The sequence below is a fragment of the Clostridium sp. TJA032 genome (genome assembly GCF_058310275.1).
Genome location: NZ_JBZEFB010000002.1, coordinates 1 through 230686, shown reverse-complemented (window position 1 = coordinate 230686; position 230686 = coordinate 1). Strand labels below are relative to the sequence as shown.

General features: G+C 26.7%; 190 protein-coding genes, 1 tRNA gene, 1 pseudogene and 2 riboswitches (1 of these 194 cut by a window edge). Of the genes and pseudogenes, 169 read left to right on the top strand and 23 right to left on the bottom strand.

Annotated features, from left to right (window positions below; translation table 11 throughout):
* The 21 genes from AC4FRL_RS08115 to AC4FRL_RS08015 form a co-directional block, all read left to right on the top strand.
* Positions 1–624 carry the 3' end of an NAD(P)H-hydrate dehydratase gene (locus tag AC4FRL_RS08115; RefSeq protein ID WP_491139730.1) on the top strand. The gene continues 876 nt to the left of window position 1, outside the view, so only the last 624 of its 1500 coding nucleotides appear in the window; its start codon lies beyond the left edge, outside the window; the stop codon is at positions 622–624.
* 61 nt (positions 625–685) lie between these two features.
* A complete protein-coding gene (locus AC4FRL_RS08110; protein WP_491139729.1) occupies positions 686–1279 on the top strand; it encodes a germination lipoprotein GerS-related protein in 594 nt (197 codons plus the stop codon).
* A 227-nt stretch (positions 1280–1506) separates the two neighbouring features.
* Positions 1507–1749, top strand: coding sequence for a hypothetical protein (locus AC4FRL_RS08105; RefSeq protein ID WP_491139728.1), 243 nt, complete (start codon positions 1507–1509; stop codon positions 1747–1749).
* Between the two features lie 5 nt (positions 1750–1754).
* Positions 1755–2105, top strand: a complete 351-nt coding sequence (locus AC4FRL_RS08100; protein WP_491139727.1) for a type II toxin-antitoxin system PemK/MazF family toxin — start codon at positions 1755–1757, stop codon at positions 2103–2105.
* 418 nt (positions 2106–2523) lie between these two features.
* Complete coding sequence (locus AC4FRL_RS08095) at positions 2524–3348, top strand: transketolase (RefSeq protein WP_491139726.1); 825 nt, start codon at positions 2524–2526, stop codon at positions 3346–3348.
* Positions 3348–4292: a transketolase family protein gene (locus AC4FRL_RS08090; protein WP_491139724.1), complete on the top strand. Its 945-nt coding sequence runs from the start codon at positions 3348–3350 to the stop codon at positions 4290–4292. The genes AC4FRL_RS08095 and AC4FRL_RS08090 overlap by 1 nt, the downstream gene beginning before the upstream one ends.
* Before the next feature lie 200 nt (positions 4293–4492).
* A complete protein-coding gene (locus AC4FRL_RS08085; protein WP_491139723.1) occupies positions 4493–5350 on the top strand; it encodes a YitT family protein in 858 nt (285 codons plus the stop codon).
* 204 nt (positions 5351–5554) lie between these two features.
* Entirely contained in the window at positions 5555–6241 is a 687-nt protein-coding gene (gene ftsE, locus AC4FRL_RS08080; RefSeq protein WP_491139722.1) for a cell division ATP-binding protein FtsE, read from the top strand.
* Positions 6231–7139 carry a permease-like cell division protein FtsX gene (gene ftsX, locus AC4FRL_RS08075; protein WP_491139720.1) on the top strand — a complete coding sequence of 303 codons (909 nt, stop codon included), beginning with the start codon at positions 6231–6233 and terminating at the stop codon, positions 7137–7139. The genes ftsE and ftsX overlap by 11 nt, the downstream gene beginning before the upstream one ends.
* An 87-nt stretch (positions 7140–7226) precedes the next feature.
* Positions 7227–8504 (top strand): S41 family peptidase, encoded by a 1278-nt coding sequence (locus AC4FRL_RS08070; RefSeq protein WP_491139718.1) that lies wholly within the window; start codon positions 7227–7229, stop codon positions 8502–8504.
* 22 nt (positions 8505–8526) lie between these two features.
* Positions 8527–9789 carry a PDZ domain-containing protein gene (locus tag AC4FRL_RS08065; RefSeq protein ID WP_491139716.1) on the top strand — a complete coding sequence of 421 codons (1263 nt, stop codon included), beginning with the start codon at positions 8527–8529 and terminating at the stop codon, positions 9787–9789.
* Positions 9790–9868: 79 nt separating this feature from the next.
* Positions 9869–11836 (top strand): excinuclease ABC subunit UvrB, encoded by a 1968-nt coding sequence (uvrB, locus tag AC4FRL_RS08060; protein ID WP_491139714.1) that lies wholly within the window; start codon positions 9869–9871, stop codon positions 11834–11836.
* A 241-nt stretch (positions 11837–12077) separates the two neighbouring features.
* The gene (locus AC4FRL_RS08055) at positions 12078–12929 is read left to right on the top strand and encodes a DegV family protein (protein WP_491139712.1); all 852 of its coding nucleotides are present in this window, start codon (positions 12078–12080) and stop codon (positions 12927–12929) included.
* Between the two features lie 159 nt (positions 12930–13088).
* A complete protein-coding gene (locus tag AC4FRL_RS08050) occupies positions 13089–13814 on the top strand; it encodes an ABC transporter ATP-binding protein (protein ID WP_491139711.1) in 726 nt (241 codons plus the stop codon).
* Positions 13807–15399, top strand: coding sequence for a putative ABC transporter permease subunit (locus tag AC4FRL_RS08045; protein ID WP_491139709.1), 1593 nt, complete (start codon positions 13807–13809; stop codon positions 15397–15399). Before AC4FRL_RS08050 ends, AC4FRL_RS08045 begins: the two co-directional genes overlap by 8 nt.
* 137 nt (positions 15400–15536) lie before the next feature.
* A complete protein-coding gene (locus AC4FRL_RS08040) occupies positions 15537–16544 on the top strand; it encodes an alpha/beta hydrolase fold domain-containing protein (RefSeq protein WP_491139707.1) in 1008 nt (335 codons plus the stop codon).
* Positions 16545–16724: 180 nt separating this feature from the next.
* Positions 16725–17411 carry a FadR/GntR family transcriptional regulator gene (locus AC4FRL_RS08035; protein WP_491139706.1) on the top strand — a complete coding sequence of 229 codons (687 nt, stop codon included), beginning with the start codon at positions 16725–16727 and terminating at the stop codon, positions 17409–17411.
* A gap of 225 nt (positions 17412–17636) precedes the next feature.
* On the top strand, positions 17637–19160 hold the full coding sequence (locus tag AC4FRL_RS08030; RefSeq protein ID WP_491139705.1) for an L-lactate permease: 1524 nt from the start codon (positions 17637–17639) through the stop codon (positions 19158–19160).
* 73 nt (positions 19161–19233) lie between these two features.
* On the top strand, positions 19234–20022 hold the full coding sequence (locus tag AC4FRL_RS08025) for an electron transfer flavoprotein subunit beta/FixA family protein (RefSeq protein WP_491139704.1): 789 nt from the start codon (positions 19234–19236) through the stop codon (positions 20020–20022).
* Positions 20023–20034: 12 nt separating this feature from the next.
* Entirely contained in the window at positions 20035–21228 is a 1194-nt protein-coding gene (locus AC4FRL_RS08020; protein WP_491139703.1) for an electron transfer flavoprotein subunit alpha/FixB family protein, read from the top strand.
* A gap of 1 nt (position 21229) precedes the next feature.
* A complete protein-coding gene (locus AC4FRL_RS08015; RefSeq protein ID WP_491139702.1) occupies positions 21230–22630 on the top strand; it encodes an FAD-binding oxidoreductase in 1401 nt (466 codons plus the stop codon).
* Between the two features lie 63 nt (positions 22631–22693).
* Here AC4FRL_RS08015 and AC4FRL_RS08010 read toward each other — a convergent pair whose 3' ends face one another.
* Complete coding sequence (locus tag AC4FRL_RS08010) at positions 22694–23092, bottom strand: HsmA family protein (protein WP_491139701.1); 399 nt, start codon at positions 23090–23092, stop codon at positions 22694–22696.
* Positions 23093–23679: 587 nt separating this feature from the next.
* On the opposite strand from AC4FRL_RS08010, the gene AC4FRL_RS08005 reads away from it, so the two are divergent.
* Positions 23680–25779 carry a sodium-translocating pyrophosphatase gene (locus tag AC4FRL_RS08005; RefSeq protein ID WP_491139700.1) on the top strand — a complete coding sequence of 700 codons (2100 nt, stop codon included), beginning with the start codon at positions 23680–23682 and terminating at the stop codon, positions 25777–25779.
* A gap of 94 nt (positions 25780–25873) precedes the next feature.
* On the opposite strand, the gene AC4FRL_RS08000 is transcribed toward AC4FRL_RS08005, so the two are convergent.
* Positions 25874–26254, bottom strand: coding sequence for a ribosomal maturation YjgA family protein (locus AC4FRL_RS08000; RefSeq protein WP_491139699.1), 381 nt, complete (start codon positions 26252–26254; stop codon positions 25874–25876).
* Between the two features lie 153 nt (positions 26255–26407).
* Here AC4FRL_RS08000 and AC4FRL_RS07995 point away from each other — a divergent pair, with 153 nt between their 5' ends.
* Positions 26408–27082 (top strand): DUF975 family protein, encoded by a 675-nt coding sequence (locus tag AC4FRL_RS07995; protein ID WP_491139698.1) that lies wholly within the window; start codon positions 26408–26410, stop codon positions 27080–27082.
* Positions 27083–27126: 44 nt separating this feature from the next.
* Here the strand turns inward: AC4FRL_RS07995 and AC4FRL_RS07990 are convergent, their stop codons facing one another.
* Positions 27127–29784, bottom strand: a complete 2658-nt coding sequence (locus AC4FRL_RS07990) for a calcium-translocating P-type ATPase, PMCA-type (RefSeq protein ID WP_491139697.1) — start codon at positions 29782–29784, stop codon at positions 27127–27129.
* Positions 29785–30391: 607 nt separating this feature from the next.
* Positions 30392–30493, top strand: a riboswitch (purine riboswitch).
* A gap of 199 nt (positions 30494–30692) precedes the next feature.
* Between AC4FRL_RS07990 and AC4FRL_RS07985 the strand changes: the two genes are divergently transcribed.
* From AC4FRL_RS07985 to AC4FRL_RS07975, 3 genes are all read left to right on the top strand, one after another.
* Positions 30693–31265, top strand: a complete 573-nt coding sequence (locus tag AC4FRL_RS07985) for a xanthine phosphoribosyltransferase (RefSeq protein ID WP_491139696.1) — start codon at positions 30693–30695, stop codon at positions 31263–31265.
* 347 nt (positions 31266–31612) lie between these two features.
* Positions 31613–32539: a DMT family transporter gene (locus tag AC4FRL_RS07980; RefSeq protein WP_491139695.1), complete on the top strand. Its 927-nt coding sequence runs from the start codon at positions 31613–31615 to the stop codon at positions 32537–32539.
* 194 nt (positions 32540–32733) lie between these two features.
* The gene (locus AC4FRL_RS07975; RefSeq protein ID WP_491139694.1) at positions 32734–34107 is read left to right on the top strand and encodes an APC family permease; all 1374 of its coding nucleotides are present in this window, start codon (positions 32734–32736) and stop codon (positions 34105–34107) included.
* A gap of 102 nt (positions 34108–34209) precedes the next feature.
* On the opposite strand, the gene AC4FRL_RS07970 is transcribed toward AC4FRL_RS07975, so the two are convergent.
* Positions 34210–35508, bottom strand: a complete 1299-nt coding sequence (locus AC4FRL_RS07970; protein ID WP_491139693.1) for a DUF389 domain-containing protein — start codon at positions 35506–35508, stop codon at positions 34210–34212.
* Between the two features lie 249 nt (positions 35509–35757).
* On the opposite strand from AC4FRL_RS07970, the gene AC4FRL_RS07965 reads away from it, so the two are divergent.
* The 5 genes from AC4FRL_RS07965 to recQ all read left to right on the top strand — a co-directional run bounded on the left by AC4FRL_RS07965 (position 35758) and on the right by recQ (position 44453).
* Positions 35758–37143, top strand: a complete 1386-nt coding sequence (locus AC4FRL_RS07965) for a TldD/PmbA family protein (RefSeq protein ID WP_491139692.1) — start codon at positions 35758–35760, stop codon at positions 37141–37143.
* Positions 37144–37156: 13 nt separating this feature from the next.
* Positions 37157–38506 carry a TldD/PmbA family protein gene (locus AC4FRL_RS07960; RefSeq protein ID WP_491139691.1) on the top strand — a complete coding sequence of 450 codons (1350 nt, stop codon included), beginning with the start codon at positions 37157–37159 and terminating at the stop codon, positions 38504–38506.
* A gap of 311 nt (positions 38507–38817) precedes the next feature.
* Positions 38818–40407: a bifunctional aspartate transaminase/aspartate 4-decarboxylase gene (locus AC4FRL_RS07955; RefSeq protein WP_491139690.1), complete on the top strand. Its 1590-nt coding sequence runs from the start codon at positions 38818–38820 to the stop codon at positions 40405–40407.
* Positions 40408–40448: 41 nt separating this feature from the next.
* Positions 40449–42113, top strand: a complete 1665-nt coding sequence (aspT, locus tag AC4FRL_RS07950; RefSeq protein WP_491139689.1) for an aspartate-alanine antiporter — start codon at positions 40449–40451, stop codon at positions 42111–42113.
* A gap of 174 nt (positions 42114–42287) precedes the next feature.
* A complete protein-coding gene (gene recQ, locus AC4FRL_RS07945; RefSeq protein WP_491139688.1) occupies positions 42288–44453 on the top strand; it encodes a DNA helicase RecQ in 2166 nt (721 codons plus the stop codon).
* A 57-nt stretch (positions 44454–44510) separates the two neighbouring features.
* Here the strand turns inward: recQ and AC4FRL_RS07940 are convergent, their stop codons facing one another.
* On the bottom strand, positions 44511–45182 hold the full coding sequence (locus AC4FRL_RS07940) for a cyclic nucleotide-binding domain-containing protein (RefSeq protein WP_491139687.1): 672 nt from the start codon (positions 45180–45182) through the stop codon (positions 44511–44513).
* Positions 45183–45820: 638 nt separating this feature from the next.
* Between AC4FRL_RS07940 and uvrA the strand changes: the two genes are divergently transcribed.
* From uvrA to cls, 16 genes are all read left to right on the top strand, one after another.
* Positions 45821–48643 carry an excinuclease ABC subunit UvrA gene (uvrA, locus tag AC4FRL_RS07935; RefSeq protein ID WP_491139686.1) on the top strand — a complete coding sequence of 941 codons (2823 nt, stop codon included), beginning with the start codon at positions 45821–45823 and terminating at the stop codon, positions 48641–48643.
* A 308-nt stretch (positions 48644–48951) separates the two neighbouring features.
* Positions 48952–49386, top strand: coding sequence for an FHA domain-containing protein (locus AC4FRL_RS07930; RefSeq protein WP_491139685.1), 435 nt, complete (start codon positions 48952–48954; stop codon positions 49384–49386).
* A gap of 13 nt (positions 49387–49399) precedes the next feature.
* Positions 49400–50629, top strand: coding sequence for an FtsW/RodA/SpoVE family cell cycle protein (locus tag AC4FRL_RS07925; RefSeq protein WP_491139684.1), 1230 nt, complete (start codon positions 49400–49402; stop codon positions 50627–50629).
* Positions 50630–52096, top strand: a complete 1467-nt coding sequence (locus tag AC4FRL_RS07920) for a peptidoglycan D,D-transpeptidase FtsI family protein (RefSeq protein ID WP_491139683.1) — start codon at positions 50630–50632, stop codon at positions 52094–52096.
* A 136-nt stretch (positions 52097–52232) separates the two neighbouring features.
* Positions 52233–54101, top strand: coding sequence for an excinuclease ABC subunit UvrC (uvrC, locus tag AC4FRL_RS07915; protein WP_491139682.1), 1869 nt, complete (start codon positions 52233–52235; stop codon positions 54099–54101).
* A 142-nt stretch (positions 54102–54243) separates the two neighbouring features.
* Entirely contained in the window at positions 54244–55158 is a 915-nt protein-coding gene (gene murB / locus AC4FRL_RS07910; RefSeq protein WP_491139681.1) for a UDP-N-acetylmuramate dehydrogenase, read from the top strand.
* Positions 55159–55380: 222 nt separating this feature from the next.
* Positions 55381–56265, top strand: coding sequence for an RNase adapter RapZ (rapZ, locus tag AC4FRL_RS07905; protein ID WP_491139680.1), 885 nt, complete (start codon positions 55381–55383; stop codon positions 56263–56265).
* Positions 56262–57608, top strand: a complete 1347-nt coding sequence (gene mgfK / locus AC4FRL_RS07900) for a gluconeogenesis morphogenetic factor MgfK (protein WP_491139679.1) — start codon at positions 56262–56264, stop codon at positions 57606–57608. The genes rapZ and mgfK overlap by 4 nt, the downstream gene beginning before the upstream one ends.
* 2 nt (positions 57609–57610) lie before the next feature.
* Positions 57611–58561 (top strand): DNA-binding protein WhiA, encoded by a 951-nt coding sequence (gene whiA / locus AC4FRL_RS07895; protein ID WP_491139678.1) that lies wholly within the window; start codon positions 57611–57613, stop codon positions 58559–58561.
* 160 nt (positions 58562–58721) lie between these two features.
* Positions 58722–59276, top strand: coding sequence for a hypothetical protein (locus AC4FRL_RS07890; RefSeq protein WP_491139677.1), 555 nt, complete (start codon positions 58722–58724; stop codon positions 59274–59276).
* A gap of 169 nt (positions 59277–59445) precedes the next feature.
* Positions 59446–63024: a DNA polymerase III subunit alpha gene (locus AC4FRL_RS07885; RefSeq protein ID WP_491139676.1), complete on the top strand. Its 3579-nt coding sequence runs from the start codon at positions 59446–59448 to the stop codon at positions 63022–63024.
* A 679-nt stretch (positions 63025–63703) separates the two neighbouring features.
* A complete protein-coding gene (gene pfkA, locus AC4FRL_RS07880; RefSeq protein ID WP_491139675.1) occupies positions 63704–64663 on the top strand; it encodes a 6-phosphofructokinase in 960 nt (319 codons plus the stop codon).
* 99 nt (positions 64664–64762) lie between these two features.
* On the top strand, positions 64763–66166 hold the full coding sequence (gene pyk / locus AC4FRL_RS07875) for a pyruvate kinase (RefSeq protein ID WP_491139674.1): 1404 nt from the start codon (positions 64763–64765) through the stop codon (positions 66164–66166).
* Positions 66167–66577: 411 nt separating this feature from the next.
* Positions 66578–66934: a DUF1540 domain-containing protein gene (locus tag AC4FRL_RS07870; RefSeq protein WP_491139673.1), complete on the top strand. Its 357-nt coding sequence runs from the start codon at positions 66578–66580 to the stop codon at positions 66932–66934.
* 139 nt (positions 66935–67073) lie between these two features.
* A complete protein-coding gene (locus tag AC4FRL_RS07865) occupies positions 67074–67871 on the top strand; it encodes an SDR family NAD(P)-dependent oxidoreductase (protein WP_491139672.1) in 798 nt (265 codons plus the stop codon).
* A gap of 66 nt (positions 67872–67937) precedes the next feature.
* Positions 67938–69473 (top strand): cardiolipin synthase, encoded by a 1536-nt coding sequence (gene cls, locus AC4FRL_RS07860; RefSeq protein ID WP_491139671.1) that lies wholly within the window; start codon positions 67938–67940, stop codon positions 69471–69473.
* A gap of 60 nt (positions 69474–69533) precedes the next feature.
* Here cls and AC4FRL_RS07855 read toward each other — a convergent pair whose 3' ends face one another.
* Positions 69534–69692: a DUF1540 domain-containing protein gene (locus tag AC4FRL_RS07855; protein WP_491139670.1), complete on the bottom strand. Its 159-nt coding sequence runs from the start codon at positions 69690–69692 to the stop codon at positions 69534–69536.
* Between the two features lie 198 nt (positions 69693–69890).
* Here AC4FRL_RS07855 and AC4FRL_RS07850 point away from each other — a divergent pair, with 198 nt between their 5' ends.
* The 11 genes from AC4FRL_RS07850 to AC4FRL_RS07800 all read left to right on the top strand — a co-directional run bounded on the left by AC4FRL_RS07850 (position 69891) and on the right by AC4FRL_RS07800 (position 85481).
* Positions 69891–70178 carry a DUF2628 domain-containing protein gene (locus tag AC4FRL_RS07850; RefSeq protein ID WP_491139669.1) on the top strand — a complete coding sequence of 96 codons (288 nt, stop codon included), beginning with the start codon at positions 69891–69893 and terminating at the stop codon, positions 70176–70178.
* A gap of 82 nt (positions 70179–70260) precedes the next feature.
* Positions 70261–71820, top strand: coding sequence for an aminotransferase-like domain-containing protein (locus tag AC4FRL_RS07845; RefSeq protein WP_491139668.1), 1560 nt, complete (start codon positions 70261–70263; stop codon positions 71818–71820).
* Between the two features lie 139 nt (positions 71821–71959).
* A complete protein-coding gene (gene rlmD, locus AC4FRL_RS07840) occupies positions 71960–73327 on the top strand; it encodes a 23S rRNA (uracil(1939)-C(5))-methyltransferase RlmD (protein ID WP_491139667.1) in 1368 nt (455 codons plus the stop codon).
* Positions 73328–73625: 298 nt separating this feature from the next.
* On the top strand, positions 73626–74945 hold the full coding sequence (locus AC4FRL_RS07835) for a DUF262 domain-containing protein (RefSeq protein WP_491139666.1): 1320 nt from the start codon (positions 73626–73628) through the stop codon (positions 74943–74945).
* Entirely contained in the window at positions 74938–76881 is a 1944-nt protein-coding gene (locus tag AC4FRL_RS07830; RefSeq protein ID WP_491139665.1) for a GmrSD restriction endonuclease domain-containing protein, read from the top strand. Before AC4FRL_RS07835 ends, AC4FRL_RS07830 begins: the two co-directional genes overlap by 8 nt.
* A gap of 208 nt (positions 76882–77089) precedes the next feature.
* The gene (locus tag AC4FRL_RS07825) at positions 77090–77671 is read left to right on the top strand and encodes a TetR/AcrR family transcriptional regulator (RefSeq protein ID WP_491139664.1); all 582 of its coding nucleotides are present in this window, start codon (positions 77090–77092) and stop codon (positions 77669–77671) included.
* Between the two features lie 331 nt (positions 77672–78002).
* Positions 78003–79796 (top strand): oleate hydratase, encoded by a 1794-nt coding sequence (locus tag AC4FRL_RS07820; RefSeq protein WP_491139663.1) that lies wholly within the window; start codon positions 78003–78005, stop codon positions 79794–79796.
* 317 nt (positions 79797–80113) lie between these two features.
* Positions 80114–81847 carry an ABC transporter ATP-binding protein gene (locus AC4FRL_RS07815; RefSeq protein WP_491139662.1) on the top strand — a complete coding sequence of 578 codons (1734 nt, stop codon included), beginning with the start codon at positions 80114–80116 and terminating at the stop codon, positions 81845–81847.
* Positions 81840–83618 carry an ABC transporter ATP-binding protein gene (locus AC4FRL_RS07810; protein WP_491139661.1) on the top strand — a complete coding sequence of 593 codons (1779 nt, stop codon included), beginning with the start codon at positions 81840–81842 and terminating at the stop codon, positions 83616–83618. The genes AC4FRL_RS07815 and AC4FRL_RS07810 overlap by 8 nt, the downstream gene beginning before the upstream one ends.
* Before the next feature lie 326 nt (positions 83619–83944).
* The gene (locus AC4FRL_RS07805) at positions 83945–84970 is read left to right on the top strand and encodes a GH25 family lysozyme (protein ID WP_491139660.1); all 1026 of its coding nucleotides are present in this window, start codon (positions 83945–83947) and stop codon (positions 84968–84970) included.
* Positions 84971–85082: 112 nt separating this feature from the next.
* Positions 85083–85481 carry a phage holin family protein gene (locus AC4FRL_RS07800; protein WP_491139659.1) on the top strand — a complete coding sequence of 133 codons (399 nt, stop codon included), beginning with the start codon at positions 85083–85085 and terminating at the stop codon, positions 85479–85481.
* A 68-nt stretch (positions 85482–85549) separates the two neighbouring features.
* Here AC4FRL_RS07800 and AC4FRL_RS07795 read toward each other — a convergent pair whose 3' ends face one another.
* Positions 85550–86425 (bottom strand): polysaccharide deacetylase family protein, encoded by an 876-nt coding sequence (locus AC4FRL_RS07795; RefSeq protein ID WP_491139658.1) that lies wholly within the window; start codon positions 86423–86425, stop codon positions 85550–85552.
* A 359-nt stretch (positions 86426–86784) separates the two neighbouring features.
* Here AC4FRL_RS07795 and AC4FRL_RS07790 point away from each other — a divergent pair, with 359 nt between their 5' ends.
* Complete coding sequence (locus tag AC4FRL_RS07790; RefSeq protein WP_491139657.1) at positions 86785–87603, top strand: SDR family NAD(P)-dependent oxidoreductase; 819 nt, start codon at positions 86785–86787, stop codon at positions 87601–87603.
* 26 nt (positions 87604–87629) lie between these two features.
* Here the strand turns inward: AC4FRL_RS07790 and AC4FRL_RS07785 are convergent, their stop codons facing one another.
* On the bottom strand, positions 87630–88361 hold the full coding sequence (locus AC4FRL_RS07785) for a GntR family transcriptional regulator (protein WP_491139655.1): 732 nt from the start codon (positions 88359–88361) through the stop codon (positions 87630–87632).
* A gap of 226 nt (positions 88362–88587) precedes the next feature.
* Between AC4FRL_RS07785 and udp the strand changes: the two genes are divergently transcribed.
* The 5 genes from udp (at position 88588) to AC4FRL_RS07760 (ending at position 93068) form a co-directional block, all read left to right on the top strand.
* The gene (udp, locus tag AC4FRL_RS07780) at positions 88588–89367 is read left to right on the top strand and encodes a uridine phosphorylase (protein ID WP_491139654.1); all 780 of its coding nucleotides are present in this window, start codon (positions 88588–88590) and stop codon (positions 89365–89367) included.
* 66 nt (positions 89368–89433) lie between these two features.
* Entirely contained in the window at positions 89434–90624 is a 1191-nt protein-coding gene (locus AC4FRL_RS07775; protein ID WP_491139653.1) for a phosphopentomutase, read from the top strand.
* A 485-nt stretch (positions 90625–91109) separates the two neighbouring features.
* Positions 91110–91946 carry a metallophosphoesterase gene (locus AC4FRL_RS07770; RefSeq protein ID WP_491139652.1) on the top strand — a complete coding sequence of 279 codons (837 nt, stop codon included), beginning with the start codon at positions 91110–91112 and terminating at the stop codon, positions 91944–91946.
* Positions 91947–91988: 42 nt separating this feature from the next.
* Complete coding sequence (locus AC4FRL_RS07765) at positions 91989–92141, top strand: hypothetical protein (RefSeq protein ID WP_491139651.1); 153 nt, start codon at positions 91989–91991, stop codon at positions 92139–92141.
* 66 nt (positions 92142–92207) lie between these two features.
* The gene (locus AC4FRL_RS07760; RefSeq protein WP_491139650.1) at positions 92208–93068 is read left to right on the top strand and encodes an NAD(P)-dependent oxidoreductase; all 861 of its coding nucleotides are present in this window, start codon (positions 92208–92210) and stop codon (positions 93066–93068) included.
* A gap of 63 nt (positions 93069–93131) precedes the next feature.
* Here the strand turns inward: AC4FRL_RS07760 and AC4FRL_RS07755 are convergent, their stop codons facing one another.
* Positions 93132–94487: a nucleobase:cation symporter-2 family protein gene (locus AC4FRL_RS07755; RefSeq protein ID WP_491139649.1), complete on the bottom strand. Its 1356-nt coding sequence runs from the start codon at positions 94485–94487 to the stop codon at positions 93132–93134.
* Between the two features lie 245 nt (positions 94488–94732).
* A riboswitch (purine riboswitch) is annotated at positions 94733–94834 on the bottom strand.
* A gap of 264 nt (positions 94835–95098) precedes the next feature.
* On the opposite strand from AC4FRL_RS07755, the gene AC4FRL_RS07750 reads away from it, so the two are divergent.
* From AC4FRL_RS07750 to AC4FRL_RS07580, 35 genes and pseudogenes are all read left to right on the top strand, one after another.
* A complete protein-coding gene (locus AC4FRL_RS07750; protein WP_491139648.1) occupies positions 95099–95632 on the top strand; it encodes a YcxB family protein in 534 nt (177 codons plus the stop codon).
* 413 nt (positions 95633–96045) lie between these two features.
* On the top strand, positions 96046–96918 hold the full coding sequence (locus tag AC4FRL_RS07745) for a YitT family protein (RefSeq protein WP_491139647.1): 873 nt from the start codon (positions 96046–96048) through the stop codon (positions 96916–96918).
* A 214-nt stretch (positions 96919–97132) separates the two neighbouring features.
* Positions 97133–99931, top strand: coding sequence for a polysaccharide lyase family 8 super-sandwich domain-containing protein (locus AC4FRL_RS07740; protein ID WP_491139646.1), 2799 nt, complete (start codon positions 97133–97135; stop codon positions 99929–99931).
* Between the two features lie 108 nt (positions 99932–100039).
* On the top strand, positions 100040–100870 hold the full coding sequence (gene kduI, locus AC4FRL_RS07735) for a 5-dehydro-4-deoxy-D-glucuronate isomerase (protein ID WP_491139645.1): 831 nt from the start codon (positions 100040–100042) through the stop codon (positions 100868–100870).
* Between the two features lie 26 nt (positions 100871–100896).
* Positions 100897–101673: a 2-dehydro-3-deoxy-D-gluconate 5-dehydrogenase KduD gene (gene kduD, locus AC4FRL_RS07730; protein WP_491139644.1), complete on the top strand. Its 777-nt coding sequence runs from the start codon at positions 100897–100899 to the stop codon at positions 101671–101673.
* The gene (locus AC4FRL_RS07725; RefSeq protein ID WP_491139643.1) at positions 101670–102311 is read left to right on the top strand and encodes a bifunctional 2-keto-4-hydroxyglutarate aldolase/2-keto-3-deoxy-6-phosphogluconate aldolase; all 642 of its coding nucleotides are present in this window, start codon (positions 101670–101672) and stop codon (positions 102309–102311) included. The genes kduD and AC4FRL_RS07725 overlap by 4 nt, the downstream gene beginning before the upstream one ends.
* Position 102312: 1 nt before the next feature.
* Complete coding sequence (locus tag AC4FRL_RS07720) at positions 102313–103332, top strand: sugar kinase (RefSeq protein ID WP_491139642.1); 1020 nt, start codon at positions 102313–102315, stop codon at positions 103330–103332.
* Positions 103333–103487: 155 nt separating this feature from the next.
* A complete protein-coding gene (gene kduI, locus AC4FRL_RS07715) occupies positions 103488–104318 on the top strand; it encodes a 5-dehydro-4-deoxy-D-glucuronate isomerase (RefSeq protein ID WP_491139641.1) in 831 nt (276 codons plus the stop codon).
* Between the two features lie 16 nt (positions 104319–104334).
* Positions 104335–105525: a glycoside hydrolase family 88 protein gene (locus AC4FRL_RS07710; RefSeq protein WP_491139640.1), complete on the top strand. Its 1191-nt coding sequence runs from the start codon at positions 104335–104337 to the stop codon at positions 105523–105525.
* A 14-nt stretch (positions 105526–105539) separates the two neighbouring features.
* Positions 105540–106028, top strand: coding sequence for a PTS sugar transporter subunit IIB (locus AC4FRL_RS07705; RefSeq protein ID WP_491139639.1), 489 nt, complete (start codon positions 105540–105542; stop codon positions 106026–106028).
* A 41-nt stretch (positions 106029–106069) separates the two neighbouring features.
* Positions 106070–106870, top strand: coding sequence for a PTS mannose/fructose/sorbose/N-acetylgalactosamine transporter subunit IIC (locus AC4FRL_RS07700; RefSeq protein ID WP_491139638.1), 801 nt, complete (start codon positions 106070–106072; stop codon positions 106868–106870).
* Entirely contained in the window at positions 106839–107669 is an 831-nt protein-coding gene (locus AC4FRL_RS07695) for a PTS system mannose/fructose/sorbose family transporter subunit IID (RefSeq protein ID WP_491139762.1), read from the top strand. The genes AC4FRL_RS07700 and AC4FRL_RS07695 overlap by 32 nt, the downstream gene beginning before the upstream one ends.
* A 69-nt stretch (positions 107670–107738) precedes the next feature.
* Positions 107739–108152, top strand: coding sequence for a PTS sugar transporter subunit IIA (locus AC4FRL_RS07690; protein WP_491139637.1), 414 nt, complete (start codon positions 107739–107741; stop codon positions 108150–108152).
* A 2-nt stretch (positions 108153–108154) separates the two neighbouring features.
* Positions 108155–108433 (top strand): preprotein translocase subunit YajC, encoded by a 279-nt coding sequence (locus tag AC4FRL_RS07685; protein WP_491139636.1) that lies wholly within the window; start codon positions 108155–108157, stop codon positions 108431–108433.
* A 137-nt stretch (positions 108434–108570) separates the two neighbouring features.
* A complete protein-coding gene (locus AC4FRL_RS07680; protein WP_491139635.1) occupies positions 108571–110586 on the top strand; it encodes a heparinase II/III family protein in 2016 nt (671 codons plus the stop codon).
* Between the two features lie 29 nt (positions 110587–110615).
* The gene (locus tag AC4FRL_RS07675) at positions 110616–111629 is read left to right on the top strand and encodes a LacI family DNA-binding transcriptional regulator (RefSeq protein WP_491139634.1); all 1014 of its coding nucleotides are present in this window, start codon (positions 110616–110618) and stop codon (positions 111627–111629) included.
* A gap of 133 nt (positions 111630–111762) precedes the next feature.
* Entirely contained in the window at positions 111763–113109 is a 1347-nt protein-coding gene (locus tag AC4FRL_RS07670) for an FAD-binding oxidoreductase (RefSeq protein ID WP_491139633.1), read from the top strand.
* A 236-nt stretch (positions 113110–113345) separates the two neighbouring features.
* Positions 113346–113936 carry a YjgN family protein gene (locus AC4FRL_RS07665; RefSeq protein ID WP_491139632.1) on the top strand — a complete coding sequence of 197 codons (591 nt, stop codon included), beginning with the start codon at positions 113346–113348 and terminating at the stop codon, positions 113934–113936.
* Between the two features lie 106 nt (positions 113937–114042).
* Positions 114043–114867, top strand: coding sequence for a Cof-type HAD-IIB family hydrolase (locus tag AC4FRL_RS07660; RefSeq protein ID WP_491139631.1), 825 nt, complete (start codon positions 114043–114045; stop codon positions 114865–114867).
* An 81-nt stretch (positions 114868–114948) separates the two neighbouring features.
* The gene (locus tag AC4FRL_RS07655) at positions 114949–116370 is read left to right on the top strand and encodes an NAD(P)/FAD-dependent oxidoreductase (protein ID WP_491139630.1); all 1422 of its coding nucleotides are present in this window, start codon (positions 114949–114951) and stop codon (positions 116368–116370) included.
* A 4-nt stretch (positions 116371–116374) separates the two neighbouring features.
* Positions 116375–117265: an NAD(P)/FAD-dependent oxidoreductase gene (locus AC4FRL_RS07650; RefSeq protein ID WP_491139629.1), complete on the top strand. Its 891-nt coding sequence runs from the start codon at positions 116375–116377 to the stop codon at positions 117263–117265.
* A 211-nt stretch (positions 117266–117476) separates the two neighbouring features.
* Positions 117477–117854, top strand: a complete 378-nt coding sequence (locus AC4FRL_RS07645; RefSeq protein WP_491139628.1) for a gamma-glutamylcyclotransferase family protein — start codon at positions 117477–117479, stop codon at positions 117852–117854.
* Positions 117855–117994: 140 nt separating this feature from the next.
* Positions 117995–118567: a beta-class carbonic anhydrase gene (locus AC4FRL_RS07640; protein WP_491139627.1), complete on the top strand. Its 573-nt coding sequence runs from the start codon at positions 117995–117997 to the stop codon at positions 118565–118567.
* 126 nt (positions 118568–118693) lie between these two features.
* A complete protein-coding gene (locus tag AC4FRL_RS07635) occupies positions 118694–119335 on the top strand; it encodes a putative ABC transporter permease (protein ID WP_491139626.1) in 642 nt (213 codons plus the stop codon).
* 16 nt (positions 119336–119351) lie between these two features.
* Positions 119352–119741 carry a zinc ribbon domain-containing protein gene (locus tag AC4FRL_RS07630; RefSeq protein ID WP_491139625.1) on the top strand — a complete coding sequence of 130 codons (390 nt, stop codon included), beginning with the start codon at positions 119352–119354 and terminating at the stop codon, positions 119739–119741.
* Between the two features lie 266 nt (positions 119742–120007).
* Positions 120008–121879 carry a molecular chaperone HtpG gene (htpG, locus tag AC4FRL_RS07625; protein ID WP_491139624.1) on the top strand — a complete coding sequence of 624 codons (1872 nt, stop codon included), beginning with the start codon at positions 120008–120010 and terminating at the stop codon, positions 121877–121879.
* A gap of 140 nt (positions 121880–122019) precedes the next feature.
* Entirely contained in the window at positions 122020–123012 is a 993-nt protein-coding gene (locus AC4FRL_RS07620; protein ID WP_491139623.1) for a LacI family DNA-binding transcriptional regulator, read from the top strand.
* 299 nt (positions 123013–123311) lie between these two features.
* Positions 123312–124976: a glycoside hydrolase family 13 protein gene (locus AC4FRL_RS07615; protein ID WP_491139622.1), complete on the top strand. Its 1665-nt coding sequence runs from the start codon at positions 123312–123314 to the stop codon at positions 124974–124976.
* An 87-nt stretch (positions 124977–125063) separates the two neighbouring features.
* The gene (locus AC4FRL_RS07610; RefSeq protein WP_491139621.1) at positions 125064–126734 is read left to right on the top strand and encodes a PTS transporter subunit IIBC; all 1671 of its coding nucleotides are present in this window, start codon (positions 125064–125066) and stop codon (positions 126732–126734) included.
* Between the two features lie 12 nt (positions 126735–126746).
* Positions 126747–127537: pseudogene (locus AC4FRL_RS07605) on the top strand (endonuclease/exonuclease/phosphatase family protein).
* Positions 127538–128057: 520 nt separating this feature from the next.
* Positions 128058–130670, top strand: a complete 2613-nt coding sequence (locus tag AC4FRL_RS07600; RefSeq protein WP_491139620.1) for a 3'-5' exonuclease — start codon at positions 128058–128060, stop codon at positions 130668–130670.
* Positions 130671–130794: 124 nt separating this feature from the next.
* On the top strand, positions 130795–131454 hold the full coding sequence (gene trmB / locus AC4FRL_RS07595; RefSeq protein WP_491139619.1) for a tRNA (guanosine(46)-N7)-methyltransferase TrmB: 660 nt from the start codon (positions 130795–130797) through the stop codon (positions 131452–131454).
* A 360-nt stretch (positions 131455–131814) separates the two neighbouring features.
* Positions 131815–133098: a glycoside hydrolase family 125 protein gene (locus AC4FRL_RS07590; RefSeq protein WP_491139618.1), complete on the top strand. Its 1284-nt coding sequence runs from the start codon at positions 131815–131817 to the stop codon at positions 133096–133098.
* Between the two features lie 263 nt (positions 133099–133361).
* On the top strand, positions 133362–133934 hold the full coding sequence (locus AC4FRL_RS07585) for a hypothetical protein (protein ID WP_491139617.1): 573 nt from the start codon (positions 133362–133364) through the stop codon (positions 133932–133934).
* A gap of 248 nt (positions 133935–134182) precedes the next feature.
* Positions 134183–134710: a hypothetical protein gene (locus AC4FRL_RS07580; protein ID WP_491139616.1), complete on the top strand. Its 528-nt coding sequence runs from the start codon at positions 134183–134185 to the stop codon at positions 134708–134710.
* Between the two features lie 63 nt (positions 134711–134773).
* Here AC4FRL_RS07580 and lepB read toward each other — a convergent pair whose 3' ends face one another.
* Entirely contained in the window at positions 134774–135316 is a 543-nt protein-coding gene (gene lepB / locus AC4FRL_RS07575; RefSeq protein WP_491139615.1) for a signal peptidase I, read from the bottom strand.
* 172 nt (positions 135317–135488) lie between these two features.
* On the opposite strand from lepB, the gene AC4FRL_RS07570 reads away from it, so the two are divergent.
* Positions 135489–136325 carry a metallophosphoesterase gene (locus AC4FRL_RS07570; protein WP_491139614.1) on the top strand — a complete coding sequence of 279 codons (837 nt, stop codon included), beginning with the start codon at positions 135489–135491 and terminating at the stop codon, positions 136323–136325.
* Between the two features lie 347 nt (positions 136326–136672).
* Positions 136673–137143 (top strand): GNAT family N-acetyltransferase, encoded by a 471-nt coding sequence (locus AC4FRL_RS07565; RefSeq protein ID WP_491139613.1) that lies wholly within the window; start codon positions 136673–136675, stop codon positions 137141–137143.
* Between the two features lie 56 nt (positions 137144–137199).
* Here the strand turns inward: AC4FRL_RS07565 and AC4FRL_RS07560 are convergent, their stop codons facing one another.
* Positions 137200–137469, bottom strand: a complete 270-nt coding sequence (locus AC4FRL_RS07560; protein ID WP_491139612.1) for a hypothetical protein — start codon at positions 137467–137469, stop codon at positions 137200–137202.
* A 71-nt stretch (positions 137470–137540) separates the two neighbouring features.
* Positions 137541–137954: a YtxH domain-containing protein gene (locus AC4FRL_RS07555; protein ID WP_491139611.1), complete on the bottom strand. Its 414-nt coding sequence runs from the start codon at positions 137952–137954 to the stop codon at positions 137541–137543.
* A 533-nt stretch (positions 137955–138487) separates the two neighbouring features.
* On the opposite strand from AC4FRL_RS07555, the gene AC4FRL_RS07550 reads away from it, so the two are divergent.
* The 26 genes from AC4FRL_RS07550 to AC4FRL_RS07425 all read left to right on the top strand — a co-directional run bounded on the left by AC4FRL_RS07550 (position 138488) and on the right by AC4FRL_RS07425 (position 167800).
* The gene (locus AC4FRL_RS07550; protein WP_491139610.1) at positions 138488–139825 is read left to right on the top strand and encodes a hemolysin family protein; all 1338 of its coding nucleotides are present in this window, start codon (positions 138488–138490) and stop codon (positions 139823–139825) included.
* 227 nt (positions 139826–140052) lie between these two features.
* Positions 140053–141090, top strand: a complete 1038-nt coding sequence (locus AC4FRL_RS07545) for a Fe(3+) ABC transporter substrate-binding protein (protein WP_491139609.1) — start codon at positions 140053–140055, stop codon at positions 141088–141090.
* A complete protein-coding gene (locus AC4FRL_RS07540; RefSeq protein WP_491139608.1) occupies positions 141090–142685 on the top strand; it encodes an ABC transporter permease in 1596 nt (531 codons plus the stop codon). Before AC4FRL_RS07545 ends, AC4FRL_RS07540 begins: the two co-directional genes overlap by 1 nt.
* Complete coding sequence (locus AC4FRL_RS07535) at positions 142685–143365, top strand: ABC transporter ATP-binding protein (protein ID WP_491139607.1); 681 nt, start codon at positions 142685–142687, stop codon at positions 143363–143365. The genes AC4FRL_RS07540 and AC4FRL_RS07535 overlap by 1 nt, the downstream gene beginning before the upstream one ends.
* A 170-nt stretch (positions 143366–143535) precedes the next feature.
* Positions 143536–144195, top strand: coding sequence for a ferredoxin-like domain-containing protein (locus tag AC4FRL_RS07530; RefSeq protein ID WP_491139761.1), 660 nt, complete (start codon positions 143536–143538; stop codon positions 144193–144195).
* A gap of 185 nt (positions 144196–144380) precedes the next feature.
* Positions 144381–144554: a (2Fe-2S)-binding protein gene (locus AC4FRL_RS07525; protein ID WP_491139606.1), complete on the top strand. Its 174-nt coding sequence runs from the start codon at positions 144381–144383 to the stop codon at positions 144552–144554.
* Between the two features lie 89 nt (positions 144555–144643).
* Positions 144644–145027 carry a lactoylglutathione lyase gene (gene gloA / locus AC4FRL_RS07520; RefSeq protein WP_491139605.1) on the top strand — a complete coding sequence of 128 codons (384 nt, stop codon included), beginning with the start codon at positions 144644–144646 and terminating at the stop codon, positions 145025–145027.
* 345 nt (positions 145028–145372) lie between these two features.
* A complete protein-coding gene (locus AC4FRL_RS07515; protein WP_491139604.1) occupies positions 145373–146077 on the top strand; it encodes a response regulator transcription factor in 705 nt (234 codons plus the stop codon).
* On the top strand, positions 146052–148274 hold the full coding sequence (locus AC4FRL_RS07510; RefSeq protein WP_491139603.1) for a HAMP domain-containing sensor histidine kinase: 2223 nt from the start codon (positions 146052–146054) through the stop codon (positions 148272–148274). Before AC4FRL_RS07515 ends, AC4FRL_RS07510 begins: the two co-directional genes overlap by 26 nt.
* Before the next feature lie 276 nt (positions 148275–148550).
* On the top strand, positions 148551–149573 hold the full coding sequence (locus AC4FRL_RS07505; RefSeq protein WP_491139601.1) for an FUSC family protein: 1023 nt from the start codon (positions 148551–148553) through the stop codon (positions 149571–149573).
* Positions 149574–149937: 364 nt separating this feature from the next.
* Positions 149938–150354 (top strand): hypothetical protein, encoded by a 417-nt coding sequence (locus AC4FRL_RS07500; RefSeq protein WP_491139600.1) that lies wholly within the window; start codon positions 149938–149940, stop codon positions 150352–150354.
* Between the two features lie 297 nt (positions 150355–150651).
* Positions 150652–151347 carry a YveK family protein gene (locus tag AC4FRL_RS07495; RefSeq protein WP_491139599.1) on the top strand — a complete coding sequence of 232 codons (696 nt, stop codon included), beginning with the start codon at positions 150652–150654 and terminating at the stop codon, positions 151345–151347.
* 14 nt (positions 151348–151361) lie between these two features.
* On the top strand, positions 151362–152015 hold the full coding sequence (locus AC4FRL_RS07490) for a CpsD/CapB family tyrosine-protein kinase (RefSeq protein ID WP_491139598.1): 654 nt from the start codon (positions 151362–151364) through the stop codon (positions 152013–152015).
* Between the two features lie 71 nt (positions 152016–152086).
* Positions 152087–153991 carry a polysaccharide biosynthesis protein gene (locus AC4FRL_RS07485; RefSeq protein ID WP_491139597.1) on the top strand — a complete coding sequence of 635 codons (1905 nt, stop codon included), beginning with the start codon at positions 152087–152089 and terminating at the stop codon, positions 153989–153991.
* Between the two features lie 61 nt (positions 153992–154052).
* Entirely contained in the window at positions 154053–155291 is a 1239-nt protein-coding gene (locus AC4FRL_RS07480) for a DegT/DnrJ/EryC1/StrS family aminotransferase (RefSeq protein WP_491139596.1), read from the top strand.
* A gap of 14 nt (positions 155292–155305) precedes the next feature.
* Complete coding sequence (locus AC4FRL_RS07475; RefSeq protein ID WP_491139595.1) at positions 155306–156016, top strand: sugar transferase; 711 nt, start codon at positions 155306–155308, stop codon at positions 156014–156016.
* A gap of 40 nt (positions 156017–156056) precedes the next feature.
* Positions 156057–156875 carry a glycosyltransferase gene (locus AC4FRL_RS07470; protein WP_491139594.1) on the top strand — a complete coding sequence of 273 codons (819 nt, stop codon included), beginning with the start codon at positions 156057–156059 and terminating at the stop codon, positions 156873–156875.
* Positions 156876–156899: 24 nt separating this feature from the next.
* Entirely contained in the window at positions 156900–157862 is a 963-nt protein-coding gene (locus AC4FRL_RS07465; RefSeq protein WP_491139593.1) for a glycosyltransferase family 2 protein, read from the top strand.
* Between the two features lie 62 nt (positions 157863–157924).
* Entirely contained in the window at positions 157925–159136 is a 1212-nt protein-coding gene (locus AC4FRL_RS07460) for a glycosyltransferase (protein WP_491139592.1), read from the top strand.
* Between the two features lie 32 nt (positions 159137–159168).
* Positions 159169–160341, top strand: coding sequence for an O-antigen ligase family protein (locus AC4FRL_RS07455; protein ID WP_491139591.1), 1173 nt, complete (start codon positions 159169–159171; stop codon positions 160339–160341).
* Positions 160342–160445: 104 nt separating this feature from the next.
* Positions 160446–161612, top strand: coding sequence for a glycosyltransferase family protein (locus AC4FRL_RS07450; protein WP_491139590.1), 1167 nt, complete (start codon positions 160446–160448; stop codon positions 161610–161612).
* Positions 161613–161619: 7 nt separating this feature from the next.
* Positions 161620–163059, top strand: a complete 1440-nt coding sequence (locus AC4FRL_RS07445; protein WP_491139589.1) for an oligosaccharide flippase family protein — start codon at positions 161620–161622, stop codon at positions 163057–163059.
* Positions 163060–163070: 11 nt separating this feature from the next.
* Positions 163071–164111, top strand: a complete 1041-nt coding sequence (locus tag AC4FRL_RS07440) for a polysaccharide biosynthesis protein (RefSeq protein ID WP_491139760.1) — start codon at positions 163071–163073, stop codon at positions 164109–164111.
* A complete protein-coding gene (locus tag AC4FRL_RS07435) occupies positions 164111–165331 on the top strand; it encodes a polysaccharide biosynthesis C-terminal domain-containing protein (RefSeq protein WP_491139588.1) in 1221 nt (406 codons plus the stop codon). Before AC4FRL_RS07440 ends, AC4FRL_RS07435 begins: the two co-directional genes overlap by 1 nt.
* A 160-nt stretch (positions 165332–165491) precedes the next feature.
* Positions 165492–166679 carry a non-hydrolyzing UDP-N-acetylglucosamine 2-epimerase gene (gene wecB / locus AC4FRL_RS07430; RefSeq protein ID WP_491139587.1) on the top strand — a complete coding sequence of 396 codons (1188 nt, stop codon included), beginning with the start codon at positions 165492–165494 and terminating at the stop codon, positions 166677–166679.
* A gap of 35 nt (positions 166680–166714) precedes the next feature.
* Entirely contained in the window at positions 166715–167800 is a 1086-nt protein-coding gene (locus AC4FRL_RS07425; protein WP_491139586.1) for an NAD-dependent epimerase/dehydratase family protein, read from the top strand.
* A 30-nt stretch (positions 167801–167830) separates the two neighbouring features.
* Here AC4FRL_RS07425 and AC4FRL_RS07420 read toward each other — a convergent pair whose 3' ends face one another.
* Positions 167831–169315 (bottom strand): nucleotide sugar dehydrogenase, encoded by a 1485-nt coding sequence (locus tag AC4FRL_RS07420; RefSeq protein ID WP_491139585.1) that lies wholly within the window; start codon positions 169313–169315, stop codon positions 167831–167833.
* 383 nt (positions 169316–169698) lie between these two features.
* On the opposite strand from AC4FRL_RS07420, the gene galU reads away from it, so the two are divergent.
* The 8 genes from galU to AC4FRL_RS07380 all read left to right on the top strand — a co-directional run bounded on the left by galU (position 169699) and on the right by AC4FRL_RS07380 (position 177586).
* Positions 169699–170637, top strand: coding sequence for a UTP--glucose-1-phosphate uridylyltransferase GalU (gene galU / locus AC4FRL_RS07415; RefSeq protein ID WP_491139584.1), 939 nt, complete (start codon positions 169699–169701; stop codon positions 170635–170637).
* A gap of 229 nt (positions 170638–170866) precedes the next feature.
* Positions 170867–171556 (top strand): VanZ family protein, encoded by a 690-nt coding sequence (locus AC4FRL_RS07410; protein ID WP_491139583.1) that lies wholly within the window; start codon positions 170867–170869, stop codon positions 171554–171556.
* A 96-nt stretch (positions 171557–171652) separates the two neighbouring features.
* A tRNA-Met gene (locus AC4FRL_RS07405) sits at positions 171653–171728 on the top strand.
* Between the two features lie 289 nt (positions 171729–172017).
* Entirely contained in the window at positions 172018–174213 is a 2196-nt protein-coding gene (locus tag AC4FRL_RS07400) for an alpha-galactosidase (RefSeq protein WP_491139582.1), read from the top strand.
* Positions 174214–174454: 241 nt separating this feature from the next.
* Entirely contained in the window at positions 174455–174901 is a 447-nt protein-coding gene (locus AC4FRL_RS07395) for a PTS sugar transporter subunit IIA (RefSeq protein ID WP_491139581.1), read from the top strand.
* An 86-nt stretch (positions 174902–174987) separates the two neighbouring features.
* Positions 174988–175263, top strand: coding sequence for a PTS sugar transporter subunit IIB (locus AC4FRL_RS07390; RefSeq protein WP_491139580.1), 276 nt, complete (start codon positions 174988–174990; stop codon positions 175261–175263).
* Between the two features lie 51 nt (positions 175264–175314).
* A complete protein-coding gene (gene ulaA, locus AC4FRL_RS07385; protein ID WP_491139579.1) occupies positions 175315–176586 on the top strand; it encodes a PTS ascorbate transporter subunit IIC in 1272 nt (423 codons plus the stop codon).
* Positions 176587–176788: 202 nt separating this feature from the next.
* Positions 176789–177586 carry an HAD family hydrolase gene (locus tag AC4FRL_RS07380; RefSeq protein ID WP_491139578.1) on the top strand — a complete coding sequence of 266 codons (798 nt, stop codon included), beginning with the start codon at positions 176789–176791 and terminating at the stop codon, positions 177584–177586.
* A gap of 164 nt (positions 177587–177750) precedes the next feature.
* On the opposite strand, the gene AC4FRL_RS07375 is transcribed toward AC4FRL_RS07380, so the two are convergent.
* Positions 177751–178197: a MarR family winged helix-turn-helix transcriptional regulator gene (locus AC4FRL_RS07375; RefSeq protein ID WP_491139577.1), complete on the bottom strand. Its 447-nt coding sequence runs from the start codon at positions 178195–178197 to the stop codon at positions 177751–177753.
* A 259-nt stretch (positions 178198–178456) separates the two neighbouring features.
* Here AC4FRL_RS07375 and AC4FRL_RS07370 point away from each other — a divergent pair, with 259 nt between their 5' ends.
* The 9 genes from AC4FRL_RS07370 (at position 178457) to AC4FRL_RS07330 (ending at position 187706) form a co-directional block, all read left to right on the top strand.
* Entirely contained in the window at positions 178457–180718 is a 2262-nt protein-coding gene (locus tag AC4FRL_RS07370; protein ID WP_491139576.1) for an ABC transporter ATP-binding protein, read from the top strand.
* A complete protein-coding gene (locus AC4FRL_RS07365) occupies positions 180711–182564 on the top strand; it encodes an ABC transporter ATP-binding protein (RefSeq protein ID WP_491139575.1) in 1854 nt (617 codons plus the stop codon). The genes AC4FRL_RS07370 and AC4FRL_RS07365 overlap by 8 nt, the downstream gene beginning before the upstream one ends.
* Positions 182565–182787: 223 nt before the next feature.
* A complete protein-coding gene (locus AC4FRL_RS07360) occupies positions 182788–183318 on the top strand; it encodes a hypothetical protein (protein WP_491139574.1) in 531 nt (176 codons plus the stop codon).
* A gap of 329 nt (positions 183319–183647) precedes the next feature.
* Complete coding sequence (locus AC4FRL_RS07355) at positions 183648–183788, top strand: hypothetical protein (protein ID WP_491139573.1); 141 nt, start codon at positions 183648–183650, stop codon at positions 183786–183788.
* A gap of 410 nt (positions 183789–184198) precedes the next feature.
* Positions 184199–184840 carry a manganese efflux pump MntP gene (locus AC4FRL_RS07350; protein WP_491139572.1) on the top strand — a complete coding sequence of 214 codons (642 nt, stop codon included), beginning with the start codon at positions 184199–184201 and terminating at the stop codon, positions 184838–184840.
* 168 nt (positions 184841–185008) lie between these two features.
* On the top strand, positions 185009–185422 hold the full coding sequence (locus tag AC4FRL_RS07345) for a hypothetical protein (RefSeq protein WP_491139571.1): 414 nt from the start codon (positions 185009–185011) through the stop codon (positions 185420–185422).
* A gap of 243 nt (positions 185423–185665) precedes the next feature.
* Positions 185666–186781 carry a 4-hydroxybutyrate dehydrogenase gene (locus tag AC4FRL_RS07340; protein WP_491139570.1) on the top strand — a complete coding sequence of 372 codons (1116 nt, stop codon included), beginning with the start codon at positions 185666–185668 and terminating at the stop codon, positions 186779–186781.
* Positions 186782–186789: 8 nt separating this feature from the next.
* Entirely contained in the window at positions 186790–186984 is a 195-nt protein-coding gene (locus tag AC4FRL_RS07335; protein WP_491139569.1) for a hypothetical protein, read from the top strand.
* A 38-nt stretch (positions 186985–187022) separates the two neighbouring features.
* The gene (locus tag AC4FRL_RS07330; protein ID WP_491139568.1) at positions 187023–187706 is read left to right on the top strand and encodes a TrkA C-terminal domain-containing protein; all 684 of its coding nucleotides are present in this window, start codon (positions 187023–187025) and stop codon (positions 187704–187706) included.
* A gap of 87 nt (positions 187707–187793) precedes the next feature.
* On the opposite strand, the gene AC4FRL_RS07325 is transcribed toward AC4FRL_RS07330, so the two are convergent.
* On the bottom strand, positions 187794–188246 hold the full coding sequence (locus AC4FRL_RS07325; RefSeq protein WP_491139567.1) for a MarR family winged helix-turn-helix transcriptional regulator: 453 nt from the start codon (positions 188244–188246) through the stop codon (positions 187794–187796).
* Positions 188247–188900: 654 nt separating this feature from the next.
* On the opposite strand from AC4FRL_RS07325, the gene AC4FRL_RS07320 reads away from it, so the two are divergent.
* On the top strand, positions 188901–190292 hold the full coding sequence (locus AC4FRL_RS07320) for a peptide MFS transporter (protein WP_491139566.1): 1392 nt from the start codon (positions 188901–188903) through the stop codon (positions 190290–190292).
* Between the two features lie 90 nt (positions 190293–190382).
* Here AC4FRL_RS07320 and AC4FRL_RS07315 read toward each other — a convergent pair whose 3' ends face one another.
* Positions 190383–190598: a hypothetical protein gene (locus AC4FRL_RS07315; protein WP_491139565.1), complete on the bottom strand. Its 216-nt coding sequence runs from the start codon at positions 190596–190598 to the stop codon at positions 190383–190385.
* A gap of 391 nt (positions 190599–190989) precedes the next feature.
* Between AC4FRL_RS07315 and AC4FRL_RS07310 the strand changes: the two genes are divergently transcribed.
* From AC4FRL_RS07310 to speB, 5 genes are all read left to right on the top strand, one after another.
* Positions 190990–192540, top strand: a complete 1551-nt coding sequence (locus tag AC4FRL_RS07310; RefSeq protein ID WP_491139563.1) for a nitrite/sulfite reductase — start codon at positions 190990–190992, stop codon at positions 192538–192540.
* A gap of 310 nt (positions 192541–192850) precedes the next feature.
* Complete coding sequence (gene speD / locus AC4FRL_RS07305) at positions 192851–193666, top strand: adenosylmethionine decarboxylase (RefSeq protein ID WP_491139562.1); 816 nt, start codon at positions 192851–192853, stop codon at positions 193664–193666.
* Positions 193667–193682: 16 nt separating this feature from the next.
* Positions 193683–195137 (top strand): aminotransferase class I/II-fold pyridoxal phosphate-dependent enzyme, encoded by a 1455-nt coding sequence (locus AC4FRL_RS07300; protein ID WP_491139561.1) that lies wholly within the window; start codon positions 193683–193685, stop codon positions 195135–195137.
* A gap of 13 nt (positions 195138–195150) precedes the next feature.
* Positions 195151–196002 (top strand): polyamine aminopropyltransferase, encoded by an 852-nt coding sequence (gene speE / locus AC4FRL_RS07295; protein ID WP_491139560.1) that lies wholly within the window; start codon positions 195151–195153, stop codon positions 196000–196002.
* Positions 195989–196846 carry an agmatinase gene (gene speB, locus AC4FRL_RS07290; protein ID WP_491139559.1) on the top strand — a complete coding sequence of 286 codons (858 nt, stop codon included), beginning with the start codon at positions 195989–195991 and terminating at the stop codon, positions 196844–196846. The genes speE and speB overlap by 14 nt, the downstream gene beginning before the upstream one ends.
* Before the next feature lie 94 nt (positions 196847–196940).
* On the opposite strand, the gene AC4FRL_RS07285 is transcribed toward speB, so the two are convergent.
* Positions 196941–199394 carry a heavy metal translocating P-type ATPase gene (locus tag AC4FRL_RS07285; protein ID WP_491139558.1) on the bottom strand — a complete coding sequence of 818 codons (2454 nt, stop codon included), beginning with the start codon at positions 199392–199394 and terminating at the stop codon, positions 196941–196943.
* A gap of 889 nt (positions 199395–200283) precedes the next feature.
* On the opposite strand from AC4FRL_RS07285, the gene treP reads away from it, so the two are divergent.
* The 3 genes from treP to treR all read left to right on the top strand — a co-directional run bounded on the left by treP (position 200284) and on the right by treR (position 204420).
* The gene (treP, locus tag AC4FRL_RS07280) at positions 200284–201705 is read left to right on the top strand and encodes a PTS system trehalose-specific EIIBC component (RefSeq protein WP_491139557.1); all 1422 of its coding nucleotides are present in this window, start codon (positions 200284–200286) and stop codon (positions 201703–201705) included.
* 137 nt (positions 201706–201842) lie between these two features.
* On the top strand, positions 201843–203507 hold the full coding sequence (treC, locus tag AC4FRL_RS07275; RefSeq protein WP_491139556.1) for an alpha,alpha-phosphotrehalase: 1665 nt from the start codon (positions 201843–201845) through the stop codon (positions 203505–203507).
* 205 nt (positions 203508–203712) lie between these two features.
* A complete protein-coding gene (gene treR / locus AC4FRL_RS07270) occupies positions 203713–204420 on the top strand; it encodes a trehalose operon repressor (RefSeq protein WP_491139555.1) in 708 nt (235 codons plus the stop codon).
* Between the two features lie 305 nt (positions 204421–204725).
* On the opposite strand, the gene AC4FRL_RS07265 is transcribed toward treR, so the two are convergent.
* Positions 204726–206912, bottom strand: coding sequence for a stage V sporulation protein D (locus AC4FRL_RS07265; RefSeq protein WP_491139554.1), 2187 nt, complete (start codon positions 206910–206912; stop codon positions 204726–204728).
* Between the two features lie 213 nt (positions 206913–207125).
* Between AC4FRL_RS07265 and AC4FRL_RS07260 the strand changes: the two genes are divergently transcribed.
* Positions 207126–207791, top strand: a complete 666-nt coding sequence (locus tag AC4FRL_RS07260; RefSeq protein ID WP_491139553.1) for a peptidoglycan recognition protein family protein — start codon at positions 207126–207128, stop codon at positions 207789–207791.
* Positions 207792–207866: 75 nt separating this feature from the next.
* On the opposite strand, the gene AC4FRL_RS07255 is transcribed toward AC4FRL_RS07260, so the two are convergent.
* The gene (locus AC4FRL_RS07255) at positions 207867–208274 is read right to left on the bottom strand and encodes a secondary thiamine-phosphate synthase enzyme YjbQ (protein WP_491139552.1); all 408 of its coding nucleotides are present in this window, start codon (positions 208272–208274) and stop codon (positions 207867–207869) included.
* Positions 208275–208463: 189 nt separating this feature from the next.
* Between AC4FRL_RS07255 and AC4FRL_RS07250 the strand changes: the two genes are divergently transcribed.
* The 12 genes from AC4FRL_RS07250 (at position 208464) to AC4FRL_RS07195 (ending at position 222506) form a co-directional block, all read left to right on the top strand.
* Positions 208464–208712 (top strand): CPF_0552 family protein, encoded by a 249-nt coding sequence (locus tag AC4FRL_RS07250; protein ID WP_491139551.1) that lies wholly within the window; start codon positions 208464–208466, stop codon positions 208710–208712.
* A gap of 165 nt (positions 208713–208877) precedes the next feature.
* Positions 208878–211079, top strand: a complete 2202-nt coding sequence (gnpA, locus tag AC4FRL_RS07245; protein WP_491139759.1) for a 1,3-beta-galactosyl-N-acetylhexosamine phosphorylase — start codon at positions 208878–208880, stop codon at positions 211077–211079.
* A 153-nt stretch (positions 211080–211232) separates the two neighbouring features.
* The gene (locus AC4FRL_RS07240) at positions 211233–212975 is read left to right on the top strand and encodes a sensor histidine kinase (RefSeq protein ID WP_491139550.1); all 1743 of its coding nucleotides are present in this window, start codon (positions 211233–211235) and stop codon (positions 212973–212975) included.
* A 13-nt stretch (positions 212976–212988) separates the two neighbouring features.
* Entirely contained in the window at positions 212989–214569 is a 1581-nt protein-coding gene (locus AC4FRL_RS07235) for a response regulator transcription factor (RefSeq protein ID WP_491139549.1), read from the top strand.
* 132 nt (positions 214570–214701) lie between these two features.
* Positions 214702–216087 carry a carbohydrate ABC transporter substrate-binding protein gene (locus tag AC4FRL_RS07230; protein WP_491139548.1) on the top strand — a complete coding sequence of 462 codons (1386 nt, stop codon included), beginning with the start codon at positions 214702–214704 and terminating at the stop codon, positions 216085–216087.
* Between the two features lie 68 nt (positions 216088–216155).
* On the top strand, positions 216156–217091 hold the full coding sequence (locus AC4FRL_RS07225; protein ID WP_491139547.1) for a carbohydrate ABC transporter permease: 936 nt from the start codon (positions 216156–216158) through the stop codon (positions 217089–217091).
* Entirely contained in the window at positions 217085–217966 is an 882-nt protein-coding gene (locus tag AC4FRL_RS07220) for a carbohydrate ABC transporter permease (protein ID WP_491139546.1), read from the top strand. Before AC4FRL_RS07225 ends, AC4FRL_RS07220 begins: the two co-directional genes overlap by 7 nt.
* 187 nt (positions 217967–218153) lie before the next feature.
* On the top strand, positions 218154–218849 hold the full coding sequence (locus AC4FRL_RS07215) for a TVP38/TMEM64 family protein (RefSeq protein WP_491139545.1): 696 nt from the start codon (positions 218154–218156) through the stop codon (positions 218847–218849).
* A complete protein-coding gene (locus AC4FRL_RS07210; RefSeq protein ID WP_491139544.1) occupies positions 218839–219945 on the top strand; it encodes a (Fe-S)-binding protein in 1107 nt (368 codons plus the stop codon). Before AC4FRL_RS07215 ends, AC4FRL_RS07210 begins: the two co-directional genes overlap by 11 nt.
* Positions 219946–220027: 82 nt before the next feature.
* Complete coding sequence (locus tag AC4FRL_RS07205) at positions 220028–220618, top strand: CDP-alcohol phosphatidyltransferase family protein (RefSeq protein WP_491139543.1); 591 nt, start codon at positions 220028–220030, stop codon at positions 220616–220618.
* A gap of 264 nt (positions 220619–220882) precedes the next feature.
* Complete coding sequence (locus tag AC4FRL_RS07200; RefSeq protein WP_491139758.1) at positions 220883–221515, top strand: DUF47 domain-containing protein; 633 nt, start codon at positions 220883–220885, stop codon at positions 221513–221515.
* Positions 221508–222506 carry an inorganic phosphate transporter gene (locus tag AC4FRL_RS07195; protein ID WP_491139542.1) on the top strand — a complete coding sequence of 333 codons (999 nt, stop codon included), beginning with the start codon at positions 221508–221510 and terminating at the stop codon, positions 222504–222506. The genes AC4FRL_RS07200 and AC4FRL_RS07195 overlap by 8 nt, the downstream gene beginning before the upstream one ends.
* Positions 222507–222571: 65 nt before the next feature.
* On the opposite strand, the gene AC4FRL_RS07190 is transcribed toward AC4FRL_RS07195, so the two are convergent.
* The 4 genes from AC4FRL_RS07190 to AC4FRL_RS07175 form a co-directional block, all read right to left on the bottom strand.
* Positions 222572–224467 carry a PTS fructose transporter subunit IIABC gene (locus AC4FRL_RS07190; protein WP_491139541.1) on the bottom strand — a complete coding sequence of 632 codons (1896 nt, stop codon included), beginning with the start codon at positions 224465–224467 and terminating at the stop codon, positions 222572–222574.
* Positions 224468–224470: 3 nt separating this feature from the next.
* On the bottom strand, positions 224471–225391 hold the full coding sequence (gene pfkB, locus AC4FRL_RS07185; RefSeq protein ID WP_491139540.1) for a 1-phosphofructokinase: 921 nt from the start codon (positions 225389–225391) through the stop codon (positions 224471–224473).
* A complete protein-coding gene (locus AC4FRL_RS07180; RefSeq protein ID WP_491139539.1) occupies positions 225391–226137 on the bottom strand; it encodes a DeoR/GlpR family DNA-binding transcription regulator in 747 nt (248 codons plus the stop codon). Before AC4FRL_RS07180 ends, pfkB begins: the two co-directional genes overlap by 1 nt.
* 264 nt (positions 226138–226401) lie before the next feature.
* Complete coding sequence (locus AC4FRL_RS07175; protein ID WP_491139538.1) at positions 226402–227502, bottom strand: AI-2E family transporter; 1101 nt, start codon at positions 227500–227502, stop codon at positions 226402–226404.
* A 256-nt stretch (positions 227503–227758) separates the two neighbouring features.
* On the opposite strand from AC4FRL_RS07175, the gene AC4FRL_RS07170 reads away from it, so the two are divergent.
* The 3 genes from AC4FRL_RS07170 to AC4FRL_RS07160 all read left to right on the top strand — a co-directional run bounded on the left by AC4FRL_RS07170 (position 227759) and on the right by AC4FRL_RS07160 (position 230157).
* Positions 227759–228421 carry a cysteine hydrolase family protein gene (locus tag AC4FRL_RS07170; RefSeq protein WP_491139537.1) on the top strand — a complete coding sequence of 221 codons (663 nt, stop codon included), beginning with the start codon at positions 227759–227761 and terminating at the stop codon, positions 228419–228421.
* Positions 228422–228629: 208 nt separating this feature from the next.
* Positions 228630–229553: a glutaminase A gene (glsA, locus tag AC4FRL_RS07165; protein ID WP_491139536.1), complete on the top strand. Its 924-nt coding sequence runs from the start codon at positions 228630–228632 to the stop codon at positions 229551–229553.
* Between the two features lie 157 nt (positions 229554–229710).
* Positions 229711–230157, top strand: coding sequence for an MgtC/SapB family protein (locus tag AC4FRL_RS07160; protein WP_491139535.1), 447 nt, complete (start codon positions 229711–229713; stop codon positions 230155–230157).
* The last annotated feature ends 529 nt before the right edge of the window (positions 230158–230686 follow it).

Sequence of the window (230686 nt, the reverse complement as noted above, 5' to 3'; positions counted from 1 at the left end):
TTAAATGAGGCTATGACTGACAATTACAATGAAAGAAATAATTATTTAGAAATTTTAAGCAAGGCTAATTCAATAGCTTTTGGACCAGGTATGGGTAATAGAGAATTAACATTTAATATATTAAAGGATTTATTACAAAATTATAGTGGGAGTATTGTAATAGATGCAGATGGAATTAATGCACTAAAGGGGAATGAGAATATTTTAAAAGATTTTAAGGGGGAAATTGTTCTTACACCTCATTTAGGAGAAATGGCAAGGTTATTAAATGTTAGTATTGAAGAAGTTGAGAAAAATAGAATTTATGTAGCAAAAGAGTTTGCTAAAAAGTATGAGGTAGTTGTTTTATTAAAAGGATACAATACTGTTATAACAGATGGAGAAAGGGTTTTTATAAATCCTACTGGAAATAGTTCGATGGCATCTGGAGGTATGGGGGATACCTTAACAGGAATTATATCATCTTTAATATCACAAGGAGTAAAAGCTTTTGATGCTACAATATTAGGAGCCTATATACATGGATATATAGGAGAGGAACTTTCTAAAGATAACTTTTCGGTAAGTGCTATGGATGTTATTTATAATATTCCTAATAAAATTAAAGAATTAATTTATAAATAGAATAAAAAAGATTACTAATTAATAGTATGTAAGGTATAAGATTTCAGGTGGGAGGATTTCTATGAAAGGCAAAAGAAATACTATATTAGTTGTATTGTTAATTGTAATCTTTGCAGTTGTAAGTTCTTTAGCTATTTATCAAAAAAATCATGAGAAAACAAAGGAAGAAATTTTACAAAACATGTTCTCTATGAGTTCATATGAAACAGATATAACTTATGTTGTTAAAAACTCTAGAGGACAGTTCCAAGAAAAAGGTAGAATTTATTATGATGAAGAAGTAGGTACAAAAATTGTTTTAGAGGATAGAGAGCAATTTTTTAAAGAAGATAAAATATTAATAAATTACTTTAATGATGAAAAAACATATGAAGTTTCAAGAGATTATGACGAATTTTATAGGTTTATGTTTATAAATGAACTTAAAAATTTGTGCAATGAGGAACATGAATTTACTTACAAATGGAAAGACGAAGAAGAAAAGACAGAAATAGTTTTAGAATTTAACAATTTAAATGGGAATGAGAATTTTAAAAAAGAAGTAATGATTATAGATGCTAAAAGGGGAATTCCTAAAGAGGCTACAATATATGGTAGGAATGACTCAGAAAGTATTTCTATAAGATTTGATAATTTTAGTGAAGTAAAAAATTAATTAATACTGTGATTGCTAAAAAAGCAATCACAATATTAAATAAATCTCAAGATGAATTTTACATATTTAATATATTTTAAATAAAGTAATTGGTAAATAAGTTTAATAGTAAATATTCTGTCAAAAAATATCATTTACGTAAGATGAAATCTTTGACAAGGTGGCATATTTTGTAATATAATCTATACATAATTTTATAACTCTTTTTACATTTAGGAGTGATGTACATGTCAGTATCAAAGATTAACAAACAAAATTCAAAAAAAGAAAAAAAAATAGAAAATTTTAGTCAATTAAAAGGGACAAATTTAATAACATATAGTAAGGATAAAAAGGAAGAGGACTTCTATGAAGCTATGAAAGAAGGGTATAAGGCTATGGCTTTAATAAATTCTCAATACGCTGAAGAAGCAACTTCTGTAGAATATTTTGATCAATTAGAATATGAGACATGGCTTTGCGGAGTGTGATATAAATGGCTGGTTTGAGTGTAAAAAGAGGGGATATATTTTATGCAGATCTTAGTCCTGTAGTTGGTTCTGAGCAAGGAGGAATAAGACCTGTTATAGTAATACAAAATGATATAGGAAATAGATATAGTCCAACTGTAATCGTTGCGGCTATAACTTCACAAATAAATAAGGCTAAATTGCCGACACATGTAGAAATTTCTTCAGAGGAATATGGATTAAATAGGGATTCTGTTGTTCTTTTAGAACAAATAAGAACTTTAGATAAAAAAAGATTAAAAGAAAAAATAGGACATATGACAGAAGAAGATATGAAAAAAGTAAATAAATCTTTGTTAATAAGTTTAAATTTATAAAAAATAGAACTAGAAATTTTCTAGTTCTATTTTATTTTAAAAGGAATTTTCAAGGTTTTTTTAGCTAATAATATATAAAATTAAAAAAATAATAGGGTGTAATCGATATAATTTTTGTATAGTATTAAAAGTATTAATGTGTTACTCTAATTAAAACTTTTTCATATAAAAATTTATCCAGGATATACTATTATAGTATTTAATCTTAAAAAGATGATTTTAAGGGAGGAATTTTAAAGAGAAATAGAGTAGCCTATTATACAAATAGCATACTCTTAATGAAAGCAAAAAGCATAAAAAGATTAGCATAAATAAAAAATTCCTATAGGAAAAGTTAAGGTTTTATGATAGAATGAACTTTGTAAAAAGGTAAAACAATATTTTAAAAAAAGTTTACATAAATGTACAGGAGGTCATTATGAGCAACAAGATACAAGAGTTAAAAAGCATGTCTAAGGTTATAAGAAAAGACATAGTAACTATGCTTACAGAGTCAGCATCAGGACATCCAGGTGGATCTTTATCAATAGCAGATATAATAACAGTATTATACTTTGATGAAATGAATATTGATCCAAAAAATCCAAAGGATCCAAATAGAGATAGATTCGTTTTATCAAAGGGACATGCAGCACCAGTATTATACAGTGCTTTAGCAAGAAGAGGATATTTTGATCCAGAAGAGTTAAAAACTTTAAGAAAATTTGGTTCAAACCTTCAAGGACATCCAAATATGAACGACTTACCAGGAATAGATATGTCAACTGGTTCTTTAGGTCAAGGTATTTCAGCAGCTGTAGGTATGGCTTTAGCTGGAAAATTAGATAATAAAGATTACAGAGTATTTACTATTTTAGGAGATGGAGAGTTAGAAGAAGGTCAAGTTTGGGAAGCAGCTATGTCAGCAGCTCACTACAGATTAGACAATTTAACTGCCTTTGTTGATTTTAATGGATTACAAATAGATGGTGATATTAAAGAAGTAATGAGTCCATGTCCAATAGACAAGAAGTTTGAAGCTTTCGGATGGAATGTAATAGTTATAAATGGACATGATTACGAAGAAATTATAAATGCTATACAAAAAGCTAAGAGTACAAAAGGAGCACCAACTTGCATAGTTTGTAACACAGTAAAAGGTAAGGGTGTTTCATTTATGGAAAATGAAGCAGCTTGGCATGGAACAGCTCCAACTAAAGAGCAATGTGAGCAAGCTATAAAAGAGATCGGAGGGGACAACTAATGGCTAAAAAAATAGCAACTAGAGAAGCATACGGAAAAGCATTAGCTAAACTAGCTAGTGAAAACAAAGATATAGTAGTTTTAGATGCAGACCTTTCAAAATCAACTAAAACTGCTGATTTCAAAAAAGCATGTCCAGAAAGATTTATAAATATGGGTATTGCAGAAGGAAACATGATGTCAGTAGCAGCAGGTCTATCAACTTGTGGAAAAATTCCATTTGCTAGTACTTTTGCTATGTTTGCTGCTGGAAGAGCTTTTGAGCAAATAAGAAACTCAATATGCTACCCAAGATTAAATGTAAAAATATGTGCAACTCATGCTGGATTAACAGTTGGAGAAGATGGTGCATCACACCAAGCTATAGAAGATTTATCTTTAATGAGAAGCATACCAAATATGACAGTAATATGCCCATCAGATGCAGTTGAAACAGAAGCTGCAATAAGAGCTGTTGCTGAATTTAACGGACCTTGCTATGTAAGATTAGGAAGAGCTGGAGTTAATGTAATAAATGATAGACCAGAGTACAAGTTTGAAATTGGAAAAGGTATAGAATTAAAAGAAGGTAATGATGTAACATTAATTGCAACAGGTATAATGGTAGATGTAGCTATAGAAGCTGTTGAAGCTTTAGCTAAAGAAGGAATTAATGCTAGATTAATAAATATCCATACTATTAAACCTATAGATTCAGAACTTATATTAAAAGCTGCTAAAGAAACTGGAGCTATAGTTACTTTAGAAGAACATAATATAATTGGTGGTTTAGGTTCAGCAGTAGCTGAAGTTGTAGCAGGTGAGTATCCAGTACCAGTAGTAAGAGTTGGTGTTAAGGATATTTTTGGAGAAAGTGGTAAACCAGACGAATTATTAAAAGCTTATGGATTAACTTCAGAAGAAGCTGTAAAGGCTACTAAAAAAGCAATGAACTTAAAGAAATAGTTTATATTATCTAAAATAGCATGAGTATTTTTCTCATGCTATTTTTTTTATAAATAGAAATAAAATGTATTAAATTGAATTTTATTGCCAAAATATGAATATAAATGTTAATATTAAAAATTGAGGGATAAAATATAGCTTATTTATTTCTTAAAATGGGGATATAAAATTAAATAAATTTAAGAAGAGGGGGTTTAGAGATGAAAATTAGCAAAAAAACAGTAAAAGAATATGCAATAATTACTATAGGAGTTCTTTTGTTAGCTATATCATTAGAATATTTCTATTATCCAAATGATATAGCAGCTGGAGGAATTTCAGGATTAGCTTTAGTAATAAACAAAGTAACGGGTATGCCTCAAGGTTTATTTATGAATATTGCCAATGTTATATTATTTATATTAGCTTTTTGGCTTATTGGTGGAAGTTTTGGTGGTCGTAGTTTATATGCCGCTTTTGGATTATCTATAAGTATAAGTTTAATAGAAAGCTTTCTTCCAACCTTTGCTATAACAAATAATATGCTTTTAGCTACTATTTTTGGTAGTGTAATAGGAGCTTTTGGAATAGCCTTAGTATTTAGTCAAAACTCTTCAACTGGAGGAACGGCTATTGTTGCTAAGATATTAAATAAATATCTACATATAGAAATAGGAAAATCTCTTTTATGTGCAGATTGTGTTGTAGTTTTATGTGCTCTTTTAGTTTTTGGAGTTGATAAGGCACTTTTTGGATTAATTGGTGTTTTCATAATGGGAACATTAATAGATAAAATAATAGATGGATTTAATTCATGCAAACAACTATTAATTATAAGTGAAAAAAGTGAAGAAATTTCTCAAGTAATAATGAAAGAAATCGAAAGAGGATGTACTAAAATAAAAGGTACAGGAGGATACACAAACGAAAGTGTTACTCTTATTTATGTAGTTGTAAATAAAAGTCAATTTATAAATCTTAAGAAAAAAATAAAAGAAATAGACAAGAAAGCATTTATTACAGTAACAGATTCTAAAGAAGTATTTGGTGAGGGTTTTCTTGATTTAGTAGAAATGTAGAAGTTGATTATGTTATAATTAAGTTGCTTTACATTAATGTATCAAATATTAACAAAAATTAAGTAGATTAATGTAGGAAAGTAGGGTAAAATAAAAAAGATTAGTGTTGATAGCAATCGGGGAAATTTATATATATTTGTGAAAAAAATAGTTATTTAAATCTTAATTTGTTGAGTAGAAAAAAGTTATTAAGGAGTGTTAACAATGATAGAATTTAGGAATGTTAGCAAGGTCTATAATAAAAATGTTAAAGCGCTTACAAATGTCAATATAAATATTGATAAAGGTGAGTTTGTATTTTTAGTTGGACCTAGTGGTGCAGGTAAATCAACTTTCATAAAGATGTTACTAAAAGAAGTTGAACCTTCAACAGGAAACATAGTTATGGGAAATGAAGATTTATCTCAAATAAAGAGAAGACAAATACCTTATCATAGAAGAAAGATAGGTATGGTATTTCAAGACTTTAGGTTGATACCAACTCTAAACGTTTATGAAAATGTCGCTTTTGCAATGAGAGTAGTAGGTGCTTCACCTAAGGAAATAAGAAAAAGAGTTCCTATGGTGTTATCATTAGTTGGATTATCAAACAAATATAAGATGTTTCCAAATGAATTATCAGGTGGAGAACAACAAAGGGTTTCAATAGCTAGAGCTATAGTTAATAATCCAAAAGTTTTAATAGCTGATGAACCTACAGGTAACTTAGACCCAGAAACAGCTAAAGAAATAATGGAATTAATTGATGATATAAACAAAGCAGGAACAACAGTAGTTATGGCTACTCATGCTAAAGACATAGTTAACTCAATGAAAAAGAGAGTTATAGCTATAGATAAAGGTGAAGTTGTTAGTGATGTTCAGAAAGGAGGATATGAATATGAAGTTTAGTACTATAGGATATTTCATATCAGATGCTTTCAAGAGTTTAAAAAGAAATAGAACAATAAGTATAGCTTCAGTAGCAACAGTTCTTACAACATTATTTATATTTGGAGCATTTTTATTAACTGCATTAAATGTTAAAAATGGGGTTACAGATGTTCAAGATAAGGTTGAGGTTAAGGTCTTCCTTAAAGATGATGCCACAAAAGAACAAAAACAAGCTATAGAAGAAAAGCTTAAAACTATTTCAGGGGTTAAAGAAATAGAATTTGAATCTAAAGATGATGCTTTTGCTAAAATGGAGGATTCAAGTGAATACAATAAGGAAATTTTAGCTGGGTATAGTAAAGAAAACAACCCTCTACCAGCTTCTTATATAGTAAGATTAGAAAATACTGATGTAGCAACAAATGTAGAAAGTGCCATGAAGCCAGATAATAAGTATATGGCTGGAGTAGAAGATGTTGGTAATGATGAAGAGCTTATAGGAACTATAAACTCCTTTGTAAAAGTTATTAACACAGTAGGTTTAGTTCTAGGTATAGTATTTGTTGGTGTATCATTATTCTTAATAGTAAACACAATAAAGATTACAGTTTACTCAAGAAGAAGAGAAGTTGGAATAATGAAATTTGTAGGTGCTACTGACTGGTTTATAAGATGGCCTTTCGTTATAGAAGGGGTAATAATCGGGCTTATAGGTGGAATACTTTCAACAATTTTACTATTTGCAGGTTATAGTTTCTTATATGATAAGATAGTATCATCATCATCACTATATATGCCACAATTTGTACCACCTATGTACGTTTTAACAACAATGTCATGGCAGTTTATACTAGCAGGTATTGTTATTGGTGCAGTAGGTAGTATAATAGCTTTAAGAAAATTCTTAGACGTTTAATATCTAATATAGAATATAAAAAGCTTAAAATACGTAAACTATTTAATATAGCGTATTTTAAGCTTTTTTTTGGAAGGGTAGGTTTTTATGAGTCATAGTAATGATGAAAAGAAGGAAAAATTTAATAATTTCAAAAAGAAAAAAAGTGTAAGAGTTTTATCTATGTCTCTTGCTTTAGTCTTAATTGTTGGTATATCTATATATGCAGGAAATAGATTAACAGCTTGGGGAGTTTTACCCTTAACTAATGTTAAGTCAGTTCAAGCTTCATTAGATAAAGTAAATGATACAGATAATTTTAAGAAGGTTTTAGATGTTAGAGAAATGCTTTATAGGTTTTATGATGGAGAAATTGATGAGGCTAAGTTAACAGAAGGTGCTATAAAGGGCATGGTTTCTTCCTTAGGAGATCAATACACATATTATATGAATGAAAAAGAATTTTCAGATTTTAAGGAAAAAAGTCAAGGAAATTATATGGGGATTGGAATTCAAGTAGCTGTTAAAGATGGTAAAATAACAGTTGTTGCTCCTATTGAAGGAAGTCCAGCACAAGAGGCTGGTATAGAGCCAGGAGATGTTATTTTAAAAATAAACGGGGAGCCTGTTACAGGAAAAGATTTAGAAAAGGCTGTTTCTATGATGAAAGGAACTACAAAAGAAAACATAGAATTAACATTATATAGAGAAGGTAAAGGCGAATTTAACGTTTCTGTTATGAGAGATGTCATAAAATCAGTTAATGTTAAAAGTGAAATGATAGATGGTGATATTGGGTATATAAAAGTTTTAGGCTTTGATGAAGGTACGGCTAAGGATTTTGAAACTCAATTAAAATCCTTAGAAGATAAAGGAATGAAAGGATTAATTCTTGATTTAAGAGGAAATCCTGGTGGATTTATGAAAGAATGTGTTGATTTAGTATCAAATTTTGTTCCAAAGGATAAGGTTATAGTTTCAACAATTGATAAATATGGAAATAAAGAAGAAAATGTATCTAAAGGAGGCATAGCTCAAGGAATGCCTTTAGTTGTTTTAATTGATGGTGGAACGGCTTCAGCTTCAGAAATTGTAGCAGGGGCTATAAGAGATTATAATTTAGGTACTTTAGTTGGAACAACTTCCTTTGGTAAAGGAATAGTTCAAGTGGTTTTAGATAAAATAGGAAAAGAAAAAGATGGAACTGCTTTAAAGGTAACTATTTCAAAATATTACACACCAAATGGAGAAAATATTCATAAAAAAGGTATAGAGCCTAATATAGTTGTTGAATATCCAGAGGAACTTACTGAAAAACCTTATAATAGAGAAAATGACCCTCAATTTAATAAGGCTTTAGAGGTTATACAAAAAGAGATAAAATAAATGAAATTTTGGAGGACTTAAGATGAATTTACTTACAGAAGTTATAAAGGGCATATCATATGCCTTAATAAGTCCTACCTTGTCTTTAATGTTACTTATAATTGTTGTTATTTTTTATTTTAAAAATAAAAAAGTAGCTCTTATGCAAAAATTAATGCTTGGGAGGAGTTTGCAATCTCCTCTCGAAATGACTTTATTACAAATATTAATAGGAATAGTAGGAGGAGTTATAGCTAGTACTATACTAGCCTTTCTAGGTATAAGTTTTGAAAATAGCTTTTTTATAAATGTTATTTTAACTGTTTCTATAATTTCAATTTTATATAAAAGTAGGTTTATGAAATTTTCATATATAGCCGTTATAATAAGTATAATAGTAGTTTTATTAGATATATTAACTAGATACTTAGGAGAAGATTTAAATTTTTCTATTAATTTAACAGGTATTTTAGCCTTAATTGGTACTTTTGCAATAACAGAAGGAATTTTAATAATTTTAGATGGAGATAAAGGTTATTTACCTGTTTTCACTCAAAAAAATGGGGTTTTATTAGGTGGGTTTGCCTTTAGAAGATTTTGGATGATACCTTTATGCTTAATAATTTTTTTAGGTGGAAATGATGGCTATATAATTAATGAAATTAAAGATATTCCTACATACTTACCTTTTTTAAATGATAATTTAGATAAAATTTTAATTGGAGCTTTATCTATAGGAATAATGGCTTCTTATGGGGCTATTTCTTATGAAGGAGTTACTTTTACTACTAGTAAAAAAGGAAAATTAATTCAATCTGGAGTTATAAATATAATTTATGGATTAGTAGTTATAATATTAGCCTATGTCTTTCGTGAAAGTTATTTATTAACAGTAATATTAACTTTAATAATTCCATTTATTTATGAGTTAAAGGTTAAATTTGAATATATTATTGAAGATAAGAGAAAAGGAATATATTTCTCTAATAGTAATGAAATATGTATTTTAGATGTTTTACCTAAATCTATAGCTTATAAAAAGGGTATAAGAGGTGGAGATAGAATAGTTAATATTAATGGGCAAAAACCAAAAAATGAAAAGGATATATTTTTAGCTTTAAAAAATAATATTTATGGAGTAGATATTAAAATTAAAAATAGAAAAAATGAAATAAGAGATTATACAATTACTAGTGAAGAAGGTAGAAGTCAGTTTGGTATAGTTTTAGTTCCGAAGGGCGTTTCTTTTGAGAAGGAAATAGATGAGTTTTTAGAAAAATTAAAAAAAGCTAGCAAGGATAAGTAAATTTAAATTGGCTGTATCTTGATATTCTATTTTAGAAAATATTTAAGATACAGTTATTTTAATTTAGGAGGAAAAGTTTATGGGAGAATTTAAAATACATTCAAAGTTTAAGCCAACAGGCGATCAACCACAGGCTATAGAAAAACTAGTTGATTCTATTGAAGTTGGTAATAGAGGACAAACTCTTTTAGGGGTTACAGGCTCAGGAAAAACCTTTACCATGGCAAATATTATAGAAAGAACTCAAAAGCCAACGCTTATTTTAGCTCATAATAAAACTCTTGCAGCTCAACTTTGTGCTGAATTTAAGGAGTTTTTTCCAGATAACATAGTAGAATATTTTGTATCATATTATGACTACTATCAACCAGAGGCCTATGTTCCTCAAACAGATACATTTATAGAGAAAGATGCATCTATAAATGATGAAATTGATAAGTTGCGTCATTCAGCAACCTCTGCACTTTTAGAAAGAAGAGATGTAATAATAGTTGCTTCTGTTTCTTGTATATATGGTCTTGGTAACCCAGAGGAGTATAGAAAGCTTACAATATCTTTAAGACCTGGAATGATTAAAGATAGAGATGAGGTTATTAAGAAACTTATAGAAATACAGTATGAAAGAAATGACATAGATTTTGCTAGAGGAACTTTTAGAGTTAGAGGAGATAATTTAGATATAATTCCTTCATCCTCTTCATCTAAGGGAATTAGGGTTGAATTTTTTGGAGATGAGATAGATAGAATAAGAGAGTTTGATGTATTAACAGGAAATATAATTGGTGAAAGGCAACATGTTAGTATAACTCCAGCATCTCACTTTGCAGCTTCTGAAGAAACTTTAGAAAAAGCAATAAAGGTAATAGAGGATGAATTAGAGGACAGATTAAAGGTGTTAAATGCTGAAGATAAAATATTAGAGGCTCAAAGGTTAAAGCAAAGGACAAATTATGATATTGAAATGATTAGAGAAATGGGGTATTGTCAAGGTATAGAAAACTATTCAAGAATATTAGATGGAAGAATGCCAGGGACTCCACCACAGACTTTACTTGATTATTTTCCAGAGGATTTTTTAATGTTTATAGATGAAAGTCATGTTACACTTCCGCAGGTTAGAGCTATGTATGCTGGAGATAGGTCAAGAAAAACTACTTTAGTTGACTTTGGTTTTAGGTTGCCCTGTGCTTTTGATAATAGACCACTTAAATTTAGTGAGTTTGAAAGTAAAATAAATCAAGTGGTTTTTGTAAGTGCTACTCCAGGACAGTATGAATTAGATAATTCTAAAGTTATTGCTGAACAAATTATAAGGCCTACTGGTCTTTTAGACCCTATAATCGAAGTAAGACCTATAAATGGTCAAATTGATGACCTATATAGCGAAATACAAAAAACAGTTAAAAGAGGCTTTAGGGTTCTTATAACAACTCTTACAAAGAGAATGGCAGAGGATTTAACTAAGTACTTAAAAGATTTAAAGGTAAAGGCTACATATATGCACTCTGATATAGATACCTTAGAAAGAATGAAGATAATAAGAGAACTAAGACTTGGTGAAGTTGATGTTTTAATAGGAATAAATCTTTTAAGAGAAGGTTTAGATATACCAGAAGTGGCTTTAGTTGCTATATTAGATGCTGATAAAGAAGGGTTTTTAAGGTCAGAAACTTCTTTAATACAGACTATAGGAAGAGCAGCTAGAAATTCAGAAAGTAAAGTTATAATGTATGCAGACAATATTACTAAATCTATGGAAAAATCTATTAAAGAAACTGAAAGAAGAAGAATTATTCAAAGGGAATATAATAAGGAACATAATATTATTCCAACTACAGTAATTAAGGGAGTTAGAGATGTAATAGAAGCTACTAAGGTTTCTAGTGAGGACATTAAAGAAGAAATTAAAAAGGTAGAGGATAAAGAGATTCCTATAGAAACACTTATAGATAAGTATGAAGAGGAAATGAGAGAGGCTGCTAAAAATCTTCAATTTGAGAGAGCCGCTGAACTTAGAGATTTAATAAAAGAATTAAAAAATTCTTAAATTTGAAACTTTGTATCTTTACATAAATATGTTTAATAAAGTAATTATTGTATTGAAAAGAGTTTTACAAATTTAAATTAGATGTTAAAATGAATAATAGATTATTAATATAAATATATTATGAAATAAAATATAATATAGAAAAAGGCATAAATATAAAATGGCACTATTAGAGGAATTTTTAATATAGGGAAATCTAAGAGAGCTATAAAATAACGTATTTAAGTTTTAGGAGGAATATATGGCTGTTAAAGTAATTACAGATAGTACTAGTTGCATACCAAAAGATTTAGCAGAAAAGTATGGAGTGGAGATAGTATCTTTAAGCGTTATAATGAATGGAGAAACTTATAAGGAAGTTGATATTGATAGTGAAGCTTTTTATGATGAATTAGCTAAATGTGATAAACTTCCAACATCTTCTCAACCACCTATGGATGAATTTTATATGGCTTTTGAAAAGTTTGCTAAGGAAGGTGATGATATAGTTGCTGCATTTATATCATCTAAATTAAGTGGAACATATACAACATCACATATTATAAAAGAGATGATATTAGAAAAGTATCCAGAGGTTAAAATTGACCTTATAGATTCTCAAACTTCCGTAATGGCACTTGGAATTGGAGTTTTAGAAGGAGCTAAGGCTGCACAGGAGGGAAAAGATTTTGATGAAGTTTCAAAAATAGTTAGAAATACTATTAAAGAATCTGAAATAATATTTGTTCCTGGAACTTTAGAAAACCTTAAAAAAGGTGGAAGAATAGGTGGAGCAGCAGCTTTATTTGGAAAAATGCTTAAAATAAATCCAATACTAACAGTTAAAGAAGGTGCTGTTGTTGTAATGGATAAAGTTAGAACTAAAAAGAGAGCAATAGATAAGATTGTTGAAGTAGTTAAACATGATTTAAAAGAAAAAGGAATCAAAAAAGCTGTTGTTTGTCATATATTAGCAGAAGATGAGGCTAGAGATTTAGCAAAAAGACTTAAAGAAGAATTAGATTTAGATTCAATGATTGGTGAAATAAGTGCAGTTATAGGAGTGCATGTAGGAGTTAAGAGTGTAGGTATAGCATATGCTAGGGAATCTTAATAAAAAAGAAGCTTGATAAATTATATAATTTATCAAGCTTCTTTTTTTATTACAATATTTTTATAACTATTAGGAAAATATATTATTATATTTAAATTATGAAATTATATGTTTAATATGTTAAAATAATGTTACTAAATGGTTAAGGGGTGTTTGAAAATGATTGTTTTAAAAGATATTGAAAAAGAATACACAAAAGGTGTAAAGGTTGTAAACAATTTAAATTTAGAAATTAAAGATGGTGAAATATTTGGCATACTAGGACCAAATGGAGCAGGAAAGACAACTACAATAAACATGATAACAGGAATAATACAACCTACTAAGGGGGAAGTTAAGATAAATAATATTGATATAAATAAAAAGCCAGTAGAAGCTAAAATGCAGTTTGGCTATGTTCCTGATAGTCCTGATATGTTTTTAAGATATAAAGGAATAGAGTATCTTAATTTTATTGGTGATGTTTATAATGTAAATAAAACTGATAGAGAAAAAAGAATTAAGGAGTTGGCTGAAAGATTTAATATGGTTAACTCCTTAGGAAATAAAATTCAAAGTTACTCTCATGGAATGAGACAAAAGATAATAATAATGGGTGTTTTACTTCATAAACCTAGTGTTTGGATATTAGATGAGCCTTTAACAGGATTAGACCCTAAATCTTCATATATCTTAAAGGAAATGATGATAAAACATGCGAAAGAAGGAAATACTGTTTTATTTTCTACGCATGTTTTAGAGGTAGCAGAGAAATTATGTAATAGAGTAGGAATAATAAAAAATGGAAAACTTATTTTTGTTGGGACGTTAGAGGAACTAAAAGAGGAATTTAAATCAGATGAAACTTTAGAAAAAATGTTTTTGGAGATTACAGAAGATGAATAGAATTACATTATTATTAAAATATTTTATAGGCAATACTTTAGATAATTGTTTTAAAAATATAAAGTCTAAAGCCTTAGGAACTTTAGTTTACACATTAATAATAATAGGTATATCTGTGCCTATAGCAAAGATGATAGACTCAATTTATCAAGATTTTGCACTTATTAATCAAGAAGCATATCCTCTTTCAATTATATTCTTAATTGGTTCCTTTTCTTTACTTATTTTAGGTATATATGATATTTTAGATTCATTTTTCTTTTCTAGGGATATAGAACCATTGCTTTCTCTTCCTTTTAAAAGTGAAGAAATAATTATGGGAAAATTCATTTCTTGCTTAGTAGATATGTATATGTATTTAAGTATTATAATAATTCCTTTAATAGATTATGGGTTAAATATAAAGGCTAGTATTTCCTATTTTCTTATGATTATTCCTGTTTATTTAATTTTTCCAATTGTACTAATAGTATTTTGTATATTAATAACAATGATTTTAATGAGTTTTATAAATATATCTAAATATAAAAATGTATTTGAGATAACTTTTGCAACTTTGGGTATTATAATAGTTTTATTTGTATACTCTTTAAATTCATTAGGTTTAGATAAAGAAAGTATTTCTTTATCAATAAAAAATAAAATTAACTTAATAGATATAACTAATAAAATATTTATAAATATTACTTTTAGTGTAAAAGCACTTCTTTATAGCAATTCAATAAAGGGATTAATAAATTTACTTGGTTTAGCTATTATATCAATTATAGCTTTAGTGATTTTATATTCATTAGGAAAATCAATGTATAAGAAAATTATAACTACAAATTTAAATGTATATAGCGAAAAAAAAGATGTATTAAATAATAAAAATTTTTCAGTAAAACATTCTTTAAGAAAGGCTATTGTATTAAGAGAGATTAGAAGGATTTTAAGAGAACCTAGTAATTTTATAAATTGTATTGTAATGACAATATATATGCCTATATTAATGATTATTTTTCTTTTAAATGGAAATAGCTTTGGAGAAATAATTTCATTAATTGGAGATACATTAATATTATCAGCTACATTTATAGTAACAGCATTAACTGTGTCAAGTAATTCTGTTTCTTGTACAGCTTTAAGTAGAGAAGGACAGGAAATATTTATATCAAAGTATATCCCTGTAGATTATAAATTGCAGATACAATGTAAGCTTATAGTTTCTTGTGTGGTAAATTCTATAGTACTTATATTTGGTATAATACTATTAATTTATTTAAAAGCATCTATTTTAATAATTTTCATGAGTATATTATTACAAATTGGTACAATAATTTTAATATCTTTATTGGGGATGATTTTAGATTATTCTTCTCCTAAATTACATTGGGTAGATACTAAAAATTTATATAGTCATAATTTTAAACCTCTATTAGTAATTTTTATTTCATTAATTTTAGGAGGTCTTAACATGCTTTTAGTTTTTACTAAAAGTCCATTAATTATATTTTTAATAGATATAAGTATTTTAATAGTATTAGCTTTAATATTATATAAATTTCTTATGAAAAAAGGATTAGAGATTTATAAAAGGGTATAATAATTTATAAAGCGTAACCTTTTTATAAATTATAAAGCTTAGATATTTTATATTATTTTATTAAGAACAAATTAAAATTAAAAGGTTTTAATTTGTTTTTTTTAAATTAAATATTTTAAAAGAAAAGGAGATATATAATGAAAAAGTTTTTTAAAACATTAAGTATCATACTTTTAATAATATTATTACTATTAGGTTCTTTAGCCTTTTATTTTCGAGGACAAATAGGTTTTTACATAAACATAGGAAAGGAATATTTAAAATTTAGGGAAAATCCACCTAGTGTTGAGGAGATAAAAAACTTTAAATTTAGTGAAGATATGGACTTTAAAGATGTAGTTTATAAAGATACAAAAGGAAAAAAGGAAACTTTAGATATTTATGGACCTGAAAAAAAATTAAAAAATGGTTCTCCAGTAATTATATATGTTCATGGAGGAAGTTGGGTTTATGGTAATAAAGAAATACCAGAATTAATAGCTCCGATTTTAGATTCCTTTAGAAAAGATGGTTACACTATAATAAGTGTAGGATATGAACTTGCCACTAATAAGATTGATTTTGAAAAACAAGCCTCTGATGTTAAAGATTCTATAAGATGGGTTTATAAAAATAAGGATAAATATGATTTTAATACAGAGGAAATTGGAGTTATAGGAGTTTCTTCAGGAGCTCATTTATCTTTATTAGCAACTTATAGTGGAGAAAATGAATTTGTTGATGATAAAGAATTAGCTAAATACCCATCAAAAGTAAAATATCTTGTAGACTTTTTTGGACCAACTGATTTAAGTTCTTTAGATATGTCTATGGCATCCTTTGACTTAAATCAATCTATAAAAAATGCAGAAAAAGATTTGAAAAAGGGTGAAAGTATAAAAGATTACATGGATAAATATAGTCCTATAAATTATTTAAAAAGTGATTTGCCAAATACCTTAATAATTCATGGAAAAGAGGATAAGTTAGTTCCTTATAGCAATTCAGTTAAACTATATGAAGAAAGTAAGGCCCTTGGGAATAAAGTTAAAATAGTTACTTTAGAAAATAGTGGACATGATTTTTCTCAAGTAGATATAAATGAAGTTTTTAATTTAGGATTTAAGGTTATAAATTTTATATTATTTAATACTAAATTTTATTAAATATATAAGATTTAAGCCTATTAAAAAATATTATGTTTTTGTCTTAAGTTTCACTTTTATTATAAAAAAAGATATAATAAAATCATTAAAAATAAGTAATTAGTTATAAGTTTTGTGAAGTTGATAAAATAATTAGGGGAATAAATCCAAGTAATATGAATTTTAGAAAGGATTGTTAGGATGTTTAAACCAGTTAAAAACATGAAAGTTTATGAGCAGGTTGTGGACCAAATAAAAGAAATGGTTAGAATAGGACAGATAAAGAAGGGAGACAAGCTACCTACAGAAAGAGTTATGGCTGAAGAACTTCAAGTAAGTAGAACTTCTATAAGAGAAGCTATGAGAGCTTTAGAGGTAATTGGTCTAATTGAAAGTAAACAAGGGGCAGGGAATTATATAAGAGAGGATTTTGATGATGTATTATTAGAGCCTCTCTCTATAGTTTTTATGCTTCAAAATGGAACAAATAGAGATATTTTAGAGTTAAGAGAGGTTTTAGAATTATCTACTATATTTTTATCTGTAATGAGAATATCTGAAGAGGACTTAAAAAGGCTTGGTGAGTTAGTTGAAAAGTTTAAGGTCTCTAAAGATGAAGAAGAAAATGTTAAAATAGATAGTGAATTTCATAGCATTATTGTAAGGGGAGCAAATAATGTACTTATAAGCAATTTATTAGAAGGAGTTTCAGAGCTTGTAGATAAATTTATAAGTGAGGGAAGAAAAGCTATATTAAGTGATATTAGAAACAGGGGAAAGCTTTTAGACTATCATGAAAAGATATACTTAGCAATAAAAAATAGAGATGCTTATTTAGCATATAAGCATATGCAAGAGCATTTCCAATTAATAAAGGAAAATATATAGTAATATAGACTCTATTTGCAATAAAAGTAAAATTTAACCTATTATAGCTAAATATAATAAATGTAAAAATTGACTAAAATATCTAAAAGGTATAAGGTTAAATTAGGGTATAGAAGGAGACTTTTAATTTATAAGTTTTATAACATATTAAAAAATATGTTATTTTCTAAGTAAAAATTGGTCATACCAAATTATAATTTAAAAGTTGTTATGAGGGGTGAAAAAATGAATATTTATCTTATGTTCTTTCTAGCTCTTATTCCTATAATAATTTTAATTATTGGTTTAGGAGTTCTTAAAATTCCAGCTCATAAAATATGTCCTATAGCTTTAATAATTACCATTTTATTATCTATATTTGCATGGAAAATGCCAACTTTAGATGCTTTAACAGCAGCTTTAGAAGGAGTTGCTTTAGGAATATGGCCTATAATGATAGTTATTATTGCAGCAGTATTTACATATAACTTAGTAGTTTATACAAAGGCTATGGAAGTAATAAAATCAATGCTAATAAGTGTTAGTGATGATAAAAGAATTTTAGTTCTTATATTATCATGGGGATTTGGTGGATTTTTAGAGGCTGTAGCAGGTTTTGGAACGGCAGTTGCTATTCCTGTTGGAATAATGGCAGCTTTAGGGTTTAATCCTTTTTTTGCATCTGTTATTTGCCTAGTAGCTAATACTACACCTACAGCCTTTGGAGCTATAGGGTTGCCAGTTATAACTTTAGCTAATGTAGCTTCAGTTCCTATAGAATCTTTAAGTTATTATGTAGTACTACAATTACTTTTCTTTGTAATATTAATTCCTTTTGTTTTGGTAGCCTTAACTGAAAAGAGTTTAAAGGGGATTAAAGGGGTATTTGGTATAACCTTAGCCTCTGGCCTTTCTTTTGGTATAGTTCAAGTACTAGTAGCTAAATTTTTAGGACCTGAATTACCAGCAGTTTTAGGTTCAATAGTTTCATTGTTAGTTACAATTTTTATGGCAAAGAAATTTTATAAACATAAGGATAACACTAAAGAAGAAGAGAAATTTAATTTTAAAAGTGTCCTAATTGCCTTTTCTCCATTTATATTAATATTAGTAATAATAATAGGTATTAGTCCATTATTTCCATCACTATATAATATGTTAAGTGAAGTTAGAACTTCTGTTAATATTTATACAGGCCTTGGAGCTAAACCATACACCTTTGTATGGCTAACAACTCCTGGAATTTTAATATTAATAGCTTCTTTTATTGGAGGCTTTATACAAAAGGCTTCTTTTAAAGAAATGGTAGGACTTTTAATGAAAACCATTAAACAAATGAGTAAATCTACAATAACCATACTTGCAATAATAGCTTTAGCTAAGGTTATGGGTTATAGTGGAATGGTTTCATCTATAGCTACAGTATTAGTTATGATAACTGGTTCATTTTATGCTTTTATAGCACCTTTTATTGGAGCTTTAGGAACTTTTGTAACAGGTAGTGATACCTCTGCTAATGTATTATTTGGTTCTCTTCAAGCAGCGGCTGCTGAATCTTTAGGAATAAAGCCAGCTTGGCTTGCAGCAGCAAATACTTGTGGAGCAACTGCAGGTAAAATGATATCACCTCAAAGTATAGCTGTAGCTACAGCAGCAACAGGACTAGCTGGAAAAGAGGGAAAGATATTAAATTCAACATTAAAGGTATGCGTTATATACGTAATATTATTAGGTGTAATAAGTTATTTAGGAAGCCTAGTTTTTGTATAAGTGAAAACGTTTATCAAATTTAAACTAATTTAAAACAAAAAGATGAGAGTTTTAGAGGGAATGGAGTGATTTTATGAAGATTATGGTTTGTATCAAACAAGTTCCAGGTACTTCAAAGGTTGAGGTTGATGAAAAGACAGGAGTTTTAAAAAGAGATGGTGTAGATTCAAAGATGAATCCTTATGACTTATATGCATTAGAAACTGCTCTTAGAATAAAAGAAAAGAAGGGAGGAAGTATAAAGGTTATAAGTATGGGGCCACCACAGGCTAAAGCTGTAATAAAAGAAGCTTATGCTATGGGAGCTGATGAAGGAACTTTAGTTTCAGATAGAAAATTTGCAGGAGCTGATGTTTTAGCAACTTCATATACTTTATCACAAGGTGTTAAAAAATGTGGAGACTTTGACATAATTATTTGTGGTAAACAGACTACAGATGGAGATACAGCACAGGTTGGTCCTGAAATGGCAGAGTATTTAGGTGTACCTCATGTTGCAAATGTTAGAAAAATACTAGATGTGAATGAAGACTTTATTAAAGTTGAAATGGATATGCCAAATACAATAGAGGTTTTAGAGGTTAAGTATCCTTGTCTTTTAACTGTGGATAAAGATATTTTTCAACCAAGGTTACCATCCTATAAAAAGAAACTTGAAACAGAGGAGAGAGAAATAAATGTAATATCTTTAAAGGATTTTGAAGATAAAGATGAGAAAAAATATGGATTAAATGGCTCACCTACTCAAGTTGAAAGAATATTTCCACCAAGTAATAATGATGACCATGAAATTTGGACTAGAGATGCAGCAAAATTAAGCGAAAAAATGGAAGATAAATTAAGAGAGCTTAAGTTTATATAGGGGGTAAATATTATGGGTAGATTAGTAGTTCATCAAGATAAAATAGATGATATGAATAATGTAATAAAAATTTGTCCATTTGGAGCTATGGAAATAGTTGATGGAAAAGTAGAAATAAATGCAAGTTGTAGAATGTGTAAAGTTTGTGTTAGAAAGGGACCTAAGGGTGCTTTTGAATTTGTTGAAGATAAGGATAAAGTTTTAGTTAATAAGGATGAATGGAAAGGTATTGCCGTTTATGTTGACCATGTAAATGGAGAGATTCACCCTGTAACTTTAGAATTAATAGGTAAGGCTAGAGAATTAGCTGATAAAATAAATCAAAAGGTTTACTGTTTATTTATGGGGAATGGAATAAAAGATAAAGCTGGAGAACTTCTACATTATGGAGTAGATGAAGTTATAGTTTATGATTATAAAGAACTTGAAAACTTTAGAATTGAACCTTATACAGCTGTCTTTTATGACTTTATAAGCAAGATAAAACCTTGTTCAATTTTAGTTGGTGCAACTACACTAGGAAGATCCTTAGCCCCAAGAGTAGCTGCTAGATGTAGAACTGGTCTTACTGCTGATTGTACTATACTTGATATAAAAGAAAATACAGATTTAGTTCAGATAAGACCAGCTTTTGGTGGAAATATAATGGCACAAATAGTTACACCAAATTCAAGACCTCAGATGGCAACTGTTAGATATAAAGTTATGTCTGCACCAGAGAGAAATGATGAATGTACTGGAGAGATTAAATACTTTGAAATAGAAAAGGATAAATTAAAGTCAGATATCGAGGTTAAGGAGATTAAGGAAAAACCAAAGGAACATAGTATATCAGATGCTGAAGTAATAGTTGTAGCAGGTAGAGGAGTAAAGGCAGAGAAGGATTTAAAACTTATAAAAGAATTAGCTGATTTATTAGGAGGAGAAGTTGCAGTTACAAGACCTCTTATAGAGAATGGATGGGCTGATGCAAATAGACAAGTTGGATTAAGTGGAAGAACTGTAAGACCTAAGCTTATAATAACTTGTGGTGTTTCAGGAGCTATTCAATTTGTAGCAGGAATGAATAATGCAGATTATATATTTGCTATAAATAAAGATGAAAAGGCACCTATATTTGAGGTTTCTCATTATGGAATAGTTGGTGATATTTATGAGATTGTTCCTAAACTTATTGAGAAAATAAAAGGAGAAGGGGTGCTTTAGTATGAGTTATAATAAAATAGATGAAAAAGGTATTAATTTTATAAAAGAAATTATAAAAGATGAGGAAAGAGTATTTACAGGGTTAGATATAAGTGAAGATTATTCTCATGATGAGTTAGGTTCTGAAAAACATATGCCTGATATTGTTGTTAAGGCACTTAATAGAGAAGAAATAGTTGAAATAATGAAATATGCTAATGAAAATAAAATTCCTATAACAGTAAGAGGAGCAGGAACTGGTCTTGTTGGAGCAGCAGTTCCAATACTTGGAGGAATTGTTTTAGACTTAACTGGAATGAATAAGATATTAGAGTTAGATGAAGAAAACTTAACTCTTACTGTTGAGCCTGGAGTTCTTATTATGGAAATTTCAAAGTTTGTTGAGGAACATGATTTATTTTATCCACCAGACCCAGGAGAAAAAACAGCAACAATAGGTGGTAATGTTAGTACTAATGCAGGTGGTATGAGAGCTGTTAAGTATGGTGTAACAAGGGATTATGTAAGAGGTATAGAAGTAGTTCTTCCAAGTGGAGAAATTTTAGAGCTTGGAGGAAAGGTTGTTAAAAATAGTTCTGGATATAGCTTAAAAGATTTAATAGTTGGTTCAGAAGGAACCTTAGCAATAATAACTAAAATAGTTTTAAAATTAATACCACTTCCAAAAAAGGTAATAAGTCTTTTAGTGCCTTTTAATGACTTAGATACTGCTATAGAAACAGTACCTGAAATAATAAAATCAAAAAATATTCCGACTGCTATAGAATTTATGCAAAGGGATTTAATATTATCAGCTGAAGAATTTTTAGGGAAAAAATTCCCTGATAATACTTCAAATGCTTACTTAATATTAAGTTTTGATGGAAATTCAAAGGAAGAAGTAGAAGGATATTATGCAAAGGTTGCAGATATATGCTTAAAAGCAGGTGCTTTAGATGTCTTTATATCAGATACAGAGGAAAGACAAGAATCTATATGGACAGCAAGGGGAGCATTTTTAGAAGCTATAAAAGCATCAACTAGTGATTTAGATGAAGTTGATGTTGTTGTACCAAGAAATAAGGTTGCAGAGTTTGTTAAGTTCACAAATGAAGTTGAAAAGCAATTAAAGGTTAGAATAAGAAGTTTTGGTCATGCTGGTGATGGGAATTTACACATTTATATCTTAAAGGATGAATTATCTGATGAAGAATGGGATAAAAAGCTTAAAGAAGCTATGGAAATTCTTTATAAGAAACAAAGAGAACTAAATGGACAGGTTTCTGGTGAACATGGTATTGGTTTAGCTAAGAGAATTTATTTAGATGAATCTTTAAATAAGGCTACTATGGATATTATGAGAGGAATAAAATTAGTTTTTGACCCAAATAATGTTTTAAATCCAGGTAAGGTATGTGAATAAAATAATAAAATAAGGTTATAAAATAAAAACTCCTTTTAATTAATTTAAAAGGAGTTTTTTTTATTAAGATGTCATTCCTATGTACATACCTACGAAGTAAGGAATTAGCCATATGAACCAAACCACTAAACTAAATTTGTGGAATATTGCTTTTGCTTTTTCACTACCTCTATTTAAAACTATAGTTGCCCAAACAGCATGTATAAGCATTAATATAATAGCAAGCATACCTGTTGATTGATGTATGAATAAATCTCTTGGGGTAATACCCTTATCAGTTCCAGCAGCAACTATTCTACTCATTGTGAAAGTTCCAAGAGTATCGCAAACTAAACCACACCAGAAGATTATTACATGTTTTTTCTTCAAAATACCTGCTCTATGCTCGCTCCAAACACCAATTGTGTAGAATATTAGTGCTAAAGTTATAAATATAATAGCTGGGATTAATAACTTAGGCATAATAAAACCTTCTTTCTTTATTAGATTTAGAGCCTGTCCATAAAAAGCATTTTCATATATTAAAAGAAATCTTTTTTTTGGTTTATTTTAATATGTGAAAATAGCTTAAATATGGACTAGGTTCATATTAATAATAACATATCCATAAAAAAATAATAGTCCTAAAGAGAAAAAAATGTTTACAATTTGTTAAAAGAATTAAGTTTATTTTAAGTTAAATGTATTTATAAAATTAAAATTAAATTTTTAATAAATAATTTGTATTTTAAAAGAATAATAGTTAAAAAAAGTATTTTAATATAATATATAGAAAATAAATAAATTTGATAAATTGTAAATAAAATGTTTATTTAAAAAATATTAGGAAAATAAAAAAGCTTTAATAAATATATTAGTAATAGAACCTAAATTAAGTTTTAAAAACTTAAATAATTTTAAAAGGAGGTATTTAAAATTATTTTCCTGTAAAGGTTTACTTTATTTTTCTTTAAAGTTAAATTTTTTATATCATTATTAAAATTTAAAAAAAATTTGTTGATTTTTACAAATTTTTTTTAAATTTATAAAGAAAATAGGAGGATAGAAAAATGGACCTTATGCTTTTGGTACCAATATGTTCTATAATATCGCTTTTATTTGCTCTTTATCTAGGAAAAGGTATAATGAAAAATCCTGTAGAGGATGAAAAAATAAGAGAAGTTTCTGAGAAGATTAAAAGAGGAGCTAATGCTTTTTTAGTTAGACAGTATAGGGGTGTTTCTTTATTTTTCTTAGGAATGTTTATTATATTAATTTTTTTGAGTTTTAAAGGATACTTATCCATTTTTGTTCCTTTTGCATTTTTGACAGGAGGATTATTTTCTGGACTAAGTGGTTATTTAGGAATGAAAACAGCAACTAATGCTAATTCTAGAACAACCATGGCAGCTAAAAAAAGCTTAAATGATGCTTTAAGAATTGCTTTTTCTAGTGGAGCTATAATGGGGTTAGTAGTTGTAGGGTTAGCACTTTTTCATTTAGGAATTTGGTACTATATATTAGATTGGTATTATGCATATTTACCTGAGGCTGAAAAAATAGGACAAATAACTTCTGTTATGTTAACTTTTGGAATGGGAGCTTCTTCTATGGCACTTTTTGCAAGAGTTGGAGGAGGAATATTTACAAAGGCTGCTGATGTTGGAGCAGACTTAGTTGGAAAGGTTGAAGCTGGTATTCCAGAGGATGATCATAGAAATCCAGCTGTTATAGCTGATAATGTAGGAGATAATGTAGGGGATGTTGCTGGATTAGGAGCAGATTTATATGAATCATATGTAGGTTCCTTAGTTTCAGCCTGTGCTTTAGCTGTTTCAGCTGGTTTAGGAATAAAGGGAGTAGTACTTCCTTTAATTATTGCTTCTGTAGGTGCAGTTGCTTGTATTATAGGAACATTTTTTGTAAAGGCAAAGGAGGATGCAACACAGAAATCATTACTTTCAGCTTTGAGAAGAGGAACATATATATCTTCAATTTTAGTGGCTATTTCAGGTTTTTTTATTGTTAAAATAGTTGTTGGAGAAAATAATTTAGGAATATATTTTAGTATATTATCAGGATTAATTGCTGGAATTTTAATTGGATATTTTACAGAATATTATACTAGTGATAATTATAAGCCTACAAAAAAATTAGCTGATATGACTAAAACAGGTTCAGCTACTACAATAATAGGAGGATTATCGTTAGGTATGCTATCTACTGCTATGCCAGTTATTATAATAGCTATATCTATAATAAGTAGCTTTTTACTATCTGGTGGAAATAAAGATTTTAGTCTAGGGCTTTATGGAATTGCTATTTCAGCTGTAGGAATGTTATCTACTTTAGGAATTACTTTAGCTACAGATGCCTATGGACCAGTAGCAGATAATGCAGGTGGAATTGCAGAGATGACAGAACAAAGTCCTGAGGTTAGAAGAAGGACCGACGCTTTAGATTCATTAGGAAATACAACAGCTGCTACAGGAAAAGGCTTTGCAATAGGCTCTGCTGCCTTAACAGCCTTAGCTTTTATAGCAGCATATAAAGATTCTGTAGAGAATATTTCCTTATCAAAGGGAATTGATTTTACTTTTAATCTATCTATAATAAATCCACAGGTTTTAATAGGACTTTTTGTTGGGGGAATGGTTACCTTTGTTTTTTCAGCATTAACTATGGATGCTGTAGGAAGAGCGGCTTCTAAGATTGTTATTGAGGTGAGAAGACAATTTAAAGAAATAAAGGGTCTTTTAGAGGGGGAAGCAGAAGCAGATTTTGAAAAATGTGTAGATATATGTACAAAATCATCTCAAAGAGAGTTGATTCCAATTGCTTTAGTAGCTATTTTAACTCCTATAATAACAGGATTTTTATTAGGACCAAATGGAGTTGCTGGTCTTTTAGCAGGTTCTACGGTAACTGGTTTTGTGTTAGCTATAATGATGGCTAATTCAGGAGGAGCTTGGGATAATGCTAAAAAATATATTGAAGGAGGAGTTTTAGGAGGAAAAGGTTCTGATTGTCATAAAGCAGCAGTAGTTGGAGATACAGTTGGAGACCCTTTTAAAGATACTACAGGACCTTCAATTGATATTTTAATAAAGTTAATGTCAATGATTTCAATTGTTTTTGCCTCTTTAATTTTATCAATAGGTATATTTTGATAAATTGTTGAATATAAGATAATATATGACTTAAAAAATTATTAAGTCATATTGTGGTTGCTATTGTAGATACCTCTTGTTTGCTCTAAGTTTTTTACTTAGAGCTTTTTTTTATAAATATTTTATCTATAAATAAGGCTATTATTATGCCTACAGTATAGCAAATCAAGTCGCTAAATAAGAAACCATGCCCAAGGATTAAGGAGCCTAAAGTAGTATCTCTGATTCTATTTATCCATGGTGCTTGGTATATTTGACTAAACTCTATTGAAAAGGAGAATATTATTGCAATTAAAAAGCCATAATTAAGGCTAAGTTTAGGAAATAAAAATCTAAATCCAAAGTAAACCATAGATGCCCAAAGCGTATCACCTAAATATGGAGCAATTAAACTAGGCATATAAATTATAAATTTTCTAGAACATAGTCCTAAAATCATACATAAAATTGTTAAAATAAAGTATTTTTTTCTCATTAATCTCTTCCTTATAGTTAAATTTGTTTTAAATAAGTATATATACAATTATATCAGAGTTTAAAAAGCTTAATACAAGTAATTTGTTTTAGTGGCAAAATATGGTATAATCGAATAGAATAAATTAATTAAATAATTTTTAGGGGGATAAATTTGAATTATAGGATTGAATGTAAAGAGGATGCAAAAAATCTTTTAAGTGGACGGTGGAGTAATGCTGCTGGGGCTACTATAGTTTATGCTTTTTTTAATATTGTATTTAGTTTCTTATTATCAATAATTCCTTTAGTGGGTTGGATTTTACTTTATTTTCTTACAGCTTTTTTAACAGGAAGTTTTATAAAATATTGTATGAAGTTAACTGAAAGTGGAGAAAGGGTTAAGTATTTAGATTGTTTTATAAGTTTTAAGGCAACATTTAAGATTACAGTTTTTAATATATTAACATCTATATTATCTATATTAGTATTAGTAATTATATTTCCTATTATTTTAGCTCTATCTTTGCAAAATAGTGTTTTTATACTTTTAATTGCCTTTTTAATAATTTTAGCTTTTTTAGCTTTATTAATAGAGGCTATATTATTTCCTATTCCTATGATTTTTACAGAGGATGAGAATGTGGGCATTTTAGAAGCTTTAGATATTAGTATAAAAATAACTAAGGGACATAGAATAGCTTATATAGTAATGAAGTTAAGTTTTATAGGATGGATAATTTTATCTTGGCTTATTTTAGGTATAGGTATGCTATGGCTACAACCTTATATGACTTTATCATATTACCTTTTTTATAAAGCTATAAGAAGTGACAATAATTTTATATAAAATAAAAAAGACCAAAGTAAAAATTTACTTTGGTCTTTTTTATTTTAAGCAGCTTTATTTTTATTAGGTGCTTCTGCTACTGTTTCTTTATGATTTTTAGTAACTTTTTCTCTTATAAATTTAAAGGCTTGTATAACTATAAATGTGCATAGTGATAAGCCATATATAGTAAATAAATTATTAAGTGTAAGTGGTGCAACTTGGAATAATCCTTTAAAAGCAGGAACTAAAAGAACTACATTTAAAAGAATAAATCCTACACCAAAAGCAGCCCATAAATATTTATTAGAGAAAAGTTCTTTTGATAATACATGATTTTTAGATTTACTATTAAATCCATGTACAAGTCTTGATAAACATAATGTAGCAAATGCCATTGTACTTGCTAATAAGGCTCCACCTTGATTTAAACCTATATAGAAAGCAATCATAGTTACAATTGTAATTACTACACCTTCAAATAATACATCTGCAATAAAGTCTTTTGTTAAAATAGAAGCATTAGCTTTTCTAGGTTTTTCTTTCATAACATCTTTTTTATGAGGTTCAAGACCTAGTGCAATTGCAGGTAAACTATCTGTTAATAGGTTTATAAATAATAGATGTACTGCAGCAAAAGGTACTGGTAAAGCTAATATTGAAGCATATAAAACACATAATATACCAGCTGTGTTACCAGATAGTAGGAACTTAATAGCATTTTTAATATTAGCATAAATATTTCTACCATTTTCAATTGCTTTTACTATAGTTGCAAAGTTATCATCTGTTAAAACCATTGATGCTGCATCTTTTGCAACCTCTGAACCTGTAATACCCATTGCAACTCCTATATCAGCTTGTTTTAAAGCAGGAGCATCATTTACACCGTCACCAGTCATAGCAACAACATTACCTTTTTCTTGCCATGCTCTAACTATTCTTATTTTATGCTCTGGAGAAACCCTAGCATACACAGAAATATTTTCTACCATATTTTTAAGTTCTTCATCAGTAACTTTATCTAAGGCAGAACCTTCAATAGCTTCACTTTCATCTTTTAATATACCTATTTGCTTTGCGATTGCAGAAGCAGTTATTTTATGGTCTCCTGTTATCATTACTGGTTTAATTCCTGCTTCTATACATGCTTTTACAGCTTCAGCAGATTCCTCTCTTGGAGGGTCCATCATTGATATAAGACCTATGAAAGTTAAGTCATTTTCATCTTTAAGAGTTATATCAGTTCTACTTTCTATATTTCTATATGCAAAAGATAAAACTCTAAGTCCTGTTCTTGAGAACTCTTGGTTAATTTCTTCTATTTTAGCTATGTCTTTTTTAGTTAAAGGTCTAACACCTTCTGAAGTTTCTATTTTAGTAGACCTTTTTAAAAGTACATCAACAGCACCTTTAGTTGCTATTATGTTTTGACCATGAATATTATAAACAACACTCATAAGCTTTCTATCAGAGTCAAAAGGTATTTCTCCAAGTCTTTTAAATTTATCTCTTTGTACAAGTTCATCAACACCATATAAATCTCCAAGATTTACAAGTGCAACTTCTGTTGGGTCTCCTATTTCCTTTTCACAATCTGTAATTGCATCATTACAAAGTAAACTCATTGTTAAAAGGTCATTATCTATTTTCTTTTCTAAATTTAATTCATTAGATTGTATAACTTGTCCATCAACAAAAATCTTTTTAACAGTCATTTTATTTTGAGTTAAAGTACCAGTTTTATCTGAACAAATTATAGATACACTTCCTAAACCTTCTACAGCTTGAAGTTTTCTTACAATAGCATTTTCCTTAGCCATTTTTTGAGTTCCTAAGGAAAGAACTATTGTTACTATAGAACTTAAAGCTTCAGGAATAGCAGCAACTGCTAAGGCTACAGCAAACATGAAGGCTTCTATAAGAGCTTCACCTCTATAAATACTAATAGCAAATACTATTGCACATATTACAAGGATTGCAATTGCAAGTTTTTTACCAAAGTTATCTAAGTTAGTTTGAAGAGGAGTTTTCTTCTCTTTAGTATCATTTAATAATTGAGCTATTTTACCTATTTCAGTATTCATACCAACAGCTGTTGCTAAAATAGTAGCTCTACCATAAGTTACTAAGCTACCTGAGAAGACCATATTTTTTCTATCACCTATAGGAACCTCTTCTCCTTTTATTATTTCAGACATTTTTACAATACTTTCAGATTCACCAGTTAATGAACTTTCGTTAACCTGTAAGCTATAGTTTTCAAGTATTCTACCATCACAAGGTATATAATCTCCAGCTTCAAGAAAAATAATATCTCCAACTACAACATCAGTAGAGTCTATTTCTATTCTTTCACCATTTCTAAGTACTTTGGTTGAAGGAGAGGATAGTGCCTTTAAGCTGTTTAAGGATTGTTCTGCCTTTACATGTTGAATTGTTCCAAGAGTAGCATTTACTATTAAAACAAATATAATAACAGCAGCACTTTCAAAATCTCCTAAAAACATAGAAATAGCAGCGGCACATATAAGAATTATTATTAGCATGTCCTTAAATTGGTCAAGGAATACTTGGAAAGTAGATTTTTTCTTCCCTTCAACTAGTTCATTTTTGCCGTATTTCTCTTTCATTTTTTCAACTTCAGTGCTGTTTAATCCATCTTTGTTTACACCGAGTTCTTTGAAAAGTTCTTCTTTAGATTTTGAGTAAACTTTTTTCATAAAATTAACTCCTTTCTTTCCTAATATTAGCCTTTAGATAAAGCTTATTGTTACCAAATAATATCTATTTATAGGAGACAAAAAAATAAGACTTTTAATATAATCTAAGGAATAGTCAATGAAATGTCTTGAATTCCTTAGATTATATTAAAAGTCTTGTAACCAAATGTTGGTGTATAATACCAGGTAACTTTTAGTTAACCGCGTTGTTGATATTATAACTTGTAACTACTCCCTCTTAACACAAAAGATATTATTAAGTTTAATATCATATTATATCTCTTAGTAATCTATGTCAATAATATTTTATTACGAAAATAATAGTATTTTATTAATATTTTGAAAAGGGTATTAATAATGGATATACTATTTTAAAAATCTTAGTCTAGGAATTTTTATTAATTACTAAAAGTATAAGAGTATTAAAATATAATTTAAAGTTAAGTCTATCATATAGAACTTAGTTTCTATTAATTTATAGGTTTTATTATAACAAATATAAATATAATAAACTTATTTATGATTATTATATAAGGAATTTAGAGTATTTTTGTATATAAAACTTTACATTAAAAGAATAAATGTTTATAATACTACTTAATAATTAAAAATAACTTTAGAAGTAAATCGTATATGCTCGACGATATGGGTTGAGTGTTTCTACTAGGAGGCCGTAAACATCCTAACTACGAATATATAGGTGATTTCTGTACTTTTTGAAATGATTATATATTCCTAGGCTTTTGCTTGGGAATTTTTTTGATTAAAAAGTATTTATTTAAACTAATGCTTAATTTATTTTAAAGCTTTTATAGAAATTATCTTTATAGTAGAGGATAGTGGCTTATATTAATTGAATTTAAAGATAACTATATTACTAAATAATTTTTATAACAGGGAGAAGAAAAATGGAAGCATTAAAAGAGAAGATTTTAAAAGAAGGAAAAGTTAGAGAAGGAAATATACTTAAAGTTGATTGTTTTTTAAACCATCAAATGGATATAAAGTTTTTAAATGAAGTAGGTAAAGAATTTAAAAAAAGATTTGACGGAGAAAAGATAGATAAAATACTTACTATAGAAGCTTCTGGAATAGCTATAGCAGGAATAACTTCACAATATTTTGATTATGTTCCTGTGGTTTTTGCTAAAAAGACTGAGAGCTTAAATTTAGATAAGGATGTTTATGAATCAAATGTGCATTCTTTTACAAAGAAAAAAGATTATAAGGTTAGAGTAGGAAAACAGTTTTTAAACAAAGGGGAAAGAGTATTAATAATTGATGATTTCCTAGCTCAAGGATGTGCTACTAAAGGGATGATTGACTTAGTAAATCAAGCAGGTTGTGAATTAGTGGGTATAGGAATTGTAATAGAAAAAGGATTCCAAGAAGGAAGAAAAGTTTTAGAAGATTTAGGAGTTAGAGTGGAATCTCTTGCAATAATAGATAAATTAGAAAATAATAAGGTTTATTTTAAATAAATATTATTTATAGACTACCTTAAAAGTTTTTAAAAAATTTTTAATGCTTTTAAGGTGGTCTTTATTTTTTTTTGTTTAATTTATAAGCATATGAATAATTTTATGTTAATTCTTTCAAAAAAGTAATAAAACTTACAAAGTGAAAAATATATTACTGGTTTTATGTTGTAAGTTTTTTAGATTATTAGTTAATTAAAGTAATTTTAAGCTAGAAGAAATAAATTTGTGTATTACAAGGAAAAATGAAATTTATTAAAGGAAAAATGTCATTTTTAAAACTTTAAAAAATTGTTAATAAGTATATAATATAATTTGTGCTAAAAATTAAGAAAAAAAGAGGAAATAAGATGAACCAAAAGAGAATTGGAATAACCCTAGTTTTAATAGCAACAGTTTTTTGGGGGATAATGGGTATAAGTAGTAGGATTTTATATGAAGCAGGTTTAAGCACAATGTTTATAGCCTTTGTTAGAAGTTTTTTATCTTCCATATGCTTTTTAACTTGGATAGTATTAACTGATATTAAGATTTTAAAGATTGACTTAAAGGGGTTAGCTATTTCAGCATTATATGGTATTGGCACCTTTTCTTTATGTTTTATTGGTTATAATTTATCTGTTGAATATATACCTATATCTGTAGCTACAGTACTTATGTTTACTAATTCAATATGGGTAACAATCTTTGGTGTTCTCTTTTTTGGAGAAAAGTTAAATAAAAAAAAGATAACTGTTATTTTTCTTACTTTAATAGGATGCATTTTAGTTTCTAATATGTCCTTATCAAAGGGAAATTTAAATACTATTGGAATTTTAGCAGGTTTAGTAACTGGATTTTTATTTGCTTTTCAAATAGTATTTCCAAAGTTTTTTATAAATTATAGAAAAGATACTTTGCTTATTTATGGCTATATTTTTGCAAGTTTATTTTTAGCCATGTTCACAGATTTTAAAGAATCTATAAACATAATTATGACTTCGCAAAATATTAAAATGGTCATATTAAATATATTATCAATAGGTGTTTTAAGCACTTTTATATCTAATACATTCTATATAAAATCAACTGAGTACATAGAAGCTAGTGTAACTAGTATACTAGCTTCTATGGAACCTGTTTTATCTAGTATATTTGCCTTTTTTATTTTTGGAGAATTACTAAATAATAAACAAATACTAGGGGCTATATTAATAATATTTGCAGCTATACTTTTAGAATTAAATTTAGAAAAATATAATATAAAAAGTTTATCAAGTTTAAAATTTATAAAATAAAAACTAATAAGTTAATAACTTTATAATATAGATTTTAAAAATCCCTGACTTAAAAGAAGTATTATAAATTATTATAAGACCACATATTTTTATGTGGTCTTTTTTATTTATGAAAATATTTCTTAAAAGTGAATAAAGTGTTAACATATAATGTATAAAGGAAAATAAAATAATTCTAAAGGGGGAGTAATTTAATGAATATTTTTAGAAAGCAGAGCTTAAAAAGAATACTTAGCGAAGCAAGTGAAAATAAGGAGAGAACCCTAAGTGCTTTAGATTTAACTTTAATGAGTGTTGGGTCTGTAATTGGTACTGGGGTTATGGTTTTAACTGGAATAGTTGCATCTAAGCAATCAGGTCCTGCTACCTCTATAGCTTTTATAGGTGGGGGAGTTGCAGCAGCTATAATTGTACTTTGTTATGCTGAGTTTAGTTCAAGCATCCCAAGTGCTGGTGGTTCATATTCTTTTACTTATGTTTCGCTTGGAGAAATTATTGCATATATTTCAGGGCTTTGTATAGTTATAGGATATACTTTATCAACAGCTACTGTAGCTTCTGGATGGGGCTCGTATCTTTTAAGTCTTTTAGAAGTTTTGGGAATAAATTTACCTAAAGCTTATACTGCAATACCTAGCGAAGGTGGAATTTTAAATTTGCCAGCAATGATATCTATTTTATTTATAACATTTATAATATCTTTAGGTACAAGAGAGAGTAAAAAGGTTAATGATATTATGGTATTTATAAAAATTGCAGTTATTGCACTTTTTATAGGAGTTGGAGTTTTTCATATAAATACAGAAAACTGGCATCCTTTTGCACCTTTTGGAGTTAAGGGAATAATAACTGGTACAGCATCTTTATTTTTTGCTTATTGTGGGTTTGATGCTACGGCTTCTGCAGCAGAAGAAGTTAAAAATCCACAAAAATCCTTACCCTTAGGTCTTATATCTTCTTTAATAATTTGTACATTGATATACATAGCAGTTTCTTTAGTTCTTACAGGAATGACCTCTTATACTAATTTAGATGTAGGTGATGCCTTATCTTATGCCTTAAAATTGGTAGGACAAAAATGGGTGTCTTTTGTGGTATCTTTAGGAACAGTTATAGGAATTTTAGCAGTAATATTTGCAGGTAACTTTACAACATCTCATATTCTTTTAGCAATGAGTAGAGATGGACTTTTGCCAAAGACTTTTAGTAAAGTTGATAAAAAAGAAGTTCCTTATGTAGCCTTATGGACAGTTGGGATAATTGGAGCTTTATTAGCAGGATTTTTTAACTTAGGTCAATTAGCAAACTTTGCTAATATAGCATTTTTATTAACCTATACCTTAGTTTGCATATCTTTAATAGCTTTTAGAAAAAAATATCCTGAGGTAAAAAGAGGGTTTAAAACACCATTAGTACCTTTAGTACCTATATTAGGTGCATTAAGTTGTTTATTTTTAATGACTAATTTATCTAAAAGCACTTGGATTATTTTTATTTTAGTACTTATTTTACTTATAATAAGTTATTTATTTTATGGTAAAAAACACTCCTTAGTAGGTAAAGAATAGTTTTAAAATTTAATAAAAATAAGGACTATAGAATTTTTTAAAGTTTATAAATTTTATAATTTATAAACTTTAAAATTATTTATAGTCCTTTAAATTTAAATATTAATTATTAGTAGTTGTCTTTGCTTCATCTACTTTTTCATAATAAATCTTTGCATTTTTTAATTGAGGATTAGATAAGATGTATGAATTAATTGCATCTTTATCAATAGAATCCTTAGAATGATTTATTATAAATACAGGAAGTTCATTATCTAAAACACCGCTATAAATATTACTTATATCACTAAACTTATCTTTTAAAGAAGAAGTAACTGAGTTTACAGCAGAATTTAAACTATTTTGACTATTAGAATTTTTTCCTTTATTTATTTCTAAATCTCCTATAAATCCTGAATCTTGTTCTTTAATTTTATCTAAGTACATTTTAAGTTCAGGTAGATTATCTGTAGACTGTTGAATTATAAGTTTATATCCACTAAAGTTGTAGTATTTCAAGGCATCTTGAAGTCTTTCTTCCTCTGGTTTATCTATGGCATTTCCTATTATAACTAAATCTATAGTCTTATCTTTTGTATTTATATCTTTATTTAAAATATATTCAGAAGGCAATTCATTTTCAATAAAGTTACTAAGATTTGTATTATCTATGAAATTATTAACCATATTAGCAGCAGAAAGTAAGCTTGGTATAGTTACAATTATTGTAGATACTATGATTATTTTCTTTAATTTTTTTTGTTTATCTTCAGATAAAGTATTTCTAGTTGGTATTCTCATAAACTTTACAACAAGTAATGCTGAAAGAGCTATAAAAAATGAGTTTATAAAGAATAGATAACCAGCACCTAAAAAAATATGTATATTTTTAGTAGCTAATCCATATCCACTAGTACAAAGAGGTGGCATTAGAGCAGTTGCTATAGCTACACCTGGCAATATGTTTCCTGGTTTTTTACGAGTTATACCTACAATTCCTGCAATTCCTCCTGCAAAGGCTATTATTACATCCCAGATATTTGGAGTTGTTCTAGATAATATTTCACTTCCAGCACTAGATATTGGGCTTAAAGAAAAATAAATTGTTGCAGTTGTTATACTTATAAGAATTTCTATGCCTAGTATAATTGCAGCTTTTTTTAATAATTTTAAGTTATATATTCCTACGGAGTAACCAATTGCAATTATAGGACCCATAAGAGGTGAAATTAACATAGCACCAATAATAACAGCAGTTGCATTCATATTTAGTCCAACAGAGGCTATTATTATTGCACACATTAAGATTATAAAATTAGAACCACCAATATTTACCCCATCTAAAATGTTTTCATGGATTTCATCGTAGGTTGCCTGGTCTTTTTTAAATTCATTAAAAAATTTTTGTTTAGTAATCCTCACATTAATTCCTCTTTTCTTTAGATTTTATAAATGATTTTAATAATCTAATTTTAAGCTAATTACTATAAGATGTCACTTTACAAATAGGTGTTAATCATCTAATAAGTTTAAATATGTTTTAAAAGCCTAATTTATCTAAAAAATTTTATAATGTTAATATTTATTTTAATTGTATAAATTTTAATTATATATAATTAGAATATAGTTAACAATTAAAATGTATTTTAATGAGTTTTTAGGAGTGATTTAATGTTAAGTAAAGATAAAATAAAAAAGATGCTTTCTGTAGCACTTAGCACAGGAGGGGATTTTGCAGAGGTTTTTGTTGAGGAAAAAATAAATAACAATATTATATTAACTTCAGGAGTTGTTAAGGATATTATTTCAGGAAAAGATTATGGAATTGGTATAAGAATTTTTAAAGGTTTAAAGTGTGTATATGCTTATACTAATGATGACTCTTTATGTAGTTTAATAAATACTGCCAAAAAAGCAGCTTTAGCTTTAGGAGATATTATTGAAGGAGAGAGTATTAATCTTAATTTAGTTGAAAGAGTAAATACTAATATTCATCCTATTTTATATGTGCCTTCCTCTATAAACTCTTTTAAAAAGATTGAAAAGATGAGGGAAGCTTATAAAGGTGCAAAGGAGTATAGTAATGAAATATCTCAAGTTACTATTACTATGAAAGATGAGGATCAAAAGATTTTAATAGCTAATAGTGAAGGACTCTTTACTGAAGATAGAAGAATTAGGTCAAGAATAGCAGTAAATTCTATAGCATCAAATGGTATTGATAATCAAGCAGGTTCTCGCTCACCAGGTGCATCTATGGGCTTTGAGTTTTTTGACACAATAGATTTAAGTGATTTAGGAAAAGAAGCTTCTAAGTCAGCAGTAACAATGCTTCATGCAGATTATTGTAAAGCTGGAAAAATGACCGTAGCAATTGAAAATTCCTTTGGTGGTGTTATATTCCATGAAGCTTGTGGACATTCGCTTGAGGCTACTGCAGTTGCTAAGGGAAACTCTATTTTTTGTAATAAGCTTGGAAAGCAGATAGCATCTAAAAAAGTTACTGCAATAGATGATGGGACTATACCTAATGCATGGGGGTCTTTAAATATAGATGATGAAGGAGAAAAAACTAAAAGAAATATTTTAATAGAAAATGGAATACTTAAATCATATATGATTGATAAGTTTAATGGAAGAAGAATGGGGATGAAATCAACAGGAAGTGGAAGAAGAGAATCCTATAAGTATGCTCCTACATCAAGAATGACAAATACCTTTATAGCAAAGGGAGAAGATGATAATGATGAAATAATAAAATCTATTGAAAATGGATTGTATGCAAAACAAATGGGAGGAGGTTCAGTTAATCCTATAACTGGTGATTTTAATTTTAGCATTCTTGAAGGATATTTAGTTGAAAATGGAGTTATTTCTAAAGCCGTAAGAGGAGCAAGTTTAATAGGAAATGGAGCTGAAATTTTAATGAATATAGATATGGTTGGGAAAAATTTAGCTCATGGTCAAGGGATTTGTGGTTCTTTAAGTGGCTCTGTTCCAACAAATGTAGGGCAACCGCTTTTAAGAGTTAAAGAAATTACAGTTGGGGGAAGATAGGAGGTTTACTATTATGGAATTTAAGGATTTTAAAGAAAAATTATTTAATAGAGCTAAAGAGCTTAATTTTGAAAAGTATGAATTATATTATGGTAAGAGCGAAGCTTTAAATATAACTTCTTCTAAGGGTGAAGTTGAAAGATATGGTTTAAGCACTTCTATAGGTGTTTCTTTTAGAGGAATATATAATGGTAAGATGGGATATTCATATACAGAAAAATTAGATGAAGATTCAATAGACCTGTTAGTTTTGAAAGCTTTAGAATGTGCAAAGCTTATAGAAAGTGATGATTATGAATTTATTTTTGGAGAAAAGGAGAAGTATTTTAAGGTCAATACTTATGATGAAAATATAGTAAATTTAACTCCTAGTAAACAAATTGATAATGCTATAAGGTTAAGCCTTGAGCCATCAAATATAAATTCTGAAATATTAAAAAGTGAATACACAAAATTTAATACAGCTATTATTGAGAGAAGAATAGTTAATTCTGAAGGAATAAATTTGAAGGAAGAAAAAACAATTGCTAGTGCCTCAGTTTCTCCAGTTGTTAAAGAGGGAGAAAATATGATTATAGATGGTGCTTATAAGATTTCAACTAATTTAAGCGATATAAATATAGATAAATTAATTAAAAAAGGAATAAATAATACTTTAAGAAAAAAAGGTGCTACTTCAATACCATCAGGAAAATATAAGGTTATTATAGAAGGCGAGGTTATGGCTTCTTTAATAAGAGTAATGGAGAGTAATTTTTTAGGTCATATAGCTGAAGAAAATAAAACTCTTTTAAAAGGTAAAATAGGAGAAAAAATTGCATCTAAAAAGCTCAATTTAATAGACAATCCATTTTTAGAAGGAGGAATTTCAAGTTGTTCCTTTGATGATGAAGGAGTTCCTACAAGAGTTAAAGAGATAATTAAGGAGGGAATTTTTAAAGGTTTTTTACACAATTTGAAAACAGCAAATAAAGAAGGGGTAAGGGCAACAGGAAATGGTTTTAAAGCTTCATTTAAATCCCCAGTAAAAGCAAGTCCTACTAACTTATATATAAAAAATGGTGATAAATCCCTTGAAGATTTATTAAAATTTGTAGGTAATGGAGTTTATATAATTGATTTAGCTGGACTTCACTCAGGTGCTAATGCAGTAACAGGAGATTTTTCTTTAGCTGCTGAAGGGATAAAAATAGAAGAGGGAAAATTAAAAGGGGCTATAAAACATATAACAATTGCAGGTAACTTTTTTGAGTTATTAAATAATATAGAAGAAATAGGAGATAACTTAGAAGAAAGTGGGGTAACTTCTGGTTATGGTAGTCCTAATATTGTTATTAAGGAACTATCAATAGCTGGAGAATAAGTAAATAAGTAGCTTTATATCATGGTTAAAAGTATATTCTTATATATACTTTTAACTTTTTTTCTAGGGAAAATATATTAAACTTGGAAAAATTTTTTCGTAAATTTCTCTTTGTGTCAATATAGTATATAACAAAATTATAAAGTAAAAAAATTTTAACGTTATTTTTATTAAAAGCATATATAGGTTGACTTTAAAAATATGGTTAAAGTGTTAAGGTATACTTGATTAAGGGATTTAATCTTTTTTTTGGAAATTAAAATATTAAATTTCTTATATGTTTTTACTATTAACAATAAGGAGTGATGGAAATGATAACAAAAGATTTTGAGAAAAAATTAGAAGGCTTAGGAGCTTTTGAAATCAGTAGTAAAATGCTAAAGTTAGCTAAAGAAAATGAAAAGCATAATACTTTTTTAAATGCAGGTAGAGGAAATCCAAACTGGATAAACACTCAAGGAAGACTAGCTTTAGGAAGAATTGTTGAATTTGGTGTTTCAGAGTCGAGAAGAACTATGGAAGATGGAAATTTAGCAGGATATACAACTTTAGAAGGAATTTATGATAGATTTGTATCTTTCTTAAATGGAAATCATGAAGTTGATGCATTTTTAATTAAAGCAGTAAATTACTGTGCTGAAGAATTAAATATAGATAAAGATGCTTTAGTTAAGGAATTTGTAGATGGAGCTATAGGAAATAACTATCCTGTTCCTAGCAGATGCTTAGTTAATGTAGAAAAAATAGTAAACATGTACTTAGAAAAAAATCTTTATGATGGAATAAATTTAGCTAGTGAAACAGAAGTTTTCCCAACAGAAGGTGGAACAGCTGCAATATGTTACATATTTAATTCATTAAAGGAAAATGGATTAATAAAAAAAGGAGACAAAATAGCAATAAATACACCTATATTTACTCCTTATCTTCAAATACCACAATTACATGATTATGATATGGTAGAAGTTGACTTAATGTCTAAAGAAGAAAATAACTGGATAATAGATGCACAGGAAATAGAAAAGTTAAGAGATGAAAGTATAAAAGCTTTATTCTTTGTAAACCCTTCTAACCCAGCTTCTAAAGCATTAAGTGAAGAAGCTTTAAATCATATTAAGGAAATAGTTAAGGAACGTAAGGATTTAATAATAATAACAGATGATGTTTATGGAACTTTTGTTGAAAACTTTAAAACTTTATATTCTGTAGCACCTTACAATACACTATTAGTTTACTCTTTCTCTAAATTATATGGAGCAACAGGTTGGAGATTAGGTTTAATAGCTGCAAATGAAAATAACGTTTTAGATGATTTAATAGCTAAGTTACCAGAAGAAAAATTAAAAGAATTAGATAAGAGATATGGTCTAGTTACTTTAGAACCAAGAAAATTAAAATTTATAGATAGATTAGTTGCAGATAGCCGTTCAGTTGGATTATATCATACTTCAGGTTTATCAACACCTCAACAAGTACAAATGGCTTTATTTGCTTTAAGTGATTTATGTGCAGGAGAAAAAGATGCATATATTGAAAGTGCTAAGAAATTAGTAAGAGCAAGATATCACGATTTATTCACTACTCTTGGTATTAAAGAAGACAATAGTGTAGAAAATGCTAAGTATTATTCATTAATAGATGTATATGAATTAGCAAAAAATGTATATGATGAAAAGTTTGAAGAATACTTAAAGAATAATTTTGAACCTATTGATTTCTTATTACGTTTAGCTGAAATGAATGGAGTAGTTTTAATGGAAGGTGTAGGATTTGCAGCAACTCCAGGAACACTTCGTGTATCAGAGGCAAATTTACCAGATGATGCTTATAAGAAAATAGGAGCTCAAATACTAGAATTACTTTCTGAATATTATGATGAGTATAAAAAAGAAAATAAATAGTTTAAATAAAAGTTAAAAATTTAGGACAAAGGGTGATTTAAGTGAAAGATGTAATTGACTTTTTTGGGAAAAACCCTAGTGTAGCTATATTTCTATGTTTATGCTTAGGATATTTAGTAGGTAAGCTAAGATACAAGTCCTTTAGTTTAGGTTCTACTGTAGGAACTTTAATTGTAGGATTGCTTTTAGGGCAGATTACCGTATTCCACATTTCACCTGTAGTAAAGAGTATATTCTTTAGTTTCTTTATCTTTACAATAGGTTATGAAGTAGGTCCTGCATTTGTAAATAGCTTAAAGAAATCAGGAGTAAAACTTATAATACACTCAGTATTCTTTAGTGTAGTTGCGTTTATTGTTGCAATGGTTTGCTTTAAGATATTTAAAATTGGACCAGGAGAAGGTGCTGGAATAATCTCAGGTTCACTTACACAGTCAGCGGTTATAGGTACTTCGGCATCTGCTATAAACTCTTTAGATATTTCGGCGGCACAAAAAAATGCTATGGAATCTAAAGTTGCTATTGCTTATGCAATAACTTATCTTTTTGGTACTGTTGGTGTTCTTATTTTCTTAAAGAACATAGCACCAATGCTTTTACGTGTAAACTTAAAAGAAGAAACTAAAAAGATGATTGAAAAGTTAAACTTTAAAGGTGATTCTAATAATGGTTCTGCTATTTTAAAGAATGTAAAAATGCGTTCATTTTTAGTAAATGAAAATTGTTCTTTTATTGGAAAGTCAGTTTCCGATATAGAGAAACAATTTAAGCACAAAATTACCTTTGAAAAAATCTTTAAAAATGATGAAGATTTAAAATTTGATGGTAATACAAAAATTGAAGTAGGTGAATATATTACTTTAATTGGTGACCTTTCAGATATGTTAAAAGTAGCAAGTGACTCTTTAACAGAAACTTCAGATGATAAATATCTTAATGTTTCTTTAAAGAAATCTGAAATTGTTTTAACAAAAGCATTTAACTTAAGAAACTTACAAGATTTATATAACAATAACATAATGTTATTATCAGTTAAAAGAAATGACAAGGTCTTAGATGATGAAACTCAAATGAAAAATGGAGATTTCTTAGAGATTATAGGACCAGAGCATGCTATTGACAAGATAATAAAAGAATTTGGTTATATAAAAAATACTGGTTCAGAAACAGATGTTAGTTACTTAACATTTGGTATTATAGCTGGTATTTTAATAGGTACAATAGCTATAACTATAGGACATGTTCCTTTAACTTTAGGTAGCGGTGGAGGAGCTTTATTTGCAGGTTTATTCTGTGGATGGTATCAAAACAAACATCCTCGTTTTGGACAAATACCTTCTTCAACTCGTTGGTTCTTAAAGAGTGTAGGATTAAACCTATTTATAGCTGTAGTTGGATTAGAAGCAGGTAGTGCATTTATTCCAGCATTACGTTCTATGGGAGTTAAAGTTCTTTTAGTAGGTGTATTAGTAGCTATAATTCCACATTTCCTATCTATATTCTTTGGAAAATATGCATTAAAGCTAGATCCAGTAGATATTATAGGTTCTCAATGTGGTGCAGGTACTATAACAGCAGCTTTAAATGCTATAGTTGAGGACAATGGAAGTAGTATATTTGCTTTAAGTTATACCCCTTCCTATGCAGTAGGTAATATTTTGATAACCGTCATGGGACCACTCACAATAGGATTATTGGCTAGGTAAAGCAAAAAATTTAGAAATTTATTATAAAAAGGCAAAACAGCTTATTTTTAAGCTGTTTTGTCTTTTGATTTTTTAAGGATATAATTAAGAAGTAAGTATGAATTTAGTAATATTAGTTAATAAATAAAAAAGCTATTATAATTAAAAATATTTTTTAATTAAAGGAGAGAAATATTGAGTAAGGCAAAGGAATTTTTAAAAAGTTTTTATGGATATAATGAATTTAGAAAAGGACAAGAAGAAATTATAAATGAAATTGTAAGGGGAAATGATGTTCTAGCTATAATGCCCACAGGAGGAGGAAAATCAATATGTTATCAAATACCTGCATTACTTTTAGAAGGTATTACAGTTGTAATTTCTCCACTTATTTCTCTTATGAAAGACCAGGTAGATTCTATAAATAGTATGGGCGTAGAGTCTGCATATATAAATTCAACTCTTAGTAGTTATGAAATAAACACTATATTTGAAGAAGTTAAAAAAGGAGCTATAAAAATATTATATGTAGCACCTGAGAGACTTGAATCAATGGATTTTTTATCTTTAGTTTCTAATATAGATGTTTCTCAAGTGGCTGTTGATGAAGCACATTGTGTTTCTCAATGGGGACATGATTTTAGAAGCAGTTATAGGTTTATCAGTAAGTTTATTAGCCTTTTAAAAAAAAGACCTGTAGTTTCAGCTTTTACAGCTACTGCTACAGAGGAGGTTAGAAAAGATATAATAAGACTTTTAGACCTTAATAAACCTAAGATTTTTATTTCTGGATTTGATAGAGAAAATTTAAAAATAATAATAGAAAAAGGGGTAAATAAAAATTACTATATATTAGATTATTTAAAAGAAAATAAAGATGTTTCAGGAATTATTTATTGTGCTACTAGAAAAGAAGTTGATTCTTTATATGAAAGTATAATTTCATCAGGTATGGAATGTACGAAGTATCATGCGGGACTTTCTGATGAAGAAAGAAAGAAAAATCAAGAGGATTTTGTTTTTGATAAAGTAAATATAATGATTGCTACTAATGCCTTTGGAATGGGGATAGATAAGCCTAATATAAGATATGTAATTCATAACAATATGCCTAAAAATATAGAGGCTTATTATCAAGAAATAGGAAGAGCAGGAAGAGATGGAGAGAAGTCAGAGTGTATTCTTCTTTTTTCACCAGGAGACCTTCAAACTCAAAAATATATAATAGAAACTGGAACTTTAAATCCAGAAAGAAAAATAAATGAATTAAGCAAGTTACAGACAATGATGGATTTAGTTTATTCTAATGGATGTTATAGAAAGTTTATTCTTAATTATTTTGGTGAAACATTAGAAGAAGACTGCAATAATTGTAGCAATTGTGAAATAGAAGGAGAAATAGTTGATAAAACCATAGATGCACAAAAGGTTATATCTTGTGTTTATAGAATGAAAAGACCTTTTGGCATAGGGGTAATAATAGATGTTTTAAGAGCATCAAAAAATAAAAAAATAATTGATTTAGGCTTAGATAAGTTAAGTACCTATGGAATAATGAAGGACTATTCAAAGGATAAGCTTAAAGATTTTATAAATACTTTAATTTCCCATAGATTTATAGATTATACTGGAGAATATCCTGTAGTTAGATTAAATAAAATATCTATTGAGGTTCTTAAAGGAAATGAAAAAGTTATGTTTAAGGAAAAAAGAAAGCTTAAAAAAGTATATAAAAATAATGAATTATTTGACCTTTTAAGAACTTTAAGAAGAGAAATAGCTTTAGAAGAAGGGGTTCCTCCATATATAGTATTTGGGGATAATACTCTTAAGGAAATGAGCGTAAGAATACCAGTAAATGAAAATCAACTTTCAGAAATAACAGGAGTTGGAGAAAAGAAAATACAAAAATATGGAGAGGTATTTATAAAGGTAATAAAGGAATATGTTAAAGAAAATAATATAAATGTTAAATGGGAAGAAGGAGAAAAGGTTAGTAAGGAAGATATGGATAAAAAATTAAAGAGAAATAGTGGTAAGAAAAAATCCTTTGAAATTACTATAGATATGCTTAAAGAGGGAGAAAAACTTTATGCTATTGCAAAGGAAAGAGAGTTATCTATAACAACACTTCTCTCTCATATTCAACAATATTTAGAAGAAGGAAATAAGATAGATTTTGAAATAGATTTTGATTCATTATTTTCAAAAAAAGAAGAAGAATTAGTATTAGATGCCATAAAGGAAGTAGGTTATGGAAAGTTAAAGCCTATTAAGGAAAACTTAAAAGAAGAGGTTTCTTATGAAAAGATAAGATTTATAGTTACTAAATTAGTAATAAATAATTTAAATAAAGAGTAATCTGTAATAAAAAAATCCCTAGTTTTATTATGCTTTTTAGCTTAATAAACTAGGGAATTATTGTTTTAAGTCTATGCAAAGGCTTTCTAAAGCTTTTATATTTAAAATTTTTATTTCATTTTTTTCTTTGCTTATTATTTTATCTTCTATTAATTTATTTAAAGTTCTATTTAAATGTCTATAGCTTGTACCTAAAAGTTCTGCTAAGTTTGAATAATTATCTATAGTTATTATGTGTTCATTTCTTGCTAAAAGGTAATTTGCAAGTTTGGTTTCTAAATTATATGTAATTGTTATGGAACTACTTACAGAACATCTTTCTAATTTTTTTGAAAGATTTTTAGTTATATACATAAGAAAGTTTAAATCTTTAAGGGCTATATTATTTACTTCCTTAACAGGAATAGCAATACAAAGACTTTTACATAAGACCTTTATACTACAATTAGCTCTTACCTTTGATATAACTTCTAAATCACCAATTAATTGAATTGGTTCGTAAAATTCTAAAAGTAAAGACTTACCATTTGGCAAGGTTTTATAAACCTTAGCTTTTCCATGAATAAAAAAGTATAAATATTTAAGTTCTTCATTCATAAAGCAAATGTGTTCATTCTTTTTAAACATATGTAATTCTAATAAGGGGATAATTTCCTTCGGGAAAATTGATTGAAGTTCATATTTATATATTAATTTCATTAAAATTTCTCTATCATTTATAAGTACCAAGAGTTTATACCTCCTAAAGAAGCCGATATTATAAGACATATGTCATAACTATACCTATAGTATATATGATAAAATAGTCCTATTAATAGGTTAAAGAGAATATTTAATAAATTAACAATAAAATTGCCTTAATACTTTAAATTCTATAAAAGAGTGATAGCATTTATATATGCTATACACTCTTTATTTTTTGTTATCAGATGTTAGAGGTGTAAAATGTTGAAAGCTTAGGCATTAACAAATCGTCTGGAGGAGTCTTAAAAAACAAATTTATTAATGCCTAAAGAAATGACTTTAAAAGTTACTTCAATATAATTTATGAAACAGAATTTTGTATTATTCTAAGATTATGAAAATAATAATGATTATTATATAAAGAATTTGACATATAAATTTTAGAGAATTAAAATATTTGTATACGAACTTACGTTTGCTTTTTAGAATATACAAAGTATTATTTATAAATAATAACTTTTAGTGTATATAATAAATAAGCTTTAAAGACATAATAAAATAGAAGTTTGTTTTACAAGAAATTAAAGAGAAAATTAATTATATAAAAATATAAAAGAAGGGAGAGCTACACACTTAAAACTTATTTTATTACAAAGTTTATATAGTTTTAGTAGCAGAGTTTTATGAAGGACAAAATAATAATAAAAGGGGCAAAAGTACATAATTTAAAGAATATAAGCTTAGAAATTCCAAGAGATAAGCTTATTGTATTTACAGGACTATCAGGTTCTGGTAAAAGTTCCTTAGCCTTTGATACTATTTATGCAGAGGGGCAAAGAAGGTATGTAGAATCTTTATCATCTTATGCAAGACAATTTTTAGGACAGATGGATAAACCAGAGGTTGAATCAATAGAAGGTTTATCTCCAGCCATATCTATAGACCAAAAAACCACCTCTAGAAATCCAAGGTCAACTGTAGGTACAGTAACAGAAATTTATGATTATTTAAGATTATTATATGCAAGAGTTGGAGTACCTCATTGTCCTAAGTGCGGAAAAGAAATATCTCAACAATCTGTTGACCAAATAGTAGACAAAGTTATGGAACTTCCAGATAGAAGTAAAATAATGATTTTAGCACCAATAATAAGAGGCAGAAAAGGAAATCATGAAAAGGTTCTTGAAAATATAAAAAAACAAGGTTTTGTTAGAGCGAGAATAGATGGAGAAATTTATGACTTAACAGAGGATGAAGTAAAGCTTGAAAAAAATATTAAGCATAATATAGAGGCAGTAGTAGATAGAATAATTGTTAAGGAAGGAATTGAAGGAAGATTAACAGATTCTATAGAAACTTCTCTTAAAATGGCAGATGGTTTAGTTTTAGTTAGTTTAATAGGAGGAGAGGATAGACTTTATAGTGAGCATTTTGCTTGTGTTGATTGTGGAATAAGCATAGAGGAGTTATCTCCAAGAATGTTTTCTTTTAACTCTCCTTTTGGAAAGTGTGAAAGATGTGATGGGTTAGGAACTTTAATGGAAATTGATGAAAATTTAGTTGTTCCTAATAAAGATTTAAGTATAAGAGAAGGGGCAATTTCTACTTGGGGAGATGCAAGACTTAAGGAGGATGCTTGGACTTATTCTGTTCTTAAGGCATTAATGAAGAAATATAATTTTGATTTAGATACTCCATATAAAGATTTGCCTAAGAAGGTACAAGAAGTTTTAATGTATGGAGAAAAGGATAAATTAAAGGTTACATATAAAAAAGAAAATGTAGAATCAGTTTATAATCATTCCTTTGAAGGAGAAATAAACAATTTAAGAAGACGATATATGGAAACAGGTTCAGATGCTTTAAAGGATGAAATAGAAAAGTATATGAGTGATAATCCTTGTCCTAAATGTAAAGGTGCAAGACTTAAGCCTGAAGCTTTAGGGGTTACTGTTGGAGGAAAAAATATATTTGAGTTTACTAAATTAGCTATAAGAGAAGAACTAGATTTTATAAATTCTATTAATTTTTCAGAAAAAGATAAAATAATAAGTAATCAAATAATAAAGGAAATTCAATCTAGATTAAGCTTTTTAATAAATGTAGGATTAGATTATTTAGATTTAGCAAGAAAGGCAGGAACTTTATCAGGAGGAGAAGCACAGAGAATAAGACTTGCAACTCAAATAGGTTCTCAACTTATGGGAGTTTTATATATACTAGATGAGCCTTCAATAGGACTTCATCAAAGGGATAATGATAGGCTTATTTCTACATTAAAACAACTTAGAGACCTTGGTAATACACTTATAGTTGTAGAACATGATGAGGATACTATGAGAGAAGCTGATTATATAGTAGATATAGGACCAGGTGCAGGGGAACATGGTGGAGAAATAGTTGCTAAAGGAACTTTAGAGGAAGTTATGGCAAATGAAAATTCTTTAACAGGAAAATATTTAACAGGAATTAAAAGAGTTGAACTTCCAAAGGAAAGAAGAAAAGGGAATGGAAATTTCATAACTGTTAAAGGAGCTAAGGAGAATAATTTAAAAAATATTAATGTAAAATTTCCTTTAGGAACTTTAACTATGGTTACTGGAGTTTCTGGTTCTGGAAAAAGTACTTTGGTTAATGAAATTCTTTATAAGGGATTAAATAAGATAGTAAATAAAGCTAAGGACTTACCAGGAAAATTTAAAGATATAACAGGTTATGAAAATATTGATAAAATTATTGATATAGACCAAAGTCCTATAGGAAGAACGCCAAGAAGTAATCCAGCTACTTATACTGGAACCTTTGATGTAATAAGAGAGCTTTTCTCTCAAACTCAAGAAGCAAAAATGAGAGGATATAAACCTGGTAGATTTTCCTTTAACGTAAAGGGTGGAAGGTGTGAAGCTTGCAGTGGAGATGGTATAATAAAGATAGAAATGCAGTTTTTATCTGATGTTTATGTTCCTTGTGAAGTTTGTAAGGGAAAAAGATATAATAGAGAAACTTTAGAGGTTAAATATAAGGGGAAAAATATAGCAGATGTTTTAAATATGACAGTTGAAGAAGCTTTGGAGTTTTTTGAAAATATTCCAAGAATAAAAAATAAACTTCAAACTTTAATGGATGTTGGCTTAGGTTATATAAGACTAGGGCAACCCTCAACACAGCTATCAGGTGGAGAAGCGCAAAGAATTAAATTAGCTTATGAATTATCTAAAAGAAGTACAGGAAAAACCTTATATATTTTAGATGAGCCTACAACAGGACTTCATATACATGATGTAAATAGGCTTGTTAAAATTCTTCAAAGGTTAGTTGAGGGAGGAAACACAGTAATTGTAATCGAACATAATTTAGATATGATTAAATGTGCAGATTATATAATAGATTTAGGACCTGAAGGTGGAGATAAGGGTGGAACAATTGTAGTTTCTGGAACACCTGAAAAAATAGTAGAAAATAAAGATTCTTATACAGGGAAGTATTTAAAAAAATATCTTGAGTAGAGGAATATAATTTAAAAAAGTAAATATATTATTTTAGTATACAACATATTATGGCTACCAGAATTTTTTTATTCTGATAGCTATATTTTATGAATTTTATTAATATATGAACTTATAGAAGAAATTTTAATTAAAAGTTTTAAAAAGAAGTAAAATAAAAATATAAATATTATAAATTTCACTTTTTAAAATGATATAATAATTAAGGATTTTAATTATGATTATGAAATTGTAAGCTTTTATTGTATAATCAAGTTATTAAATAAAGTAAAATATAAAAGAAATATAAAATATGTAGAGGTGAAGTGATGTTTTCTAAACTAATGACATGGGTTTTTGGAATAATATTTATAGTTATATTATATTCCATAATTTATTATGCATTAAAGATAATGTATAAAGATGTTAAAGGCGGGAAAAAGAAGAAAGCCCCTGGAAAGAAAGCACATGGATTAGAAGTCTTACAGACTATCTCTAATGGGACTTTAGGTGTTGGCTCGGTTATACCTGTGACGAGTACTATATCTATTGGACGAAGAGATGATAATTCTATTGTGCTAAATGATCAGTTTGTATCATCATATCATGCTAAAATTTATGTTAAAAACAATGATTTTTATTTAGAAGATTTAGCAAGTACAAATGGTACATTTATAAATGGCTCTAAAGTTGAGGGAAGAGTTAGATTAAAGGTAAATGATAGAATAAAAATGGGAAGTACTGAATTTAAGGTTATAGGGTAAAAGAGGTGATAAGATGAATGCTGCTTTAAAGTATGAAAAAAGAATGTTGCTATTAGTCTATCTTTTATGCTTAGCCTTATTTACAAATATAGCACTTAAGCAAAACCCTATAGACAAAATGGCATTTGTTATAGCAGGTATATTGATAGTTATTATTGGATTTTCACATTTTATAATAAGAAAGTTTTATCCTGATGGGGATAAATATATGCTTATTTTTGCATCTGTCTTAGCAGTAGTTGGAATAGCCGTTCTTTATAGGTTAGACCCTAAATTAGCAATGAAACAATTAGTTTGGTTTAGTTTAGGAATTGCAATTTATATGACAATTGTAATAGTTTTACCTGATTTAAAAAGCTTTGCTAAGTATAGATATGTTTATTTAGTAGGTACCTTAATTTTTATGGCGATGGCTATGTTTATTGGTACTTCTATAAATGGAGCAAAAAACTGGGTTTACATAGGAGGTTTTGGTTTTCAGCCTTCTGAAATAGGAAAAATATTTTTAATACTTTACTTAGCTTCTGCTTTAATGAAGTATGAAAAGAAAAAAAGTATAAAAAGTGAATTTAAACAACTTTTAGAACCAGCATTAGTTGTAATGTATTCTTTAGGGTTTATGGTTTTACAAAAGGATTTAGGTTCAGCACTTATCTTTTTCTTTGTATCTGTAACAATGGTTTATATTGCTACTTGTAATTGGAAATATGTTGCTACAGGTTTAGGTCTTTTTGCAGTAGGAGGAACAGCAAGTTACTTCTTATTTGGTCATGTTAGAAATAGAATAAAAATTTGGAAAGATGTTTGGAAATATGCTAACAAGGAAAGTTATCAAATAGTTCAAGGATTCTATGCAATGTCTTTAGGTGGAATGTTTGGAGTTGGACTTTATAATGGATATCCTACTCTTGTACCTTTTAGGTCAACAGATTTTATATTTGCTTTAATAGCACAAGAATTAGGTCTTGTTTTTGGCATAGGATTATTACTTATATATTTCCTATTATTTTATAGAGGAATAAGAGCTGCTCTAAATACAGATGACCAATTTTCACAATTAAATGCTGTAGGTTTTAGTACACTTATAGTTGCTCAAGTTTTAGTAATTATAGGAGGGGTATTTGCAGTTATTCCTTTAACAGGTATTACTTTACCTTTAGTTAGTTATGGTGGAACATCTATGCTTACAGTTTTCATTTCCTTAGGAATACTTCAGAAAATTTCAGAGGAGGGACTAAGATAGATGGCAAAGAAAAAAAAGGATTTATCAGGAAGTATAAAAAAAGTTATGTTTGTTTACTTACTTCTTTTAGTAGGTCTTATAAGTTACATAGCTTACTTCCAATTAATACAAGTTCCTAAAATAGCAGAGATGGATAGCAATACAGCTGTTATGGCTGCTCAAAATGAGGTCATAAGAGGTGATATAAAAGATAGAAACGGAAATGTCTTAGCTAAGAGTACTAAAAGTGGGGATTTAACTCAAAAGAGAGAATATCCTTATGGAGAGATATACTCACATCCAATTGGATATTCTAGTGGAATATATGGAAACTCAGGTTTAGAGGGAGCGTATTCAAAGGAATTAACTACTTATGAAAATATTTCATTAAGAGCATTTTTTAAATCTTTTAATTTTAAGGAAGATTTTAAAGATAGAGATGAGTTAGATAAAAAGGTTGGAAATAGTGTTATAACTACCTTAGATACTGATTTGCAAAAGGCAGCTTATGCAGCTTTAGGAGCAAATAGAGGAGCTGTTGTTGCTTTAGACCCTAAAACTGGGGCAGTTTTAGCAAGTGTTTCTAAACCAGGATTTAATCCTAATAATTTAAAAGAAACTTATGAAATAGCAAATAATCCAAATGGTAATACTAAGGATGCGATATTAGTTGATAGAGCTTTAAATGGACAATATCCACCAGGTTCAACTTTTAAGATTATAACTTTAACTTCAGCTTTAGAAAATTTAAAGAATGTAACTGAAAGAACTTTTGATGATACAGGTTCTATAAATGTTGGAACAAAGGATTTACCAAATGAAAATGGAAATGCTTATGGAGAAATTGATTTAAAGAAAGCTTTATCAGTTTCAAGTAACGTAGTTTTTGGTGGTATTTTAGGGGAAGAACTTGGTAATAAAAAGTTAAGGGAAACAGCAGAAAAGTACGGCTTTAATAAGGATTTATATCTAGGAAAACTTAAGGCATACTCTGGAAATTTCCCAGATAGAAAAACAGTAGATAGAGGATTAATAGCTTATGAGGCTATAGGACAAGGAGATGTTTTAGCAAGTCCTATTGAAATGGCAACTGTTGCAGCAACTATTGCAAACAATGGTGTTAGATTAGAGCCTTATATAGTTAGTAAAATCGTAGATAAAAGTGGAGATACTGTAAAAGAGTTTTCTTCTGCTAGTAAGGAAACTGTTATGACCCCTGAACAAGCTAATATTATAAATCAATATATGCAAGGGGTTGCTCAAGATAGAATAAATGATAACTGGGGATATTTTAGCGGAATGAATGTAGCTGCTAAAACAGGTACAGCTCAAGTTCCAGATGGAAGTTCTCATGCTTGGCTAATAGCATTTGCACCAGCTGATAATCCAAAGATAGCTGTGGCAACAATTGTTGAAAATGGAGGTTCAGGTTCAAAGGTTGCCGCTCCAGTTACTGCAAGAGTAATGCAAGCTTATTTTAATAAATAATAAAATTAAAACTTATTAGCCCTAATAATGCTATGAAAATAGTGTGTTAGGGCTTATTAATTTATATTGATTTCACATAAATGTTATTTAATATATATAAATTAGTTTTATAATAAAAGAGATGAGGTGATAGGAAATGTTTGATTTTCAACATCAATTAAAAATATTACCTGATAAGCCAGGAGTTTATATAATGAAAAATTCTCTTGGAGAAGTTATTTATGTAGGAAAAGCAAAAGTTTTAAAAAATAGAGTAAGACAGTATTTTCAAAACTCTAAAAGTCATTCAGAAAAGGTTAAGGCTATGGTTAAAAATATAGCTGAATTTGAATATATAGTTACTGATTCTGAAATGGAAGCCTTAATTTTAGAGTGTAATCTTATAAAGAAATATAGTCCAAAATATAATATAGCATTAAAGGATGATAAATTTTATCCCTTTATAAAAATAACAACTAATGAAGATTTCCCAAGAGTTTATGTTACAAGAAACTTTGCAAAGGATGGAAATAAATACTTTGGACCTTATACAAATGGAAATGCTGTTTATGAAGTTATGGGGCTTATAAAAAAATTGTTTCCTCTTAGAACTTGTAAAAAGGTTATTTTAGAGGGTGGAGAGCCTACAAGAGCCTGTTTAAATTATCATATAAATTTATGTAAGGCACCTTGTGCAGGATATATATCTAAAAAAGAATATGGAAAGATGATAGACGAAATAATAAATATCTTAAAGGGATTAGATAGTTCTATAATAAAGGATTTAAAAGAAGAAATGCAAAGAGCATCAGAGGATTTAGAGTTTGAAAAGGCTGCTAAGATAAGAGATAGAATAATGGCTATAGAAGCTCTTGTGGAAAAACAAAAAATGTTTATGGTTAAAGAAGGAGAAGAGGATTTTATAGACATATATAGAGATGAAAAAGATGGATGTGCTCAAGTATTTTTCCTTAGAGAAGGTAAGGTTATAGGACGAGAACATTTTATGCTTGAAAATATTTATGAAGAATCAAAAGAACATATTTTAAGTTCTTTTATATTATCTTTTTATGGAGGAACTGCACAAATACCTAAGGTTATTTATGTTTCTCATGAAATTGATGATAAAGACCTTATAGAAAAATTTCTTTCAGAAAAAAGAGGCACTAAGGTTTCTATAAAGATTCCTAAAAAAGGTGATAAAAAAAATCTTTTAGATATGGTGAAAAATAATGCTAAAATAATGTTAGAGCAATTTAAAGATAAGATGATTGAAGAAAAGGAAGTAAATAAATATGCCTTAGAAAATCTTGCAGAATTGCTTTCTTTAGATTCATTACCTTCTAGAATAGAAGCTTATGATATATCAAATATACAAGGAATGGACTCTGTTGGGACTATGGTTGTTTTTGAAGAGGGAAAAGCTAAAAATTCTGACTATAGAAGATTTAAAATAAAAAGTGTAGAAGGACCTAATGATTATGAAAGCATGAGAGAAATATTAAGTAGAAGATTTTCTCATGGTTTAAAAGAAATTAGGGAAATAGCAGATAGAAATTTAGAATATTCAAAAGGGAAATTTTGTGTTTTTCCAGATTTAATAATGATGGATGGAGGAAAAGGGCAAGTTAACATAGCTTTAGATGTGTTAAAAGACTTTGGAATAGAGATTCCTGTATGTGGGCTTGTTAAAGATGATAAGCATAGAACTCGTGGAATTATTTTTAACAATGAAGAATTTATAATTAAAAAAGGTTCTAGTCTTATGAACTTAATAACTAGAATACAGGACGAAGTTCATAGGTATGCCATAACTTATCATAGAAGTTTAAGAAATAAAAGAACTTTACATTCTATCTTAGAAGATATACCTAGAATTGGGGAAAAAAGAAGAAGGAATCTTCTTATGAAATTTGGTAGTGTAGATAAAATTAAGGAGGCTTCTTTAGAAGAATTATTAGATACCCCTGGAATTGACAAGGGGGCAGCTAATAGTATAATACAATATTTTTCTAAAAAAAATTAATAACAAAAATTGACTTAATATAATATATATAATATTATGGCATAGAAAATAAAAAAAATTTGTACTAAATATTGAAAAGATGTCAAGAATTAATTTATACTATTAAATTAGGATATTAAATTTAAAATTGAGGAGTTTGGGTATGAATCAATACATGGAGTTTTATAAATTATTAAGTAAATTTTATAATGAAGAAGATATCACTGTGGACTCTCCTATGAGCGAACATATTTATTTTAAAGTGGGAGGACCTGCAGATATACTAGTAACTCCTGTTAATGAAGAACAAGTAGTTAATACTTTAAAACTTTGTAGGGAATATAATGTACCTTACTTTATATTAGGTAATGGTTCTAATATTTTAGTTAAAGATGGGGGCGTTTCTGGAGTTGTAATTAAGTTTAATAAGTTAAATAAAATTACAGCAAAGGGTAATTGTGTAACAGCTCAAAGTGGAGCTTTATTAAAGGATGTATCAAAAGTTGCTTTAGAAAATAATTTAAAGGGATTTGAATTTGCTTGCGGAATACCAGGTAGTATTGGGGGAGCAGTATTTATGAATGCAGGAGCCTATGATGGAGAAATGGCTCATGTAATAAAGTCAGCTAGAGTAATTGACGAAAATTGTAATGTTAAAAATTTAACTAAAGAAGAGCTAGAACTTGGATATAGAAGTTCAGTAGTTATGAAAAAAGGATATGTAGTTATTGAAGCTACAGTAGAACTAGAAAGCGGAGAGTATGCTAGTATAAAAGATAAGATTGAAGATCTTACAACAAAAAGAGAAAGCAAACAACCTTTAGAATATCCATCGGCAGGAAGTACTTTTAAAAGACCAGAAGGATATTTTGCAGGTAAGCTTATTCAAGATTCAGGTCTTAAGGGATTCTCAATTGGAGGAGCAGCAGTTTCAGAAAAACACTCAGGGTTTGTTATAAATAAGGGTGGAGCTACAGCTAAGGATGTTTTAGATGTAATCGCTCATGTTCAAAAAACTGTAAAAGAAAATTTTGATGTGGATCTTCATACTGAAGTTAGAATAATCGGTAGAGATTAGTAAAAAAGAGTGTGCTATGCATACTCTTTTTTAAACTATTTTAGATTTATAATTTTTTAACTTTAGCTTAAATTATATAGCTTTATAAATTTAAGCAACAATTAACTTGTTTATGTTATAATTTATTTATGAGATTAGATTTTGCTTTAATTACCAAGTGATTAAAGCATTTATTATGTTTTGAAAAGTGAAATATATTATAGATATATAGGAGATGATGAAATGAGATTTGTAATAGTTACTGGACTATCAGGAGCAGGTAAAACAGAGGCAACAAGAAGTTTGGAAGATTTAGGATATTTTTGTGTGGATAACTTACCACCAAAATTAATACCAAAATTTGCAGAGGCCTGTGTCCAAAGTGAAGGTAAAATAGATAAAATAGCTTTAGTTATAGATATAAGAGGTGGAATATTCTTTGATGATTTATTTGAAAGCATAGAATATTTAAAAGCTAATGATTTTAATTACGAAATTTTATTTCTAGAAGCTTCCGATGAGGTATTAGTTAAGCGATTTAAAGAAACTAGAAGAAGTCATCCCCTTTCACCAGATGGAAGAATAATAACAGGTATTAGTGAAGAGAGAATGAGACTTAGAGAACTTAAAGATAGAGCGGATAATATAATAGATACTTCAAATTATCCTATAAGAAACTTAAGAGAAAAAATAAATCTTTTATATGGAGATGGTAAACCAGTAGATCAAAATCTTTCTATAACTATTTTATCCTTTGGGTTTAAATATGGTATTCCTTCAGATTCAGATTTAGTTTTTGATGTAAGGTTTATACCAAATCCATTTTATATTCCTGAATTAAAACCATTTTCAGGAGAGGATGAACCAGTAAAAAATTATGTTCTTTCTCAAGAAGAAACAAAGGGATTTTTATCAAGACTTTCAGATATGGCAGAGTTTTTAATACCTAACTATATAAAAGAGGGAAAAAGACAACTTATAATTTCTATTGGGTGTACAGGAGGAAGACATAGGTCAGTAGCAATAGCAAATGCTTTATATAAAGACCTTTTATCTAAGAGCTTCCATGTTACTTTAGAACATAGAGATATTAACGAGGACATAAATAGGGGAGATAGGAAACTATGATGATGAAAAAATTACTAAAGCCTGGTATAAAAGTGAAACGATACATTTTTTTGGCTTTAGCATCTATTATAACAATGGCTGTATCCATTGCAAAATTAATAGATGAGATTCATGTAACTACAATTCAAGATAAGGCTGTATTTATAATATTAATATTATTTTCTGCTTTAGTAGGATACAAATCTATAGTTTGGTGTGTTAAATCAATGGTTTCTCTAGTAAATAAGGGATATATAAATTTATCTATTGAAGAAGAAGAATTAGAGGATTTAATAGAGGATGATAGACTATTGATAAAAGGACCTAAAATTGTTGTAATAGGTGGAGGAACTGGTCTTTCAACAATGCTTAGGGGATTAAAGCATTATACATCTAATTTAACAGCTATAGTAACAGTTGGAGATGATGGTGGTGGTTCTGGGATATTAAGAGAGGACCTAGGAATACTACCACCTGGAGATATAAGAAACTGTATTTTAGCTTTAGCTAATACAGAGCCTTTAATGAATGATTTATTGCAGTATAGGTTTAATGACGGAAGATTAAAAGGACAGAGCTTTGGAAACTTATTTTTAGCAGCTATGGATGGAATATCAGAAAATTTTGAAGATGCTGTTCAAAAAATGAGCTCTGTACTTGCTGTTAAGGGGGAGGTTTTACCTGTAACCTTAGAAAATATGATATTAGAAGCAGAACTTATGAATGGTCATAAAGTTAGAGGAGAGTCTATAATTGGAGAAGAAGTTATAGACCAGAGTAGTCCTATAAAAAGGTTAAGAATAATTCCAGAGGATGCTAGTGCTTTAGAAAGGGCTTTAAAAGCTATAGAGGAAGCTGACTCTATAGTTTTAGGTCCTGGAAGCTTATATACTAGTGTTTTACCTAATCTTTTAGTAAAGGATATAAGAAAGGCTATTAAAAAAAGTAAGGCTTTTAAAATTTATAATTGTAATATAATGACTCAACCTGGGGAAACTGATGGTTTTACAGTTTCTGACCATGTACAAGTTATATTAGACCATTGTGGAAAAGATATGGTAGATTGTATAATTGCAAATTCTAGAAATATTTCAGAGGAGTTAAAAGAAAAATATTTAGAAAAAAATTCCGAGCTTGTAGAACTTGATACTAATAAGCTAAAGAAAATGGGCTTATGTGTTATTTCTGGAGACTTAACAAAGATTAAGGGTGACTATGTAAGGCATAATTCGGATTATTTAGCACAACTTCTCATTGAAACAGTAATGGAAAAGCATTTATTATATGATAGAAAGAAAATTTTAGAGTATATATATTTATCGCAAAGAATTAAGAAAAGAGAAAGTTCAAATAGGAAGGAGTAGCCATGTCATTTTCAGCAAAAGTAAAGGGAGAAATATGTAGATATATTGATATATCAAAAGAGGAAGCTCTTGCTCAAATATCAGCTATTATGAAAGTATGTGGTACACTTGCTTTTAGTGGTAGACAAATAAGTTTCAAGATGACAACAGAAAATCCTGCATCTGCAAGATTGATGTTTACCATATTGAAAGATTATTTTGATATACATGCAAAACTTATGGTTAAAAAGAGTAATTCACTAAAGAAGAATAATATTTATATGGTTGTTATAACTGAAGATATGGGCGTTAAAAATTTACTTGAGATAACAGGTATATTAAGAGAAATAGATGGAATAATGTCTTTAGATTATCATATAGATAAAAATTTAGTTGATACAGAAGCTAAGAAAAAAGCTTATATTAGAGGTGCCTTTATTGGTGGAGGAAGTATAAGTAATCCAGAGAAGACTTATCATTTAGAATTTGTTACTCACTCTCAAGAATATGCAGAGGATTTAGGGAAGTTAATAAATACTTTTGGGTTAAAAGCAAAGGTTATACAAAGAAAAAATAGTTACATAGTTTATATAAAAGAAGGGGAACAAATAGTAGATTTATTAAACATAATAGGGGCTCATACTGCTCTCTTAGAGCTTGAAAACATTAGGATTATGAAAGAGATGAGGAATAATGTAAATAGGCTTGTAAACTGTGAAACTGCAAATCTTAGTAAAACTGTAAATGCTGCTGTTAGACAAGTTGAGAGTATAAAACTTATAGAAAAAGAAATTGGTCTTGCTAGACTTCCAAAGAATTTAAGAGAAGTTGCAGAACTTAGATTAACTTATCCTGAGGAGTCATTAAAGGAACTTGGTGAGATGCTTGAACCTCCTGTTGGAAAATCAGGAGTAAATCATAGGTTAAGAAAAATTGAAAAAATAGCTGAAGAGCTTAGAACAGGGAATTTTTAAAAGCCATTTAAAATCTTTTAAGAGGTTATTTTTAGTATTTTACTATTTTAAATAAGACTTAAAAGATTTTTTTGATAAAAAGATATTCTAATTGAATAATATAAATTTATTTTATGGGAAAGATAAATCAAGTAATATTATTTAAATTGGAGGTCTTGTCATGTCAAAAAAATTTATTAAAAAATTTTTGATTTTAGCTTTATTTATTATTTTTATACCCCTAGCTTTTATAGGATGTAATAAAAATAGAGATAATAAGTTGAATAATCTAGATTTATCTATAGATACTGCAACAGAGTATAGAAATCTTTTAGAAGAGAAAATAAAAACTTATTTAGGAGATATAAACTTAGGAACAAAATACGATTTTTCTAAAGTTAGTGAAGAAGGAAAAAATGCAACTTATGAGGAGTATGAAAATTACTATAAAAATTTAGATACAGAGCTTACAAATTTAAAAAATGAGCTTAGTTCTAAGGTTTCACCATCTCAAGAAGTTTTAAAGGTAGCTAATAAAAAAATTATTGAAAATATAGAAAATTTAAAAATAGATATAAGTTCTCTAAGAAACGAGTTAAATGCTAATAGAAATAAAGTATTAGGAATGAATAAAGAAGATTTTATTTCTGCTATGCAAAATATGGAGAAGCCTGTATATGAGGCTAAAGTTAAGCTTCAAGAAGCTATAGATGAAGTTAGAAATAGTTTTAAGTAATTTTTTAAACCTATATTAAGTTTTTAATATAGGTTTGATTATTTTTATGAGATAATATTTATAAATATAAATTTGTTATGTTAAACTAAGTTAATTAAATATTTTATATAGAAAGTTTATTTAAAGTTTAAATATAGAAAATTTTTCGCTTAAGAAAGGAGTGAATTTAATGGGGGAGAAGAAATTTTGCCACCTGCATCTACACTCGGGGTACAGTTTACTTGATGGTTCTGGAAAAATAAAGCCACTTATTAAAAGGGCTAAAGAACTTGGGATGGAAAGTATTGCTTTAACTGACCATGGTGTTATGTATGGGTGTGTTGAGTTATATAAAGAAGCAAAGGCGGCAGGTATAAAACCTATATTAGGATGTGAAGTTTATGTTGTTCCTAAGTCTAGAAAAATAAAGAGTAATGATGAAGATAATAAGACATATCATTTAGTTCTTCTTGTTAAAAATGAAAAAGGATATGAAAATCTTATGAAAATAGTTTCTGTTGCTTCTATTGAAGGATTTTATTATAAGCCTAGAATTGACAGAGAATATTTAAAGGAACATTCAGAAGGAATCATAGCTTTAAGTGCTTGTCTTGGAGGAGAGGTGCAAAAAGCTATTTTAAATGGAAATATAGATAAGGCTAGGGAAGCTGCAACTTTTTATAGAGATGCTTTCAAGGATGGGTTTTATTTAGAACTTCAAAATCATGGGCTAGAAGAACAAAGAAAAGTTAATGAGGTAAATATACAATTAGCTAAAGAACTTAATATTCCTTTAATTGTAACTAATGATGTTCATTATATAAATCAAGAGGATTCTAAAGCACATGACATACTTATGTGCATACAAACAGGAAAAACTGTAGATGACCCAAATAGAAGAAGATATCCATCAGATCAATTTTATTTAAAATCACCAGAAGAAATGTGGGATATGTTTGATTATATTCCAGAAGCTTTAGAAAATACATTAAAAATTGCAGAGGAATGTAATTTTGATTATGAATTTCATGTTTCAAAACTTCCCAAATTCCCATTACCAGAGGGGGTGGAACCCTTTGATTATCTTAGAAAAACCTGTTTTTATGGTCTTATAGATAGGTTAGAGGAATTAAAGCCTCTTAAAGAAAAGAGAATATATGATATAGATAAGGTGTATGAAATTAGTGAAAATAATAAAAAGGTGAAAGAGGATGTTGAAAGGCTTGAATATGAACTTGGGGTAATTAAGCAAATGGGATATGTTGATTACTTTCTAATTGTTTGGGATTTTATAAAGTATGCCAATGACAATGGAATACCAACAGGACCAGGAAGAGGTTCAGCAGCAGGAGCATTAGTTGCATATACTCTAGGTATAACAAAAATAGACCCTATGAAATATAGCTTGCTTTTTGAACGTTTTCTAAATCCTGAGAGAGTAAGTATGCCAGATATAGATTCTGACTTTTGTTATGAAGGAAGACAGAGAGTTATAGATTATGTAGTTGAAAAGTATGGGCATGATAATGTATCTCAGATTATAACTTTTGGAACAATGGCAGCAAGAGCTTGTATTAGAGATGTAGGAAGAGCTATGAATTATACTTATGCAGAGGTGGATAGAATAGCTAAACAAATACCTACAGTTCTTGGAGTAACAATAGATAAAGCTTTAGATTTAAATCCAGAGCTTAAAACTATATATGATAATGAGGAGAGAGTAAAAGAGCTTATTGATGTAAGTAGGAGATTAGAAGGACTTCCAAGACATTCATCAACCCATGCAGCAGGAGTTGTTATAGCCTCTAAGCCATTAGTTGATTATGTTCCACTTCAAAAAAATGATGAATCTATTGTAACTCAATTTGATATGACAACTCTTGAGGAACTTGGTTTGCTTAAAATGGATTTCTTAGGACTTAGAACTTTAACTGTTATGCGTGATGCTATTGATATGATTAAGTATAATAGAGGAGTTTGTATAGATTTAGATAATTTAGATTTTGATGATAAAGAAGTTTATAAAATGATTGGGGAAGGAAATACAGTAGGAGTATTTCAATTAGAATCTGCAGGAATGACTTCTTTCATGAAAGAGTTAAAGCCAGATTGTTTAGAGGATATTATAGCAGGTATATCTTTGTATAGACCTGGTCCTATGGCAGAAATACCAAGATATATAAGTGGTAAGAGAGATCCAAAATCAGTTAAATATATAGTTCCAGAGCTTGAGAATATATTAAATGTAACTTATGGAGTTATGGTTTATCAAGAACAGGTTATGGAGATTGTTAGAAAATTAGCAGGATATTCTATGGGAAGAAGCGACCTTGTTAGAAGAGCTATGTCTAAGAAAAAACATAAGGTAATGGAAGAAGAAAGAAAGAATTTCATATATGGAATTGAGGACGAAGAGGGTAATATAGAAGTACCTGGATGCTTAAGAAATGGAATTTCTGCTGAAGCTGCTAATAAAATATTTGATTCTATGATGGATTTTGCCTCTTACGCTTTTAATAAAAGTCATGCTGCTGCCTATGCAGTAATAGGATTTCAAACAGCTTATTTAATGAAATACTATCCAGTTGAGTTTTTAGCGGCTATGCTTAACTCTGTTATGGGTAATAGTGATAAAGTATCTGAATATATAAGAAGTGCAGAAAAGCTTGGAATTCAAGTTTTGCCACCAGATATAAATGAGAGTTACACAAAATTTACTGTTAAAGGTGATACTATAAGATTTGGTATGGGAGCTATAAAAAATGTAGGAGTAAATGTTGTTGAAAATATAGCAAAATCTAGAGAGGAGAAGGGAAGATTTACTTCACTTATGGATTTTTGCAATAAAATAGATTTAAGTATTGTAAATAAAAGGGCTGTTGAAAGTTTAATAAAAGCAGGAGCTTTTGACAGTTTAAAAGTTTATAGGTCTCAACTATTATCTGTTTTTGAGAAAATAATGGATGGAGTATATTCTCAAAGAAAGAAAAATATAGATGGTCAGATGTCTTTATTTGGAGCTTTGCAAGAAGAAAGTGAATCAAATTTAGAGATAAAATATCCAAATATAAAAGAATTTAATAAAAAATATTTACTTGCTATGGAAAAGGAAATGACAGGGCTTTATATTAGTGGTCATCCTTTAGATGATTATGAGAAGACCTTAAAAGAGCAGACTTCAGTTGCTATAGAAAAGATAATAGAGGTTCAAAATAATTTAAATGAACAAGGAAATATTGAGTTAGAAGATATTGTTTTAGATAACTCTATAACTGATGGAACTAGAGTTATTGTAGGGGGAATACTTACTAATGTATCTAGAAAGGTAACAAGAAACAACACTCTTATGGCCTTTGGTAAAATAGAAGATTTAACAGGATATTTAGAGTGTGTTATATTTCCTAAAGTATTAGAAAAATGCAATGAGTTAGTAAATGAAGATTCCTTTGTTTTAATAAGAGGAAGGCTTTCATTGAAAGAAGATGAGGAACCAAAAATATTATGTGAGGATATACAACCCTTAGAACTTATTAATTCTTCTAAGGTTTATATAAAGGTTGAAAATAGAGAAAAGGCTAATAAAATAGTTAAGCCTTTAAAGGTATTATTATCTTCATATAGAGGAGATTCACCAGTTTATCTATTTACTGCAAAGGAGAAAATGACCTTTAGATTAAGTAGAGATATGTGGTTGGATTTAGATAAAGGTGTATTAGAATTTTTAAAAGAAAAGTTTGGAGAAGAAAATGTAAAAGTTGTTTCTTCATAAAAAAATAAATTTTGAGAAAAATTAGAAAATAATAGAAGTTTTAGAATTAAATTTTATTAAAATTAAATAATATGCTAAATAAATGTCCATTTTTAAGGTAAAACTAGAATATAAAATATTTTTTGTTAAAAGGGGTATTAACGATTACTTTTTGAGTTTGAGAGAGATATTTTAAATTTAACACTAGTAATAATACTTTTAAAAGTGGACATTTTTTTAAAAAGTGCTAAAATAAATTTGTAAATTTTCTTAAAATTAAAAAAATAATAATTTTTTTAATTTTAAGAATCTAATTTTTGTTATATTAAAATTTTTAATTCCTAAAGCATAAGAATTAAAAGAAAATTATAACTTAAAGATTTAATATTTAATTAAATATTAAAATGATTTTAGTGCATAATAATAATTGAAAAAATTATCACATATATAGTTTTTTTATTTAATTGTGCATAAAAAGGTTGAAAATAGGCTTTACTTTAAGTAAAATTAATTTGGTAGAATAGTATTAAAAAAGTTACATAGGGTATTTAAATTCTTTAAATTTAAATTGGGATAAAACAAAAGTTAGTCTAAAATTGATAAACAATTAACATATATAAATAATATCTTAAAAATGTGGGTAATATTTGGCACTGTTGGGACTTAATTTGTCCCAAGTGGTGTAGAGGAGGAAAATATTATGAAAAAGATTGCTGTTTTAACAAGTGGTGGAGATGCACCAGGAATGAACGCTGCTTTAAGAGCTGTTACAAGAATGGCTTTACATCATGGACTTGAAGTAATGGGAGTTCAAAGAGGATACGCTGGATTAATAAATGGAGAACTATTCAAAATGGATAGAAAATCTGTTTCTGAAATCATAAATAGAGGTGGTACAATCTTAAGAACTGCTAGATGTTTAGAATTTAAACAAGAGGAAGTAAGAGAAAAAGCTGCTCAAATATTAAAAGCTTATGGTGTTGAAGCTTTAGTAGTTATAGGTGGAGATGGATCATTTATGGGAGCCAAACTTCTTTCAAAATTAGGAGTTAAAACTGTTGGCTTACCAGGAACAATTGATAATGACTTATCTTACACAGATTATACTATAGGATTTGATACTGCATTAAACACAGTAGTAGATGCTATAAACAAATTAAGAGATACATCAACTTCACATGAAAGAGTATCTATAGTTGAAGTTATGGGTAGAAACTGTGGAGACCTTGCTTTATACGCTGGTATAGCAGGTGGAGCAGAAGCTATAATAGTTCCAGAAATGCCATTTGATAAAGATGAGTTAATTAAAACTATCTTAGAAGGAAAAACAAATGGAAAAACTCATAGCATAATAGTTGTTGCTGAAGGAGTTGGAGGTTCTGCTGAATTAGCTAAAGAAATAGAAGCTGTAACTGGTATAGAAACTAGAGCTACAATTTTAGGACACATTCAAAGAGGTGGTTCACCAACTGCTGATGATATAGTATTAGCATCAAGAATGGGAGCTAAGGCTGTAGAAGTTTTATTAGAAGGAAAAACTTCAAAGGTTATAGGAATTAAAGAAAATGAAATATTTGACATGGATATAGATGAAGCTTTAGACATAGAAAGAACTTTTGATGAAAATCTTTTTGAAATGGCAAAAGCTATAAACGAGTAATTTTATTTTAGTTAATGACATAATAAATTTTTATAATTTATTATTTATTATATATTTTTAAACTTAGGGTTAATTTTTTTACGAGGGAGTGTTTTTTAAATGAGAAGAACAAAATTAGTATGCACTATCGGACCAGCTAGTGAAAACGAAGAAATCTTAACAAAAATAATCGAGGCAGGTATGAACGCTTCAAGACACAATTTCTCACATGGAGACCATGAAGAACATAAAGGAAGAATGGTTAAAGTAAGAGAAATATCAAAAAGATTAGGTAAAGAAGTAGCTATATTATTAGATACTAAAGGACCTGAAATAAGAACAGGAAAATTCGAGCCAAGCAAAGTTGAATTAGCTGCTGGAACAGAATTTACTATATATGCTGGAGCAGAAGATGTAATAGGTGACACTACTAAGTGTTCAGTTACATATGCTGGATTAGCTAAAGACGTTAAAGCTGGAGATACTATCTTAATAGACGACGGTTTAGTTGGATTAGAAGTTGTATCAGTAGAAGGAAATGCAGTTAAATGTGTAGTAAAAAATACTGGATTAGTTGGAACTCACAAAGGAGTTAACGTTCCTGGAGTATCAATAAAATTACCAGCTATGACTGATAAAGATAGAGCTGACTTAATATTCGGTTGTGAAATGGGCGTTAACATGGTTGCTGCTTCATTCATAAGAAAAGCAGAAGATGTTAAAGCTATAAGAGAAGTATTAGTTGCTAATGGTGGAGCTGATATACAAATATTCTCAAAAATAGAAAACCAAGAAGGTGTTGATAACATAGATGCTATCATAGAAGCTTCAGATGGTATAATGGTAGCTAGAGGAGACCTTGGTGTTGAGATACCAATGGAAGATGTTCCTTCAGTTCAAAAAATGATCATTGAAAAATGTAACCATGCTGGAAAACCAGTTATTACTGCAACTCAAATGTTAGATTCAATGATGAGAAACCCAAGACCAACAAGAGCAGAAGTTTCAGACGTAACTAACGCTATATTAGATGGTACTGATGCTATCATGTTAAGTGGTGAATCAGCTAACGGAAGTTGGCCTGTAGAAGCTGTTGAAACTATGGTTAAAATAGCTACTAAATCAGAAGAAATGTTAAGCTACGAATTAGCTGCTTCAAGAGCTAAGAGACATATACCAGCTGTACCAGGTGTTATTTCAAGAGCTGCATGTAATGCTGCACATGAATTAAAATCAGCTGCAATAGTTTCTTTAACTCAATCAGGAGCTACTGCTAAGAGAATATCTCAATGCAGACCAGATGCACCAATCGTTGCTGTAACTCCAAATGAAAGAGTTGCTAAGAAAGTTGCATTATGCTTTGGAGTTTACCCAGTAGTTGCTGAGCATGCTTCATTAGAAACTGCTGTTGAAATAGCTAAAAATGCTGGATTCGTTAAAGCTAATGATACTGCTGTAGTTGTTGCAGGTGTACCAGCTAACGAAGGAAACACTAACATAGTAAAAGTTGAAGTTGTAAAATAATTTTATAACTAATTATAAAAATAGGTAGAATAATCTACCTATTTTTTATTTTACAATTAAAAATATTAATAAATTGTTAACTTAAAATAATTAAGATAAATATGTAAATTTTTAAAGGCATATAGATATTAAATATTAATTATATTTAATAATTTTTATAAAAATAAATAGTTCACAAAAAATTAACATTTTTTTTGTGACAATTATAAAAAAATAGTGTATATTAGATAGTGCTTATGAAATAATATAAGTAGAATCAAATGGCAACTGATTCCAAGATAAAAAGTACTTGATGACTGATACCATCGAGTGCTTATTTTTTTGTTCTTTTTTATCTTTAAAAAAGCATTGGTATAAATATATCTATAAGTGCAAAAAATAACTTAAAAGAAGTTTTAAGGAGTGTTTTTTATGACAAGATTAGCTTGTTCAGCTCATAACTGTGTTAATTATATAAATGGAGTATGCACAGCTATGAAGATTGAAATTAATGGTGAAAGAGCAGAAAGAAGAGAGGAAACTTCTTGTATTACCTTTGCACCTAGAAATTTTGTAAATGCTGTTAAAAATGTTTTTAATACAAATTATGCAGGGACTTTAATGCAAGCCTTTGATAATGATAATACTATGGATTATAAGGTAAGGTGTTATGCTATGAACTGTGTGTATAATAAAGATATGAATTGTACTTCTATGGATATACAAATTTTTGGACCAGAAGCCAATGCCTCTGATTCTACAGAGTGTGAAACTTTTCATAAAAGATAGTTAAAAAAGCTAGAACTAATTTTAAAAGTTCTAGCTTTTTTTAGAATATTATTGAAAGTTTAATAGAATTGACCATAAGAAAATATAACAATAAAATATAATAGATAATAAGAAAAATAAAATTTTAAGGGTGAGTAAAATGAAAACTTTAGGTAAGGATGCTTTAATAACTGGAGCTACTAGTGGAATAGGAAAAGAATATGCCTATGAATTAGGAAAAAGGGGATATAATTTAATATTAATAGGTAGACGAGAAGATAAATTAAAAAAAGTAGCTAAAGATATAGAAGAAGAATTTAATGTTGAATGTAGAGTTGTTATTTTAGATTTAACAAAGGAAGAGGAGTTTGATAATTTTACTAGAAGTATAGAAAATAATTATAATATTAAGTTTTTAGTAAATAATGCAGGGTATGGTGCTGAAGATTCATTTACTAAAGATGAGTATAGCAAACAGTATGATATGGCTAAGGTTCATATGATTGTTACAATGAAACTTTGTCATGTGGTAGGTAATATTATGAAGAAAAATAAGAAAGGCTACATAATAAATGTAAGTTCTATGGCTGGATTTAATGTTTTTCCAACTTCAGCTATGTATTGTTCAACTAAAGCTTTCTTAATAAGCTTTACTCAATGTTTAGCTATGGAGCTTTTAGAGTATAACATAAAGGTACAATGCTTATGTCCTGGATTTACTAGAACTGATTTTCATAGCAAATTAAATATGGAAGAAAGCAAATTAAAAAATAAAGGGCTTGTAAGATGGATGAGTACAAAAGAAGTAGTTAGGATAAGTCTAAAGAGCTTAAAGAAAAATTTAAAGGTATTAGTAATACCTGGAGGTTGTAATAAAATTTTATATTTTGTAAGTAAATTTACACCGAAATTTTTATATTATAAAGTTGCTATTAAGGGATGGGATTTAATGGACTAATTTTAAGAAATTATTATTAAATAAATAATTGACTAAAGTATATGTTTAAATTTTAAGGAGGAGTAAATGGACAAATTTCTTAAAAAGTTATTTAGTAGAACTTTTATAGTTGGTTTTCTTATATTTATCCAACTTATTATACTTATTTTAGCCATATGGAAAATTAGTGAGAATTTTATATATGTGTATTTTTTATTTATATTCATAAGTATTGTAGTTTTTATTTATATAGTTAGTAGAAAAGATAATCCTTCATATAAATTAGCTTGGGCAGTACCTGTACTTTTAATTCCTGTTTTTGGAGGGTTGTTTTATTTAATCTTTGGGGGAAACAAGACAAGTAAAAGATTTAGGAGACAGATAAAATCTTCTTATGATGAAACAGCACATTTATTATATGATGATAAGAAGGTATTAAAAGAGATAGAAAGTTTAGATAAGAGTATTGCAAATCAATCAAGATATATAGTAGACCACTCTCAATTTCCTGTATATAAAAATACTATTACAGAGTATTTATCACCAGGAGAAAAGTTTTTTGAAAGATTAAAAGAAGAATTAAAAAAAGCAGAGCATTATATTTTCATGGAATATTTTATAGTTAATGAAGGAGTTATGTGGAACTCAATTTTAGAAATTTTAGAAGAAAAGGTTAAAGAGGGAGTAGAAGTTAGATTTGTTTATGATGATATGGGATGTTTGAGTACATTGCCATATAAATATAATGAAGTCTTAGAAGCTAAAGGAATTAAATGTATGGTTTTTAATCCTTTTGTTCCACTTTTATCTTTAAGAATGAATAATAGAGACCACAGGAAAATAACTGTAATTGATGGACATACTGGCTTTACAGGAGGAATAAACTTAGCAGATGAATATATAAATGAAGTCGTTAGATTTGGCCATTGGAAGGATGCTTCAATAATGCTTAAAGGAGATGCTGTATGGAACTTAACAGTTATGTTTCTTCAAACTTGGAATTTTTATAGTGAGAGAAAGGAACAATATGAAAAATACTATCCTTACTTTTATCATGAAGATGAATTTTTAGGGGATGGATATGTTCAGCCTTATGGAGATAGTCCTTTAGATGATGAAATAGTAGGTGAAAATGTATATTTAAATATTATAAATAAGGCTAAAGATTATGTATATATAAACACACCATATCTTATTATAGATAATGAGTTGGTAACAGCACTTACTTTATCTGCTAAAAGTGGAGTAGATGTAAGGATAGTTACGCCTCATATTGAAGATAAATGGTATGCTCATATAGTTACAAGGGCTTATTATCCTCAACTTATAGAGGCGGGGGTTAAGATATATGAATATACTCCAGGGTTTATACACTCAAAAACCTTTGTTTCTGATGATGAGATTGGTATAGTAGGTACCATAAATATGGATTATAGAAGTTTATATCTTCATTTTGAATGTGCAGTTTGGCTTTATAAAACTAAATCGGTTGGAGAGATAAAAGATGATTTTTTATGTACTTTAGAAAAATGTCAAAGGATTACTTTAGAAGATTGTGCTAAGGTTAAATTACCAACTAGAATCTTAAGGGCAATAATCAGAGTTTTTGCCCCTCTTATGTAATTAAAGAAAGAAGGAGACTAAGTAATTAGTCTCCTTTTGGGGTTAAAGTTAAAAATTTAATTATTTTCTTACGAAACTTCCGCAGTCAGTACATTCTGTAGAACAAGCTTCAGCATTGTGTTTTACAACTTGTATTTTATTTAAAGTACAAAAGTTGTCTTCATTGCAATGATACTTACATTCGTTAACTGTACAGCCTATGCTTGAATTATGTTTCATAATAAATTCCTCCTTAAATTTAAGAACCTCATTGTTGGAACCACCAACATTATATAGAATGTGTAAATATAATATTATTTATACAGACAAAATTTTTATTTTTTAATAATTTTAAATATAATTTGAAAATTATTGAATTTTAGAGAGATAAATAGTATTCTATTCTAGAAATAGATAGATAAAGTTAGGGGTGAAAATATGAATATTAGATTGAAAAATAATATAGGTATGATTAAGGAATGTAAGGTTGGATATAGTTGGACTACTTTATTATTTGGATTTTTCCCAGCTTTTTGTAGAGGTGATTGGAAGTGGGGACTTATTCAATTTGTTCTATGTATATTTGTTCCAATTGTAAGTAATATAGTATTTTCTTTTACATATAATAAAATTTATATAAATAATCTTTTACAACAAGGATTTAAACCTATAGGTGAAGCTGATAAACATATATTAGCTAATAAAGGATTTTTAGCTTTAGATTAAAGAAAGCAAGGCAAAATTTTAGCCTTGCTTTCTTTTGTTTTAAATAATGTTATACTTAATATTATTTACTTTGGAGGAAGTTATGTTTAAAAATTTAGCTTTTAATGAAAATGAGAAGAAGTATATACAAATAGCAAATTATATAAGAGACCTTATTAATAGAGGAGTATTAATAGAGGGAAGTAAACTTCCTTCTTCAAGGGAGGTTAGTAGTGTTTTATCTATAGGAAGAAATACTATAATGTCAGCTTATGAAATTTTAGAAAGTGAAGGACTTCTTGAATCTATAAAGGGTAAGGGAACTTTTGTTAAGAAAAATGCTTCTTATAAAGAATTTTTTAAAAGTGTAGTAGATGAAGAAAAAGATTTAAAAGATGAAAAAGAAAATTGGAATATTAATTGGATTAAAGAAGTAAATGAATATGGTTTGTTAGCAGAAAATTTAGATATTATAAAAAGTGAAGATAAGTGGGAGAAAGGAATGATTTCTTTTAAAAGTATAGCACCTCCTGGAGATTTGTTTAATATAGAAGAATTAAAAAGGTCTTTTTATAATAGAATTGCTTTAGAAAAAGATAAAATACTTAATTATGGATATGCTCTTGGATATAAACCCTTTATAGAGTATTTAAAAGATTATATGAAAGAAAAGGGAGCTTATTCAGAAAAGAAAGAAATAATAGTAACTAATGGATTTACAGAAGGATTAGATATTATGCTTTCTGCTTTTACTAAGGAAGGAGATTATATACTTTGTGAAAATCCAACTCATAATACAGCTTTAAAGATAATTAAAACTCATAAGCTAAATATTATAGGTGTGGAAATGACTAAAGATGGTATGAATTTAAAGGATTTAAAAGAAAAAATCAATAAATTCAAGGGAAAAATTAAATTTGCTTATTTAATTCCATCATATCATAATCCCACAGGAGTTGTTGCTTCTATAAAGAAAAGAGAAGAAGTATATAATATCTTAAAAAAAGCTAATATTCCTATTATAGAGGATGGATTTAATGAGGAACTTTTATATGAAAGTTCTCCAACTATTCCATTAGCTTCTTTAGATAAAGAAAATAATGGAGTTATTTACATAGGAAGTTTTTCTAAAATATTATTTCCAGGTCTTAGAATAGGATGGATTTATGGTGATAAGAAAATTATAGAGATTCTAGAAAGTGTTAAAAGATGCAGAAATATTCATACCTCATTTTTAGACCAAGGAATTCTTTATGATTTTATGACTAGTGGAGCCTTTGAAAAGTATATAAAAAAAGTTAGAAAAGTTTATAAAGAAAAGTATAAGTTTACTAAAAACATAATAGAAAGATATATAAAAGGTGTAGAAATTTGGGGCGAAGGTGGACTTTATATGTTTTTAAAAGTAAAAGGTGTTGATACAAGAAAACTTTTAAAAAATACTTATAAAAGAGGCGTTATCTTTATGCCAGGAGATTTGTTTTATATAGATAATGAAATTTATTTAGAAAAAGAAAATAGAATATTTTATATTAATTTAGATAAGGTTATAAAAAGAGATAAAAGAGATACTTTAAGAATTGGATTTACAAGACTTTCAGAAGAAGATATAGAAAAGGGAATAAAGATAATAGGAGAAGAAATTGATAAATTTTTAAAATAAATAATTAATAAAAGCTTATAAAAGCTTAATTGTAAAAGATTATTTCCTATGATAAACTTTAAAGGTTAGTTAGTAGTTAAATTTATTTATAGATAAATTAGAGAAAATAATGATTAAAAATATAAGGGAGTTTTAGTTAATGGTTGAAAAGAATAAAGAATATATTTTTGATATAATCTCTCAAGGTTATGAGGGAGAAGGAATAGCTAAAATAGATAATAAATATCCTATTTTTATTGAAGGTGCTTTAAAAGGCGAAAAGGTTAGAGTAAAAATAGTAAAGGTTAATAAAAATTTTGCTTACGGAAAACTTATGGAGGTAATAGAAGCTTCAAAAGAAAGAGTTACTCCTCCTTGTGCAATTTATAAAAGATGTGGTGGATGTAAACTTCAACATGCATCTTATAAAGCACAGTTAGATTTTAAATGGGAGAGAGTTAAAGACTGTGTTAGTAAAATAGGTAAAATAGATTCTAGTATTGTTAAATATCCTTTAGGAATGAAAAATCCTTGGAGGTATAGAAATAAAGTTCAGTTGCCAATAGGTTTAATAAATGGAGAGGTTAAAATTGGTTTTTTTGCTCAAAGAAGTCATGACATTATTGATATGGAATCTTGTTTAATTCAAGATGAAATAGGAGATAAGGTTGTTAAGCTTACTAGGGAGTGGATAGAGAAATTTAATATAAGACCTTATAATGTAGAGGGACAATATGATGAAAAGGGAATAGTAAGACACATAATGATAAGAAGAGGTTTTACTACTAATGAAGTTATGGTTGTTTTAGTTACAAATGGAGAAAAGCTTCCACATAAAGAGGAATTTATAGATTTAATAGTTAAAAATGTTAAGGGAATAAAAAGCATTATACAAAACATAAATCAAAAGAAAACTAATGTAATATTAGGATTAGATAATAAAACTTTATGGGGAGAGGATACAATATCAGATTACATAGGAGATTTTAAATTTAATATATCTCCATTATCATTTTTTCAAGTAAATCCAATTCAAACAGAGGTTTTATATAGCAAAGCTTTAGAATATGCAAATCTTTCAGGAAAGGAAGAAGTTTTTGATGCATATTGTGGAACTGGCACAATAACATTATTTTTATCTCAAAAGGCAAAAAAGGTATATGGAGTAGAAATAATACCACAGGCTATAGAGAATGCTTGGCTTAATGCAAAAGAAAATAATGTGGAAAATGTAGAGTTTTTTGTTGGCGAATCTGAGGTTGTAATTCCAAATTTAATAAATGAGGGAGTAAAAGCTGATGTTGTAGTAGTAGACCCACCAAGAAAAGGGTGTGATAAAAAATTATTAGATTCTATAACAAATATAAATCCTAAAAAAATAGTATATGTAAGTTGTGATCCAAGTACATTAGGAAGAGATTTAAGAATATTAGAAGATAATGGATATAAAACTATAGAAGTTCAGCCTGTTGATATGTTTCCAAATACTGCACATATAGAAAATGTTGCATTGCTAGTAAAAAGATAAATATTTATAATAAAGAAAAATAAATTGTTTTAATTTAGAATATATAATAAAAACTTTGAATGCTTAAAATTATGTCTTCAAAGTTTTTATTTTTTTATTTAATTAAGTTTATTTAAGTTTTAATTAATAATTAATTTTACAATTGGTATGTTGAAAGTATTAATTATTTGATTTACAATTTAACATAAATTTATTACATATTATTTTAGTAAATTTAAAATAATAAAAGATTAAAATAAAAAAAATTTTAGATTAAATTGGATAAATTAAAATTTTTTTAAGATATAGGAGGTTTATTATGGCCGAGATAAAAAGTATAAATGACTTGTTACAAATGAAAATTAATATTCCTAGTTATCAAAGGCCATATAAATGGACAGTACAAAACATTAAGGAATTACTTGAGGATATTAGTATAGCTATTGATGATTCAAAAAAATATAACAATAAATATAAATATCGTATTGGGACAATTATTTTCCATAAAAATAATTTAGAAGAATTTGATGTAGTCGATGGTCAACAACGTATTATTTCATTAGCTTTAATAAGGAAATGTATTGACCCTTTTTTTAAAATGCCTTTATTAAAGAAAAAATTTATAAATAAGTTTACTCAAGCGAATATACATAATAATTATATGTTTATTAGAGAGTGGTTTTCTATAAAAAGTGATGAAGATAAAGTAAGTTTTATTAATGCTTTTGAAAATATATTAGAAGTAGTTGTTCTTAGTGTTAGAAATATATCAGAGGCTTTTCAACTTTTTGACTCTCAGAATACAAGAGGTAAGGCATTAGAGCCACATGATATTTTAAAAGCATATCATTTAAGAGAAATGAAAAAGTATCCATATGAAATGAAAAGAGCAGTTAATAATTGGGAGTTAAAGAGGAATTCTGAGATAAGAGATTTATTTAATTTATTTTTATTTCCAATATGGAATTGGTCAAGAGGAGTAAGGAGCAGAGAATTTACTGTAAAAGATATAGATATATATAAGGGAGTATCTGAATCATCAACTTATTCATATGCTAAACGAACTATTAAATCTATGCCTTGCTTTCAGATTAATGAACCTTTTATTTCTGGTAAGGCTTTTTTTGAAATGGTAGATTACTACTTATATTTATTAAATGATATAAAAACAGAAATTTTAAATAATTCTTCTTTTTCTCATATAAAATTTATACTTTGCAATGGTAAAAAGGTATATACTGTAAAAGAAATGGAAGCTATAAAGTATGGTTCAGTTGGCTTTAAATATACAAAAAATTTATTTTATTGTGCACTACTTTGTTATTACGATAAGTTTAATAATTTTGATGAAATGGCAGTAAAAAAATTATTTACATGGGCTTTTATGCTTCGTGTTGATATGGAGAATTTAGGCTTTGATAGTGTAAATAAATATGCTATTGGTAATAATGAAAATTCAAGATATACAAATTCATTAGAAATGTTTTCAAAGATAAGTTTAGCTCGTATTCACAAGGATATTTCAAGTTTACAAATAAAGGTCAAGAGAAATCCAGATAAGGCAAATAATGAAAAGTGGAATTATTTATATAATAGGTTAAAGGTTATGAATGGACTGTTGGAGGAGGAAAATGAGTGATTTAGTTAATGAATTACATGTTTTAGAAGATAAAGGTAATATATTCGATACTAATATTGAATATAGTATTCCTCTTTATCAAAGAGCATATGCTTGGGAATATAAAGATATTATTAATCTTATAGAGGATATTAAAGATATTTCTAATGATGAAAATTATTATATTGGTTCTTTAATTATATCTAGAAAAGATAATAAATTTGAGGTTGTAGATGGACAACAAAGATTAACATCTCTATATATTTTATTAAATTGTTTAGGATATGAAGTTAAAGAATCTTTAAAGTTTGATTGTAGAGAAAAATCAAATTATACTCTTTTAAATATTAAGAAATTAATAAATAATGATTATAGTAATATTGATATAGAACGAATTGAGAACAGTATTGAAAATGGTATAAAAATAATCATGCAAGAAATAAAGAGGAGAAATTTTAATAAAGATGAATTTTGTAAAAAGCTTGCTAAGGTAGTTATTTATCGTATAGAAGTTCCTAAAAATACTGACCTTAACCGTTATTTTGAAATAATGAATACTCGTGGCGAACAGCTTGAACAACATGATATTCTTAAAGCAACTCTTATGAGTTATCTTAAATGTGATAAAGATAGAGAAATATTTTCAATAATTTGGGAGGCCTGTAGTGATATGACAGGTTATGTTCAAATGCACTTTATGAGTAAAAGAAATGAAATTCGTGAAGAATTTTTTGGAAGTACTTGGGATTGTATGCCTTTAGGTGATTGGATAAGTTATAAAGAAAATTTAGAATTAAATTTATCAAATAATGAGGGATATACTATTGATGAAATTATTAATGTTAATTTTTCGGTAACTATAGATAATATTTATTTAAATAATGATTTAAAAATAAGATTTCATAGTATTATTGATTTTCCTTATTTTCTTATACATACCTTGAAAGTTTATATATCAATTAAAGATATTTTACACGAAAATAAGAATTTAAAACTTATAGAGGAATTACTTGATGATAAAAAGCTTATAGATAGCTTTGTGAAAGTTATTTCACATGGAATTAATAGAGAAGGTAGAATTAATGATAATAAAGAGGATTTTTCAAAGGATTTTATCTTATGCCTTTTAAGAACAAGGTATTTATTTGATAAGTATATTTTAAAAAGAGAGTATTCAAATGATAGTATTGATGGAGAATGGAGTATAAAATCACTTCATGTTTCAGGACAACAGTCAAAGAAGAAGCCTTATTATAGAAACACAGAGTTTGTTTGTAAAGGAGAACATAATAAAGAAAAGAAGAGTAATGAGCGTAATAAGATAAATATAATGCTTCAGTCTGCATTAAGAGTTTCTTATACATCACCAAAAGCAATGCATTGGATAACACAGATATTAATTTGGTTATCTAAAGATAATTATGCTAAAGTTTTTAGAGAGGATTTGTCTATTTTTACAAATATTATTGAAGAAATAGCTAAGAATTCAGTACGTAAACAATTTTTTGAGAAGTGTAAAGATGGAGTTTATAAAATGGGAGTAAGTACACCTCATATTGTATTTAATTATTTAGATTTTTTATTATGGAAATCTGATTCTAAAAAATATGATAATTTTACATTTGAATTTAGAAATTCTATAGAGCATTGGTATCCGCAAAATCCATCAGAAGGAACCTTTGAACCATGGTCTCAAGGAATAGATTGCTTTGGAAATCTATGTATTATTCAGAGGAATATTAATTCAAAATTTTCTAATATGTCTCCTGAAGCAAAGAAGAGCACTTTTAAAGAAATGATATCAAAAGGAAGTATAAAGTTAAGGATAATGAGTGAACTTACTGAAGAGGGAGAGGGAAAAAATGCTAGCTTATATTGGAAAGATGCAAAATGTAAAGAACATGAATATAAAATGATTGATAAGCTATATAAAGCTTGTTATTATTTTGAGAAGTAATTAATATAAAATCAAAATACTCTTTAAAGAACTTTTTATAAGGTCTTTAAAGAGTATTTTTTATTATTAAATACTTATTTTATAAATAGTAACATTAGTAAGAGAGAAATTTGATATAATTTCTTTATAATAATTTATATAAGTTAAATAAAAATATATAAAGTTAATGGTATAATTTATTAATAAAAAAACAAAGGGGGAGATTCATTTGGCCCAGCAATATACTAAGAAACTTATACGTAGCGTATTTATAGAACTGTTAAATGAAAAACCTTTAAATAAAATAACTGTAAAGGATATAGCTAATTCTTGTGGAATTAATAGAAATACTTTTTATTATTATTATTCAGATATATATGCTCTTTTATCTGAAATTTTTCAGACAGAGCTTAAGAGTATTATAAGTGAATATAATGATACTATGTCATGGGAAGAAAGTTTTGTTCTTGCTACAAGATTTGCATTAGGAAATAAAAAATTAATATATAATATTTATAATTCAATGCAAAGAGAAGAATTAGTAAATTACATATATAGTGTTTCTGGAAATATGATGGAGAGGTATGTAAATAAAGTAAGTCAAGGGATAAAGGCTTCAGAATATGATATGAAGTTAATAGCTGTATTTTATCAATGTGCTCTTACGGAAATGGTTATTAGATGGATTTCTTCAGGGATGAAAGAGGACCCAGAAGAAATAATAAGAAGGATAGGAAAATTATTTGATGGGAATATAAAATTATCTCTTGAAAGAAGTGAAAAATTAGAAAATATGGAAAAAAATAATTGATAAAACAGTAAATTTTATATAAGAAAATTAATTGATTTAAAAGAAAAAAGCGATTTTAAAATAACTTTATTATTTATTTAGACAAATATTATTATATAACTAAATTTTAGTCATTTTCATGTATGTGTTATAACTTTTAACACTATAATTATTTATCTAATGAAAGATAATATAAAAGGTTATATTATAGAATAAAAGGAAATTAAATCTATTTAGCCTTAGTATTAAAATTTTTAATTTAAAGAAGTTTAAAGTTATAAAAAGGGTAATTTAAGGTGATAATATTTCTTTTAAGACATTATACATAGTTTTAAGAAAGAAGGGGATTTTAATGAAACTTAAAACACATGATGAAAGACTTACATTAACAAACGGAAGCTATCATGCATTAGTTCATGCTAGAAAGCCTTATGGAATTGATGATAAAAAGGCTTATTTAATAGGAACAGGAATAGGCGCTTTAGCTGCAGGATGTTTCTTAATTAGAGATGCACATATGGATGGAAGCAAAATAACATTTTTTGAACAGTTAGAAATACCAGGTGGTTCATTAGATGGAGAATATATTCAAAATATAGGGTATGTTGCTCGTGGAGGTCGTGAACTTGGACATCACTTTGAAGTTTTATGGGGACTATTTAGCTCATTACCTTCTACAGAAGACCCAAACATGACAGTTTTAGATCATTTATTCTATACAAACTATGATGATCCAAACTATAGTAATTGTCGTATAACTCATAATAATGGAGAAAGATATGATGATGCGAAGTTTAATTTAGGACAAGACTTAGCTAAGGAATTAGCAGAATTTGTTCTTATACCTGATGAAGAACTTCAAAATAAAACTATAGAAGAAGTATTTTCTCAAGAACTTTTAAGTACAGATTTCTGGACTTTATGGAGAACAATGTTTGCCTTTGAAAACTGGCATAGTGCTTTAGAGATGAAATTATATATGAATAGATTCATACACCATGTTGGAGGACTACCAACTCTTTCAGCACTACAATTTTCAAGACATGACCAATTTACATCTTTTGTTAAGCCAATGGTTAAGTATTTAAAAGACCATGGAGCTAAATTTGAATATGGTGTTCATGTTGAAAATGTTGAAATTGAAATAACTGAAAATAAAAAAGTAGCTAAAAAAATAATAGCAAAAGATAAATATGGAAATGACATATCTGTAGATTTAACAGAAGAGGATTTAGTATTCATAACAAATGGTTCAATGACAGAGGGTTCTGGATATGGTGATGATAATACTCCTGCACCATTTAACAAAGAACCTAAAGGTTGTTGGGAATTATGGAGAAATATAGCAAAACAATCTGACGAGTTTGGACATCCAGATAAGTTCTGTACCGACACAGAAAAGTCAAATTGGGAGTCTTGTACAATAACTTGTCATGATGAGCGTGTACCAAGATATATTGAAAAAATAACTAAACGTTCTCCTTATGGTGGAAGAACAGTAACAGGTGGTATAGTAACAGCTATGGACTCTTCATGGCTTATGAGCTGGACTATAAACCGTCAAGAGCAATATTATGGACAACCAAAGAAAGATATAGTTGTTTGGGTATATGGATTATTTACAGATGTAAATGGAGATTACATTAAAAAGCCTATGAGAGATTGTACAGGTAAGGAAATTACTAAAGAGTGGCTATTCCATATAGGAGTTCCTACTGATGAAATTGAAGAACTTTCAAAATCTTGTACAGCAGTACCTGTAATGATGCCATTTATAACATCACAATTTATGCCTCGTGAATTTGGTGATAGACCTTATGTTGTTCCAAAACATTCAGTTAACTTTGCATTCCTTGGTCAATTTGCAGAAACTTTAGATGACCCAGGAAGAGATACTGTATTTACTATAGAATATTCAGGACGTACAGCTATGGAAGCCGTTTATGTTTTAACTGGAGTTGAAAAAGGTGTACCTGAAGTATTTGCTTCAAGATATGATATTCGTTATTTATTAAATGCAATGGTAGCTTTATTAGATGGTGAAAAACCAGATATTCATATACCTTTCTTATTAAAGAAAAAATTAATGAAACAAATATCTGGAACTGATATAGAAAAAATGTTAAAAGAGTATGGATTAATTTAAATACTATAAATACTTTAATACCTAGATTATATTACTTAAATTTTAAATAGTATAAATTTTTCTTAGAATAAAATAGATTAAGCTAAGGGATTTAAATAAAATCTAATTTAGCTTATCTATTTTATTTTTTTGTTTTTTGGAGAGAATAAAATTTTGAAAATTAATATATATTAAAAGCTTTGTATATTATATTTAATAAAGCATATTTAGCTTTAGATTAAAGGGATAAGCCTTAAAATGATATTTAGCATAAGTGATTAAATTTGGTATAATTAGTAATTAAATGAGTTTTAAAAGAAAGGAAGTGAATTATAATTATGAAACTAATACTTAGTTATTTAAAAAACTATAAAGGATTGCTTATTCTAAATTTTATATCTGTTTTTGGTTTTGCTTTAGTAGAACTAGGAATACCAACAATTATGGCTAAGATTATAGATATAGGAATAATAAGAGAAGATATAAATTACATTAAGAGTATGGGAATTTTAATAGTTGTTATATCTATTATAGGTGTTATGGGAACTATTTTACTTGGGTATTGTTCTTCAAAAATATCAACAGGAATAACTAGAGATATAAGAAATGATATATTTAAAAAGGCTCAAGAGTTTTCTCATACAGAATATAATAACTTTGGAGTATCTTCTATGATAACAAGAACTACAAATGACCCCTTTGTTATTTTACAGTTTACTAATACTCTTTTAAGGTTAGCTTTAATAACTCCTATTATGTTTATTATAAGTTTATTTATGATATTAAAAACAAGTCTTTCTCTTTCACTAATATTAGCCTTTGTTATTCCTTTAATTATAATTGGTGTTATAATTATTGCTAAAATTTCAGAGCCTTTATCTGAAAAATTACAAAAAAATTTAGATAAATTAAATAGAATATCTAGAGAAAATTTAACAGGAATAAGAGTCATAAGAGCCTTTGGCAATGAAAAATATGAGGAAGAAAGATTTAATAAAACAAATAATTCTTATGCTAGAATTGCTAAAAAATTAAATAAGCTTATGGGAGTAGCTCAACCTCTTTTCTTTTTTCTACTTAATATAGCGATTATAGTTATATTTTTAGTATCTAGTAATATGATAAGTGATAAAACTCTTCAAGTTGGTCAGTTAGTGGCTTTTATTGAATATTTATTTCATGCAATGTTTTCAATAATGTTATTTTCTATGGTTTTTGTAATGTACCCAAAAGCACAAGTATCTGCAAATAGAATTAGGGAAGTATTAAATACAGAGCCTATAATAAAAAATCCTAAAAATGGAGTTAAAAAGGTTGAAAATAAAGGTACTATAGAGTTTGAAAATGTATCTTTTACCTATCCAAATGGGGAAGAACCTGTTATTAAAGATGTATCTTTTAAGGGAGAAAGAGGAGAAGTTATTGCTTTTATAGGAAGTACAGGAAGTGGCAAAAGTACACTTATAAATTTAATACCAAGGTTTTATGATGTTACTAAGGGAAGCATAAAAATAGATGGAGTAGATGTAAGAGATTATGATTTAAAATATTTGAGAGAAAAGATAGGATTTATTCCACAAAAAACTCTTTTATTTACAGGAAGTATATCTAGTAATATAAAATTTGGGAAAAAAGATGCTAAAGATAAAGAAGTTGAAGAGTCAGCTAAAATAGCACAAGCTTATGAATTTATTTCAAATAAGCCTAAGAAGTTTGATGAAATTATAACAGAAGGTGGTTCAAATGTTTCAGGAGGGCAAAAGCAAAGACTTTCGATAGCTAGGGCAGTAGTTAGAAAACCAGATATATATATTTTTGATGATAGTTTCTCAGCTTTAGATTTTAAAACAGATGCTATTTTAAGAAAAGAATTAAAGGAAGAAACAAGAGATTCTATTGTATTAATTGTTGCCCAGAGAATAAGTTCTATAATGGATGCTAACAAAATTATAGTGTTAAATGAAGGAGAAGTTGTTGGAGCTGGTACACATAAAGAATTAATAAAAAATTGTCCTATATATTATGAAATAGCTACATCACAACTTACAGAGGAGGAATTAAAAGATGAATAATTTAAAATTAGTATTAAAAAAGATTTCTCCCTTTGTTTTTAGATATAAGTGGTCTTTTTTAGGTGCAATTTTATTTATAATTTTTTCTGCTATCTTTGCAGCTATAGCTCCAGTAACAGAAGGGTTGATAATAACTCAATTAACTAAAGACTTTGAAGAAATTATAAAGGGAGTTACTGGCGCTACAGTTAATTTTAATTATATCTTAAAGGTATTAGTAGTACTATTTATGGTATATACCCTTGGAACTTTATCTAATATTATATCTAGTTTTTTATTAACTAATGCAATTCAAAATACTATGAGAAACCTTAGAAGTGAGGTTGAAAAAAAGATAAATAGACTTCCTATAAAATACTTTGATTCTAATAGTTATGGAGATGTTTTAAGTAGAATTACTAATGATGTAGATACTATTTCTAATGCATTACAACAGAGTTTTGTTCAAGTAATAAATGCTTTTTTATCTGTAGGGTTAGCTTTAATAATGATGTATTCTATAAATTTTAAATTAGCATTAATTGCAACATTAATAATTCCTTTAAGTATTTTAATTACAAAAATAATAGTATCTAAATCTCAAAGGTTATTTAATAATCAACAAAAAGCTTTAGGAAATCTTAATGGAAAAGTTCAAGAAATGTATACAGGCTTTAATGAATTAAAGTTATATGGAAAGGAAGAAGATTCTTTAAAGGAGTTTATAAAGGTAAATGAGGAATTAAGAGAAACAGGTTTTAAAGCACAGTTTATATCTAGCATAATGTCTCCTTTAATAAGCCTTATTACTTATCTAGGGATAGCTATAATAGGAGTTTTAGGTGCAATAATGTCTATAAGGGGTGTAATAACTGTTGGTAATCTTCAAGCCTTTGTACGTTATATATGGCAAATAAACCAACCCTTATCTCAAGTAACCCAATTATCTTCAGCTATACAATCAGCCTTTGCAGCAGCTAATAGAGTTTTTGAATTTTTAGAGGAGAAGGAAGAAGTAAAAGATTTAGAAAATTCTATAAAAATAAAAGAGCCAAAGGGAAATGTTAGTTTTGAGCATGTTAAATTTTCATACAATGAGGATAAAAATCTTATAAAAGATTTAAGTTTAGATGTTAAAAGTGGTCAAATGGTTGCTATTGTTGGTAAGACAGGAGCTGGAAAGACTACTCTTATAAATCTTTTGATGAGATTTTATGATGTTAAAGAGGGCTCAATTAAAATAGATGGAGTAGACATTAGAGAGATGAAGCGTGAAGATTTAAGAAGTTTATTTGGAATGGTTCTTCAAGATACATGGCTATTTAAGGGAACAATCTATGATAATATTAGGTATGGTAGATTTGATGCTACTAAAGAAGAAGTAATTGAAGCCGCTAAGATTGCTAATGTTCATCACTTTATAAAAACCTTACCAGAAGGGTATAATATGGTTCTAAATGAAGAAGCATCAAATGTATCTCAAGGAGAAAAACAACTTTTAACTATAGCTAGGGCGATTTTGAAAAATCCAACTATATTAATCTTAGATGAAGCTACAAGTTCAGTTGATACTAGACTTGAAATTTTAATTCAAAAAGCTATGAAAAATATAATGAAAAATAGAACTAGTTTTGTTATAGCACATAGACTTTCTACAATCAGAAATGCTGATTTAATATTAGTAATGAATGATGGAAATATAATTGAACAGGGAACCCATGAAGAATTAATAAAAAAAGGTGGCTATTATGAAAGTCTTTATAATAGTCAATTTGTAAATAAAGAAAAATAATTTAATATTACAAAAGGAGCAATCTAAATTAGATTGCTCTTTTTAAGTATTTAATGAATTATTGTGTTTTTTAATTAATATTATTTAAGTTTTGGATTAAATCCAATCTTAAGTATATATTAGGGGATTTTTATAATTGATTTGTTAAAATTAAATTGTATAAAATTATTTTAAGGTTTTTTTATTATAAAGTCAAATAATTTTTTAAAAAAAATTAATATAAATTTAAAAGTCAATTTAAAAAAATAAAATTAAACGTTATGTAGCTTTAATATATAGATTGCATAAAATGTAATATAAAAATATACAAAAGAGGAAGGATATTTATGGAAGAAAGAAATAGTAAAAATTTAAAAGGTATTGATGTTTCAAATTGGCAAAGAGATATAGATTTTAAAAAAGTTAAAAGTCAAGGTTTTCAGATAGTTTATATAAAGGCTACAGAGGGTGATTACTTTAGAGATTCATATGCTAAGCAAAATTATGAAAGAGCAAAAAAGGAAGGATTTAAAATAGGATTTTATCATTTTTTTAAACCAAATAAAGGAGCTAAAAAGCAAGCAAAATATTTTATAGATTATTTAAATTATATAGGTGCTACTGAATATGAGGGGAAATTAGCCTTAGATATTGAAGTATCAGATGGTAAAAGTCCTTATGAATTAACTAATTTATGTATTGATTTTTTAGAAGAAGTTAAAAGATTAAGTGGAAGAGAAGTTGTTGTTTACACATATACAAGTTTTGCTAATAATAATTTAGATAAAAGATTAGGGATATATCCTCTTTGGATTGCTGAATATGGAGTTAAAAAGCCTAAAGATAATAAAATTTGGGATAGGTGGATTGGATTTCAATATTCAAGTAGAGGAAAGGTTTTAGGAGTATCAGGTTTTTGTGATTTAAATGAACTTAAAAGTGAAATATTAGATGGAAAAATTAAATTTAAACTTTATAATGGTACAACAAAAGGAGTATCCACATATTTAAATATAAGAGAAAAAGCAAGTTTAAATTCAAAGATTATAGGAAGAATACCCGCTAAAGGAGAATTTATTATAAAAAAATATAAAGAGGGTTCAATCTGGTGTCTTATTGAGTATAAAAATATTATAGGATATGTAAGTGAGAAATATGTAAGAAAATTTCAAGAGGCAACAACTAAGAATGTAAAAGATATATTAAATGTGTATGAAAAAGCAAATATACAATCTAATATAGTTGCATTTTTAGAAAATGGAGAGGTTTTTAGAATAGATTGGGTAGATTCTAGATATTTAGGATGGTATAGAATAACAAATAAAGAAGGAAAAAGTGGATTTGTTCAATCAAAGTTTGTTGAAAAAATATAGGATAATATTCCCTTGTTTTATAAATTTATTTATATTTTAAAGAATAGAAAAGAAGTATTAAGAGTATATATTTATAGAAAATTTATTAATAGATTTAAGGAGTATTGTTCTTATGGAGAGTATAATAGTTGGTATTAAGTTAGGGGTTGTATTCCTAGGAACCTTATTCACTTGGATATTTGGTGCTTGGGATATGCCAATAATAACTTTATTAGTATTTATTTTTTTAGATTATTTAACTGGCGTATTAAAAAGTGGTAAAAGCAATCAATTGTGTTCAAAGGCTGGATTAAGAGGAATAACTAAAAAAGGTTTAATTTTAGTTGTACTTTTGGTTGCAGTAATGTTAGATAGACTTTTAGAAAATGGAACATGGATGTTTAGGACTTTAATAGCCTATTTTTATATATCTAATGAGGGAATAAGCATATTAGAAAATTGTGCAGAATTAGGAGTACCTATACCAGAATTTTTAAGACAGGCTTTAAAACAATTAGATAAAAAAGAATAGCTTTAAAATAATTTAAAATTTTTATGTGTAAATTGTATTAGGTAGCTTAAAAGCTACCTAATTTATTTTTAATTTCCTTTTAATCTACTTTCAAATTTTTCTATAGAATCATTGTTACTAACATAAATTCTGTCTATATTAAAATCGTTATCTTTTCTATCAGCAAAATCACCACTTAAATTAAAGCCTAGTTTATATCCAGCCTTTTCAGCAGCTATTCTTGTTTCATCATTATATCTTCCAAAAGGATATGCCACAAAATCAACAGGTTTACCAGTTATTTTTTCTAAGTTTTCCTTTGAACTTTTAAAGGTTTCTATTTGTTTATTTTCATCTAAGGTAGATAAATCATCATGTTTAAAAGTATGGCTTTCTATTTCTATACCATTATCAGACATTTCCTTTAATTCATCAGCTGTCATATAATCCTTTGCACCTACATAATTTGATATTACAAAAATAGTAGCTGGGAAATTAAATTCTTTTAGTATAGGATAAGCATAATCGTAATTTCCTTCATAGCCATCATCTATAGTTATTACTACAGGTTTTTCTGGTATTGGTTTTTTATTTTTTAAATAATCATAAAGTTCATCTAAAGTTATAGGTGTGTAATTATTATCTTTTAAGTATTTAAGTTGCTCTTTAAATTTTTGAGGATTTACTAAAAGTTCATTATTATCTGGATTATTTGGTGTTACATCATGATAGCATAAAACAGGAATATTTATATCCTTAGTAGTAGTTTTTATTCCTTCAAATCTATCTTTATTTTTTTCAGATTCTGTAGAATTAATATTAGATTTTTCAGTACTATTATCTACGGTAACCTTTTCTTTTTCTAAATTCTTTTCATTTTTAGTATTACATCCTATAAAAGAGGAACTTATTACAAGAGTAAGGGTAAGTCCTATTAAAAATCTTTTGTTTCTTAAAAGTTTCATATTGTATTCTCCTTATAAATTAAAATTTACTTACAGTAACTTATTATATCATTAAAGGTAAATTTTAGGGTGTTATTTTGCGAATATTGTCCTCTAAAAAATAAATATTAAAAATTTATTATTTGTATAAATTTAATAAATATTCTCATATGTGAGAATTTTAATATTAACTTATTAAAAAAGATATGCACTATGGCAAATATTTTGTTGAAATTTGCTGAATATTCAGTAAATAATGTATTTTTAAGGTGTTGACATAGGTTTTTTAAAGGTATATATTACTTAATAACCTAGGGGATTAATAGAAAATGGAGGTGAAAATATTATAAAATATTTCGTATATTTTATAATAGAAATTTATGTGTGAAATAATAAAAGATAGATTTAAAGACAAAGTAATGGTTATAACAGGAGCTGCTGGTGGTATAGGAAAAGCTGCTGCTATAAGAGCTGCTAAAGAAGGTGCTAAATTAGTTTTAGCTGATAGAAAAGAAGAAATGAGTAAAGAAACTTTAAAAGAAATAAAAGAAATAACACCTGATGTTGAATTTATAATAGGTGATTTAAAAGATAGAGATGTTTGTAAAAAAGTTATAGATACTGCTATTGAAAAATTTGGTGCTTTAGACATATTAATAAATAATGCAGGTATTACAGGAACACCTGCACCAGTACATGAAATGAGTGAAGAAATGTTTAGAAATGTTTTAGATTGTAACATAATGATAGCATTCTATTGCTCACACTATGGAATAAGAGAAATGATTAAACAAAATAGAGGTGGAGCTATTGTTAACATTTCATCAGTAGCTGGTTTAACAGGATTCCCAGGACACTGTGCTTATGTAACTTCTAAACATGGTTTAAATGGATTAACTAGAAATATGGCTTTAGACTATGCTAAATATGGAATAAGAGTAAATGCAGTAAACCCAGGAACAACTGAAACTCCAATGTACTATGAAGCTTTAGAGTTCTTAAAGAACAAGAGAGAAGCTGCTAAAAAAGCTGGAGTTAAAGATGATGAAGGAATCGTATCAGGAAAAGTTGATTCACCTCAAAAGAGAGTTGCAAAACCAGAAGAGGTTTCAAATGCAATATTATTCTTAGCTTCAGAAGAAGCAAGCAATATAACAGGAATATTTATGCCAGTAGATGGTGGATTTACAGCATATTAAAATATAAAAATAAACCCTATGAAATGTTATTTCATAGGGTTTATTTTTATAGTACTATGTTTCATAGGAAGATAATGTTTATTAAAAATTATTGGAATTTCTGAATCAAAATATATAGCTTCTTCTATTAAATAAAAATGACTTTCTCCATGAATTGGATGACGTTTAGTTACAAAATTCCCTGAAGTTGTGAATTTTATAGTACTTTTGATTTTTGAACATTCCTTATAGCATCTTTCTTCTATAAAATTTAATAAGTTTTCTTTTTTAGATAAATCTATATTGAATTTTGATATTCCTTCAATTGATATTATTGTGTATGAATATGCTAAGGCAAGAGTATCTTCTAAATACCATCTATCTATACAAACAGTAGCAACAGAATTTTCTCCTAAAATTTTTTTATAATAATCTGAAGGAGGGTCTATTTTAAAGTCTATTTCAATATTATTAGTAGTAACATCTAAGCATTTAAATATAGGATGTCCTATTTTTTCTAATCCAGTTTTATTTTCTTTATTTTCTTTTGTTATAAAGTTTCCTTTACCTCTTATATTTTTTATAAGACCATCATCTTGTAAAAGGGCTAAAGCTTGTCTTAATGTACTTCTGCTAACACCTAAAGTTTTTGCAAGTTTAGGTTCAGAAGGTAGCCTACTGTTTTCTGGAAAAGTTCCTTCTTTAATCATTTTAAAGAGTTTATCATATACAGTAACGTATAGTAATTCTTTAGTCTTACTTACAGTTAATATTTCCATTTAAATCACCTTTCTAAAGTAGACAAGTTTCATACAAGTTAATAACAAAAAATAGTATTTATATAAATTATAAGAGATTTTATACAAATAACCAATAAATAATTTAAAAAATTTTCTGTAAACGTTTGATAAATTTTAAAAAGTATAGTATTATATAAATATAAAATAGACAACTAAGTAGACAAGTTAAAATGTTATAAGGAACAAGTATTAGGAGGAAATGTAAATGATTTATACACAAGGTTCAGACAAACAGTTTCATATAGACGTTGCACCAGGAGAAGTTGGAAAATACGTAATAATGCCAGGAGATCCAAAAAGATGTGCTAAAATAGCAAAATATTTAGATGATGCTAAATTAATAGCTGACAAAAGAGAATATGTTACATATACTGGATATTTAGATGGAGAAAAAGTAAGCGTTACCTCAACTGGTATTGGTGGACCTTCAGCTGCTATAGCTTTAGAGGAGTTAGTTAATTGTGGAGCAGATACTTTCATAAGAGTAGGAACTTGTGGAGGGATGGATTTAAATGTTAAAGGTGGAGACCTTATAATAGCTACAGGTTCTATAAGAGCAGAAGGTACTTCAAGAGAATATGCACCAATTGAATTTCCAGCTGTTGCAAATTTAGATGTTGTAAATGCTTTAGTTAAAGGAGCAAAGGAATTAAAAGTGCCTTTCCATACTGGAGTAGTTCAATCAAAGGATTCATTTTATGGACAACATTCACCAGAAACTAAGCCAGTAAGTTATGAATTATTAAATAAATGGGAAGCATGGAAAAGATGTGGTTGCTTAGGTTCAGAAATGGAAGGTGCTGCATTATTTATAGTAGGAAGTTATTTAAGAGTAAGAGTTGGAGCAGTTTTCCTAACTATAGCTAACCAAGAAAGAGAAAGAGAAGGACTTGATAATCCTCAAGTTCATGATACAGAACTTGCAATAAAAGCAGGTATAGAGGGAATAAGAAACTTAATTAAAGAAGATAAGAAGAAAAAATAAAAAATTTAGAAAATAATAATCTTAAAAATTATAATATATACGGAAATACACTCAGGGGGTTTAATAATGAGCAAATATAAAAGAATTTTTACAATAGTTATAGATTCATTAGGTATAGGAGCAATGGAAGATTCTGAAAAATACGGTGATGTTAATGTAGATACTTTAGGTCATATAGCAGAATCAGTAGATAAACTTAATATACCTAATCTTCAAAGAATGGGTATTGCAAACTTACATCCAATAAAAAATGTACCTCCAGTTAAAGACCCAATTGGATACCAAGCTAAAATGGCTGAAGCAAGTGTTGGTAAGGATACTATGACAGGACATTGGGAAATGATGGGGTTACACATAACTAAACCATTTAAGACTTTTACAGATACAGGATTTCCACAAGAATTATTAGATGAGTTAACAGCAAAAACTGGTCATAAAATTGTAGGAAATAAAAGTGCTAGTGGAACAGAAATCTTAGATGAATTAGGAGAACATCAAATTGCAACTGGAGATATGATAGTTTATACATCAGCAGATTCAGTTTTACAAATTTGTGGTCAAGAAGAAACTTTTGGATTAGATGAGTTATATAGATGTTGTGAGATTGCAAGAGAATTAACTCTTAAAGATGATTGGAAAGTTGGAAGAGTTATAGCAAGACCTTATTTAGGAATTAAAAAAGGCGAGTTTAAAAGAACAAGCAATAGACATGACTATGCTCTTAAACCATATGGAAGAACAGTTCTTAATGAATTAAAAGATAATAATTTTGATGTTATTTCAGTTGGTAAAATAAAAGATATCTTTGATGGAGAAGGAATAACAGAAGGAAATAAATCTAAGAGTTCAGTTCATGGAATGGAACAAACATTAGAAATAATGGATAGAGATTTTACAGGATTCTGTTTTGTTAACTTAGTGGATTTTGATGCTTTATGGGGACATAGAAGAAATCCACAAGGATATGCAGAAGAATTAGAAAAATTTGATGTTAACTTAGGAAAAGTATTAGATAAGTTACATGAGGATGATTTATTAATAATAACAGCTGACCATGGTAATGACCCAACATATACAGGAACAGACCACACTCGTGAGTATGTACCATTTTTAGCTTATTCACCATCAATGAAAGGTCATGGACAATTAGAAACTCCAAAAACTTTTGCAACTATTGGAGCAACTATTGCAGATAACTTTGGATTAAAAATGCCAGAGGGAACTATTGGTGAATCAGTTTTAAATAAGTTAGTTTAACACCTTTTAAATAATATAAAGTCATATCAAAGTTATTTTGATATGACTTTTTTTTATTAAAAAAAGACTTTTAGTTTTTTGCTAAAAGTCTTTTTAGGATAGGTTTTTGGTATGTTAGTAGTTTGTTTAAGATTAAAATATACTAAATTTTCTAAGAAACTTAGTAATAATGGAATAAATATTTCTACTTGTTAAATAAGATTATAACACTTTAAATTTTTCTTACAAATTGGCCTTTTATAATAATAAAAAGATTTTAAAGCTTTTTTTAAATGTTAAATATAAAAGTAAATTTAATTTTAGTTTTTTGATAAGTAAAAATTAAAAATTATACAATGTTTATAATTATTACCTTTTATCTTGGAAATATTTCTTACAAAGTTTATATTATAAGAATAAAAATCCATTATAAATTAGCTTCATTTTTTATATAATTAATATAAAATGTATTACATAAAAAATTTGATTTTGTTAAGGAGGGATTTGTGATTATTTTATTTTTAATATGTTTTTTGGTTGTTGTTTTAATTTTATTTTTTTATTACGAAAATAATGTTATAGATACTAGTACATATAATATAAATTTAGGATTGAAAAATGAATTAAGAATTATACATTTATCGGACCTTCATGGTAAGGAGTTTGGAAAAAGAAATATAAGACTTAAAAAGTCTATTTTAAAGAAACATCCAGATTTAATTTTTGCCACAGGAGATATGATAGATTCTAATCTTATAAATATGGATGAAACAATAGACTTTTTATGTGATTTAAACAAAGAGGTTAAGGTTATATATATTTCAGGAAATAATGAAAAAAGATGTGAAAAAGCAGATTATATTTTTAATTCTTTAATGGAAAGAGGAGTTTTGGTTTTAAAAAATAAAATAGTTAGTTTTTCTATAGGAGAAGAAAAATTAAATGTTTTAGGTATGTTTGAAGAAGGTAGGGAAATATTGAATAATGATTCTAAAGAGAAGGAAGAAAGTTTTAAAAAAGAAGATTATTCTAAAGTTTTTAATGAATTAGAAAAGTTAGAAGGTATTAAAATAGTTTTAAGTCATTATCCAGAACTTTTTAAAAGAAATTATTCAAAATATAATTTTCACTTAATGTTTTCGGGACATGCCCATGGAGGACAATTTGTAATACCTATAATTAGAAGAGGACTTTATGCACCAGGACAAGGTATTTTTCCTAAGTATACAGAAGGGGTTCATGGAGATAAAAATAAGCTTATAATTAGTAGAGGGCTTGGGAATAGTGCCAAAATAACTAGGCTTTTTAATAGACCAGAATTGGTTTATGTGAAGATTAAATAGTTTTACATATCATAATTTTATTTTATAAAAAGGAGAATTAAAATGAATAAAAATATTGAAATGATGAAGAAATTAATAGAAGAAAAGAAAAATAAGGGGAAGATTAATAATTCAAATCTTAGAGCTAAGAAAAGCATTGGAACTGTTCAAGGAGGAAGAAAGAAGAATAATGGTGGAGGATTATTTGATAAGTAAGAGAATATTTATATTTAATATAAATAATTTTGATATATTTAAATTTTAGTTAGGAGGAAAGAATTTATGAAGAAAATAGGTTTTATTGGTGTAGGTATAATGGGAAAATCAATGGTTCGTAATTTACTTAAGAAGGGCTTTGAAGTTTCTATTTTTGCAAGAAATAAAGAAAAAGTTTTAGATGTTATTTCAGAAGGAGCAATATTTCATTCAACAATAAAAGAATGTGTTTTAAATTGTGATGCAGTAATAACTATAGTTGGTTTTCCTAAGGATGTTTATGAAGTTTATTTTGGAGAACAGGGAATACTTGAAAATGTTAAAAAAGGGACTTATGTTATTGATATGACAACATCAAGTCCAAAACTAGCTGTTGAAATATATGAAAAAGCAAAAACTATGGGAATAAAAGCTTTAGATGCACCAGTTACTGGAGGCGATGTTGGCGCTAAAAATGGTACTTTAACTATTTTAGTAGGAGGAGAAGAAGAAGACTATAAAGCTTGTTTACCTATTTTTAAAGCTATGGGTACTAATATATGTTATGAAGGAAAAGCAGGTTTTGGTCAACATACTAAATTAGCAAATCAAATAATGATAGCAGGTGCCATATCAGGAGTGTGTGAAGCAATGGCTTATGCTAAGGAGAAGGGGTTAGATGTTGAGAGAATGCTAAATTCTGTAGCAACTGGAGCAGCAGGAAGTAAGCAATTAGAGTTACTTTCTCCAAAGATTTTAAAAGAGGATTTTGCACCAGGATTTTTTATAAAACATTTTATAAAAGATATGAAATTAGCAAAGGAAGAAGCTTTAGATAATGCTTTAGAGTTAGAAATTTTAAGTAAGGCTCTAGAAAATTATGAAGAATTAGAAAAAGAAGGATTTGGAGATTTAGGAACACAAGCTTTAATAAAACATTATAAATAAGTTGTTTAATATATGAATTTCAAATATTAAAAATAAAAAAGTCCTTAAAAGGACTTTTTATTTTTAATTAGATTTTTCTTCATTATATACATTTTCAAATTCCATTGAAGATTTATTCTCTTTTAATACTATGTTTAATATTAAAGCGGCTATGGTTCCTGTTGATATTCCAGAAGAAAATATCATTCTTATTCCTTCAGGAAGGTTATGTATTACATCAGGTCTAAAGGTAACACCTAATCCAAGACCAAGAGAAATTGCTATTATTAAAAGATTTCTTTCTGTAAGTTTTATATTGCTTAAGGTTCTAATACCAGCAGCAGCAACAGTTCCAAACATCATAATACCTACACCACCTAAAACAGGGTTTGGTATTCCTGTTATTATAGCTGCTACTTTAGGTAAGAATCCAAGAATAACTAATAATATTCCAGCCATTACAGCTACATGACGGCTAGCTACCTTAGTTAATGATATAATACCTATATTTTGACTAAAGGAGGTATTAGGACAAGAACCAAATAATCCACCTAAAGCACTTCCTATGCCATCAGATAAAACCCCAGCAGCAACTTTTTTATCTCCAATATTTATGTTAGATGTTTCTCCAATAGCCTTTAAGCATCCAACTGTTCCTATTGTAGCCACAAAATATGCTGGTATAAAAGCTATAACCGCTTTAGCATCAAAGGTTACTCCAAACTCAAGTATTTTAGGGAAGGATAACCATGTTGCTTCTTTTACAGGTGTAAAATCAACTAGTCCAAGAGGGATACATACTATATATCCTAAAATTATTCCTATAAGTATTGAAGCACTACTAATAATTCCTTTTCCATAATTATTAAGCAAAAGAGTTACAACTAAAACAAACATAGCTACAGCTAGATTTTCTAAACTAGCATAATTAGCTGAACCAGCACCACCAGCAGCCCAATCAATTGATACAGGTAGTAAGGTTAAGCCTATTAAAGTAACTACTGTTCCTGTAACAAGAGGAGGAAAGAATTTCATTAAAGGCTTTATAAAAAAACTTAATATAATTTCAAACAAAGAACCAAGGATTGTAGCACCTATTATTCCAGGTAGACCAAGAACTGAACCAACTGAAATTGCAGGAGATACAAAGGTAAAGTCAGTTCCCATAATACAGGCAACTCTTGCACCAACTTTCCAAATTCCTTTAGCTTGAATAATGGTAGCTAGTCCAGAGCCTAAAATAGAAGCACTTATTAAAGCTGTTGTTACTTTACTATCAAAGCCAAGAGAACTAGCAATAACTAAAGGGACAACTATAATACCACCAAAGGCTGCAAATATATGTTGAAGTCCAAATAGAACTTTTTTTGGTAAAGCTAAGTCATCATCCACTCCATAAATTAAGTTAACTTCCGAATTTTTTAAATTTTGCTTTTCCATAAATTTTTAATCTCCTTATAATTTTTGAATTAAAATATTAAGATTTAAAAATATAAAAAACAAAATTTTTATAAGAACTTTAATAAAATATGAGATTTATTTAATTTACTTTAAATAATTTTATTTTTAGTATTTTAAATCTTAAAACTCATATAAAGAAAGGTTTCTTATAATTTTAGGAAGTTATACATAATAAAAAAACACCCTTTTTAGAGGTGTTGTTTTAAGTGGTCTAGTATTCTAGATTCTTTAGTACAACTCCTCGTAGTCTGCTATTTTACGGTTAGCAGGTAGAAACTTTCGGACCATATTACCGATTATATACGAGTTGAAATTTAATACACTTATTATATCACGAAAAATTTAAATATCAATACTTTATATTGTTCGCTAAATTTACTTGGTAGATTTATATATAAGAATAACTTAAAAATAGGTAGTTATATTTAATATAAAAATTATTTTAATAATAAGTTTTTAAAGTATATCATAATGAAATTTATGTATAAATTATGATAAAATGTTATTGAGATTTTTATAAAAGAAAATTAAGTATTAGAAAATGGATTTAGAATATATTTATATAAAATTTGTAAAGGAGGAGAGGTTTTATGGATAAAAAGTTATATACAATTAAAACATCTATAAATAAAAAAGATTATACTAGATTTTTATACATAGCAACTTTTTTGAGAAGAAAGCTTACTGTGCCATTTATAATATTACTTACAGCACTTATGGGACTTTTTGTTTCCTATAGTAATAAAAATATGAATTTTAAGCACTTTTTTATTTACTGGATATTCTTGCTTATAATAACTCTATTTGCAATAATAATAAAAATAGAAGTTACAGGTAGAGAAAAAGCTAAGCAGGATAATGGAAACTTTTTCAAAGCTGTAGAAACATTAGATTTTTTTGATGATATGATAACAGTTAAAAGTTCAGCTATTAAAGGAAAAAGCAAGATTAGATATAAAAAAATATATGAGGTTTTAGAGAGTAAAAAATATATAATTATTTATTTTACTAGAAAACAAGCATCTATAATAAGAAAAAAAGATTTAAAGAAAGAAGAATTAGAGGATTTAATAAACTTTTTAAAAGGAAAATTAGATACAAGATATAAAAAACTTCTTGGATAGTTTTAAAATTAAAAATTTTAAATATATAGAATTCATTTTTTAGTAATAAAAAACTTATTAAAATTCAAAAATAGCAATAAATGAAGAAAATATTGACAAATAAAAATATAAGATATAATATACATATGAATTGAAAAATTAAACCTCGTCTCTTTTTATAGAGATGAGGTATTTTTTCTTTGTTAAAAAAAAGTTATATTTAGACATAAAAAATCAACTAGTATCGAATATTAATATTTAAACTTAAATGTGTATAAAATGATAAATAGATATTAAAAAGCGTAAAATATCATAAATTACAAAAAGAGTAAATAAAACACTTTAAAAGAATTTTAATGGTGATATAATAGATTAAGCAAAATCACAAGCAATAATATAAAAAGAAAAAAATAATTTTGAACGGAGTGAATATAGTGAGTAAAAAAAATGAACGTATTTATCAAGTTGCCTATAGGATTGCTGCTATAATTCTTTTTGGGGCTTTAGCTGGAATTGGGGTTAATTTTTTCTTAACACCGGCACACATTTATTCTTCAGGGGTTACTGGAATATCACAGTTATTATCATCTATTGGACTAGATTTTTTTAATATAAACATAGATATTTCAACCTGGGTTTTAATTTTAAATTTACCACTTGCCCTTTTATCATTTAAAAAATTAGGTAAGAAGTTTACTATATATAGCTTTTTATCTATAATATCGCTATCATTTTTTATAGGTATTATTCCAACAAGAGAAGTTACTTCAAATCAACTTTTAAATTCAATCTTTGGTGGAGTTCTTATGGGTGCTGGAGTAGGAATGTGCTTTAGAGCAGGTTTTTCTACTGGTGGTACAGATATAATAGTTTTAGTTGTTCAAAAGATGACAGGAAAATCTGTAGGACAATTAGGATTTATAGTAAATGCAATAATATTATTAGTTGCTGGCTTAGTTTATGGATGGGAATTAGCTTTATATAGTTTAGTTTCAATCTATGTAACTACAAAGGTTATAGACTTATTCTATATACAACAGTACAAACTTACAGTAACAATTTACACTAAGAAAGAGAAGGAAATTGTTGATAGTTTAATAAACAGTCAAATGAGAGGGGTTACAATTGGAAGAAATCTTTACGGAGGATATACAAATGAACCTTTAAGTTCAGTTACAACTGTAATTTCAAAACAAGAGTTATTGCTTGTAAAGAAAAATGTTTCAGATATAGACCCAGAAGCCTTTGTAAATGTACAACCAACAGTGGAAGTAGTTGGTAAGTTTTACGATAATTCATTGATTTAAAATTTAATTAAGAAGTGTTTATTTAAATTTATAATAAAAATAAATTAAGTTAAATTATTTTAACTAATAAAAAAGAGGGGAATATTCCCCTCTTTTTTATTAATTTATTTTTGGAAGTTTAACAATTAGAAAAGAATTATTGACAAAAAATTCATAAAAAAGATATAATGGATTTGTTACGTTTATAAACGTTTACAAAAAGGGGGAGATATTTATGAAAGCGAAGAAAAGAAAAGTCAATGCACTTATATCAACATCAATTATAACTTGTATGGTTGTTGCTAGTAGCTATGAAAAGGTTTTAGCTAATGATAATACAGTTAAAAATAATTATGATAATGTATCAAATTATAATAGTGAAGTTGAATATATTAAGAATATTAGATTAAGGTGGAAAGAAGATTTAGTTGGAGGCACTAATCTAGATGTAGGAAACAAGAGTATATCTAAAAAGATAAAATATTATGAAAATAATACAGAAAAATTATTAGGAAAGCTTAATACTAAAAAAGAGCTTGATTTTCTTTGGGAAGACACAAAGGATTATAAAAAGAATCCAGCTAAGATAACATCAATGTTTAATAATTTAGTAACCATGTCTATGGCTTATAATTTACCAAATAATAAATATTATAAAAGTGAAGAATTAAAAGAAAAAATAATATATTCTTTAGATTGGATAAACAAAAATGCTTATAATAGTGAAATAGAACAGTATGGTAACTGGTGGGACTGGATGATTGGTATTCCAGCTAGATTAAATAATGTTGTTGTTTTAATGTATGATGATTTAAGTAAAGAGCAGATTGAAAGCTATATGAGTGCAATACAGAAATTTTTACCGAGTATTGAACCAGGAAGTAAATATCATACAGGAGCAAACTTAGCAGATGTTTGCATGAATAAATTATTGCAGGGAGTAAATGAAAATAATTCAGAAAAAATTCAGGAAGCATCAGAGGATATAGTTGGAGTTTTTAATTACGTAGATAGTGGAGATGGATTTTATAAAGATGGTTCATATCTTCAGCATGGAATTATAGCATATACAGGTTCTTATGGAAATGTTCTTATTGAAAAAATATCTAATATTATGTTTTTATTAGGTAATACTCCATGGTCAATAAAATCAGAGAATAAAAATAATATATATAATTGGGTTTTTGAAAGTTTTAATCCAATTATATACAAGGGTTATGTTATGGATATGGTTAGAGGAAGAGCTATATCAAGATATAATGCTAATGGTTATCTACAGGCAGCTGGAATTCTTGAGGGAATGATTAAAATTTCTATGATTTCAGATGATGAAAATGCAAATAAAATAAATTCTTTAGTAAAGAAATGGGCTATTGATTCTAGTAGTGTTATAGATTTTTCTACAAGATTTAAATCAATAAATGTAATAGGTAAGTTTAATGAGATTATGGAAAATGAAAATATAAAACCTTTAGAAGAAGAAAATAGTCATTATGCATTAAATAGCATGGACAAGACTGTTCATAAAAGAGAAAATTTTGCATTAGGTATATCAAGAAGTTCAAAAAGAATAAGCAAGTATGAATTTATGAACAAAGAAAATTTAACACCTTGGTTTCAAGGAGATGGAATGACTTATTTATATAATAATGATTTAAATCAATTTTTAGGTAATTTCTGGGCAACAGTAGATCCATATAGGATGCCAGGAACAACAGTAGATACAAGAAAAAGAAAGCCAAAGGAAATAATAAAAGGGCTAGACCCAGGTGCATCACAACAAAATGAAGTTTATTATGAATTAGGAAATGCTTCATGGTCTGGTGGAAGTAAATTAGATTCTTATGGAATAGCAGGTATGGAAATTGATAATAAATATGATTCACTAAAAGCTAAAAAGTCTTGGTTTATGTTTGATGATGAAATAGTTGCTTTAGGCTCTGGAATAAGCAACGAAGAGGATTTTGAAAATGAAACAATAATTGAGAATAGAAAAATAAAGGCAGATGGTTCGAATAAATTTATAGTAGATGGAAAGGAAAAGGTAGAAAATTTAAATGATAAAGATAAGGTTACTAAGGCAAAATGGGCTTACTTAGAAGGGAATGTAGAAGGTGCAGATATAGGTTATTATTTTCCTGAGGGAGTAGATATTAATTTAATAAGAGATGAAAGAGAAGGAAATTGGATTAACGTAAATTCTTCTAAGGCAGAAGCAGATAAAATAGTTAAAGATAATTATTTAACTATGTATATAAATCATGGTAAAAATATAAAGAATGAAAAATATAGTTATGTATTGTTACCAAATAAAAATGAAAAAATGGTTGAAGAATACTCTAAAAATCCAAATATTGAAATAATTCAAAATGATGATGTGGCTCATGGAGTTAAGAATAAAAAATTAAATATTGAAGCAGTTAACTTTTGGAAAGAAGGTAAAAATACTGTTGGTAATATTACTTCAACAGGAAAATCTTCTGTTATTATAAAAGAAAATAAGGATGATAATACTTTAAGTATAGCTATTTCTGACCCAACATTCTTAGAAAAAAATATTCCTATAGAAATAAATAAGGAAGCTACAGAAGTTTTAAAAGCTGACCATAGAATATCTGATATAGAATTAAGTAATGGAAAGATAAAATTTAATGCAAATACAGAAAATCTTTCTGGAGAATCTTTAGAAATAGTTTTAAAAGAAAAGATTAAAGATAATAATGAAAATAATTTAGTTAAAGATAAAGCTAATCTAATAGAAAACAAGATTATTAACTCTGATGTAAATGACAAAGAGGATAAAATAGATGAAAAGATTATTGATTATGAAAAAGAAAATAAGGAGAATAAAGATTTAGATAACAAGAAATTAAAGGAAGATATTGAAGAAAAGATTAATGAAGAAAATCAAAATTTAAGTAGTTATAAGGATGTTTTACCAAAGACTGGTGGAATAAATAATTTAAGTTTTGGAGCTATTGGAGTTGTGTTAGCTACAGTTGGAACATTATTTACTAGAAAGAGAAAAAAATAATTTATACTTATTAAAACGTTGACAATAGTATTTTGTAATTATATAATTAACCTAAGGTTAGTAAACCAGTTTATATAAAACGTTTTAATAAGTAAGTGGGAGGAAATTATGAGAGTTAGATATGCTAATAATCCAAGGGATTCAAAAAGATATGATACAGAAGAATTAAGAGAAAACTATTTAGTTGAAGATATATTTAAGGATGATAAGATAGAACTTGTTTATAGCCATGTAGATAGAATTATTTTTGGTGGAATAAAACCGGTTTATGAAGAACTTAAATTAGAAGCAGGAAAAGAAATGGGAGTTGAATATTTCCTAGAAAGAAGAGAATTAGGAATAATAAATATAGGTGGAAAAGCTATAGTAACTACTGACGGAGTAGAATATGAATTAAAAGAAAAAGATGGTTTATATGTTGGAAAAGGAAATAAGGAAGTTAAATTTAAATCAGTAGATCCAAAAAATCCAGCAAAGTTATATATTAATTCAGTACCAGCGCATAAGGAATATGAAAACGTTAAGATAGATATAGAAAAAGCTAATCCAGTAAGATTAGGAGATAATAAAACTTTAAATAAGAGAACAATATATCAATATGTTCATCCAAATGTTTGCGAAAGTTGTCAATTATTAATGGGATTAACAATGTTAGAGCCAGGAAATGCTTGGAATACAATGCCATGTCATACTCATGAAAGAAGAATGGAAGTTTATTTCTATTTTGATATGGAAGAAGATACGAGAGTATTTCATTTAATGGGAGAACCAAGAGAAACTAGACATTTAGTTGTTAAAAACGAAGAATGTGTAATATCACCAAGTTGGTCAATACATTCAGGAGTAGGTACAAGTAATTATACCTTTATATGGGGAATGTGTGGAGAAAATAAAACTTTTGATGATATGGATAATATTCCAATGGATGTTTTAAGATAATTTTAATATAAAAGGAGAGAGGATTAATGAATATGGATAAATTTTCTTTAGATTTTTTTAAGTTAGATGGGAAAGTAGCTATAGTAACAGGAGGAAATACTGGATTAGGTATGGCTTATGTTGAAGCTCTTGCAACAGCAGGTGCAGATATATTAGTAACAACTTTTGATAATAATATTGAGGAAGTTAAAAATATTGTTGAATCTTTAGGTAGAAAAATTGTTTTTGTACAAGGAGATTTAACTAAGAAAGAAACAAGAGATAGAGTGGTTTCAACTTGTTTAGATGAGTTTGGAAAAATAGATATCTTAATAAACAATGCAGGTACAATAAGAAGAGCACCATTACTTGAATATAAAGATGAAGATTGGCAAGCTGTAATAGATATAAATTTAAATGCAGTATATTATTTATCACAAGCTATTGCAAAGGTAATGGCTAAGCAAGGATATGGTAAAATTATAAACATAGCTTCTATGTTATCATTCCAAGGAGGAAAATTTGTTCCACCATATACTGCAAGTAAACATGGAGTTGCAGGTATAACAAAGGCATTTGCTAATGAATTAGCAGATTTAAATATACAAGTTAATGCTATTGCACCAGGATATATAAAAACAGCTAATACTGCACCAATTAGAGCTGATAAAGTTAGAAATCAAGAGATTCTTTCAAGAATACCAGCAGGTAGATGGGGAGAAGTTTCAGATTTAATGGGAACAGTTGTCTTTTTATCAAGTAAAGCTTCTGACTATTTAAATGGTCATATATTAGCTATAGATGGTGGATGGTTAGTAAGATGATAAATAAAATAAAAACACTAACAAATTTAATAAATGAAGCTTTTGTATTGGTTCTTAGAACCAATACAAAAGTTGAAGGTATAAATACTGCAAAGGCTGCAATAAGTGGAGGGTGTAATGTTATAGAAGTTACTTTTACAACTCCAGGAGCTGATGAGATAATAAAAGAACTTATTGAGGATAAAAAAGACAATGTAATTATTGGTGCAGGTACTGTATTAGATTCTGAAACTGCTAGAGTTGCAATACTTTCAGGAGCAGAGTTTATTGTAAGTCCAAGTTTTGACAAAGATACAGCAATTTTATGTAATAGATATGGAATACCTTATATTCCTGGATGTTTTACAGCAAGAGAAATAAAAGAAGCAAGAGAACTAGGGGTTGATGTAATAAAATTATTTCCAGGTTCAGCTTTTAAGCCAAGCATTGTAAAGGATTTAAAGGGACCTATAAAAGGTATTGCCATAATGGTATCTGGTGGAGTTAGTTTTGAGAATATGGACGAATGGTTAGACAATGGTTGTGATATAGTTAGTATTGGAAGTGCCCTTACGAAATTAAAAGAGTTTAATAAGATAGAAGAAGAAACTAAAAAGTATATAGAGCGTATTAAAAAATTACGCAAGTATGAGGTTTAATATGGAGAAGGTTTTAGTATTAGGAGAAATGTTAATGAGATTAACTCCTCCAAACAATAATAAAATAGGACAAGTTAATAATTTTAATGTTTGTTTTGGAGGAGCAGAGGTTAATGTAGCAGTTGGACTAAGTAATTTAGGAATTGAAACTAGAGTTTTAACAGCTCTACCTGATAATGAAATTGGCAATTTTGCAAAATCCTTTTTGAAATCACAATTTATAGATTGTGATTTCATAGTTTCTAAGGGAGAAAGAATTGGCTTGTATTATTATGAGGAAGGATGTTCAGCTAGAAAGTCTAAAGTTATATATGATAGAAAATATTCTGCTATTAATGACTTAAGGTATGAAGATATAGATGTTGAAAATTTATTTAAAGATGTTTCTTTATTACATGTGTCAGGCATAACTTTTGGATTATCTAAGGAGGTAAGTGAACTTTCTTTAAAAATAATAAATGAAGCAAAAAAAAGAGGAATAAAAATAAGTGTTGATTTAAATTACAGGGCTAAATTATTTGAAAGCTATGATGAGTTTGTTAAAATAATGAAGCCTGTAGTAAAGGATGCTTATTTATGTTTTGGATGGCTAAATAAAGAGGGGGAGCCTTTTAGTGTTTTAGATGCATCTATTAAAGAGATTTCAGATGAAGAATTTGTTGAAAGATTTAGTTATACTTCTAAAGACTTAGGAGTTAAAAACATTGTAACAACTTTAAGAGCAGGAACACCGTATAATTATCATACCTTACAAGGAGTATTTTATGATGGAGAGAAAGTTTATAAATCCTCAAAATATGAATTTAGTATGATATCAAGAATTGGTGGTGGAGATGCTTTTGCTGCTGGAGTTATAAAGTCATTGATTAATAATAAATATAAATCATTAAGTGAAGTTGTAGAGTTTGGAACTGCATCGGCAGTATTAAAACAAACTCAACTTGGAGATGTAAGTATTTCCTCTAATGAGGATATAATTGATTTAATAAACAATAAAAATTTAGGAAGTGTAAATAGATAGTTTCTAAAAGTTGAACATTGATAAAATAATGTGAATATTTTTTTAATATAAATAAAAGAAAACGTTGACAATGGAATTTTGTAAGAATATAATAAAAATATAAGTTAGTAAAACAGTTTATGTAAAACGTTTTAATAAGTAAGTGGGAGGAAATTATGAGAGTTAGATATGCTAATAATCCAAGGGATTCAAAAAGATATGATACAGAAGAATTAAGAGAAAACTATTTAGTTGAAGATATATTTAAGGATGATAAGATAGAACTTATTTATAGCCATGTAGATAGAATTATTTTTGGTGGAATAAAACCGGTTTATGAAGAGCTTAAATTAGAAGCAGGAAAAGAAATGGGAGTTGAATATTTCCTAGAAAGAAGAGAATTAGGAATAATAAATATAGGTGGAAAAGCTATAGTAACTACTGACGGAGTAGAATATGAATTAAAAGAAAAAGATGGTTTATATGTTGGAAAAGGAAATAAGGAAGTTAAATTTAAATCAGTAGATCCAAAAAATCCAGCAAAGTTATATATTAATTCAGTACCAGCACATAAGGAATATGAAAACGTTAAGATAGATATAGAAAAAGCTAATCCAGTAAGATTAGGAGATAATAAAACTTTAAATAAGAGAACAATATATCAATATGTTCATCCAAATGTCTGTGAAAGTTGTCAACTATTAATGGGATTAACTATGTTAGAGCCAGGAAATGCTTGGAATACAATGCCATGTCATACTCATGAAAGAAGAATGGAAGTTTATTTCTATTTTGATATGGAAGAAGATACGAGAGTATTTCATTTAATGGGAGAGCCAAGAGAAACTAGACATTTAGTTGTTAAAAACGAAGAATGTGTAATATCACCAAGTTGGTCAATACATTCAGGAGTAGGTACAAGTAATTATACCTTTATATGGGGAATGTGTGGAGAAAATAAAACTTTTGATGATATGGATAATATTCCAATGGATGTTTTAAGATAGATTGAGAGGGTTATTTATGATTAAGGAGATAAAGGTTGAGGAGATTAAAAAAAGAGAAGAATTTCTGAAAACTAAATTATTAACTAAAAATGAAGTTAAAAATGCTATTGATTTAGTTATAAAGCAAATAGACAAAAATATTGAATATTTTAAAGAAAAATTTCCATCTTCTGCAACAAAGAATAATAAATATGGGATTATAGAGAATATAGAATGGACAGATGGGTTTTGGACAGGATTATTATGGCTTGCTTATGACTATACAGGAAAGTTAAAATATAAGAATTTAGCTGATAAAAATGTTCAGTCCTTTAAAAACAGAGTGGAAAAAGATATAGAGTTAGATCATCACGATTTAGGGTTTTTATATTCTTTAGCTACTGTAAGTGGATACAAATTAACAAAGTCTAAAGATGCTAGAGAAGCTTCAATAAAAGCTGCTAATAAATTAATTTCTAGGTATCAAGAAAAGGGAGAGTTTATTCAAGCTTGGGGTGAACTTGGAAGTAAAGACCATTATAGATTTATAATAGATTGTTTACTAAATATACCATTACTTTATTGGGCTAGTGATGAAACTGGAGATTTAAAATATAGAAATATAGCAGATAAACATTTTGTAACATCTTGTAATAATGTTATAAGAGATGATGCCTCTGCATTCCATACATTTTATATGGATAATGAAACGGGAAAACCTTTAAGAGGGGTTACTAGACAAGGTTATAGTGATGATTCTTCTTGGGCTAGAGGACAAGCTTGGGGAATTTATGGTATTCCATTAAATTATAGATATACAAGAAATGAAAATTGTTTTAACCTTTATGAGGGAATGACTAATTATTTCTTAAATAGATTACCTAAGGATAATGTTTGTTACTGGGATTTAATTTTTAATGATGGAGATCCACAGTCAAAGGATTCCTCAGCAGCAGCTATAGCAGTTTGTGGAATGCATGAAATGAATAAGTATTTACCAGAAGTTTATGAAAATAAAGAAGTATATAAATATGCAATGCATAATATTTTAAGAGCATTAATTGAAAATTATATGAATCCTGATATAGAAGAAGGAAAACCGGTTTTATTACATGGTGTTTATTCATGGCATTCAGGTAAAGGAATAGATGAAGGAAATATATGGGGAGATTATTTCTTCCTAGAAGCATTAATAAGATTTTATAAAGATTGGAATCTTTATTGGTAGAAGGAGTGTTGAAAATGGGTGTAAATATTGAAATGATGAGAATTGATGAAAGACTAGTTCATGGTCAAGGACAAATGTGGTTAAATTCTTTAGGAGTTAATACAGTAATAGTTGCAAATGATATTGCTAGTGAAGATAAGATACAACAAACTTTAATGAAAACAGTTGTACCAAAATCTATAGCTATGAGATTTTTTTCAATTCAAAAAACTTGTGATTTAATTCATAAAGCTTCACCACAACAAAAAATATTTTTAATATGTAAAACAACTGATGATGCATTAAAGCTAATTGCAGGTGGAGTTCCTGTTAGTGAGATTAATATAGGAAATATACACAATGCTGAAGGAAAAGAGCAAGTTACTCGTTCAATTTTCCTAGGACAAGGAGATAAGGTAGCTTTAAGAGAGTTATCAGAAAAATATAATATAAGATTTAATACAAAAACAACACCTAGAGGTGATGATGGAGCAATGCAAGTAGATATAACTAAATATTTATAATAATTTAACGGTAAAGGGTTATTTAAAATGGAGGTAATTATATGGAGGTTACATTAATTCAATGTCTTTTAATAGGTTTGTGGACATCCTTCTGTTTAGCAGGTATGTTACTTGGACTTTATACAAACCGTTGTATTATCTTATCTTTAGGTGTAGGGGTTATATTAGGTGATATTCCAACTGCACTAGCTATGGGAGCAGTTTCTGAAATAGCTTTCATGGGATTTGGAGTAGGTGCTGGAGGTACAGTTCCACCAAATCCAATGGGACCAGGAATTATAGGTACTTTAATGGCAATTACTATGAAAAGTCAAGGAATGGATCCTGCAACAGCTCTTGCATTATCCTTCCCTTTTGCAGTAGCTTTTCAATTCTTAATAACAGCAACTTATACTTTTGCAACAGGATTAACACAGTATGCAAATAAAGGAATTAAAGAAGGTAATTGGATAAAATTTAAAATAGGTGCAAATGCAACTATTTGGGTTTTTGCTATTGTAGGATTTATTATTGGGTTTGCTGGAGCATTTAGTACAAGTGGCTTACAAGCAGCAGTAGAACTTATACCAGCTTGGTTAATAGGCGGTTTATCAATAGCAGGTAAAATGCTACCAGCTATAGGTTTTGCAATGATATTATCAATAATGGCAAAAACAGAACTTATACCATTTGTATTATTAGGATATGTATGTGTAGGATATTTAAATTTACCAGTAATGGGAGTAGCTTTTGTAGGAGCAATCTTTGCTTTAATAGAACACTTTAGAGCAAGTAATTCTAATAGTGGTTCAAGCGATGGCTATAATGATGATGAGGAGGTTGTATTTGAAGGTGGAATATAGAGCATTAACTAAAAGTGATTATATAAAAACATCTCTTAGAGCATTCTTTTTACAGAATGGATTTAACTATGGTAACTATCAAGGGTTAGGATATGCAAATATACTATATCCTGCTTTAAAAAAGATATATAGAAATAATGAAGATGAATTTAAAAAAGCTTTAGGAGAAAATGTAGAGTTTTTTAATTCTAACCCTCATTTCCTTCCTTTTATTACAAGTTTACATCTAGTAATGCTTGATTCAGGAAGATCTTCAGAAGAAGCTAGGACTATAAAGCTTGCTTTAATGGGACCTTTAGCAGGAATTGGTGATTCACTTTCACAATTTTGCCTAGCACCATTATTTTCAACAATAGCAGCTAGTTTAGCACAAGATGGACTAATTGCTGGACCTATATTATTTTTTGTAGCAATGAACTCTATCTTATTAACAATTAAATTATTAACAGGAATATATGGATATAAGCTAGGAACTAGCATTATAGATGTTTTAAGTGAAAAAATGGCTCAAATATCTGCTGTAGCTAGTATGATAGGGGTTACTGTAATTTCAGGTTTAGCAGTTTCTTTTACAAAAATAAAAATTGCTTATCAATATACAGCTCAAATGCCAGATGGAGCTGAAAAAGTTGTATCAATACAAGAAATGTTAGATAAAATAGCACCAGCTCTTTTACCAGCATTATATACAATATTTGTATTCTATCTTATAAAGAAACGTAAATGGACAACTTACCGTTTAGTTATATTAACAATAGCTATTGGTATTTTAGGATCTGTTTTAAAGGTTTTAGCTTAATAGAATAAATATTAGAGAGTAGATAAAAGTCTACTCTCTAAAATAAATTTGATATGGGAGTATTGAGATATGAAAATATTAGTAGTAGGACATGGAGAATATTCAACAGGTATAAAATCTGTAATAAAATTATTAACTGGAGTGGAAGAAGGCATTGATGCCATAAACTTAAATGAGGAAATAACTCATGATGAATTTGCAGTTAAGGTTAAGAATTATATAGAAAATAATAAAGAAGTTATAGTTTTTGCTGATATAACAGGAGGAGCACCTTTTCAAATAACTTCAAGAGAAATTTTATTAAATGAAAATTCAGATAGTCAGTATGTAGTTGGTGGAGTTTCTGTAGCTTGTATTTTAGAAGTTGTAATGAATACTTTAGTTTTAGATAATAATTCTAATCATAGAGGTATAATAGATGAGTCTTTAAATAAATTACATGAAATGTCATCAGTTATTTGTAGAAAGGATTTAGTTTGTTAAATATGAATGAAAGAGTACTTTGGCTAATAATATTAATACTTGCAGCATATACAATTTTGGTATCATTTATTTTACCTATTATACAGAAAAAAAGAATTAAGGAACAAGGCAAAGCTAGAGATGAGTATTTATCAAATTTAAAGGTAGGAAATAGAGTTATTATTATTTCAGGAATATATGGAATAATAAAAGATATAAAGAAAAATATAGTTAAGTTAGAAATTTCTAAGGGCGTTATAGTAGAAATAGACAAAGAAAGTATTATGGGAGTTCTAAATTAAGATTATAAAATAGTCATTAAATTTTTATTTAAGTAAGTGGCTTAAAGAGCAAATTACTGGGATAATAAAATATTAATTTGAGAGTAAGACTACTTATTTTAAGTAGTCTTTATTTTTTAAAATTTGGAGAGGATTTTATGGTTAATTTAATTAAAATAGAAAAATTAAAATTAGAAGTTAATAAATTTATGAGTTTATATGATACAAATTTTTTTAGAAGTTATTTAAAAGAGAACTTTAATAATGACTTGAAAAAAAAGCTTATAGGGGCTAATTTATTACTTAATAATTCCTTTATATTTGATGATAAATGGGATATGGAACAATGTAATATACCTTATGTAAATAAAAATTTGAACTGGGAATTTACTCCTAATGGAGATGAAGAATGGATATTTATGCTTAATAGACATGAATATTTAGATAAATTAATTATAGCCTATTACTATAGTGATGATTATAAATATTTAGATAAATTAAAGGAGTTAATATTTAACTGGATTAGAAAAAATAAAATAAAAAAACAGGGTGGAAAGACACTAAGAACAATAGATACAGGAATAAGAACTCTTAGTTTTATTAAAGCTTTAATGCACTTAATTTATGAAAATAAGATTAACAATGATGAAATATTAGAGTTAGTTTTTAGTATAAAGGAGCAATTAAAATACCTAAGAAATTCCTATATTGATAAATATGTTCTTAGTAATTGGGGAGTATTACAAAGCACAGCTATAATAATTTCTACTTTATGGTTAAAGGATTTTTTTGAAGAGGATAATTTATATAAATGGGCTATAAATGAATTATACAGGGAGATAAATCTTCAAGTTTTAGAAGATGGTTCTCATTGGGAACAATCTATAATGTATCATATTGAGGTTTTAAATTCATCTATGTTAACCATATATTATTGTAATTATTTTAATGTTAATCTAGATAAAAACTTTTTAAGTAAAATACATTCTATGGCTAAGTACTTAATTTATTGTTCAGATTCAAATTATATGCAAGTATCTCAAGGGGATAGTGATAGAACCGATATTAGGGATGTTACTCTTAGAGCAGCTATATTGTTTAATGACCCTTATTTAAAGTTTAGGTCTTTTGAAACAATTGATTTAAAAAGTTTATTTTTATTTGGAAAAGAAGGTTTTTTAAAATATAAAAATATAAAGACTAAAGAAGTTGAAAACTTTAGCAAATCTTTTATAGACTCAGGAAATATTTATATAAGAAGTGGTTGGAGTAAAAAATCTAGTTTTACTTATTTAAAAAATGGTACTTTAGGAAGTAGTCATGGTCATTCCGATTTAGGGCATTTTTCAATTCATTATGAAGGGGAGCCATTTTTTATAGATTCTGGCCGTTATACTTATGTTGAAGAGGACCTTTTAAGAGAGTATTTAAAGTCAGTAAAGGCTCACAATGTAACTGTAATTGATGATTCACCTTTTGCTATTCCTAAAAATTCATGGGAATATTGTAAGTATCCTGAAACAGTTAAAAATTATTTTAGAGAAAGCAATGAAATATCCTATGGAGAGATGGTGTATTTAGCAACTTTAGAAGATAAAACTCCTTATACAGTTATAAGAAAGGTGTTAGTAATATCTAAGGATATATGGATAATTGTTAATGAAGTAAGATGTAGTGGAACACATATTTGCAAAAATTATTATAATTTAGATTGTGGAATTAAGCCTATTGAAGAAGGTGAATATGTAAGTCTTATAGGTAAAAAAAATAAAATGAGGATGTATAATAAGAATATAGATAGAAGATTTATTAAAAGAAATTTTGTTTCAAAAAATTATAATAGCATAAATAATAGTAAAAAAGTAGTAACTGAAAAAACTTTTACTGATAATTTTGTAAACTATGATATAATTTTAGGCCAAAGTTTAAAAAATATAGAAATCGATGACCCTAGTATTGTACAATATAATTTCCAAGGTGAATTTGATGAAAATATGGTAGTTGCTAAAAAATTTATTATAAATCAAGAGGAAAGTTATACTGCTATTATATTTAATAAAGAAACTTTTAAAGGAGCAAAGGTATATATTTGTGATGGATTACCTATCTATGGTAAAGTTTTAGTTATACATACCCTAAAAGATAAAAAAGAAATAATTCGTTTAAAATCGTAATATAAAAATATTTTATGTGGAGGTAAATTGTGGTAAATGAAGGAGTTAAGCTAACTATAAATGATATTGCTAAAAAAGCTAAAACTTCAAAGACTACTGTATCTTTTTATTTAAATGGAAAATTTGACAAGATGTCTCCAGATACAAAAAGAAGGATAGAGCAGGTCATTGAAGAAACTAATTATAGTCCTAATATAATGGCTAGAAGTTTAAAATTAAAAAAATCTAATTTAATAGGAGTTGTAGTTGCAGATATAACAAATCCTTTTAGTAGTAATATAGTTAAAGGAATTGGCGAGATAGCTAGAAGAAAAGGATATCAGATTTTAGTTGGAAGCACTAATTTAGATTATTATAATGAAGAGGAATATTTTAAAAAGATGTTAGATATGGGTGTTGATGGATTTATAGTTCAACCTACTAAAAATTTTGACAAGTTATATCCATCTATAAAAAACAAAGGAAAAAAGATTGTAGTTTTAGATAGTGTTTCTTCAAAGTATACTGGAAAATGGGTAAAGACAAATAATTATGAAATAGTTTATGAAGCTATTTTAAAATTATCAGAAAAGGGATATGAAGAGTTTATTTTAGTTACTGAATCTCCAGATAAACTAGCTGCAAGAATGGAGAGAAAAGTTGGTTTTGAAGATGCTGTAAGTAGAGTAAATGGTAAAAGTATTATTGAAATTATAAATGAAAACACAGAAGTGGATGAAATAGCAGAGATGTTAAAAATAGATATAAATCCTAAGAAAAAAACTTTAGTTTTTGCAATAAATGGTAAAATACTTCAAAAGGTTTTTAAAGCAATAAAAATGGAAGGATTTACTGTTCCAAATCATGTTGGAATAATTGGTTTTGATAAGTGGGATTGGACAATGTATGCTACTCCTTCTGTAACAACTATAGACCAACCAACATATGAGGAAGGGAAATATGCAGCTAAAATGCTTATTGAAATGATTGAAGAAAAAGAGGATTTTTATAAATCAGAAATTTTTAAATGTAATATAAATTGGGAAGAATCAACAAACTTATAATTTTATATATTTATGTGAAGGATTAACTTATTTACAAAATAGGTAGTAATCTTTCACTTATTTTTTTGTTTTATAAATAAAGAACTTGTGATATTATCATAAAATAGAATATTTAGTATAGAGGGTGAAGTTTATGGTAAAGGTTGATTTTACTAAATTAACTGGTGATTTAGTTACAAGAGAATGTGTAAAATATGAAAAAGAAATAAAGTCGTGGAATAGGGCTATAAAAAAATATCCTTTAGGAATAGTTTTTTGTAAAAATATTCAGGATATTAAAAATGCATTAATATGGATTAAGGAGAATAAAATTCCCTTTACAATTAGAGTAGGAAGACATAATTATGAAGGATATTCTATAGAAAATGATGCTTTAGTAATAGACCTTAGCAAAATGAATGGGATATTTATAGATGAAGAAAATAAAAAGGTAACTATAGAAGGTGGAGTTACAAATGAGGATATATATGAAGCTTTAGGAAATTTAGATTATCCTTTTCCTGGTGGAGGATGTCCTACAGTAGGTGTTGTAGGTCTTACTCTTGGAGGAGGATGGGGATATTCTAGTAGATTATTTGGTTTAACTTGTGATAATCTTTTAGAAATAAAGTTTTTAAATAGCAATGGAGAAATTATAATTGCAAATGAAATTTTAAATAAAGATTTATTTTGGGCTTCTAAGGGCTGTGGAGGAGGAAATTTTGGAATAGTTATTTCAATGACCTTTAAACTTCAAAATAAAATAAAAAAGGCTACTTTAATAGATATAGATTATAAAAATGCTGATAGAGAAGAACTTGTTTATATAATAAAAACTTTACAAGATAAGTTTAAAACCTTAGATAGAAGAATGAATTTAAAGACTGCAATTTATAATTCAAAAGAAAAGGGGGTAGGAATTAAAATAACAGGGATATTTTATGGAAATAAAGATGAAGCTAATGAAATTTTACTTCCCTTTAAGTTTCCTTCAAATATTGATTTTAATTTAACTTATGAAAATGCTTTAGAGGTTATTAGAAAAATAGAATATAGTCATCCTCCTTATGAGAAATATAAATCAACAGGAAGATTTGTATTTAGAGATTATAGTATAGGAGAAATAGAAAATCTTATAAATATAGTTTCAAAAAAAGCTGAAGGAGCATATTATAATGCAATATCTTTTTATGGATTAGGGGGAGCTGTAGAAGATATAAACAAAGAGGATAGTGCATTTTATTATAGAGATGCGAAATTTATAATGGGAATACAATCAGTTTGGGAAGAAGATTGTTTTGCAGAAAAAAATATAAAATGGGTAGAAAATAATTTTAAGTATGTAAAAAGCATTACAGAAGGTTCCTTTATAAACTTTCCTTTTAAAGGTCTTATGGATTATGAGGAAGATTATTATGGAAAAAATAAATATAAATTAAGAGATGTAAGAAAAAAATATGATAAGGATAGATTTTTTGCCTTTGAGCAAGGAATTAAATAATAGAAAGCATAGAAAACTTCAAAGTTTTCTATGCTTTCTATTTATATGTATTAAATTTGATACATTGCAAAATATTTGAGGAAATATTTTGTATATCTATTAAATTTAAATATATTTTAAAAAAATTAATAATATTGTTTCATTGATAAGTTTCATAAATAAATTATAATATATTTATAAAAATTGTAATTATATGAAGGAAATTTTTAAAATTAATGTAGAAAGGAGGAAGAAATATGAATTTTGAATCATCTATTATATTAAATAAGAAAAAATATGACTCATATTTTGACAATACTTTTAAAAATACAATTTTAAATCATATAAAATGGATAGCTTTAGGAGTTGTAACTTTAGGTTTAGCATATCCTTGGATAATATGTATGAAATATGATTCTACTTGCAAACATACAGTTGTTTGTGGGAAAAGATTAAAATTTATAGGAAGTCCAAAGGAGTTAATAGGTCATTGGATACTTTGGTGGTTTCTTATTGTAATTACCTTTGGATTATATGGACTTGTAGTAAAAATAAGATTTCAACAATGGACAAGTGCTAATACAATTTTTGAAGAAGCTGATGAAGGTGAGTATTCACATCACAAGAAACACTTGCATCATAAAAAACATACACATGAAAATAATACACATCATAAAAAGCATTTACATGAAAAGAAAAAAGTAGAGAGTGCAAAAGAAATATCAGAAAATAAAGAATCAACTAAGGTAAAACAATTAACAGGCAATGAAAATTCACAAAATGTAAAACAATTAAAAGAAAGTGAAAACTCACAAAATGTAAAGGAATTAAATAATAAAAATATATAAGTAAAAAATTATTAAAAATATAAAAAACATGTAGTTTACTTATTAGTGCCCTAGTCTTAAAATGACAGTGTAAGATAAGAATAAACAAAAGAAAGAAGTGTTTAGTATGAGTATAAAATTAATATGCATAGATATGGATGGAACTTTGCTTATGGATCAGCAAAGAGTTTCTGAAGAAGATAAAAATGCAATAAGAGAAGCGGTAAAAAAAGGTGTAGTAGTTGCAATAACTACAGGAAGAATTTATGATTGTGCAAGAATGTACTCAGACACAATAGGATTAAAAACTCCTATTATAGCTAGTAATGGAGCTTACATTGGTGGAGTTAATGATGAGGAAATATATAATAATCCACTTAAATTAAGTGATTTAGAAGACTTTAATATAATAACAAAAAAAGATAACCTATTTACATATGTAACTACAAATTGGGGAATTGTTTCAACAAAAGAATTGCCAGAAAATCATGTTTATAAGGTTTTAAATAGAAGTTTACCTAAGGATAAACAAGTAAGATTAGAAGTTGTTGAAGATTTAGGAGAAGCTTTTAGAAAATATGATGGAGAAATATTAAAAGGCGTTTGTGTTGAAAAAGAATTTAAAGATAAGTTAAAAGAAGCTAAGGAAGAACTAATTGAATGTTCAAAAGACTTAGAAGTAGTTTCTTCTTGGGATGATAACTTTGAAATAATGAAAAAAGGTAGTTCAAAGGGAGAAGCTGTTAAAAAACTTGCAAAATATCTTGGTATATCTAGAGAAGAAGTAATGTGTATAGGAGATAGTGAAAATGACTTATCTATGATAAGTTGGGCTGGAATTGGTGTAGCTATGGGAAATGCAATAGAGCAAGTTAAGGAAGTTGCAGATTATGTAACTGATGATAATAAACATGGTGGAGTTAGTAAAGCTATAAAGAAATTTGTTCTTTAAATTTAAGGGAAATAGGTTCTTGCTTTTTATTTAAAAATAAAATTTTATTTGTGCAAAATTTATTTTAAAAGGAGATGCCATATGAAAGATATTATAGTAATAGGTGCTGGAGTAATTGGATGCTCTATAGCTAGAGAATTATCAAAATATAATTTAAAAACCTTAGTTATTGAAAAAAATAGTGATGTGTCTGAAGGAATATCAAAAGGTAATAGCGGTATAGTTCATGGCGGATATAATGAAAAATTAGGAACATTAAAAGCTAAGTTAAATTTAGAAGGAAATAAGCTTTTTGATGACTTATCAAGAGATTTACAATTTCCTTTTAAGAGAAATGGTGCTTTTATTTTAGCTTTTAATGAGGAAGAAGCTAAGACTTTAGAAAGTTTAAAAGAAAATGGAGAAAAGCTTGGGATTTCTGGACTTGAAATTTTAAGTAAAGAAGAAGCTTTAAATATTGAACCTAATTTAAATAAAGAAGTTTTCAAAGTTTTAAGTGTTAAAACTTCAGGGATAGTTAGTCCTTATGAAATGACTATTGCTTTAGCGGAAAATGCAGTAGAAAATGGTGTTGAGTTTAAATTTAATTCAAAGGTAACTAACATAGAAAAAATAGAAGAGGGATATAAGATAACATTAAACAAAGATAGCTTTGTGAAAGGTAAAATTATAATAAATGCTTCAGGACTAGAAGGTGCTTTTTTAAATAATATTATAAGCATGAACAAAAGAGAACTAAATCCAGTAAAGGGAGAATATTGTTTATTTGATAAAGTAGCTGGTGCTATGATAAATAAGACTTTATTCCAAGTTCCTAACAAGTTAAGTAAGGGAGTTTTAGTAACTCCAACAGTTGAAGGAAATCTTTTAGTTGGACCTAATGCTTTAAGTGGAGAAAGTTTAGAAACTTCTAGAGAAGGAATAGATGAAATTTTAGATAAGAGTAAAAAATCTGTTGATAATATGCCAATTGCAAGAATATTAAATACATTCTCAGGTATAAGACCAAAAACTTTTGAAGGTGATTTTATAATAGAAGAAGTTGAAGATGCTAAAAATTTTATAAATGTTATAGGTATAGATTCACCAGGATTAACAGCAGCACCAGCTATAGGAATATATGTTGTTAATATAATTAAAGAAAAACTTTCTTTAGAAGAAAATAAAAACTTTAAAGGTACTAGAGAAAAAATAGTTAGATTTTCAGAACTTTCTTTAGAAGAAAAAAATAAATTAATAAAAGAAAAACCAGCTTATGGACATATGATTTGTAAATGTGAATTTGTAACAGAAGGTGAAATAATAGAGGCTATTAATAGACCTATAAAGGCTACAACTATAGATGCAGTTAAAAGAAGAACTAGAGCTTCTATGGGAGGATGCCAAGGGGTTGGATGTACAATTCCTATAAGTAAGATATTAAGCAGAGAATTAGGAATAGGTATAAGTGAAATAAATAAAAATAGTGAATGTTCACCAGTTATTGGGTTTAAGGAGGATTAAGTCTATGAGAGAATATGATTTAATTATAATTGGAGGAGGAGCATCAGGTCTTCTTTCAGCTATTTATGGCAAAGAGGCTGGAATAGAAAATATTCTTTTAATAGAGAAGGATTCAGTTTTAGGAGGAGCTTTAAATTCAGCTAATTATAATATAAGTGAAAAAGGAAATATAACTGGATTAGAGTATAAAGATGAACTTTTAAAGGAATTTAACAAGCTAAATATAGATGTTAAATTAAATACAATGGTTTTAAAAATAGAAGAATCAAAGGAAATTATTTGTACAAGTAGTGAAGAGGGAGTTCAAAAGATAAAAGGAAAAAATATTATAATAGCTAATGGTGGAAAAGAAAAAGGAAGAAATGCAGTTTCTATTCCAGGAGGACGTGTATCTGGAATTTTAACAGTTGGAATGGCTAAAAAAATATTTGGAATGAAAAATATGATTCCTGGTAAAAATATATTTATAGTAGGGGATAGTACTCTTTACATGATTCAAGAAGATTTAAAGAAACATAATATAAAAATTGCAGGAATCATAACAGATAAAAATAAAGATGAAATTTTTGATTTAAGCAATAATTTATATAAAGGATATGAAATTACTTCTATACATGGAGAAGGAAGAGTAGATTCTGTAACCATAAAAAATGAAGAAAACACTAAAAATATAAAATGTGATACAGTAATTTTTTCTTATCCAATGGTTTCAGATGGTTTAGTTGCTTTAAGAAGTGGTCTTAAATTAAACCCAAATACAACAGGAGCTCTTGTAGATGAAAATTTTGAAACATCAAAAGAGGGAATATATGCTTGTGGAAATGCAATATATATTCATAAAAATATAGAAGATGTTGAAAAAGAATGTAAAAAATTAATTGAAAAATTAAGTTAAAAACTATATTACTATAAAAATAGCAATATAGATTATATATTAAATCTATGAAGTAATATTTGGCAATATTATATAGATTTTCAATATTAATAATTAACTTTACCGAAATTTCGATTTTGGTAGAGTTAATTTGCTATATTATGTTAAAATTAAGTAATGTATTATTTTATTACATAATATTTAGCAGTATTGAAAAGAGGGTGTATAGTATATGGTCTATTTTGCTTATGGTAGTAATTTATGTTTAGAGCAGATGAAAAAAAGATGTCCAGAAGCTATTCCTATGGTTGGTGTACATCTTAATAATTATAAATTAACTTACAATAAGTATGCAGATATAGTACCTTGTAATGGTGAAAAGGTTTATGGTGCTATTTATGAAATCTCTATAAATGATTTAAAGATTTTAGAAAAGTATGTAGAGTATTCAGATTTATACGAAAAAAAATATGTTATTGTGCAAGATTCAAAGGGAGTTTCCTATGAAGCCTTTGCATATATTATGAAAGAAAAAGGTGAAAATAAGCCTGAAAAAAGGTATTTAGAGGTTATTAGTAAAGGATACAAAGATTGGGGAATTATTTATTAAAATAATTAATAAATATAAAAGTCTTAATTCTTTTTAAAATAATTTTAGATTAATTTGCTATAGGTTTTAAGTATTTATGTTATAGTAGTATAAATAATTAGTTTGAAAGAATAATAAATATTATTTATGAGGTAGTACATATGAAAAGCAATATAAGAAGATTAGATGAAATATTAGAATTTAATAAAAACTTTGTAGAAAATAAGGAGTATGAAAAATACAAAGCAAGTAAAAAACCAGAAAAGAAAATGGTTATTTTATCTTGTATGGATACTAGACTTACAGAGTTATTACCAAAGGCTATGAACATAAAAAATGGTGATGCAAAAATTATAAAGGATGCTGGAGCTACAATAATGCATCCTTTTGGAAGTGTAGTAAGAAGTATATTAGTTGCAATTTATGAATTTAATGCAGAAGATGTTTTTATTGTAGGACATAGTGGATGTGGTATGAGTAATTTAAACTCTAGAGATATGATAAAGAAAATGGAAGATAGAGGGATAAAAGAAGAAACTATATCTACAATAAAAGAATGTGGAATAGAAGTTGAAAAATGGCTTCACGGATTTGGATGTGTAGAAGAATCAATTAAAAAGAGTGTAGATTCTTTAAGAAAACATCCTTTAATTCCAAAGGATGTAAGTATTCATGGGTTAGTTATAGACCCTCATACAGGAGAACTTAAAGTTATTGTAAATGGATACGAATAAAAAGATACTTACTTTTAAGTAAGTATCTTTTTTATTTATAAAATAAGTCTTATAAGTATTATAGGTAAAACTTTTTATAAGTGATATAATTAGATATATTACTAATTTAAAAAGGAGGGATAAAAGATGTATATAAGCAATACCATGAATATTTATAAAATAATTTGGATATTCACAATTGGTTCTGTATTAGGATACTGCGTAGAAATGATTTGGTGCTATGTAAGAAATGGTCATTTTGAAAGTAGAAAAGGATTAATCTATGGTCCAATTAGTCCAGTATATGGAATAGGTGGAGTAGTACTTACTTTATTGCTATATAGATTTATCCACTATAATGGAATAATAATATTTTTTATAAGCGCAGTTGTAGGAGGTGTATTTGAATATTTATGTTCTTTTTTTCAAGAAAAACTTTTTGGAAGCGTATCTTGGGAATATAATAGCAAGTCTTTAAGTATTAACGGAAGAACTAGTGTTGAATATTCTATTTTTTGGGGAATACTTGGGGTGTTCTTTTTAAAGGATATTTACCCTTTATTTGATGATTTTATGGGGTTATTTTCTACACAGAGTATAAAGGTTATAACTTTAATATTTGTAATATTTTTAGTGCCAGATATTATAATATCTTCTTTAGCTGTTAGAAGAGAAGTAGAAAGAAGAAAAGGAAAAAAAGCGAGAAATGCTTTAGAAAGATTTCTTGATAAAAAATATACAGATGAATTTTTAAAGAAGATATATCCTAATATGATATTTAAAAATTAATTTATAGGAGAATTTTATGTTTTTTGTTGGTATATTTGGAATTGACACTAAAGAAAAACAGGTTAAGGACATAGACAATATATATTGCAGAACTTGTGATAATAAAACAAAAGGTGTTTTGATAAAAACTTATGAATATTTTCATTTTTTCTTTATTCCTATCTTTAGATGGAATGAGAGGTTTTATGTTATTTGCAAAAGATGTAATTCAATTTATGAAATTTCAAAAGAAAAAGGAAAAGATATAGAAAAAGGAATTATTAAGGATATTTCTGAAAATGATATGACTCTTATAAAAGAAGGACAAGTTTATGGGAAAAAAGCTCTAAAAAGAACATGTCCAAATTGTGGAAGAGAAATAGAAGGAGATTATAAATATTGTCCTTATTGTGGAAGTAAACTTTAGATAATATTTTACATACTAAGTTTAGTAATTATCAAAACAGAAAATAACATATAAATTTATAAAATGTATTAGATTAATTTATAGCTAATTTTATACTTTAATAGAGTATTAAATTAAAATTAATTTAATACATTTTTTTGTAAAAATATTTTCTTTATATATTGACATTAATTGAAAAAAGTGTTATATATAGAATTATAGATTAGCACTCAATGATATAGAGTGCTAACAATTAGAGTTTTTTATTTTTGGAGGGAAATTTCAAAATGGAAAAAAGAGAATTTAAAGCAGAATCAAAAAGATTGTTAGACATAGTTATAAATTCAATTTACACAAATAGAGAAATATTTTTAAGAGAGTTAATTTCAAATGCTAGTGATGCTATAGATAAAGTTTATTATAAAACCTTAGGAGATAGCTCCTTAACTTTTAATAAAGATGATTATTATATAAAGATAGTGCCAAATAAAGAGGCAAGAACTCTTACAATATCAGATAAAGGTATTGGTATGACAGAGAAAGAGCTAGATGAAAACTTAGGGGTTATAGCTAAGAGTGGTTCTTTACAATTTAAAAAAGAAAATGAAATCAAAGATGGATTTGATATTATAGGACAATTTGGAGTTGGATTCTATTCAGGATTTTTAGTTGCAGATAAAATAACAGTAATAACAAAAGCTTTTGGAGAAGATAAAGCATATAAATGGGAATCTGATGGAGTTGATGGATATACAATTTCAGAAGCTAAAAAAGATTCTTTTGGAACTGATATAATTTTACATCTAAAAGAAAATGATGAGGATGAAAATTATGATGAATTTTTAGAAGAATATAAATTAAAATCATTAATTAAAAAGTATTCAGATTTTATAAGATATCCTATTAAGCTTGATATTACAAAATCTAAGATTAAAGAAGGAACAGAAAATGAACATGAAGAGTATGTTGAAGAAGAAACAGTAAACAGTATGGTTCCTTTATGGAGAAGAAATAAAAATGAACTTACTGATGAAGATTACAATAATTTTTATATGGAAAAAAGATTTGGATTTGACAAGCCTTTAAGACATATGCATATAAGTGTTGACGGGATGATAAGTTATAATTCAATTCTTTATATTCCTGAAAACATACCATATGATTACTACACTAAAGAATATGAAAAAGGCTTAGAGCTATATTCAAATGGTGTTTTAATAATGGAAAAATGTTCATCACTTTTACCAGATTATTTTGGATTTGTAAAAGGAATAGTAGATTCTCAAGATTTATCACTTAACATTTCAAGAGAAATGCTTCAACATGACAGACAATTAAGCCGTATTGCTAAAAATATAAAAAATAAGATAAAGAATGAACTAGAATCTATGATGAAAAATGATAGAGAAAGTTATGAAAAATTCTATAAAACTTTTGGCAGACAAATAAAATACGGAGTTTATGATGACTTTGGTATGAATAAAGATGAATTAAAAGATTTATTAATGTTTTATTCATCTAAAGAAAAGAAAATGGTAAGCTTAGCTGAATATGTTGAAAGAATGGATAAGGAACAAAAGTATATTTATTATGCTGTTGGAGAAACAAATGAAAGAATAGAAAAAATGCCACAAACTGAAATGGTATTAGATAAAGGTTATGAAATTCTTTATTTTACAGAGGATGTAGATGAATTTGCAATTAAAATGCTTATGAGCTATAAGGATAAAGAATTTAAATCAGTATCTAGTGGTGATTTAGGAATAGAATCAGAAGAGGAAAATAAGAAAGAAAATGAAGAAAATAAAGGTATATTTGAAGCTATTAAGGAAGCTTTAGGTGATAAAATAGTTGCAGTAAAAGCTTCAAGTAGACTAAAAAATTATCCAGTATGTTTATCTTCAGAGGGTGAACTTTCAATAGAGATGGAAAAAATATTAAGTGCTATGCCTAATAATCAAGGGGTTAAGGCACAAAAGGTACTAGAAGTTAATACAAATCATAAAGTATTTAATTCATTAAAAGATTCTCTTGAAAATGATAAAGATAAATTTAATTTATATACAAAATTACTTTATAATCAAGCTTTACTTGTTGAAGGTTTAAGCGTTGAAGATCCTGTAGATTTTACAAATGATATTTGTAAATTAATGAAATAGAATTAAACTCAAAAGGTGTAATAAGGAATTTAAATATTGCTTATTATGCCTTTTTTACTTTTATAAATTAAACCTAAAGGGGCTTTTGTAGATTATAAAAGAATTTTATGGTATATTTTAAAGTACGAAGGAGTGATTTTGTGAAGGTTACAATTAAAGATGTGGCTAAAGAAGCTAATGTAGCCCCTTCAACTGTTTCAAGAGTTTTATCTAATAGCCCTAAAATTAGTGAAGAAACTAAAAGAAAGGTAAATGAGGCTATAAAAAAATTAAATTATAAACCAAATGCCATAGCCAGAAGTCTTGTTAGTAATAAAACAAAAATATTAGGAGTTGTTTTACCAAATGAGGCTGATGATTCATTTAAAAATCCTTTTTTTGTAGAAGCTATGAGAGGAATGAGCATGTCTGCAGAGGAAAATGGTTATTATATAATGTATGCTTTTAGCAAAAATGATGAGGATGAATTAAGAACAATAAAAGAGTTTTCAGGGAATAATTTACTAGAAGGACTTTGCTTATTGTCTGTTAAGGAAGAAGACACTACTATAAAATATTTAAAGGATATAAATTTCCCCTTTGTAGTTATAGGAAGACCAGATGAAGAAGATGTTTTATGGGTTGATAATGATAATTTTAAAGCAATGTTTAGCTTAGTTGATAGTTTTATAAAAAATAAAAAAACTGACATAGCTTTTATTGGAGGTAAAAAAAGTTGGAATGTTTCAAAGGATAGATTGAGAGGATTTAAAGAGGCTTTTAAGGTTAATAATTTAAGTTATGATAAAGATATGGTTGTTGAGGGAAAAGATTTTTCGGAGGAATGTGGCTATTTAGCTATAAAAAATATAATATCAAAAAAAATTCCTAAGGTTGTTGTTACAACAGATGATTTACTTGCTTTAGGTGTAAATAAATATTTAAATGAAAAAAATATCTTAGGAGTTAAAATAGTTGGATTTAACAATACTCCCATGACTAAATATCAAAATCCACCTATTTCATCTATAGATATAAATGCAAGAGAATTAGGATATGAAGCTACAAAGCTACTTATAGATTATTTAAATGGAGGTTTAGATAATAGAAAAAAATATTGTATTGTAGATACGGAGTTAATAGATAGGGGATAAATTTCCTCATGAAAGATGGGCAAACGTTTGCATAAAATATTAAGTATATTAAAGAAAAATAAAGAAATTTAAAGAGAATTAAATAAAATTTAAATGAAATCAATTTTGTAAAGGTTTTATATATCTGATATTATAAGACTATAAAATCATATTTTATTAAAGATAAGCATTATATTTAATTTTTATTTTAAAACTGTTTTTTAGGTTATTCTAAAAAACAAATTTTTTTAAGATTTGTGCAAACGTTTGCCTAAATTAGTTGAAATAAAAGAAATAATACGTAAACATAAGGAGAAAACATGAGTAGAAAATGGTGGAAAGAATTAGTGGCATATGAAATTTATCCTAAGAGTTTTATGGATTCTAATGGAGATGGAATAGGAGATATTAATGGAATAATATCAAAATTAGATTATTTAAAAGATTTAGGAATTGATTTAATATGGCTGTGTCCAATGTATAAATCACCTAATTATGATAATGGGTATGATATTAGTGATTATAAAGATATTTTAGATGAATTTGGAACTATGGATGATTTTAATAATTTACTTAGTGAGGTTCATAATAGAGGGATGAAACTTATTATAGATTTAGTAATAAATCATACAAGTTCTCTACATCCTTGGTTTATAGAATCAAAATCTTCTAAAAATAATCCTAAGAGAGATTGGTACATTTGGAGAGAAGGAAAAAACAATAAGGAGCCTAACAATTGGGAAAGTATATTTAAAGGTTCAGCTTGGGAATATTGTGAAGAAAGTAAGGAATATTATCTTCATTTATTTGCAAAAGAACAACCAGATTTAAATTGGGAAAATGAAGAGGTAAGAAATGAAATTTATAAAATGATTAATTGGTGGCTTAATAAAGGAATAGATGGATTTAGAGTTGATGCTATAAGTCATATAAAGAAAGAAGCAGGACTTAAAGATATTGATAATCCTAAGGGGCTTAAATATGTTCCATCTTTTGAAAAGCATATGAATGTAAAAGGCATAGATTCTTATCTTAAAGAATTAAAAGAAAAAACATTTTCAAATTATGACATAGTTACAGTAGGTGAGGCTAATGGAGTTAAGGCTTGTGAAGCTGATACTTGGGTAGATGAGGAAGTAGGAACTTTTAATATGATATTTCAATTTGAACATCTTAACCTTTGGAATTATGAAGAGGGAAAAACATTTAATGTTAAAGCCTATAAAGATACTTTAACTCTTTGGCAAAATTCTTTAGAAAATAAAGGATGGAATGCTCTCTTTATTGAAAATCATGATATACCTAGAGTTGTTTCAACATGGGGAAATGATAATTGCTATTTAAATCAATCTGCAAAGGCTTTTGCAGCAATATATTTTCTTCAAAAAGGTACACCTTTTATATATCAAGGGCAAGAAATTGGAATGACCAATGTTAAATATAATAGCATTTATGAATATGATGATGTAAGAACTATAAATACTTACAATGAAAGAATTGAAAGTGGAGTTTCAAAAGAGGCAGCTTTAAAGGAAGCTTGGATAACTTCAAGAGATAATTCAAGAACACCTATGCAATGGAATTCTACTAAAAATGCAGGATTTACTACGGGAAAACCTTGGATTGGAGTTAATGAAAATTATAAAAAGATTAATGTTGAAGAGGAAGAGAAGGATAATAATTCAGTTTTAAATTTTTATAAAAAACTTATAAAACTAAAAAAAGAAAGCAAGACCTTAATATATGGTAAATATGATTTAATTCTAAAAGAGGATGAAAGTATTTTTGCTTATACAAGAACTTTAGATAAGGAAATTTTTTTAATAATAGCTAATTTAACTAGTGAAGAAGCTAAGTATTCTTACGAAAAAATAGAATTAAATTCTAAGGACTTAATTCTTAAAAATTATGAAGTTTCTAAGCATAAAAATTTAACTGAATTTATATTAAGACCTTATGAATGTAGGGTTTATAAGGTATCTTAATTTAAAATACATAAATTCTTTTGTATTTTAGAAATTTTAAAAAATAAAATTTTATAGGGACTAAATAATACATGGAGGGGTTTGAGAATGAAGAATTTTAAATTAGGCTCTTTTGATTTCTGGCAAAAGTTTGGAAAGGCATTGCTAGTTGTTGTTGCTGTAATGCCTGCAGCAGGTCTTATGATTTCAATTGGAAAAGTAATGGGTATTTATATTGATGTAGATTTTGTAAGAACTATAGCAAGAGTTATGGAAGATATAGGTTGGGCAATAATAGGGAATTTAAATCTTTTATTTGCTGTAGCTATAGGAGGTTCTTGGGCAAAAGAGCGTGCAGGAGGAGCTTTTGCTGGAACTATAGCTTTTGTACTTATAAATAGAATAACAGGAGTTATTTTTAGTGTTAGTAATGCTATGTTAGCTCCTGATTCTACTGCTACAGTACAATCTTTTACAGGACAAACTTTATTGGTAAAGGATTATTTTGTTTCCGTTTTAGGTGCACCAGCTCTTAACATGGGAGTTTTTGTTGGAATTATATCAGGATTTTTAGGGGCGGCTTTATATAATAAATATTATAACTATAATAAATTACCTAACGCTTTAGCATTTTTTAACGGTAAACGTTTTGTACCTTTTGTAGTTATAATAGGTTCAACAATAGCAGCAATAATTCTTTCTTTTGTATGGCCTTTTGTTCAATATGGATTAAATACTTTTGGACAATGGATAGCAACATCTAAAGATACAGCACCAGTTATAGCACCTTTTTTATATGGTACCTTAGAAAGATTATTATTACCTTTTGGATTACATCATATGCTTACAGTTCCAGTAAACTATACAGAGCTTGGAGGAGTTTATCAAATTCTTACAGGTTCAACAGCAGGACAAGTTGTTGCAGGACAAGATCCTTTATGGCTTGCATGGATAACTGACTTAAATAATTTTAGACAAGCAGGAGATGTAACATCATATAATCAACTTATAGGTACTGTGGTTCCAGCTAGATTTAAAGCAGGACAAGTAATATTATCTAGTGCTTCATTAATTGGAATAGCTTTAGCTATGTATAAAAATGTTGATAAAGATAAAAAGAAAAAATATAAATCAGTATTCTTTTCAGCAGCTATAGCAGTATTTTTAACAGGGGTAACAGAACCTATTGAATTTATGTTTATGTTTATTTCACCAATATTATATGTAGTTTATGCAGTAATAGCAGGGTTAGGATTTGCTATAGCAGATATTATAAATTTAAGAGTACATGCATTTGGTATTATAGAACTTATAACTCGTTCCCCTCTTATGATAAATGCTGGTTTAAGCAAGGATTTAATAAACTTTATAATTGTTGCTATAGTATTTTTCTTTATAAATTACTTTGTTTTTAATTTCTTAATAAAGAAATTTAACATAGCTACTCCAGGTAGAAATGGAAATTATATAGAGAATGAGGAAGATAAGGATTCAGAGGTTTCAAGTAATAAAAGTTCTAAAGGTAATAAAGGGGATATAGATAGCTTAGCAATTAAAGCTATAGAACTTTTAGGAGGAAAAGATAATATTGTAGATGTGGATGCTTGTATGACTAGACTTCGTGTTACAGTTAAGGATATTGAAAAAGTTGGAGATGAAAAAGCTTGGAAAGACAATAAGGCTTTAGGACTTATTGTTAAGGATAAAGGAGTTCAAGCTATATATGGGCCTAAAGCTGATGTTTTAAAATCAGATATTCAGGATATTTTAGGTGTTTAGGAGATTATAAAAATGAAGTTACTTACATTAAATTGTCATTCTTATTTAGAGCATAATCAATTATTAAAAATGAAATATTTAGCCAAAACAATAGTTGAAAATAAATATGATGTAATAGCTCTTCAAGAAGTAAATCAAAGCATTAAAGCTCCTTTTAAGGAAAATAATTTAAAGGAGGATAATTATGCCTTAATCTTAAGAGAAGAAATAAAAAAATAAGTGGAGAAATTTATGATTTATTTTGGGATTATTCTCATATAGGATATGATAAATATGAAGAAGGTCTTTGTATTTTAAGTAAATATAATATTATAGAAAAGGATAGTTTTTATATTTCTAAAAGTCATTCTAAGGAAAATTGGAAATCTAGAAAAATAGTAAAGGCTACTATAAAGATTAGTAATGAATATATAGATTTTTATTCATGTCATTTAGGTTGGTGGCATGATAAGGAAGAAAGTTTTAAAATGCAGGTAAAGAATTTAACATCAAAACTTAAAGAAAGTAAAAATAGAGCTTTTTTAATGGGGGATTTTAATAATAATGCCTTTTTAAAAGGAGAAGGATATGACTTTTTAAAAGAAAATTTTTTAATTGATACTTTTGATTTGGCTAAAGAGAAGGACTCTGGTATAACAGTTAATAAAAGCATAGATGGATGGGAAGAAAATAAAAATTCTTTAAGAATAGATATAATATTTACTAATAAGCCTACAATAGTTTATAGAAGTAAAGTATTGTTTAATGGAGTAAATAAAAAAATAATATCAGACCATTTTGCAGTAGAGGTTGAACTTTTATGAAATTTTAAAGGAAAAAGCACAATTAATTTGTGCTTTTTCCTTTATACTTAAAAAAATTTTTTTTGATGAATTTTTTTAAATATGTATTAAAAATACATATTTATATAAAAAAACCAAAAATGTTTTATTGTTTGTAATTTAAAAAGGAGAATAAAAATAAATTTTAAATTAATCTAGTTATATTATTGATAAATAGTTAAATATTACCTTTAGTAAATGTTTACAAAAATGATATAATAGATTTATAGCTAAAAGATGTGTTTTTAATTAAGTTAAACTAAAGAATAAGAGAGATTAAAAAAGTTCAACTTAAAATTAAGTTGAACTTTTTTATTTATAAATTATTTTAAAGTGGTATTAAGCTTTTATTTTATATAAAAGTGTAATACCTTTTTATTTTTTTATCTTCTATATTTTTATAAAATAATTAATATAGAATAAAATTAGGTTATTTTAAATTTATAAGTAGTGTAATATTTATTAAAAGAAATTTGAAATAAAATTTTGGAGAAATAAGAATATGATTAATTTAAATAGTGAACAAAAAAGAGTTATAGATGAACAGAAAAAAAATATTATTTTACTTGCTTCTGCTGGAACAGGAAAAACTAATACATTAGCTTATAGAATAGCTTCTATAATAGAAAATAAAAATTCAAAGCCATCAGAAATTTTATGTATAACTTTTACCAATAAGGCTTGTAAAGAAATGAGTGATAGAGTTTTAAATATTGTTGGGGGAGAAGCTAAGGATATTACAATAAGAACTTTTCATAGTTTCTGCTTTGATATTGTTAAGTCATATGCAAAGAGGAATACAGATATTTTTTCTGATTTTATAATTTTTGATGAAGAGGATTGTAGAGAAGTTATAAGTAAATTAGATTATTATTATCCTAAGAAAGATTTAAATACTAGTGCTATGCAAATTCAGAAAGTCATTGATTTTATAAAGAGTGAAAAGGCTAGAATAGAAACTTTACAAGATAAAATTTTATATGAATATAAAACTGTAGTTGATTATATTTTTAAATTTAGAGAGGAAAAGATAAATCAAGTTTGTACTTATAAAGGAAACTTAAATATAAAGCTTAAAAACTATATTAAATTTCATGGTCATGAATTAGTAGCTTTATATGATGGTAAGCTAAAGGAAGACCATGCTCTAGATTTTAATGATTTAATAATAATAACTAAGGAATTATTTAAGGATGAAAGTATTGTTAAAGCACTTAATAGTAGATTTAAATATATAAATATAGATGAAGTTCAAGATACAAGTTTTGTTGAATATTCAATAATTGAAAAATTGTTTAGGGGAAATAATGTTCTTATATGTGGAGATTTTTTTCAAACAATTTATAGTTGGCGTGGTTCTAAGCCAGAGGAGATTTTTAAACTTTTTAAGGAAAAATATAATCCTATAGAAATAGTATTTTCTAAAAATTATAGAGCTACTAAGAATTTAAACAAGGCTTCTTTAGAATTTTTAAATAATTCTTTTTCAGACAAGGTTTCAAATATTTATAAAGAAGGAATATTAGCAGAATCAAAGGAAATTGGTGAGAAGTTATTACTAAAGGAAAGTAGAGGAATAAGAGAAGAGGCTAGGTTTATATTTGATTATGTAAATATGCTTTGTAAAAATGGAGAGGATTTAAGAAAGATATGTGTTCTTACAAGAAATAATAATTACAATATTGACCTTAGTGAACAGTTATATGATATTGAGAAATATGAGGGAGCTAATTTTGAATTTATACTTGTTGACCAATTTAAGTTTTTTAGAAGACAGGAAGTTAAGGATATTTTAGCATTTTTAAAATTAATAGCTAATAGATATGATTCTTTAAGTTTAAAAAGAATACTTAATAGACTTCCAACGGGTGTTGGAATTAAAACTTTAGAGACTATAGATTCTACTATTTATAAAGAGGTTGGAATAAAGTTATCTGACTATATAGACCCTATTGTTTTAGAATATGGAGAGAAGTTTTCTTTACTTATAAACGCCTTTGAAGAGGAGAATATAATAGTCTTTGATGTGGAAAGCACAGGCGTTGATGTAACAGAAGATGAAATAATACAAATAGCAGCTATAAAGTTAAATAAAGAAGGAGAAGTAATAGATAAGTTTGAAAGATTTTTAAAGAATAAAAAGCCAGTTGGAGATTCTTATTATGTTCATGGTTTTTCAGATGAAATGCTTAAAGAAAAAGGGGAAGAAAAAGAAAAGGTATTAAGGGATTTTTTAGACTATTCAGAGAAGGCTATAATAGTTGGACACAATGTTACTTATGATATAAATATTTTAAGTAGTGAACTTGAAAGAAATAATTTAGGTAAGCCAAGATTTAAAGCTTTTTATGATACTTTAGATATATATAGAAGATTTTATCCTGGAAATAAAAATTATAAATTAGAAAATTTAAGTAATGTTTATGAAACTAAACACAAACCAAGTCATGATGCTATGGATGATATTATTGCAACAGGAGAACTTTTAGTTAAAGCTATAAATGAGAAAATTAAAAAATCCTCTATGGATAGAATGGCTTTAATGTCAAAACATTTAAAATCATTTAAATTTATTGGAGATAAATTAAATAAGCTCTTTAAAGAAGCAGAAAGCAAAAGACCTTATGAATTGGTTTCTTATGTAATTAATGAGTTTAATATTAAGAGCATATATACTGGTGAAGAAAATAAAGAAAAAATAAATAGATTAAGGGATTTATATGTATTATTTAAAGATTTAGATGATAAAAATAAGAGTAATAGAGATTCTTTATTAGATATTATAAAACTAACAGGACTTTCTAATGGAGAATTAGAATCTTTAATAATAAATAGAACTAAAAAGCCTAGAATACCAATAATAACTGTTCATCAAGCTAAGGGATTAGAATTTGATACTGTTTTTTTAGCGGGAATACAGAATAATAATTTTCCTTCTTTCCTTTCAATTAAAGAAGGAAATTTAGAAGAAGAAAAGAGAGTTTTTTATGTTGCCATAACCCGTGCAAAAAAAAGATTAGTAATAAGTTATAATTCTTTAGGAAAATTTGGTCGTAGAAATGAAATAAGTACCTTTATAGGATATATACCTAAAGAATATTTTAAAATAATATAAATAAAAAGTATTTATATTTAGTAATAAAGTATATTTTAATAAATTTATAAAAAGCCTAAGGTTGATATACTTTATATAAATCTGTATAATAATTCTGAAACTAAAGGATGGAGTGGATTTTAAAATGAGAATGAGAAGAAAGCCTTGGGCTAGACCAGAATTAGAAGCATGCGACTTTTTTGTAGCTAATCCAAAAGAAAATAAAGGGAATTGGAAAAATACTTTTAAAAATACAGAAAACCCAATATATTTAGAATTAGGATGTGGAAAAGGAACATTTATGGCTGTACATGGTTCTGACCATCCAGATATAAATTATATAGCTATAGATATAAAAGATGAAGTGCTTGTTTTAGCTAAAAGAAATATAGAAAAAGCATATGAGGAAAAAAATCAACCTTTAGATAATGTTAAGTTAATGCCTCAAGAAATTGCTTTAATAGATACTATATTAGATAGCAATGATAAAATAGAGAGAATTTATATAAACTTTTGTAATCCATGGCCTAAAGATAGGCATAAAAAAAGAAGATTAACTCACACTAGACAGTTAACAAAGTATAAAGATTTTTTAGTTGATGGTGGAGAAATACATTTTAAAACTGATGACGATAATCTTTTTGAGGAGTCTTTAGAGTATTTTAAAGAATGTAATTTTGATATAACTTATATAACTTATGACCTACACAATAGTGGATATGAAAATAATGTAATAACAGAACATGAGGATATGTTCTCAAAAGAAGGAATAAAAATAAAATTTTTAATAGCTAAAAAATTATAGTTTTCACTTTAAATTTTAAAAAAACTAGAGGATATAAAAGTCCTCTAGCTTTTTTTAATATATAAGCTTTATTTTTATATAAAGAATATATTTATATTAAACTTGTCTAGTTTCTAGATTTAAGTGATAAATTTCAGAAAGATAAAAAACTTTAAAAAAGTATATTTATTACCTTGGTGAAATGGTATACAATTAATCTAAAGTTCATCTTTTAAAAATTTTTATGGTGAACTTTGACTAATTATTAAAATTATTTTAGATAAGAATTAATAAATTTTTGGAAAAATTTAAGTGGATTTTAATTTAGTTTTTATAAATATAGCTAAAGAATAAATAGGTGAATTTTGGGGGAAAAGGGAAATGAGTGCTTCAACTAATCAATTAAAAGATATTGTAAAAAAAATTGGTAGAGATTTATCAAATAAAATAGAGGATGATAAGTTAAAAGAATTGTTTTATAACTGTTTTATAAATACAATGGATACAACTGTGGAAGTTTCAGAGGGAGATGCCTTTGTAATAACTGGAGATATTCCAGCTATGTGGCTTAGAGACTCAACTTCACAAGTAGAACATTATCTTCCTTTTGTCAAAGAGTATGAGGAGTTAAAAGATATATTTACTGGGTTAATAAATAGACAGATAAAATGTATATTCATAGATCCTTATGCAAATGCTTTTAATAAGGAACCTAATGGTCAAAAATGGGACAATGATATAACTAAGGATAGTCCATGGGTTTGGGAGAGAAAGTATGAAATAGATTCCTTATGCTATCCTGTTAGATTAATATATAAATATTGGAAGGAAACTGGAGATGAAACATTCTTTAATGAGGATATTAAAAAGGCATTTAATATTATAATAGACCTTTTTAAAGTAGAGCAAAATCATAGAGAAAAATCAGATTATAGTTTCCAAAGGTTAAATTGCTCAGTAACAGATACTTTAAGCCATGAGGGATTAGGAACTCCTGTTACTTATACTGGAATGACATGGTCAGGCTTTAGACCAAGTGATGATGCTTGTGAATATGGATATTTAATTCCTTCTAATATGTTTGCAGTAGTTATTTTAAGATATATTTCAGAAATTGCAGAGAAGGTTTATAAAGATAATGAGCTTAAAGAAAAAGCTAACTTATTAAGAGAAGAAATAGATAAGGCTATAGAGAAGTATGGAAAAGTCTATAAAGAAGGTTTTGGATATGTTTATGCATATGAAACTGACGGCATGGGTAATTATAATTTTATGGATGATGCTAATGTGCCAAGCCTTTTATCAATTCCTTATTTAGAGTATAAAGATATAGATGATGAGGTTTATCAAAATACTAGAAAGTTTATACTAAGTAAAAATAATAGATTTTTCTTTGAAGGAAAGGTTGCTAAAGGAATAGGTAGTCCACATACACCAGATAGATATATATGGCATATAGCTTTATCAATGCAAGGATTAACTACAAATAATCAAGAAGAAATAAATAATTTAGTAAATCTTTTAAAAGAAACTGATGCTGGAACTGGATATATGCATGAAGGATTTGATGTAGATGACCCTACTAAGTTTACAAGAGCATGGTTTGCATGGTCAAATTCATTATTCTCACATTTTATATATGAGAAAGTTATAAATAAAAAATAAAATAATTTTGCTTATTCAACTTAATTAAGAAGTATTTAAGGAGGCAAACTCTTCTATACACTATCTCCATTGTTGTTTAAAATTTTATTTTTAATACTCTTTAATAAGACTTCTAATTAAGTTAAATATATATTTTATAGTTTAAAAGGCTATATAGAAACAATTATTATTTATTTATTTAATTGTTTTTATATAGCCTTTAATTTGTATAATTTTTTGAATAGGTTTTGGGTTAAAAGGTAAAAATATACTGAGGTGAAATTATGAAAAAGTTAAGCCTAATAATTCTTATATTATTTACTTTAAACCTAGTAAGTTGTGATAAAAATGAGATTGTTATAAATTTTATTGATAATGAAATTGAAGTTGAAGAAAGTGAAAAAAGAGATATAACTATAGAATCTAAAGATAAATTTAATCAGTTTAGAAATAGCAATAAAAAGGTTACAAAAGAAATTTTAAAAACATATTTTAAAAATGATAAAACCTTAGTAAATTTTGAAATACCTAAAAAAACACTAGAAGAATATGAAAATTGGTTTATAAATATGCTTAGAGATAGAGGGGAAAGTGCTAAGTCTGTTTCTGATGCTTTTAGAGCTGTTGATATTTTAATCGGTGAAGATATAATTAAATTTCCTGTTATTATAGATAAGGTTATATTTAATGATAAGGAATCTTATTTAATAGTTTATTTGTGTGAAGATAGCAATAATTTAGATATGGAAGCTCAAGAGGTTATAGAATTAAAAAGATTTAATGAAATTTTAGTAATTGGTATTTATAAAGAATCTTTAGATATTTTCTATAAAAATAAATATAAGTATAGTGATTAATACAAAAATATACTATAAAAAAGTACTTTAAATAGATTAACAATATAATACATGGGAATTCAAATCAAAAAATGTTTATTTTTTGAAAAAATACTTGTAAATTAAGTAACAGTATGTTAATATAATATTAACAGGTTAAAGCATAAACCTAATTTCCCTATATTTCATATATATATGCATTTGTCCTATAAGTATCCCTTAGCTTATAGGACTTTTTGTTATATTTAAAACTTTTGGAGGGGATTTATATGGTTAAGAAAAAATTAGGGTTTTTATGGAGAGTAATTTTGCTAATTTTAATATTAGTACCTATAACTTTTAGAGTTTATGACCTATATTATATTAATTGCAATTGGGATATAAATTCTAAAGTAATAAAGAGAGGAAGAGTTTATAGAGATTATGTTAGAGAAAAAAATAAATTAGGCATACCAGAGGTTTATTATAAATATTCTTTTTTAACTCCAGAGGAAATGATGACTTTAGATGTATTAGCAAATACTGAAGAATACAATATTCAAGATGTTTCAAGAGATGTTGAACTTTATGTTTTATCAAAGGATAATAAGAGTTTAGAAGAGAATTTATCTCCTAAGGAAAAAAGAGAAGTTAATTATTATCTTTCTAATATACAAGAAAATGTTAAAAATACTTTAGAAAAAAACTCCTCTTACATATATATTATGAAAATGATTATGTCTGTTTTTACATCTTTAATGTTGGTTTTAAGTATGTATGCAATTTATATGATTGTTATATTTATAAATGAAAAATAAAGTTCTTAATTTAAGCTATTGTTAACTTTTAAAATTTTGAAAGTTAACAATAGCTTAAATTATTTATTTTAAAAAACCAATTCTATCCTTAGGGAAAACTCTAAATAAAGCTTTTCCATCTAAATTTTCCTTAGGAACATAGGGATTTTCCCACTTTCTTGCATCTTGGGAGCTTATTCTATTATCACCAAAAAATAAATAATTTTCCTTAGGAACATAAAAAGTCTTATTTATTGATTCATTATTTTTTACATAAGGCTCCTCTATTAAATTGTCATTTACATATAAAAGTCCATCTTTTAATTCTACTTTTTCACCAGGAAGTCCAATTACTCTTTTTATAAGAAGTTCTTTAGAGGATTCATGATTAAAAACAAAAATATCACCTCTTTTAATTTTTGTATAAATTTTGCTAACAATTAATTGGTCTTCTTCCATTATTGTAGGTTTCATAGAACCTGTAGGGATATAGGCCTTATATAATAGGTGATTTGTTAGTAGATAGGAAGATAGAAAAAAAATTAAACAAAATAAAGTTAAAAAGCTTATTTTAAATTTAGATTTTTTGCTTAAAGTAGATGATTTTTTTTCTCTTAATAAATACATATATAATTTGTTGTAATTTTAACTTTATTACAACAATACTCACCTCCTATCTTAAGTAAATAATATCATAAAATAGAATAAAATGGAAATAAAAGAAAATAAAGTAAAGTTTTAATTGTATAAGCATTTTCATATATAAATATATAAGATATTATAAGGATGTTTTATTTTTATGAAAGATTTATCAAATTTTATAAAGGTTTCTTCAGCTTTAGGTATTTTGGCTACAACTTATTTAATTTATGAGAATAACAGTATTCTTATAAAAGAGTATGAGCTTTTTTCAAAAAAAACTCCAAAAAATTTTAAGGGCTTTAAAATATTGCATTTAAACAATTTATATGGTAAAAGATTTGGTCAAGAAAGCATTAGAGTATTAGAAAAAATTGATAAATTAAATCCAGATATTATTTTTGTAACTGGTGTAAGTTTAAAACGTTTTTCAGAAAATGATTGTATATTTTTTGACTTATGTAAAAAATTAAGAACTTTTTATCCTATATATTATTCTTTAGGAGATAAAGAGGTATTGTTAAAGAAAGGGGAAGAAATTTTTTTAAAATATTTAAAAGCTTTAAAAGATATTGGGGTAATTATATTAAATAACAATAAGGTATCAATTATAAAATCTGAAGATAAATTAAATATTTATGGAATTTACATAGAGAAAGAAAAAATAAAAAATTACATTAAAGAAAATAACCATAAGTCTTTTTTAAAGAATGAAATATTTAACAAAATAGGAACTGCTAATAAGAGTGAATTTAATATTGTTTTAACAAATGATGTTGTTAACTTTGAAAGTTATGTAAGATGGGGAAGTGATATAACTTTTGCAGGATATACAAAAATAATAAATAATTATATATTTAATAATTTTGTGGAAAGAAATAAAGATATTTTTATAAAGAAAGATTCCTCAATGATTCTAAGCAAAGGTTTAGGATGTGATTTATTAAAACTAAGAGTAATTAATAGACCAGAAATAAGTTTAATAACTCTTAGATAAATAAATTGTTCTATAAATATAAATTAGCAAATAATTATTAATGTTATTATTATATGAATTCAGAAGGAAAGATATTATATTAAATAATTTATAGCTATTTTAAAGTACTTTTTAGTAAGTTAAAATAGCTTTTTTGTATTTTATAATGATTTATTTTATTAAGTTATTAACTTGTATATATAAATATTAATTATATATTAGATAATTAGAAGAATAAATGTTATAAAATAATATTGCTGTAATTAATAGATTCAAATTATAATGTAAAATTATAATATATAGAATAAGGAAATAAAAAAATAGTAGAAAAGCATTAAGATAAATATTTATATTGGAGGAGATTATAAATGGAAAAGAACGAGAAAACAGAAAAAGAAAATAAATTTGAAAAAATTTATAATACTTCCTTACCAGATGGATATAGGTTTACTAATTTTAGATTTGGAGATGAAAATAATTGGGCTTATATTCAGTATTCAGCAGGGGTTTTTAAGGATTATCAAAAAGCAATTAGAAAAATTTTTGAAGAAGAAAGTGCATTAAAAAAAGATTTTAAAAATCGTTGCATATTTCTTGAAGATGCAGAAGGGGTTAGAGTTGGGACATTAATGTTAATACCTAGCAATAAAGAAGAAGGACTTCAAGATATAAAGTATCTAGCTATTATTCCTAAGTATAAAGAAAAAGGATTAGAGAATATACTTATTGCAAAAGCTAATAAAATGATAAAAGATATAAAAGGTGCAACTAAGATTAATACAGGAGAATATAATGAAAAATCTTTAGTTAATTTTGATAAATTAGGATTTGAAAGATAAAATAATAAAACTCATTCCAAAAAAATCTTTAAAGATTTGCCTTGGAATGAGTTTTGTTATTTTTTAAAGAAAACTTGACTAACTATTCTAACGATTTCTTTTACAATTTCAACGTTAGATTCTATATGTTCTTTAGCAACTATTAATTCAGCTGTAGTTTCTGTTGCCACATCAGATATGTCTTTTATATTTTGACAAGTGTCATTTACATTATTAGCTATTTCAGGTAAATCGTTAATTGTTTTAGTAAGGTTGTCCTTATTTTGGTCTATAAGACTATTTATATTTGACACTAACTTTAAAACTTTGTTTAATGTTAGTATCAAATAGACAATAGCCACACAACCTAGTAAAGCTAGTATAATGTAAATAAAGTTTAAATCTATATACATACTTATTATTTAGATTTATTAACTTCTTCATTTTCAGAAGAAGTAGATTCATCTAAAACCTCAACAGGAAGTTTATTTTCTTCTACAGCTTCTTCATGATGTTTACATTTCTTGTTGTTTAAATATTCTTTTATTTTGCATTTTGCTTCAGTTATATTTTCTCTACCTTTTTCAATTTGTGTATTTAAATTCTCTTTAAATTCATTATTTTTATCATTTAATTTTTGAGCTACTTTTCTTGAACTCTCTTTTAATTCTTCTCTTGTTTCTTTTCCAGATCTAGGAGCAAATAGTAAACCACCTAATACTCCAGCTAAAGTACCAACGGCAGCTCCAGTTACAGCAACTTTAGCTTTTTTATTTCTTTCGGCTCTAGCCTTAGCTTTTCTTTTTTCTTCTATTAATTTTGCTAAACTCATTATTCATACCTCCCAATAATTTATACATATCGTTAATTAAATTATACTATATAGTACAAAAAAATCAATAATAATTATTACTTAATACAATTAGCGTAGAAATTTATTTTGTTATTTTTATAATATTTAAATTTAATTATATTTTTTATATAATAGATTTCCTTCTTTAATAAATATATATTATGATAAGTGAAATAAATTACAGGAAAAATAATAAATTTAAAAAATATAATATTTTTATTAAAAACAAAGCACTTTAATAAAAATAAATGCATAATTATTAATTATTACATTAAAAGAAAACTTAAAATTAAAAAGTTATAGTATTGTTTTTCAAATATATGTAATAAATATAATAAGTGACTTAAATTATTTATTTAGTATAATTTAGCCTAAATTGTGCATATTATATAATTGAATAAAAAACACCGTTATGGTATTATGATTTAAAATTACTTATCTTATAAGTATATTTTATTTCAATTAACTATAAGATAAATAAAAAATTATTTTTTTAGAGGAGGAGTTAAAGAATGGACCCGAGTCCCAGTATTTTACCAAAAATTATTCTAATATTAATTCTTATCTTAATTAATGCATTCTTTGCAGCAGCAGAGATGGCAATGGTATCTGTAAATAAATCAAAGATAAAAATGCTTGCAGAAAAGGGAAATAAAAAAGCTCTTTTATTAAAAAAGGTTTTAAAATCTCCAGGCAATTTTTTATCTACTATTCAAATAGGAATAACTTTTGCAGGTTTTTTTGCCAGTGCATCAGCAGCTACTAGCATTTCAGAAACTCTAGCTAATTTCATGTACAAGCTAAATATTCCTTACAGCAACATTATTTCAGTTATAGTTATAACTGTTCTTTTATCTTATGTAACATTAGTATTTGGAGAGTTACTTCCAAAGAGAATAGCTTTACAAAAACCAGAGGAAATTGCTTTAATGTCTATAAGACCAATCAATTTTATTTCTAAAATATCAAAACCTTTTGTAAAAATACTTTCATCTTCAACGAATTTATTTATAAAGATTTTAGGCTTAAATAAGGTTTCCAATAAAGAAACAGTATCTAAAGATGAGATAAAATCTATGATAAATATAGGAGAAGAAAATGGAGTAATTGATAAAACTGAAAAGGATATGTTAGATAATATTTTTGAGTTTGATCATAAAATAGTTAAGGAAGTTATGACTCCTAGGGGAGAGGTTTTTGCAATAAAATCAAATACTCAAAATGAGGTTATTGCTAAAAAACTTATAAGCGAGCAATTTTCAAGGGTTCCAGTTTATAATGAAAGTAAGGACAACATAGTTGGAATTCTTTATTTAAAGGATTTCTTTGAGGCAGTTGTAAAAATTGGTATGGATAATATTAAACTAGATGAGTTAATACGTCCAGCATATTTTGTTCTTGAGAATAAAGCTATAGATGATTTATTTAAGGAATTACAAGATAGCAAACAACATATGGCTGTAATAATAGATGAGTACGGTGGATTTTCTGGAATAGTTACTATAGAAGATTTAATTGAGGAAGTTATGGGTGATATATTAGATGAATATGACGATTCAGAAAGCTACATAGATAAGATAGATAATAATACCTATGTAGTAGACGGTTTATTAACATTAGACAAGCTAAATGATTCTTTAAACCTAAATCTTGAAAGTCAGAATATAGAGACTATAGGTGGTTTTGTTGTTAACTTAATAGGAAATATTCCGCAAAAGGAAAATCAAATGATTGAATATAACAATCTTTCTTTCCAAGTTTGTAAAACTAATAAAAAGAGAATTGAAAAATTAAAAATTTATTTAAATAATACTTCTTCATTTAATTCTGAAGTTGTATTAAATAGTTAAGTTTATAAATAATCAAGGTAGTAAATTTAAAGAATTTACTACCTTTTTTTATTTTAGCAAATATGTATAAATTAAAAATAAATTTTAAATATAAAATTAAAAGCTTGACATTAAAAATGATAATCAGTATCATTTAAACAGAGAGTGCTAATTTTATTAATTTATCAAAATTAAGTCGTATTTTTAATATATTTATTAAAAATTTGAAAGTTTAAGGGGGAAAATAAATGTTAAAAAGAAAAAAAATATTAGTTTTAGCAATAGCTACAGTTATGACTATGGGAGTTTTGGCTGGATGTAGTAATAAGGAAAAAGAAGTTAAGGGAGAAAGTAAAGAGGTTAACGTTTATTCCTCAAGACATTATGATGTAGATAAAAAATTATTTAAAGATTTTGAAGAAGAAACTGGAATAAAGGTTAACTTAGTTGAGGGAAAAAGTGATGAATTGATTGAGAGAATTTCAAGAGAAGGAGATAAAAGTTCAGCAGATTTATTTTTAACTGTAGGTGCAGAGAATATTACTACTTTAAAGAAGAAAGATTTATTAAAAGAAGTATCTTCAGAGAAAATAGAGAGTAATATACCTAAGGAATATAGAGGAGAGAATTGGGTTGGCTTAACTTCTAGAGCTAGAATCATTGTTTATAATAAGGATAAAGTAAATAAAGATTCAATAAAGACATATGATGACTTAATTAAAGAAGAATTTAAAGGGAAAGTTTTAACTAGAAGTTCAAGTTCATCATATAATAATGCTTTATTAGCATCATTTATACAATTAAAAGGAGAGGATTATGCAAAATCCTGGGCTGAAGGAATGGTAAATAATTTTGCTAGAACTCCAGAGGGAAATGATAGAGACCAAGCAAAAGCTATAATAGCTGGTATTGGAGATGTTGGAATAATGAACTCTTATTACATAGCTAAAATGATTTCATCCTCTGATGAAGAAGAAGCTAAGGTTGGAAAAGAAATAGGAGTTTTATTCCCAGAAAATACTCATTTAAACTTAAGTTTTGGGGCTCTTATGAAAAATAGCAAAAATGAGAATAATGCTATTGCACTTTTAGAGTATTTAACAGATGAAAAAGCTCAAAAAGCTTATGTTGATGAAAATGGAGAATTTTCATTGAATCCTAAAGTTGGAAAAAGTGAACTTCAAAAATCTTGGGGAGATTTTACAGTTCAAGATTTAAATTATGAAACATTAGGAGAGGAAAAAGAAAAAGCTACATTAATATTTGATCAAGTAGGATGGAAATAATGAAAAGATTTAGATTTAATGGTTGGGCAATTTTAAGTGCTATAATTAGTTTGCTTATCATTATACCTAATTTAGATGTTATACTTCACTTATTTAAAAGTCCTAATAGCACTTGGTATCATATAAAGGAATATTTATTGAAAGATTATGTAGTAACTTCTATAATAGTTGTTTTCTTTACTGTTTTATTAAGTATTTTAATAGGTTTAACTTTAGCTTGGTTAGTAGCATCTTATGATTTTCCTTTTAGAAAATTTTTTAAGCTAGCTTTAATACTTCCTTTAGCCATACCACCTTATATTGGAGCTTACACATATTCTGGAATATTAAGCTATACAGGTTTTGTACAAAGATTTTTTAGAAATTTTTTAGGGTTTGATGTGAATCAAAAGTATTTTGATATTATGTCTATAAAGGGAGCAATCTTTATATTTACCTTATTTTTATTTCCTTATGTGTATATGATAACTAGAAGTTTTTTAGAAAAACAATCATCAGGTTTAATAGAAAGTGCTAGACTTTTAGGAATAGGTCCTATAGCGATATTTTTTAAAGTAATAATACCTGTAAGTAGAGGGGCTATAGTTGCAGGGGGAACTTTAATTGCTTTAGAGGTTTTAAGTGATTATGGAGTTGTTTCATATTTAGGAGTTCAAAGTTTTAGTACTGCTATATTTAAAAGTTGGATATCTTTAGGTGATGTAGATTCTGCTATAAGATTGTCATCAATACTTATGGTTACAGTCTTTATTATACTTGCTTTTGAAAAGTTTTTAAGAGGAAGGAGAAAGTTTAGTTTTACAAATACAAAGATTAGACCTTTAAAGAGAAAGAAGCTTGAAGGATTTAGTAAATATATAGCTATTTTATATTGTTTTATAATTTTTGCTTTAGGATTTTTAATACCTGTTGTTCAAATGGTTCTTTGGTCTATTAAAAGTTATAAAAATATATATTATAGTCAATTCTTAAACATGATATTTAATTCTGTATTTCTTGCATCTTTATGTAGTTTAATTATTGTAATTATGGCTTTAATAGTTGCAAACTATGTAAGAAGTAATGAGGGAATTTTAGGAAAAGTTTATAGTAAAGTAACTTTAATAGGATACTCTCTTCCTGGGGCTGTGGTTGCTATAACAATGATTTTATTTTTCTCTAATATAGAAAGTAAAATTAAAGGTTTAGCTTTAAGCACAAGTATTTTAGTGCTTGTATTTGCTTATATAATAAGGTTTTTAGCAATAGGATATCAGAATATAGAAGGGGGCTTTGAAAAGATAGGAAATAAATTTACTGAAGCTTCAAGAACTTTAGGTTATGGTAGAACTAAAACTTTCTTTAAGGTTGATATACATTTATTAAAACCTGCAATTTTAGGAGCTTTTGCTTTAACTTTTGTTGATATAATAAAAGAACTTCCATTGGTTTTAACTTTAAGACCATTTAATTTTTATACCTTATCTACAAAGGTATTTGAATATGCTAATGATGAGATGATTCCAGAATCGTCTATACCATCTTTAATAATAGTATTTATTAGCTTTTTAGCTATATATTTCTTATATAAAGTTGCAGATAAGGAGGAAAAATAATGTATATTAAGGCTGAGGGATTGAATTTTAAATATCCAAATTCTAAAAAAGATATTATTTATAATTTTAATATGAATTTAGAAAAAGGAGATATATTAGCTATTTTAGGAGAAAGTGGAAGTGGGAAAAGCACAATACTTAGAATAATAGCTGGTTTAGAAGAGGCAAGTAAGGGAAAAATTAAAATTGGAGAAAAGTTAGTTTTTTCAGAGGACATTTTTATTGAGGCAGAAAAAAGAGGTGTTGGAATGGTTTTTCAAGATTATGCATTATTTCCTCATATGACTGTTAAAAAAAATATTCAGTTTGGTCTTAAAAATAAGAGCAAAAAAGAAAAAGAAGAGATATCAAAGGAAATGCTTAAACTTGTTAATCTTTTAGAACATGAAAATAAATATCCTTATGAATTAAGTGGAGGACAACAACAAAGAGTTGCAATAGCTAGAGCTATAGCACCTAAACCAGCAGTTCTTTTGCTAGATGAACCTTTTTCTAACTTAGATGCTAATCTTCAAGAAAAAATAAGAGAAGAAATAAGAGATATACTTAAAAAATCAAAAATAACTTCTATTTTTGTAACTCATGATAGGAAAGATGCAAAAGCTTTAGCAAATAAGTTTATAGAATTAAAAGATGGGAAAATAGTAAAATCAGATTTAATTGAAAGTTTATTAGTATAAAAATTAAAAAAGATGGCATAAGATAAGGATAAATTCTTATGTCATCTTTTATTTTATGTGTAACATAAGTTACCTATTTTTTTATAGCTTTAGTGTATACTAATAATGATTTATATTTAAAGTTTAGAGGAGGACATTTAGTGAATAATTTAAAAAATAATATACCTAAAATGATTAGTGGTACTAACTATGGAAACTTACAAAAAATTAGAGAGGAAAAAAGAACTTTTGGAATAACTCCTCATATTCCAGGAGGCTTTATTACACCAGAACAACTAGAAAACATTGCAAAGGTAGCTAAGAAATACAATGGAGTTATAAAGATAACTTCTGGTCAAAGAATTTTAATAACTAATTTAAAAGGGGAAGACTTACCTAGTATATGGAGAGAATTAGGAATGGAACCTGCTGTTAAGAAACAAAATTCAATAAAAAATGTTGAGATGTGTCCAGCTGGATTTTGTAAAAGGTCAAAATTTAACACAATAGGTACTGGTATGAAAATTTTAAATAAATATAAGCATATGGATATGCCCTGTAGAACTAAAATTGGAGTATCTGGATGTAGAAACGCTTGTGGAAGTGTCTATGCAAAAGATATTGGAGTTATAGCAGATAAAGAAGGTTTTTTAATAACTGTAGGAGGTTCAGCAGGATATAATCAAAGGATGGCGAATATATTAATTAAAGATGTTAAGGAACAAGAAGCTTTAAAAATAGTTGATAAGGTTTTAGCTATTTATAAAGAAGAAGCTATGCCTGGAGAAAAGTTAGGAAACTTTATAGAAAGAATAGGAATTGAAAGTTTTAGGAAGAAAACATTAGCATAATTTAGAAAATTAAGAATAAACTTAAATATACACTTAATAAGAGTTAAAATGCTTATATTTGGCGTGTGCAATAAAGTTTTTTATCTGTTATTATCTTATTAAACGATAAAGATTATTATTTAATAATTATAATAAATTAGAAATCTGAGCAAAATATTAAAGTGATTTGAGAGGAGACTTTTATTATGTCAAACATTTGTTTATGTAAAGGAATTTCAGAAGAAAAGATAGTTGAGGTTATTAAGGACGGAGCTCTTTCAGTAGAAGAAGTTGGAGAAAAAACAGGAGCTACAACAGGTGCTTGTTGTGGAGCTAGATGTAAGTGTAAGATTGAGGAGCTAATAGAAGAGAATAAATAATTTAATGAAAGTAGGTGCCTTGCTTTAGGCACCTCTTTTTTTAGAAATATTAAGATAAAAATTTTATATTTATTATAGGAGGAAATTTAATGAAAAGCAAAATGTTACACACTTGTATAAGAGTTAAGGATTTAGAAAAGTCTTTAAAATTTTATAAAGAGGCTTTAGGTCTTATTGAAACAAGAAGAAAAGATTTTAAAGATAAGGGCTTTACTTTAGTTTATCTTTCTGACAAGGAAGAGGGCTATGAGATTGAATTAACTTATAATTATGACCAAGAAAAACCTTATGATTTAGGAAATGGATTTAGTCATATAGCTGTTGGAGTAGAGGATTTAGAAGCAGAAAGAGATAGACATATTTCTTTAGGATATGAAGTTACACCTTTAAAAGCATTGTCAAAAACTTCATCAGCTTATTATTTCGTAACAGACCCAGATGGATATAAAGTTGAAGTAATTAAAATTAAATAAAAATAAGTAATATTTAAGAAACTCTTTAGAAAATCTTTAGATTTATCTAGAGGGTTTCTTTATTTTTTTATTTTAATATAAAGACATAGTAAAGGCTAAGTTATATTTAAAATATTAAGTTTAGGAGGTGTTTTAAAATTAAGTTTAGTAATCTTAATATATTTAAAATAGCTTTTTGTAAGAGAGGTATTTTTAAAAGTTAAAGATTTTATATGCTATCATTATATTAAAATATTAGATTATTTTAATAAGTTAAGATTTATAGTGATATATTTAAGTTATTAGGTATATAGAAACTTTATTTAATCTAATAAAATATAGTGATTGAAAAGGAAGTAATGAAAAATGGAAAAGTATAATATTTTAGTTGTTGAAGATGAAAAAGAAATAAGAGAGGCTATTGAAATATATTTAAAAAATCAAGGTTACAATGTTTTTAAAGGTAGCAATGGAATAGAAGGTTTAGAAATAATAGAAAAGGAAGATATTCATTTAGCTATTGTAGATATAATGATGCCTAAAATGGATGGTGCTACTATGGTTATGAAAGTTAGAGAAAACTATGATTTTCCTATAATAATGTTATCTGCAAAATCTGAAGATATGGATAAAATTTTAGGATTAAATATTGGAGCAGATGATTACATAACAAAACCTTTTAATCCTTTAGAACTTCTTGCAAGAGTTAATTCTCAGTTAAGAAGATATTCTAAATATTTAAGTATGGTAAAGAAAGAGGGAAAAGAAAAAAACTCATATATAATTGGAGGATTAGAAGTAAATACTGATAGTAAAGAGGTTTTAGTAGATGGTGAAAAGGTAAAATTAACACCTATTGAATTTAAAATACTTGAATTACTTATTAAAAATCCAGGAAGAGTTTTTTCAGCAGAAGAAATCTATGAAAGAGTATGGAATGAAAATGCAGTAAATACTGATACTGTAATGGTTCATGTAAGAAATATAAGAGAAAAAATAGAGATAGATCCAAAAAATCCAAAATATTTAAAGGTGGTGTGGGGAGTTGGCTATAAAATCGACAAACAATAAAGAAAAGGTTAATTCTAAAAAAACTAGTAAGAAAAATATTATTTTTTCAATATTTATATTTGTATTAATAGGAATTGTTTCCTTAGCCTCTTTGTTAGCTTATCCTATAATAGATAAAAATGCTTCTGAGTATGTTAAAAATTATGATTTGTTAGATAATTATGATTTAAGAGAAGATATAGTAGAAACTAATTATGGAATATACTTTGATTATTTAGAGAATAAAGCTAAAGAAAATAATAAGCCTTTAAATCCTTCAAAGGACTTAGTTGATACAAATAGAAATAATGACTATGAAGACAGAGATATTTCTAAAAATAAAATAGTTGAAGAAAATAGGAGAGTAAATTCAAGAATTAATTCTCTTGTAAATAGCTTAAATTCTTTAGGAAATTTAAATGTATATGCTATGGATAATGAAGGTAATACAGTTTATAAGACTAAAGGAGAACAAGATTGGTTACTTGAAGCTTTAGCTAAAGGAAAAAAAGTAAATAAAAGTGATTTAGAAGAATACTTTAGATTCTATATTCTTATAAAATATGATAGTAAAGGGCAAGTTTCATTAAAAGAGGTTTATGGAGATAATAATAAGGAAATAAATAGATTAGTAAATGAGATGAGTTCACCATATTATTTGTATAAGGATAAATATGAAGCAAAGCCAATAGAAAATATGACTTATGTTTATGCTGTGCCAAAGAATTTACAATATAAAGATAGTTTATATTATAAAGATTTAAATTGTAGAATTAAAGCCTTATTTTTAGCTACTATACCTTTCATAACAGTAGGTATAGTGGTTATAATTCTTTTAGCTTTACTTATTCCGTTTAGATATACAAGAGAAATTTTAGGCTTTAAGAAGTTTTCAAAAATGCCTTTAGAGCTTAACTTAATTTTAATTTTAATTATTGCATTTTTAAGTTTTGTAGGCTATTGGTTAGGTCTTGGAGCTATGCTTAAAGATGGAATCGGAGAAGGTATTAGGATGAATATATTCCCATATGTTAATGCCTTTACTAATGTTTTAGGTTGGATTTACCTTGTATTTGTTTATGGATTTGTATTCTTTGAAATTTTATATATAAAAAATATATTTAATATAGGCTTTAGAAGTTTTATAAGAAAACAATCCTTAATATATAGATTAAAAGATGTTGTTATTTCTTTATTTAGAAAATTTGCAAATTATCTAAAGGGAATAGATTTAAATAAAAATAGTGATAAGATGATTTTGATTCTTATAGGAATAAACTTTATTATTGTTTCACTATTTTGTGTATTGTGGTTCTTTGGAATATTCTTAGCTATTATATACTCAATTGCTTTATTCTACTTTGGCAAAAAGTATATAGATAAGTTAAAAAAAGATTATAATAAAGTTTTAGAAAGAACAAAGGAAATATCTAAAGGAAATTTAGATGAAAAGGAAAATTGTGATTGTGGCTTTTTTAATCCTATGAGAGATGAATTAAACAATATACAATCAGGATTTAAAAAGGCAGTTGAGGAAGAAGTTAAAAGTCAAAGAATGAAGACAGAGCTTATATCTAATGTTTCTCATGATTTAAAAACTCCATTAACTTCTATAATCGCTTATGTTGATTTGTTAAAGGGAGAAACTGATGAGGAGAAGAGAAAGGCTTATTTAGATACTTTAGAAAGAAAATCCTTAAGATTAAAGGAGTTAATAGAAGATTTATTTGAAGTTACTAAGGCTACCACAGGAAATGTTACCTTAAATATTATGGATGTTGATGTTGCTTATTTAATGAAAGAAGTTATTTTAGAATTAGAAGATAAAATAAAAGAAGCCTCTTTAGATGTTAGACTTTCTCTTCCAAGAGAGAAGGTTATATTAAAGTTAGATGGACAAAGAACTTATAGAGTTTTTGAAAATCTAATAATAAATGCAGTTAAGTATGCACTTCCTAATTCAAGAGTATATATAGATATTAAAGATGAAAAGGAAGAAGTTTCTATAGTGATAAAAAATATATCAGCAGAGGAAATAACTTTTGATATTAATGAAATTTCAGAACGTTTTGTAAGAGGAGACAAGGCTCGTAATACAGAGGGAGCAGGATTAGGTCTTGCTATAGTTAAGAGTTTTGTTGAACTTCAAGGAGGAAAATTTAATATTGTTGTAGATGGTGATTTATTTAAGGCCATTATAATATTTAGAAAATTTTAGCTTTTAGAATAACAGATTATTATAATTTACTCTTTTATTTATTAAATTTAATGTAAAAAACAAATAGGATTTTCTTATTAAAATTATAAGTAAAAAGTATTAATATGTGTAAAAAAACTAGAATATATTAATAAATTAAAGAAATAGAGTTCAAAGTAATAATTAAAGGCTTTGAACTCTTCTTTTTTGTTTAAAAAGATAATTTAACTAAGCTTTGTAAATATGATATAATGCTTGTCAGAAGAAAATAACTACAGGGAAAAGAGGAGGATGAGGATGAAAGAAAGCATAAAAAAGAATTTAACACCCAAAGTTCTTATAAGTAACTTGATACTAATAATAGTAATAATTGCATTTGTATCTTTATTTGGAGCTGTTTTTGGAAGTGAAAACACTTTAATTGGAGTTTGTGCTATTACAGCAATGCTTATGTTTGTTAGTGTTCACTTGTGTTTAAAATTACATGAGGCAATAATAACAACTATATTAGCTTTTGTGCTTATGGGAGTTACAAGCCAAGTGTCTACAATAAATCCTTTTTTAGGACTAGTTGTAAACTTCGTAAGTTTATTTGTAATAGCTTATTTAGTTACTAATCGTATGGAAACAAAAGTTTATTTGCCATTTATCTTATGTTATATATTTATAGAAGGAACTCCTGTAAATTGGAGTCTGTTTCCAAAAAGATTAATAGCTTTATTAGCTGCAGGAGTATTAATTTCAATTGTTTATTATTTTACACATAGAAAGAAAGATGATTCAGAACATCTTAGCATAAGTGAAATGATAAAAAATATGAAAACAAATTCTCTTCAGTTTAACTTCTCTTTGAGAATGGCTTTATCTGTTTCTTTAGCTATGTTTATTGGTAGCTTATTAGATTTTGAAAAATCTATGTGGATAAGTATGACAGCTATGTCAATAACTCAACCATACTTTGATGATACAAAAGTTAGAGTTAAAGAAAGATTTTTTGGTACAATTATAGGAGCAGCCATTTTCTTAGTATTATTTGTTTACATAGTACCAGAACAATTTAGTACAGTAATTTTACTAGTATTAAGTTATATTTATACTTTTGTTAAAGAGTACAAAGTAAAGATAATTTTTGTAACATTAAACTCTTTAGGATCAGCTATGATTTTATTCAGTCCTGGGGTTTCAATTCCTATGAGAATAGCATTTATAGTAATGGGTATTGGAATAGCTCTAATAGTAAATAAAGTAATATACGGAAGACTTAAATTAGAGCCAACAAACACTAATATGGATAGAAGTATAGACAAAGTTAAAAAGTAAATTAGATATTAGAATAAAAAACCATTACTTAATTTCTATGATTTTAAGTGATGGTTTTGTTTTAGTAAAGAAAATATAAATATAATGTGGCTAAATTTAATATATTTTTTTGTAAAAATATTTGTGAAATATAAAATAAATTATTAACAATATGATATATGAATAAATTTTGGGTTAAAAATCTAATAAAATTAAAAATAAAATTTAAAAAAGTGTTTTAATATAATTATAATTATTATAATTTGTTGAAATGTGTAAAATTGTTTGTATTTACCTATATATATTTTTTTTGATAACATAAATTATATGATAAATTTTATTATGCAAAAATAAATATTATTATGTAGTTTATGGAGGGGATTATATGGATTTAAATAAAGGTAAAATAAAGATTGGAAGCAAAGTTATAGATAAAAAATGTAATAAGTTTTTTTTAAAAAGGTTTTTAAAGAAGAATTTTAACTTTAATTTTTTAGATTTTAATAATAAAAGTAAAATTGAAATTTTAGATCAAGTTAAAATTGATGATTTAGTTAATTTTAATGTTGATATAGAATTTTTAGGAAGTAATATAAAGGAAATATCTCTTAGAAGCTTAGATAATTTTAATAGTAAAGAAGAAACTTTATATGATGAGTGGATAAAACAAAATTTTGAAGAAGAAATTTCTAGTGACAATTGGTTTAAAAAGGATTTTAAATGGGGAACTTTAAGTATAAAAGTTATGAGGGATGCAGCAAAAAAAATGAAATTTTTTACAGTAAAAATTATCTACAAGTAGATGTTAACATAAAGTTAACAATGTAATATTTTGTAGAATATTACATTGTTAACTTTTTAGAGATTAATAATTAATAAAATTATAGAGTTAAAAATAAAGTATATTGAAAAAAAAGTAAAAAAATTAATGCTTATGTTTAATTATATTAATTTAAAATATATCTTTATAAATAGTATTATTTTAATAAAATTTATACCTTTATAAATTTGTTAAAATAGTTTATTATATTTTAATGAGGGTTTTGTTAATAAAAGTAACAAAATGTAAAAAATAAATAAACATACAAGGGGAGGACAAATGGAAGAAAAAACTATAAGTTTAAAAGAAATTTTTTATACACTAAGAAAAAGGTGGAAATTAATAGCTTTAATTACTATTGGAGTGACTTTAATTTCAATTTTATTAAATTTTTTTGTTATAAAACCTGAATTTGAGGCAGCTACTAAACTTTTTATAGGTAAGCAAGAGGTGAATAAAGAAACTACTAATTACGACAACAATGATGTTATGATGTATCAAAAACTTATGAAAACTTATGCAGAACTTGCTAAAACTACAGATTTAGTAACAAAAGGTTTAAATAAAGCTAATATAAGCTATAATCAACAAGAATTAAAGGTTATTTTAAAAAATCTTAAAGTAACACCTAGTGCAGATACACAAATTTTAGATTTAGGATTTAAGGGGAAAAATCCACAAGAGGTTTTAAAAATTACTAACGCTATAACAGATGAGTTTATTGCTGAGGCTAAAGAAATTATCCCAAATGGCAATGTACAGGTTATACAGAAAGCACAATTACCAGAAAAACCTTGCAGTCCAAATAAAAAATTAAATATAATTATTGGATTTGTTTTAGGATTAATGATAGGAATAGGATTAGCAATTTTATTAGAATATTTAGATAATACTTTCAAATCAAGAGATGATTTAGAAAAAACTTTAGGATTACCTATTATAGGAACAATTCCAGATTATGATAGTTTTAATTAGTGGAGGAGATAAAAATGATATTATTAGAAAATAATCCAAAATCTATAGCAGCAGAAAGTTATAGAACTTTAAGAACAAACATACAGTATTCTTCTTTTGATAATCCTGTTAAATCTATTGTAATAACTAGTGCTGAGCCAGGAGAAGGAAAATCTACAACTAGTATAAATTTAGCTTTATCTTTTGCACAAGATAACAAAAAAACTATTATTATTGATTGCGATTTAAGAAAACCGATTATACATAAAGAATTTGGGATTAGTAATTCAAAAGGATTAACAGAATTTTTACTTGGAAAAGAAGATTTTTCTAATGTAATTTATAAACATAAATCTGGATTGCATGTATTACCTTCAGGATTAATTCCACCAAATCCTGCAGAGATGTTAGCATCAAAAGCTATGGAACATTTATTAGGTCAATTGGAAGAAAGATATGATTACATAATTTTAGATACTCCACCAGTTAACGCTGTTGCTGATTCTAAAATACTATCAACAAAAGTTGATGGAACAATTCTTGTTGTTAAATATGGGTATACAAAAAAAGATATTGTTGTTGAAGCTGTAAAAGGATTAAAAACAGTTAAGTCTAATATAATAGGTGTAGTATTCAATGGAGAGGAAAGTTCTAAAGGAAAATATTATTATTATTATAAAAAAGAATAAATAGATTTTTAATAAATTAAAATTTTAGTTTACTAAACTTGAAATATATTTTTAGTTAGGGGAGGAGTGAAATGTCAAAATCAAGTATGATAAAGGGGATTTTATTAGCTGTTTTTGATGTGATTTTTATTAATATTGCTTATATTTTTAGCATGTTAGTAAGATTTGCATTTAATGCACCTGTACTAGGAGATATACCTAAGGAACAGTGGGCAGTTTATTTTAAATGGATGCCACTTATAGTAGCTATATATATTATCTTGTTTGCCTTTTTTAGAATGTATAAAAGCTTATGGAGTGTTGCTGGCTTAGATGAAGTTATGAGAGGAGTAGCTGCTTGTGTTTTAGGATGTTTTATAAACATTGTTATTATGTTTTTCTTAAACCCTAGAATTCCTATGATGGTAACTATATCTGCTGGTATATTAACTATGGTATTAACTATAGGATTTAGACTTTCTTTTAGAATGTATAGAAGAGTTGTAATGTATGGTACTTTAAGAGGCGTAGAAGTTCAAAAGAATGTTTTAATTGTAGGGGCCGGTTCCTGTGGAAGATTAGTTATAAATGAAATGAAAAGAGAAACTGGAGCAGGATTTAAGCCTATAGGCGTTATAGATGATGATATAAGTAAGCTAGGTACATATATAAATGGCGTTAAAGTTTTAGGTACTAGAGAAGATATAAAACATATTGTTGAAAATCAAAAAGTAGATTTGATTTTAATAGCTATAGCATCTATTACTACTGAAGAAAAGAAAAAAATTATAGAAGCATGTCATGATACAAAGGTTAAGGTTAAAATAATGCCTGGAGTTTATGAAATGATAGGTGGCAAAGTTAATTTAACTAAGATGAGAGATGTTGATTTAAAGGATCTTTTAGGAAGAGAAGAAATTAATCTTAGTAAAGATGAAATAGCTAAATATATAAGAAACAAAAGAGTTTTAGTAACTGGTGGAGGAGGTTCAATTGGTTCAGAACTTTGTAGACAAATAGCTAAATTTTCTCCAAAGGAGCTTATGATTCTAGATATTTATGAAAATAATGCTTATGATTTGGAGATGGAATTAAATAGAACCCATCCAGAACTTAAGAAACAAGTTATAATATCATCAGTTAGAGATAAACAAAAATTAGATTCTATTTTTAATGATTTCAGACCTGAGGTAGTTTTCCATGCAGCAGCACATAAGCATGTTCCTTTAATGGAGACAAGCCCTGGAGAAGCTATTAAAAATAATGTTGGTGGAACCTTAAATACTGTAGAGTGTGCAGATAAATATGGAGTTGAGAAGTTTGTATTGATTTCAACAGATAAAGCTGTAAATCCAACTAATGTCATGGGAGCAACTAAGAGAATGTGTGAAATGATAATACAAGCTATAAACAAAGAAAGTAAAACAGACTTTGTTGCTGTTAGATTTGGAAATGTTCTTGGAAGTAATGGTTCAGTAATTCCTTTATTTAAAAAACAAATAGCTGAAGGTGGGCCAGTTACTTTAACAAATAAATATATAACAAGATATTTTATGCTTATTCCTGAAGCAACTCAATTAGTTCTTCAAGCTGGTGCTTATGCCGAAGGTGGAGAAATATTTGTTTTAGATATGGGTAAACCAGTTAAAATATATGATTTAGCAAAAAATTTAATAAAGCTTTCTGGATATGAACCTTTTGAAGATATAGATATAAAGGTAATTGGCTTAAGACCAGGAGAAAAATTATATGAAGAACTTCTTATGGATGAAGAAGGATTAACTGAAACTAAGCATGAAAAAATATTTATAGGCAAGCCAGGAGATTTTGACTTTAAACATATAAAAGCTGAAATAACTGAACTTTTATATGTAAGTTCTTTTGGAACGCCTGAAGAAATAAGAGATAAAATAGAAGAATTTGTTCCAACTTATAATAGGTTAGATAAAAATAAAAAAGATATTTTTGAAGAAGAAGTTGCTATAGGTAAAATTTAAAGTGATTTTGAAATAAATTATCAAAAATTTATATTATTTTAAAATATTTTTGGAGGAAGATATGACAAAAAAAATAAAACCTTTTGAAAAAAAAATATGGCTCTCATCTCCAACGATGCATGGAAATGAAATTAAATATATAAATGAAGCATATGAAACAAATTGGATGTCTACTGTTGGAGAGAATATAAATGAAATAGAGAAGTTAGCATGTGAAAAAGTAGGATGTAAATACGCTGTAGCTCTTTCAACAGGAACTTCAGCATTACACATGGCTATAAAGCTTTCTGGAATAAAAAGTGGTGAAATGGTTTTTTGTTCTGATATTACATTTGCTGCTACAGTAAATCCTGTTGTATATGAAGGTGGAATTCCAATTTTTATTGATACTGAATATGATACTTGGAATATGGATCCTGTAGCATTAGAAAAAGCTTTTGAAATATATCCAAATGTTAGGCTTGTTGTTTTGGTACATTTATATGGGACACCAGCTAAAATTGATGATATTAAAAGAATATGTGATAAGTATGGAGCAGTTTTAATAGAGGATGCGGCAGAATCTTTAGGAGCTAAATATAAAGAGGAACAAACTGGAAGTTTTGGAAAATTTAATATTATTAGTTTCAATGGGAATAAAATAATTACAGGTTCTTCTGGTGGAATGCTTCTTACAGATAGTAAATATGCAGCTGAAAAAGTAAAGAAATGGTCAACTCAATCAAGAGAAAATGCTCCTTGGTATCAACATGAAGAATTAGGATATAATTATAGAATGAGCAATTTAGTTGCTGGAGTTATAAGAGGACAGTTTCCATATTTAGATCAACATATTTTAAAAAAGAAAGAAATTTACGAAAGATATAGAGAAGGGTTTAAAGATTTACCTGTAAATATGAATCCTTATGATGAAAAAAATAGTAAACCAAATTTTTGGTTAAGTTGTATAATTATTGAGCCAGAGGCTATGTGTAATCAAGTTAGAAGTGATAGTGAAGTTGTTTATGTTAGTGAAATTGGAAAAAGTTGTCCTACAGAAATTTTAGAAAGTTTAGCTAAGTATAATATAGAAGGAAGACCTATATGGAAACCAATGCATATGCAACCTATATATAGAATGAATGATTTTATTACTAAAGATGGAAGTGGTAGAGCTAAAACTAATGCTTATAATAACAGTAAATTTACTGATGTAGGTAGTGATATATTTAATAGAGGTTTATGCTTGCCAAGTGATAATAAAATGACTAAAGAAGAACAAAATATAATAATAGAGATTGTTAAAAGATGCTTTGAATAGAGGATATTATAAATATGAATAAACGTAAAAAAACATTTTATGAAAAATATTTAAAAAGAATATTTGATTTGTTTTGTTCTATTTTAGCTATAGTTATATTTAGTTGGTTGTATATAATAATATCAATTCTTGTTAAAATAAAATTAGGATCTCCTATAATTTTTAAGCAAGAAAGACCAGGATTAAATGAAGAAATTTTTTGCTTATATAAATTTAGGACTATGACAGATGAAAAGGATGAAAATGGTAATTTAATGCCGGATGAAGTTAGGCTTACTAATTTTGGAAAGTGGCTTAGGAGTACAAGCTTAGATGAGTTACCTGAAGTATTTAATATTATTAAAGGTGATATGAGTATTATTGGTCCAAGACCTCAATTAATTAGAGATATGGTTTTTATGACAGAAGAGCAAAGAGAACGTCATAGTGTTAGGCCTGGACTTAGTGGTTTAGCACAGGTAAGTGGTAGAAATTCTATTAGTTGGGATGAAAAATTAAATTATGATTTAGAATATATAAAAAAAATTACATTTTGGGGTGATTTAAAAATAATTTTTCAAACCGTACAGAAGGCATTTATAAAACAGGAAGGTATTACTAATGATAATATGGCTACTTCTGAAGATTTAGGCGACTATCTTCTACGAACTAAAAAAATTGAAAAAAGTAAGTATGATTTATTACAAGCTAAGGCTAAAAAAATTATAAAATTTTATAATTTATAGAAATATTTTATTGATTAATTATTAATTAGGAGTAAATTTTATGGAAAATTATAGTGTTTTGATGTCTTTATATGATAAAGAAAATCCTAAATACTTAGATGAATCACTTAAAAGTATGATTGATCAAAGTTTAAAGCCAAATGAAATAGTTATAGTTAAAGATGGTAATATTAATTCAGAATTGCAATATGTTTTAGATAAATATAAAAATAAATATCCGGAATTATTAAATATAGTAGGTTATTCTAAAAATAGAGGATTAGGTTTTGCTCTTAATTTTGGATTGAAGAATTGCAAAAATGAATTAGTTGCTAGAATGGATACTGATGATATTTCTATGAGAACTAGATGCGAAAGGCAAGTTAAAAAATTTGAAGAAAATCCAGAACTTGTAATAATAGGTTCGGCTATAGATGAATTTGATGGAACAACAGATAATATTATAGGAAGACGTGTTGTACCAACTAATAATAATGATATATATGAGTTTTCTAAAAGAAGAAGTGCATTTAATCATCCTAGTGTCATGTATAGGAAAAGTAAAGTTCTTGAGTTTAATGGTTATAGTGATTTGAAAAGAAATCAAGATGTTGATTTGTTTGGTAGAATGCTTTATGGAGGTTGCAAGGCATATAATTTTGAGGAATCATTACTATGGTTTAGGGCAAATGAGAATTTAGCTAAGAGACGTAAAAGTTGGAGTAATACCTGGAGTTATATAAAGACAATAAAAAGATTTTGGAAAATTGGTTATTCTAGTTTTACTGATTATATAATAATTTTTATTGCTCAGACAGTTATGTTTATTTGTCCTATTAAAATACAAAAATTGCTATATAAGAATTTTTTAAGAAAATAATTAAAGTTTAAAAAGGAGAATTTAATGAAAATATCAGTAATTATACCTGTGTATAATTCACAAAATAGTATAGAAAAATGTTTAAATAGTATTATTAATCAGACATATTCTAATTGGGAAGTAATAGCTATAGATGATGGTTCAAAGGATAATAGTTATAATATTTTATTAAATTATTCTATAAATGATGATAGGATTAAAATTAAGAGGAAGAAAAATGAAGGACCAGGACTTGCTAGAAATAAAGCTTTAGATATAGCTACGGGAGATTATGTTGTTTTTATTGATTCAGATGATTATATTGAACCAAATTATTTTGAATTATTAAACAAAAAAGTATTAAATGAAAATTCAGATGTCATTTTTATAGATGTGATTCAAGAAGATATCAATGGAAATGTTATAAAATATGAAAAAATGTCAAATTTTAAAAAGTTCAGTGTCAAAGATATGATTGGATGTCAGATGACAGGTTACATGCCTTGGGGTGGATGTCGTAAAGCGGTTTCTAGATGCTTAATAGAAAAAAATAATTTAAGATATACTAATGATATTGTCGGAGAAGAAGCAATTTTTAGTTTTGAGCTATTAAGGAATGCTAATAAAATATCTTTTATAGAGAGTAATTTATATCATTATGTAAACTATCCAAATAGTCAATCTAAAAATCCAAATGGTACTTGGGAAATAACATTAGAAAAAATGAGACAGCATTTAGAAAAATTAAAAATTAAAGAAGAATATAATAGTTCATTAAATGCATTTGCTTTCGTTGTGTTAATACTTTGGTTAATTAATAATTCAAAAAAATTATCTGTCTTTAAATGTAGAAAAAAATTTAAAGAAAAAATAATTTGTTTTGAGAGAATTTATGGTTGGGATTTAGATATTAAGTATTTAAGAAAAGAAGCAAAAATATTATTACCTATAATTAAGTTTAAAATATTGCTTATTATAATTATATTAGCTAAATTTATAAAAAAATAGATTATAATTAAAAATAAGTTAAATATTTTATGCTTAAAATAAAATGGAGGTAGATTAATATTATGAAAAAATATATTTTTTTAACTGGAAAGTATTTATCTAATCCAGGTGCAACTGGAATTTGTGTCCATTCAATAGCAAAAGAATTAGCTTTAAAAGGAAATGATGTATCAACCATATGTTATAACGATAGAAGTAATATTAATGTTATTGATGGAGTGAAGATAATTAGAATAAATACTCCATCGTATTTTTTGGAAAATCAATATAAAAAAATAATTTGGAAAAAGATTGATATTATTAAATCTAGATTAAGTAAGTTAGTTTACATAAATAAATATCCTTTAAGAAGTAAGAAATTAATGAATCGTTTTAAAAATGAATGTTTATCTTTAAGTTTTGGATGTAATGATGTTAGCGTTGTAGCATCATATGTTCCACTTGAAGCGGTAGCAGCATTGCAATTGATAAAAAATGAAAGACCAGATATTAAAATTATTTATTATTCGTTAGATACTTTATCAAATGAACAATCTAATAGTGGAATATTATCTAATAAAAAAAGAGAAGAACTTGGGTATAAGTGGGAAAAAATGATTTTTAATAAATGTGATAAAATTTTAATAATGGAATGCCATAAAGATTTTTACTTTTCTGATAAATATATAAATTTTAAAAATAAAATGGAATTAGTAAATTTTCCATTAATAAGTAAGCCTAAACTAAACAAATCTAAATTTAATGACAATAAATTTAGAACAATTGTTTATACGGGAACATTTTATAAAAAATTAAGAAATCCTAAATTTGCAATTGAAACACTTATAAGAGCAATTGAAGGTATTAATTATCAGTTAATAATAATAGGTGGTGGTGATTGTAATGATATTATAGAGAGTTTATGTGATAAATTTCCTAATAAAGTAAAGTTTTTAGGCATGAAACCACATGATATAGCTAATGATTATATTATGTCTGCAGATGTTTTATTGAGCGTTGGAAATCATGAAAGTCCTATGGCACCTTCTAAAATTTATGAATATATGTCAACTGGCAAACCAATAATACATTTCTATAGTTGGAAATATGATACTTGCATAGAACCATTAAAAAAATATGGTAATTCATTATTACTGAGTGAAAAAGAAATTGTAGATACTAATATTATTGTTAAATTTTTAGAAAATATAAATACTTTAGATTATGAATTAGTAAAAAATAAATTTATTACTTCTACACCTGAATATACAGCAAAAATAATATCTAATATTTAATTAATATTGTATTTACGAATAGGAGAATGAAAATGCAACAATTACTTTTATTTTTATTTGCTAATAATTTTCTTGGATTAGCAAATTATTGTATTCCATTTTTATTATTATATACAGTTTTGAAGAATAATTTTAAAATTGTTTTTTTAAAAAATTCAATGTTTATAATCTTAATACTAGCTTCTTTTAGTTTTATGTTTATAGATATTATAAATTATGGAGTGCCAGAAATATCAACTATGATTATGAGATATATTAATCCAATAATATTATTTTATTTGGGTTATATAATTACATGTGGTAACTATAAAAACTTAAAATTAAGTATTATTGTATTCTCTTTTGGATCATTTTTGCATGGATTTATGAATTTGATAGCAAATAGAAATGTAAATATTTTAATGATTGAAGGAAGACAGTATAATGACGTTTATGGGGGAGTTATAAGTGCAACTTTACAAAATTTAAATTATATAATGGCAGTTTCATTATTATTTTATTTTATTGTATACGAAAAAAGAAAATTATTCAAAGTGTTAGGTGTTTTGGCAGCTTTAGGAGGTGTTGTTGGTTCTATTCTAAATGCCTCTAGAACTATATTATATTTAACACCAATGATTTTTTTAATTGCCATTTTTTTATATATGGTTATAAATAGGCCATTTACTTTAGGAGTAATAAAATGGATATTTGCTATAATTGTTTTGGTGACTATAGTTGGATTAATTATTTGGTTAGATTTATTCAATATTCAAGAATGGTTTGCTACAACTGCTTTAGGACAAAGAAGTTCTATATCACAAAGTGGAAATACTCTGGCAAGTAATGATAGATGGACGTATGCTATAGATATATTAAAGTTATTGCCATTATATCCTTTAGGTAAATCTCCTTATAATAATTATGCACATAATTTATGGGTAGATGTTGCAAAAGATGCTGGTGTAATTCCGTTTATTTTTTATACATTGTTTGCTATTGGAACAATTTTATTATTAGTAAAAGTGTATAAAGATAAATTTATAGTTAAAGAGTATAAAATTTTAATTATTAGTATAATTTCTACTTTTTTAATAGTATTTTTTACCGAACCAATATTACAAGGAGCACCAATTTTTTTTGGAATTTTTACTTATATAATTGGTGGTATTGAATCTATAGTAACTAAAGAAAAAAAATATTTAGTTTTAAAACTTATAGATTAAATATATGGGCAATATTAATGTAATAATTTTTATAATAAATTAAAGATTAAAATTATTATTGTTAAAATATATTTATAAAAATTATATAAAAGTGGTGATTTGAAATGAAAGATTTAATTAGCAATATTGCTATAGTGGCGGTGGGATATAATAGACCAGATTCAATGTGTAAGTTATTAAATTCTATAAATTTAATCAAGAATGTTGATGAGAATTTAGATTTAATTATAAGCATAGATAAAGGACAACTTCAAGAAGAAATAATAAATATAGCCCAAAAGTTTGAGTGGAAGTATGGTAATAAAAAAATTAGAGCATTTAAAGAAAGACAAGGATTAAGAAATCATATAATTCAATGTGGAGATTTAACAGAGATATATGATGCAGTTATTATACTTGAAGATGACTTAATTGTTTCACCTTATTTTTATTCATATGTTAAACAAGCTATAAAATTTTATAAAAATGAAGATTATATTGCTGGGATTTCATTATATAAGAATGAAATTAATCAATGTGTAGGAAGACGTTTCGAAGCTGAAAATAATGGATATGATGCATATATGATGCAATATGCACAATCATGGGGACAATGTTGGACAAGAAATATGTGGGAAAAATTTAAAAGATGGTACTTAAAAAATAAAGATATGAATTTGGCGGAAGGAAACATAATACCAGAGTATATTTCAAGTTGGGATAATCATTCATGGTTAAAGTATTATATGAGATATATTGTAGAAAAAAATAAATATTTTGTATATCCAATTATTTCATTATCATCAAATCGATCAGTTGCAGGACAACATTGTAATATCTCAAATAATGATTATTATGTTCCTATGCTTCAAGGAAACAAGGTTTTTAATTTTCCTAAAATAAATGAAGCTATTAAATATGATATTTTTTTTGAAAGAATTGGATTAGAAGATAAAATATTTCCAGAATGTAAAGGTGACATAATATTAGACCTATATGGAAGTAGAAAAAATTATAAAAATAAAAGATATGTTGTTTCTACTAAGGCTTTACCTTATAAAAGAATTAAAACATTTGGATTAATTCTTAGACCTATAGAGCAAAATTGTATATTTCCACAATTAGGTGAAGGTATAACTTTATATGATTTATCTAAAAAAGATGATATTTATAAAATAAATAAAAACTACATAACTAGCTTTGATGCAAGAGGTATACATTGGAAAAAATTACTTTATTTAGGGCTATATGGCTTTAGAAATGCAGTATTATATAGATTAAAAAGAAAGTAGGTAAAAAATGAGTTCTGTTAAAAAAAATTATATTTATAATTTATTATATCAATTATTATTAATAATAACTCCGTTATTTACCGCACCATATATATCTAGAAAACTAGGACCTAAAATGATAGGTGTTCAATCTTTTTATTATTCAATAGTAACATATTTTGTTCTTTTTTGTATGCTTGGAGTATTAAATTTTGGTAATAGAAGTATAGCTAAAGTTAAAAATAATAAACAAGATTTAACTAAAACATTTTGGACAATATATTCATTTCAATTTATTCGTTCTTTTATTATTATATTTATTTATTTATTTTATATTATATTTTTTGCTAAAAGTTATTTTAATATAGCTTTAATTAATGGATTATATATATTATCTGCTTTACTAGATATAAGTTGGATGTTTTTTGGTTTAGAAGAATTTAAGATAACAGTTACAAGAAATATTATAATTAAATTACTTAATGTAGCATGTATATTTATTTTTATTAAAGGTCCTGAAGATTTATGGATTTATTCATTTATAACAGTTATGTCTTCTTTATTATCTAATGGATATTTATGGTTTTATTTGAAAAGGTATGTAGGTTGGTATAAACCTAAAATTTCTGATATTAAAAAGAATATTAAACCTGAATTAATATTATTTATTCCTGCTATAGCTGTTAGTTTATATAAGGTGATGGATAGAATAATGTTAGGAATATATAGTAATGAAACACAACTTGGATTTTTTACTTCTTCTGAAAGTATTATTAATATACCTATGAGTTTAATAACCGCTCTTGGTACTGTAATGTTACCAAGAATAACATCTCTGATAGCCAATGGTGAAAATGAAAAAATAAAAAAATATATCGAAAATTCTATATTTTTTATAGTTATAATGAGTATAGCAATGATATTTGGATTATCTGCTATAGCGCCAACTTTTGTACCTATTTTTTTTGGAGATAAATTTTTAGAATGTATTCCTCTTATAATTGGATTATCTATAACTATAATATTTATTTCTTGGGCAAATGTTATCAGAACTCAATATTTAATACCTAGAGGCAAAGATAAAAGTTATTTAATATCAATAATTTTAGGAGCTGTATTAAATATTATTATTAATTTTTTATTAATACCAAAATTTGAAGCTATGGGAGCTGTTATAGGGACAATATGTGCTGAGGCTACTGTTTGTATAGTACAGACTTTTATGGTTAGAAAAAAACTACCTATAAAAAAATATATTTTTGATAACTTTATATTTATAATTTTTGGTGTAATTATGTTTTTAGGTGTAAGATTTATAGGTACATTTATTAATAATAATTTATTAAAATTATTTATAGAAATTTTATCGGGAATATTTATATATTGTATATTAGTATTAATTTATCTTTTTAAGACTAAAAAATTTGATATATTTTACAATTTAAAATCAAAGGAGAGAAATAAATGATTAAAAAAGAAATTTTTAAAGATAAGATACTTATGATTACTGGAGGAACTGGTTCTTTTGGAAATGCTGTATTAAATTGTTTTTTAGCTAAAGATTTAAAAGAAATTAGAATTTTTTCTAGAGATGAAAAAAAACAAGATGATATGCGTCATGAACTTCAAGCAAAAATGCCTGAATTAGCTAATAAAGTTAAATTCTTTATTGGAGACGTTAGAGATATTAAATCTTTAAAAAATGCTATGTATAATGTAGATTATGTTTTTCATGCAGCTGCATTAAAACAAGTTCCTTCTTGTGAATTTTTCCCTTTAGAAGCTGTAAAAACTAATGTGATTGGAACTGATAATGTTTTAACAGCTGCAATTGAAGCTGGAGTTAAGAATATAATATGTTTATCTACCGATAAAGCTGCATATCCAGTAAATGCTATGGGAACATCTAAAGCAATGATGGAAAAAGTGATAGTTGCTAAATCAAGAACAGTAGATAACGATAAAACTAAAATCTGTTGCACAAGATATGGCAATGTAATGTGTTCACGTGGTTCAGTTATACCTCTTTGGATTGAACAAATAAAATCGGGCAATCCAATAACTATTACAGATCCAAAAATGACACGATTTATAATGTCATTGGAAGAAGCGGTTGATTTAGTATTATTTGCTTTTGAAAATGGAAAAAATGGTGATATTTTAGTTCAAAAAGCTCCAGCATGTACTATAGAAATTCTTGCACAAGCTGTAAAGGAATTATTTAATTCTAATATTGAAATTAAAATTATAGGTATTCGTCATGGAGAAAAAACTTATGAAACTTTACTTACAAATGAAGAATGTTCTGATGCTATAGACATGGGAAATTTTTATAGAGTTCCTTGTGATAATCGTGATTTAAATTATGATAAATATTTTAAAGATGGATGTATAAGTCGTCGTAAATTAACTGAGTTTAATTCTAATAATACAGAATTGTTAAATGTTGATGAAGTTAAAGAGAAATTATTAAAATTAGATTATATAAAAAATGAATTATTTTATTGGGAGAATAGGTAATGAATATATTAGTTACAGGAGCTAATGGTTTTATAGGAAAAAACCTTGTAGCAGCTTTAGAGTGTTTAAGAGATGGTAAGGATAACATTAATAAAATAAATATATTAAAAGATGAAGATAAATTAACAATTTATTCTTATACAAAAGATTCTAGCAAGGAAGAACTTGAAAATTATTGTAAAAATGCAGATTTTATATTTAATTTAGTTGGTGTTAATAGACCAAAAGATGAAGAAGATTTTAAAGTTGGAAATTTAGATTTTATACATGAATTATTAGAAATACTGAAAAAATATAATAATACTTGTCCAGTTATGTTAGCGTCTTCTATTCAAGCAACATTAGAAGGAAGATATTCTAAGTCAAAGTATGGTATAACTAAGCTTTTAGGAGAAGAAGAACTTTTTAAATATTCAGAAGAAACAGGTGCGAAGGTTTTAGTATATAGATTTCCTAATTTGTTTGGAAAATGGTGTAAACCTAATTATAATTCTGTAATAGCTACTTTTTGTAATAATATAGCTAAGAATATTCCTATTAGGATTAGTGATAGAAATACAAAGTTAGAATTAGTGTATATTGATGATTTAATAAAAGAAATGTTTTTAGCTTTAAATGGTCAAGAACATCATTGTGAATTTGATGGATTAAAATTAGTAAAAAAACAAAATGGTAAATATTGTTATGTGCCTTTGAGTTATAAAGTTACTTTAGGCGACATTGTTGCTTTATTAGAAAAGTTTAAAAATCAATCCAACACACTTATTATTCCAGAAATTCCTAATGATTCATTTGAGAAAAAATTATATTCAACATATTTATCATACTTACCTAAAGATGAAATTATTTTTCCTCTTAAAATGAATATAGATAGTAGAGGGAGTTTTACAGAACTATTAAAAACAAATAATTGTGGGCAATTTAGTGTAAATATAAGTAAACCTGGAATTACTAAAGGTAATCACTGGCATAATAGTAAGTGTGAAATATTTATAGTTGTAAGTGGACATGCATTAATTCAACAGCGTAAATTAAATTCAGATAATATAATAGAATATGAAGTAAGTGGAGAAAATATGCAAGCTATTTATATGTTGCCTGGATATACTCATAATATAATAAATCTTTCTTTAGAGGAAGATTTAATAACAATTATATGGTCGAATGAGAAGTTTGATAAAGATAATCCAGACACATTTATAGAAAAAGTTCGTATATAAAAATAAATATACTTTTTTAAAAATAAAGATACTTTTTTCTAAATAAGTAAATTATAAATATTTTAGTGAACTTAAGATTATTTAAATTTAATATTAATTTTTTAATGAAATAAATATTTATTATAGTATATTTTATTGAAAAATATAAGGAGATAATATTATGGAAAAAATACAACAAAATTATTTAAATATAAACTTTAAAAATAATGGAAAATTAAAACTTTTAATAATTGTTGGAACTAGGCCAGAAATAATTAGATTATCAGCAACAATAAATAAGTGCAGGGAATATTTTGATTGTATACTAGCTCATACAGGTCAAAATTATGATTATAATCTTAATGATATTTTTTTTAATGATTTAAAAATAAAAAAACCTGAAGTATATATGAATTCTGTTGGAGATGATTTAGGAGATACTATTGGTAATATAATAAGTTATTCATATAAACTCATGCTAAAGATTAAGCCAGATGCATTATTGATACTTGGAGATACAAACTCTTGTTTATCAGCAATTTCTGCTAAAAGATTACATATACCTATTTTTCACATGGAAGCAGGAAATCGATGCAAGGATGAATGTCTTCCAGAAGAAACAAATCGTAGAATAGTTGATATTATATCTGATGTTAATTTAGCATATTCTGAACATGCAAGAAGATATCTTGCAGAATGTGGGGTAGCAAAAGAAAGAACATATGTAACTGGCTCACCTATGGCAGAAGTTTTGCATAATAATTTATTAGATATAGAGAAAAGTAATATTTTAAAAAGGTTAAATCTTAAAAAAAATAAATATATGTTACTTTCTGCTCATAGAGAAGAAAATATAAATAATGATAACAATTTTTTTTCATTATTTAAATCTATAAATAAATTAGCTGAAAAATATGATATGCCAATACTTTATTCATGCCATCCAAGAAGTAAAAAAAGACTTTATGAATCTAAATTTAAATTAGATGAGCGTGTTATTATGCATGAACCATTAGGATTTCATGATTATAATAATTTACAGATTAATGCATTTGCTGTAATTTCAGATAGTGGTACATTACCAGAAGAAAGTAGTTATTTTACAAATAAAGGAATGGCTTTTCCAGCTATATGTATTAGAACAAGTACTGAAAGGCCTGAAGCTTTAGATAAGGCTAATTTTATACTTGCTGGTATAGACGAAAAAAGTTTACTTCAAGCTGTTGATGTAGCTATAAAAATGGTTAACAATAGTGATAATGGTAGTGATGTTCCAGACTATTTAGAAGAAAATGTTTCAACTAAAGTTATTAAGATAATACAATCTTATACTAATATAATAAATAAAGTTGTTTGGAAAAATATATAATAATTAATTTATATTAGTAGAACAGGAGAATTTAAATGAATTATATAGATATTAAAAGTAAAAATATTCTAATAACTGGTGTAGCTGGATTTATTGGAAGTAATTTAGCATTAGAACTATTAAAAACACAAGATAACATACACATTATAGGAATTGATAATATTAATGATTATTATGATGTAAGCATAAAGGAATGGAGACTTAGAGAAATAGAAAAAGAAGTAGAAAATAGAAGTACTTGTGAATGGACATTTATAAAGGGTTCAATATCAGACAGAGAATTAGTTAATAATATTTTCGATAAATATAAACCAGACATTGTGGTTAATTTAGCTGCTCAAGCAGGAGTTAGATATTCTATAATTAATCCTGATTCTTATTTTGAAGCAAATTTATTAGGATTTTATAATTTATTAGAGGCTTGTAGGCATTCTTATGATAATGGAGAAAAAGGAGTAGATCATTTAGTATATGCTTCATCATCATCAGTTTATGGTGCGAATAAAAAAATTCCATATTCTACTGATGATAAAGTAGATAATCCAGTCTCTCTTTATGCTGCAACTAAAAAGTCTAATGAATTAATGGCTCATGCATATAGTAAGCTTTATGATATACCATCAACTGGCTTACGCTTCTTTACAGTATATGGACCAGCTGGAAGACCAGATATGGCTTACTTTGGATTTACAGACAAGCTTTTAAAAGGTGAAACAATAGAAATATTTAATTATGGAAATTGTAAGCGTGATTTTACATATATAGATGATATAGTTGAGGGAGTAAAAAATATTATGGATGCACCTCCAAAGAGAAAAAAAGGAGACGATGGATTGCCTATTCCTCCATACGCTATATATAATATTGGAAATAATGAGCCAGAAAATTTACTTGATTTTGTTACTATACTTCAAGAAGAATTAATTAGAGCTAAGGTGTTACCAGAAGATTATGATTTTGAAGCACATAAAAAATTTGTTCCAATGCAACCAGGTGATGTAGCTATTACTTATGCTGATGTAACTCCTTTAGAAAGAGATTTTAATTTTAAGCCAAAAACAGATTTAAGAACAGGTTTAAGAAAATTTGCTGAGTGGTATAAAGATTTTTATAAAATATAAAAAAAAGCCTCAGTTTTCTGAGGCTTTTTTTTAATCTCTTTGAAATAAATCTCTTGTATAAACTTTTTCTTTTACATCATCTAAACAAGAATCATATCTATTAGCAATTATACTATTACTTAATTCTTTAAATTTTTCAATATCATTTATTATTTTTGAACCAAAAAAAGTTGAGCCATCTTTTAATGTTGGTTCATATATAATAATTTTTGCGCCTTTAGCTTTTATACGTTTCATTACACCCTGAATACTGCTTTGTCTGAAGTTATCAGAGTTACTTTTCATAGTTAATCTATAAACTCCTATTATAATTTCCTTTTCTTTAGATATATCCCATGAACTATTTGCTTCATAAGCTCCGGCAAGTTCTAAAACTCTATCTGCTATAAAATCTTTTCTTGTCCTATTACTTTCAACTATAGCAGTCATCATATTTTGAGGAACTTCATTATAATTAGCTAGTAATTGTTTAGTGTCTTTTGGTAAACAATAACCTCCATATCCAAAGCTAGGATTATTATAGTGTTCACCTATTCTAGGATCTAAGCATACACCTTCTATAATTGACTTAGTATCTAAATTTTTCATTTCTGCATATGTATCTAATTCATTAAAATAAGATACTCTTAAAGCTAAATATGTATTTGCAAATAATTTAACAGCCTCAGCTTCTGTAAATCCCATGAATAAAGTTGGAATATTTTGTTTTATTGCTCCTTCTTGTAAAAGAGATGCAAATATATGTGAAGCTTCAACTAATTTTTTATTATTAAAGTCAGTTGATACTATTATACGACTTGGATAAAGATTATCATATAAAGCTTTTGATTCTCTTAAAAATTCTGGACTAAATATTATATTTTCTGTTTTATATTTTTTTCTTACAGTTTCTGTATATCCAACTGGTATTGTTGATTTTATAACCATTATAGCATTAGGATTTATTTTTAATACTGATTCAATTACTGATTCTACAGCAGATGTATCAAAATAGTTTTTCTTACTATCATAATTAGTAGGAGCAGCTATAACAACAAAATCAGCATTTTTATATGCTATTTCCTCATCAAGTGTAGCAATTAGATTTAAATTTTTCTCTGCAAGGTATCTCTCAATGTAGTCATCTTGTATTGGAGATTTTTTGTTGTTAATCATTTCAACTTTTTCAGGAATTATATCAACAGCAATTACATGATTATGTTGTGCTAAAAGAGTTGCAATTGATAAGCCAACATATCCAGTACCAGCAACTGCTATATTAAAAGAAGAAAAATTTTCGTTATTGTTATTATTTTCAATTTTATCATCTATAAATAATGATAGAGGTTCAAAGTTAAGCACTTCTCCTAATTTTTCTAGTTGTGGAATTGATGGTATATAATCCATACATTCTAAACGACTAATCATTGAACGGTTTATATTAGTTAAATTTGATAGCTGTTGTTGAGTTATATTTTTTTTATTTCTACAATCTATAACTTTATTAGCTAATAGTTCTAACGACAATTTTTTCATGTAAATATTCCTTTCAATTTTGTTATTTAAAAAAACAATATTTTTTATTATTTCATATATAATTATACTAAAATTAGATAAAAATTACAAATATAAAGATATTAATACAATATTAATAATAAATGTTATTTTAAATAACTAGTTAAAATTTATAATCATTTCAATTATTAAAATAAAAATAGAAGTAACAGAGTATTTTATAATATATTGTTAAAAAGTCTATAAATATTAAATATAATATTAAATCAAATTAAATTAAATATTTGAAAATATTAGATAAATTATGATATAATTTTTATGAAATGTTAAATAAAGTAATAAATTCAATTGATATTTTTTAGTTAAATGAAAAATATAAATTACAATTATAAGGGGATAAAGAGATGAACAATAAAATAAGAAAAGCTATAATTCCAGCAGCCGGGCTTGGAACTAGATTTTTACCAGCAACAAAGGCGCAACCTAAGGAAATGCTTCCAATAGTTGATAAGCCAACTATTCAGTACATAATAGAAGAAGCTATAGCATCTGGCATAGAGGAGATTCTTGTTATTACAGGAAGAAGCAAAAAATCAATAGAAGATCATTTTGATAGAAATATAGAACTTGAAATAGAACTTGAAAAGTCTGGCAAAACTGAACTTTTAGATTTAGTTAGAGATATATCTGAAATGGTTGATATTCATTATATTAGACAAAAAGAACCTAAAGGACTTGGACATGCTATACATTGCGCAAAGACTTTTGTAGGAGATGAACCTTTTGCTATATTACTTGGAGATGATGTTGTTTATAATGAAGGAAAACCTTGCTTAAAGCAATTAATAGATTGTTATAATGAGTATAGAACAAGTGTACTAGGAGTTCAAACTGTTCCAAAAGATAAGGTTTCCAAGTATGGAATAGTAGATGGAAAACATATAGAGGGTAGAGTTTATAAGGTAAAAGGACTAGTTGAAAAACCATCACCAGAGGAAGCACCTTCAAATGTTGCAATATTAGGAAGATACATAGTAACACCAAGAATATTTGAAATATTAGAAAAAACTGAGCCAGGAAAGGGTGGAGAAATTCAATTAACTGATGCCCTTTTAGAGCTTATGGGAGAAGAAGCTATGTATGCTTATGATTTTGAAGGAAGAAGGTATGATGTTGGAGATAAGTTAGGATTTTTAGAAGCTACTGTTGAATATGCTTTAAGAAGACCTGAACTTAGAGATGGGTTTATTGATTATTTAAAAGAAGTAGTAGTTAAAGAGCATATATTTACTAAAGATTTAGAAAATAACGAAGAAAAATTAGAAAATAAAAAAGAAGATTAGTATAGAGCTATATCAATTTATTTTGTAAAATATTATGACAATATTTAATTTAAGTTAAATATTGTCATGATATTAAGAATAAAAATTTGATATGGCTTATTTATTATTGAAATTGATTTAAAAAATTAAAATTGGATATAATTAATAAAGATTTTAGAATTTTAGTTAAAAATTTTTATAAAATATAATTATTAAATTTTAATATGAAAAGTAATAATAGGAGAATTTTATGATAATTATTTCTCAAAATGTTTTTTTTGTAGTAGGAGTTTTAGTCTTTTCTTTATATTTAATAATATTTAAATTAAGTAAAGAGAGTAATGAGAATATTATTTTAGAAAAATATTTTTCTAAGGAAGAAATATTTTTTTATTTATTTTGTATATATTTAATAGGAGTAGCATCTAAAGTTTATTTTCCTTTAACTATAGCTTGGGGAAAAAATTTAGTTTATAATCCTCCACAAATGTGGTTAAATCCATTAAAAAGTTTAAAAGAGATTTATTATTATAATGGATTATATGGTCTTTTATATCAAATATTAGGAAATTTAATTATGTTAAGTCCTTTAGCATTTTTTCTATGCTATTTTTATAATAAAAATGAGAATGACTTGATTTTTGGAGGTAATTTGATAAGAAAAGTAAAGAATTTTTTAAAAAAACTAGATGATAATAAATATATTTTAGTCAAGGGAGAAAAAATTCCTTCTTTAAAATCAATTTTAAAATTTTGTTTTTTTACTTCTTTATTTATAGAATGTACACAAATTATAATATCTTTAATTTTTCCAAATACACAAAGATTTTTTGAGGTTAATGATATTATATTTAATACTTTAAGTGGAGCTATAGGATATTATGTTTACATAAAAATGTTAACTTGTAATTTAATAAAAAATAAGCTTTTAAATAAATAAGAAGAGATTTTTATTATTTTAATTTTAAAATTCATTAATAATATTTGACTTATCATAAAAATAGGTATATACTTAGAATAAATTAAAAAATAATGACGCGGGATGGAGCAGTTGGTAGCTCGTCGGGCTCATAACCCGAAGGTCGTAGGTTCAAGTCCTGCTCCCGCAACCATAGAAAAGTTCTACTTTTTAAGTAGAACTTTTTTTATTTTTAATTTAAGGTATTTAAAAATATATTTATATAAAAATTAATATATGAAAATATGATAATAGCTTTAATTTATAGAAAAATAATAATATAATTTTGTTAAAGGATAAATTTGTATTATTATACTAAAAATAGAATTATTTAAATGTATATAATTATTGAATGTTAATTATTAATTAAAGTTTTATTATTTTTAGTGTTTTATATAAATTGTGATTATATGAATATAAGGGGAGGAGTTAATAATAACTTTATGAGAACTATGGGAATAAATTATAATAATGATTTTAAAACATTTCATTTAAAAACAAAAAGTACAAGTTATATATTTAAAATTACGGAAACAGGACATTTAAGTCATCTTTATTGGGGAAGAAAAATTAAAAGTGATAATTTAGAGTATTTTTTTAGAAGGAAAGCTTTTGGAAGCTTTTGTGCTGAAACAGAAGGAGGAAATGGATTTCAGTTAGAGTTAACTTCTCAAGAATGTGCAACCTTTGGTGCAACAGATTTAAGAAGTCCTAGCTTAGAATTTCAATATGAGGATGGAACTTCAGCAACAGACTTAAGATATAAATCACACAAAATATATAAAGGAAAGAAAAAAATTAACTCCTTACCTCATGTTTATATTGAAAATGATAATGAAGCTACTACTTTAGAGGTTAATTTAGTAGATTCTTTAAAAAAAATAGAAGTTATTTTAACTTATAATGTTTTTGAAGAATTTGACGCTATTACAAGAAGTTTAAAAATTATAAATAATAGTGATGATGATGTAAATATTGAGAGGGTTTTAAGTGTTAATTTAGATTTTAAATCTGAGGATTTTGATTTAATACAACTTTCTGGCGCCTGGGGAAGAGAGAGACATATTATTAGAAGTTCTTTAAGAAGTGGTAGTCAATCTGTTGAGAGTAGAAGAGGAGCAAGTAGCCATGGACAAAATCCTTTTATAGCTTTATGTACTAAGGAGGCTAATGAAAATTATGGAGAAGTTTATGGATTTAGTTTAATTTATAGTGGAAATTTTTTAGGTAATGTAGAAGTTGATATGTATAGAAATTCAAGGGTTCAAATAGGAATAAATCCTTTTGATTTTAAGTGGTTACTTGAAAATGGAGAAGAATTTCAAGCACCTGAAGTAGTTTTAGTTTATTCATCAGAAGGATTTAATAAAATGTCTCAAATTTACCATAATCTTTATAGAAATAGACTATGTAGAGGTAAGTTTAGAGATAAATTAAGACCTATACTTATAAATAATTGGGAAGCTACTTATTTTGATTTTGATGAAATTAAAATAAAGGAAATAGCAAAGGAAGCTTCAACTTTAGGAATAGAATTATTTGTTTTAGATGATGGATGGTTTGGAAATAGAAATGATGATAAAAGCTCTTTAGGAGATTGGTTTGTGAATGAGAATAAGCTAAAGGGTGGTCTTAAAAATTTAGCTAGTGATATAAATAAAATGGGATTAGATTTTGGATTATGGGTTGAGCCTGAAATGATTTCACCATTAAGCAAACTATATGAAGAACATCCTAATTGGTGTATTCACATTAAAGGAAGAGATAGGTCTAAAGCTAGAAATCAATTAATACTAGATTTATCAAGAAAAGAAGTTTGCGACTATATAATAGAAGCTATAAGTAATGTTCTTGAAAGTGCTAATATATCTTATGTTAAGTGGGATATGAATAGAAATATGACTGAGGTTGGTTCTTTAGGGTTACCTTCAGAAAGACAGAGAGAAACAGCACACAGATATATTTTAGGTTTATATAGGGTGATGGAAGAAATAACAAGTAGATTTCCAAATATATTATTTGAAAGTTGTTCTGGAGGAGGGGGAAGATTTGACCCTGGAATACTTTATTATATGCCACAAACTTGGACAAGTGATGATACTGATGCTATAGAAAGACTTAAAATACAGTTTGGAACATCTATGGTGTATCCTACTATTTCAATGGGGTGTCATGTTTCAGCAGTTCCTAATCATCAATCAAATAGAATAACCTCTCTTAAAACTAGAGGTGTATCTGCAATGGCAGGTAATTTTGGATATGAACTTGATATAACTAAATTAAGCAATGAAGAAAAAGAGGAAATTAAAAAGCAAATAGAGCTTTACAAGGAAATTAGAGAAACTGTACAATTTGGAACTTTATATAGATTAAATAGTCCTTTTAATAACAATGAGGTATCTTGGATGAGTATATCTAAGGATAGAAAAGATATTGTTGTAAGTTATATTAGAAAAAATGCTTTAGTGAATGAAGATTTTAGAAATTTAAAGCTTATAAACTTAGATAAAGATTCAGAATATGAAGTTATTGGAGAGGATGTAACTCTTAGAGGCGATGAACTTATGTATATAGGTTTAAATATTCCAGAGCTTTATGGTGATTATGTTTCTAAACTTTGGAGATTAAAGAAAAAATAAATTTTATAATAATATTATCAAAAAAATAAATAGTTTTTATAAGGGAATATCTCATATAAATTTAAAAATAAAATTTATATGGGATATTTTTATTTTAGTCAAATTAAAAATGGATTTATTAAACTTAGTTGTCTTAATTAGTATATTAAATTGACTTTATAGCAATTGAAGTGATAATATACTAAAGTGTTTTTAATAATTATTAAAAATTACATAATTTATTTTAATAATTTATAGAAAGATGGTGGGTATTATTAGAAAATTATTAAAAGATAATAATATAATTTTACAAGCTAAAGTTTTAGATAAAGATGAGGCTATTAAGTTAGCAGCTAAACCCCTTATAGAAGAAGGTTTTATAAAAGAGGAGTATGTTTTTGACATTTTAGATAAGGTAAAGGAACTTGGACCTTATATGGCTATTATGCCTGGGGTTATTATAGCTCATTCAAGACCAGGGGATTATGTTTTAAAAGAGTGTATGAGCCTTTTAACCTTAGAAAGTCCTATAAATTTTAATCATGAAGAAAATGACCCTATATATATTATTTTTATTATTGGGGCTAAGGATAGTAATTCTCATCTAGATGCTCTTGAAGATTTGGCAAGAGTATTAATAAATGAAGAATATTTAAATATTATAAAAAGTACTAATAATAAAGAAGAAATTCTTAAACTTTTTCTTTAGCAAATTAAAGCTTATTTAGAAAGAACTTTTATAATATTAAAAGATTTTATATGAAATTTAATTTTTTAGAAAGGAGGGTTGAGTATATGAAAATAGTTACTGTATGTGGTTTTGGTGTTGGGACTAGTTTGCTTTTAAAAATGACTATAGATTCTATTCTTTCTGAGGAAGGTATTAATTTTCAAGTAGAAGCTAGAGATATGACTTCAATTTGTGGAGAGAAATTTGATTTGATTTTTACTTCAAAGGAAATAGGAGAAGAAATAAAATCTAATATTAATGGAAAACTTATATATATATCAAATTTTATGGATAAGAAGGAGGTCAAAGAGAAACTTTTAAAAGCTTTAAAAGAAGCTTAATATAACTAGAAATTTTATATTTTAAAAATTAAATAAAAGGAATAATTAGACATGAAAGAAGTTTTAGATTTTTTTGTGAGTTTTTTTAGAACTCCAGCGTTATTTATAGGTTTTGTAGTGGCAATTGGATTGATTCTACAAAAAAAGCCCTTAGATATTACTTTAAAGGGAATATTTAAAGGGATTATAGGAATGATAATTTTATTAAAGGGAGTAGAGATTGTTGTTTCATCAATTACTCCTTTAGCAAATGCTTTTTCAGGACTTTTTAATACGGAAAGTAATAGTACTTTAGGAGATTTTAATATATTTTTAGGACAGTATGGAAGTTATGTAGGATTAATACTTCTTTGTGGATTTATTTTAAATGTATTAATTGCAAGATATACAAAGTTTAAAACAGTATATTTAACTGGTAATATATTATTTTGGTATCCAATGCTTTTTTTAGCTGTTGGTATTGAAAATAATATAAGTGGTTTTAAATTATTTATATTTACATTATTTATGTATCTTTTAGTTATAACAATATTTCCATATTTGCTTAGAAAACATGTAAAGTATGTAACAGGAAGTGATGAATTTACAATTGGTCATACTGCATCAATATATTGTTTATTAGGTTCTTATATAGGAAAGTTAATTGGAAAAAAAGAAAATAGTATAGAAGATTTAAAGCTACCAAAGAGTTTAAGTTTTTTTAGAGATAACAATCTAACAGCAGCAATTGTTATGTTTATAGTTTATGTATTAGTAGGATTATTGATAGGAAAAGAGGCAAGAGTTAGTGTATATGGTCTAGAGCCACTTTTAACATATTCTTTAATTCAAGGAGTAACATTTGCAGCGGGAATGATAATACTTTTAACTGGAGTAAGAATGATTTTAGGAGAAATAATTCCTGCTTTTAAAGGAATTGCAGATAAACTTGCTAAGGGGTCAATTCCAGCTTTAGATATTCCAATGATTTTTCCATATGGTCCAAATGCATTATTAATTGGATTTATAGTTGCTCTTTTAAGTAGTATTGGGACATTATTTTTATTAGGAGCCTCTGGTACTTTAACCTTTGCACTTATACCTTTAGTTGTTGCATGTTATTTTGATGTTGCTCCAGGAGCTATATTTGCTAATGCTAGAGGGGGATGGATTGCAGCTATAATTACAAGTGCTTTAGGAGGAGTAATATTAATGCTTTTAGCATCATTATCTATAACCTTAGTAAGTGGAACAGTAGGAAATTTTATACAAACTTATGGTGGAAATGAATTTTCTATTTGGGTTATAGTAAGTGATTTAGTTAGTAAAATTTTTACTATATAAAATTTAATTTTAACTTAATATTTTTAATAAATAAATTATATAAAAACTTACAGGGATATTTAAAGATTTGTTATTTTTCTTTTTATAATATTTGTAAGTTTTCTTTTTATATATTTAAATTTTATCTTTTTAATATATAGGATTTTAATAAGATAAAATAACTTATGATATCATAATAATTATGAAGAGGAGGGTAATTTTTATGAAAGATTTAAAAGGAATAGTATTTTTTGATGTAGATGGTACATTAATTGATTGTGTAAAAGGAATATATGAACCTACAGATAAAACAAAGAAAGCTATTAAGGAATTAAAAAATAATGGGTATTTAACTATGCTAGCTACAGGAAGACCTATGAGTTTTATTGATGAAGGTTTAAGAGATTTAAATTTAGATGGATATATAGCTTCTAATGGAACTTATATAGAGATAGATAATAAAGTAATTCTTAATGATGATATAAAAGTAGACAAGTTAAGAGAGATAATTGATTTTTGTATTAAAAATGATATTGATTTTATTTTAGAAGGGCAAGAGAAAAGTTATGTGTTAAATGATGATGTTATAAATAGAATGGTTGAAAATTTTGCCCTTCCAAGAGAGAATTTTACATCAAATTGGGATGTTAATACTGTTTCAACTAATAAAATTGTAGTTATTGATAATAATAAGGAAAGCTTTAAGGAGTTATTTAAGAAGTTTGGTGATGAATTTGTATTTATGCAACATCCAGGACATTCTTCTTATGATATGTATAGAAAAGGATGTACAAAAGCTCATGGTATAGAGTACTTAATAAATAAGCTAGGTTTAAATGATAAAGATACCTATGCTTTTGGAGATGGAGAAAATGACATAGAGATGTTTCAAAAGGTTAAGTATGGCATAGCAATGGGAGATGCACATAAAACATTACTTCCTTATGCATATAAACAAACTGGAAATGTGAAAGAAGAGGGCATATATAATGGATTAGTAAGCTTAGGTTTAATAAAATAAACATACTAAAGCCTTATAATTAAGTACATATTAATTTGATAAAAGTTATTTTTAAGATATTTTTAGAACTTAGAAAATTCAAAATTAAAGTTTTCTATAAATAATTTGGCTTTTCTAAGGTTCTAATTAATATCTTCTATTTAAAATTATAATTTAAATAATCCTTAGTCCATTTTAGAAAAAATATTATTTAGTTCTTTAGTTATAGACTTAATTTTTTGTAATTCTTCAGGAGAAAGAGATGATATTTTTTTTTCAAGATGCTTTTTAGTTTTTTCTCTTTGTTTTAGACAAAAATCATGCCCTTTGTCTGTTATTTTTACTCTAATTATTCTTCTATCATTAGGGTCTGTAAATCTTTCTACTAAATTTTCTTGTATAAGTTTATCAATAATTGGAGTCATATTTGATTTTGATATAGATAGATTTTTTGCTATTTCAGAAACAGAAGCTTCTCCGCTTAAATGTAAGTAAAAGACAACCTTAGCATGTGATGGTGGTATAGACAATCTTTTAACAACATCATCATGACTAAATACCTTTCTATTTAAACACAATAATAGGGTATAAAGTTCCTCGGTAGCATCTGTTAAATTTTCTAAGTTACTCATTATTACCTCCTATAAATTTTTAGTTTATTTATATTATCTATAAATTAATAATTTTTAATTTGTAAATAAGGTGGAAAAAACAATTATATTATATAACTTTTATAATTATTATACACCAAAAATAGTTATTGACATAGAATAGTTATAAAAATATAATTAATATTAAAATATAACTATTCATGAAAATAAATTTGAAAAATATTTTTAGGATTAATTTAATTTTTAATAATAAAATTTCAAAAAGAAAAGAGGGAAATAAATGTCAAAGCTAATTAAATACTTAAAACCATTTACGGTATCAATTTTAGCTGTTATAGTACTTCTTTTTGCTCAAGCAATGTTTGATTTATCCTTACCAGACTATATGTCAAATATAGTAAATGTAGGTATTCAACAAGGAGGAATAGAAAATTCGGTTCCTCAGGTTATTAGCAAATCAGAATTTGATAGGCTAAAGCTTTTTATGAGCAAAGATGAATTTAAAAAGGTAGAAGACAGCTACACTTTAATTAATAAGGATACCTTATCTGAAAGTGAATATGAAAAAGATGTTAAAAAATATCCAGCTTTAGAAAAGGAAGAACTTTATAAGTTAAATACAAAAAATAAAGAAGACATTAAAGAATTAGATTCCATTATGGGAAAAGCTATTATTATTGTTGGAGGAATTGAAGATAAGGGTATAGAGGGAATTATGAAAGGTTCATCTCTTACAGGAACATCAGGAAATTCAACTAACAATGAGGCACTTAAAGGACAAGATCCTTTCTTTATAATTGAAAAGATGCCAGAGAATCAAAGAGAAGATATGCTTAAAAAAATAGATGAAAAGTTTGAAACTATGCCAGATAGTATGGTAAATCAAACTGCAACTACTTTTATAAAAGCAGAATATAAAAATTTAGGAATGAACTTAGAAAAGATACAAAGTCAGTACATAATTAAAACTGGAGGATTAATGATTCTTTTAGCTTTAGGAAGTATGGTGGCTGCGGTATCTGTAACTTTAATAGCTTCAAGAGTTGCTGCAGGATTTGGTAGAAATCTTCGTAGTAGAGTTTTTGGAAAAGTTGTTAAGTTTTCTAATGCTGAATTTGATAAATTCTCAACAGCATCACTTATAACTCGTAGTACAAATGATATTCAACAAATACAAACTCTTATGGTTCTTTTACTTAGAATAGTATTCTATGCTCCTATTTTAGGTTTAGGAGGTATTTTAAGAGTTGTAAAAACTGATACTGGTATGTCATGGATAATAGCTGTAGCCTTAGCTGCTATACTTGCTTTAGTAGCAGTTTTATTTGGACTTGCTATTCCTAGATTTAAATTAATACAAAAACTTGTAGATAAATTAAATTTAGTAGCTCGTGAATCTTTAACAGGTATGTTAGTAATCCGTGCTTTTAATACTGAAAAATATCAAGAAAAGAAATTTGATGATGTAAATAGAGATGTAACTAGAATAAATTTATTTGTAAGTAGAATAATGGGTGGAATGATGCCACTTATGATGCTTATAATGAACCTTATAACTATACTTATAGTATGGGTTGGGGCTCATAATGTAAACAATGGAATTATGCAAGTTGGGGACATGATGGCTTTTATTCAATATACAATGCAAATTATAATGGCATTCTTAATGATATCTATGGTATCAGTAATGCTTCCTAGAGCTTCTGTTTCAGGACAACGTATAGCTGAAGTTTTAGATACTGAGGAAAGCATAAAAGACCCAGAAAAGAAAGATGAATTTAATGAAGCTAAGAGAGGATATGTTGAATTTAAAAATGTATTTTTTAAATATCCTGGTGCTGAGGAATATGTTTTAAAGGATATTTCATTTACAGCAAAACCTGGTGAAACAACTGCTTTCATTGGTGGAACTGGAAGTGGTAAGTCTACTTTAGTTAATTTAATACCTCGTTTTTATGATGTTACTAAGGGAGAAATATTAGTAGATGGTACTGATATAAGAAGTGTTTCACAACATGATTTAAGAGAAAAAATAGGATATGTTCCTCAAAAAGGAGTTTTATTCTCAGGAACTATAGCAAGTAACTTAAAATATGGTAAAGAAGATGCTATGTTAGAGGAGCTTCAAGAGGCAGCAAATATTGCACAAGCTTCAGAGTTTATAAATACTAAGGCATTAAAATATGATGAAGAAATTTCACAAGGAGGTACTAATGTATCTGGTGGACAAAAGCAAAGATTGTCTATTGCTAGAGCTTTAGTAAAAAATCCTGATATATATATTTTTGATGATAGTTTCTCAGCTCTTGACTTTAAAACAGATGCAGCTGTTAGAAAAGCACTTAATGAGAAAACATCACATAGTACAATGCTTATAGTTGCACAAAGAATAAGCACAATAATGGGAGCAAATCAAATAATCGTATTAGACCAAGGTAAGATTGTTGGTAAGGGAACCCATAAGGAACTTCTAGAAAATTGTGAGGTTTATAAGCAAATAGCTTTATCTCAACTTTCAAAGGAGGAGCTAAGTAATGAATAGAGAAAGAAAAGGCGGAATGGGCGGTCCAATGGGAAGAATGGGTGGCCCAAGGTCTGTGGAAAAAGCAAAAGATTTTAAAGGAACAATGAAAAAACTTCTAACCTATTTAAAACCTTATAGCTTATCAATAGCAATCGTGCTTTTGTTTGCCATAGGTAGTGCTGCATTCTCAATTGTAGGACCTAAAATTTTAGGTAAAGCTACTACAAAAATCTTTGAAGGATTAGTAGAGAAAATAACAGGTGTTCCTAATGCCTCTATAGATTTTAGTTATATTGGAAAAATAGCAGCTGTTTTAATAGTTTTATATTTAGTTAGTACTTTATTTGGTATTATTCAATCTTTTATAATGTCTAATGTAGCCCAAAAGGTTTCTTATAATTTAAGAAGACAAATATCAGAAAAGATTGATACTTTACCACTTAATTATTTTGATACAAGAACAAATGGAGAGGTTTTATCAAGAATTACAAATGATGTTGATACTGTAAACCAAACTTTAAATCAAAGTTTATCTCAAATAATAACTTCAATAGTTACTTTAATTGGGGTTTTAATAATGATGTTATCCATAAGTTGGATTATGACTTTAGCAACCTTTATTATACTTCCAGTATCAATGCTTCTTATTTCTTTAGTTGTTAAGAAGTCTCAAAAATACTTTAAATCTCAACAAGAATACTTAGGACATTTAAATGGTCAAGTAGAAGAGGTTTATGGAGGTCATAATATAATGAAGGCCTTTAATAGAGAAGAAGCTTCTACTAAAGAATTTGATAGCTTAAATAATACTTTATATAAATCAGCTTGGAAATCTCAATTCTTATCAGGGATGATGATGCCTATTATGTCCTTTGTAGGAAACTTAGGATATGTTTTAGTTTCAATTCTTGGAGGATGGTTAACTATTAAAAGTGTTATAACTGTTGGGGATATACAAGCATTTATACAATATGTTCGTTCTTTCAATCAACCAATAGCACAAATGGCTCAAGTTGCAAATATAATGCAATCAACAGCAGCAGCTGCTGAGAGAGTATTTGAGTTCTTAGAGGAAAAAGATGAAACTAAGGACCCAGTAAATCCTGTGGACACTTCAAATATTAAAGGTGAAGTTGAATTTGACCATGTTCATTTTGGATATAATCCAGAAAAAATAATAATAAATAATTTCTCAGTAGATGTTAAGCCAGGACAAAAGGTTGCTATTGTTGGACCAACAGGAGCTGGTAAGACTACAATAGTTAAATTGTTAATGAGATTTTATGATGTAAATAGTGGAAGCATTAAAATTGATGGACATGATATAAGAGACTTTAAGCGTGCTGACTTACGTAATCTATTTGGTATGGTTCTTCAAGATACATGGCTATTTAATGGAACTATAATGGAAAACTTACGTTATGGAAGATTAGATGCAACTGATAAAGAAGTTAAAGAAGCTGCTAAAGCTGCTCATGTTGATAACTTTGTAAAAACTTTACCAGATGGATATAATATGGTTTTAAATGAGGAAGCAAGTAATATATCACAAGGACAAAAGCAACTTTTAACAATTGCTAGAGCTTTCTTAAAAGACCCTAAACTTTTAATATTAGATGAAGCTACAAGTTCAGTAGATACACGTACAGAACTTTTAATTCAAAAGGCTATGGAAAAGCTTATGGAAGGAAGAACAAGCTTTATTATAGCTCATAGACTTTCTACTATTCGTGATGCGGATTTAATTCTTGTTATGAAGGATGGAGATATTGTTGAACAAGGAAATCATAAAGAATTATTAGCAAAAGGTGGTTTCTATGCAACTCTTTATAATAGCCAATTTGAAAAGAGCAATGTATCTTAGAAAGAAGTTTTAAATATATTATAGCTAATAGAAGTATATTTACTTTTATTAGCTATAATTTTTTTATAAAAATTTTATTGTTTAAAGTTTATTTACAATTTTGTTTTGAAAAAATAAGTTTTGTAATTTATTTTAAAGAAATTTGTACTATAATTAGATGAAGATGCAAATCATATACATTTGCATATAAAACACATGAAAAATAGGTGGGGGAGAAAATAAAATGAATAAGAAAAAGATTGTTGCTATTTTAATAACAACTTCTTTGTTATTAACATCTTTAGTTGGATGTGTATCTAAAGAAAACTCTAAGGATAAAAGTCATGAAAAAGCAAATGTTGAAAATAGTGTAGGAGAGTCAGTAGTCCTTAAGGATTTAAGTGATTATGTAGGAGATAATTACAATGATTTTTCTAAGAAAAATGGAGATGGAAGTGAACATATAGAAAAAGTTGAGGGGAAAAAGGTCATAATTTCTTCAAGTTACCCTACTAGAATGTTTAATTACAATGCAGATTTAATATTAGACCTTGATGATTCAAAAAATATAAGCGCTGTAAGTGTACATTTTAAGGGTGTTTCAATTGATAATATATTAGAAGATTTAAAAAAGGAATTAGGAAATCCAGAAATTAAAGAAGATAAAGAAAATGGAGATTCTAAGGATTATTCTTGGGAAAAGGAAGGTTTTCAATATAAACTTTCTCAAGTTGGAGAAGAAATAATAATAACTGTTAATAAAAGCTCTATATAAAAATTAAGGGATTTATAAAAATAAATCCCTTAATTTTTTTATATTTTTCTTTAATATAAGATAATTAAAATAGATATATTTTATATAAATATTTATAATTTCAATTGTTTTTAATTAATGTGAGAAAAGCTAATGTAATGTATAGAAATATATGTAGTATTAGGGAAAATAAAATGTTTTTACTTTAAATCAATGAAAATGAAACTTTATTAATTTTTACAAAGATTTTTAATAAGAGTAATATGAAAGTAAATACTAATAAAAATAAACTTAGCCTTTTGAAATTAAATTTTATCTATGCACTTTTTAAGTTAAAGGAGGTTTTTTAAATGTCAAAACATAATAAAATGTGTCATTGTGATGCAGAACATTCAATAAAGGATGAAAAAGAAAAAGTTGAAGAAATGAGAAAAGAAGAAGAAAAAATGGCTAGAAACATAAAGAGCCATGAAAAAAATTGTGGTAAATAGATTATTCTGTAGAGATAGAGATAATTTTATTTAGATGAAATTATCTCTATCTTTATTTTTTATTAATTAAGGGAACTTATTTAAATTACTTATTTTTAAAATAAATATATTAGTTTGAGAAATAAATTTGATTAAATTAGAGTAAACTATAAGGAAAGTTTTTATAAAATAAATTTAAATATATTAAGGTTGATTTATGCAAGTATTTATGATAAAGTTTTAAAGTATTTAATAAACTTTGTTTTCATATGAGGGAGTAGTTAGCTCAAAAAAAGTATGAGTGATTAAGTCAACAAATTGATTAAAAAGAATTTTTTAATCTGGCTTAATCTTAAATAGCGAGACTTATATGCAGTTTTTTGCTGCATATAAGTCTTTTTTTATAAACTTTTCATTATAGGAGGATTTTTATGAGTATTTTATCAATTGTATTAACTGGTTTTGGCCTTGCTATGGATGCTTTTGCTGTATCTATTGCTAAGGGAATAACGCTTACTAAGGTTAGAGTTAAAGATGCCTTAAGAGTTGCTTTGTTTTTTGGAATATTTCAAGGCTTAATGCCCTTAATAGGATGGGGAGCCGGAAGGTATTTTTCAGAATATATAAAAGCCTTTGATCATTGGATAGCATTCATTCTATTAGGTTTTATAGGTGGCAAGATGATATTTGAGGCTTTAAAAGAAAGAAATGAAGAAAAAAGAGAAGTTGCAGTATCAATGGAAATAAGTGAAGAGAAAGAAAAAGAGTTATTAAATAATAGAAGAAAAGAAGAGTTAAGTTTTAAAAATCTTACAGTACTTGCTATTGCAACTAGTATAGATGCCTTAGCAGTTGGAGTTAGTTTTGCATTTTTAGGAATACCAATAGTTAAGAGTGTTATAATAATAGGGCTTATTACTTTGGTTTTATGTTTCTTTGGAGTTATAATAGGTGAAAAATTAGGAGATATATTAAAAAATTATGCTGAAATAGTAGGTGGAGTTGTACTTATATTAATAGGTATAAATATATTGTTAGAACATACAGGAATTCTTGAAAAAATATTCTCTTAGTAACATAATTAAGGTAAGGATACATATAAATTTTATCCTTTAGAATAGTCTTAGGCTTAATGTTTTAAAACTTAAAAATATTACTTGTAATAAGGTATATACAAGTGATATAAATATATAGGTAGTTTTAAAGCAAGATTTTAATATAATACTAAGGAGGTATTTTACATGTATGTTGCTTTTGGAAATAGAGTATTAGATAGTGAAGAAATAAAAAGAGAAATAGAAAATAACACAGAGGTTAAAGTTGTAAGTGATTTATGCAAAAGCTCAAAAAGAGAGGATATAATTGCATTTAAGTTAAGTGTAGACATGGAGATTTTAAGAGGTCTTATGAGAGAAAATTCTGACCTTAAGGATTTAAATGATGAGGAGTTATTTGAGGATTACTTAGATTTAGCTGAAGAAGTTGCAAGTCTCATTTTTGAGTACATGCCAGAAGATGCTATTTTAGATATAAGGTCATATAAGCTTGATATGTCTTATGATGATGTAAAATTAATAATGGTAATGGCTAATGAAAGTCTTGGTATAGCTAAGGTTAATGATGTAATGAAAAGATTATTAAGACAGGTAGATTAATTTATTTTTTTACTTGTATTTTATTGATTTTTTAAGGAAAATAATCTATAAGGAGTGTTTTATCTCTTTATAGATTATTTTTTATTACCTTTAATTTTCTTTGGAGAAAAAAATAAAATTTTAGTATAATTAAATTATTGATTTATTGTAAACAAATATTAAATTTAAGTGAAAATTTCAATTAATTTAATTTTTTCTTTAAATCATTAGTTAAAATATATTAGAGATTTAGTAGGTGGTTTTATGAAACTTTTAAGTTTAAATACGGAAATATTAGGTTTTGAAAATTCTTATGAATTTGCAAAGGAATTAAATTTAAATAGTAAAGATTTAATTTTTACAAACAAAAGAATTTATGAAGGAAGTTTTAAAGATTTATCCTTAAAATGTAATTATATTTTTAAAGATAAGTATAACTTTAATGAACCAAATGATGAAGTAATAGACGAAATTTTTAAAGATATAAAAAAAATAGACTTTAATAGAGTTATAGCTATTGGTGGAGGGTCAATTTTAGATGTAGGTAAGTTATTAGCTTTAAAGGATGTAGAAAGTACAGCTAAGTTATTTAAAAGAGAGATTAATATTATAAGAGATAAAGAACTTATAATAGTTCCTACAACTTGTGGAACAGGAAGTGAAGTAACTAATATATCTATTGCTGAAATAAAGAGTGAGAAGACAAAGCTTGGATTAGCTGTAGATGAGCTTTATGCTGATAAAGCTATTTTAATACCTAGTCTTTGTAAAACTATGTCCTATAAAGCTTTTGTTTATAGTTCTATTGATGCATTAATACATAGTATAGAGGGATTTTTATCTCCAAATTCTACTCCTTATACAGATTTATTTGCCTTTAAGGCTATTGAAATGATTTTAGTTGGATATAAGGAAATAATAGAAAAGGGAGAAGAACATAGAAATGATATAATGGATAAATTTTTAATTGCAAGTAATTATGCAGGAATTGCCTTTGGAAATGCTGGAGTTGGAGCAGTACATGCATTATCTTATCCCTTAGGAGGGAAATATCATGTTCCTCATGGAGAGGCAAATTATCAATTTTTAATGGCTGTATTAAATTTTTATAAAGAAAAGAATAGTAAAGGTAAAATATTTAATCTGTCAAAATTAATAGGAAATATATTAAATGTAGAAGAAGAAAAGAGTTACTCAGCTTTAGAAAATCTTTTAAATAAATTGATTAAAAGAAATAATTTAAGAGATTATGGCATGAAATATGAAGAAATTAAAGAGTTTTCAAAAAGTGTTATTAATAATCAAAAAAGACTACTAAAAAATAATTACGTTTCTATGAATTTAGAGGATATGGAAAAAATTTATGAGTCTTTATATTAGGAGGTCTTATGAAATTTTTAAGGATAATTATAATTTCAGGAGAAGTTTTACTTGTAGGGTTATTACTTTTAGGGATTGTTTTTAAGATATCTGGATATATAGAGAATAAAAAAGAAATAAGTTATAAAGAGAAAACACATATTAATTCATATAAAAATCAAGAAGAGCATTTTACAAATTGTGAAATTGAATTTTTATTATAATAATTTAAATTAACTAATGGGGAAAGGAGAGGGAACTTATGGTTTTAGTACTTACATTTATTTTATTTTTAATGCTATTTCTAATAATAGTAGATTTCTTCGCTATTTTATTTAGACTTACAGGAGTGCCTATAGAAAAGGCTAGGTTTCAGGTTACATCACTTTTAACAGGGACTGGATTTACAACGAAAGAAAGTGAAATAATAGTTCAACATCCAACTAGAAGGAAACTTGCTATTTGGCTTATGGGATTTAGCTATGCTAGTACTGCAACTATTATATCCTTTGCAGTAAATATAATAACTAGTAGCGTAATAGATATTGGTTCTTTAGCTATTATTATTGCATTTATTGTATTTATTGTATTTTTCCATAAAACTTCCTTGTTAGAAAAGCTTGAAAATAAAATTGAAAAATTTATTGTTCAGTCTAAAATATGGGATAAGATTAATTCAAAACACTTAACTTTAATAACTAATACTAAGGGGTTTGGAGTTTATGAAATATATCTTTCTGAAAAAGCTACTATTATTGGAAAAAGTATAATAGATAGTAACCTTAAGGCAAATGAAATAGAGGTTTTAAATATAGATAAAGGGGACAAGTTTGTTAACTTCCCAACACCTGATTATGTTTTTGAGGTTTGTGATAAAATAACAGTATATGGTAATGTTAAAAACATTAAATCTATGTTTAATCATATAAATGAAATTAAAGAATAAAATGAGTTAATATGCAAATAATTTTATAAAACTTACAAGCATTTTTAATGTTTGTAAGTTTTTCTTTTACATAAACTCATTTTTGTTTTATATTTTTAAATTATTTAAGTTTTTAATCATTTTATTTAAGACAACATCAAAAAGTGCAAGTTCATCATCAGTTAAGTCTTCTAAAAGCAATTTAAAGAATTTGTTGCTAACTTTATTTAAGACATTAAGAGTTTCGTTAGCTGAAGGAGAGATATATAATCTAAAGATTCTTTTATCATTTTCATCCTTTTTTATTGATATAAGTCCTTTTTTTAATAAACTTTCTATAGACCTAGATATTAATCCCTTAGATAGTCCAGAAAATTCAACTATATCTTTTGCTGTATTATAATCTAAGTTTTCTTGTAAAAAAACTAATATTTCAAATTCATTATGCGTTAACCCTAATTCATTTAGCGTTGGTGAAATAAACTTTTTATATGTTTTTTTTGCTTTTGTAAAAGAAACTAAAAAAGCATTTCCATTAGGATTAAGGGCCTTTAATTCCATTAATCTTCCTCCTTGAATAGTTCAATTGTAAACTTTATTTAAATTATACCTTAATTTGGTTTATAAGTAAACTATATAATATTACTTTAAAGAATTCTATAAATTAATTATTTAATTTACTTTTTATTTAATTTATTTCTTTTTAAGCTGAACTTTAATTTTAAAAAGCTTTTGAATTGTTTTTATAGAAAAGTAAATTAAAATTATTTATATATTTTAAAGGAATAAATAAAAAATTGAAATAATTTATTCTAAAATATGCATTTCTAAAAATACTCTCAAATTTTAATATGCTTTTCATTTTACTTTTTTATACCATAAAAAACAAGAATATTTTAATTAAATAGTAAAAAAAGACAATAAAAATTAACATTTTAATAAATTTTATCAAAATGTTATAAAAGTTTTTCTCGAATGTTTTTCTATAGTAAACAATTGTGTTGTTATGATACACACAGAAAAAAAGAGTATTCAAGAGCAAATGTAATCAAATTATTAATAAACTTGCAATAATTTGTTAAGAGGAGGTTTGATTAAGGGTAAAAATGTATTTATAATTAAAAATGTGTTAACGGAATAATAAGTTTAATGATAAATTCGCAGTAAAAATAGTTTGAATTAAGTCATAAATAAAAAAGGGGGATTAATATAAAAATGGCAGAAGTAATTAAACCTACTGATTTAGCAGTAGAGAGAAGCAATGGACGTTTAAAACACCCAGCAGGACTATATCTTTTATTTTTCACAGAAATGTGGGAAAGATTTAGTTACTATGGAATGAGAGCTTTATTAATGCTTTACTTAACAGCATCTTTTGTAACTGGTGGTTTAGGATATGATGTATCTAGTGCTGCTAGAATATATGGAGGTTATACATTCTTAGTTTACTTTACACCAATAATTGGTGGAGAAATAGCAGATAAATTTTTAGGACAGAAAAAATCAATTATGCTTGGGGCAGCAGTAATGATTTTAGGAAACCTAACATTATTTGGATGGCAAACTAGAACTGCACTTTATGTAGGTTTAGGATGTATAATAGTTGGTAATGCTTTCTTCAAACCTAATATATCAACAATAGTTGGTCAATTATATGAAGATGGCGATAAAAGAAAAGATTCAGCTTTTACAATTTTCTATATGGGAATAAACTTAGGGTCTTTAATAGCACCAATAATATGTGGATTATTAGCAGAAAACTTTTTTGCTACAAAGTCTGGAGACATGATACTTCACTATGGATTTAGATATGGATTCTTAGCAGCTGGTATTGGTATAATATTAGGAGAAATTATATTTATACTTTTATCTCCAAAGTATTTAGCAAATGTTGGTGAAATTAAAAAACAAAATAGTAAAAAAGAAAGTGCAAAAGAAAAGAAACCTTTAACTAAGCAAGAGAAGAGAAGAGTTGCAGTTATATTAATACTTGCATCATTTGTTGTATTCTTCTGGGCTGGATTTGAACAAGCAGGTACTACTTTAACTTTATTTGCTGAAAATGCAACTAACAGAAACTTATTTGGATGGACAGTACCAGTAGCCTTCTTCCAATCTATAAACCCATTATTTATATTAATATTAGCACCTATATTCTCAAAACTATGGTTTACATTAGCTAATAGTAAAAGAGGGGATTTATCAATTCCAACTAAGATGGCTATGGGTATGATAGTTTTAGGATGTGGATTTTTATTAATGGTTTTTGCAACTATGTCTTTAGGAGGAAATGTTGAAAACCCAGCAGTTAAAGCTAGTATGTTCTGGTTAGTAGGAACTTACTTATTTAATACAATGGGAGAACTTTGTTTATCACCAATAGGACTTTCAATGGTAAGTTCATTAGCACCGGTTAAATATGCTTCATTATTAATGGGAGTTTGGCTTGCTAGTAACGGAGTTGCAAACTACTTATCAGGTTTCATAGCTTCCTTTGTTGAAAAATTAGGAGCTTTAGAATTATTCGGTTCAATAGCTGGAGTAAGTATATTCTTAGGATTAATATTATTATTACTAAGCAAAAAGATAACAGCTATGATGGAATAGTATTTATATAAAATTTGAATAAATTAAAATTAAATTGATAGAAAAGACACATTACAAATTAGTAATGTGTCTTTTTATTTAAAATTAATATTAAACTCTAAAATATTCTTCATCTAAGGCAAGTAACATATCTTCAGTTACAGGAACTGATAGACCTGCATAATCTGAAAATCTAACAATGTCATCTTCTTTTTCTTCTTTTTTCATTTCACTATGGTGTTTTAATTTCTTTCCAGCTTTTTGCTCTAAATCTTTCCACTCTTTATAAATCTTAACTAAATCCTCTTTTAATTTATTATCACTCATAAAAACATCTCCTTAAAATAGATTGCATATATTTTTGATTAGTTATTTTTATTATCTTAAAATTAAGTTATTTAATTTTATAAATAACTTAATTTTTAATAGCATTTTAAAAAATTTTTAAATATATATAGGAAAAATTTAGAATTAAGACACTTATAAAGTAACTATGAATATATTATATAATAAAAAGAAAATAATGAAAATATTATGAATATTAGAAAAATATTATTTACAAATGTAATAGTTTTTTAGGGTATATGTAACTATTTGTTTAAAAAAATATAAAAAAATATATAAAATTTAAAATAGGTATTTTATTATATGATATATAAAGAATTAATTGTTTACTAATGTAAATTCAAGGCATAGAATTTTAATGAGGTGATATGAAATGGATAAATTAAATGAGATTTTATCAAAGGAAATCGAAGAATTTAGAGAAAAAGGACATAAGTTTTTAAATAAAGAGATGACCGTTATTGAGTTTAAGAGGGCTTCTGGGGGAATGGGAGCTTATGCACATCGTGGCGGAAAAGAATTTATGGTTAGACTAAGAGTACCATCGGGTGTTGCAGGTTTGAATTTATTAAAAGAAGCTTATAATTGGGCTAAACAATACAACTTAGATAAAGTCCACTTAACAACTCGTGAAGCAATTCAATTACATGGAATAACTATAGACAATGTATGCGATATAATGCAAGAAGGATTAACTAAAGGTATATACACAAGAGGAGGCGGTGGAAACTTCCCAAGAAACGTAGCCTTAAATCCTTTATCAGGAGTTGAAATAGGAGAGACTTTTGATGTAACTCCTTATGCTTTAGCAGCTAATGATCATTATATGAGTAAAATTTATACTTATAAATTACCAAGAAAAATAAAAACAGCTTTTTCTAATTCACAAGCAGATGCAGCACATTGCACAGTTACTGATTTAGGATTTTTAGCTGTAGATAATGATGGTAAGAGAGCATTTAAACTTTACATAGGCGGTGGATTAGGAAGAAATCCAAGAACATCTGTTGAATTTGATGAATTAATAGATGAAAAAGATGTTTTATATTGTCTTGAAGCTATGACAAATTTATTTGTTGCTGAAGGAGATTATAATAATCATGGAAAAGCTCGTATAAGATATATTGTTGAAAGAATGGGCGAAGAAGGATTTAAAGATTGTTTTAGAAAATATTTAGAAGAAGCAAAAGCTAAAGGTGGATTAGACCTTAAAGTTGAAGATATAAAATATACTAAAAAAGGACAAGCAACAGATATAAAACACGAAAGATTAATTCCACAAAAACAAGAAGGTTTATATACAGTTTTATTCCATCCTATAGGAGGTCAATTAAACCTTGATATTTTAAAAGGATTAATTGACAGAATAGAAAATATGGAAGAAGTAGAAGTTAGATTAGGTATGGATGAAAATTTATACGTAAGAAACTTAAATGGAGAAGAAGCAAAAGAAATATTAGAGTTTACTCAAGATAAAGGTGGAGAAACTTTAGCAGAGAGAAGTGTATGCTGTATTGGTGTTCCTACTTGTCAAATGGGAGTTTTAGAGAGCCAAAAAACTTTAAGAGAGTTTGTTTCTTTATTAAAAGAAAATTCAATTAAAGAAGGATTATTACCAAGAATACGTTTTTCAGGTTGTCCAAACTCTTGTAGTATGCATGAAATAGGAGAAATAGGTTTTGCTGGTAAGAAGAAGAGAATCGGTGAAACTGTATCAAATGTTTTTGAACTACATTTTGGTGGAAAATTAGGAGTTAATGAGACTCGTTTAGGAGATTGTTATGGAGATATTCTTCAAGATAAAGTTCCAGAATTCTTATTAAAAGTTGCAAAGGCTGTTGAAGCAAAAGGCTTAACATTTGAAAAATGGATTGAAGAATGTCATGATGAATTTAAGTCTATAGTAGAAGAGTATAATGTATAGTTTATTAATATAATATTTACAAAGACCCAAAAAAATTAAAATTTGATTTTTTTGGGTTTTTTTGTTTTTTATAAAAATTTACTTAAATAGGCATATTTTAACGCTTTTTAAGTTTATTTTATTTATAACTTTGTTTAGTAATACTAAGTATTTTTCTTAGTTTTTGTTACCGAAATATTAACGATAGATTCTCTATATAGCATAGATTAAGGGATTGATTGAATTTTCTATAGAAAAAATTAAAGTAGTGATATATAATGAATTCGAAATTAGATTAAAGTAGTAAAATAAGTTTTAAAAGAAAGGATTGATGTTAGGGTTGAAAGAAAAGATATGTCTTTATGGTTTTAATAATCTTACTAAAACATTAAGTTTTAATATATATGATATTTGTTATGCTAAAACAGAGAGAGAGAAAGAAGATTATATAAAGTATATAGATGAGCAGTATAATTCAGAGCGTCTTACAAAAATTCTTTGTGATGTTACAGAAATGATAGGAGCTCATGTTTTAAACATTTCAAAACAAGATTATGAACCACAGGGAGCAAGTGTAAATGTACTTATAACAGAAGAAGCTTTACCAGTAGCACTTATTGATCCATCTTGTAATAAAGGAGAAATTTCATATTTAGAGCTTAGAGATAGTGTTGTAGGGCATTTAGATAAGAGTCATCTTACTGTACACACTTATCCAGAGTTTCATCCAAACAACGATATAATTTCTTTTAGAGTCGATATAGATGTATCTACTTGTGGAAAAATATCTCCATTAAATGCTCTAGATTATTTAATTGGTAGTTTTGATTCTGATGTAATAACTATTGATTATAGAGTTAGAGGATTTACTAGAGATGTTGATGGTAGAAAATGCTACATAGACCATGATATAAAGTCTATTCAAGATTATATAGATGAAGAAACATTAAAAAGATATGATGCTATGGATGTAAATGTTTATCAATCTAATATATTTCATACAAAAATGATGCTTAAGGATATTGTCTTAAATAATTATTTATTTAATTCTGACCCTTATGAGTTATCTCCAAATGAAAGAAGAGAAATACGAGATAGATTATCTAAAGAAATGATTGAAATATATGGTGGTGTAAATATTTATTAAGTAAAGGGGGGATTTCATGAAAAAACTTTCTCAAGAAGATGCTCCTATTTATGAAGCATTAAAGTGGTATAAAAAACAAAGAATAGTTCCTTTTGATGTGCCAGGGCATAAACAGGGAAGGGGAAATAAAGAGCTTAGGGAATTTTTAGGAGAAGATTGTGTTTCAGTAGATGTAAACTCAATGAAGCCTTTAGATAATCTTTGTCATCCTACATCTGTTATAAAAGATTCTGAGAAATTAGCAGCTGAAGCTTTTGGAGCTGATAAGGCCTTTTTTATGGTAAATGGGACAACATCAGCAGTACAAGCTATGATAATGAGTGTATGTAAAGATGGGGATAAAATTATAATGCCTAGAAACGTTCATAGGTCTGCTATAAATTCTTTAATAGTAACAGGGGTAACACCTATTTATATAAATCCTGGTATTCATAGTAGATTAGGAATTTCTTTAGGAATGTCAATAAAGGATATAAAAAAAGCTATAGAAGAAAATAAGGATGCTAAGGCTATTTTTGTTAATAATCCAACATATTATGGTATATGTTCTAATTTAAAAGAAATAGTTAAGTTAGCACATGAAAATAATATGTATGTATTAGTAGATGAAGCCCATGGAACACATTTTTATTTTGATGATAGGCTTCCTATATCAGCTATGGAAGCTGGTGCAGATATGGCAGCTGTCAGTATTCATAAAACAGGTGGCTCATTAACTCAAAGTTCAATGTTGCTTATGAAGTGTAATAGAATAAAACCAGATTATGTAAGAACTATAATAAATTTAACACAAACTACTAGTGCATCATATTTGCTTTTATCTTCTTTAGACATTGCTAGAAGAAATTTAGCTTTAAATGGAGAAAAAATTTTTGAAGAAGTTATTTCAATAGCAGAATATGCAAGAGAAGAAATTAATAAAATTGGTGGATATTATGCTTTTTCAAAAGAGATAAATAATGGTGATGACATTTATGATTTTGATGTAACTAAACTTACAATTAACACCTTAGAAACTGGACTTGCAGGTATAGAGGTTTATGACATATTAAGAGATGATTATGGAATTCAAATTGAACTTGGAGATGTTGCCAATATACTTGCCATAATATCTGTTGGTGATACTAGGTATAACATTGAAAGGTTGGTATCCTCTTTAAGTGAGATTAAGAGGTTAAATGAAAAGTATAAGAAGAATATTTTTGACCATGAATATATAGACCCTATAGTTAAGGTTAAGCCTAAAGAGGCCTTTTATGCTAGTAAAAAAAGAGTTCTTTTAAGTGAAAGTGAAGGGCTAATTTCTGGAGAATTTGTAATGTGCTATCCACCAGGAATTCCAATACTTGCACCAGGAGAGCTTATAACTAGAGAAACTATAGATTACATTGAATATTCTAAGAAAAAGGGAAGTCTAGTTACAGGTCCTGAGGACATGGAGATTGAGTATATAAATGTTTTAGAGTGTTAGGAGGATTTTAATTATGGAATTATGGTATACAGAAGAGCATACAGATAAGGTTCGTTTTTCAATAAAGGTAGATGAACAACTTTATAGTGGGAAAAGTGATTTTCAAAGAATAGATGTTTTTAAATCTGAAGAATTTGGTACATTCTTTACTTTAGATGGACTTATGATGGTAACAGAAAAGGATGAGTTTATTTATCATGATATGATAGTTCATATTCCAATGGCTACAAATCCTAATATTAAAAATGTGCTTGTTATAGGTGCTGGAGATGGTGGAACAGTAAGGGAACTTACAAGATATGAAACTATAGAAAAGATAGATATGGTTGAAATTGATAAATTAGTTGTGGATGTTTGCAGAAAATATTTACCTCAAACAGCTAGTAAGCTTGATGATCCTAGAGTAACTTTATTTTTTGAAGATGGATTAAAATTTGTACGTTCAGTTGAAAATAAATATGATTTAATAATAGTAGACTCAACAGATCCTTTTGGGCCAGGAGAAGGCTTATTTACAAGAGAATTTTATGGTAATTGTTTTAAGGCCTTAAAAGAAGATGGAATACTTGTAAATCAACATGAAAGTCCATATTATGAAGCTTATGCAAGAGGAATGAAGAGGGCTCATAAAAGAATAAAAGAGTGCTTTAAAGTTTGCAGAGTTTACCAAGCACATATTCCTACTTATCCATCAGGACATTGGCTATTTGGTTTTGCATCAAAGAAATATGACCCTTTAAAAGTTGATGTAGAAAAATGGAATGATTTAGGTTTGAAAACTAAATATTATAATACTGAATTACACAAAGGATGTTTTGCATTACCTAACTATGTTAAGGAGATGTTAGAAAATGTTGATGAATAGAAATATAAGCACATTTATTGGTTGTGAATCTGAATATGATGAATCAAGTATAGTTGTTTTTGGAGCACCCTTTGATTCAACAACTTCTTTTAGACCAGGAACAAGGTTTGCAAGTCAAGTGATGAGAGGGGAATCCTGGGGACTAGAAAGTTATAGTCCTTATCAAGATTTAGATCTTTATGATTTTAATATTTTTGATGGAGGAGAAATAGAATTACCCTTTGGAAATTCAGAAGGAGCATTAGCTTTAATAGAAGATTATTCAACTAGAATTGTTGAAGATGGTAAAATACCAGCTATGATTGGAGGAGAGCATTTAGTAACGTTAGGTGCTTTTAGAGGAGTTTTTAAAAAATATCCTGATGTTCATGTAATTCATTTTGATGCTCATGCAGATTTAAGAGAAGATTACTTAGGACAAGTATTATCTCATGCTACAGTTATGCACAGAGTTTGGGATTTAGTTGGAGATAACAAGATATTTCAATTTGGAATACGTTCTGGAGAAAAAGAAGAATTTTTATGGGCAAAGGAACATGTTTATATAAATAAATTCAATTGTAGTAATTTAGATTATGCAATTGAAAAAGTTAAGGACAAACCTCTTTATGTAACAATTGATTTAGATGTTTTAGACCCTTCTGTTTTCCCAGGAACAGGGACACCAGAACCAGGAGGAATTCAGTTTAATGAACTTTTAAATTCAATTTTAAAGCTTAGAGGGCTAAATATAGTTGGATTTGATATTAATGAATTATCACCACAGTATGACCAAACTGGAGCATCTACTGCTGTAGCTTGTAAAATATTAAGAGAAATGCTTTTAATTGTTAATAATAAATAATTTAATTTAATATTTAAATATTAAAAAATATAATAAAGAACTGTATCAAATTTTAATTTTGATACAGTTTTTTATTTTAAAATATATTTAAGTTTTATCTATATTTTGGTTTGAAATTTTTTAGTCTTAAAGCATTTAATAGTACTGAAATAGAGCTAAGACTCATGGCAAAAGCACCTATCATTGGGTTAAGAAGTGGCCCACCAAATATATGAAGAATACCCATAGCAATTGGAATACCTAAGATATTATATCCAAAGGCCCAAAATAGATTTTCTTTTATGTTTTTCATTGTAGCTTTGCTTAGTTGAATAGCACAGACAACATTTAGTATATCTCCATTCATTAATACTATATCAGCTGATTCAATAGCTATGTCAGTACCAGAACCTATAGCCATTCCAATATCAGAGGTAGCTAAAGAAGGAGCATCATTTATTCCGTCTCCAACCATACAAACTTTTTTACCTTCTTTTTGAAGAAGTTTAATCTTTTCAGCCTTTTCTTGAGGAAGAACTTCAGAAATAACTCTATCTATGCCAACCTCTTTTGCAATAGCTTTTGCAGTATTTTTATTATCGCCAGTTAGCATAACTACTTCAAGTCCCATGTTTTTTAAGGTTTCTATAGCTTTTTTACTTGTGTCCTTAACTATATCTGCAACGGCTATTATACCAGATAGTTCATTATTAATAGCTATAAACATAGGTGTCTTTCCCTCTGAAGATAAATATTTGGCTTTCTTTAATAAAGTTTTTAAATTTATATTTTTATCTTCCATTAGTTTTTGATTACCTAATAAAATTGAATTATTTTCTATATTACATTTTATGCCTTTGCCAGGAATTGCTTCAAAGTTTTTAACAGACATTAATTCTATATTATTTTCTTCAGCATATTTAACAATGGCTTCTCCAAGAGGATGTTCTGAAAATTTTTCAGCAGAGGCTACTAAGGATATAAATTTATTTTCTTCTATATTTTCACAAATTATATCTGTAACTTTTGGTTTTCCTGAAGTTATTGTACCAGTTTTATCAAATACAATGGTATTTAAATTTTGAGTGCTTTCTAAAGCATCTCCACTTTTGATAAGTATTCCATTTTCAGCACCTTTACCTGTGCCTACCATAATAGCTGTTGGGGTTGCTAAGCCTAAAGCACATGGACAAGCTATTACAAGAACTGAAATAAATATTGTAAGGGCAAATGTCTTGCTTTCTCCAGAAAAATACCAAGCTAAGCTTGATAGTATTGCTAAAATTATTACAATAGGAACAAAATATCCAGAAATAGTATCAGCTAATTTAGCAATTGGAGCTTTTGAGCTTTGAGCATCTTCAACTAATTTTATTATTTGTGAAATTACAGTATCTTTTCCTACCTTTGTGGCTTTATAAATTATTCTTCCATTTTTGTTTATACTAGCACCAAAGACATTATCTCCTATATTTTTTTCAACAGGAATACTTTCTCCAGTTAGCATACTTTCATCAATAGAGGTATAGCCTTCTATAATTTTTCCATCAACAGGTAGTTTTTCACCAGGTTTAACAAGTATTAAGTCAGATACTTTAACATCTTCAATAGGTATAACACATTCTTTTTCATTTACAATTATTGTAGCTGTTTTAGGTGCTAAATTCATAAGTTTTTTTATTGCTTCAGAAGTTTTTCCTTTAGTTAGAGTTTCTAAATATTTACCTAAGCTTATTAAGGTAAGTATTGTTCCAGCAGATTCAAAATATAACTGCATAGCATAGGAAGAGTTTCCTAAATAAATTTTATATACAGCAAATAAACTATAAATATATGCAGCACTAGAGCCAATTGCTATTAAGGAATCCATATTAGGACTTCTCATAAATAAGTTTTTAAAGCCATGTATGAAAAAGTCTTTACATATAAAAATTATAAGTGTTGTAAGAATTAGCTGTATAAGTGCGAAATTTAAGGGGTTTTCTGTAGGGTTTATTATAGATGGTAAGTGAAGGCCAAGCATATGTCCCATAGATATTATAAGTAAAGGAATAGCAAATATTAATGAACCTATAAGTCTAGTTTTCATTTTTTTATTTTCTTTTAATTTGTCATTATCTTTTTCTTCAATAGAGGATATTAATTTACTATTTTCCTTTACATCAAAACCTAATTTTTTTATTTTTGCTTTAATTTCTTCTAATGAAATCTCGTCTTTATCATATTCTATTTTAAGACTTTCATTAGCTAAATTAACATTAGCTTTAGATACTCCTTGTAATTTGCCTAAAACTTTTTCAATTCTAGCAGCACAGGAAGCACAACTCATTCCATAAATATTTAATGAGGTTTCTTTTAAATCTCTAATTACTGAGAAACCTAGTTTATTTATTTTTTCTTCTATTTCATTAAATGATATTTTATTTTCATCAAATTCTATGCTAAGTTTTTCTGTTGCTAAATTAACATTAGCTTTAGATACTCCTTGTAATTTGCCTAAAACTTTTTCAATTCTAGAGGCACATGAGGCGCAACTCATACCATTTATTTTAACAGTTTTATTTATCATAAAATTAACAGGCTGAACTTCTTTTAAATATAAAGAAATTACAGTTTTCCTCCTTATAAAATTTATTCTCTAATGAGAATTTTTATTAAAATATACTCTTTCACTTTTACTTTGTCAATAATATAAGATTAAATATTGTTAGGAATTTTGCTTTTATATTTTTTATATGTTATACTTAATATTCAATATATAAAAGTAGGTTATTGAATTTTATAAACTAAGAATAAATTTTTGTATTCATAAAGTATGGTAATATTTTTAAATTTAGAATCTATAGAAGATAAAAAAACTAACAATAAAATAAGTTAAGAAATTTTCTTCTAAAAATTTTTCATTTCAATAGGCAATTAATATCAAATCTTTTAACTAAAAATAGTATAAAAATATATCTAAATATTCTTAATAAATCCAATAAAAAAATAAAAATATATATCAAATATTTAAGCTTTAAAACAATGTTTAATTTTTGTTTTTTAATTTATAATGTTTTACTTTAATTGTTAACTCTAAGAAAAAGAGAAATTAATATTAAAATTTATAATTAAGAAAATAATATTTGATATATAATTTGAAAATATGGCTATAATTTAAATGGTTTACATTAAGTCATATTTTAAAAGTAAGGGGGGAATACTTTGTTAATATTCAATATATGTAATGAATTTAGTAAAAGTAAAAGCAATAAGAAGAAAAGTAGTAAGGACATAAGAAAAATAATAAATAGAGCAAAAGAGAAATAAATTTAAACACTATTTTTAAAATAGTGTTTTTTATTTTTTACATATAAAAATAAAATTTTGAAAAGGATTAATGAAAAGGTTGACACAACATATACGTATATGTTAGTATAAACCCATAAGATATACGTACAAGTTGTGGAGGGAAGAAGATGAGTAAGTTTGAAAATGATGCAAAGTTACTAACAAAGTACATAGGCGGAAAAGAAAATGTAGCTGCAGTTACTCACTGTGCTACAAGGATGAGATTTGTTTTAAATGATACAAGTAAAGCTGATGTTGAAAAAATAAAGTCTATTCCTTGTGTAAAAGGAACATTTACTCAAGCTGGACAGTTTCAAGTTATAATTGGACCTGAAGTTGCAACTTTTTATAAAGATTTTATTGGAGAAACAGGAGTATCTGGAGAAAGTAAAGAAGAGGTTAAAAAGGCTGCTAAGAAAAATATGAATATAGTTCAGAGGGCTGTAGCTGGATTAGCTGAAATATTTGCTCCTTTAATACCTGCTATTATAGTTGGAGGTCTTATATTAGGCTTCCGTAATGTAATAGGTGATATGAAATTATTTGAAGATGGGACTAAATCTTTAGTTGAAATATCACAATTTTGGGCTGGAACTCATAGTTTCTTATGGTTAATAGGAGAAGCTATATTCCACTTCTTACCAGTAGGTGTTGTTTGGTCAATAGCAAAGAAAATGGGTGCCGACCAAATGTTAGGTATAGTAATTGGTATAACACTAGTATCTCCTCAATTATTAAATGCATATAATGCTGGTAGTGGTGCTGTAGCTCCAGTTTGGGACTTTGGATTTGCACAAGTTCCTATGATAGGATATCAAGCACAAGTTTTACCTGCAATATTAGTAGGATTTACCTTTGTATATTTAGAAAGATTCTTTAAGAAGATTACACCAGGCCCTATACAAATGATAATAGTACCATTTTTCTCAGTAATACCAACAGTATTATTAGCTCATACAGTTTTAGGACCAATAGGTTGGAAAATAGGTAGCATTGTATCAGGAATAATAGTAGCTGGATTAACTTCATCTTTTGGATGGTTATTTGCAGGTATCTTTGGAATGATTTATGCACCTTTAGTTATAACTGGATTACATCATACTTTATTACCAGTTGATTTACAACTTATAGGTGATATTGGTGGAACATTTATATGGCCTATAATAGCATTATCTAATATAGCTCAAGCATCAGCTGTTTTAGCTATGATATATGTAAATAGAAAAAATGAAGAAGAAAAACAAATATCAATACCTGCATGTATTTCAGGATATCTAGGTGTAACTGAACCTGCAATGTTTGGAGTTAACTTAAAATATTTATATCCATTTATAGCTGCAATGATTGGTTCAGGAGTAGCAGGAATGTTTTCAATGGCTATGGGATGTATGGCAAACTCAGTAGGAGTTGGTGGCTTACCAGCAATTTTATCAATGCAATCATCTAGTATGTTAATGTACTTAGTTGCTATGGGAATTGCAATAATCGTACCATTTATATTAACTATAGTATTCTCAAAGACAAAGTTAGCTAAAATGGCATCAAAATAGATAGTAAGGTGGAGAAATACTCCACCTTTTACTTATAATATGTAAATTTCATTTTATTATATTTTTTGAATTTTTGTAAGGTTTATAAAGAAGTATTAAAGTTCAAAAATTTATATAAGTTTCGCGAGGTGTTAATTATGAAAGATTTTAAAAAGAGTGTTGTTTATCAGATATATCCAAAATCATTTAATGATTCAAATGGAGATGGTATTGGAGATTTGAAAGGAATAATTGAAAAGTTAGACTATATTAAGACCTTAGGAGTTGATTATATTTGGATGACACCATTTTATGTATCACCTCAAAAGGATAATGGTTATGATATAGAAGATTATTATAAAATTGATTCAAATTATGGAACAATGGAAGATTTTGAAACTCTTGTTAAGGAAGCAAAAAAAAGAGGGATAGATATTATGCTTGATATGGTATTTAATCATACTTCAACAGAGCATAAATGGTTTAAGAAAGCTTTAGAGGGTGATGAGAGATATAAAAATTATTATATTTTTAAAGAAGGTAAAAAAGGAAAAGCACCAACAAATTGGATTTCAAAATTTGGAGGTAGTGCTTGGGAATATGTTGAAGAATTAGGTGAGTATTATTTACATTTATTTGATGTTTCTCAAGCTGATTTAAATTGGGAAAATAAAGAGCTTAGAGAAGAAATATATAAAGTGGTGAATTTTTGGATTGACAAGGGGGTTAAGGGATTTAGGTTAGATGTTATAAATCTTATTTCTAAGCCTGAGAATTTTGAAGATGATTATGAAGGAGATGGAAGAAGATTTTATACTGATGGTCATAAAATACATAAGTATTTAAAGGAGCTTAATGAAAGAACTTTTGGAAAGGATGTAGATATAGTAACTGTTGGAGAAATGTCCTCAACAAGCATAGAAAATTGTATAAAGTATTCTAATCCTAAAGAAAAAGAACTTTCCATGGTATTTAATTTTCATCATTTAAAGGTTGATTATAAGGAGGGTCAAAAATGGTCTTTAATGGATTTTGATTTTATTAAATTAAAAGATTTATTTGAAAAATGGCAAAGAGGGATGATTGAGGGAGAAGGATGGAATGCACTTTTTTGGTGTAATCATGACCAACCAAGAGTTAATTCTAGATTTGGAGATGTAGATAAATATTTTACTGAGTCTTCAAAGATGTTAGGCACATCAATACATATGATGTGTGGAACTCCTTATATATATCAAGGTGAGGAAATTGGAATGACAAATCCAAACTTTGAGGATATAGAAGATTACAAAGATGTAGAATCTATAAATTATTTTAATATTTTAAAGGAAGAAGGAATTAAAGAAGAGGAGATAATGAAAATTTTAAAAAGTAAATCAAGAGATAATTCAAGAACTCCTATTCAATGGAATGATGAAGAAAATGCTGGATTTACTAAAGGAACTCCTTGGATAAGTATTTCTAAAAATTATAAAGATATAAATGTTAAAAAAGCTTTAGAAGATAAAAATTCTATCTTTTATCATTATAAAAAACTTGTAGAATTAAGAAAAAATGAAGATATAATAGCTTATGGTGATTACAATATTTTATTTAAAAATGATTCTAAAATATATGCATATGAGAGAAATTATAAGGGGGAGAAATTAATAATTATAAATAATTTTTATGGGGAAAATTATTTAGTAGATTTATCAAGGGAGGTTAAAAACTTAGAAAATTATAATAAAAGTATTTTAATATCTAATTATGATGATAGTAGTTTAGATTTATTTAATCTAAATTTAAGACCTTATGAATCTATAGTTTATAAATTAAATTAAAATAATATAGCTTTTTATTAATATTTTAAAGAAGTTGCATAAATATTTTAAATGTAACTTCTTTATTTTTTCAATTACCATTAAAACTTATTATTATGTTAAAATATACTTGACTATTAATAGCTATATTTATTAATAGTATTTTTGTTTTATAAAACTTTAAAGTGAAATATTTTAAGAATTTATGTTTAGGAGAGTTATATAAATGTCTAGTAAGTATTTAAAAATATATAATAATATTGTTGAAAAAATAGATAATGGAATTTTTGAAACTAATAAGAAGTTGCCTTCAGAAGCACAACTTATGGAGGAGTATAAAGTTTCGAGAGATACTGTAAGAAAATCTTTAAATTTATTAGAAAGAAATGGATATATAGAGAAATCTAAAGGAAAAGGTTCCTTTGTCCTTGATATTAATAAATTTAATTTCCCTGTTTCTGGGATAAAAAGTTTTAAAGAAATTGAAAATAGTTTAGGGAAAGAATGTAAAACTATATTAAAAGAATTAAGCTTAAAAAGTCCTAATGACCGTATTATGAAAAAGTTAGAAGTTTCTCCTAATAAATATATATGGAATATAGTTAGAGTTAGGAATATAGATGGAGAAAATATAATTTTAGATAAGGATTATATAAATTCAAAGTTTGTTCCAAGACTTACAGAAGAAATTTGTGAAGATTCTTTATATAGTTATATAGAAGGAGAGTTAGGACTTAAAATAGCTTATGCTGAAAAAGAAATAACAGTACAAAAATCTACAGAAGAGGATAAGGACCTTTTAGATTTAAGAGGTTATGATATGGTTGTTGTTGTAAAAAGTTATACTTATTTAGAAGGAAGAAAGCTTTTTCAATATACAGAATCTAGACATAGACCAGATAAATTTAAATTTGTAGATTTTGCAAGGAGATAAAAGGTTTTATTAAAAGAGAGAAAGCATCTTTTTTAAAGATGCTTTCTATTAATGTTTAATACCTAAAATAGCAACGGAAAAAGTTTTGATGTAGTAAAGGCTAATTTAGGAAAGCCACTTTAGTATTAAACAACTTTAAAAAATTAATAATTCTTACAAAATATTTATAAAACTTTTTTATATTAATGTCAAATAAATGAAATTAAATAATTTTAATAAAATTAAGCAATTTTTTTAATTAAGTATATTTATATTATTATTATTTAATTAAATAAGGAATGTATACCTTTTACATTGTTAAATTTTTAATATCCTAAAGTTAAAGTGATTTTAGAATTACCAGGAACAACTTCATCCTTAGTAATACTTTGATTAATTACATTAGGACCTTCTCCAACAAATTCTCCTAAAAGTCCTATTTGATTTAATAATTTTTCAGCAGAGGATTTATCAATATTTTTAAAATCAGGAACAATAACATCAGTATTTAAATTTGAGCTATTTCCAGTTATTAAAGTTATTTTTGAATCTTTAGATATTTTATATCCAGGACTTGGTGTACTTTCGACTACAAAATTTCCATCTCCTTCAATTTCGTAGTCAATACCTAGTGTTTTTAACATATTTACAGAGTCTTCTAAGGGTAAGCCTCTAATCTCTGGTATTATAGTATTCTCTTTTTTATTAAGATTTTCTTCTAAATTAAATTCACTTAAGTCTATATAATTAAATATATTTTCAAATAACATTCCAGCTAAAGGAGCAGCAACTCTTCCACCATAGTATTCACCATTTTTAGGGTTATCAACAGCTACCATAACTGAGATTTGTGGATTATCATAAGGAGCAAAACCTACAAAGGAGGCAACATATCCACCGCCATATCCACCAGTTTCTGGATTAACTTTTTGGGCAGTACCAGTTTTCCCAGCTACACCAAAGCCTTCTTTATAAGCACCTTTAGCAGAGCCATTTTTAACAGCATTTTCTAAAACTGACCTTATATATTTAGAAGTTTCTTTACTTATTAAATTTTCCTTTTTATTTGCATTAAATTTTTCATCTATAATTCTATTATTATTTTTATCTATATGACTTATTTCTTTAACTAGATGAGGTTGAATTAAGGTTCCGCCATTTGCAACAGCATTTACAGCAGTCATAAATTGAATTGGGTTAACAGTATTAGTTTGTCCAAATGATATAGTTGCTAAATCCATTTCTGTTATATTTTCAGTTTTTTTGATTATTCCAGGAGCTTCTCCTGGTAAATCAACACCAGATTTTTTGCCAAGACCAAATTTTTTTATATATTCATTTAATTTTTCAGCACCTAACTTTTCTCCAAGATTCATAAAGCCAACATTACAAGAGTTTTGTATTATTTCTTCAAAATTTTGAGTTCCATGTCCTCCCCTTTTCCAACACTTAATAAATCTATCTCCCTTTTGAAGTCCACCATTACAAGTGTAAGTTTCATCTTTTCCAGCTAATCCTTCTTCAACTGCAGCAGAAGCAGTTATTATCTTAAAAATTGAACCTGGTTCAAAGGAGTCTGATACAGCCCTATTTCTCCACATTTTTTGTATTCTATCTGAGGAAGTATTTCCAGTAAAGTTTTCTGCACCATCATAAGGTTTATTTGGATTAAAATCAGGTTTATTTGCCATTGCTAAGATTTCGCCATTATTTGGATTCATTATTATTACAGAGGAAGCATCAGCATTATGATTCTTTAAGCCTATATCAGCAATTTGTTCTGCGAAATATTGAAGTTTTTCATCAATTGTTAAGACTACATCTTTACCATCTACAGGAGTTGTAAATTTAGATATTGTGTAAGGATATTCTGCACCATCTTTAACCATTTCAGTTATCTTTAATCCTGGAGTTCCTGATAAAACTTTATCGTATTTTAGTTCAATACCATTTAAGCCTACACCATCTGAATTAGTAGTACCAAGAACATGAGATAGAAAATTATTTTTAGGGTAATATCTTTGAGTATCTGGAGAGACCATAACTCCAGGAATATTCAAATCCTTAATTTTATCAGCTTTTTCTTTTTCAATTCTTCTAACTAATATAGCACTACCAGCAGGGGCTCCAGAAGGAAGTTTGAATTCTAGTTTTTTTAAAACTTTTTCTTTTTCTATATCAAGAATTTTAGATATTTCTAAGGATAAATCCTCATTAGTTTTTCCAGTTTTTTTTGTGTAAGCTCTAATTGCATTTAAGTTTAAATCTATTCTATAAAGATTTGAACTAATAGCAAGTTCTTTTAAATCTCTATCTAATATTTTCCCTCTTCTTGCAGATATTTTAACTTCATTTGTCCATTGTTCTACAGCTAGATTAGAATATTCAGGACCTTTTATTATCATTATATAAGATAGTCTAATGCTTAAAAGAATACATAGAATTATTATAAAAGCAAGGACAAAAGAAAGTCTTTTTCTTATTATTGCCATATCTCTATAGGATTTCTTCAATATATATACCTCCTTTAAAAAACTTATCTATACATAATATTAGGATATTAAGAATTTAATTATAAATTTTTGAAAAAAGCTTTCTATAAAATTTTTTAAAGGAATTAAGAAATTTATATTAAAAAAATATATTACTATATAGATATTAAGAAGATAATTGTATATTATTTACATATAAGGTTTATTTATGAAGTTTGTCTGAGGGGTGAGTATTTGGAGAGAAAAAAAATAGAAAATAATAATTTTAGAAATAGAAAGAAATTTTTTTTAAGAAGATTAATTTGTTTATTAGGAATTTTAATTTTTATTTTATTAATAATTTACTTTATTATGTCTAGTTTTATAAAAGAAGAAAGCTATAGAGGAATTTATAATAAAAATATTTCAAGTAGACAAATAGAAAATATTAAAGAGAATTTAAACATAAAAGAGGCAAATTATACTTGGGGAATTGGTCTTAAAAAGGGAAATAATCCTAAGAAGATAGTAATTCATCATTCTGCAACAGAAGTATCAAAGAGTCCAGAGGAAATTCATAAAATACATCTAGAAAAAGGATGGAGTGGCATAGGATATCATTTTTATATAAAAGAAGATGGTACAATTTATAAAGGAAGAGAAGAAAATGTTATAGGGGCTCATGCAAAGGGAGCTAATTATAATACCTTAGGAATTTGTGTAGAAGGAAATTTTGAAAAGGACGGATTAAAGGAGAAACAAAAAAAATCCTTAATAAATTTAGGAGCATATTTAAGTTTAAAATATCCAATAAAAGATGTGATTATGCATAGAGATGTTGTTGATACTTTGTGCCCAGGAAGTTTGTTTCCAATAGATACAATTAAACAAGGAATTATAAATAAAATAAAAAATTTTTAAAAATTTATTTTATTTTTAAAGTTAAGAAAGTAGTAAATTTTCATTACTTTCTTAACTTTAAAAATTTTATTTCTTTTAGCCTTCTATAATTTTCACATAAAAAGTTCTATTTCTAGGACCATCAAAATCACAAAAATATATATCCTGCCATTTACCTAATATTAAACTTCCCTTGTTAATTATTAAACTTTTAGAAGCTCCTATTGTGGAACTTTTAAGATGGGCATGGGAGTTTCCTTCAAAATGACTATATTCATGGTCTCTAGTTGGATATACTCTTTCAAAACCATAAATTAAATCTTTGACAACATCAGGGTCTGCATTTTCATTTATTGTTATACCAGCAGTAGTATGAGGACAGTAAACTAATACTATTCCATTTAGGATATTGCTTTTTTTTATATCATCTATTATATAAGATGTTATTTTAAGCATACTTTGAGAGTTTAATGTTTCTATTTTATGTTCGAAAAAATTATTCATAAAGACACCTCTTTAAAAATTATTATTTACATAATTAATTATATAATAAATTTATATTAAAGGTTATTTTTATTATTATGAATATAGTTATTATTTTTTGTAAATAATAACTATATATTGTTTAAGAATAAAGTGCTAATATATGTTAAAATATATTTTATAATATTATATTTTTAGGGAGGATTTACAATGTATACTATTATGGCTATTAAAATATCACCTAGAACAGTAGTAGCACCTAAGGTTCAAGAGATATTAACTAAATATGGATGTATAATACATACTAGAATAGGATTGCATGAAGCTACTGAAAATACCTGCTCAACCTCAGGATTAATTCTTTTAAATCTTACACCAAGTGCTATAGATGAAATAAAAAAATTAGATGAAGAACTTAATTCTTTAGAAGATGTTACAGCTAAGTTATTAAATCTATAAAAATTTTTAAAACCATACTTCTTTTAGGGAGTATGGTTTTTTTATAAAAATATCAAAATTTTCGATTATAAAGTAAATAAATTACATTTAATATAATATTAGTAAGTGATAATATTATTTTATAAATTAGGGGTAATTATATTTATTTTTAATGGAGGAAATTTTATTATGACTTTAAAGGGTAGAGTTACAATACCAACAGATTCTAATATGAAAGAAGAAATAAAAAATATAATAGATAAGTGGGGCGCAGATGCTATTAGAGATTGTGATGGGACTAAATTGTCTAAAGATATTGTCGATTTAGGAGTTAAGTTATATTCTACATACTTAACTGTTAGAAGTGATCAAGAATGGGCTAAAGATAATAGAGATGAATTACAACAACTTTATTTAATGTCAGAACCTGTTACTGCCTTATCTGAAAGAGTTAAAATAGATATTTTAAGTGGATATTATAAGGAACAATTTGAAATAGATAAGCTTCATGATGAAAAAAAATGGTGGGAAGTTATAGATAGAACTAATGGAAAGGTTTTAGCAAATTCAAAATGGACCTTTAATAAGGAAAGTGAAATATTAACTATAGAAGAGGCTATACCTTATCATCAATATACAGTAAATTTTTTAGTTTATATGATTTGGGACCCAACTCAAATGTATAATCATATAACTAATAAGTGGGGAGATAAACCTCATGAAATGCCTTATGATTGTAGACAAGAAAAAAGTAAAAAACATGTTAAAAAAGCATTGAAAAAATGGATTGATGAAAATCCTAATATTGATGTTGTTAGGTTTACTACATTTTTTTACCATTTCACCTTATGTTTTAATGAAGTTGCTAAAGAAAAATTTGTTGATTGGTTTGGATATAGTTCATCAGTAAGTCCTTTAGCATTAGAAGAATTTGAGAAGGAAAAAGGATATAAGTTAAGACCAGAACATATAGTTGATGCTGGATATTATAATTCAACCTTTAGAGTTCCTACTAAGGAGTATAAAGATTTTGTAGATTTTCAATGTAAGAAAGTCTCAAAAATGGCTAAGGAATTAGTTGATTTATGCCATGAAAATGGAAAAGAAGCCATGATGTTTTTAGGGGATAATTGGATAGGAACAGAACCTTATGGAGATTATTTTGAAAGTATAGGTTTAGATGCAGTAGTTGGTTCAGTTGGAAATGGAACAACAATGAGGATGATATCTGATATTAAAGGAGTAAAATATACTGAAGGTAGATTTTTACCTTATTTTTTTCCAGATGTATTTAATGAAAAGGGAAATCCGGTTTTAGAGGCTAGAGAAAATTGGATACAAGCAAGGAGAGCTATTTTAAGAAGTCCCTTAGATAGAATTGGATATGGGGGTTATTTAAGTTTAGCTACTAAGTTTCCAGAGTTTGTTTCACAGGTTGAAAAAATATGTAATGAATTTAGAGAAATCCATGAAATAATAAAGGGAACAAAGGCTTATGTTGCTCCTTTTAAAGTAGCAGTTTTAAATTCTTGGGGAAAATTGAGAAGTTGGCAAACTCAACAAGTAGCACATGCACTATGGTATAAGGAGATATATTCTTATGCTGGAATAGTTGAATGTTTAAGTGGTATGCCTGTAGATGTTGAGTTTATTAGTTTTGATGATATATTAGAAAATGGAATTTCAGAGGATATTGGAGTTATTATAAATACTGGAGATGCATATACGGCTTGGAGTGGAGGAGAATATTGGAAAAATCCTAAGTTACTTTCTATTATTAGAAAGTGGGTTCATAATGGAGGCGGTTTTATAGGGGTTGGAGAACCTAGTGCAATACACTATGAAAATAATTTTTTCCAATTAGCTGATGTTTTAGGAGTTGATAAAGAGGTTGGATTTAGTTTAAGTACTAGGAAATATAATATTTTAAATCCATATCATTTTATAACAGAAGAAATTGGAGAAAAAGATATTGATTTTGGAGAAGGAATGAAAGGAGTATATGGTAAAGGAGAGAATTATCAAGTTCTAAGAATGGATTTTGGTAATAATCATTGTAGAAAAAATAATTTTAGAGGAGATGTTACTTGTGCTATAAATACTTATGGAAAAGGTAGAAGTGTTTATTTTGCAGGATTTCCATATACACCAGAGAATTGTAGAATTTTACTAAGAGCACTTTATTGGGTTTCTAGTAAGGAAAATAAAATGAAAGATTTTTATGTAAGTAATATTGATACTGAATGTGCAGCCTTTTTAGAGGTAGGGAAAATTGCTATAATAAATAATACTCAAGAGGAAAGAACTACAGATTTATATATTTATGGAGTTAAAAAAGAAACTTTGATTTTAGCTCCTATGGAAATAAGATGGATAAGTATAAAATAAATAAGCTTTTTCTTTAATTCCCTTATTTATAGGACTCTTAGCAAAATATTTTGCTAAGGGTCTTTTAATTTAAAAAAATATGGAATTTCGAATAATTACAATAAATTACAAATATGATAAAATATTAAAAAGACTTAAAGAAATTTTTAAGAGGTGAGAAAAATAAAAAAATCTATAAATAGGTTTTTAGAAAAATTCCCTAATTTCTTAAGAAATATTTCAATTAAAAATAGACTTATAGCATCTATTTCAATAGGGATAATACTATGTAGTAGTATATTAGGAATAATTTTATATGCTAAGTCAACAAAGGCTTTAAAAAGTAATGCTATTGATTATTCTAAGACAATGTTATCTATTATGACTGAAGATATTTACAAAAGTAAAAAAAATATTGAACAAGCTTCTATTGAAATGGCTATGGAAGAAAATATAATAAATACTCTAATAAATTATAAGTTTTTAGGTTCAAAAGAAAAAGAAAATTTTTATATTTATATTGAAAATTATTTATTAAATAATTTATCTCTTTTAGCTGATATAGCAGAAATAGAAATAGTTTCTAAGGATTTCGATATAGCTTATATGCAAGGATTTAAATATTTTAAAATTGATGATGTTAAAAGATATTCGGAATATGCTAAGAAGGGAATAAGTTGGTTTTATACTTTTTTAAATAATAAAAAGCATATATGCACAGTAACTCCAATTCGAAATGAGGATTCTTTAGTTGGATACATTTTTATAGCTTTAAAAGATGAAGTTTTTTCATCATCTTTTTCTCTTTTTAATTTAGATGAAGGAGAAGAAATCTTTATTTTAGATGATAATTATAATTTAATAATTTCAGAAAATACTTTGATAGATGAAAAATTTATAAAGGAAAGTCTTAATTTTGAAATAGAAAATAATGAAGGAATAATAAATAGTGTAATTTTAGGTGATAAAGAATATATAGCTATATATAAAAAGCTTAAAGGGTTTAATTGGACTATAATTTCTATGATTCCTTATGACTTTATAAATTCAGATATTAGTAGTTTGAGAAAAGAAATGAGTTTAATAGGATTAATTTTTCTTTTAGTAATACTAATATTTTCTTATTTATTATATGCAAGTATAAAGGTTCCTTTATATAAGTTGCTAGATAGGATGAAAATTGTATGTAATGGAGATTTAAAGGCTTTAGTAAATGATAATTACAATGATGAAATAGGAATTATATCAGATAATTTTGATTCTATGTTAATTAAAATAAATGATTTGATAGAAAAATCAAAGCTTCAAGAAGTAGAAAAAAGAGATTTAGAAATTAGAATGTTACAAGCACAAATAAATCCTCATTTTCTTTTTAATACTTTAAATTCTTTAAAGTGGACAGCTATTATGAATCAAGATTATACAGTAAGTGAAGGGCTTAGTTCTTTAGCTGAGTTATTAAGAAATACAATAATAGATAAAAATGAACTTATAAGTATTAGAAAAGAAATTGAAAATATAAAGAATTATATAATTATACAAAAAATAAGATATGGGGATTCTTTTGATGTTAAGTATGAAATAGAAGATAATCTATTAGAAAATAAAATTATAAAATTTCTTTTACAGCCTATAATAGAAAATTCTATAATTCATGGTATTGATGATGAGAAAAACAATCAAGAAATTATTATTAAAATAGTTTCATTAGAAGAAAATATTTTAATTACTGTTATAGATAATGGAAAGGGTTTTGATTATGAAAGTGATAATAAAAGTAATAAACTTTCAGGAATAGGATTTAATAATGTTGATGAAAGAATAAAATTAACCTTTGGAGCAGATTATGGCGCTAATATTAAAAGTGAAATTAATAAAGGAACAATAGTTTATATAGTTATTCCTAAAAGAATATGAGGGGGTGTGTTTAATGTTTAAGGTTATTATTGTTGATGATGAAAAAATAGTGAGAATAGCTATGCAAAATATAATAGATTGGGAAAGCCATGGATTTAAAATTATTTCTTTAGCTAAAGATGGATTAGAAGCCCTTAAAAGTATTGAAAACCTAGGAGCTGATCTTGTTATAACTGATTTAAAGATGAAGGGATTAAATGGTATAGAATTAATAGAAAGGTTAAAAGAAAATAATTTTAAAGGAAAAATACTTGTTCTTAGCAATCATGGTGAGTATGAATTAGTTAGAGAAGCTATGAAAAAGGGCGCTGATGATTACTTAATAAAAGTAACCTTAAAACCTAGAGAGTTAGAAGAAATTGTTGACAAGTTTAAAGAAAACTTAGAAAAAGTAGATATAGAAAAAATAGAAAATTTAAAACTTAGAAAACAGTATTATAAAACTAAAAAAATAGCAGAGATGGCTATTGTTAGAGAATTTTTAAGAGATGAAATATCCTATGAGGATTTTTATTATGAATTATCTAAAAAACATATTTTAAATGAAAACTTTGATTCTATTGTTGGAGCTTGTATATATATTGATAATTATAAGAATATATATGAAGAAAAAATAAAAGATAAAAATAAATTAACAACAACTATAGAAAACATAATTAAAGAGGAATTTGTAAGAGTAAATATGTATTTTATTCCTATAAATAATCATAAATATATATTTTTATGTAAAATGAATTTAAAAGACTTAGAGGAAAAGATTTTTCACATAAAAAGGTTAATTGCTCTTTATTTAAATATTAATTGTAGTTTTATTATTATTAATTCTATAGAAAACTTACAAGATTTTAAGCATAAATATAAAAAGGTTCAAGAAATAATAAGCTTAAAGTTTTATGAAAAAAATAGTTATATATGTTCTTTAGAGGATTTTGTAGGTTTTGGAGATTCAATAAAGCTTAAAAAAGAGGTAAATGATATTATTTTGGAAAATATAGATTTAGGATATATAGATGCAAATAAAGCTTTAATAGAAGAATTTTCAAGAAGATGTGGTATTTTAAAGGTTAATCCAAAAAACTTAATAAAAGATGTTAGTTTTATGTGTGAACTGATTGAAAATAATGAATATGTAAATGAAGAAGATAAAGAGGGCAAAGAGTTAAAATATAAACTTTTAAAAAGTAATTCTTTAGAGGATTTAATAAAAAATTCATCTAATTTAATAGAGTATATTAATAATAGATATATAAAGAATAAGGAAATACTTTATAAAAAGGAAGTAAATGAAATTATAAATTTTGTTGAGAAAAATATTCATAAAAGAATTACCTTAGTAATGGTATCTAAGGCTGTTAATCTAAATGAAAGTTATTTAAGTAGAGTTTTTAAAAATGAAACAGGTAAAAACTTAATGTATTTTATAAATGAGCTTAAGATGAAAAAGGCTAAGGAACTTTTAAAAAATTCAGACCTTTTAGTAAAAGAAGTTGCAATTAGGGTTGGAATGACAGATCAGTTTTATTTTAATAGGGTATTTAAAAAGTTTTATGGAGTAAGTCCTTCAAAATATAAAAAAGAAAGTATAAAAAAATAGTATTAAAAAAATATATAAGTAAAAAAAGTACATGTTTAGGTAAAAAAGTTGTATTTTAAAAATCTTTATAAAGAAGTATTATATAGCTATATGGAAAATGTTTACAAGTTAGGGGTATGGAGGTAAAGATTTATGAAGAGAAAGTTAGTTAAAGTTTTAACCTTAGCATGTGCTACAATTATAGCTTCTTCTGCATTTATAGGCTGTGGAAATAATGAAGAAAAGCCTGTTGAGGAAGCCAAGCCATCAACTGAAAGTTCAGAAGGTTCAGGAGAAAAGAGAGTTTTAGAAATAGCTATTTTTGAGGGCGGATTTGGAAAAGATTATTGGGAAGCTTGTATAGAAGCCTTTGAAGCTGAAAATCCAGATGTGGAAATTAAAATGGAAGCAAATCCTAAAATAGGTGAAATTATAAGACCGAGATTATCATCAGATAATGCACCTGATTTTATATATTTAAGTACTAACGATAATTCAGGTGTTGGAAATGCTTTAATAAAAAGTAAGTCTTTAGTTGATTTAACTGATGTTTTTGAGAGAGAAGACCCAGATAATCCAGGACAAAAGTTAAAAGATAAAATATTACCAGGATTTTTAGATACTCCACTAACTGCACCATATGGAGATGGAAAGGTGTTTTTAGCTCCTCTTTACTATAACGTTACAGGTATGTGGTATAATAAAGCACTTTTTAGAGAAAAGGGTTGGGAAGTTCCAGAAACTTGGGATGAATTCTTTGAACTTGGTAAAAAAGCTAAGGAAGAAGGAATTGCTCTTTATACTTATCAAGGACAGGTTCCTGGATATAATGAAGCATTATTATTTCCAGCTTTAGTGAATTCTGCAGGAGAAGAAGCATTAAATGATATATTTAATTATAAAGAAGGTGCTTGGACTAATCCAAAAGTCAAAAATGCATTAAATATATTCCAAAGAATTGCAGATGAAGATATGCTTTTAAATGGTACTGTAGGTATGACGCTTACTCAAGCGCAAGTTGAGTTTTTAAATGGAAATTCTGTATTTTTACCTTGTGGTAGTTGGTTAGAAGAAGAAATGAAAGATGCTATACCAGAGGGCTTTGAATTTGGTTTTATGGCACCACCACCATTTGAAAAAGGTGATGATAGATATGTAACTACTATGTTAGAGCAAATGTATATACCTTCAAATTCAGATCAAATAGATTTAGCTAAGGATTTTCTAGCATTCCAATATACTGATAAGATGGTGCAAAAAAATGCTGAAATAGCTAATGCTGTTGTTCCAGTTAAGGGTGCATTAGAAATGGCTAAGGATTATTTAAATGCTTCAGGATATGAAACATACAAGATAGTTGAAGATGGAGCTAAGCCTATAACTTTATCCTTTAAACCTACAAATTCAAAACTAAATTTTACTGGTGATAGTATATATGGACCTATAGGTAGCATAATGAATAAGGAATTAACTTTAGATGAATGGGTTAACAATATAGAAAAGGATTCTCAAGTTTTAGCTAAGGATATTATTGAATAATATAAGAAATAAATTTAAAAAGGAGAGATTTGTTTCTCCTTTTTAAAAATTATAGGAGGTTAAGGCTTATGAGAAGTAAAAAAAGAAAAATTTTTTTAGCAATGTGCATATTACCTGCACTTACATTATTTCTTATATTTATGGTATATCCAATATGTAAAGGTTTTATTATGTCGCTTTATGATTGGAATGGGATTTCAGGAGAACCAGTTTTTGTTGGCTTAGAAAATTTTAAATCACTTTTAGATGATAGATATTTTAAGGAAGCGTTTGGGAATACATTTATAATTATAGTTTTATTTCCAACAATAACAATTACATTATCTTTATTTTTAGCAGTAGTAATAACTCAAAGTAAATTAAGGGAAAAGAATTTTTATAGAATAATATTATTCTTTCCTAATATATTATCAATGGTTGTCATAGGTGTATTATTTACATATGTCTATGACCCGTCAATAGGACTTTTTAAAGCTTTTTTTGAGATGATTGGTTTAGATAAGTTAGCAGGCTTAGCCTGGCTTGGGGATTCAAAATTAGTAATTTTAGCTTTAATTATGACAATGGTTTGGCAAGCTGTTGGTTATTATATGGTAATTTATATAGCAGGACTTGATGGAATATCACCATCTCTTTATGAGGTTTGCTATTTAGAAGGAGCTTCTGTTTGGCAAAAATTTAGATATGTAACATTACCTCTTTTATGGGAAGTAGTTAGGGTAACCTTTGCATTCTTTATTACAGGAGCATTAAACTTAAGCTTTATTTTTGTAACGGTAATGACAAAGGGAGGACCTGATGGAAAGTCAGAGGTTTTATTAACTTATATGTATAAGCAAGCCTTTACTAATTCTCAATATGGATATGCTATGGCTATTGGTGTTACGGTATTTACTTTTGCTATGGCTCTTGCACTTCTTGTTAATAGATTAAGTAATTCAGATTTAAGAGAGGAAAAGAGAATTAAAAAATTACAGTCTAAAAAGGAGGGCATTATATGTTAGAAATTAAAAAAAGAAAAAGTATAGGCTTAGATAGAGAAAATAAATTTAAAAATATAATGTCTAATACTTTATTAAGATTTATTTTAGTAATATCAGTAATATTGGTATTGATACCAATATTATGGACAATAATGTCTTCTTTTAAAAGTTCTAGAGAATTTTATGCAAGCCCATGGACTTTTCCTGAAAGCTTTAGTTTTAAAAATTATATAACAGCTTTTGAAGAAGCTAATATGGGACGTTATTTCTTTAACTCAATTTTTGTAACCATTATAGCTATTATTATTTCATTATGTTTAAGCATACCAGCTTCATATGTTTTAGCAAGAGAAAAGTTTTTTGGATGTAATTTAATAAGAAATTTATTTATGGGAGGATTGTTTATACAAGGAGCATATATTATAGTTCCTTTATTTACAATGCTAGATAAAATGAATTTGTTAAATAACTTGCTTGTTTTAGCCTTTATATATGGGGTTTTGAGCATTCCATTTTCTACTTATATAATAAGTGGATTTATGAAGGGAATTGCAAAGGATTATGAAGATGCAGCTAAAATAGATGGATGTACTGATTTTCAAGTTTTAATAAGAATAATAGTTCCTTTAGCGAAACCTGGAATTATAACAATGACTATTTTTAATTTTATGAGTTTTTGGAATGAGTATGCAATGTCAATGACATTTATAACAGATATAGATAAAAAAACTCTTTCAGTTGGACTTCAAAATTTAATGGAAGTTCAAAAATATGCTACAGATTGGGGAGCTTTATTTGCAGGACTTGTTATAGTTATGCTACCAACTATGATTATATATTCTTTAGTCCATAAAAAATTAACAGAAGGAGTAAACATAGGAGGAGTAAAAGGATAGAATATATTTAAGGCAATTATAGCTTTTAAAAGTTATAATTGCCTTTTTTATTTATAATAAAATTATTTTTTATGAATTTATATAGAAATTTGTGAATTTTTTTATATAATTAATTAGTAACTTAAGATAAAAATTAATATTAGCTATTTAAAATTCATTATTACTAATATTAAGTGGAGGAGATAATTTGAAAAAAACTATTAAAATTTGGACTTTTACTTTAATTTTTTTGATTACTATATTATTAATATACTTTTTTATACCAAGTATTAATTATAAAGTTAATCAAATGTTTTTTTATTTAGGATGTATGGATTTAAAAATGATAAAAGAATATATCTTATCTTTTGGAGCTTTAGCACCTATAGTATCATTTTTCCTTATGGTAATTCAATCAATAATTGCTCCTATACCAGCTTTTTTAATAACATTAAGTAATGCCGCTATATTTGGTTGGATTAAAGGAGCTATATTATCTTGGAGCAGTTCAATGTGTGGAGCCATATTATGTTTTTATATATCAAAATTTTTAGGAAGAGATATAGCAGAAAAATTAACTAGTAAGTTTGCCTTAAAGGATATTGATAAATTTTTTGAGAGGTATGGAAAATATACAATTCTTATAGCAAGATTACTTCCTTTTATATCCTTTGACTTGATAAGTTATGGTGCAGGGCTTACATCTATTGGTTTTTGGCAATTTTTTATTGGAACTGGTATCGGACAGTTACCTGCTACAATTATTTATTCCTATGTTGGAGGAATGTTAACTAGAGGGAATCAATTACTTATGAGTGGTATTTTAATATTATTTTCTCTTACTGTAGCAATTTATCTTTTGAAGAAAATTTTTGATAATAAGAGGGGTAAAAATGAAAGTTAGTGAGCTAAAGAAAAATTTAGATAATTGTATAGATTGTGCTTTATGTTATGATGTTTGTCCTATGCTAAGTGCTTTTGGAAATAATACTAAAAATATATTAGATAATATGTATTTAAATAAAATAAATTCTTATGATATTGCATATTCCTGCATGCTTTGTAATAGTTGTGTGGAAAAATGTCCTAAAAATATAGATTTAAAAGGAATGTTTCAAAATTTAAGAATAAAATTATATAAAGAAAATTTAAGAGAGGCTAATAAATCTTTTAAATTAAGAATTGTTAGAAATCATCAAAGGGCTAGTTTTTCTAATTTTTTAGCATCAAAAAATAATAATAGAAAAGTAGATAGAATTTTTATTCCAGGTTGTAGCTTAAGTGGATATGATAATAATATTATTTTAAAAATAAGAGATTATTTAGTTGATAATTTAAAGGAGGTTGAAGTAATTTTAAAGTGTTGTGGAAAGCCTTCAAAGGATATTGGAAATTTAGATGGATTTAAAAGTAATATGAATAAAATAAAACAATTTTTACATGAAAAAGAAGTTAAGGAAGTAATAGTAGCTTGTGAAAATTGTTATAAAACCTTTAAAGAAGAATTAAAAGAAATTAAAGTTATAACTCTTTGGGAAACTATAGATAATTTTAAAATTCCAAAGGAATTAAAGAGTAAATATTTAAATTTACAAGATGAGTTTGCTTTGCATGACCCTTGTCCAATAAAAGATGAGGAAAAGATTCATGATTCTGTCAGAAATATACTTAAAGACTTAGGAATTAAAACATTAGAATTTGAGAAGAATAGAAATGAAACTGAGTGTTGTGGTTGTGGCGGAATGGTAGGAGTGACAAATAAAAAATTATTTACAAAGCAAAGGGATAAAAGAGCTAATTCTACAAATTGTAAGAATATAATTTCTTATTGTGAATCTTGTGTTAGTGCTTTTAAATATTCAAATAAAAATTCCCTACATCTATTAGACTTTATATTTAATGACGAGGTAATTAGTGGAGAAATTAAAAGTCAAAAATCTATAAATAGTCTTAATCAATGGATAAATAGAATAAAGTTAGTTAAAAAATTAGAAAAATAAAATTAGATTTTATATTAAAAATATAAAATTTATTATTTTTAATATACTAAAGAATTAATATAAGATAGGAGAAAGTTAATTAATGTTAGATACTTATGGAAGGAAGTACGTAAATCCACTAATAGATTTTGGAGCAAAACTTTTATTAAAGTTAAGATTAACTCCAAATAAAGTTAGTATATTAGCTTTATTTATAGGAATTTTAAGTTCAATAGCTCTTTACTTTGATAAATTATTTTTTTCTATAATTTTGCTATGGATATCTGGATATTTAGATTCTGTTGATGGGGCTATGGCTAGGAAAAATAATATAAGTAGTTCTTTTGGAACTTTATTAGATATAACTTTTGATAGGATTGTTGAAGTTAGTATAATATTCATATTAGCTTTAAAGTTTGAAAATAGTAGGTTACAGCTTTTAGTACTTATGATTATGATTTTAATATCTATGACAATATTTTTAACTGTAGGAGCTCTTGCAAAAAATGAAGGGTTTAAGTCTTTTAAATATCAAGCAGGGCTAGCTGAGAGGTCTGAAGGCTTTATTTTCTTTACCTTTATGATTTTATTATCATCAATTAATTTAAATTTATTAACTAATATATTTTCTATAATAATATTTATAACAATAATTCAAAGAGCATTAGAGGCAAAGAAAATATTAAATAAATAGATTAATTAAATGTTAATAATAGAAATGGGGATTAAAAATTAAAGTAATAAATTATGTATTTAAAGTAAATAAATAGATTAATTAAATTATTTTATTTAATTAAATTTAAAAAAAGTTTTTTAAAAAATAAACAAATGGATAAAAATATATTCTGTGTTAACTATAAGTTAATTAATTAACTGAAAGTTAAAAATGAAAAAATATTATGATATACTATATTTGTTCAATAAAAATTCATAATAAGAACCAGGAGATGAAATGCGAATGTTTAATTTAAATCCTAAAGATGATAAATTTTATGATATGTTTATCGATGAAGCAAAAAACGTAGAAAGGGCAGCAGAAATATTGTGCGAAGCCTTAGGGGATCTTGAAAATAAAACAAGCCATGTAGCTAGGGTAGAAGAATTAGAACATAAGGGAGATGAAATAGTTCATAAGCTTATAGAAGAATTAAATAACTCTTTTATAACTCCTATTGATAGAGAAGATATATTTTCTATAACAAAAAGAATGGATGATATTTTAGATTCTATAGAAAGTACTATGCATAGATTTACAATGTTTAATATAAATGAATCTAGAGAAGGTGCTAAGGTTTTAGGAAATTTAATTGTTGATGCTTCAAGAGAACTTGTAGCTTTAATGGAAGAATTTAAACATATGAAAAAGAAGAATAAAGAAATTACAGATAGAGTAATATCAATAAATAAAATAGAAAATAAAGGAGATATTTTCTATAGACAGATGATATCAGAATTATTTGCTGAAGATGGTAAAATTCCAGTTTTAGATATAATAAAATGGAGAGAGATATATAAGTTTTTAGAGGCAACTTTAGATAGCTGTGAAGCAGTTGCTAATATAGTTGAGGGAGTAGTGATGAAGTATGTCTAGTACTTTAGCTGTAACAGTAGTTATAATTCTCTTAACTTTAGCTTTTGACTTTATAAATGGATTTCATGATACTGCAACAGCTGTTGCAACTTCAATTTCTACTAGAGCACTTTCACCTAAGTCAGCTATAGCTTTATGTGCTATATTTAACTTTGTTGGAGCATTTTTAGGAACTGAAGTTGCTAAAACTGTAGGTGATGGTATAGTAGACCAAAGTAAAATGCCTTTATGGGTAATTGCAGCAGTTATATTAGGTGCTATAATATGGAATCTTATTACTTGGTATTTTGGTATTCCAAGTAGTTCTTCACATGCTTTAATAGGCTCTTTAATTGGAGGAGGAATAGCGTATTCTCATTCTATAAACATAGTAAGTTGGGGAACTCTTTTTGATGAGGTAATACTTTGGCTTATTTTATCACCTATTATAGGATTAATAGTAGGGTACATATTTATGGTTTTATTAAATTGGGCACTTAGAAAATGTAAACCAGGACCAATAAATAGAATATTTTCTAAATTACAAGTTGTTTCAGGTGCATTAATGGCTTTAAACCATGGTGGTAATGATGCACAAAAATCAATGGGTATAATCACAATGGCACTTTTAAGTGGAGGATTTTTATCAGCTTTTGAAGTACCAATATGGGTTATAGGATTATGTGCAATTGCAATGGCAACAGGAACTTCAATTGGAGGACAAAAAATAATAAAAACTATGGGAAGTGGAGTTGCTAAATTAAATGCAGTAAATGGATTTGCCGCTCAAACTGGAGCAGCAGGAGTTATTGGAATAGCTACAATGTTTCATGCGCCAGTAAGTACAACTCACATAATAACAACAACTATTATGGGAGTTGGAGCATCTAAAAATCCTAAAGCAGTTAAATGGGGAGTTGCTAAAAATATAGTTTGGGCTTGGATTTTAACAATTCCTATAAGTGCAGTAATATCAGCTATAGTGGTTGAGATACTTAAATTTATATTATAAAAAAGGATAAAATTAAGGATTATATGAAATTATTAATTTCATATAATCCTTTTAATTTTATAAATTTATTTACTATTATTGTTTACAGGTTTCTTTAAGAATCCTATTATTAGAGCAGCTACAACAGAGCCGATTAAAATTGATAAAACATATAAAAGAGGATTTCCTTCAACAACAGGAACTACAAATATTCCACCATGAGGAGCTGGTAATCCTATTTTGAAAATCATAGATAATCCACCTGCTAAAGCTGAGCCTATAACACAAGCTGGAATAACTCTAAAGGGGTCAGCAGCAGCAAAAGGAATAGCACCTTCAGTTATAAAGGTTAATCCCATTATGTAGTTAGTTGCACCAGCATCTCTTTCATCTTTAGTAAATTTATTTTTAAAGAAAGTAGTTGCTAGAGCTGTAGCTAAAGGAGGAACCATACCACCAGCCATTATAGCTGCATGAGGATAATAGTTTCCAGAAGCTATCATAGCTATTCCAAAAGTGAATGCAGCTTTATTTATAGGACCACCCATATCTATAGCCATCATTCCACCTAAAACAATTCCTAAAATAACTAAGTTTCCAGTTCCCATATTTTGTAGCCATATTGATATAGTATTATTTAAAGCAGTTACAGGACCAACTATAACTAAATACATTAAAGCTCCTGTTATTAAAATTCCGAATAGCGGATATAATAATACAGGCTTAATACCTTCTAAAGATTGTGGTAATTTACTAAATATTTTCTTTAAGAATACAACTACATATCCACCAAGGAAACCAGCAATTAATCCACCTAAAAATCCAGAGCCACTATTTGCAGCGATTAATCCACCTACCATAGCTGGTGCAAAACCAGGTCTATCAGCTATACTAGAACCAATAAATCCAGCAAGTACAGGAATCATAAGGAAGAATGCGTTTCCTCCACCAATATCTTTTAGTAATTTAGCTATTGGGCTAAAAGATGGGTCATTTATATCTGCTGAATTTATACCAAACATAAAGGATATAGCGATTAAGATACCACCACCAACAACGAAAGGTAACATATTTGAAACACCATTCATTAAGTGTTTATAAAATCCTCTTCTTTCAGTTTTTGAAGAGGAACTTTCAGAAGTAGAACTACTAGAATTTGAATAAATAGGAGCAGAGCCACTTAAAGCTTCATTTATTAATTCTTCAGGTCTTTTCATAGCTTGTACAACAGGAACTATTACAACCCTTTTACCATTAAATCTAGCCATTTCTACTTGTTTATCAGCAGCAACTATTATTCCATCAGCTTTTTCTATATCCTCTTGAGTTAATTTATTTTTAACTCCTGTTGAACCATTAGTTTCTACCTTTATATTTATATTCATATCTTTAGCTGTTTTAGAAAGAGAATCAGCTGCCATATAGGTGTGTGCAATACCAGTTGGACATGCTGTAACAGCTAATATGTATTTTTTATTTGAATCATTTTCTACATTATTAGAAGGTTCATTTTCATTATTATCTTCATCTTCTTCAAACTTGTCTAAAAGAGATAATACTTCTTTAGGGCTTTTAGCATTTAAAAGACCATTTTTAAAATCTGGGTTCATTAAAAGTACTGAAAGTCTAGATAAGGTTTCTAAATGTTCTTCATTTGCTCCTTCAGGTGCTGCAATCATAAATACTATATTAACAGGAGTGCCATCAATAGAGTTGTAATCAACACCATCTTTATAAATTCCAAGAGCTAAGGAAGGAACTTTTACTGCCTTTGTTTTTGCATGGGGAATAGCTATTCCTTCTCCAATACCAGTAGAAGATGAATTTTCTCTTTTTAAAATTTCTTCTTTATAAAGATTTTTATCATTTAGTTTTCCAGCATTCCATAAAACATCAACTAGTTGGTCTATAACTTCAGTTTTGTTACATGCTGAAAGATTAAGTTTTATTGTATCAAGACTTAATAATTGAGAAATTTTCATATTTTAAACCTCCTTATACTTTTCAATTTCTATAGTTTTTAATAGCTTATTAACGTCCTCATATGTAGCAAGGTCTAAGGAAAAAGCACTAGCACTTCCTGAGGCTATACCATTTTTAAAAGAAGATATTAAATCCTTAGTTTCTACATACTTTGCTAAAAATCCACCTACTAAAGAATCACCAGCACCTACTGAGTTTATAACTTTTCCCTTTGGTGCATTTCCTTTATATACATTATCCTTAGTTATTAATAAAGCACCATCTCCAGCCATTGATATTATTACGTTTTCAGCACCAAGAGTAATTAACTCTTTTCCGTATTTAATAAGTTCTTTTTCTGAATTTATTTTTACATTGAATATTTCTTCAATTTCATGATTATTTGGTTTAATTAAAAAAGGTTTGTTTTTTATAGCCTCTAAAAGAGCTTTTCCAGAGGTATCAACGACAACCTTTACATTATTCTTAGAAACTTTTTCTTGTATTTGAAGATATAAATCTCTAGGTAATGTAGAAGGAATACTTCCAGCAAGAACTAATATATCTTCATTTACCAGTTTATCTAGTTTATTGAACAAAGCTTTTAGATTTTCTTCTGTTATTACTGGACCTAAACCATTTATTTCTGTTTCTTCATTAGATTTAATTTTTACGTTAATTCTTGAATCACCATCTACTTTTATAAATTCAGTTTTTACACCTAATGAAATTAAGCTATCTTCAATAAATTTTCCAGTAAATCCACCAAGGAATCCAAGGGCTATATTATTTACTTTTTGATTTCCTAGAATTCTTGAAACATTAATTCCTTTTCCACCAGGAAATTTAAAGTCTTTACTTGTTCTATTTACTTTTCCTAGCTCTAAGTTTTCTACATCTATGACATAGTCAATAGATGGATTAAGAGTAAGAGTATAAATCATTAAATATCGACCACCTTTATATTAGTTTTTTTATCATAAGTATTGTCTTCAGGTTTTTTATTTGTTATTATTGTGCATTTATTTATATCTGAAAATTTTATTGTTGAAATTTCTCCAAATTTAGAATAGTCAGCTAAAACATAAGACTTTTTAGAATTTTTAATTGCACATTCTTTTAATACAGCTTCTTCTGTATCAGGAGTAGTAAGTCCATAAGAATGATGAATACCATTTGTACCAATAAAACATTTATCAAATCTAAATTTTGAAAGACACATTAAAGCATCACAACCAGTTACGGCTTTAGTAGATATTTTTATTGTTCCACCTATTATGTAACATTTAATATTTTTTTGTATTAAGGTATCTATATGAGATAAACCATTACTAACAACTAATATATCCTTATCTTCTAAGTAATCTATTAATTCATAGGTTGTTGTACCAGCATCTATAAATATACAATCACCATCTTCAATAAGAGAAGCAGCATATTTTGCTATGGCTCTTTTTTCATGAGTGTTTTTGGATGATTTTTCATTATAGCTTAATTCTTTGGAAACATTATCTAAAGATTTAGCACCGCCATGCACTCTTTTTAAGAGATTTATAGATTCTAAATAGCTTAAGTCTCTTCTAATTGTAGATTCAGAGCTTTCAGTACTTTCAAGTAATTCTGTTAAACTAACAAAGCCTTTTAATTTTAGTAAATTCAGTATTATTTCATGTCTTTTTTCACTTAACATAATAACCTCCTAAAACCTTGTAACTAAATTATACATTCAAAAACATTCAAAATCAATAAAAAACATTCAAAAACATTTAAAGTTACAGGTCTTTTTTATTTAAATATATGAAATATAAATTTTAATTTATTAAAATAATTTTTATATAAACTATATTATAATAAGAAATAAATTTTATTATAAATAATTTATAAAAATATATTCTATTTTAATTATAATATATTAAAATAAATAAAAAGAAGTTGTCTTTTAGACAACTTCTTTTTATTCTGCTCTATATTCAAATTTTTTTATAAGTTTTATTACATATATTTTTATAACGGACATAACAGGGCTTCCTAATATCATTCCAATAGGACCATATATTGCTCCACCAATTGTTACTCCAAGAATTACTAAAAATGGACTAAGACCAACTCTATTACCTATAAGTTTAGGGTCTAAGTACCAAGCATCAAATTGTTGAAGGATAAATAAATATATAAACACAATAACTGCTTTTACTGGGCTTACAAATACATTTATAAAGAAACCTACAATCATTCCTATGAAAGGTCCAAAGTATGGAATCATATTTGTTATACCAACAACAAAGGAAAGTAGAAGTGCATATTCAGATTTTAATAAGGTTAAACCTACAAAGGCTAATACACCAATTATTAATGAATCTAAAGCTTTTATTCCTACATAAGTACCGATTTTTTCATTAAGTATTTTTATAAAGGATAGGATTTCATTACCTAGTTTTTTACCAAAAATAATTTTAGTTATTTTACTTCCATGAGATAAAAATTTATCCTTATCAATTAAAACGTAAATTGATATTAAGAAACCAAATACCCAATTTATTATTGAACTTGTTAAACTTATGGCAGCATCTAAAAGCCAATTAGATAATAAGGTAATCATAGAGCCTATAAAGTTTATAACTTTATTAGCATCACTATGAGGAATATATGAATTTATACCTTCAGGAACCTTAAAGTTTGCCATTATATTTGTAAATAAATTTTGCACATAAGTAGTAAACTCAGGAATATTATCTATTAATTCTATTAAACTTGTGTATAGCTTTGGTAGCAAGTAAGTAGCTGCTAAGGATATTGAAGTTAAGACTAACAAATAAGTTATAACTATACTAAGTCCTCTAGATAATTTAAACTTTTTACTAAATAAATTTACTATTGGGTTTAAAATATAGGCAATTATAAAAGCTAATAAAAATGGAAGAATTACAGCTAAAATAGCATCTATAAAAGACATTACACCATGCATGTTATCGATTAGTTTTATTGATACATAAGAAACTATAATTACTAAGAAAATTTTTATATAAGCTTTATTATTTTTAAAAAAGTTACTCAATAGTTAACCTCCTTTTTCATAAATTAAAAATTAAATCTTAAATATTATAAAAATACTCTTTGATTATATGGTTTTAAAATAAATTTATCAAATAGTATTTATTTAATATATAAATATAATAAATTAATTTATTTTATGTAATCTTTAAAAAAATCTTAAGAATTATTTTTTAACTAAATGTTAAAAATATTTATAATTATTGATAAAGAAATTAATTAACTAGATAATAAGATATATATAAGTATGGGGGGACTTAATGATTTTTATGTGTAGCAAGAAAGTTTTTTTAGAAGAAAGTATAGAAATGATTGATTTCATTCATGATAGAATGAAAAACTTAAGTTGTTTAAAGTTAAAGGATTTAGATTTAAATAAAACAATGCTTTTAATAGTTGATATCAATAAAGGATTTGCTAAAAAAGGAAATTTATATAGTGAAAGAATTGAACGTTTAATAGAACCTATATGTAATTTAACAAAGAAAGCTTTAGATAGTGGAATTAAGGTTAAAGCTTTTACAGATTATCATACTAAGGATTCTTTAGAACTAAAAACTTATCCTACTCATTGCATAGATGAAAGTGATGAATGGGAAATTGTAGAGGAATTAAATTTAGAAGGAATTGATGTTATAAGAAAAAATTCTACAAATGGATTTTTAGAAGAAAAGTTTAATTTTGATTATGAAAAAATAAAAAACATAATAATAGTAGGAGATTGTACAGATATTTGTGTATATCAATTAGCCATTACTCTTAAAACTGATTTTAATAGAGTAAATAAAGAGGGCGATATATATGTAGTTAAAAATCTTGTAGATACTTTTGATTCACCAACCCATAAGGCAAATTTTATGAATTATATATTTTTAAATTCTCTTATTGATAATGGGGTTAAAGTAGTAAAGGATATTATTTAAAAAAAGAAAGTGTTTTTAGTAATAAAAATATATTATTAACTTTTAAAAGTGTATAAAAGTTAATAATTTTTAAAAAAAATTAATAAATTAAATTGAATTCTAAATAAAACTCACAAATTTTAAATTATATAAAATTTGTGAGTTTTGATTTTAATTCTCTTAAGTTAGTATAATGTTCATATAATTACTATGAAGGGAATTGATTATTATGAAGATTGATTTAGAGGAACTGGTAAGTAAAAATAAAAAATATACAAAGAAAGGTCATGTAGCTACATATATACCTGCTTTAGCAGAGGTTGACCCTAATAAATTAGGAGTTTATATGTATGATATAAAAGAAAATAAAGAATTTTCTGCTGGAGATTGTAATATTAGATTTGCTATAGAGAGTATATCAAAGGTTCCTACATTAATTCTTGCAATATTAGATAATGGAATTGAAAAAGTTTTTTCAGAGGTTGGAGTTGAACCTTCTGGTTTTGCCTTTAATTCTATTATGAATATGCAAATAAATAGAAAAAATAAGCCTTCTAATCCTTTTATAAATGCAGGAGCTATTAAAGTTGTTTCTTTATTAAAAGGAAAAGATGATAAGGAACGTTTTGAAAGAATATTAAAATTTTATAGAAAGATAATGGATGATGAAAACATAGTATTAGATGAGGAAATTTATTTATCTGAAAAGGAAACAGGAGATATAAATAGATCCCTTGCTTATTATATGAAAGGAAAAGGAATAATGAAAGGGGATGTCAATGATATTTTAGATTCCTATTTCAAGCAATGCTCAGTATTAGTTAATGCTAAAAATTTAGGCAAATTAGGAGCAGTTTTAGCTAATGAAGGGGTAATGCCATGGAATGGTGAAAGATTATTTAAAGTAGAAGTCGCAACTATAATAAAATCATTAATGACTACTTATGGATTATATGATGAATCAGGTGATTTTTCAGTTCACATAGGACTTCCATCTAAAAGTGGTGTAGGAGGAGGAATTTTATCTACAGTTCCTAATAAATATGGAATAGGATTATTTAGTCCACCTTTAGATAAAGCAGGAAATAGCGTTGCTAGTATTAAACTTTTAAAAGATATTGTAGATAAGTTAAAGCTAGATATTTTTAGATAAATAGATAGAAAAAATTAGGTTTAATTATGTTTAGATAATTATCTAAGTATAATTAAACCTATTTTTATTTGATGCAGAATAGTTTTTAATTAATTAAATAACAAAGAGAAGTAATAATCATATTTTATTATTAAAGAAGTATTTAAGGATTATTAAAATGGATGTTTATTCTCAATTATTTAAATTATTGTTATCTTCTATTATAGGACTAATAATTGGTTTTGAAAGAACTAGGAGAAGAAAGTCAGCAGGTATAGGTACATTTTCAATAGTTTGTATTACCTCTTGTTTATTGACTTTAATATCTATTTATGGCTTAGGAAGTGATTCGGATAAATCTAGATTAATAGCAAATATAATTACTGCCATAGGTTTTTTAGCAGGAGGAGTTATTTTTACTGTTAATGATAAAAATAAGATTGAAGTAAATGGACTAACTACAGGTTCAGAAATATTTTGTGTTGCATCTTTAGGTATAGCTATAGGTATAGGGTTATATTTATTAGTTTTTACAGTTGTAATTTTAGTTCAAATAAATATATTAATAGCTTTTATTATAAAGAAGAATTATAAAAATACAAAATTAGAAAATAATGATGATTAATATAAAGGAACTTGAATTAGCAATTAAAGATAAATTGAGTTTTAAAATAGGTATATGTTATTAGAACAGTTAAATTTATTCTTAAGGATAAGCGTAACTGTTCTATAATTTTTAAATAAGCTAACATAAATAAAAAGTAAACTTTTCCTAGTGTATCTACATGAATATGATTTAGAAAATTAAAGATTTTTAAAGAATAAATAATATAATTATGTAAAATGGGTATATTGATAATATATAATATATACTTATGTGATAAGATAAAGAACGTCGCTAAGATAACTTCAACAAATTTGTATCAAATATTAAATCACATTAAAAATGTTTGAAAAAATATTTGAAAAAAATGTTGACAAAGTTTCTAAGTGATGATAAACTAAAGAAGTCGCTTGAGGGCGACAAAGAAATGGTCTTTGAAAATTAAACAGAAGATATTAACATAAACCAGCAATTCTTTTATAAGTAATATGAGTATAGATTAAACTTTTAAATTGAGAGTTTGATCCTGGCTCAGGATGAACGCTGGCGG

Coding starts and splice junctions, on each gene's coding strand:
- AC4FRL_RS07200 (WP_491139758.1), top strand. CDS start 220,883: ATGTTTAATTTAAATCCTAAAGATGATAAATTTTATGATATGTTTATC.
- AC4FRL_RS07390 (WP_491139580.1), top strand. CDS start 174,988: ATGAAAATAGTTACTGTATGTGGTTTTGGTGTTGGGACTAGTTTGCTT.
- AC4FRL_RS07345 (WP_491139571.1), top strand. CDS start 185,009: ATGTATGTTGCTTTTGGAAATAGAGTATTAGATAGTGAAGAAATAAAA.
- speB (WP_491139559.1), top strand. CDS start 195,989: ATGTTGATGAATAGAAATATAAGCACATTTATTGGTTGTGAATCTGAA.
- AC4FRL_RS07615 (WP_491139622.1), top strand. CDS start 123,312: ATGAGTAGAAAATGGTGGAAAGAATTAGTGGCATATGAAATTTATCCT.
- AC4FRL_RS07225 (WP_491139547.1), top strand. CDS start 216,156: ATGAGAAGTAAAAAAAGAAAAATTTTTTTAGCAATGTGCATATTACCT.
- AC4FRL_RS07360 (WP_491139574.1), top strand. CDS start 182,788: ATGAATAAGAAAAAGATTGTTGCTATTTTAATAACAACTTCTTTGTTA.
- AC4FRL_RS07750 (WP_491139648.1), top strand. CDS start 95,099: ATGGATAAAAAGTTATATACAATTAAAACATCTATAAATAAAAAAGAT.
- AC4FRL_RS07210 (WP_491139544.1), top strand. CDS start 218,839: ATGAAAGTTAGTGAGCTAAAGAAAAATTTAGATAATTGTATAGATTGT.
- AC4FRL_RS07570 (WP_491139614.1), top strand. CDS start 135,489: ATGAAAGATTTATCAAATTTTATAAAGGTTTCTTCAGCTTTAGGTATT.
- AC4FRL_RS07650 (WP_491139629.1), top strand. CDS start 116,375: ATGAGAGAATATGATTTAATTATAATTGGAGGAGGAGCATCAGGTCTT.
- AC4FRL_RS08015 (WP_491139702.1), top strand. CDS start 21,230: ATGAGTTATAATAAAATAGATGAAAAAGGTATTAATTTTATAAAAGAA.
- treR (WP_491139555.1), top strand. CDS start 203,713: ATGTCTAGTAAGTATTTAAAAATATATAATAATATTGTTGAAAAAATA.
- AC4FRL_RS07800 (WP_491139659.1), top strand. CDS start 85,083: ATGGAGAGTATAATAGTTGGTATTAAGTTAGGGGTTGTATTCCTAGGA.
- AC4FRL_RS07820 (WP_491139663.1), top strand. CDS start 78,003: ATGAAACTTAAAACACATGATGAAAGACTTACATTAACAAACGGAAGC.
- AC4FRL_RS07365 (WP_491139575.1), top strand. CDS start 180,711: ATGAATAGAGAAAGAAAAGGCGGAATGGGCGGTCCAATGGGAAGAATG.
- AC4FRL_RS07445 (WP_491139589.1), top strand. CDS start 161,620: ATGAGTTCTGTTAAAAAAAATTATATTTATAATTTATTATATCAATTA.
- AC4FRL_RS07525 (WP_491139606.1), top strand. CDS start 144,381: ATGTCAAACATTTGTTTATGTAAAGGAATTTCAGAAGAAAAGATAGTT.
- AC4FRL_RS07340 (WP_491139570.1), top strand. CDS start 185,666: ATGAAACTTTTAAGTTTAAATACGGAAATATTAGGTTTTGAAAATTCT.
- AC4FRL_RS07835 (WP_491139666.1), top strand. CDS start 73,626: ATGGCCGAGATAAAAAGTATAAATGACTTGTTACAAATGAAAATTAAT.
- AC4FRL_RS07515 (WP_491139604.1), top strand. CDS start 145,373: ATGGAAAAGTATAATATTTTAGTTGTTGAAGATGAAAAAGAAATAAGA.
- AC4FRL_RS07170 (WP_491139537.1), top strand. CDS start 227,759: ATGATTTTTATGTGTAGCAAGAAAGTTTTTTTAGAAGAAAGTATAGAA.
- AC4FRL_RS07300 (WP_491139561.1), top strand. CDS start 193,683: ATGAAAAAACTTTCTCAAGAAGATGCTCCTATTTATGAAGCATTAAAG.
- udp (WP_491139654.1), top strand. CDS start 88,588: ATGATTTATACACAAGGTTCAGACAAACAGTTTCATATAGACGTTGCA.
- AC4FRL_RS07885 (WP_491139676.1), top strand. CDS start 59,446: ATGGGGGAGAAGAAATTTTGCCACCTGCATCTACACTCGGGGTACAGT.
- uvrB (WP_491139714.1), top strand. CDS start 9,869: ATGGGAGAATTTAAAATACATTCAAAGTTTAAGCCAACAGGCGATCAA.
- AC4FRL_RS08055 (WP_491139712.1), top strand. CDS start 12,078: ATGGCTGTTAAAGTAATTACAGATAGTACTAGTTGCATACCAAAAGAT.
- AC4FRL_RS07590 (WP_491139618.1), top strand. CDS start 131,815: ATGAGTGCTTCAACTAATCAATTAAAAGATATTGTAAAAAAAATTGGT.
- AC4FRL_RS07680 (WP_491139635.1), top strand. CDS start 108,571: ATGGTTAATTTAATTAAAATAGAAAAATTAAAATTAGAAGTTAATAAA.
- AC4FRL_RS07380 (WP_491139578.1), top strand. CDS start 176,789: ATGAAAGATTTAAAAGGAATAGTATTTTTTGATGTAGATGGTACATTA.
- pfkA (WP_491139675.1), top strand. CDS start 63,704: ATGAAAAAGATTGCTGTTTTAACAAGTGGTGGAGATGCACCAGGAATG.
- trmB (WP_491139619.1), top strand. CDS start 130,795: ATGAGAATGAGAAGAAAGCCTTGGGCTAGACCAGAATTAGAAGCATGC.
- AC4FRL_RS07920 (WP_491139683.1), top strand. CDS start 50,630: ATGGCAAAGAAAAAAAAGGATTTATCAGGAAGTATAAAAAAAGTTATG.
- AC4FRL_RS08010 (WP_491139701.1), bottom strand. CDS start 23,092: ATGCCTAAGTTATTAATCCCAGCTATTATATTTATAACTTTAGCACTA.
- AC4FRL_RS07315 (WP_491139565.1), bottom strand. CDS start 190,598: ATGAGTGATAATAAATTAAAAGAGGATTTAGTTAAGATTTATAAAGAG.
- AC4FRL_RS07540 (WP_491139608.1), top strand. CDS start 141,090: ATGAAAAGATTTAGATTTAATGGTTGGGCAATTTTAAGTGCTATAATT.
- AC4FRL_RS08070 (WP_491139718.1), top strand. CDS start 7,227: ATGAGTCATAGTAATGATGAAAAGAAGGAAAAATTTAATAATTTCAAA.
- mgfK (WP_491139679.1), top strand. CDS start 56,262: ATGATGATGAAAAAATTACTAAAGCCTGGTATAAAAGTGAAACGATAC.
- AC4FRL_RS07370 (WP_491139576.1), top strand. CDS start 178,457: ATGTCAAAGCTAATTAAATACTTAAAACCATTTACGGTATCAATTTTA.
- AC4FRL_RS07420 (WP_491139585.1), bottom strand. CDS start 169,315: ATGAAAAAATTGTCGTTAGAACTATTAGCTAATAAAGTTATAGATTGT.
- AC4FRL_RS07685 (WP_491139636.1), top strand. CDS start 108,155: ATGAATGAAAGAGTACTTTGGCTAATAATATTAATACTTGCAGCATAT.
- AC4FRL_RS07455 (WP_491139591.1), top strand. CDS start 159,169: ATGCAACAATTACTTTTATTTTTATTTGCTAATAATTTTCTTGGATTA.
- glsA (WP_491139536.1), top strand. CDS start 228,630: ATGAAGATTGATTTAGAGGAACTGGTAAGTAAAAATAAAAAATATACA.
- AC4FRL_RS07710 (WP_491139640.1), top strand. CDS start 104,335: ATGATTAAGGAGATAAAGGTTGAGGAGATTAAAAAAAGAGAAGAATTT.
- AC4FRL_RS07980 (WP_491139695.1), top strand. CDS start 31,613: ATGAACCAAAAGAGAATTGGAATAACCCTAGTTTTAATAGCAACAGTT.
- AC4FRL_RS08100 (WP_491139727.1), top strand. CDS start 1,755: ATGGCTGGTTTGAGTGTAAAAAGAGGGGATATATTTTATGCAGATCTT.
- pyk (WP_491139674.1), top strand. CDS start 64,763: ATGAGAAGAACAAAATTAGTATGCACTATCGGACCAGCTAGTGAAAAC.
- AC4FRL_RS07600 (WP_491139620.1), top strand. CDS start 128,058: ATGATTAATTTAAATAGTGAACAAAAAAGAGTTATAGATGAACAGAAA.
- AC4FRL_RS07850 (WP_491139669.1), top strand. CDS start 69,891: ATGAATATTAGATTGAAAAATAATATAGGTATGATTAAGGAATGTAAG.
- pfkB (WP_491139540.1), bottom strand. CDS start 225,391: ATGATTTATACTCTTACTCTTAATCCATCTATTGACTATGTCATAGAT.
- AC4FRL_RS07555 (WP_491139611.1), bottom strand. CDS start 137,954: ATGAGTTTAGCAAAATTAATAGAAGAAAAAAGAAAAGCTAAGGCTAGA.
- kduI (WP_491139645.1), top strand. CDS start 100,040: ATGAGAGTTAGATATGCTAATAATCCAAGGGATTCAAAAAGATATGAT.
- AC4FRL_RS07815 (WP_491139662.1), top strand. CDS start 80,114: ATGAAACTAATACTTAGTTATTTAAAAAACTATAAAGGATTGCTTATT.
- AC4FRL_RS07655 (WP_491139630.1), top strand. CDS start 114,949: ATGAAAGATATTATAGTAATAGGTGCTGGAGTAATTGGATGCTCTATA.
- AC4FRL_RS07690 (WP_491139637.1), top strand. CDS start 107,739: ATGAAAATATTAGTAGTAGGACATGGAGAATATTCAACAGGTATAAAA.
- AC4FRL_RS08000 (WP_491139699.1), bottom strand. CDS start 26,254: ATGAGAAAAAAATACTTTATTTTAACAATTTTATGTATGATTTTAGGA.
- AC4FRL_RS07755 (WP_491139649.1), bottom strand. CDS start 94,487: ATGGAAAAGCAAAATTTAAAAAATTCGGAAGTTAACTTAATTTATGGA.
- uvrC (WP_491139682.1), top strand. CDS start 52,233: ATGTTTGATTTTCAACATCAATTAAAAATATTACCTGATAAGCCAGGA.
- AC4FRL_RS07930 (WP_491139685.1), top strand. CDS start 48,952: ATGTTTTCTAAACTAATGACATGGGTTTTTGGAATAATATTTATAGTT.
- AC4FRL_RS07480 (WP_491139596.1), top strand. CDS start 154,053: ATGACAAAAAAAATAAAACCTTTTGAAAAAAAAATATGGCTCTCATCT.
- AC4FRL_RS07670 (WP_491139633.1), top strand. CDS start 111,763: ATGGTAAAGGTTGATTTTACTAAATTAACTGGTGATTTAGTTACAAGA.
- AC4FRL_RS08090 (WP_491139724.1), top strand. CDS start 3,348: ATGGCTAAAAAAATAGCAACTAGAGAAGCATACGGAAAAGCATTAGCT.
- AC4FRL_RS07805 (WP_491139660.1), top strand. CDS start 83,945: ATGGAAGAAAGAAATAGTAAAAATTTAAAAGGTATTGATGTTTCAAAT.
- AC4FRL_RS07865 (WP_491139672.1), top strand. CDS start 67,074: ATGAAAACTTTAGGTAAGGATGCTTTAATAACTGGAGCTACTAGTGGA.
- ulaA (WP_491139579.1), top strand. CDS start 175,315: ATGAAAGAAGTTTTAGATTTTTTTGTGAGTTTTTTTAGAACTCCAGCG.
- AC4FRL_RS07495 (WP_491139599.1), top strand. CDS start 150,652: ATGGAAGAAAAAACTATAAGTTTAAAAGAAATTTTTTATACACTAAGA.
- AC4FRL_RS07785 (WP_491139655.1), bottom strand. CDS start 88,361: ATGGAAATATTAACTGTAAGTAAGACTAAAGAATTACTATACGTTACT.
- AC4FRL_RS07400 (WP_491139582.1), top strand. CDS start 172,018: ATGAGAACTATGGGAATAAATTATAATAATGATTTTAAAACATTTCAT.
- AC4FRL_RS07325 (WP_491139567.1), bottom strand. CDS start 188,246: ATGGAATTAAAGGCCCTTAATCCTAATGGAAATGCTTTTTTAGTTTCT.
- gloA (WP_491139605.1), top strand. CDS start 144,644: ATGAAAAGCAAAATGTTACACACTTGTATAAGAGTTAAGGATTTAGAA.
- whiA (WP_491139678.1), top strand. CDS start 57,611: ATGTCATTTTCAGCAAAAGTAAAGGGAGAAATATGTAGATATATTGAT.
- AC4FRL_RS08050 (WP_491139711.1), top strand. CDS start 13,089: ATGATTGTTTTAAAAGATATTGAAAAAGAATACACAAAAGGTGTAAAG.
- AC4FRL_RS07395 (WP_491139581.1), top strand. CDS start 174,455: ATGGTGGGTATTATTAGAAAATTATTAAAAGATAATAATATAATTTTA.
- lepB (WP_491139615.1), bottom strand. CDS start 135,316: ATGTATTTATTAAGAGAAAAAAAATCATCTACTTTAAGCAAAAAATCT.
- AC4FRL_RS07965 (WP_491139692.1), top strand. CDS start 35,758: ATGTTAAGTAAAGATAAAATAAAAAAGATGCTTTCTGTAGCACTTAGC.
- AC4FRL_RS07740 (WP_491139646.1), top strand. CDS start 97,133: ATGAAAGCGAAGAAAAGAAAAGTCAATGCACTTATATCAACATCAATT.
- AC4FRL_RS08110 (WP_491139729.1), top strand. CDS start 686: ATGAAAGGCAAAAGAAATACTATATTAGTTGTATTGTTAATTGTAATC.
- AC4FRL_RS07635 (WP_491139626.1), top strand. CDS start 118,694: ATGTATATAAGCAATACCATGAATATTTATAAAATAATTTGGATATTC.
- htpG (WP_491139624.1), top strand. CDS start 120,008: ATGGAAAAAAGAGAATTTAAAGCAGAATCAAAAAGATTGTTAGACATA.
- AC4FRL_RS07335 (WP_491139569.1), top strand. CDS start 186,790: ATGAAATTTTTAAGGATAATTATAATTTCAGGAGAAGTTTTACTTGTA.
- AC4FRL_RS07220 (WP_491139546.1), top strand. CDS start 217,085: ATGTTAGAAATTAAAAAAAGAAAAAGTATAGGCTTAGATAGAGAAAAT.
- ftsE (WP_491139722.1), top strand. CDS start 5,555: ATGATAGAATTTAGGAATGTTAGCAAGGTCTATAATAAAAATGTTAAA.
- murB (WP_491139681.1), top strand. CDS start 54,244: ATGAATCAATACATGGAGTTTTATAAATTATTAAGTAAATTTTATAAT.
- ftsX (WP_491139720.1), top strand. CDS start 6,231: ATGAAGTTTAGTACTATAGGATATTTCATATCAGATGCTTTCAAGAGT.
- AC4FRL_RS07465 (WP_491139593.1), top strand. CDS start 156,900: ATGAAAATATCAGTAATTATACCTGTGTATAATTCACAAAATAGTATA.
- AC4FRL_RS07535 (WP_491139607.1), top strand. CDS start 142,685: ATGTATATTAAGGCTGAGGGATTGAATTTTAAATATCCAAATTCTAAA.
- speE (WP_491139560.1), top strand. CDS start 195,151: ATGGAATTATGGTATACAGAAGAGCATACAGATAAGGTTCGTTTTTCA.
- AC4FRL_RS08105 (WP_491139728.1), top strand. CDS start 1,507: ATGTCAGTATCAAAGATTAACAAACAAAATTCAAAAAAAGAAAAAAAA.
- AC4FRL_RS08065 (WP_491139716.1), top strand. CDS start 8,527: ATGAATTTACTTACAGAAGTTATAAAGGGCATATCATATGCCTTAATA.
- AC4FRL_RS08045 (WP_491139709.1), top strand. CDS start 13,807: ATGAATAGAATTACATTATTATTAAAATATTTTATAGGCAATACTTTA.
- AC4FRL_RS07450 (WP_491139590.1), top strand. CDS start 160,446: ATGAAAGATTTAATTAGCAATATTGCTATAGTGGCGGTGGGATATAAT.
- AC4FRL_RS08085 (WP_491139723.1), top strand. CDS start 4,493: ATGAAAATTAGCAAAAAAACAGTAAAAGAATATGCAATAATTACTATA.
- AC4FRL_RS07530 (WP_491139761.1), top strand. CDS start 143,536: ATGATTAGTGGTACTAACTATGGAAACTTACAAAAAATTAGAGAGGAA.
- AC4FRL_RS07660 (WP_491139631.1), top strand. CDS start 114,043: ATGAGTATAAAATTAATATGCATAGATATGGATGGAACTTTGCTTATG.
- AC4FRL_RS07630 (WP_491139625.1), top strand. CDS start 119,352: ATGTTTTTTGTTGGTATATTTGGAATTGACACTAAAGAAAAACAGGTT.
- AC4FRL_RS07350 (WP_491139572.1), top strand. CDS start 184,199: ATGAGTATTTTATCAATTGTATTAACTGGTTTTGGCCTTGCTATGGAT.
- AC4FRL_RS07425 (WP_491139586.1), top strand. CDS start 166,715: ATGAATTATATAGATATTAAAAGTAAAAATATTCTAATAACTGGTGTA.
- AC4FRL_RS07720 (WP_491139642.1), top strand. CDS start 102,313: ATGGAGAAGGTTTTAGTATTAGGAGAAATGTTAATGAGATTAACTCCT.
- AC4FRL_RS07960 (WP_491139691.1), top strand. CDS start 37,157: ATGGAATTTAAGGATTTTAAAGAAAAATTATTTAATAGAGCTAAAGAG.
- AC4FRL_RS07640 (WP_491139627.1), top strand. CDS start 117,995: ATGAAAAGCAATATAAGAAGATTAGATGAAATATTAGAATTTAATAAA.
- AC4FRL_RS07585 (WP_491139617.1), top strand. CDS start 133,362: ATGAAAAAGTTAAGCCTAATAATTCTTATATTATTTACTTTAAACCTA.
- AC4FRL_RS07795 (WP_491139658.1), bottom strand. CDS start 86,425: ATGAAACTTTTAAGAAACAAAAGATTTTTAATAGGACTTACCCTTACT.
- speD (WP_491139562.1), top strand. CDS start 192,851: ATGTTAGGGTTGAAAGAAAAGATATGTCTTTATGGTTTTAATAATCTT.
- AC4FRL_RS07475 (WP_491139595.1), top strand. CDS start 155,306: ATGAATAAACGTAAAAAAACATTTTATGAAAAATATTTAAAAAGAATA.
- AC4FRL_RS07500 (WP_491139600.1), top strand. CDS start 149,938: ATGGATTTAAATAAAGGTAAAATAAAGATTGGAAGCAAAGTTATAGAT.
- AC4FRL_RS07485 (WP_491139597.1), top strand. CDS start 152,087: ATGTCAAAATCAAGTATGATAAAGGGGATTTTATTAGCTGTTTTTGAT.
- AC4FRL_RS07725 (WP_491139643.1), top strand. CDS start 101,670: ATGATAAATAAAATAAAAACACTAACAAATTTAATAAATGAAGCTTTT.
- rlmD (WP_491139667.1), top strand. CDS start 71,960: ATGGTTGAAAAGAATAAAGAATATATTTTTGATATAATCTCTCAAGGT.
- AC4FRL_RS07435 (WP_491139588.1), top strand. CDS start 164,111: ATGAATATATTAGTTACAGGAGCTAATGGTTTTATAGGAAAAAACCTT.
- AC4FRL_RS08025 (WP_491139704.1), top strand. CDS start 19,234: ATGAAGATTATGGTTTGTATCAAACAAGTTCCAGGTACTTCAAAGGTT.
- AC4FRL_RS07505 (WP_491139601.1), top strand. CDS start 148,551: ATGAAAGAAAGCATAAAAAAGAATTTAACACCCAAAGTTCTTATAAGT.
- AC4FRL_RS07550 (WP_491139610.1), top strand. CDS start 138,488: ATGGACCCGAGTCCCAGTATTTTACCAAAAATTATTCTAATATTAATT.
- AC4FRL_RS07375 (WP_491139577.1), bottom strand. CDS start 178,197: ATGAGTAACTTAGAAAATTTAACAGATGCTACCGAGGAACTTTATACC.
- AC4FRL_RS07975 (WP_491139694.1), top strand. CDS start 32,734: ATGAATATTTTTAGAAAGCAGAGCTTAAAAAGAATACTTAGCGAAGCA.
- AC4FRL_RS08095 (WP_491139726.1), top strand. CDS start 2,524: ATGAGCAACAAGATACAAGAGTTAAAAAGCATGTCTAAGGTTATAAGA.
- AC4FRL_RS07700 (WP_491139638.1), top strand. CDS start 106,070: ATGGAGGTTACATTAATTCAATGTCTTTTAATAGGTTTGTGGACATCC.
- AC4FRL_RS07990 (WP_491139697.1), bottom strand. CDS start 29,784: ATGAAAAAAGTTTACTCAAAATCTAAAGAAGAACTTTTCAAAGAACTC.
- AC4FRL_RS08020 (WP_491139703.1), top strand. CDS start 20,035: ATGGGTAGATTAGTAGTTCATCAAGATAAAATAGATGATATGAATAAT.
- kduD (WP_491139644.1), top strand. CDS start 100,897: ATGAATATGGATAAATTTTCTTTAGATTTTTTTAAGTTAGATGGGAAA.
- AC4FRL_RS07775 (WP_491139653.1), top strand. CDS start 89,434: ATGAGCAAATATAAAAGAATTTTTACAATAGTTATAGATTCATTAGGT.
- AC4FRL_RS07460 (WP_491139592.1), top strand. CDS start 157,925: ATGAAAAAATATATTTTTTTAACTGGAAAGTATTTATCTAATCCAGGT.
- kduI (WP_491139641.1), top strand. CDS start 103,488: ATGAGAGTTAGATATGCTAATAATCCAAGGGATTCAAAAAGATATGAT.
- AC4FRL_RS07985 (WP_491139696.1), top strand. CDS start 30,693: ATGGAAGCATTAAAAGAGAAGATTTTAAAAGAAGGAAAAGTTAGAGAA.
- AC4FRL_RS07810 (WP_491139661.1), top strand. CDS start 81,840: ATGAATAATTTAAAATTAGTATTAAAAAAGATTTCTCCCTTTGTTTTT.
- AC4FRL_RS08005 (WP_491139700.1), top strand. CDS start 23,680: ATGGACCTTATGCTTTTGGTACCAATATGTTCTATAATATCGCTTTTA.
- AC4FRL_RS07855 (WP_491139670.1), bottom strand. CDS start 69,692: ATGAAACATAATTCAAGCATAGGCTGTACAGTTAACGAATGTAAGTAT.
- AC4FRL_RS07250 (WP_491139551.1), top strand. CDS start 208,464: ATGTATACTATTATGGCTATTAAAATATCACCTAGAACAGTAGTAGCA.
- rapZ (WP_491139680.1), top strand. CDS start 55,381: ATGAGATTTGTAATAGTTACTGGACTATCAGGAGCAGGTAAAACAGAG.
- AC4FRL_RS08040 (WP_491139707.1), top strand. CDS start 15,537: ATGAAAAAGTTTTTTAAAACATTAAGTATCATACTTTTAATAATATTA.
- uvrA (WP_491139686.1), top strand. CDS start 45,821: ATGAAGGACAAAATAATAATAAAAGGGGCAAAAGTACATAATTTAAAG.
- AC4FRL_RS07845 (WP_491139668.1), top strand. CDS start 70,261: ATGTTTAAAAATTTAGCTTTTAATGAAAATGAGAAGAAGTATATACAA.
- AC4FRL_RS07925 (WP_491139684.1), top strand. CDS start 49,400: ATGAATGCTGCTTTAAAGTATGAAAAAAGAATGTTGCTATTAGTCTAT.
- AC4FRL_RS07205 (WP_491139543.1), top strand. CDS start 220,028: ATGTTAGATACTTATGGAAGGAAGTACGTAAATCCACTAATAGATTTT.
- AC4FRL_RS07310 (WP_491139563.1), top strand. CDS start 190,990: ATGGATAAATTAAATGAGATTTTATCAAAGGAAATCGAAGAATTTAGA.
- AC4FRL_RS07580 (WP_491139616.1), top strand. CDS start 134,183: ATGGTTAAGAAAAAATTAGGGTTTTTATGGAGAGTAATTTTGCTAATT.
- AC4FRL_RS07830 (WP_491139665.1), top strand. CDS start 74,938: ATGAGTGATTTAGTTAATGAATTACATGTTTTAGAAGATAAAGGTAAT.
- AC4FRL_RS07330 (WP_491139568.1), top strand. CDS start 187,023: ATGGTTTTAGTACTTACATTTATTTTATTTTTAATGCTATTTCTAATA.
- AC4FRL_RS07355 (WP_491139573.1), top strand. CDS start 183,648: ATGTCAAAACATAATAAAATGTGTCATTGTGATGCAGAACATTCAATA.
- AC4FRL_RS07545 (WP_491139609.1), top strand. CDS start 140,053: ATGTTAAAAAGAAAAAAAATATTAGTTTTAGCAATAGCTACAGTTATG.
- AC4FRL_RS07610 (WP_491139621.1), top strand. CDS start 125,064: ATGAAGAATTTTAAATTAGGCTCTTTTGATTTCTGGCAAAAGTTTGGA.
- AC4FRL_RS07230 (WP_491139548.1), top strand. CDS start 214,702: ATGAAGAGAAAGTTAGTTAAAGTTTTAACCTTAGCATGTGCTACAATT.
- AC4FRL_RS07665 (WP_491139632.1), top strand. CDS start 113,346: ATGAATTTTGAATCATCTATTATATTAAATAAGAAAAAATATGACTCA.
- galU (WP_491139584.1), top strand. CDS start 169,699: ATGAACAATAAAATAAGAAAAGCTATAATTCCAGCAGCCGGGCTTGGA.
- AC4FRL_RS07320 (WP_491139566.1), top strand. CDS start 188,901: ATGGCAGAAGTAATTAAACCTACTGATTTAGCAGTAGAGAGAAGCAAT.
- AC4FRL_RS07255 (WP_491139552.1), bottom strand. CDS start 208,274: ATGAATAATTTTTTCGAACATAAAATAGAAACATTAAACTCTCAAAGT.
- AC4FRL_RS07645 (WP_491139628.1), top strand. CDS start 117,477: ATGGTCTATTTTGCTTATGGTAGTAATTTATGTTTAGAGCAGATGAAA.
- cls (WP_491139671.1), top strand. CDS start 67,938: ATGGACAAATTTCTTAAAAAGTTATTTAGTAGAACTTTTATAGTTGGT.
- treP (WP_491139557.1), top strand. CDS start 200,284: ATGAGTAAGTTTGAAAATGATGCAAAGTTACTAACAAAGTACATAGGC.
- AC4FRL_RS07760 (WP_491139650.1), top strand. CDS start 92,208: ATGAAGAAAATAGGTTTTATTGGTGTAGGTATAATGGGAAAATCAATG.
- AC4FRL_RS07890 (WP_491139677.1), top strand. CDS start 58,722: ATGTCAAAAAAATTTATTAAAAAATTTTTGATTTTAGCTTTATTTATT.
- AC4FRL_RS07490 (WP_491139598.1), top strand. CDS start 151,362: ATGATATTATTAGAAAATAATCCAAAATCTATAGCAGCAGAAAGTTAT.
- AC4FRL_RS07705 (WP_491139639.1), top strand. CDS start 105,540: ATGGGTGTAAATATTGAAATGATGAGAATTGATGAAAGACTAGTTCAT.
- AC4FRL_RS07190 (WP_491139541.1), bottom strand. CDS start 224,467: ATGAAAATTTCTCAATTATTAAGTCTTGATACAATAAAACTTAATCTT.
- AC4FRL_RS07765 (WP_491139651.1), top strand. CDS start 91,989: ATGAATAAAAATATTGAAATGATGAAGAAATTAATAGAAGAAAAGAAA.
- AC4FRL_RS07235 (WP_491139549.1), top strand. CDS start 212,989: ATGTTTAAGGTTATTATTGTTGATGATGAAAAAATAGTGAGAATAGCT.
- AC4FRL_RS07870 (WP_491139673.1), top strand. CDS start 66,578: ATGACAAGATTAGCTTGTTCAGCTCATAACTGTGTTAATTATATAAAT.
- AC4FRL_RS07285 (WP_491139558.1), bottom strand. CDS start 199,394: ATGATAAATAAAACTGTTAAAATAAATGGTATGAGTTGCGCCTCATGT.
- AC4FRL_RS07160 (WP_491139535.1), top strand. CDS start 229,711: ATGGATGTTTATTCTCAATTATTTAAATTATTGTTATCTTCTATTATA.
- AC4FRL_RS07790 (WP_491139657.1), top strand. CDS start 86,785: ATGTGTGAAATAATAAAAGATAGATTTAAAGACAAAGTAATGGTTATA.
- AC4FRL_RS07695 (WP_491139762.1), top strand. CDS start 106,839: ATGAGGAGGTTGTATTTGAAGGTGGAATATAGAGCATTAACTAAAAGT.
- AC4FRL_RS07955 (WP_491139690.1), top strand. CDS start 38,818: ATGATAACAAAAGATTTTGAGAAAAAATTAGAAGGCTTAGGAGCTTTT.
- AC4FRL_RS07180 (WP_491139539.1), bottom strand. CDS start 226,137: ATGTTAAGTGAAAAAAGACATGAAATAATACTGAATTTACTAAAATTA.
- AC4FRL_RS07195 (WP_491139542.1), top strand. CDS start 221,508: ATGTCTAGTACTTTAGCTGTAACAGTAGTTATAATTCTCTTAACTTTA.
- wecB (WP_491139587.1), top strand. CDS start 165,492: ATGGAAAAAATACAACAAAATTATTTAAATATAAACTTTAAAAATAAT.
- AC4FRL_RS07565 (WP_491139613.1), top strand. CDS start 136,673: ATGGAAAAGAACGAGAAAACAGAAAAAGAAAATAAATTTGAAAAAATT.
- AC4FRL_RS08030 (WP_491139705.1), top strand. CDS start 17,637: ATGAATATTTATCTTATGTTCTTTCTAGCTCTTATTCCTATAATAATT.
- AC4FRL_RS08035 (WP_491139706.1), top strand. CDS start 16,725: ATGTTTAAACCAGTTAAAAACATGAAAGTTTATGAGCAGGTTGTGGAC.
- AC4FRL_RS07410 (WP_491139583.1), top strand. CDS start 170,867: ATGATAATTATTTCTCAAAATGTTTTTTTTGTAGTAGGAGTTTTAGTC.
- treC (WP_491139556.1), top strand. CDS start 201,843: ATGAAAGATTTTAAAAAGAGTGTTGTTTATCAGATATATCCAAAATCA.
- AC4FRL_RS07470 (WP_491139594.1), top strand. CDS start 156,057: ATGGAAAATTATAGTGTTTTGATGTCTTTATATGATAAAGAAAATCCT.